Source organism: Comamonas squillarum, assembly GCF_025309455.1.
Lineage (GTDB): Bacteria > Pseudomonadota > Gammaproteobacteria > Burkholderiales > Burkholderiaceae_C > Comamonas > Comamonas squillarum.
Genome location: NZ_CP104377.1, coordinates 2881846 through 3047500, shown reverse-complemented (window position 1 = coordinate 3047500; position 165655 = coordinate 2881846). Strand labels below are relative to the sequence as shown.

Below are 165655 nucleotides of genomic sequence, written 5' to 3'. Positions count from 1 at the left end.
GAGGGGAGTGAAATAGATCCTGAAACCGCATGCTTACAAAAAGTCGGAGCCCTTAGGGGTGACGGCGTACCTTTTGTATAATGGGTCAGCGACTTACATTCAGTGGCAAGCTTAACCGAATAGGGAAGGCGTAGAGAAATCGAGTCCGAATAGGGCGACAAGTCGCTGGGTGTAGACCCGAAACCAAGTGATCTATCCATGGCCAGGATGAAGGTGCCGTAACAGGTACTGGAGGTCCGAACCCACTAGTGTTGCAAAACTAGGGGATGAGCTGTGGATAGGGGTGAAAGGCTAAACAAACTTGGAAATAGCTGGTTCTCTCCGAAAACTATTTAGGTAGTGCCTCAAGTATTACCTGCGGGGGTAGAGCACTGTTTAGGCTAGGGGGTCATGGCGACTTACCAAACCTATGCAAACTCCGAATACCGCAGAGTACAGCTTGGGAGACAGAGCACCGGGTGCTAACGTCCGGACTCAAGAGGGAAACAACCCAGACCGCCAGCTAAGGTCCCTAAAACGGGCTAAGTGGGAAACGAAGTGGGAAGGCTAAAACAGTCAGGATGTTGGCTTAGAAGCAGCCATCATTTAAAGAAAGCGTAATAGCTCACTGATCGAGTCGTCCTGCGCGGAAGATGTAACGGGGCTAAGCCAGTTACCGAAGCTGCGGATGCACAGTTTTACTGTGCGTGGTAGGAGAGCGTTCTGTAAGCCTGTGAAGGTGTCTGGTAACGGATGCTGGAGGTATCAGAAGTGCGAATGCTGACATGAGTAGCGTTAAAGCGGGTGAAAAGCCCGCTCGCCGTAAGCGCAAGGTTTTCTACGCAACGTTCATCGGCGTAGAGTAAGTCGGCCCCTAAGGTGAGGCAGAGATGCGTAACTGATGGGAAACGGGTCAATATTCCCGTACCGATGTGTAGTGCGATGTGGGGACGAAGAAGGTTAGCTCAGCCAACTGTTGGATATGTTGGTTCAAGCCTGTAGTCGTGCTCGGTAGGCAAATCCGCCGGGCTAAGATGAGGGGTGATAACGGGTCTGCTTGCAGACGAAGTGAGTGATACCCAGCTTCCAGGAAAAGCCACTAAGCTTCAGCTACACACGACCGTACCGCAAACCGACACTGGTGCGCGAGATGAGTATTCTAAGGCGCTTGAGAGAACTCAGGAGAAGGAACTCGGCAAATTGACACCGTAACTTCGGGAGAAGGTGTGCCCTCAGTAAGTGAAGTTGTACAAACGGAGCTAAACGGGGTTGCAAAGAATAGGTGGCTGCGACTGTTTAATAAAAACACAGCACTCTGCAAACACGAAAGTGGACGTATAGGGTGTGACGCCTGCCCGGTGCTGGAAGATTAAATGATGGGGTGCAAGCTCTTGATTGAAGTCCCAGTAAACGGCGGCCGTAACTATAACGGTCCTAAGGTAGCGAAATTCCTTGTCGGGTAAGTTCCGACCTGCACGAATGGCGTAACGATGGCCACACTGTCTCCTCCTGAGACTCAGCGAAGTTGAAATGTTTGTGATGATGCAATCTCCCCGCGGAAAGACGGAAAGACCCCATGAACCTTTACTGTAGCTTTGTATTGGACTTTGAACAGATCTGTGTAGGATAGGTGGGAGGCTTTGAAGTGAGGATGCTAGTTCTCATGGAGCCAACGTTGAAATACCACCCTGGTGTGTTTGAGGTTCTAACCTTGGTCCATTATCTGGATCGGGGACAGTGCATGGTAGGCAGTTTGACTGGGGCGGTCTCCTCCCAAAGCGTAACGGAGGAGTTCGAAGGTACGCTAGTTACGGTCGGACATCGTGACGATAGTGCAATGGCATAAGCGTGCTTAACTGCGAGACTGACAAGTCGAGCAGATGCGAAAGCAGGACATAGTGATCCGGTGGTTCTGTATGGAAGGGCCATCGCTCAACGGATAAAAGGTACTCTGGGGATAACAGGCTGATACCGCCCAAGAGTTCATATCGACGGCGGTGTTTGGCACCTCGATGTCGGCTCATCTCATCCTGGGGCTGTAGTCGGTCCCAAGGGTATGGCTGTTCGCCATTTAAAGAGGTACGTGAGCTGGGTTTAAAACGTCGTGAGACAGTTTGGTCCCTATCTTCCGTGGGCGCTGCAGATTTGAGGAAGCCTGCTCCTAGTACGAGAGGACCGGAGTGGACACACCTCTGGTGTATCGGTTGTCACGCCAGTGGCATTGCCGAGTAGCTATGTGTGGAAGAGATAACCGCTGAAAGCATCTAAGCGGGAAACTCGTTCCAAGATGAGATCTGCCGGGGGCTTGACCCCCCTGAAGAGTCGTTCTAGACCAGGACGTTGATAGGTTGGGTGTGGAAGCGCAGCAATGCGTTAAGCTAACCAATACTAATTGCTCGTGCGGCTTGACCCTATAACTTTGATTGGCCCCGCCTTAGATGGGGCCCAATGCAAAGAACACTGCAACTGCAGTTATGCCCAAAGCGCAATCAAATTTAGCTGATAAGACTCTATGAATTCGCCGAGCTGCCTAACGAACCTGGCAGCAAAGCAAAAAGTTATGCCTGATGACCATAGCAAGTTGGTACCACTCCTTCCCATCCCGAACAGGACAGTGAAACGACTTCGCGCCGATGATAGTGCGGATTCCCGTGTGAAAGTAGGTCATCGTCAGGCTTTTATACTGAAAACGTCCAGCAACTAGCTGGACGTTTTCTTCTCTGCTCTTAAAAGAGTAGCGTGCCAGGCCCAAGGGTCGGTGAGCTGCAAGAGTTGAGAAGAAAACGTGAAAACGTTCTGGAGTGCAGCAAAAGCTGTGCTACAATACAAGGCTTCGCTGATCGCGGCGAAGGGGATCTAAGGGTTGAGGCTCTTGGGTCAGGTCTTTAAAAATTAACAGCCGATAAGCGTGGGCGTTTGGTGGCGATTGCCATATGTTCTTCGGAGCAAAACAAGCGCTCACTTTAAACAGTAATGATGAAGATCTTAGGATCTTTTTTATTCCGTCAAGTGAGTGAGTAGTCGAGAGACTTTAAATTCAAGATCGAACTATAGAGTTTGATCCTGGCTCAGATTGAACGCTGGCGGCATGCTTTACACATGCAAGTCGAACGGTAACAGGTCTTCGGATGCTGACGAGTGGCGAACGGGTGAGTAACACATCGGAACGTGCCTAGTAGTGGGGGATAACTACTCGAAAGAGTAGCTAATACCGCATGAGATCTAAGGATGAAAGCAGGGGACCTTCGGGCCTTGCGCTACTAGAGCGGCTGATGGCAGATTAGGTAGTTGGTGGGATAAAAGCTTACCAAGCCGACGATCTGTAGCTGGTCTGAGAGGACGACCAGCCACACTGGGACTGAGACACGGCCCAGACTCCTACGGGAGGCAGCAGTGGGGAATTTTGGACAATGGGCGAAAGCCTGATCCAGCAATGCCGCGTGTAGGATGAAGGCCCTCGGGTTGTAAACTACTTTTGTACGGAACGAAAAGCTCTCTTCTAATAAAGGAGAGTGATGACGGTACCGTAAGAATAAGCACCGGCTAACTACGTGCCAGCAGCCGCGGTAATACGTAGGGTGCGAGCGTTAATCGGAATTACTGGGCGTAAAGCGTGCGCAGGCGGTTATGTAAGACAGAGGTGAAATCCCCGGGCTCAACCTGGGAACGGCCTTTGTGACTGCATAGCTAGAGTACGGTAGAGGGGGATGGAATTCCGCGTGTAGCAGTGAAATGCGTAGATATGCGGAGGAACACCGATGGCGAAGGCAATCCCCTGGACCTGTACTGACGCTCATGCACGAAAGCGTGGGGAGCAAACAGGATTAGATACCCTGGTAGTCCACGCCCTAAACGATGTCAACTGGTTGTTGGGAATTAACTTTCTCAGTAACGAAGCTAACGCGTGAAGTTGACCGCCTGGGGAGTACGGCCGCAAGGTTGAAACTCAAAGGAATTGACGGGGACCCGCACAAGCGGTGGATGATGTGGTTTAATTCGATGCAACGCGAAAAACCTTACCCACCTTTGACATGTACGGAAGTGACCAGAGATGGACATGTGCTCGAAAGAGAACCGTAACACAGGTGCTGCATGGCTGTCGTCAGCTCGTGTCGTGAGATGTTGGGTTAAGTCCCGCAACGAGCGCAACCCTTGCCATTAGTTGCTACGAAAGGGCACTCTAATGGGACTGCCGGTGACAAACCGGAGGAAGGTGGGGATGACGTCAAGTCCTCATGGCCCTTATAGGTGGGGCTACACACGTCATACAATGGCTGGTACAAAGGGTTGCCAACCCGCGAGGGGGAGCTAATCCCATAAAGCCAGTCGTAGTCCGGATCGCAGTCTGCAACTCGACTGCGTGAAGTCGGAATCGCTAGTAATCGTGGATCAGAATGTCACGGTGAATACGTTCCCGGGTCTTGTACACACCGCCCGTCACACCATGGGAGCGGGTCTCGCCAGAAGTAGGTAGCCTAACCGTAAGGAGGGCGCTTACCACGGCGGGGTTCGTGACTGGGGTGAAGTCGTAACAAGGTAGCCGTATCGGAAGGTGCGGCTGGATCACCTCCTTTCTGGAAAACAGCTTCGCTGTTTCGGTGGATGCTAACTTTGTGCAAACAAAGTTAAGTGCCATCGGCACGGCAGGAGCCAAAAAAGCAATCAAGATTGAACGCCCACACTTATCGGTTGTTGGAACACAAGCCAGGTGGCTAGCTCACAAGAGTTAGCTGCGTGGAATGGGTCTGTAGCTCAGCTGGTTAGAGCACTGTGTTGATAACGCAGGGGTCGTTGGTTCGAGCCCAACTAGACCCACCATAGATTCCAACGGATTAGAGGTTGAGCTTATGCCGCTTTAGTTAGTCGATGATTGACTAGAGCCAAGCAGTGCGAGGCGTCTGGTGCGAAGCACACTGATGTGTGTGAGCAGCGGGCAACGAAGCAATGCGCCGGCTATAGGCAATCAGGGGGATTAGCTCAGCTGGGAGAGCACCTGCTTTGCAAGCAGGGGGTCGTCGGTTCGATCCCGTCATCCTCCACCAATACTTTTACTGATAACTTATCACTCAACACCAAAGCGGTTTCGCAAGAGACTGTTTTGTTGTTGATTCCGGATTCCCGGATCAAACGGCTGTTCTTTAAAAATTCATAGAGTCGAAAATCAGCGTTGCTGGTGGAAACTGCACATTCGTAAAGGTTTAGTGCAGACCGTGCCACCAGCAACAATTTGATTGCGTCAAAACGAATGAAACTTTGCGAGAGCAATTTTATTCAGTAATGACGAATATTCTTCAAGAATGTGGATCTGGGCGACCGGGTCTACAGCAAAGATATTCACATTACGGCATAACGCGCGAGGTGAGAGACCTCGCAAAGCAGTTGCTTGGGTTCTTGAGCTTGAGATCTAGAGATAGATGTCAAAGTTATAGGGTCAAGTGACTAAGAGCATGTGGTGGATGCCTTGGCGATGATAGGCGACGAAAGACGTGATAGCCTGCGATAAGCTTCGGGGAGTTGGCAAATAAACTTTGATCCGGAGATTTCTGAATGGGGGAACCCACCTAGCAATAGGTATCGGCAACTGAATACATAGGTTGTCGAAGCGAACCTGGAGAACTGAAACATCTAAGTACCCAGAGGAAAAGACATCAACCGAGATTCCGATAGTAGTGGCGAGCGAATTCGGAAGAGCCTTGCAGTGATAGTCAGTGTGTTAACAAAACGGAATGGAAAGTCCGGCCATAGTGGGTGATAGCCCCGTATGTGAAAACGCATTGGTGGTACTAGGCTGCAGACAAGTAGGGCGGGGCACGAGAAACCCTGTCTGAATATGGGGGGACCATCCTCCAAGGCTAAATACTCATCATCGACCGATAGTGAACAAGTACCGTGAGGGAAAGGCGAAAAGAACCCCGGGAGGGGAGTGAAATAGATCCTGAAACCGCATGCTTACAAAAAGTCGGAGCCCTTAGGGGTGACGGCGTACCTTTTGTATAATGGGTCAGCGACTTACATTCAGTGGCAAGCTTAACCGAATAGGGAAGGCGTAGAGAAATCGAGTCCGAATAGGGCGACAAGTCGCTGGGTGTAGACCCGAAACCAAGTGATCTATCCATGGCCAGGATGAAGGTGCCGTAACAGGTACTGGAGGTCCGAACCCACTAGTGTTGCAAAACTAGGGGATGAGCTGTGGATAGGGGTGAAAGGCTAAACAAACTTGGAAATAGCTGGTTCTCTCCGAAAACTATTTAGGTAGTGCCTCAAGTATTACCTGCGGGGGTAGAGCACTGTTTAGGCTAGGGGGTCATGGCGACTTACCAAACCTATGCAAACTCCGAATACCGCAGAGTACAGCTTGGGAGACAGAGCACCGGGTGCTAACGTCCGGACTCAAGAGGGAAACAACCCAGACCGCCAGCTAAGGTCCCTAAAACGGGCTAAGTGGGAAACGAAGTGGGAAGGCTAAAACAGTCAGGATGTTGGCTTAGAAGCAGCCATCATTTAAAGAAAGCGTAATAGCTCACTGATCGAGTCGTCCTGCGCGGAAGATGTAACGGGGCTAAGCCAGTTACCGAAGCTGCGGATGCACAGTTTTACTGTGCGTGGTAGGAGAGCGTTCTGTAAGCCTGTGAAGGTGTCTGGTAACGGATGCTGGAGGTATCAGAAGTGCGAATGCTGACATGAGTAGCGTTAAAGCGGGTGAAAAGCCCGCTCGCCGTAAGCGCAAGGTTTTCTACGCAACGTTCATCGGCGTAGAGTAAGTCGGCCCCTAAGGTGAGGCAGAGATGCGTAACTGATGGGAAACGGGTCAATATTCCCGTACCGATGTGTAGTGCGATGTGGGGACGAAGAAGGTTAGCTCAGCCAACTGTTGGATATGTTGGTTCAAGCCTGTAGTCGTGCTCGGTAGGCAAATCCGCCGGGCTAAGATGAGGGGTGATAACGGGTCTGCTTGCAGACGAAGTGAGTGATACCCAGCTTCCAGGAAAAGCCACTAAGCTTCAGCTACACACGACCGTACCGCAAACCGACACTGGTGCGCGAGATGAGTATTCTAAGGCGCTTGAGAGAACTCAGGAGAAGGAACTCGGCAAATTGACACCGTAACTTCGGGAGAAGGTGTGCCCTCAGTAAGTGAAGTTGTACAAACGGAGCTAAACGGGGTTGCAAAGAATAGGTGGCTGCGACTGTTTAATAAAAACACAGCACTCTGCAAACACGAAAGTGGACGTATAGGGTGTGACGCCTGCCCGGTGCTGGAAGATTAAATGATGGGGTGCAAGCTCTTGATTGAAGTCCCAGTAAACGGCGGCCGTAACTATAACGGTCCTAAGGTAGCGAAATTCCTTGTCGGGTAAGTTCCGACCTGCACGAATGGCGTAACGATGGCCACACTGTCTCCTCCTGAGACTCAGCGAAGTTGAAATGTTTGTGATGATGCAATCTCCCCGCGGAAAGACGGAAAGACCCCATGAACCTTTACTGTAGCTTTGTATTGGACTTTGAACAGATCTGTGTAGGATAGGTGGGAGGCTTTGAAGTGAGGATGCTAGTTCTCATGGAGCCAACGTTGAAATACCACCCTGGTGTGTTTGAGGTTCTAACCTTGGTCCATTATCTGGATCGGGGACAGTGCATGGTAGGCAGTTTGACTGGGGCGGTCTCCTCCCAAAGCGTAACGGAGGAGTTCGAAGGTACGCTAGTTACGGTCGGACATCGTGACGATAGTGCAATGGCATAAGCGTGCTTAACTGCGAGACTGACAAGTCGAGCAGATGCGAAAGCAGGACATAGTGATCCGGTGGTTCTGTATGGAAGGGCCATCGCTCAACGGATAAAAGGTACTCTGGGGATAACAGGCTGATACCGCCCAAGAGTTCATATCGACGGCGGTGTTTGGCACCTCGATGTCGGCTCATCTCATCCTGGGGCTGTAGTCGGTCCCAAGGGTATGGCTGTTCGCCATTTAAAGAGGTACGTGAGCTGGGTTTAAAACGTCGTGAGACAGTTTGGTCCCTATCTTCCGTGGGCGCTGCAGATTTGAGGAAGCCTGCTCCTAGTACGAGAGGACCGGAGTGGACACACCTCTGGTGTATCGGTTGTCACGCCAGTGGCATTGCCGAGTAGCTATGTGTGGAAGAGATAACCGCTGAAAGCATCTAAGCGGGAAACTCGTTCCAAGATGAGATCTGCCGGGGGCTTGACCCCCCTGAAGAGTCGTTCTAGACCAGGACGTTGATAGGTTGGGTGTGGAAGCGCAGCAATGCGTTAAGCTAACCAATACTAATTGCTCGTGCGGCTTGACCCTATAACTTTGATTGGCCCCGCCTTAGATGGGGCCCAATGCAAAGAACACTGCAACTGCAGTTATGCCAAAGACTTGAGATCAGACAATGATGAACACCACAGCGTGTTACAATCACTGGCTCAGGTCGGCGCAATCAAATAAAACGCTGATAGCACCAAGCTCCAAAGCTTGATGCCGACTCTATGAATTCGCTTCGAAAGCAGCAATGCCCTGATCGACCGATCAGCGCAAAGCCGCCAAGGAGCAAAAAGTTATGCCTGATGACCATAGCAAGTTGGTACCACTCCTTCCCATCCCGAACAGGACAGTGAAACGACTTCGCGCCGATGATAGTGCGGATTCCCGTGTGAAAGTAGGTCATCGTCAGGCTTTTATACTGAAAACGTCCAGCAACTAGCTGGACGTTTTCTTCTCTGCTCTTAAAAGAGTAGCGTGCCAGGCCCAAGGGTCGGTGAGCTGCAAGAGTTGAGAAGAAAACGTGAAAACGTTCTGGAGCACAGCAAAAGCTGTGCTACAATACAAGGCTTCGCTGATCGCGGCGAAGGGGATCTGAGGGTTGAGGCTCTTGGGTCAGGTCTTTAAAAATTAACAGCCGATAAGCGTGGGCGTTTGGTGGCGATTGCCATATGTTCTTCGGAGCAAAACAAGCGCTCACTTTAAACAGTAATGAGGAAGATTTTAATCTTCTTGATTCCGTCAAGTGAGTGAGTAGTCGAGAGACTTTAAATTCAAGATCGAACTATAGAGTTTGATCCTGGCTCAGATTGAACGCTGGCGGCATGCTTTACACATGCAAGTCGAACGGTAACAGGTCTTCGGATGCTGACGAGTGGCGAACGGGTGAGTAACACATCGGAACGTGCCTAGTAGTGGGGGATAACTACTCGAAAGAGTAGCTAATACCGCATGAGATCTAAGGATGAAAGCAGGGGACCTTCGGGCCTTGCGCTACTAGAGCGGCTGATGGCAGATTAGGTAGTTGGTGGGATAAAAGCTTACCAAGCCGACGATCTGTAGCTGGTCTGAGAGGACGACCAGCCACACTGGGACTGAGACACGGCCCAGACTCCTACGGGAGGCAGCAGTGGGGAATTTTGGACAATGGGCGAAAGCCTGATCCAGCAATGCCGCGTGTAGGATGAAGGCCCTCGGGTTGTAAACTACTTTTGTACGGAACGAAAAGCTCTCTTCTAATAAAGGAGAGTGATGACGGTACCGTAAGAATAAGCACCGGCTAACTACGTGCCAGCAGCCGCGGTAATACGTAGGGTGCGAGCGTTAATCGGAATTACTGGGCGTAAAGCGTGCGCAGGCGGTTATGTAAGACAGAGGTGAAATCCCCGGGCTCAACCTGGGAACGGCCTTTGTGACTGCATAGCTAGAGTACGGTAGAGGGGGATGGAATTCCGCGTGTAGCAGTGAAATGCGTAGATATGCGGAGGAACACCGATGGCGAAGGCAATCCCCTGGACCTGTACTGACGCTCATGCACGAAAGCGTGGGGAGCAAACAGGATTAGATACCCTGGTAGTCCACGCCCTAAACGATGTCAACTGGTTGTTGGGAATTAACTTTCTCAGTAACGAAGCTAACGCGTGAAGTTGACCGCCTGGGGAGTACGGCCGCAAGGTTGAAACTCAAAGGAATTGACGGGGACCCGCACAAGCGGTGGATGATGTGGTTTAATTCGATGCAACGCGAAAAACCTTACCCACCTTTGACATGTACGGAAGTGACCAGAGATGGACATGTGCTCGAAAGAGAACCGTAACACAGGTGCTGCATGGCTGTCGTCAGCTCGTGTCGTGAGATGTTGGGTTAAGTCCCGCAACGAGCGCAACCCTTGCCATTAGTTGCTACGAAAGGGCACTCTAATGGGACTGCCGGTGACAAACCGGAGGAAGGTGGGGATGACGTCAAGTCCTCATGGCCCTTATAGGTGGGGCTACACACGTCATACAATGGCTGGTACAAAGGGTTGCCAACCCGCGAGGGGGAGCTAATCCCATAAAGCCAGTCGTAGTCCGGATCGCAGTCTGCAACTCGACTGCGTGAAGTCGGAATCGCTAGTAATCGTGGATCAGAATGTCACGGTGAATACGTTCCCGGGTCTTGTACACACCGCCCGTCACACCATGGGAGCGGGTCTCGCCAGAAGTAGGTAGCCTAACCGTAAGGAGGGCGCTTACCACGGCGGGGTTCGTGACTGGGGTGAAGTCGTAACAAGGTAGCCGTATCGGAAGGTGCGGCTGGATCACCTCCTTTCTGGAAAACAGCTTCGCTGTTTCGGTGGATGCTAACTTTGTGCAAACAAAGTTAAGTGCCATCGGCACGGCAGGAGCCAAAAAAGCAATCAAGATTGAACGCCCACACTTATCGGTTGTTGGAACACAAGCCAGGTGGCTAGCTCACAAGAGTTAGCTGCGTGGAATGGGTCTGTAGCTCAGCTGGTTAGAGCACTGTGTTGATAACGCAGGGGTCGTTGGTTCGAGCCCAACTAGACCCACCATAGATTCCAACGGATTAGAGGTTGAGCTTATGCCGCTTTAGTTAGTCGATGATTGACTAGAGCCAAGCAGTGCGAGGCGTCTGGTGCGAAGCACACTGATGTGTGTGAGCAGCGGGCAACGAAGCAATGCGCCGGCTATAGGCAATCAGGGGGATTAGCTCAGCTGGGAGAGCACCTGCTTTGCAAGCAGGGGGTCGTCGGTTCGATCCCGTCATCCTCCACCAATACTTTTACTGATAACTTATCACTCAACACCAAAGCGGTTTCGCAAGAGACTGTTTTGTTGTTGATTCCGGATTCCCGGATCAAACGGCTGTTCTTTAAAAATTCATAGAGTCGAAAATCAGCGTTGCTGGTGGAAACTGCACATTCGTAAAGGTTTAGTGCAGACCGTGCCACCAGCAACAATTTGATTGCGTCAAAACGAATGAAACTTTGCGAGAGCAATTTTATTCAGTAATGACGAATATTCTTCAAGAATGTGGATCTGGGCGACCGGGTCTACAGCAAAGATATTCACATTACGGCATAACGCGCGAGGTGAGAGACCTCGCAAAGCAGTTGCTTGGGTTCTTGAGCTTGAGATCTAGAGATAGATGTCAAAGTTATAGGGTCAAGTGACTAAGAGCATGTGGTGGATGCCTTGGCGATGATAGGCGACGAAAGACGTGATAGCCTGCGATAAGCTTCGGGGAGTTGGCAAATAAACTTTGATCCGGAGATTTCTGAATGGGGGAACCCACCTAGCAATAGGTATCGGCAACTGAATACATAGGTTGTCGAAGCGAACCTGGAGAACTGAAACATCTAAGTACCCAGAGGAAAAGACATCAACCGAGATTCCGATAGTAGTGGCGAGCGAATTCGGAAGAGCCTTGCAGTGATAGTCAGTGTGTTAACAAAACGGAATGGAAAGTCCGGCCATAGTGGGTGATAGCCCCGTATGTGAAAACGCATTGGTGGTACTAGGCTGCAGACAAGTAGGGCGGGGCACGAGAAACCCTGTCTGAATATGGGGGGACCATCCTCCAAGGCTAAATACTCATCATCGACCGATAGTGAACAAGTACCGTGAGGGAAAGGCGAAAAGAACCCCGGGAGGGGAGTGAAATAGATCCTGAAACCGCATGCTTACAAAAAGTCGGAGCCCTTAGGGGTGACGGCGTACCTTTTGTATAATGGGTCAGCGACTTACATTCAGTGGCAAGCTTAACCGAATAGGGAAGGCGTAGAGAAATCGAGTCCGAATAGGGCGACAAGTCGCTGGGTGTAGACCCGAAACCAAGTGATCTATCCATGGCCAGGATGAAGGTGCCGTAACAGGTACTGGAGGTCCGAACCCACTAGTGTTGCAAAACTAGGGGATGAGCTGTGGATAGGGGTGAAAGGCTAAACAAACTTGGAAATAGCTGGTTCTCTCCGAAAACTATTTAGGTAGTGCCTCAAGTATTACCTGCGGGGGTAGAGCACTGTTTAGGCTAGGGGGTCATGGCGACTTACCAAACCTATGCAAACTCCGAATACCGCAGAGTACAGCTTGGGAGACAGAGCACCGGGTGCTAACGTCCGGACTCAAGAGGGAAACAACCCAGACCGCCAGCTAAGGTCCCTAAAACGGGCTAAGTGGGAAACGAAGTGGGAAGGCTAAAACAGTCAGGATGTTGGCTTAGAAGCAGCCATCATTTAAAGAAAGCGTAATAGCTCACTGATCGAGTCGTCCTGCGCGGAAGATGTAACGGGGCTAAGCCAGTTACCGAAGCTGCGGATGCACAGTTTTACTGTGCGTGGTAGGAGAGCGTTCTGTAAGCCTGTGAAGGTGTCTGGTAACGGATGCTGGAGGTATCAGAAGTGCGAATGCTGACATGAGTAGCGTTAAAGCGGGTGAAAAGCCCGCTCGCCGTAAGCGCAAGGTTTTCTACGCAACGTTCATCGGCGTAGAGTAAGTCGGCCCCTAAGGTGAGGCAGAGATGCGTAACTGATGGGAAACGGGTCAATATTCCCGTACCGATGTGTAGTGCGATGTGGGGACGAAGAAGGTTAGCTCAGCCAACTGTTGGATATGTTGGTTCAAGCCTGTAGTCGTGCTCGGTAGGCAAATCCGCCGGGCTAAGATGAGGGGTGATAACGGGTCTGCTTGCAGACGAAGTGAGTGATACCCAGCTTCCAGGAAAAGCCACTAAGCTTCAGCTACACACGACCGTACCGCAAACCGACACTGGTGCGCGAGATGAGTATTCTAAGGCGCTTGAGAGAACTCAGGAGAAGGAACTCGGCAAATTGACACCGTAACTTCGGGAGAAGGTGTGCCCTCAGTAAGTGAAGTTGTACAAACGGAGCTAAACGGGGTTGCAAAGAATAGGTGGCTGCGACTGTTTAATAAAAACACAGCACTCTGCAAACACGAAAGTGGACGTATAGGGTGTGACGCCTGCCCGGTGCTGGAAGATTAAATGATGGGGTGCAAGCTCTTGATTGAAGTCCCAGTAAACGGCGGCCGTAACTATAACGGTCCTAAGGTAGCGAAATTCCTTGTCGGGTAAGTTCCGACCTGCACGAATGGCGTAACGATGGCCACACTGTCTCCTCCTGAGACTCAGCGAAGTTGAAATGTTTGTGATGATGCAATCTCCCCGCGGAAAGACGGAAAGACCCCATGAACCTTTACTGTAGCTTTGTATTGGACTTTGAACAGATCTGTGTAGGATAGGTGGGAGGCTTTGAAGTGAGGATGCTAGTTCTCATGGAGCCAACGTTGAAATACCACCCTGGTGTGTTTGAGGTTCTAACCTTGGTCCATTATCTGGATCGGGGACAGTGCATGGTAGGCAGTTTGACTGGGGCGGTCTCCTCCCAAAGCGTAACGGAGGAGTTCGAAGGTACGCTAGTTACGGTCGGACATCGTGACGATAGTGCAATGGCATAAGCGTGCTTAACTGCGAGACTGACAAGTCGAGCAGATGCGAAAGCAGGACATAGTGATCCGGTGGTTCTGTATGGAAGGGCCATCGCTCAACGGATAAAAGGTACTCTGGGGATAACAGGCTGATACCGCCCAAGAGTTCATATCGACGGCGGTGTTTGGCACCTCGATGTCGGCTCATCTCATCCTGGGGCTGTAGTCGGTCCCAAGGGTATGGCTGTTCGCCATTTAAAGAGGTACGTGAGCTGGGTTTAAAACGTCGTGAGACAGTTTGGTCCCTATCTTCCGTGGGCGCTGCAGATTTGAGGAAGCCTGCTCCTAGTACGAGAGGACCGGAGTGGACACACCTCTGGTGTATCGGTTGTCACGCCAGTGGCATTGCCGAGTAGCTATGTGTGGAAGAGATAACCGCTGAAAGCATCTAAGCGGGAAACTCGTTCCAAGATGAGATCTGCCGGGGGCTTGACCCCCCTGAAGAGTCGTTCTAGACCAGGACGTTGATAGGTTGGGTGTGGAAGCGCAGCAATGCGTTAAGCTAACCAATACTAATTGCTCGTGCGGCTTGACCCTATAACTTTGATTGGCCCCGCCTTAGATGGGGCCCAATGCAAAGAACACTGCAACTGCAGTTATGCCAAAGACTTGAGATCAGACAATGATGAACACCACAGCGTGTTACAATCACTGGCTCAGGTCGGCGCAATCAAATAAAACGCTGATAGCACCAAGCCCTCAAAGCTTGATGCCGACTCTATGAATTCGCTTCGAAAGCAGCAATGCCCTGATCGACCGATCAGCGCAAAGCGGCCAAGAAGCAAAAAGTTATGCCTGATGACCATAGCAAGTTGGTACCACTCCTTCCCATCCCGAACAGGACAGTGAAACGACTTCGCGCCGATGATAGTGCGGATTCCCGTGTGAAAGTAGGTCATCGTCAGGCTTTTATACTGATCAACCCCTCTGCTCTTACCGAGTTGAGGGGTTTTTCTTTTGGTCGGCACCTGGCAGTGTAGAGCGGCGCATGCCGCATAATGGTCCATCCAGAACAACAAGGGCGTGCAGGGAGACCATGACACCGACTTATTCCATCGGGCAGCTGGCTGCAGAATTTGATCTGACCACCCGGGCCATCCGCTTTTACGAGGACATGGGCCTGTTGCACCCCGAGCGCACCGGCACCGGCGGCAAGCAGCGCGTCTACTCGGCCAAGGAGCGCACGCGCCTGCGCCTGACCTTGCGCGCCAAGCGCCTGGGGCTGAGCTTGCAGGAGGCCAAGGAGATCATTGATCTGTATGAGTCACCGCGCGATACCGGTGTGCAGCTGAGCCGCTTTATCGAGGTACTGACGGCGCATCGCCAGCGCCTGCAGACGCAGTTGGCAGATTTGCAGGCCAACTTGGCAGAAATTGATGAGCATATGCAGGAAGCCCATGCTTTGCTCGCAAAGCAGCCGTCAAAAAAATAATATATAGTTGACGTGAACGTAAACGTAATGATGCAGCTCTAGCAGCTTTGCTGCGTATCGGCGGCATCGGGTGCGCCATATAGATAGGAGACAAGACCATGTCCAGATTACCAGGCCTGAATTTCCAGTTGGGTGAGGATATCGACGCCCTGCGCGACGCCGTGCGCGAGTTCGCGCAGGCCGAGATCGCGCCGCGTGCCGCCGAGATCGACCGCAATGACCAGTTTCCCATGGACCTGTGGCGCAAGTTTGGCGACCTGGGCGTGCTGGGCATCACGGTGTCCGAGCAATACGGCGGCGCGGACATGGGCTACCTGGCCCATATGGTGGCGATGGAGGAGATCTCCCGCGCCAGCGCCTCGGTGGGCCTGTCCTATGGCGCCCACAGCAACCTCTGCGTTAACCAGATCAACCGCAACGGCAATGAAGCCCAGAAGGCCAAGTACCTGCCCAAGCTGATCAGCGGTGAGCATGTGGGTGCATTGGCAATGAGCGAGCCCGGTGCCGGCTCCGATGTCATCAGCATGAAGCTCAAGGCCGAGGACAAGGGCGGCTACTACCTGCTCAACGGCAACAAGATGTGGATCACCAACGGCCCGGACGCCGACACCCTGGTGGTGTATGCCAAGACCGAGCCGGAGATGGGGGCCCGTGGCGTGACCGCTTTCCTGATCGAGAAGGGCATGCCGGGTTTCTCCATTGCGCAGAAGCTGGACAAGCTGGGCATGCGCGGCAGCCACACCGGTGAGCTGGTGTTCCAGAACGTCGAAGTGCCGGCCGAGAACGTGCTGGGCCAGCTCAATGGCGGTGCCAAGGTGCTGATGAGTGGCCTAGACTATGAGCGCGCCGTGCTGACCGGCGGCCCCCTAGGCATCATGCAGTCGGTGATGGACAACGTCGTGCCCTACATCCACGACCGCAAGCAGTTTGGCCAGAGCATTGGTGAGTTCCAGCTCATCCAGGGCAAGGTGGCCGATATGTACACCGTGCTGCAAGCAGGCCGCTCTTTTGCTTATACGGTTGCTAAAAACCTCGATCTGCTCGGAACCGACCATGTTCGTCAGGTGCGCAAGGACTGCGCCAGCGTCATCCTGTGGTGCGCCGAGAAGGCCACCTGGATGGCCGGCGAAGGCGTGCAAATCTATGGCGGCAATGGGTATATCAACGAGTATCCCCTCGGCCGCCTGTGGAGAGATGCGAAACTCTATGAAATTGGCGCCGGCACCAGCGAGATTCGCCGCATGTTGATTGGGCGTGAGCTGTTCGCAGAAACCTGCTGACCGGCTGCGCTGCGCCATCCTGATACCCACACAACAAAGGATAGCCTTATGACTACGACCTCCATCAAAGACCTGTTTGACCACAACCGTTTGTGGGCAGAGCAGATGGAGCGTGACCGCCCCGGGTTCTTCACGGGCCTGATGTCGCAGCAGCACCCCAAGTACATGTGGATCGGTTGTTCCGACAGCCGCGTGCCGGCCAACCAGATCACCGGTCTGGAGCCCGGTGAAGTGTTTGTGCACCGCAATGTGGCCAACGTGGTGGTTCCGAGCGATCTGAACTGCCTGTCGACCATCCAGTACTCGGTGGACCAGCTCAAGATCCAGGACCTGATGGTCGTGGGCCACTACGGCTGCGGCGGTGTGCTCGCGGCGCTCGAAGGCCTGCGCCTGGGCCTGGTCGACAACTGGACGCGCCACGTGCGCGATGTGCGCGACAAGCACCTGGCCTTGCTGCAAAGCCTCTCGCCCCAGCACCGCCATGATGCGCTGTGCGAGCTCAATGCCATCGAGCAGGTGGTGAATGTGGCGCAGAGCACCATCTTGCAGGACGCCTGGACGCGTGGCCAGAAGGTGACCTTGCACGGCTGGTGCTATAGCCTCAAGAACGGTCTGATCACCGATCTGGAAATGACCGTGCCAGGCATTGGCGGGCTGGCCGAAGTCCACCAACGCGCCGTGGCCCTGGTGGCCGAACGCAAGCGCGATTAAACCCGCAAGGCAGCCCTGGGTCAGGGCTGCTTTTTTTACAGCGCGAGCGGGCCCCGAGGTGCCAGCCGCACAAGACCCGAATTCAATCAGGAGACACCCGATGCATGATCCCGTCGTTATCGTTGGCGCAGCCCGTACCCCCATGGGTGCTTTCATGGGCGATTTTGCCGAGCTCTCGGCCAATGACCTGGGTGGCGCAGCCATCAAGGCTGCGGTGGAGCGCGCGGGTGTCGCCCCTGAAAAAGTGGAAGAAGTGCTGTTTGGCAACTGCCTGATGGCCGGCCAGGGCCAGGCCCCGGCGCGGCAGGCCTTGTTCAAGGGCGGCTTGCCCAAGAGCACCGGCGCCGTGACCCTGTCGAAGATGTGCGGTGCCGGCATGGAAGCCACCATCCTGGCCCATGACCAGCTGGTGGCTGGCAGCCGCGATGTGATGGTGGCCGGTGGCATGGAAAGCATGACCAACGCGCCCTATCTGCTCAAAAAGGGCCGTGGCGGCTACCGCATGGGCCATGACAAGGTGTTCGACCACATGATGCTCGATGGCCTGGAAGACGCCTATGAACCCGGCCGCTCGATGGGCACCTTTGGCGAGGACTGTGCCGCCAAGTACCAGTTCAGCCGCGAGCAGCAGGACCAGTTTGCGATTGCCAGCGTGCAGCGCGCGCAGGCGGCGACCCAGTCCGGTGCCTTCAAGGCCGAGATCACGCCAGTCACCGTGTCCACGCGCAAGGGCGATGTGACCGTGACGGAAGACGAAGGCCCCGGCAAGGCGCGGCTGGACAAGATCGCCGCCCTCAAGCCCGCGTTCAAGAAAGACGGCACCATCACGGCGGCGTCGAGCTCCAGCATCAACGATGGTGCCGCAGCTCTGGTGCTGATGCGCGAGTCCACCGCCAAGGAGCTGGGCTGCAAGCCGCTGGCCAAGATCGTAGCCCATGCCAGCTATGCGCAAGAGCCCGAGTGGTTCACCACCGCACCGATCGGCGCGACCGAGAAGGCACTGAAAAAAGCCGGCTGGAAGGTCGAGGATGTGGACCTGTGGGAAATCAACGAAGCCTTTGCCGTGGTGCCGATGGCACTGATGGCCGACATGAAGGTCTCGCACGACATCGTCAACGTCAACGGCGGCGCCTGCGCGCTCGGCCACCCCATTGGTGCCAGTGGTGCACGCATCATCGTGACCCTGCTGCACGCACTGCAGGCTCGCGGCAAGCGCCGTGGCCTGGCCACCCTGTGCATCGGCGGAGGTGAGGCCACGGCCATGGCGATTGAAATCATGTAGTCTAGTCATCCTGAAAGAGGAGAAACTATGACGAACGAATCGGTGGGCCCCGGCCCGGGGCAGCTGCAAGCGCAGGACATCGAGTCCTTCTGGCAGGAGCTGGTCTACCAAGAGCGCCACCTGGCACTGCTGCCCAACCAAGCCTTTGTGGCGCAGGCCAATGAGATGCTGGCCCGCGTTGCCCCCGATTTGGCCCTGGAGCTGGAGCGCTCCGAAGGCAGCCTGTTTTCGCGTCTGGTGTTCAGCGCCCACGGCAATGTCGACCAGTTCGAGAACCTGATGGCCCTGGTGCGTGCCGCCCCCAGCCTGCCGGGCTACAAGGTGCAGGCGTTCCGCAACCGCAGCCCCATCCAGGATTTCAGCATGGCGATGGAGGGCCTGGAGCTCTCCTGCTCGGATGTGCTGGTGGCCCACTACGATGCCGGCGGCATCGTCGGCCTGGAGCTGGGCTTTGAGAAGATCATTGCGCCCGCGCAGCGCGAGCTGGCCCAGCACATGGCCTTCATCATGCTGGACCACGCGCTGGGTGAATGGGATTTCGCTGTGCGCGTGGGCCCGGTCGAGGTAGTTGATGGCTTTGCGCCGGAAGTCGCCGGCGTCGGCCCGCTGTCCGCCTTTCCGGCGGTGTTCGATGCCTTTTTGCGCGACAGCCTGGGGCGCAGCTACCGCTTTCCCTCGGCAGACGACGACCGCTGGAAAATGCTCGAAGCACGCCGCCGCGATGCGGCAGCTGACGCCGTGCCCGATCTGCTGGGCCTGCGCCTGTCGGCCAATGCCGTGGCCACGCGCGCCGATCTGCCCTACTGCCTGCAATGGACCTTGCCGTTTGAAGACGGCCAGAGCCTGGACCAGGCGCGCGATGCGCAAGAGAGCCTGCAAGCGGCGCTCGAGCGCATGGAGACCGGTATCCTGGCCTACACCCGTATTGAAGGTATGCGCGAGCGCAGCGCCTGCTATTACGTCGATGACGCTGCGGCCGCCCAGCAGTTGCTGCAGCAGCAGCCGGCGGCCTCGCCTGGGCGCGTCGAGGTGTCATTCGATCCGTCCTGGGATGCCTATCTGGCCGTCTATGCGGCAGCCGGCGCCGCAGCGGCTGATGCGGACGGTGACAACCCGGAGGCCGAATGATCGAATCGACGGAGCAACTCCGCGCCCTCTACGCCCAGCCCGCCGAGCGCGCGCTGGCCAAGCAACTCGACCACCTCGATGCCCATTGCCAGCGCTTTATTGCGCTGTCGCCGCTGTGCGTAGTGGCCACGGCCGGGCAGGCGGCCGAGATGCTCGATGCCTCGCCCCGGGGCGGGCCGCCGGGCTTTGTCAAATGCCAGGGCGCGCAGCATCTGCTGCTGCCCGATGCCGGTGGCAATAACCGGCTCGATTCGCTGAGCAACCTGCTGACCGATGCGCGTATTGCGCTGCTGTTTTTGCTACCCGGCGTGGATGAGACCTTGCGCGTCAACGGCACCGCAAAGCTGCGCGATGAGGCCCGCTTTATCGATGTGTTTGATGGCGAGCGCCAGCGGCCCAAGCTCGTGATCGAGATCGAAGTGCGCGAAGCCTATCTGCACTGCGCCAAGGCCTTGATGCGCTCGCGCCTGTGGCAGGCCGAGGCACAGATTGCGCGCAGTACCCTGCCGACGCTCAACCAGATGATCCATGACCAGATGGGGTCAAGTGCTGCGCCCGAGCCGCAGGCGGACATGGTCGCGCGCTACCAGCAGCAGATTCTGCAAGAACAGGGACAGTGACAACAACCGCCAAGGAGGGCGTGGGAATGGCTGTGATTTTGGTGATTGGCGCCTCGCGCGGCATCGGCCTGGAGCTGGTGCGGGAATATGCGCAGGCAGGCTGGACCGTGCTGGCCACAGTGCGGGATACCGAGGCCCAGGCGCGGCTGCAGGCGCTGGGCGCGCAGGCGTTCCTGGTCGATGTGCTCCAGCCGGACAGCGTGACCGCGCTGGCAACTGCGTTGGCCGGCCAGCAGATCGATGTGGCGATGTACGTGGCAGGGGTGATCCGCCGGCCCAACGCCCGCGAGGTGCCGACGCAGGCCGATTTTGATGCGGTGATGCACACCAATGTGCTGGGCGCCATGCAGTTGCTGCCGCAGATCGGCCCGATCGTGGAGGCCAGCGGCGGCGTGTTTGCCTTTATCTCGTCGTCGATGTCGCAGATCGAAGGGGTGGACGACAGCTATTCCTGGCTGTACCGCGTCAGCAAGACGGCGCTGAACATGGCGGTGGCCTCGGCCCAGCATGACTACCCGGGCGCGCGCCTGATCACCTTGGACCCGGGCTGGGTGCAGACCGATATGGGCGGGCAAGAAGCGCCCTTGACCGTGCAGCAAAGCGTGAGCGACATGCGCAAGACCCTGGCCTCGGTCACGGATGCGGACAAGGGGCGCTTGCTGCACCACGATGGCCGCCGCGCCAAGCATTGGTAAGCCAGCCTGCCAGACCACGCCAGAACTAGAAAATCCGGAGACCTACCCATGCTTTTGAACGACGACCAGACGATGATCCGCGATGCGGTGCGTGAATTTGCCCAGGCCGAGCTGTGGCCACACGCCGCGCAGTGGGACCGCGACCATGTGTTCCCCAAGGCGGCCCACCAGGGCCTGGCCCAGCTGGGTGCCTACGGCATTTGCGTGCCCGATGCGCTGGGGGGCGCGGGGCTGGACTACATCAGCCTGGCCCTGGTGCTCGAAGAGATTGCTGCGGGCGACGGCGGCACCAGCACCGCCATCAGCGTGACCAACTGCCCCGTCAATGCCATCTTGATGCGCTACGGCAGTGATGCGCAAAAGAAGCAATGGCTGGCCCCTCTGGCGCGCGGCGAGATGCTGGGCGCCTTCTGCCTGACCGAACCCCATGTGGGCTCGGACGCCAGCGCGCTGCGCACCACCGCCACCAGGCAGGGGGATGCCTATGTGATCAACGGCGTCAAGCAGTTCATCACCAGCGGCAAGAACGGGCAGATGGCGATTGTGATTGCGGTGACCGACAAGGGCGCCGGCAAAAAGGGCATGAGCGCCTTTATCGTGCCCACCGACAACCCCGGCTACCAGGTCGCGCGGCTGGAGGACAAGCTCGGCCAGCACAGCAGCGATACCGCACAGATCAATTTTGAGCAATGCGTGGTGCCGGCCGAGAACCTGATTGGCGCCGAGGGCGAGGGCTACAAGATTGCGCTGGGCGCGCTCGAAGGCGGGCGCATCGGCATTGCCGCCCAAAGCGTGGGCATGGCGCGCAGCGCCTTTGACGTGGCCGTGCAGTACGCCAAGGAGCGCGAGAGCTTTGGCACCGCCATCATCAACCACCAGGCCGTTGGCTTTCGCCTGGCCGAATGCGCCACGCAGATCGAGGCCGCCCGCCAGCTGATCTGGCATGCCGCCAGCCTGCGCGATGCCGGCCAGCCTTGCCTCAAGGAAGCGGCCATGGCCAAGCTGTTTGCCAGCGAAATGGCCGAGCGCGTCTGCAGCGCTGCCATCCAGACCCTGGGCGGCTATGGCGTCGTCAATGATTTTCCGGTCGAGCGCATCTACCGCGATGTGCGGGTCTGCCAGATCTATGAAGGCACCAGCGATGTGCAGAAGATTCTGATCACCCGCGCGCTGGCCTGAAGACTTTCGCGCAGACGTACCAAAAACAAACCCGGCGCTGCCGGGTTTGTTGATTACAGCGGCAGACGCCGGCCGTCGGCAAACACCATCAGCTCGCCGGGCTGGAAAGGCGTCCACTGCTCGTTGGTGGTCAGCGGCGCGGTCACCACCACGGCCACCCGGTCCTGTGGTGTGGTGCAGGTGGCAAAGTCAATGCTCAGGTCCTCGTCGCTCAGCTGGGCCTGGGCAAAGGGATGCGCGCGCTCGGTGTAGCACAGGAAGGTGTTGGCATGGGCCCAGAGCGCCTCGCCGTTGGAGAGCAGAAAGTTGAAGGTGCCCTGGGGCGCGATCTGCGCGGCCAGCTCGCGCAAGGTGTGGGTCAGCTCGGCAATGCTGGGCGTGCCGGCATGGGATTTCCACAGCTCCTGCATCAGCCAGCAAAATACATGCTCACTGTCGGTGTCGCCCACCGGGTGAAAGTGGCTGTGCAGGCGCGGGCGGAAATCCTTGAGGTCGCCATTGTGGGCAAACACCCAGTTCTTGCCCCAGAGCTCGCGCACAAAGGGGTGGCAGTTTTGCAGCATCACCTGGCCCTGGGTGGCCTTGCGGATATGCGCAATCACATTGCGGCTTTGGATGGGGTAGCGCCGCACCAGCTCGGCCACCGGCGACTGGACGGCGGGCTGGTGGTCCACCAGCAGGCGCAGGCCGCCTTCTTCAAAAAAGGCAATGCCCCAGCCATCGCTGTGGTGGTCGGTATTGCCCGCCCGCTGCGAAAAGCCGCTGAAGCTGAAGTTGATGTCGGTGGGGGTGTTGCAGTTCATCCCCAGCAGTTGGCACATGGCAAAAACTCTTTGAAAACCGTTGGATGGCCCAGTGTAGACCATTCGCCAGCCGCTCAGGGCTTGGCGCCCGCACGCGGCTGTAGCTGGCGGGCGGCAATGCCGGCCAGCACACAGACCACGGCCAGCATCAAAAAGGTGTCGCGAAAGCCCGCGACGCGTTCGGCCAGCGCAATGTCGATCGCGGGCGACTGGTTGGCGTAGAAGGCCACGCGCCACTCCAGAAAGATGCCGCAGAGGCTGACGCCAGCGGCGCCGCCGAGCATGCGCAGAAAGCTGAAACTGCTCGAGCCCTGCGAGATCAGGCTCTTGTCCAGCGGCCGCATGCTGCCCAGGGTGAGCGAGGGCAGGATAAAGCCCAGACCGACGCGGCCCAGCACCGTGTAGCCGATCAGCAGCCACAGCGACGAGCCCGGTTGCAGCACACCCGTGAGCACGAAGGACAGCGCCAGCAGCGAGAGGCCGCCGATCACCAGCCAGTGCACGGGGGTGCGGTCGGCCATGCGGCCGGCCAGCGCGATGACGCCGCCCAGCACCAGGCCGGCGGGCAGCATGGTGGTGCCGACCACCGAGGCCGAGTAGGACAGCCCCAGCTGCATGAACACCGGCAGCAGGTAGGTGGAGCCAAACAAGGCCACGCCATAGATAAAGGCCACAATGCAGCCGGCCGCAAAAGGCTTGCAGGCAAACAGGCGCAGGTCCATCAGCGGCTTGCCGCCCTGGGCCAGCAAGCGCCGCTGCCACGCGATGAAGGCGGGCAGGCAGACCAGCGCAATGGCCAGCAGTATGGCGCTTTGCTGCCAGCCCGTGCCATGCAGCGCCACCAGGCCATTGAGCAGGCAGACCGTGCCAGTGGTCGCAATGGCCAGGCCCAGCCAGTCCAGGCTTTTGCCATGGCGGTCGGCTGCGGCGCCACCCGGCGCATTGACGGGCACAAACTTCAGCGCCAGCCAGACCGAGGCCAGGCACAGCGGCACCACCATGAAGAACACCGAGCGCCAGCCTATCCAGTCGACCAGCAGGCCGCCCACGCTGGGGCCGATGGCCGGCGCCAGCACGATGCCCATGCCAAACAGGCCATTGGCGCGGCCTTGCTCATGGGCGGCAAAGGCATGCAGGATGATGATGGCCGGAATCGGCTGGATCACACCGGCCGCCAGGCCTTCGACCACGCGCGCCACCAGCACCAGGTTGTAGTCGCTGCTAAAACCCCCGCCAATGCCCCCCAGCATCAGCAGCAGCACGGCGCCCAGGTAGGTGTTGCGGTAGCCGTAGCGCGACAGCAGCCAGGGCGTGGTCAGCATCGCCACCGTCGTGGCCACCATGAAGGACGAGGTCACCCATTGCGCGCGCGACTGGCCGAGCTGAAAGTGCAGGCTCATCGCCGGGATGGCGACATTGAAGATGGTCGAGGAGATGATCGAGGCCATCGTGCCCACCATGACGCTGAACAGCAGGTACCAGCGGAAGCGCTCCCCATAGAGGCTGCGCAGATCCTGGGAGGTGTGGTGTCTTATCTGCATGGCGTGGGCTGGGCGGAGGGGGCGCGTTTGGCGAGGGGCCTGGTGGGGCGGCTGCGGGCAGGCCCAGGGCGTTTGATGATGATCCTGGGGTTGGCGCTTGTCAGTCACCCCGGTTGGGGCGGGCGCCGGGATCGGGCTGCGCACGCCCACAGGCCGGGCAGATGCAGCGTTGGCCCCGCTCGGCAGGGGCCAGGCGTTCCAAGGCCTGGGGATCGATCTCTGCGCTCATGCACCAGCACTGGGCAGCGGGCAGGCCCTGGGCCACCGCGCAGCCATTGCTCTGGCCGCACAGGGGGCATTGCTGCGCCCAGGTGCTGCTGCCTGTGCGGGTGGCAGGCATCATGGCGTGCCGGTTGGCGCCGGCGTAGGGGCGGGGCGCGCTGGCGGCAGTGCGTCTTCAGGCCGGGCGGTCAGCGTGCCTGCCAGCAGCTCGGGGATGCGGTCCACCCCCATGCGGAAGCCGCAGGCCTGGGCATGGCCGCCGCCGCCCATGCTTTCGGCCAGCGGGATGCAGTTGAAATCCGAGCGCGAGCGCAGGCCGCATTTGGCGCCCTTGGGGCTGGCGCTCCACATCAGCGCAAAGCTGCCGCTTTGCTTGGCGAGGATGTCGCCGACCTGGCTGTGGAACATGCCCGGGGCATTGACCATCAGGCCGGCCACGCCGTTGAACACCAGCGGCTGCGCGCCTTCGGCGATATCGCTGCAGAGCTTGAGGTATTTCTCGTCCATCGCGCCGCCACGGGCCATGAAGGCGCTCAGCTGCTCGGGGCTGAAGGCCGCAATCTCGGCCCAGCGCTCAAAGCTGCGCGGCTCCATGTCCAGCGCGGCCAAAAAGGCACCGCTGTCGGGATACTGCCAGCGCCAGATATCGCGGTCTTCGATGTGCAACACCAGCGCGGGGATCGGGTCCTTGGGGAAGAAGAACTCCCAGGCCAGGCGTGCGCCCGACTTGTTCATGTCGAAATGCACGACGCCGCAGGTGCATTGGTAGCCATTGAGCTTTTCAGCGGCGCTCTTGTGGTGGTCCAGCAGCACCAGCTTGTGGGCCTGGGCCTCAATGGCTGCCAACAGCTCGGGGCCAAAGGCGAAGTCGAGGATGTAGATCGTGCGGCCAGTCAGCGGCCCCAGGTCGTCCACGGTCTGGATTTCGCCGTGGTCCAGGCCGCGAAACTCTGCGTTGCCGGAGAAGAACAGCCAGGCCGCCAGCGCCGCGCCATAGCCATCGGGGCAGTTGCGGCCATGGTAGAGGATCAGCGGCTGGGGATCGTTGATGTCGGCCGTCACCGGCAGAGAGAGGTCAGGCAGAAGTTTCATCCTGCCATTTTCCGCCAAGCGTATTACCTGAGAGCGACCAGGTACTGCGCGGGCATCGGGTGGAGGGCCACCGGATGCCCGCAAAGCGCCTGGTGCTGGCGCAGCGTTCAAGCCAGCGTATAGGCGGTCTTCACCGTGGTGTAGAACTCCTGCGCATAGCGGCCTTGCTCGCGCGGGCCGTAGCTCGATCCCTTGCGGCCACCAAACGGCACATGGTAGTCCACGCCTGCGGTGGGCAGGTTGACCATCACCATGCCGGCCTGGGCATGGCGCTTGAAGTGGCTGGCGTACTTCAGGCTGGTAGTGGCAATACCGGCAGACAGGCCAAAGGCGGTGTCATTGGCGACGGCCAGCGCCTCTTCGTAGTCCCGCACGCGGATCACGCTGGCGACGGGGCCAAACACCTCTTCGCGGTTGATGCGCATCTGGGGTGTGCTGTCCACCAGCAGGGCCGGTTGCATGAAAAAACCTTCCTTGCCACTGCCGGTGTGGCAGGCAATGCGGCTGCCGCCCGTGGCCAGCACGGCGCCTTCAGCCTGGGCGATTTCCACATAGCTCAGGTCCTGCTCCAGCTGGGCCTGGCTCACCACGGGGCCGATATCGGTGCCGGCGGCGCGCGCATCGCCGACCTTGATCTTGGCCATGCGCTCTTGCAGCGCCTGCACGAAGGCCGGGTAGATCTTGTCGGTGACGATCAGGCGGCTCGATGCGGTGCAGCGCTGGCCGGTCGAGTAAAAGCAGCTCTGGGCCGACAGCTCCACCGCCTGGGCCAGGTCGGCATCGTCGAGCACCACCTGCGGGTTCTTGCCACCCATCTCCAGCTGCACCTTCTTGCCCGATTTCACGCAGGCCTCGGCAATGCCCCGGCCCACACCGACCGAGCCGGTAAAGCTGATCGCGGCCACATCGGGGTGCTGCACCAGCGCATCGCCAATGATGCGGCCCCGGCCCATCACCAGGTTGAAGACACCGGCGGGGATGCCGCTGCGGTGGATGATGTCGGCCAGTGCCCAGGCGCTGCCGGGCACCAGATCGGCGGGCTTGATCACCACGCAGTTGCCAAAGGCCAGCGCCGGTGCGATCTTCCAGGCCGGAATGGCGATGGGGAAGTTCCAGGGGGTGATCAGGCCGACGACACCGACGGGCTCGCGCGTGATTTCCACGCCAATGCCGGGGCGCACCGACGGCAGGCTCTCACCGGCCAGGCGCAGGCATTCACCGGCAAAGAACTTGAAGATCTGGCCGGCGCGGGCTACTTCGCCAATCGCCTCGGGCCGGGTCTTGCCTTCTTCGCGGGCCAGCAGGTCGCCCAGCTCTTCCTTGCGCGCCAGGATTTCATTGCCGATCTTGTCCAGCGCATCATGGCGCGCCTGGATGCCCGAGACGCTCCAGGCCGGGAAGGCCGCCGTGGCTGCTGCCACTGCGGCATCCACATCGCTGGCATCGCCCTGCGCATACTGGCCGATCACGTCGGACAGGTCGCTGGGGTTGGTGTTGGGCGAGGTGGTCTTGCCGGGTGTCCAGCTGCCGTTGATCAGGTTGTTGTGTGTCGTCATAAGCTTGCCAGGCGGTTGGGCCTGTTCTCAAAAAAATGGGTGGATGGTTCGGTCGTCGTAAAAACGTTCTCAACCAGCACGGGCCTGTGCCGCAGCTTGGGACCAGGGCACTTCCTGCAGCGGCTGGCCATTGGCGATCAAGCTGCGCAGGTTGGCCAGCACCAGATCGGCCATCGCGCGGCGCGTCTCCTGGGTGCCGCTGGCGATATGCGGTGCCAGCACTACGTTGTCCTGCTGCAGCAGGCCGGGCAGGGGGCGTGGTTCGTCCTCGAACACATCGAGGCCCGCGCCGGCAATGCGCTGGTGTTGCAGCGCGTCCAGCAGGGCCGCTTCATCGACCACGCTGCCGCGCGCCACATTGATCACAAAACCCTGCGGGCCCAGGGCGTCCAGCACCTGGGCATCGACCAGGTGGCGGGTGTCGTCGCCACCGGCAGCAGTGATGACCAGAAAATCGCACCACTGGGCCAGTTCCTGCAGCGACTCCATGTAGCGGTGCGGCGAATCGCTGACTGGGCGGCGGTTGTGGTAGGCCACCTCCATGTCAAAACCGCTGGCGCGGCGCGCCACCTGGCGGCCAATGCGGCCCATGCCCAGAATGCCCAGGCGCTTGCCCGAGGCACGGGTGTAGACGCCAAAGCGCTCGGTGGGCCACAGGCCCGCGCGCACAAAGCGGTCAGCCGCTGCCAGGCGGCGGGCACTGTCCAGCAGCAGTGCAAAGGCCATGTCGGCCACGCAGTCGTCCAGCACGCCGGGGGTGTAGCCCACGCGCGCGGACTGGGCGAGGATGGACTGCTGGTCCAGCGCATCAAAGCCCACGCCAAAGCTGCTGATGCCGCGCAGCGCCGGCAAGGCCTGGATCACCGAGGCCGATGCGCCTATGCTGGCCGAGGTGACCAGGTAGGCAAACTCCGAACCGTGGGCAGCCAGGAACTGCTGCGGGTCCGCTTGTGCGCTCAGCACGGTGGTATCGAATTCCTGGGCCAGATCGGCATCAAGCGCGGGCAGCGGCATCTTGCCCATTTGCAGCACGCGCGGGCGTTGGGTGGCAATCATGTGTGGAGAGGGCTTTAAACGGAAGGAGCCCGGCGCCCCAGCGGCTTAGAACCTGTTCAAAGTCACTACGCAGCCGCGTTGGAGTGCAATCGGGATGAGTTCGAAGGGATGGAACGCAGCTTGCACCGGGGTGCAAGCAAGGGCCAGCGCGCAGAAATCGCCCGATTTCACTCCAACCCTTCGGGACAGTGGCTTTGCGGGCGCCCGGCTAGGGCCGCCCGGGCAGGGGCGGTCTGCGGCGTTGCAGCGCTTGCCAATAGCTGGCTATTGGCTGCGCACTGCGCCTAGCATCCCATCCCGCAAAGACACTGTCGCGGCGCGAGGAGACTTTGAACAGGTTCTTAGTGCAGCTGTGGAGCCGGGCTGGTTAGGCGAGGTCGATCAGGCTTCGACCTTCTTGATCAATGCTGCCAGCATATCGACTTCCTCGGGCTTGAGGTCAGCCAAAGGCGCGCGCACCGGACCGGCATCGTGGCCCACCAGCTTGGCACCGGCCTTGATGATGGACACGGCGTAGCCAGCGCTGCGGTTGCGGATCTTCAGGTAGGGCATGAAGAAGTCCTTGAGCAGCTGGTGCTGGGTGGCGTGGTCATCGGTGCGCACGGCTTCGTAGAAGCGGATGGCGGTCTTGGGGATGAAGTTGAACACGGCAGAAGAGTACACCGGCGTGCCCAGTGCCTTGTAGGCGGCGGCATAGACTTCGGCGGTTGGCAGGCCACCCAGGTAGGCCAGGCGGTCGCCCATCGTCAGGTACATCGCCGACATGGCTTCGATGTCGCCCACGCCGTCCTTGAAGCCGACCAGGTTGGGGTTGCGCTCGCAGAGCTTGGCAACGGTCTCGGGGGTGAAACGGCTCACGCCACGGTTGTAGATGATGACGCCGAACTTCACGCTCTTGCAGACGGCTTCGACGTGCGCGGCCAGGCCATCTTGGCTGGCTTCGGTCATGTAGTGGGGCATCAGCAGGATGCCGTGGGCGCCAGCGGCTTCCGCAGCCTGTGCGCACTGGATCGCAAAGCGGGTCGGGCCGCCTGCACCGGCGATGATCGGCACCTTGCCCTTGCAGGTGTCCACGGCGGTCTTGATGATCGCAGGGTACTCTTCGGCGGTCAGCGAGAAGAACTCACCGGTGCCGCCAGCGGCGAACAGCGCGCTGGCGCCAAACGGGGCCAGCCATTCCAGGCGCTCGGCATAGCCCTTGGCATTGAAGTTGCCTTGTGCATCAAAGTCGGTAATGGGGAAGGACAGCAGTCCGGAACTCATCACGTTCTTCACATCCTGGGGGCTCATGGTGCTCATATCAAACTTTCAAAGAAAAGAGAGGGAATCGACAGTACCAAATCCGGGCGGCTCAATCGAGCTGCAGATTGGCGGTTTGAACGACCGTGCGCCAGCGCTGGCGTTCGGCCTTGAAAAATTGGTCAGTCTCGGCCGGCGTCATCGTGACCACCTCGGCGCCCTGGCCGGTCAGGCGCGAGCGCACCTCGGGCGAGCGGATGGCAGTCAGCAGCGCCTGGTTCACCTTCTGGATCACCGCTTCTGGCGTTTTGGCCGGCAGTACCACTCCTTGCCAGGTGCCCGAGGCAAAGCCGGCTGCGCCTTGCTCGGCCAGGGTCGGCACATCGGCGATCAGCGGCATGCGGGTGTTCTTGGAGATACCCAGCAGCTTTAACTTGCCGCTTTGCACATGGGGGTAGGTGGCCAGCATGCCGTTCATCAGCACCTGGGTCTGGCCAGCCACCGTGTCCTGCACCGATTGCACGCCGCCCTTGTAGGGCACATAGACCCATTTGGCGCCCGTCAGCCGGGCCAGCTCGACACCGGCCAGATGCGGCGCGCTGCCGGTGGCCGTGACGGCAAAGTTCAGGTCCTGCTTCTTGGACAGGGCCACCAGCTCCTGCAGGTTGTTGGCTTGCACCGACGGGTGCACCACCAGCATGTGCGGCGAGTAGGCCAGCATGGCGGCGCCACGCAGGTCCTTGCTGGGGTCAAAGCTCAGCTTGGTGTAGATGGACGGGGAGATCGCGAGCGCTCCGAGGTCGCACAGCAGCCAGGTGTAGCCATCGGGCTGGGCGCGGGCGACAAACTCGGCGCCCAGGTTGCCGTTCGCTCCGGGCTTGTTGTCGATCACTACCGTCTGCTTGAGCTCTTGCGAGATCAGCTGGCCGATCGAGCGCGCAATGATGTCCGAACTGCCGCCGGGCGGGTAGGGAACAATCAGCCGGATCGGCTTGCTGGGCCATGCATCGGCCGCCAACAGCGGAGTCGATAACAAGCTACCGGCGGCCAGGGCCAGCGCTGAATAGATCAGGTGCGAACGGCGATGCATAGGTCTTTGTCTCCTTTTTAGATATAAGACATCATACAACTCAAAACGCAGATCGCCAAGCTTTGGTTGACTAGGGGAAACGCTTGTGTGGGTGGGCGGCTGGGCCGGTCATGCCGCCTGGCGCCGCCGTGGGCTGGCGCTGGGGCGGGCCGGGCGCTGCGCCAACGGATAGGTGTGGCGGGCGCAGCGGTGGCGCGACCCGGGGCGTGAAGGCAGCAGCCCCGTGCCGGGCTGCTGCGCGGCTTAGCGCTCGCTGCCTGGTGCGCCGGTTGCTTGCTGCTCCTGGGCCAGGCGCTGTGCCAGGCGCAGGCGTTCGCGCGAGTTGGTCAGGTGGATGCGCATCGCAGCGCGGGCCGAGTCCGCATCCTGGCGCTCGATCGCGGAGAAGATCTCTTCATGCTCGCGGTTGACGCGCTTGAGGTAGTCCGGGTCGCGCGTGGGGATGTGGATCGAGGCAATCCGGTTGCGCGGAATCAGCATCGAGCCAAAGTGCTGCAGGATCTCCTGGAAATAGCGGTTGCCGGTGGCCTTGGCGATGCTCAGGTGAAAGTCCAGGTCATGGCTCACGGTCTCGCGGCCCAGTGCAAAGTTCTGCTCAAAGGCCTGCAGCGCAGTGCGCATCGCGCGCAGATGCGGCTCCTGGCGCCGGGTCGCAGCCAGTCCCGCCGCCTCGGTCTCCAGGCTGATGCGCAGCTCCAGCACCGCGAGCACATCGACCGATTCACTCAGCTCGTGGGCGCTGAGCACCATGCCCGGCGTGCTGCGCGCGGGCAGCACAAAGGTGCCGATGCCGTGCTTGGTCTCCACCAAACCCGAGGCCTGCAATTTGGACAACGCCTCGCGCACCACTGTGCGGCTGACGTCATAGCTGCGCACCAGTTCGGTTTCTGTGGGCAGCTTGTCGCCCTCTTGCAACAGCCCCTGGCGGATCTTGTTTTCAAATTCTTCCGACAACAGATTGGCCAGGCTGCGGCTGCCCTTGGCGGCACGGCTGCCGCGCAGACTGGCGGCGGAGTCTATGGCCATCGATGGGGTTGTAGCGAGTTCCAAGGGGCTTTTAAGCATGGCTGTGATCCGGCTGAAGGTGGGCCAAGCAGCTGCCTTGCGGGGTGTGGCAACCGTGCAAAGTGGCATCCTGGCCTGATGCCATTGACGAGGATGCGGGTAATTCCGAGGGGCTTTTAAGCATAGCTGTGATCATAATTCACACCTGTCGTCAGACAACACATGACTGATGCCTTGTTGTAACCTACTTTCCAATCATGCTCAAGCTTTTCTCCAAAACCACCGTATGTGCCGTCACTCTGCTGGCTGCTTCCCTGGCGCAAGCGCAGACCTCCACGCTGGAGAAGATCAAGCAGAACGGCGCGATCACCATCGGTGCGCGCGACATGTCCGTGCCCTTCAGCTACAAGGTCAATGGCAATGCGGACCCTATCGGCTTGATCAATGACATCTGCCTGAAGGTAGCAGAGGCGGCGCAAAAGGCGGCGGGCTTGCAGAAGATGGAAATCAAGTACCTGATCACCACGCCCACCAGCCGCATCCCGCTGGTGCAGAACGGCACCGTCGATCTGGATTGCACACCGGTGACCAACACCCTTGCACGCCAGGAGCAAGTCTCCTTCTCGCCGAGCTACTTCTCGGCCAATGTGACCCTGGCCGTGCGCAAGGACTCGCCAGTCAAAGGTATTGCCGATCTGCAAAACCGCAATGTGGCCACCGTGACCGGCACCACCTCGATCCAGCTGCTGCGCGCCTACAAAAAGGCCCAGAACGTGAAGTTCAACGAGGTCTATGGCAAGGACCCGTCCGAAGCCTTTGTGATGTTCGAATCGGGCAAGGCCGACGCCTTTGTGCTCGATGACGTGCAACTGGCCAGCTTTATCGCCACCTCGCCCCAGCGCGACCAGTATGTGATCCTCAACGAGCCGCTGCGCACCGAGCCCTATGGCGTGATGCTGCGCAAGGATGACCCGACGTTCAAGAAGCTGGTCGATGACACCGTCTACGCGATGATCAAGTCCGGCGAGATGGAAGCGCTCTACCAGAAGTGGTTCATGACCACGATCCCTCCGCGCAACGTGAACATCAACTTCCCGCTCAGCGATTCGACCAAGGCGCTCTACGCCAACCCCAATGACAAGGGCATCTAAGAGAAACCGAGCGATTGCGAATTTATGTTGAAGCTAAGTCAAAAAGTCGAGGGCCTGCCTTCGTCGCCGAGCATGGCGATTTCCTCGCTGGCCAAGAAGATGAAGTCCGAAGGCATCGATGTCATCGACCTGAGCATTGGCGAGCCCGATTTCAATACGCCCGAGCACATCATTGATGCGGCGATGGCCGCGGCCAAGGCCGGTGCCACCAAGTACACGGTGCCGGCCGGCACCGAGAGCCTGCGCAAGGCGATTGCGCAGAAGTTCAAACAGGACAACGAACTCGACTACACGGTGGCCGAGATCACCACCGGTGTCGGCGCCAAGCAGCTGATCTTCAATGCCTTCATGGCGACCTTGGAGAGCGGCGACGAAGTCGTGGTGCCCACCCCTTGCTGGGTGTCCTATGGCGACATCGTGGCCTTGCATGGCGGCGTGCCGGTCTATGTGCCTTGCGCAGAAGCGGTGGGCTTCAAGCTCACGCCCGACGCGCTGCGCCAGAGCATCACGGCCAAGACCCGCTGGCTGATCATCAACAGTCCCGGCAACCCCACCGGCGCGGTCTACAGCCGCGCCGAGCTGCAGGCGCTGGGCGAGGTGCTCAAGGACTTCCCCGATGTGCTGGTCATGTCCGATGAAATCTACGAGCACATCATCCTGACCGGTGTGCCCTTTGTCTCGTTCGCCCAGGCCTGTCCTTATCTGAAGGACCGCATGCTGATCATCAACGGCGTCTCCAAGTCCTACGCGATGACCGGCTGGCGCATTGGCTATGCGGCAGGCCCCGAGAAGCTGATCGGCGGCATGAACAAGCTCGAATCGCAAAGCTGCACCAGTGCCACATCGGTGGCGCAGGCCGCTGCGCAAGCGGCTTTGCTGGGCGACCAGGACTGCGTGCGCCAGGCGCGCCAGACCTTTGTGGACCGGCTCGAGACCATTCACCGCGAGCTGGCCATCGTGCCTGAGCTGACCCTGTCGTCGGTGCCCGATGGCGCCTTCTACCTGTTCCTCGGTTGCCAAAGCCTGATCGGCCGCCGCACGGCCGAAGGCCAGGTGCTGGACAGCGATGCTGCCGTCTCGAGCTTTCTGCTCAAGGCGGCCAATGTGGCCACCGTGCCGGGCGCGGCCTTTGGCATGTCGCCTTATATCCGCCTGTCGTTCGCCACCGACCCTGCGCTGGTGGTGAAGGCCCTGAAGAACATGCGTTCTGCCATCGACGGCCTGGCTCAAGGCTGACCACCCCAGGCGCTTTTCATAAGCGCCTTTTTTTATGGAAAGGAGCAGGCCATGCAGGCACAAACAACCCCGCTGCAACGCTTGCTGTTGACTGGTGCTGCCGGCGGCCTGGGCCAGGTGCTGCGCCAGCGCCTGCGCGGCCTGGCCCCTGTGCTGCGCGTGTCCGACATCGCCGGCATGGGCGCGCCGCGGGATGCGCAAGAAGAAGTCGTCCCCTGCGACCTGGCCGACAAGCAGGCCGTCGACGCGATGGTGGCCGGCTGCGACGCCATCGTGCACCTGGGCGGTGTGTCGGTGGAGCGGCCTTTTGAAGAGGTGCTGGAGGCCAATATCAAAGGCATCTTCCACCTCTACGAGGCCGCGCGCCGCCACGGCGTGAAGCGCATTGTGTTTGCCAGCTCCAACCATGTGATCGGCTTTTACCAGCAAAGCGAGAAGATCGACGCCCATGCGCGCCGCCGCCCCGATGGCTACTACGGCCTGTCCAAATCCTTTGGCGAGGACATGGCGAGTTTCTACTTTGACCGCTACGGCATCGAGACGGTGAGCATACGCATTGGTTCGTCCTTTCCCGCGCCCAAGGACCGGCGCATGATGCACAGCTGGCTGAGCTATGACGACCTGGTGCAGCTGGTCGAGAAAAGCCTGTTCACCCCTAACGTTGGCCATACCGTCGTCTACGGCGCATCGGCCAACCGCGACCTGTGGTGGGACAACCATGCCGCTGCCCACCTGGGCTTTGTGCCCAAGGACAGCTCCGAGCCCTGGCGCGCCCAGGTGGAGGCACAACCCGCCCCTGCGGCCAACGACCCGGTCGCCGTCTACCAGGGCGGGGCCTTCACCGCCCAAGGCCCCTTTGGCGATGCGCCGGAGCCGTCTGCATGACAGCCGCCGAGCTGGTGCTCGACGCCCGCAATGCCACCGGCGAAAGCCCTGTGTGGCGTGCGCAGGAAGCTGCGCTGTACTGGGCCGACATACCGCGCGGCCTGCTGCAGCGCTGGCAGCCGGGGCAGGGCGCCGCCACGCAGTGGCAGCTGCCGCAGATGCTGGCCTGCATCGCCGCCTGGCAGGGCGAGCCGCGCAGCTGGATTGCCGGCTTGGAAGACGGCATTTACCAGGTGACGCTGGGCGATGGTGAGGCTCACACCCAACAACTGGCTGCCGTCGTCCACGCCATGCCAGGCATGCGCTTTAACGATGGGCGCTGCGACCGCCAGGGCCGCTTTGTGGCGGGCAGCATGCTGATGGACATGGCCGCCGCGCAGCCGGTGGGCAAGCTCTACCGCTTTGGGGCAGAGGACATGGCGGCAGGCCGCGCGCAGGATCTGCAGCTGGGCCCGCTGGTCACGCCCAACGGCCTGGCCTTCAGCCCCGATGGGCGAACCATGTACCTGTCGGATTCGCACCCCAGCAGCCAGCAGATCTGGGCCTTTGACTACGACGCGGACACCGGCACACCCCACAACCGCCGCCTGTTTGTCGATATGACGAGCCTGCCGGGCCGGCCCGATGGCGCGGCCATCGATGCCGAAGGCTGCTACTGGATCTGCGGCAACGACGCGGGCCTGGTGCACCGCTTCCGGCCCGATGGCCGGCTGGACCGCTCGTTGGCGCTGCCGGTCAAGAAGCCGGCGATGTGCGCCTTTGGCGGCCCGGGCCTGGATGTGCTCTATGTCACATCGATACGGCAGGACGGTATCGATCTGTCGGACCAACCGCTGGCCGGTGGCGTGTTTGCGCTGCGCCCAGGCGTTTCAGGAATGGAGGAGACGGAATTTCGGCCCCTGTAAACAGGCGAGGTGTGTGTGACCCAGAGACCCGGAAACCATTCGGGCATGTTCCCCCAACCATAGAGATAACGAGGTAGACAAATGCGACTTTCCACTCTCAGTGCAGCGCTGGCTGCCGGTCTGCTGGCGCTCAGCGCGCAGGCCACCGAATTTCGTTCATCAGATATCCACCCGGACGACTACCCGACCGTGCAGGCGGTGAAGTTCATGGGCGAGCGCCTCAAGGCGCTGTCCGGCGGCAAGCACAGCATCCGCGTCTACCCCAACGGGGCACTGGGGGGCGAGAAGGAAACCATCGAGCAGGCCAAGATCGGCGCGCTGGCGATGGTGCGGGTCAACGTAGGCGCGATGAACAATGTCTGCAACGAGACCGTGGTGCCCACGATGCCCTTCTTGTTCCGCTCAGTGGAGCACATGCACAAGGTGCTCGATGGCCCCGTGGGCGAAGAGATCCTCAAAGCCTGCGAAAAACAGGGCTTCATCGGCCTGGGCTTTTACGACAGTGGTGCGCGCTCCATGTTCACCGCCAAGCGGCCGGTCAAGAGCCTGGCCGACATGAAGGGCATGAAGGTGCGCGTGCAGCAGTCCGACCTGTGGGTGAGCATGCTCGAAGCGATGGGCGCCAATGCGACGCCAATGCCGATGGGCGAGGTCTACACCGGGCTGAAGACCGGCCTCATCGATGCGGCCGAAAACAACTACCCCACGTTTGAGAGCTCGCGCTCGTTCGAAGTCGCCAAGTACTTCAGCAAGACCGAGCACTCGATGGCGCCGGAGATTTTGCTGTTCTCCAAACGCACCTTTGACAAGCTCTCGCCCGAGGAGCAGCGCTGGGTACGCCAGGCCGCCAAGGAGTCGGTGCCCTATATGCGCAAGCAGTGGGCCGAGCGTGAGGCCAAGTCGCTCGAGGTCGTGAAGGCGGGCGGCGCCGAGATCATCGAGGTGGACAAGGCCCCGTTCCAGGCGGCGATGCGGCCGGTGTATGACAAGTTCATCACCGATGCCAAGTTGAAAGACCTGGTCAAGCGCGCGCAGGAAACACCTTGATCCGCCGCTGATCCCACGCCAATGCCAGTGCCCGCCGGGTGCTGGCTCCTTGCAACTCTTTGCCCGGAGGCTGTACGCCCCGGGCCTGCACGGGCACCACGATGTTTACCAAGATTTGCAGCGCCTTGTCGCGCTTGTGCATGTGGCTGGGAATTGCCGGCCTGATGCTGCTGATTGCTGCCGTGAGCTGGCAGGTGTTTGGCCGCTATGTGCTCAACAACACGCCCACCTGGGCCGAGAGCCTGTCGCTGTTGCTGGTGCTCTATGTGACCATGTTCGGCGTCGCCGTGGGCGTGCGCGACAGCGGCCATATCGGGCTGGAGTCGCTCCTGGTGCTGGCGCCGGACTGGCTGCGCACCAAGATGGAGTTTCTGATCCATGCGCTGATCCTGGTGTTTGGCGCGGCCATGGCCTATGGCTGCGCGTCGCTGGCCGAATCGGTCTGGGACTACCGCCTGCCGACCCTGGGCGTGTCCGAAGGCTGGAAATACGTGCCCGCCATCCTTGCCGGCAGCCTGATTGTGCTGTTTTCCATCGAACACCTGATCGCACTCGCGCAAGGCCGCGAAGTGCAGCCCAACTAGGAGCGCGGCGATGACCACAGCCTTGCTGATTCTGAGCCTGAGCTTTGCCGTCCTGCTGCTGCTGGGCGTGCCGGTGGCCTTCTCCATTGGTCTGTCTGCGCTGGCCACGCTGGCCTTTGAGGGGCTGCCGCTGGAGGTGGGCTTTCAGCAGATGACTGCCGGCATGGGGGTATTCTCCTTCCTGGCGATTCCGTTCTTCATCTTTGCCGGCGAGCTGATGCTGCACGGCGGCATTGCCGACCGCATCGTCAACTTTGCGCGGGCGCTCATCGGCCATGTGCGCGGCGGCCTGGGCATGTCCAACGTAGTGGCCTGCACCTTGTTTGGCGGCGTCTCGGGCTCGCCGGTGGCTGATGTCTCGGCCATGGGTGCGGTGATGATCCCGATGATGAAGAAAGAGGGCTACCACGCCGATTACGCGGTCAACGTGACCACGCATGCGGCCCTGGTGGGCGCACTGATGCCCACCAGCCACAACATCATCATCTATGCGCTGGCGGCCAGCGGCAAGGTGTCGATTGCGGCGCTGATTCTGGCGGCCATCATCCCGGCGCTGATCCTGACCCTGAGCAACCTGGGCGCGGCCTACTGGGTGGCACGCCGCCGTGGTTACCCGGCCGGCACCTTCCCCGGCTGGCAGGTCGTGGGCCGCAGCCTGGCCGCGGCGCTGCCGGGTCTGTTTGTCGTGGTGCTGATTCTGGGCGGGATTCTGTCGGGCGTGTTCACCGCGACCGAGTCGGCCGTGGTCGCCGTGCTCTATGCGCTGGCGCTGACGGTGTTTGTCTACCGGTCGCTCAGCTGGTCGCACTTTGTCAAGGCCGCCTCCAAGGCCGTGCGCAACACCGGCATCATCTTGCTGCTGATCGGCATCTCCAGCACCTTTGGCTACCTGATCAGCCTCTACGGCGTGGCCGAGCTCACCGGGCAGATGCTGGCCCAGGTCACCACCACGCCCTGGATGGTGTTCCTGCTGATCAACATCATCCTGTTTCTGCTCGGCACCTTCCTCGACATGGCCGCCACCATCTTGCTGTGCACGCCCATCTTCTTGCCGATTGCCCAGCACTACGGCATGAGCTCGGTGCAGTTCGGCATTGTGCTGCTGATCAACTGCGCGCTGGGGCTGAACACCCCGCCGGTAGGCACGACCCAGTTTGTCGGCTGCGCCATTGGTGGTGTGTCGGTGGGTACCGTCATGCGCACCATCTGGCCGTTCTATGGCGCGCTGATCTTTGCGCTGGGCCTGGTGACCTTTGTGCCGGCCTTCACCACCTGGCTGCCGCAGATCTTCATGACCGTGCGCTAAGCATTCACCGCCTCCCAACCCTTCACCCCTTCTGCTTTCTTCTGCGTTTTCACGATGAGTACCTCACACGCCATTCGCCATATCCGCATCACGCCGATTGCCTTCCGCGATCCGCCGCTGCTCAACGCTGCCGGCATCCACGAGCCCTGGGCGCTGCGCTCCATCATCGAGATCGAGACGGCCTCGGGCCTGGTGGGCATCAATGAGAGCTATGGCGACCAGCCGATGCTCGATGCACTGGCCAAGGCGGCACCGGCACTGGTGGGGCTGTCGCCCTGGGCGCTCAACGAGATGGAGCAGCGGGTGGCCGCGCTGGTGGCGCCGCCCGTGCAAACGGCCTCGGAGTTTCTGGGCCAGCAGGTGTCGCTCGCGCCGGGCACCCATGTGTCCAAAACAGTGGCCAAGGTGGTCAGTGCGTTCGAGGTGGCCATGCTTGATCTGCAAGGCCAGATGGCGAATGCGCCCGTCGTGGATCTGCTGGGCGGCGCGGCGCGCCCCAGTGTGCCGTTCTCGGCCTACCTGTTCTACAAGTACGCCGAGCATGCCGGCCAGCCCTATGCCCCGGATGCCTGGGGCGAGGCGCTGACACCGCAGCAGCTGGTGGCACAGGCCCAGCGCATGATGGGCCAGTACGGCTTTCAGAGCATCAAGCTCAAGGCCGGGGCCTTGCCGCCCGATGAGGAGGCCGCCGGCATTCTGGCCCTGGCCGAGGCCTTTCCCGGCCTGCCTTTGCGCATCGATCCCAATGCCAACTGGACGGTGGAGACCAGCCTGCGCATTGTCGAGAAGCTGCGCGGCGTGCTGGAGTACTACGAAGACCCGGCCCCCGGGCTGGACGGCATGGCGGCCGTGGCCCGCGCCTGTGAGGTGCCGCTGGCCACCAATATGGTGGTGACCGATTTTGCCGAGTTCCGGCGCAATGCCGAGATGGGCTGCCCGGTGAAGATTGTGCTGAGCGACCACCACTACTGGGGCGGCCTGCGCGCCACGCAGCGCCTGTCCAGCCTGTGCCGCACCTTTGACCTGGGCCTGTCGATGCACAGCAACTCGCACCTGGGCATCAGCCTGGTGGCAATGACGCATCTGTGTGCCAGCGTGCCGCTGCTCACCTATGCCTGTGACACGCACTACCCCTGGCAGGACGAGGAGGTCATCGAAGGCGGGCGCCTGCAGTTTGAAGCGGGCAGCCTGCGCGTGCCCAGCACGCCGGGTCTGGGCGTGCGCCTGGACCGCAATGCGCTGGCGCGCCTGCATGACAACTACCTGCACTGCGGCATCCGCAACCGCGATGACCTGGGCCAGATGCGCAAGTACGACCCGAGCTTCGACGGCAAGCAGCCGCGTTTCTGAGCCCCACCGAGTTCATTGAACCAGCCTTTTGACGATTACAAACCAAGGAGACATCCATGCAACGCAGAACCCTGATCCAAAGCTCCCTCGCGGCCAGCGCCTTGATGCTGGGCGCCGGCCTGGCCAGCACCTCCGCGCTGGCCCAAAGCAGCTGGCCCACCGGAAAATCCATCACCTACCTGGTGCCGTTTCCGCCCGGCGGCAATACCGACACCCTGGCACGCGTGATCGCCCAGCCGCTGGGCAAGGCGCTGGGCACGCCGATGATCATCGAGAACAAGGGCGGGGCCGGCGGCAGCGTGGGCTCGGCACTGGCCGCGCGCGCCGCGCCCGATGGCTACACCATCCTGGGCGGCACCATCAGCTCGCATGCGATCAATATCAGCCTGTATTCCAAGCTCGACTACGACCCGGTCAAATCCTTCACGCCGGTCGCGATGCTGGGCTCGGGCCCGCTGGTGCTGGTGGTGCCCGCCTCCAGCCCCTACAAGACCCTGGCCGATGTGATGGCTGGCAGCAAGGCCAAGGCCTCCAGCGGCGGGCTGACCTCGGCTTCGCCCGGTAGCGGCACCTCCAACCACATGGCGCTGGAGCTGCTGGCCTACCAGACGGGCGTCAAGTTCACCCATGTGCCCTACAAGGGCAGCGGCCCGGCGGTGCAGGATGTCATCGGCGGCCAGGTGGACATGATGTTTGACACGGCCCTGGTCGTGGGCCCGCACATCCAGGCCGGCAAGCTGCGCCCGATCGCGGTGACCAGCTCCAAGCGTCTGGAATCGCTGCCCGATGTGCCGACCATTGCCGAGGCTGGTGAAAAGGGCTTTGACATGGGCTCCTGGCAAGCGGTGTTTGCACCCGCTGGCACACCCAAGCCCGTGGTGGACCGCCTGCATGCCGAGATCATGAAGATCGTCGCCACGCCGGAAGTGCAGACGCGTTTGAAGGCCTTTGGCATGCAGCCCTCGACGATGACGCCGGCCGAGCTGGCCGAGTTTCAGAAGGCCGAGGTGGCCAAATGGGCGCAGGTGATCCAGGCCGCCGGCATCAAGGCCGATTGAGCGTTTGCGTGCGGCCCTGTCGCGCAAAGCGACAGGTGCCAGGCGGGCCGGCAGCGCGCATGCGCTACGCTGCCGGAGCACCGCCGTAGAGAGTATTTGCCATGACACAAGCCAGAACGACCCCACTTTCGATTTCCATGCATGCGGCGGACAACGTCGCGATCATCGCCAATGACGGCGGGCTGCCGGCCGGCACGGTGCTGCCCTCGGGCCTGCGGCTGGTCGAGCAGGTGCCGCAGGCGCACAAGGTGGCCTTGGTGGACATTGCGCAGGGCGAGGCCGTGCGCCGCTACAACGTGGTCATCGGCTATGCGCGCCAGGCCATTGCCGCGGGCAGCTGGGTGCATGAGCGCCTGCTGCAGATGCCCGAGGCCCGCTCGCTCGAAGGCCTGCCCATTGCCACGGTGCCGGCCCCCGATCTGCCACCGCTGGAGGGCTATACCTTTGAGGGCTACCGCAATGCCGATGGCACGGTGGGCACCCGCAATATCCTGGCCATCACCACCACGGTGCAGTGCGTGGCGGGCGTGCTCGATTTTGCGGTGCGCCGCATCAAGGCCGAGCTGCTGCCGCGCTACCCGCAGGTCGACGATGTCGTCGGGCTCGAGCACAGCTATGGCTGCGGCGTGGCCATTGATGCGGTGGGTGCCGAGATCCCGCAGCGCACCTTGCGCAACATCAGCCACAACCCGAACTTTGGCGGCGAGGTGATGGTCGTGAGCCTGGGCTGCGAAAAGCTGCAGCCCGAGCGCCTGCTGCCGCCGGGCTCCTTCCCGATCGCCGATGCGCGCGCGCCCGCGTTGGATGTGGTCTGCCTGCAGGACGAGGCGCATGTGGGCTTCATGTCGATGGTGCAGTCCATCATGACCCGCGCCGAGGCGCACCTGGCACGGCTGAACCAGCGCCGGCGCGAGACCGTGCCGGCCAGTGCCTTGGTCGTGGGCGTGCAGTGCGGCGGCAGCGATGCCTTTAGCGGCGTCACCGCCAACCCGGCCGTCGGCTTTTGCACCGATTTGCTGGTGCGCGCAGGGGCGACCGTGATGTTCAGCGAAGTGACCGAGGTGCGCGATGGCATTGACCAGCTCACCTCACGCGCCTCAACCCCTGAGGTGGCGCAGGCGATGATCGACGAGATGGCCTGGTACGACGCCTACCTGGACAAGGGCAAGGTGGACCGCAGCGCCAACACCACGCCGGGCAACAAGAAGGGCGGCCTGTCCAACATCGTGGAAAAGGCGATGGGCTCGATCATCAAGAGCGGCACAGCGCCCATCACCGGCGTGCTCTCGCCCGGCCAGAGACTCGCAGATCGCGGCATCGAGCGCGGCCTGGTCTATGCGGCGACGCCCGCGAGCGACTTCATCTGCGGCACCTTGCAGCTGGCCGCCGGCATGAACCTGCATGTGTTCACCACCGGGCGCGGCACACCCTATGGCCTGGCGCAGGTGCCGGTGATCAAGGTGGCCACGCGCAGCGATCTGGCGCGCCGCTGGCATGACCTGATGGATGTGAACGCCGGGCGCATTGCCGATGGCGAGGCGAGCATCGAGGAGATGGGCTGGGAGATGTTCCGCCTGATGCTGGAGGTGGCCAGCGGCCGCAAGAAGACCTGGGCCGAGGAGTGGCAGCTGCACAATGCGCTGGTGCTGTTCAACCCCGCCCCGGTGACCTGAGCACGCAGAGGCTTGGCCTCTACTTCTTCCACTTCTCGCGCAGCGCGGCGCAGTGGTCCTGGGCCGGCAGCGCCGGGGTGCTGTGTACCCAGTCGCGGTCGGCCGCATCGGCCTGGGCCTGGCTGCCCGCCTGGCCAATGGCCACCACCGAGCGGGTGCCCGCAGGCAGCCAGGTCGGAATGCCGATGCTGCGCAGCACATGGCCGCGCCCGGCGATCAGCAGCACCGTCTTGCCGGGCTGCAGCTGGGAGCTAGCGGTCTGGGCCATGCTGTCGTCCTTGGCCAGCTGGATGCGCGCCATCGGGGCCAGCTGGCCCTCGGGCAGCAGGCCGCAGTGGCCGTCGGCAATGGCGTCGAGCTGGCGCTGCCATGCAGCAGCGGGCAGGTGGCTGTCCCAGCGAGTTTGCTGCATCACATCGCGCATCTGCGCTCGCGGCAGGTTGCCGCCCAGCACGGGCACCCCCGCCTGCACCGCCGTCATCACCGCCGGGCCGTAGTGGCGCCAAGGCCAGCCCTTGTCATTCCAGGCCAGCGCCTGCTGCACCTGGGCTTCGCTGGCGCTGGGGGCCAGGCCCTGGGTGCTGTGACCGGCGTCGGCCATCTCCAGCACCACGGCGGCCAATTGCTGTCGCGCGGCCCACTGGGCCACCGTGGTCTGCTGCCACTGCTGGTGCTCGGGCGCATCATGCTGCTCGCCCAGCAGCAGCACATCGGGCGCTTTGGAGCGCGCCAAGGCTGCCAGGTTGAATTCGGCGTTGGCGGAGGCTGCGGCTTGGGGCGGTTGGCTTGTGCAACCGCCCAGCAGCGCCAGACCCAGCAGGCCGGACAGCCAGCCACCATTGCGAATGGATGGTATTTGCATCATTCGCGCATCGTAGTGGCTGGCCTGCGGCCTGTCGACCTGAAGGGTTGCCGTGTCCTCGCTCAGCGGCGCTGGCCGTTGGTCCAGATCGCGCCGGTGGTCAATGCGCCTTCCATCGACACGTTGACCAAGGTGGCGCCCGTCAGGTTGGCGCCGGCCAGGTTGGAGTTGTCCAGGCTCACATTGACCAGCTCGGCGCCCTGGAAGTTGGCGCCCTGCAGGTTGGAGTTGGACAGGTCTACATTCGTGAAGCTGTGGCCGGCAAAGTTGGCCTGGGGCAGGTTGGAGCCGGACATATTGGCGTTCACATGGGCCTGGTTGCCGCCACCGCTGCGCTTTTGGCTGCGCACGGTGGCCGACGTTTTGCCCTGGCCTTCGACGACGACGGCTGCGCCACCGGCCCCACCGTGCACGGTGCTGCTGCGGCCGGGGATATTGGTCTCGGCCACGGCGCCACGGCCCGAAGCCGCATTGACGACGGCACCGTTGACGGTGACCGAGGCGCCTTGGCTGCCGCCGCGCACATCGACGCCGGGGGCCGAGATGACGGCGCCTTGCGCCCAGACGCCGCCAGCGGCCAGGCTCAGGGTCAGCACGGCCAGGGCCTGCTTGATTTTGGGTTGTTGCATGCTTGTCCTTTCTTGCGCTACTCGGTGAGCGGCGCGTTGTGACTCAGGTTGGAGGGCTGCATGCCTGGGGCATGCGCGGCAGAGGGGAGCCCCTCGGTCGGCACCACCTGCTCCTGCGAGAGCGGTGGGGTGTTGGTATCTGCCGCCGCATCGCCATCGGCGGCGGGCGGCTCTGGCCAGGCAAAGGGCTGCTGGCTCAGCTGCGAGAGCGGGTCGGCCACGCGTTGGGGGCGATCGGGCGGCGCGCTGGGGTGTTTTTCTTCGACCTGCAAGGCCACGGCATTGATGCGCGCGGCCAGCTCCTGCATCCAGGCTTCGTCAATGACCGGTTGCTTGTCGTTGCTGCGGCTGAAGATCAGCGCCAGAAACTCGCGCGCCTTGGGCGAGCCGGCATCGGCGGCGCGCCGGTAGTACTGGATGGCGGTGGCGAAATTGCGCTGCACGCCGCGCCCCAGATGGTAGCGGTAGGCCAGCTCCAGCAGCGCATTGGCATTGCCCTCGTCGGCACGCGCGCGCAGGCGGCCCAGCTGCTCGGCGGTGCTGGCGCGCTGGTAGCTGGCGATGCGGCCGAGGTTTTGGGCCGCCGTCTGGCTGCCGCCGGCCTGGGCCTGGGCGTACAGCTCCTTGGCCTCGTTCATGCGTCCTTCGAGCTCGCGCTCGACGGCCAGGTCATTGAGCGCCATCGCATCGCCATCGCGCGCGGCCTGCTCCAGCAGCAAGCGCGACTGCTGCATGGCCTTGGGGCCAGTCACTTTGCGCTCGACCAGGGACAGCAGGTAGGTGGCCTTGGCCAGGCGCGCATCGGCTGCGCGCTGCAACCACTGGCGGCCGGTGGGCACATCCCGCACACCGCCGGTGCCCGTGCCCAGCATGTAGCCCAGCGCCGCCATGGCCCGGGCATCGCCTTGTGCGGCGGCCTGGCCCAGCCACTGGCGGGCCTGGGCGCCCGCTTGCGGCAGGCCGGCGTTCTGGTAGTAGTACATGCCCAGCTCGAACTGGGCGCTGACTTCGCCTTCCTGTGCCTGTCGGCGCAGCGCCTGCAGGCTGGCATCGCTGCGCTGGGCTGGCATGCGGATCGATGAGCCCGGCGCGGCGGGCGCTGCAGGGGCCGGGCTGCTGGCGGCCGCGCCGGCATCGCCGCCGCCTGCCGATGGCAGCACGATGGCGGCCCAGCTGGCGCAGGCTTGCAGCAGCAGCCCGCCGGTCAGCGCCAAAAGGCCCGCCCGGCGGCGGGTAGGTGCGAGGCGCCTCATCGCGTTTTGCTGCGGCGCGCGGGGGCGGCGGCAGGGGCAGGCTGGGCAGGGGGGGTGGCCACAGGGCCCTCCACTTCCCAGCGCAGCTGCGACTGGGCGATGACGCCGGTCTGCGCGGCAATCTGCTGCTGCACGGCCTCGATGCTGGTCAGGCCCTCAATCGGTGCCAGCTGGGCCTGGGTGAGGGCCACCGGCACGCGGCCGGTCAGCGGCTTGGTGGTCTGGGCGCAGTACACCTGCTCCACGCCAGGGCGGGCGGTCTCGATCAGGAAGGAATTGGCCTGCGACACATCGGGCACCATCAGGCCGATGCGACCCTGGGCCACCACCGCCTGCTGCTGCGGGTTGGGATAGACCTGGGTGACCACCTGGGCGGCATCCTGGTAGTAGCAGTAGAGAAAGCCGGTGCGGGCCGGCGCCACACGCAGCACCACCGAGGTGCCGATGGGCAGCTGCGAGGCCAGCTCCTTGTGGCCGAGCAGGGACAGCGCCAACGCGTCGGTGGTCGGCTCGTTGTCCGGCAGGCCGTGCGGGCGCGGCTTCAGTTCGTTGCTTTGCGGCGAGTAGCTGGAGGCGATCTTGTCATCGGCCGACATGCCGGCATACAGGCGCAGCAGCCCCATATAGGTCTCAAAGTTGACGACGCCAACCGGGGTCAGGTCCAGCGATGCCTGGTAGAGCGCGAGCGCATTGCGCAGCGCGGTGGAGTCGTTCCCATCGATGGGGCCGCTCCAGGCGCCTTCGGCCTGCAGCACGCGCTGGGCCAAGGTGATGCGGTCGGCCGCGCCTTGCTCGTCAAACCAGGTGCGCATCTGGCGTTTGAATTCGGGGTGGTTTTGCTCGTAGTCGATGCATTCCCAGTACGGCACCTTGGCCCATTTGCCCACCAGCTCGATGGTGGCCAGGTCGACCAGCAGGCGCACGGCCGCGCCCGCGCCCTGGTTCACGTCGGCAGCCACTTCGTACTGCACGCCCAGGCGGTAGATGTGCTTGGGCAGGCCGGTGGCGCGCCCGCCGATCTCGACCGAGCGGCCGCCGGTGGCGACGACCAGCTCGTTGGCTGAATCCAGGCCGGGGTAGAGCGTGCGGGAGTTCATGTCGCCCAGATGCAGATCGAGCCCCACCACCGTACCCAGCAAGTCCCAGCTGTAGCCGGTGTCGGTATTGGCGGTGGAGACGCCCAGGCTGCTGCGCTTGGAGACCACCGTCTTGTCGCCAAAGCTGATGGCGCCCGAGACATAGATCTGTGGCTTGCGCAGCTCGATCTGACCGTTGTTGAGCAGCAGGCTGGTCATCGTCTGCACGGTGTCCTGCTTGAGCGCATCGACTTCATAGTCGACCACGCGGAAGGCCTGGCTGGTGCGTGACATGCGCGAGAGCGCCGTGATTACCATCTCCTTGGTGCCGGTGGAAAACAGCCCCGAGGGATCGGGGATGCTCTTGACCGCGACAAGCGTCGAGGGCACCTGCTCGGCCGCCAGCATGCGGTCCATGCAGGCCAGGCCTTCGCGCATCGCCGATGCGGATTTGGTGGGCGTGACCAGCGGTGACTGCTCGGTGATGCCCTTTTCAATGATGTCCTTGCGGTCGGACAAGGTGGGCTGGATGCTGCAGGCAGACAAGGCCAGCACGCAGGGCGCAAGCGCCAGGCGGCGAATCGATGAAAGATGCATGGTGGTTATTCGTTATGGCGATGGTGGGGCTGCCGCTGGGCTCAGCGTGCTGCCGGGCTCCCTCGTCCCGGGGTGGCTGCACAGAGTTTTCTGGCTCTGGCGCAGAAGCCATCGTGTTTATTTGCAGATATTGATGACTGAGCCACGTACCACGGTGACCTGGTCGGCATTGCCTGCCCCATAGCGGTTACCGATACCGGCCGTGCCTTCGTTGATCTGGGGGGCGGCACCCACATTGGTATTGCAGTTCTTGCCCGAGGGGCCGGTGACCATTTCACGCTCGATGGCGGATCTGGAGTCCTGCTCCGTCAGGTAGTTGCGGGCCATGGCATTGCTCACCTTGTTGCGTGAGGCTGGATCGAGCCCGGTGCGGCCTGCGGGTGGCTTTTGCTGGGCCTGTGCGGCGGCGCACAACAGGGCGAGAACCCATACCCCGGCATAGCTGGCTTTCATGCGCAGTCTCCTTGAGGGACCCTCTGCACAACGATCGCAGGCCAAGGGATGCGGCGGCCGCATCCCTTGGCGCTGACGAATGCTCTACAGAAGATCTTTTTATAGGGGCCGGCCAGCAAATGGTCTCCAGACGCATTCGGCGGCCAGCGGGATGAAGGGATGGGGATTACTTGCCGTCGTTGGAGGCGAGGTTTTGCTCGGCCTTGGTCATCGCGCCGATCGCCATATTGGCCACGGCACCATTGGTGACCGAGACTTCCTGCTTGTTATTGCCGCCAATATTGACGTTGCCCTTGTTGGAGGCCAGGTTTTGCGTAGCGGTAGCACCTGCGCCGATGGCCATATTGGCGACAGCGCCGTTCTTTACAGTGACCTTCTGGTCGTTGTTGCCCTTGATTTTCACTTCTGCCTGGGCAGACATTGCGATAGCCGAAACCGACACCAGAATTGCGAAAAACTTCTTCATAAAAATCTCCTCGTTACTGAAAGAATATGGTGCACTTCCTGTGTATGCACCTCTGCAGTCAGCTCCCCATGTCGGAGAAACCGAACCGTTCATTGGCGTGCGGCCGCAGGGCGCCCTGCTACCGTCCACCAATGTTCACTACGCTGCGCATGCCGGTGCCGGTGGCCTGGTTGACCACCGGTCCGCCTACGGACACCACCTGGCTGCCGCTGCCGACTCCGCCATTGCGCGACGCAATATTCAATTCGCTATAGGCACCGAAACTGGCCATGTTCGCGACCACGCCATTGACCGAGGTCACCTGGTTGTTGCCGCGAATCTGGCGGATGTTCTTGTTCGATGAGATATTCATCACCGCCTGGGCCGCCGGGCCGGAGATATTGACGATGCCGCCATTGACCACCACCTGCTGGTTGTTTTGGGCGAATACCGAGGCGCTCAGCCCCAGGCCTGCCCACAGCAGCAGATGCCGCTGTTGTGCCAGTACCTGGATGCATGCCTGCTTGGCGCATGTAATGGATTGATGGCCCATAGTCAATAGCTCCTTGCCGATAGACGAAAACTTGCTAAGGCGTGTTTTTAACTGCAGACCGGTGCCGCGAAATGACGAGTTGAAACCGAGTGATTCATGAATATTTCATGACATAAGAAATATCTGGTAGCAATTGACTTTGATTTTTTGAAAGTGCCTATAGAAAATAAATATGCGAGTAACAAGTGAATTACATATGAGCCTATAAACCGAATAGATGCGTAAGCAATTTCTTTACAAAGATCTGCAAATTGGTAAGGCGCTTTACTTTTGAGCTTTGTTTTTACGAATAAGTAAAAAAGCCTGCCCAAATGGGGCAGGCTTTGAACCGGATTAGCGGGGGTGCTATAAAAAAAAGCAGCCCATTGGGCTGCTCCTGGTGTTTACCCTAGGGCAAACCATGCGCTGTGCCGCGCAAGGCGGAGGCCTGCGTTCATGCGCCGGCCTTGACCTTCAGGCGCCAGGCGTGCAGCAATGGCTCGGTGTAACCCGAGGGCTGCTCCTTGCCCTTGAACACCAGGTCCAGTGCGGCCTGGAAGGCGGCACCCTGCGGGTTGGCCACTAGGCTCTTGTAAGCCGCGTCGCCTGCGTTCTGGCCATCGACCACCTTGGCCATGCGGGCGAAGCTGTCGCGCACCATCGCTTCGGTCACGATGCCGTGCTGCAGCCAGTTGGCGATGTGCTGGCTGGAGATGCGCAGGGTGGCGCGGTCTTCCATCAGGCCCACGTTGTGGATGTCGGGCACCTTGGAGCAGCCCACGCCCTGGTCGATCCAGCGCACCACATAGCCCAGGATGCCCTGCACATTGTTGTCCACTTCCTGCTGCTTGTCGGCATCGCTCCAGTTCGGGTTGGCGGCCACGGGTACTTGCAGGATGGCATTGAGCAGGTTGTCGCGCTCGGCATCGGCGCTGGTCTTTTCCAGCTCCTTTTGCACCTCGGCCACATTGACCTGGTGGTAGTGCAGCGCATGCAGGGTGGCGCCGGTGGGCGAGGGCACCCAAGCGGTGTTGGCGCCGGCCTTGGGCTGGGCAATCTTTTGCTCCAGCATGGCCTTCATCAGGTCGGGCATGGCCCACATGCCCTTGCCGATCTGGGCGCGGCCGCGCAGGCCCATGGTCAGGCCCACCAGCACATTGCTCTTTTCATAAGCGGGCAGCCAGGCGCAGGTCTTCATGTCCGCCTTGCGCACCATGGGGCCGGCGTACATGGCGGTGTGCATTTCGTCGCCGGTGCGGTCCAGGAAGCCGGTGTTGATGAAGGCCACGCGTGCAGGCGCTGCGGCAATCGCAGCTTTCAGGTTCACCGTGGTGCGGCGCTCTTCGTCCATGATGCCGAGCTTGACGGTGTTGGCAGGCAGCCCCAGCATCTGCTCGACGCGGCCAAACAGCTCGTTGGCAAAGGCCGCTTCGGCCGGGCCATGCATCTTGGGCTTGACGATGTAGACACTGCCGGTGCGGCTGTTGCGGATGCCCTGGGCGCCCTTGCCCTGCAGGTCGTGCATGGCAATCGCCGTGGTCACCACCGCATCCATGATGCCTTCGGGGATCTCTTTCTGGTCGGCACCCCAGAGGATGGCCGGGTTGGTCATCAGGTGGCCGACATTGCGCAGGAACATCAGCGAGCGGCCATGGAGCTTGAGGCTGTCGCCATTGGCGCCCGTGTACTCGCGGTCGGCGTTCAGGCCCCGGGTCACCGTCTTGCCGCCCTTGTCGAAGGACTCGGTCAAGGTGCCCTTGAGAATGCCCAGCCAGTTGGCGTAGCCGTTGACCTTGTCTTCAGCGTCCACCGCCGCCACCGAGTCTTCCAGATCGAGAATCGTCGACAGCGCCGCTTCCACCACCACGTCAGAGACGCCGGCGGCATCGCTGCTGCCAATGGGGGTGGCCTTGTTGATGATGATGTCGATATGGATGCCATGGTTCTTCAGCAGCACCGATTGGGGTGCGGCGGCATCGCCTTGGAAGCCGACGAACTTGGCAGCTTCGTGCAGGCCGGTCTTGCTGCCGTCCTTGAGCGTGACGGCCAGTTGGCCGCCTTCGACGGCGTAGCCGCTGGCATCGGCGTGCGAGCCTTTTGCCAGCGGCGCGGCCTGGTCCAGGAACTGGCGGGCATAGGCGACGACCTTGGCGCCGCGCACCGGGTTGTAGCCCTTGCCCTTTTCTGCGCCGCCGTCTTCGCCAATGACATCGGTCCCGTAGAGCGCGTCATACAGCGAGCCCCAGCGGGCGTTGGCCGCGTTGAGCGCATAGCGCGCATTGAGAATGGGCACCACCAGCTGCGGGCCGGCTTGCACGGCCAGCTCGGAGTCCACGTTCTCGGTGCTGGCCTTCACGTCTTGCGGCTGCTCGACCAGGTAGCCGATCTGGGTCAGGAACTGGCGGTAGGCCGGCATGTCGGTGATCGGGCCGGGATGGGCCTTGTGCCAGCTGTCCAGCTCGGCTTGCAGGCGGTCGCGCTCGGCCAGCAGGGCCGCGTTCTTGGGCGCCAGGTCAGAGACGATGGCATCAAAACCTTGCCAGAACGCAGCGGGCTCCACGCCGGTGCCTGGCAGCACCTGGGTGTTTACAAAGTCATACAGAACCTGGGCCACTTGCAGGCCGTGGACGGTGGTGCGTTCAGTCATGGTGTCTACCTTTCAATACTTAACAACTGCAGGTGCGCGGGAGCACCCATCAGCACACTTTATTCCATACCCGCCATGGCAATCAATCCATTAAAAACACTTTGATATATGACTTTTATGGATGTAATCAACGACTGTCAGCGCCTCGTTAGGGGGGGTGTGGATGTGATGGTTTGAATGATCTGATCCGACATATTTATATATCAAGCCTTTGTCAGGATGCTGTCGGCGTAGGCGCTGGCTTGCTGCAGCGCCCCTACCACAGCTGTTGCCCAAAAGTAGCAAGCCGTCAGAAAAAGCGCGCAAAGCTTGATGGAAATCAGAAATGATCAGATACAATCATTTTCATCAGGAGGCGGTAATTTCCCACGCGCCTTCGCTTCTCAGGAGTGTTTCCATGGCGAATTTGACCGACAGCTTGAATGATCTGATGTCTCTGGACGGCGCTTTGTGCGCAGCCGTTGTCGACTACAACAGTGGCATGATGCTGGCCAGCGCCGGCACTGGCGTGGACATGGAACTGGCAGCTGCCGGTAACACCGAAGTGGTGCGCGCCAAGATGAAGACCATCAAGGCCCTGGGCCTGAACGAGAACATCGACGATATCCTCATCACGCTGGGCAAGCAGTACCACATCATCCGTCCTTGCTCGCGTCTGGCCGGCATCTTTGTGTACTACGTGCTCGACAACAAGCGCGCCAACCTGGCACTGGCACGCCGCAAGGTGACCGACGTCGAAAGCGCGATGACCATGTAAGGCCGCGCCGCCACAGCGATGCTGAGCGGCCATGGTTGTTACCTGGCGTGCCGCCGTGGCACCGCCGCGTCGCAAATAACATACGCTTTGTTACGAGTTGCGGGCCGCGCTGCTGCACGCTGTTTTTGCAGGCGGCAACAAGCCAGACCATGCGCGGCTGCTATCCAAATGTCGAATATCTGCGCCGAATGCACCTGCCTGGGTGACAGCCGCATGCAGAGCATGATTGCTTCGATCAGAAGTGACTTATTAGAATCATCTATACCTTCATAAGGTGGTAGTGCTTGATATAGATCACATGGATTGGAGATCGACATGGCAAATCTGAACGACAGCTTGAGCGACTTGATGACGATGGACGGCGCGCTGTGCGCTGCCGTGGTGGACTACAGCAGCGGCATGATGCTGGGCAGCATCGGCAGCGGTGTGGACATGGAGCTGGCAGCAGCTGGCAACACCGAAGTGGTGCGCGCCAAGATGAAGACGATGAAGGCCCTGGGCCTGAACGACAACATCGACGACATCCTCATCACCTTGGGCAAGCAGTACCACCTCATCCGCCCATCGCAGAAGCTGGCCGGCATCTTCGTCTACTACGTGCTGGACAAGGCCCGCTCCAACCTGGCGCTGGCCCGCCGCAAGGTGGCCGATGTCGAATCGAACATGACCATGTAAACGACGTTGGTCGCCACAGCACAACGGGCCCGATGGGCCCGTTTGCTTTTGCAGCGCCCGTGCTGCGCAGGTTAGGCCGAGACCAGCGGCGCGCGGAACTGGTAGCCCACTTTTTGCTGCGATTGCAGCGGCACCGCCAGCGGCGTGGCCTTCTCGATGCGGCGGCGCAGGCGGTAGATGGTGGCGTGCAGGCTGTTGTCGGAGTCGCTGGCGGTCGGGTAGCCCAGCAGTTCACGGATCTGGTCGCGGCCCACGACGGCGCCCTGGGCTTTTAGAAAACACTGCATCAGCATCAGGTCGGTGGGGCTCAGTTCCACGCTCTGGCCATCGGGCGTCAGCAGCAGGCTGCGGTGGCTGTCGAGCTTCCAGGCCGTGGCGACCTGGGCGGTGGTCATGATGCGGCGGTGCACGGCGCGCACGGCCAGCTCCACCTGCTCGAAGGTCACCGGCTTGGTCAGGTACATGTCGGCGCCGGCATTGATGACCTCGGCAAACACCTCGGGGCCCAGCCGTCCCGAGACGATCAGCACGCCCGCCTGGTTGCGCTTGCGCAGAATGCGCAGAAGATCGGTGCCGTTGACGCCGGGCAGCATCAGGTCCAGCACATAGAAGTCAAAACGGTAGGGCTCGATATCGGCCAGCAGGTCGCTGCTGTCGTTGTAAACCTGTACCTGCACGCCCTGGTTGCGCAAGTGTTGGGCCAGAAATTCGCTGTATTCGGGGTCGTCGTCGACCAGGGCGAGCGTGGCGGGGAGCATGGTGGTTCCGTGAAATGGTGCAGTCGGTGAAAAGTCCTGAGAAGCGCGGTGCCAGCTTCTGCAGGGGCAAGCGGCCGGTGGCCATCGCGTGGCTGGCTAATCATCCAGCCCTTGGGGCAACTCGATACGCATGATGGTGCCGTTTGGCTGGCGCGGCAAGGCCTGCACCGTGCCCTGGTGCAACTGCACCACCGAGCGCACGATGAACAGACCCAGCCCGGCACCCGCCCGGTGGCGGTGCTCGGTGCCGCGCGTGCCTTTCTCGAACAGGCGCGGGCGCAGGCTGTCGGGGATGCCCGGGCCTTCGTCGATCACCTCGATGATCAGCGCCAGCGGGTCGTCCGAATCGGCCAGGCGCAGCAGCACGGGGCTGTCGACCGGCGCGTAGTTGAGCGCGTTGTTGAGCAGGTTGCGGATGGTCAGCCGCATCAGCGCCGGGTGCAGCTGCACCGTGCGCGCCTCGGCATCCCAGACCACCTGGATGCGCGGGCGGGCATCGGCAGCGATGTCGTGCAGCACCAGGTTGACCAGGGTGGGCAGATCGGTATCGGACGAGGCGCCAGCGCGCCCGCCCACGGCAAGAATAGTGCCGGCGGCCAGGGTGTTGTCCAGGGTGCCGATGACCTGCTGGAGCACATGCTCGGCGCGCAGCAAGGCCTTGGTGGCCGGCGTGGTCTGGCTCAGCTGCAGCTCGGCAATGGCCGACATGGTGGCCTGCATCGCGGCCGAGGCGTTGTTGAGCGGCTGGCGGATCTCATGCGAGAGCAGCTGCAGCATTTCGCTGTGCTCGGTGAGCATGGCGGTGCGCCAGTCCAGCAAGGTGCGCAGCTTGAGCAGCTCGCTTTTCTCCTCGGTGCGCTCCAGGTCGGTGGACGACAGCGCGGCCAGTTGCGCGCGCAGGTCATCCGCTTGCGCCGCATTGGCGTATTCGGCGCTGCAGTCCTGCATCAGCATCAGCACGCCCTGGGCGGTTTTGCTGCCTGCCGGCCCGGGCCAGAGGTGGGGCGAGAGGCTGATGCGGCGCCAGGCGACCTGGCCATGGGCATCGGTCTTGCACGTGTCGAACTGCTGGCGCAGGCCCTGGGAGGCGGCCTGCAGCGCCGCGTGGTGCTGCTGGGCAAAGTCGGGGGGCAGCGCTTCATCGAGCTGCTGGCCGACGATGCCGGTGGTGGGCACACCAAACCATTCGCACCACTGCGGCGTGGCCAGGCGCAGGCGCTGGTCACGGCCCCAGTAGGCCATGGCAACGGGGCTGCTGCCAAACAAGCGCAGCAGTTGCGCGGGGGCGTACCAGAGCGCGTCGGCGCTGGAGGGAGTGCTGGTGGGCGGCGTTGAAGCTGACGGCATAGGAGCGGGGGCGCGGGAAAAGAGCGGCTGTCAATGAGTGTCGCAGCGGGATGTGCGCTTTCATGCGCCCGCCAGGCCGGAGCCCCGATGATAATAGGCTGTGGCCCAGCCAGCGCGTCGCACAAGCGGCGGCCAGCGGGCTTTGCGTATTTTCTGTGTTCTGTCTGGTATGGATCGCCTCAAGCAGCTCGAATCATTTGTCGCCATCGCCTCGCGCGGCAGCCTCACGGCCGCTGCCAAGGCCGAAGGCGTGGCCCCGGCCATCATGGGCCGCCGGCTCGATGCGCTGGAGGAGCGCCTGGGCGTCAAGCTGCTGGTGCGCACCACGCGCAAGCTCACCCTGACGTACGAGGGCGCGGCCTTTTTGGAAGACTGCCAGCGCCTGCTGGCCGAGCTAGCCAGTGTCGAGGCCAGCGTCAGCGCCGGGGGCATCAAGGCCACTGGGCATCTGCGCGTGACCGCACCGGCCGGCTTTGGGCGCCGCCATGTGGCGCCGCTGCTGCCGCTCTACCATGCGCGCCACCCGGATGTGACGATCTCGCTGAACCTGAGCGACCGCCTGGTCGACCTGGCCGGCGAGGGCTATGACTGCGCGATTCGCGTGGGCGACCTGCCCGATTCCTCACTGGTCAGCGTGCGCGTGGCCGACAACCGGCGCCTGTGCGTGGCCACGCCCGAGTACCTGCGCCGCCGCGGCATTCCCCGCCACCCCAGCGAGCTGAGCCAGCATGACTGCCTGACCTTGTCGAGCGAGGCCTCGCAAACGCGGGGCTGGGCGTTTCGCATGCCGGCGGCCACTGGCGCCAGCGAGGTGGTCTACCTCAAGCCTGGCGGCCCGCTCGATTGCTCGGACGGCCAGGTGCTGCACGACTGGTGCCAGCAAGGCTGGGGCATTGCCTGGCGCAGCACCTGGGAGGTCGAGTCCGAGATTGCCGCCGGCCGCCTGGTCGAGGTGCTGGAGGACTTTGCTGCGCCGCCCAACGGCATCTATGTGATGTTCCAGCAGCGCAAGCACCTGCCGCTGCGGGTGCGCTTGTGGATCGATTTCGTCAAGCAGCACTACGAACGTGCCGATTTCTGGAAAAAGATGGAGTAACACGATGACTTTGGAAGCTGTTCTGGCCTGCCTGCACCTGCTGGCCTTGTTGACCATGGTGGTTTTTCTCTCCAGCGAGGCGGCGTTGTGCCGCGCCGAGTGGATGAATGGGGCCGTGGTGCAGCGCTTGGCGCGCCTCGATCTGATCTACGCCTTTGCCGCGCTGGCGGTGCTGGCCACCGGCCTGCTGCGCCTGTTTCTGGGCGCCAAGGGCGTGACCTGGTATGTCAGCCAGCCGCTTTTTCACCTGAAGATGACCTTGGTCGTCGTCGGCGTGGTGCTGTCCTTCAAGCCGACAGCCGTGTTCCGCCGCTGGTTACGGCAATTGCGCGACAATGGCGCTTTGCCCGGGGACGCCGAGGTGCGCGCCACGCGTAAATGGGTCATGTGGCAAGCCCATCTGATTCCCGTGATCGCCGCCGTCGCCGTGTTTTATGCCCGGGGCTGGTAAACCGGCCTGGCGCTGGTAACCGCTTCGTCTAAGTTTCAAATATGTTGCAAGTCAAAAAAGATTTGCTCGCAGTGCTTGCTGCCGAGCTCGAGAAATTGTCGCCTGGCGCAGGTAGCCGTGCGGCCTTTGAAACGCCCAAGGTGGCCGCCCACGGTGACTATGCCGTGACCGCCGCGATGCAGCTGGCCAAGCCGCTCAAGGCCAATCCCCGCGCGCTGGGCGAGCAGCTCAAGGCGGCGCTGGAGGCCGCGCCCGCCTTTGCGCAATGGGTGGATGCGGTCGAGATCGCCGGTCCAGGCTTTTTGAACCTGCGCCTCAAGCCCGCTGCCAAGCAGCAGGTGGTGCAGGAAGTGCTGGCCCAGGGCGAGCGCTTTGGCATGCAGCCGCCGCGCGATGAAAAGATCATCGTCGAGTTTGTCTCGGCCAATCCCACCGGTCCGCTGCACGTGGGCCATGGCCGCCAGGCCGCGCTGGGCGATGCGATCTGCAACCTCTACGGCAGCCAGGGCTGGAGCGTGCACCGCGAGTTCTACTACAACGACGCGGGCGTGCAGATCGACACCTTGACCAAGAGCACCCAGCTGCGTGCCAAGGGCTTCAAGCCCGGTGACGACTGCTGGCCCACCGACAGCGACAACCCGCTGGCCAAGAACTTCTACAACGGCGACTACATCGGCGATATTGCCCAGGCGTTCCTGGCCAAGCAGACCATCGAGGCCGATGACCGCGCGTTCACCGCCAATGGAGATGTCGAGGATTACGACAACATCCGCAACTTTGCGGTGGCCTACCTGCGCAACGAGCAGGACAAGGACCTGCAGGCTTTCAACCTCAAGTTTGACGAGTACTACCTCGAATCGAGCCTGTACCAGAACGGCCATGTGGACGAGACCGTCCAGCGCCTGATCGCCAGCGGCCACACCTATGAGCAAGATGGCGCGCTGTGGCTGCGCACCACCGACTTCGGTGACGACAAGGACCGCGTGATGCGCAAGTCCGACGGCACCTACACCTACTTCCTGCCCGATGTGGCCTACCACACGCAAAAGTTCCTGCGCGGCTACGGCAAGGCCGTCAACATCCAGGGCACGGACCACCACGGCACCATCGCCCGCGTGCGCGCCGGTCTGCAGGCGGTCAATGTCGGCATTCCCCAGGGCTACCCCGACTATGTGCTGCACACCATGGTGCGCGTGGTGCGCGGTGGTGAAGAGGTCAAGATCAGCAAGCGCGCCGGCAGCTATGTCACCTTGCGCGACCTGATCGAGTGGACCAGCAAGGATGCGGTGCGCTTTTTCCTGCTCTCGCGCAAGCCCGATACCGAGTACACCTTTGATGTCGACCTGGCCGTGGCCCAGAACAATGACAACCCGGTGTTCTACGTGCAGTACGCCCATGCGCGCATCTGCTCGGTGCTGCGCGGCTGGCAGGAGCAAGGCGGCGCTGGTCTGCCTGCGCTGAGCGGCATTGACCTGTGCGCGCTGCAAGGGCCGCAGGCCCAGGCGCTGATGCAGATGCTGGCCCAGTATCCCGAGATGCTGAGCAACGCCGCGGCTGGCAATGCGCCGCACGATGTTACGTTCTATCTGCGTGACCTGGCCTCGGCCTACCACAGCTACTATGATGCAGAGCGTATCTTGGTGGATGACGAAGCCACCAAACTGGCCCGTCTGGCACTCGTGGCAGCGGTCGCGCAGGTGCTGCGCAATGGCCTGGCCGTGCTGGGTGTGAGTGCACCAGAGCGCATGTGATTTTGCGAACAAAGGTAATAACTGCAATGCGACGACATCAACGTGGTGGAACCATCCTGGGCCTGATCCTGGGGCTGCTGGTGGGCGTGGGCGCGGCCTTGGCCGTGGCCGTGTACGTCACCAATGTGCCGGTGCCGTTTGTCAACAAAGGTGGCGTGCGCGGCGAGGCCAAGGACAAGGCCGAGGCGCAGCGCAACCAGAACTGGGACCCGAACTCGCCGCTCTATGGCAAGAACCCCGCGCGTGCGCCCGCGGCTGTGGCACCGGCCGCTCAGGGCGTGGTGGTGCCTGAGCCGCCGCGCACGGTGGCTGACAACGCCCCCGCGCCAGTGGAAAACAAGCCTGCCAAGCCCGAAGTGGTGCTGCCCGATACCACCAAGCCCGCTGACAAGCCGGCAGACAAGACCCAGGTGGCCAAGCTCGACCCCAAGGCCGGCCAGGGCGCAGATCCGCTGGGCGATCTGGCCAAGTCGCGCAGTGCCGATGGCACCGACGGCTTCCAGTACTTCGTGCAGGCCGGTGCTTTCCGCAGCCAGTCCGATGGCGATGCACAGCGCGCCAAGCTGGCGATGATGGGCTGGGAAGCGCGGGTGAGCGAGCGCGAAGTCAATGGCCGCACCGTATACCGGGTGCGCGTGGGCCCCTTCAACAAGCGCGATGATGCCGATGGCCTCAAAGGCAAGCTCGATGGCGCCGGCGTGGATGCGCAAATCGTCCGCGTGCAGCGTTGAACTTTTGGCGGTGCAGGGCACTCCTAACCGCAACTTGTCACTGGAGTTAACAAAACATGAAACGTCGTGAGTTTTCCACTTTGGCGGCTTCCGCTACTGCCGCCTCGGCGCTGAGCCTGCCTTTTGCCACCGGCGCCAACGCACAGGCCAAGTTCAAGGAAGGCAAGGACTACCTGAAGCTGGCCAAGCCCGTCACCCCCGATGCGCCCGCTGGCAAGGTCGAGGTGATCGAGTTCTTCTGGTACAGCTGCCCCCACTGCAATGCCTTCGAGCCGCAGTTTGAAGCCTGGGCCAAGACTGCCCCCAAGAACCTGCAGATCCGCCGCGTGCCTGTGGCCTTCAACAACACCTTTGTGCCGCAGCAAAAGATCTACTTTGCGCTGGAGTCGATGGGCCTGATCCCTGACGTACATGTCAAGGTTTTCCGTGCGATCCACGTCGAGCGCCAGCGCCTGAACAAGGACGACGAGATCTTCGCCTGGATGGACAAGAACGGCGTGGACTTGGCCAAGTTCAAGGAAGCCTACAACTCGTTCAGCGTCGCAGGCCAGGTGCGCAAGGCCACCCAGCTGCAAGAGTCCTACGGCGTCGAAGGCGTTCCATCGCTGGGCGTGGCGGGCAAGTACTACACCGACGGAACCCGTGCCGGCTCGATGAGCAACGTGCTGCAAGTGGTAGAGTTCCTGGCTGCACAAGGCTGAGCGGATTCCCCAACGCTTGAGACAGAGCCCGCGCACTGAACTGACCCCAAGAAGTTGGACAGTTGGAAGCTAGGGACTGAAGGCCTGAATCCGGTATTGCACTGGACTCAGGCCTTTTAGTTTTAGCTTGATGCGTTGGTGATTGTAGTAATGGATGTAGTGGTGAAGACCTTCTTGAAGCTGCGCCACACTGCTGAACTTGTTGAGGTGGAAGAACTCGGACTTCAAGGTTCCGAAGAAGCTCTCCATCGCTGCGTTATCCAAGCAATTGCCCCGACGTGACATGCTTTGCACCAGGCCATGATCGGCCAGCAAGCGGCGATAGGCACGACTTTGGTACTGCCAGCCCTGGTCGGAATGCAGCAATGGTTTTTCCTCCCTGCCCAGCTTGCCTAGCGCCTTGCGCAACATGTCACCCACCATCTTCAAGCGCGGTTGCGTATTCATCTGATAGCTCACCACCTCGCCGTTGAATAGATCCATGACAGGCGACAGGTATAGCTTTTTACCCAAGACGTTGAACTCTGTCACGTCCGTCACCCATTTCTGGTTAGGCTGCTCGGCCATGAACTGGCGCTGCAACACATTGGCCACGCCCGCGTGCTGCCCGGCGCGATAGGAGCGATATTTCTTGGGCCGAACCAGGGACTTCATCCCCATTACCTGCATCAGGCGCTGCACGCTCTTGTGGTTCACATGACAGCCATTGCGCTTGAGTTCAAGCGCAATGCGCCGATAGCCATAGCGTCCTTTGTGAAGCTCGTAGACAGATCGGATCTGAGCCTTGAGCTCAGCGTATTTGTCGCCTCTCCTGTGCACTTGAGCCTGGTAATAGAAGGTGCTGCGCGCCAGCTTACCTGCCCGCAGCAAGTCCTTGAGGTCGTGATCTGGCCTTAGCTCAAGCACTATCCGCGCTTTTTCTGCGCAGCTTGTTTTTTCGCCTGAACCAAGGCCTCCAATTTTTTTAGGTACGCCACCTCCGCGCGCAGGTACTTCACCTCTTTGAGCAAATCTGCGTGCGAACGCGTGTCGTCCGCAGACATAACTGCTTGTGCCTGTGCGGGCTTGGCTGTGGGTGGGTTTGGCATCTTCTTGGAGCGTCCTCTTGGCCGGGGTGCAAGTGCTTGCGGCCCACCGTCATGATATTGCAGCTCCCAGGCGCTGATGACACCCGTGCCACCCCGGATATCAAACAAGGTAATCGTCTCTCGTGCAGACAGATCATCTCGCCACATCCGCTGCAACACTGCCAGTTTGAAGTCAGCGCTGTAGCGACTGAACTTCTTGCGCAACCCTGATAGGCCATGCTGCTGGTAGCTCTTTACCCAACGTCGCACTGTCGCTTGGTCGAGACCGTGAGCATGGGCCAGTGCTCTGAACCCATGCTGCCCCTGCACGTAGCCCTGGACAACTTCCAGCTTGTAACTCTCGTCGTACTTCGCCATGAAAAACACCCCAAAGGTTGGATGGATGTCCAACTTTTGGGGTGCAGTTCACACGCGGGCTTTTTTGTGCCAGAAACGGCCTAACGCTCCAGCATGGCTACAATGGGGCAGAGCAAGATTCATGCCTTATGAGACACCGTATTTTTAACTCTTTGTTGGTGGCAGTGGCCCTGGCCGTGCCGCTGCTGTCGCACGCCGAGCGTGCAGACCGCACCAAGCCCATGAACATCGAGGCGGACGATGGCCGCCACGATGAACTCAAGCAGACCAGTGTCTTCACGGGCAATGTGGTGGTGACCAAGGGCACCATCATCATCCGTGGCGCGCAGCTGACCGTGAGCCAGGACCGCGACGGCTTCCAGCACGGCGTGGTGACTGCTGCGCCGGGCAAGCTCGCATTCTTCCGCCAAAAGCGTGACTCGGCCCCAGGCGCGCCTGACGAGTTCGTCGAAGGCGAAGGCGAGGTCATCACCTATAACGGCCGCGATGACACCGTGCACTTTGAGCGCCGCGGCGAGTTGCGCCGTTACCGCGAGACCACGTTGACCGACCAGGTCAGTGGCCCGCTGATCGTCTACAACAATCTGAGCGATACCTTCACGGTCTCCGGCCAAAAGGGCGCCCAGGCGGCGGCCGAACCCAAGCCCGGTGCGCCCAAGAAGGACCGCGTCCGTGTGATCCTGACGCCCAAGGCCGATGGCAAGGCGGACGACAAGGCCAGCGCCCCAGCCAAGCCCGCTGCCGATGACAAGACGCCATTGCGCCCCAGCACCCAACTGAACGACGGAGCCAAGTGACCGTGGCAGAAAACTCGTCGACCATTTCCGTCAACGCCCGGGTCGCCAACAGCGACCACCGCAGCCAGCTGGAGGTCTTGCACCTGGAGAAATCCTATGGCAGCCGCAAGGTGGTCAAGGACGTGTCGCTGTCGGTGCGCAAGGGCGAAGTGGTGGGTTTGCTAGGCCCCAATGGCGCGGGCAAGACCACCTCGTTCTACATGATCGTGGGCCTGGTACGCAGCGATGGCGGGGATATCCGCATCGATGGGCAGTCGGTGGCCAATATGCCGATCCACCAGCGCTCGCAGCTGGGCCTGTCCTACCTGCCGCAGGAGGCCTCGATCTTTCGCAAGCTCAGCGTGCAGGACAATGTGCGCGCCGTGCTGGAGCTGCAAAAAGATGAGCATGGCAAGCCGCTCTCGCGCGCCGAGGTCGAGCGCCAGCTCACCGCGCTGCTGCAGGAGCTGCGGGTCGAGCACCTGCGCGAATCACCGTCAGTCGCGCTGTCCGGCGGCGAGCGCCGCCGGGTCGAGATCGCCCGTGCGCTGGCCACCCAGCCCCGTTTCATCCTGCTCGACGAGCCTTTCGCCGGCATCGACCCCATCGCCGTGATCGAGATCCAGCGCATTGTCGCCTTTCTCAAGGAGCGCGGCATTGGCGTGCTGATCACCGACCACAATGTGCGCGAAACCCTGGGTATCTGTGACCATGCCTGCATCATCAGCGATGGCAAGGTGCTGGCCGCCGGGACGCCGCAAGAGATTGTGGAGAACGCAGAGGTCCGGAGGGTGTATCTGGGTGAACATTTCCGTATGTGACACCGCACGCCTTGGCGGGCGTGCCAGCCAAGATGCCGTCCCGCGCTGCGGGGCCGGCAGGGCTGATCCGTTGCCAGCTGCCCCAGCCCGTGTGGAGGCGCAGCCATGATGCCGTCGCTGTCGCTGCGCGTATCGCAGAACCTGACCCTGACCCCCCAGCTGCAGCAGTCGATTCGCCTGCTGCAGCTGTCCACGCAGGAGCTGACACAGGAAGTCGAGCAGATGCTCGACGAAAACCCGTTTCTGGAGCGCGAGGGCGATGAGGCCCCCGAGGCTGAAGCCCGTAAAGAAGCCGCTGAATCTGCCGAAGCTGCAGACGCTGCAGACGCAGCCGACAAGGGTGCCGATACTGCTGCCAGCACCGACACCAACAACAGTAGCGATTTCGAGCCCGGAACCTCCGACCAGCCGCTGGATTTTGCTGCGGGCAAGGAAACCGGCGTCGATGCCGAGGCCGCTGCCGGCGATTCGGCATCGGACTGGGAAGAGTGGGGCGGCGATCTGCCCGCCCGCTCCAGCGCCAGCGATGACGACGACGAGACGCCGATGTCCGACCGGCGCAGCGAGCACCTGAGCCTGCAGGATGTGCTGCACCGCCAGGCCTTGTCGCTGCGCCTGTGCCAGGAAGACCGGGCCGCGCTCTACTTTCTGATTGAATCACTGAACGACGACGGCTACCTCGAAGAAACGCTGGCCGAGCTGGCGCAAAGCTTTGGCGATGCCTCGGATCCCGAACGCTACGAAGCCCTGCTGCACCACCTGACCGTGGCGCTGCGCTTGCTGCAAAGTCTGGAGCCGATTGGCGTGGGCGCGCGCAACCTGTCCGAATGCATGCAGCTGCAGATCAAGGCCCAGCAGCGGCTGTTGGATGAAGAGGGCTCGGACACGCCCGAGGCCGATGCGCTGGCGCTGGAGACCGCTTTGCTGGTCTGCCAGGAATCGCTGGAGCTGCTGGCGCGCCGTGATGTGCGCAAGCTGGTGCAACTGACCGGATGCAGTGATGCCGCGGTGCGCAGCGCGCTGGCGCTGATCGCCAAGCTCGAGCCCCGCCCCGGCCGGCCCTATGCCGATGTGGACCGCAACACCATCATCCCCGATGTCCTCGTGCGACCCAGCAATGAGCGCGGCCTGCCGGTGCCCGGTTTCAGCGTGCAGCTCAATGCCGAGGTGATGCCGCGCCTGCGCGTGCAGGATGTCTACGCCAATGCCTTGCGCAGCCACAAGGGCAGCGAGGGCCATGGCGCGCTGCAGCAGCGGCTGCAGGAGGCGCGCTGGTTCATCAAGAACATCCAGCAGCGCTTTGACACCATCTTGCGCGTCTCGCAGGCCATCGTCGAGCGCCAGCGCAATTTCTTTGTCCATGGCGAGCTGGCGATGCGCCCCATGGTGCTGCGCGAGATTGCCGATGAGCTGGGCCTGCACGAGTCCACCATCAGCCGCGTGACCACGGCCAAGTACATGGCCACGCCGCAGGGCACGTTCGAGCTCAAGTACTTCTTTGGCTCGGGCCTGGGCACCGAGACCGGCGGCAGTGCGTCGAGCACGGCGGTCAAGGCGCTGATCAAGCAGCTGCTGGACGAGGAAAGCGCGAAAAAGCCGCTGTCGGATGCAAAAATCGCCGATCTGCTGCAGGCCCAGGGCATTGAATGCGCGCGCCGCACGGTGGCCAAGTACCGCGAGGCCATGCGCATCCCGCCGGCCAGCCTGCGCAAGGCGCTGTAAGCGCAAGCAGCCAGGGCCCATAAAAAAACCGCAGTTGCGTTAGGCACTGCGGTTTTGCTTTGAGACGGAGCCGCTTTACTTTGGCCACAGCCACCAGATGAACAAGGCCAGCACGGCCAGCATCAGGCCAAACTTGGTGAGCTTGTAGGCCGTCTTGTTCCAGGCCTTGAAGCGGCGGCGGTACTGGCCCATGTAGAACGAGATCTTGAAGATGCGGCTGATGAAGCCGCGCGGATCGCCTTCGTTGTTGGGCGAGCTGGCGGCAGCGACCACATGCGTGCCCAGCCAGCGGTTGAGCCACTGCGCAAAGCCATTGGTCATCGGGCGCTCGACATCGCAGAACAGCACGATGCGGTTGCCTTCGGACCGGTTCTCGGCCCAGTGCATAAAGGTCTCGTCAAAGATCACGCCTTCGCCCTCGCGCCAGCTGTAGGGCGTGCCATCGACCTCGATCATGCAGCGGTCATCATTGGGCGCCAGCACAGCGAGGTGGTAGCGCAGCGAGCCGGCATAGGGGTCGCGGTGCAGGTTGAGCTTGGCGCCGGGCGGCAGCTCGGCAAACATGGCCGCCTTGATGCCGGGGATGGACTGCACCAGCGCCGTGGTCTTGGGGCACAGCTCCATCGCAGACGGGTGGGCCTGGCCGTACCACTTCAGGTAGAAGCGCTTCCAGCCGGTCTTGAAGAAGGAGTTGAAGCCCGCGTCGTCGTTGTTGGCCGCGGCCTTGATCTGCATGGCCTGGTGCAGACCGATGGCCTCTTCGCGGATCTCGCGCCAGTGGGCCTGCAGGGGGGCCAGGTCGGGGAAGGTGCTGGTGGGCAGGTAGGGCGTGCGCGGTACCTTGCTGAACATCAGCATGAAAACATTGAATGGCGCCGTGAACGTGGAGTGGTCAAACAGCTGGCGCAGCAGCTTGTGCCGCACCTTGCCACGCAGGTGCATGTAGAGGCCGCAGCCAAAGAAAAGCAGCACCAGGGCCAGAACGATGATTTTTGCCATAGACAGCGATTTTAGCGACTGTGCTGTGGCGGCTGTCTGCGCAACCGCAAACTGGCGCGCGGCAAGGGCTGCGGGGCGGTGGGATGGCCTGCTGGCAGCAGGCCTATTGCGGTTTGGTCAATGGCAAGCCAGGTGGGCTTACCTGGGCTGGGCGGCGAAGGCGGTTTTCAGGCGCTGCAGCATCTCGCGGTTGAGCTGGCGCTGCTGGCCGCTCCAGTGCGTCATCGCCTTGTTCAGCTCGGCCTGCAGGCCATTGGCCGTCTGCCAGTCACCCTGGCCCGCAGCCCAGATCGCGTACTCGGCCATCACATCGAAGCTGCCCGAGTGCTGGCGCGCAAAATCAAAGCTCTTGCGCGCCATCGCCTGGTCGCCCAGCTGGGCGTAGGCCTTGGCCACCAGCAGGCCCACGGCCTCGGCGCGGAAGTGCACATCGGCCTGGGCAATCACGCGCAGCTGCTGCAGCGCCTGCTGCGGATGGCCGGCCTGGTAGGCCGCTTGCGCAGCGCCCCAACGGATATCGAGGTCGTTGGCAAACGGACCCTTCATGCTGGCCTCAAAGTGGCCAAAGGCCTGCTCGGCCTGGCCATTGGCCAGCAGGGCCTGGGCCAGGCGGATCTGGTTCTGCGCGGTGGGGCTGTAGTCGTAGGCGGCCTGGGCTTCGCGCACCTCGCGGGTCGGGTCCAGCGCCTTGACGGCGTTGCTCGCCAGGCTGCGGGCATGGCGCTGCAGGCGCGAATTGGGCAGGTAGATGGCAAAGAAATACACCACGCTGCCCAGGAAGGGGAAGGCCAGCAGCACAAACAGCCAGTAGTTGTTCTGGCCGCTGCGCACGGCGTGGACCGCAAAAAACAGCGCAATGATGACGTGTACGCCAGCTCCGAGGTAGGGCATCCGCATTCTCTCTGAGTGATGGAGGGGAAGGGCGGCTGCACCGAGGGCTGCGGCCCGCTCTGGGGCCAGACTATAGCAGCCAGCCACCCGTTACCGCTGCGCTATAGGAGCCGGGCTGCCGAATGCCACTGGCACAGTCCACATTCCCGTGCGCTTGGCAGACAATGGGGCAAGCGCGTATGCTTGCCCCCCTGCTTATGAACCAACTGCATTTGTTTTTGCCCTGCGCCGCCGGCGTCGAGGGCCTTTTGGCGGACGAAGTCCATGCCATCACCGGCGCCAGCGGCCAGGACCTCCTGGTGGCGCGCGGCGGCGTCATGCTGCGCGGCATGTGGCGCGATGCGCTGCTGCTGAACCTGCACAGCCGCCTGGCCCAGCGCGTGCTGGTCGAGCTCTCGCACAGCATGTACCGCAACGAGAACGACCTCTACCGTGCCGCCAGCGAGGTGGCCTGGGAGATCTGGTTTTCGCCCAAGGAGACCTTCAAGATCGAGGTCACCTCCCAGCACAGCCCGCTGACCAGCCTGAACTTTGCGGCGCTGCGCGTCAAGGATGCGATTGCCGACCGCTTCCGCGAGCGCCGCCACGGCGTGCGCCCCAGCGTGGAGACGCACCACCCCGATGTGCGCGTGCACCTGCACCTGACCACCGATGGCGCCACCATCTATATCGACACCTCGGGCGAAGCGCTGTTCAAGCGCGGCTGGCGCGAGGACAAGGGCGATGCGCCGCTCAAGGAAACGCTGGCCGCGGCGATGATTGCCGCGAGCGGCTGGGACCCGCACGGCGACGACCCGCAGCCGCTCTACGACCCCTGCTGTGGCAGCGGCACGGTGCTGATCGAAGCGGCCCAGATCGCGCGCAAGATCCCGGCCGGCATCCTGCGCCGCTTTGCGTTTGAAAAGCTGGTGCCTTTCCAGCGCCATGTCTGGGAGGCGATGCTCGATGAGGCCGAGCGCCAGATCCTGCCCCAGAGCCCGGTGGGCATCTATGGCTCGGACATCTCGTTCCGGATGGTCGATTTTGCCCAGCGCAATGCCGAGCGCGCCGGTGTGGCCGAGACCATCGAGCTGCGCGGCGGCGATGCGCTGCAGCGCATGCCCCCCTGCGAGCAGCCCGGCATGATGCTGCTCAACCCGCCGTATGGCGAGCGTATCGCGGCGGCGGGCGCTGCTGGCCGCAATGCGGCCGAGCGCATGGGCCATGTCGAGCGCGCAGGGCGCGAGACGGCGCAGACCGAAGATGGCGGCGAGTTCTTCACCCAGCTGGCCAGCCACTGGAAAAAGAACTACAGCGGCTGGAGCGCCTGGATGCTGACGCCTGACCTCAAGCTGCCCGGCAAGATGCGCCTGAAGGAATCGCGCCGCACCCCCATGTGGAATGGCCCGATCGAGTGCCGCTTGTTCCGCTTTGACATGATCAAGGGGGCGCTCAAGCCCCGGGGAGAGCAGCCCGCGCCAGGCGGTCAACCATGAAGGTGGTGCTCAAGTGGCCAACGTGCAATGAAGGTTACACCGGACCGCTTCCCCGGCCGGTGGTGCTGGACACTAATGTGGTGCTCGACATGCTGATCTTCGATGACCCGCATATCCCGCCGATCCGCACGCTGGTGGCCCAAGGCGCACTGCGCTGGATTGCCGACGAGGCCCAGCGCATCGAGCTCGAACGCGTGCTGCACTACAGCCAGATCGCTCCGCGCGTGAGCTACTACGGCAAGACGCCCGAGGGCGTAATGGCCGCCTTTGATGCCGCCGTGCAGTATGTCGATGCCGCGCCCAAGATTCGCTTTAGCTGCACCGATCCGGACGACCAGCATTTTCTGGACCTGGCCAGCCAGCACCAGGCCTTGCTGGTGAGCAAGGACAAGGCGGTGCTCAAGCAGCGCAAACGAGTGGCCACCTACTACGGCGCCACCGTGGGCAACCTGCTGCAGATGGAGCCTGCCGAGGCCCAAGCGCTGGCCTGAGCGCCCGCGCCAGCACAGGGCGGGCGCGGCTTCAACTGTTGCGCCCCAACCACCCATGGCCTGGCGGGCGATGCGCGGCCTGTGCGGCCGGTCTGGGCGCGCGCCGCTATCATGGGACCCATTGCGCAGGGACGGCCCTGCATGGCGCTGCAGCAGCGGCGCGCACCACCGCCAGGACGGCCTGGCCATTCCAAATTTCCCTTTGTTCAAGGAGTTCGATATGGCCTGGGTGTATTTGCTGGTTGCCGGTGTGCTGGAAGTGGTGTGGGCGTTCACGATGAAGCAGTCCCATGGTTTTACCAATATCAAATACAGCGCAATCACGCTGGTGGCAATGATTGCCAGCTTTGGTCTGCTGTCGGTCGCGATGCGCAGCCTGCCGCTGGGCACGGCCTATACGATCTGGACGGGCATTGGTGCCGTAGGTGCCTTTATCGTGGGCATCACCGTGCTGGGCGAGGCGCTGACACCGATGCGCGTCGTGGCGGCCTTGCTGATTGTCAGCGGTTTGGTACTGATGAAGCTGTCCTCGTCCTGAATGCCTGCGGGTGGCTGCAGCGGGGATGCCTTAGGCCTGTGAACGTGTTTGCAGGCCCTGCGACAATAGCGGGATGACCGATTCCTCTACCGCTGCAGGCACCGTGCCTCGCAAGTCCCCGTCCCGGCTTTCCACGGTTGACAAGACCCGCATCGATGACACCCGCATCAAGGTGGTGCGGCCGCTGATCACGCCCGCCTTGCTCGAGGAGTGGCTGCCGATCACCGACGAGGCCTACCAGCTGGTGGAATCGAGCCGCGCGGCCATCTCCAAGATCCTGCACGGGCAGGACGACCGCCTGGTCGTCGTGGTGGGCCCTTGCTCCATCCACGACCATGACCTGGCAATGGACTATGCCCGCCAGCTCAAGGTGCAGGCCGAGGCTTTGAAGGATGACCTGCTGGTGGTGATGCGCGTGTACTTCGAGAAGCCGCGCACGACGGTGGGCTGGAAGGGCTATATCAACGACCCGCACCTCGATGGCAGCTTTGCCGTCAACGAGGGGCTGGAGCTGGCGCGCCGCCTGCTGCTCGATATTCTGGCGCTGGGCCTGCCAGCCGGCACCGAGTTTTTGGACCTGCTCTCGCCGCAGTTCATCAGCGACCTGGTCAGCTGGGGCGCCATTGGCGCGCGCACCACCGAAAGCCAGAGCCACCGCCAGCTGGCCAGCGGCCTGTCCTGCCCGGTGGGCTTCAAGAACGGCACCGATGGCGGCGTCAAGGTGGCGAGCGACGCGATTTTGGCGGCGCAGTCCGAGCATGCCTTCATGGGCATGACCAAGATGGGTCAGAGCGCCATCTTCGAGACCCGGGGCAACCAGGACTGCCACATCATCCTGCGCGGCGGCAAGCAGCCCAACTACAGCGCGGCCGATGTGCAGGCCGCCTGCGAGGTGCTGGCCAAGGGTGGCCTGCGCGAGCAGGTGATGATCGACCTGTCGCATGCCAACAGCAGCAAGCAGCACCGCCGCCAGATCGAGGTGGCCGCCGATGTGGCCCAGCAGGTGGCAGGGGGCAACCGCCGCATCACCGGCGTGATGATCGAGAGCCATATCCACGAAGGCCGGCAGGACATCGTAGAAGGCCAGCCGCTCGCCTATGGTGTCTCGCTCACCGATGCCTGCATCAGCATGGAGCAGACCGTGCCGGTGCTGGCCCAGCTGGCGCAAGCGGTGCAGGCGCGCCGCGCTGCCAACCAAGGCTAAAACCAGGCAGGCGCAGGTTTAACGCTGCGCCGCGCCCAGCATGATCACACCCATGCCGGCCAGGCACAGCAGCACGCCGGCGATATCCCAGCTGCTGGGGCGGATGCCATCGACCAGCCACAGCCAGGCAATTGCCGTCGTCACATAGACCCCGCCATACGCGGCATAGACCCGGCCCGATGCGGTCGGGTGCAGGCTCAGCAGCCAGACAAAGGCCAGCAGCGCCAGCGCCGCGGGCAGCAGCACCCAGACCGGCGCCTTGTCCTTGAGCCAGAGATAGGGCAGGTAGCAGCCCACGATCTCGGCAATTGCCGTCAGCACAAACAAGGCGGTGGTGGTCAGCAGGGACATCAAGGGGCTTTCTCAAACAGAGGCAGGCGGGCGGCCAGGTCAGGGTCGTGCAGCGCCAGTTGCTGCAGCTGGGCAAAGGCCGGCGCTGCAGCGGGCACGATGGTGTTGCCGCAGACCTGGGTATAGCCATCCAAAAACGAGGCGGCCAGCTCGGCGCTGTTCAGCCAGATGTCGGCGCAGGCCAGAAGCGCTGCGCATGCAGCCTCGCTGCGCCCCAGCTGGGCGATGGCCCAGAGCGCGGCCTGGCTTTCGACCTCGTCCAGATCGGCATGGTCTTGCACCAGCAGGTCCAGCGCCCGCTGCTGCTCTGCGGCAGACAGCTGCTGCCCGGCCAGCAGGCGGCCAATTTCGGCAATGGCGGGCACGCGTGAGGGCATGCCGTATTGGTTCAGGCTCATCGGTGGGAGTGTTGCAGATAACCGCCACGTAGGCGGCTGGGGGCAGCAAGCGAGCATGCAAGCTGCCCATAGCGGATCATTCCCGATTAGAATTTCATAAATTGAGACATTAGTCTCGTAATAAGTAACTTATATACTGAAATATGAATTCTGAAGCGGATGGAAAACTGGTCAGCGCCTTGGTGCGCGGCGTCAGTATTTTGCAGTGCTTTAACAACAAGCAGCAAGAACTCAGTGGCAAAGAGCTGATGGACCTGACGGGTTTGCCCAAACCGACCTTGTTCCGCCTGACCGAGACCCTGTGCGAGCTGGGCCTGCTGCGCTATTCGGAGCGCCTGTCCAAATACGTGCTGGGCATAGGAGTGCTGAACCTGGCCTCGCCGCTGCTATCGCGCATGACGGTACGCCAGTTTGCCCGCCCGCAGATGCAGGAGCTGGCCAACTACATGGGCGGCCAGATCCAGCTGGCCGTCGGTGAGGGCCGGCGCCTGGTGCTGGCCGAGCTGGCCAATGGCATGGACAACAAGGTCTTCACGCCCGAGATCGGCGTGGCCGTCTCCTTGGTGCGCACAGCGACGGGCCGCGCCTACCTGCTGGGCCAGAGCGAAGCCGAGCGCCAGGCCTATCTGGACGAATTGGATGGCCGCGCGCCCGAGCGTGCTGCGCTGCTGCGCGAGCGCCTGGACGATGCGCGCCACGACCTGGCCCTTCACGGCTTTTGCCGCAGCCATGGCGATCTGCACCGCGAGATTCTGTCGATCGCCGTGCCGCTGTCGCAGCCCATCGATGGCGAGCGCTGGGTGTTTGGCGCCTCGGTCCCCACCTACAACCCCAAGAGCCGCGAGCTGGAGACCGACATCGGCCCGCGCCTGGTGACCCTGGTGCGCTCGCTCGAAGGGCTGATTGGTACTTCCAGCCTATCCTGACCTAACCCGGCGGGGCCTGCCCGGCCAGATCTACCTGGCCGGACCTGAAGGCGCAACGCAAACAACAACCACAGGAGACAAGCATGAAAGTATTGGACGGCATCAAGGTGCTGGAGATTGGTGGCCTGGGACCGGGCCCGTTTTGCGCGATGCACCTGGCCGACCTGGGCGCCGATGTGATCTCCATCGTGCGCGAGGAAAAGGGCGCAGCGCCGACGGGCAACCTGCTCAACCGGGGCAAGCGCTCGGTGTTTGCCGACCTGAAAAGCCCCGAGGGCAAGGCCCTGGTGCTGGCCCTGGTGCAAGGGGCCGATGTGCTGATCGAAGGCATGCGCCCCGGCGTGATGGAGCGCCTGGGCCTGGGCCCGGCCGAGTGCCATGCCATCAATCCGGCCCTCGTCTATGGCCGCATGACCGGCTGGGGCCAGAGCGGCCCGCTGGCCCCGCGCGCCGGCCATGACAACAATTACGCAGCGGTCTCAGGTGCGCTCTGGGGCTGCAGCCCGGCCGATGCGCGGCCCGTGTCGTCGTTTGCGATGGTGGGCGATATCGGCGGCGGCGCGCTCTACCTGATGACCGGCCTGCTCGCCGGTGTGATCCAGGCGCGCAGCAGCGGCAAGGGCTGCGTGGTGGATGCTGCCATTGTCGATGGCGCCGCCCATATGCTGAACCTGGCGCTCAGCGCCCGCCAGCGCGGCATCGTGGCTGATGTGCGCGGCCAGAGCATCCATGACAGCGCGCCGTTCTACGAGACCTATGTCTGCGCCGATGGCCAGCACATCACCATTGGCAGCATCGAGCCGCAGTTCTATGCGCTGCTGCTGCAGACCTTGGGCCTGGCCGATGACCCAGACTTTGCCGCGCCCCAGTCGCAATGGGACAAGGCGCTGTGGCCGCGCCGCCGTGCGCGCCTGCAGGCGCTGTTCATCACCGAGCCGCGCGCGCACTGGCAGCAGGTGTTCGAGGGCAGCGATGTCTGCTTTGGCGCTGTATTGAGCCCCTTGGAGGCCGCTGGCCACCCGCATATGCAGGCGCGTGGTGTGTACCACGAGCAAGGTGGTGTTTTGCAGGCAGCGCCCGCACCGCGCTTTGACGGCCAGGCCTATGACACCCCCGAGATGTGTGCCGCTGGCGCGCATACCGAGGCCGTGCTGGCGTTGGTGGCTGCAGGCGATGCCAGCGCCGCCTGGCGCCGCTAAGCTTCCCAGGTGCGACAATGCGCTGCCCAGACAAGGTCTGGCTGGGCACCGATGAAGGGACCTGCCGATGGGCATCGTGGTTTTTTACCTGCGCAACAAGGCCGAGGATGCCGAGGGCGTGCCGCCCGACTGGCAGCCGCAGTGCCTGGCCTATAGCGACAAGCAGATGAGCGAGGCGCTGGCGCAATGCCAGCGCCTGCGTGCCGACCCGCGCCATGCGCATGTGGTGATGTCGTCCGAGCTGCGCGACATGGTCGGGCAAATAGGGGTGGCCGCCGTTGAAGACGGCCGCACGCCCGATGGCGAGCACTATGACTGGAGCAAGGCCGGGCGGGCAGGGATGAGCCGCCGCAATGCGATGGAGCCGCCCAAAACGCGCGGCAGCGCCAGCAACGAATAAGCGGGCTTTTTCAGCTTCGCGCAGGCCACTGGAAGGGCGCAGGCTGCTTGTTCAAAAAGGCCTGCACGGCCTCGCGGTGCTGGGCCGTACCCATGGCCAGCGCTTGGGCGTTCGCCTCTTGCTCCAGCAGCGCGGGCAAGTCGTTCGCCGCCATCGCGAGCGAGCGTTTGATCAAGCTCAGCGCCACCGGCGATGCGTCCACAAAGCAGTGCGCAATCGCCTGGGCCCGTGCCTGCAGCTGCCCGGGGGCGACCAGCTCGCTGGCAATGCCCAGCTGCAAGGCCTCTTGCGCCGAGACCTCGCGGCCCGAGAGCATCAGCTCCCGCGCGCGCTGCACGCCCACGACGCGCGGCAAGGTGTAGAAGGCCGCGCAATCGGGCACCACGCCGACGCGGATAAACGACATCGCAAAGCGCGCCCGGTCGGACGCAATGATGAAGTCCGCCGCCAAGGCCAGGCTAAAGCCCGCACCATAGGCGGCGCCGTCCACCGCGGCAATCACCGGTTTGTCCAGCAGCATCAGGTCCTTGAGCCAGTGGTGCAGGCTGGACAGCCGCGCGCGCCAGCCGGCATTGTCCAAGCCAGATGCTGCAATATTGCCCAGGTCGCCGCCCGAGCAAAAGTGCTCGCCCACGCCGGTCAGCACCAGCGCGCGCAGGCTGGCATCGGTCTGCACCAGGCGCACCACCTCGGCCATCTCCTCGCGCATCTGCGGGTCAAAGGCGTTGCGCTTGGCCGGGTAGTTGAAGCGCAAGGTGGCCACGCCGTCCTGGCGCTCAAAAATGATGCGTTCGTAGTGGCGGCTCATGCGGCGCTCCGGGGCACGTACGAGGCGCGCATGTCACGCCCGCCACGCAGCGCGGCGCCGCCATCGACCGGGATGATGGCGCCGGTCACATAGCTGGCCAGCGCGGACGACAGGAACAGCGCCATGTGGGCGACGTCATCGGTGCTGCCCATGCGCAGCAGCGGCACCGTGGAGACGGCGCGCTCGAGCGCATCGGCGGTGGGCGCCAGGCGCCGCATGCCCTCGGTATCACCGATGGGGCCGGGCGAGATGCTGTTGACGCGGATGCCGTCCTCGCCCCATTCCAGTGCCAGCACCTTGGTCATCATGTCGATGCCGGCCTTGGCCGCGCAGGCATGCACCTGGTACATCGTCGGGTTCACGCCTTGCGGCGCCGAGATGTTGATGACGCTGGCGCCGGGCTTGCGCAGCATCGGGTAGGCCAGGCGCAGCACATGGAAGCTGCCATTGAGGTCGATGTCGACAACGGTCTTGAAGCCGTTGGGCGACAGGTCCTTGGCCGGCGCAATGAAGTTGCCCGCCGCGCCCGAGACCAGCACATCGATGGGGCCAAAGCGGGCATGGGCCTGTTCCAGCGCGGCCTGCACGGCGGCTGGGTCGCGCACATCGGCGCTCAGGCCCAGGGCCTGGGCGCCCAGCGCCTCCAGCTCGGCGGCGGCCTGGGCTACCTTGTCGGCCGAGCGGCTCATGACCACGACATGCGCGCCCGCGCGGGCGAAGGCCTTGGCAATGCCCAGGTTGATGCCACTGCTGCCGCCTGAGACAAACACATGCTGGTGGCGAAAGGAGAAAGAGCTCATGGGTGTTCCGTATGCAAAGAATGGGAGGGGGCGGCGGCTTGCTGCGCCGCCTCCTGCAGTGCGCGCCACTGGATCTTGCCGGTGGCGGATTTGGGCAGCGCGGCGAGAAAGTCCACCGCGCGCGGCACCTTGTAGGCGGCCATCTGTGCGCGGCTCCAGCCGATGATCTCGTCCGCCGAGGCCTGCGCGCCGGGGCGTAGCACCACCAGGGCCTTGACCGATTCGCCGCGTTTGGCATCGGGCACGGCGATCACGCAGGCTTCGAGCACGGCCGGGTGGCTGTAGAGCATGTTCTCGACCTCGGCGGGCCAGACCTTGTAGCCATTGGCATTGATCATGCGTTTCAAGCGGTCGCGCATGAAGTAATAACCGTCCGCGTCCACCGAGGCCAGGTCGCCAGTGCGAAAGTAGCGCCGGCCATGGCGCTCGAAAAAGGCCTCGCGGTTGGCCTCGTCATTGCGCCAGTAGCCCTGCATCACCTGCGCGCCGCTAGAGACCAGCTCGCCCACTTCGCCAGCGGGCAGCTCTTCCAGCGTTTCGGGGTCAACGACCATCGAATGCACGCCCTGGGTGGGCACGCCCAGGCACTGGCGCTTGGTGTGGCCCGGCGGGTTGGCATGCAAGAAAGCGGCGGTCTCGGTCAGGCCATAGCCCTCGCTGTAGTGCAGGCCATAGCGCTCGGCCAGCATCTGCGAGACGGCCTCGGGCATGGCCGCGCCGCCGCCGGCCAGCATGGCCAGGCTCGACAGGTCCAGCCCATGGGCAGCGGCTTGGCTGAACAGGTCGATCACCATGCTGGGCGGCGCGGTCCAGGCGGTGACCTGGTGGCGCTCGATCAGCCGGGCAGCCAGCAGCGCATCCCAGCGCGGCATCATCACCACGGTGCCACCCACGGCAATGGGCATGTTCATGCCGTACTGCGTGCCCAGCATGTGGAACATCGGCGCGACCGACAGAAACACCAGGTCGTCATTGAAGCCGCGCCACAGGCGCGAGCCGGTGAGCGACGCCAGCACCGAATGGTGGCTGTGCATGCAGCCCTTGGGGTGGCCGGTGGTGCCCGAGGTATAGGGGATGGTGGCGAGCATGCCCGCCTGCGCCACACGCGGGCCGGGCGCCAGCTGCAGCGCCAGCGCTGCGGCAAAGCCATGGTAGGGGCCGGCAGGCAGCGGCTGGCGCGGCGCTGTCACCACGTCGGGCAGGGCATCAGGTGGCGGCGTGGTGGGCAGCGCGTCGCTGTAAGCGTGGACGATCACCGCATCGAGCAGGCCCTCGTCCACACAGGGCTGGGCGCTGGCCAACAGCTCCTGGGCGACGATGGCCAGGCGCGCGCCGCTGTTGTCGGCGTAGTAGCGCAGCTCGGTGGCGGTGGTCATCGCGCTCACCGGCACCACCACGCCGCCGGCGCGGAAGATGGCATAGCAGGCAACGACGAACTGCGGGCAGTTCTGGCTTTGCAGCAGCACGCGCTGGCCCGGTGCCAGTTGCAGGCGTTGCTGCAAGAACCCGGCCAGCGCCTCCACCTGGCCCAGCAGCTGGGCATAGCTGGTGCTGGCGCCCGCGTAGATGATGGCGGCCTTGTCGGGGTAGCGCTGGGCCGAAGCCGTCAGGTTGTCGTCCAGCGTGATGCGGGGCACGCGCAGATCGCGCGAGACGCCTTTGGGCCAGTAGAACGGCAGCGCAGGGCGTGGAGAAGCGGTGGAGGTGGAGGTGGAGGTGTCAGGCATCGTCAGCTCGCCTCAATCCAGCTGCAGCTGCTGGCTTTGGATCAGCGCGCCCCAGGTCTGCTGGTCATCGGCCACCAACTTGGCAAAACCGGCTTGCGGCATGCCGCCCGGGCGCCCGCCCAGCTCGCGGTAGCGGCGCATGATGTCGGGGTCATGCAAGACGGCCTGCAGGTTCTCGGCCAGCTTTTTCTGCACCTCGGGCGGGGTCTTGGCGGGCACGAAGAAGCCCATCCAACCGACCTGGTTGAAGTTGCGCATGCCCAGCTCGGTCATCGTCGGCACCTCGGGCAGATCGGGCTCGCGCTGGTCGCCAGTCACAGCCAAGGGGCGCAGCTTGCCGTCCTTGATATGGACCAGGGAGGCGGTCATGTTGTCGAACATGAACTGGGTCTCGCCAGTCACGATCGCCATGGTGCCGGGGGCCGATCCCTTATAGGGGATATGGACCACATCGGTACCCGTGCGCTCCTTGAAGAGCTCGCCCATCAGGTGCGTGGTCTGGCCCACACCGGCGGACGAAAACGACAGCTTGCCTGGCTGCGCCTTGGCCGCCGCCACCAGCGCATCCAGGCTCTGGATCGGCGACTTGGCGGGCACGACCAGCACGTTGGCAAACGAGATCATGTCGGTCAGCGGTGCAAAGTCGCCAGGCTTGTAGCTGAGCTTTTTGTAGGCCGTGTAGTTGATGGCATTGGAGCCGCTGTTGCCCACCAGCACGGTGTAGCCATCGGGCTGGGCGCGCGCGACCAGGCTGGCGCCCAGGCTGCCCCCGGCGCCCGGCTTGTTGTCGACGATCACCGGCTGGCCCAGGCGCTGGCCCAGCTTTTGCGCCAGCAGGCGCGCCGGGATATCGGTCGATCCGCCTGCGGCGCCGGGCACGATCAAGGTGATGGTGCGCGTGGGCCAGTTGGCCTCGGCATGGGCGCTGAGCGCGCTGGCGAGCAGCGCCAGGGCCGCCAAGGCCCGCAGGGGCTGGCGTGGATGGCTGGTACGTGGCATGGTTTTGTCTCCTGCTGCGCGCTTCTGTGGCGCGTCTAGGGCTGTGCAACTGAGAGTTCCGGGCTGGACGGGGTTCAGGCACCTTTCCAGACCGGTGGGCGTTTTTCCGCAAAGGCGGCTGCGCCTTCGCGCGCGTCCTGCGAGCTGAAGACCGGCGCGGTGATGACGGCCTGGCGGTCGAACATCTCCGCCAGCGGCCATTCACCCGACTGGCTGGCTACCTGCTTGCTCGCGGCGACTGCCAGCGGACCGTTGGCGGCAATGGTCTGGGCCAGTGCCAGCGCGGCATCGAGTGCGCCGCCGGGCGCGGTCAAACGGTTGACCAGGCCCAGCTGGGCAAAGCGCTCGGCGCCAAACATGTCGCCCGTCAGAATGCACTCCATCGCCACGTGGTAGGGCAGGCGTCTGGGCAGGCGCAGCAGGCCACCGGCCGATGCGGCCAGGCCCCGCTTGACTTCGGGCAGGCCAAATTGGGCATCGCGCGCGGCGACGATCAGGTCGCAGGCGAGCGCCAGCTCAAAGCCGCCGGCCAGTGCATAGCCTTCCACCGCCGCGATCAGTGGCTTGGCCGGCGGCCGCATGGTGAGCCCGCAAAAGCCGCGCCCCGGCAGGCTGGGGCGCTTGCCCTGCAAAAAGCCTTTCAGGTCCATGCCTGCGCAAAAGCTGCCGCCCGCGCCGGTGATGATGCCTACCCGCAGTTCTGGCTGGCTGTCCAGCGCATCGAGCGCGCTGGCCATCGCCTCTGCCATCTCCAGGGTGGCGGCATTGCGCGCCTGGGGGCGGTTGAGCTGCATGATGAGCACCGGGCCACGGGTTTCGACCAGGAGTTCTGCGGTTTCAGAGCCAGACATGGGGACCTTTCAACAGACTGTTGGGTGCAGGGCAGTGCGCCTCAACGCGGTTGCATGCGGATGGCGCCGTCCAGGCGGATGGTTTCGCCGTTCAGCATCGGGTTCTCCAGAATGTGCAGCGCCGTCATCGCATACTCGGGCGGGCGGCCCAGGCGGGCCGGGTTGGGGACCGAGGCGGCCAGCGACTGGCGCACGTTCTCGGGCAGCTTGGCGAGAATGGGGGTGTCGAACAGGCCCGGCGCAATGGTGCAGACGCGGATCATCTTGGAGGCCAGATCGCGGGCGGCGACGATGGTCATGCCGATGACGGCGGCCTTGGACGAGGCATAGGGGATCTGGCCAATCTGGCCTTCGTAGCCCGCGACCGAGGCGGTCAGCACGCAGGCGCCGCGCTCGCCTTCGACCGGCTCGTTCTGGGCCATCGCCACGGCCGAGAGGCGCAAGGTGTTGAAGGTGCCGATCTGGTTGATGCGGATGATGTTGGTGTACTTTTCCAGCGAGCCGGGGCTGCCGTCTTTTTCAATCAGGCGCACCGGGCCGCCGATGCCGGCGCAATGCACCAGCGCACGGAACTGGCCCCAGGCCTGGGCGGCCGACACCGCCTTTTGCATCTGCTCGGCATCGGCCACATCGGCCTTGATGAATTGGAGCTGGCCGCCGTACTGCTTTTCCATGGCCGCGCCGCGCTCTTCGTTCAGGTCCACCGCCACCACGTTCAGGCCTCGCTCCAAGAGGGCTACGGCACTGGCTTCGCCCAGCCCCGATACGCCGCCGGTCACGAGGGAGGTCATTCCTTTAGTCAATTGCATCTCAACAATCCTTGTCAGTTCAAACGTTCAATCCGATGGAGCCCGGAGGGCTGTGAGGCTTTTAGCGCAGCACCTCAATAATCGTGGCGTTGGCCATGCCTCCGGCCTCGCACATCGACTGCAGGCCATAGCGCTGGCCGCTGTCTTCGAGCGCATGCAGCATCGTGGTCATCAGCCGGATGCCCGATGCGCCCAGAGGGTGGCCCAGCGCAATGGCGCCGCCGCGCGGGTTCAGGCGTTCGCCGTCGGCACCCAGCTCCTTTTGCCAGGCCAGCGGCACCGAGGCAAAGGCTTCGTTGATCTCGTAGTGCGCAATGTCGGCCAGCTGCATGCGCGCCTTGGCCAGCACGCGCTGGGTGGCCGGGATGGGGGCGGTCAGCATGTAGAGCGGGTCGTCGCCCACAACATCAAAGGCCACAAAGCGGGCGCGCGGGCGCAGGCCCAGCTGCAGCGCGCGCTCCTCGCTCATGATCAGCATGGCGCTGGCGCCATCGGTCATCTGCGAGGCATTGCCGGCGGTGGTGCTCCACTGGATCTGCGGGAAACGGGCCGAGAGCTCTTCGTTCTCGAACACGGCCTTGAGGCCGGCGAGCTTCTCGGCCGTGGTGCTGGCGCGGATGGTCTCGTCGGCACTGACGAGGCCGAGCGGGCTGCGGATGGGCACGATCTCGCGTGCAAACGCGCCGCTGCTTTGCGCGGCATGGGCGCGCTGGTGCGAGCGGGCGGCATAGGCATCCAGGTCGCTGCGCGACAGGCCCCATTTGGCGGCCACCAGATCGGCCGACACGCCCTGGCCCACGAGGCCCGGTGCATAGCGCTCGTCAAAACGCGCGCCGGTGGTGTTCTTGCCCATGCGCGAGCTGCCCATCGGCACCCGGCTCATCGATTCAACACCGCAGGCGATAACAATGTCCTGCGTGCCGGACATGATGGCCTGGGCGGCAAAGTGCACCGCCTGCTGGCTGGAGCCGCACTTGCGGTCGATGGTGGTCGAGGGCACATGGGCGGGCAGGCCGGCGGCCAGCCAGGCCAGACGCCCGGGCGTGCCGGCCTGCTCGCCGGCCTGGCTCACGCAGCCGCAGATCACGTCATCGGCGGTCGCGGGGTCCAGCTGGTTGCGCGCCACCAGTTGCTCCAGCACCTGGGAGAGCAGATCAACCGGGTGGAGTTCGGCCAGGGCGCCATCGGGCTTGGCCCGGGCCATGGGGCTGCGGATGGCATCGACTATGACGGGTGTTTTCATCATTTAATGAGACTTGTGGATCATTAAATTAATAATAGGTTTCAAAAAACCGAATACCTACTGGTATTTACCCGCAGTAAATTTCCGAGTAAACGCCAGATACTGTCCGTGAAGTCTCGAAATTCGAGACGACTGATTCAAAATTAGAGTAAAGATGTAACACAGGTGATTGCGTGCAGCGCTCTCCTGTGCACCACGGAGACCGAGGAGATGCACAACTTCTTCAGCTGGGCCCAGGCCCAGCCCGAGCGGGTGGTTTTGACGCAGGCCGACAGCGGCAGGCGCTACACCGCAGGCGAGATAGCGCAGGGGGCCCAGCAGATGGCGCAGTGGCTGGCGCAGCAGGGGCTGCAGGCCGAAGAGACCATCGCGGTGCTGCTGGAGAACCGCTATGAGATCGTGCAGCTGGTGCTGGCCGCGCGGCTGGCCGGCCTGTATGCGGCCGTCATCAGCACGCACCTGACGGCCGCCGAGGTGGCCTATATCGCCCAGGACAGCGGCGCCCGGATGCTGCTGGTCTCCCGCAAGACCTGGCCGACCGCGCAAGAGGCCGTGCAGGGCCTGGCGCTGGCCTGCTATTCGGTCGATGGCGATACGCCCGGCGTGGCGCCCCTGGCCGATGCGCTGGCCGCCGTGCCCCAGGGCGCGCAGATCGACCTGGCCACGCGCCCGCTGGGCCGCGATCTGCTCTATTCCAGCGGCACCACCGGCCGGCCCAAGGGCATCAAAAAGCCGCTGCTGGCAGCGGCCTATCGGCAGCAGCGCGATCCCGAGGTCGCCGCCTGGATGCGCAGCATGCGGTTTGATGAGGACACCGTCTACCTCTCGCCCGCACCGCTCTACCATGCAGCGCCCTTGCGCTACAGCCTGCGCACCCTGGATGTCGGCGGCTCGGCCATCATCATGAGCCGCTTCGACCCCGAGCAGGCGCTGGCGCTGATCGAGCGCTACCAGGTGACCCACAGCCAGTGGGTGCCGACGATGCTGGGGCGCCTGCTCAAGCTCCCTGATGAGGTCAAGCGCCGCTACCGGCTGGACAGCCACCGCGTGGCGATCCATGCGGCAGCGCCCTGCCCGGTGGCCGTCAAGCAAGGCATGCTGGACTGGTGGGGCGACATCTTGCTGGAGTACTACGCCGGCTCCGAAGGCTGCGGCACCACCTTGATCGACTCGGCCCAATGGCGTGCACGGCCGGGCTCGGTGGGCCGGGCCATCAGCGGCCAGCTGCATATCGTTGGCGACGACGGCCAGGAGCTGGGGGTCGGCGAGGTGGGCCGCGTGTATTTCTCGGGCGGCGGCGCTTTCCAGTACCTCAATGACGAGCGCAAGACGCGCGAGGCCATCGACGCGCGCGGCTGGGCCACCTATGGCGACATCGGCCATGTCGATGCCGAAGGCTTTCTGTTCCTGAGCGACCGGCGCGCTGACCTGATTTTGTCGGGCGGGGTCAACCTCTATCCGCAAGAGATTGAGAACGCGCTGGCCCAGCATGCCGCCGTGGAAGAGGTGGCCGTGGTTGGCGTGCCCGATGAGGACTTTGGCGAGCAGACCCTGGCCGTCGTGGTACTCAAGCCCGGCTTTTCGCCCGATGAGGCCATGGCCCGCGCGATCGTCGACCAGGCCGCTGGCAGCCTGTCCAAGGTCAAGCGGCCCCAGCGCCTGGTGTTTGAGGCCAGCCTGCCCCGGCTGGAGACCGGCAAGCTGCTGCGCCGCGTGCTCAAGGACCGTTTCAAGGAGGCGCCGCAGGCGGGTTTTGGCCTGCGCAGTAGCAGCGGCCCCCAGGGCTGATGCCCCTCATTCATTTCTCTTCCTTTCACCCTTTGACCACCATGCAAGACCTGACCCAACGCAGCGTGTTCCGCGAAGACCATGTGCAATTTCGTGATGCCGTCCGCCATTTCTTTGACAAGGAGATCGTGCCCTTCCATGCGCAGTGGGAGCGCGATGGCATTGTGCCCAAGGAGGTCTGGCGCAAGGCAGGCCGCGAGGGCTTGCTCAACACCATGCTGCCCGAACCCTATGGCAGCGGGGGCGATTTTGGCCATGCGGCGGTGCTGATCGAAGAGATTGCCCGCACGGGTGCCAGCGGCCTGGGCTTTCCGCTGCACTCGGACATCGTGGCGCCCTATATCCATGCCTATGGCAACAGCGCGCAGAAGGACCGCTGGCTGCCCAAGATGGCAGCGGGCGAGATGATCGGCGCGATTGCGATGACCGAGCCCGGCGCGGGCAGCGACCTCAAATCGGTGCGCACCACGGCCAAGCGTGACGGCGATCACTATGTGATCAATGGCGCCAAGACCTTTATCACCAACGGCATCAATGCCGAGATCGTCGTCGTGGTCTGCAAGACGGCGCCCGATCTGGGGGCCAAGGGCGTATCGCTGATCGTGGTGGAAGACGGCACGCCCGGTTTTGCCAAGGGCCGCAAGCTCGAGAAGATCGGTCTCATGGCGCAGGACACCTCGGAGCTGTTCTTTGACAACGTGCGCGTGCCGGTGGACAACCTGCTGGGCGAAGAGAACATGGGCTTCAAGTACCTGATGCACGAGCTCGCGCAGGAGCGCCTGGTGGTGGCGGTGCGCGCTGCGATGTCGATCGAGGCCTTCTTGCAAAAGACCGTGGACTACACCCGCGAGCGCAAGGCCTTTGGCCAGACGGTGTTTGAGTTCCAGAACACCCGCTTCAAGCTGGCCGAGGCCAAGGCCCAGGCGACGATGTTGCGCGTGTTTGTCGATGACTGCATGCGCCTGCACCTGACGCGCGAGCTGACACCGGACCGCGCAGCGATGGTCAAGCTCAATGCGACGGCGCTGCAGAACAAGCTGCTTGACGAATTTTTGCAGCTGCACGGCGGCTACGGCTATATGACCGAGTACCAGGTCGGCCGGGCCTGGACCGATGCCCGCATTGGCCGCATCTACGGCGGCAGCGACGAGATCATGAAGGAAATCATTGCCAGAACGCTTTGACCATGACCAGCGCCCCGAGCACGCCACAGAGCGCGCCAGCGGCATAACCAGCAACAAGGAGACAAACCATGCAAAACCGCCGCTCGGCCCTGGGCCGTGTGCTCACCACTGCCGCCTGCGCTGCCCTGATGCTCGCCACGGGCAGCGCCCTGGCCGCCGACAACTACCCCAGCAAGCCCATCCGCCTGGTGGTGCCCTACCCCGCAGGAGGGGGCACCGACATCATTGCCCGCCTGATGGGCACCCAGCTGTCGCAGCGCTGGGGCCAGCCGGTGATTGTGGACAACAAGCCCGGAGCCAGCGGCATGATGGGCAACGACCTGGTGGCCAAGGCGCCGGGCGATGGCTACACGGTGCTGCTGGGCATCACCGCGCTGGTGCAGATCCCGGCGCTTTACAAGAAGGTGCCCTACCAGTTGAGCGATCTGGCGCCCGTGTCGCAGGCGGTCAAGTCGGCCGACCTGGTGTTTGTGCCGCGCAGCTCGGGCATCACCAGCCTGCAGCAGTTTGTCGCCAAGGCCAAGGCCCAGCCGGGCAAGCTCAACTATGGCTCCTACGGCAATGCCACCTCGTCACACCTGCATGGCGAGCAGCTCAAGCTCAAAGCCGGCATCGACATGGTGCATGTGCCTTACCAGGGCTCGGGCCCGGAGATGGCGGCGATGCTCGGCGGCCAGCTCGAATCGGCTTTTATCGATGCGGCCGCTGCCTACCCGCATATCAAATCGGACAAGGTCAGCATCCTGGCGGTCACGGGCGCGCAGCGCCACCCGGCGTTGCCCGATGTGCCAACGATGGCCGAGGCCGGCTACAGCGGCTTTGAGGCCAATGGCTGGTTTGGCTATTTTGTACCGGCCAGCACCCCGCAGCCGATTGTGGACAAGCTCGGCAATGAGCTGGCGGCCATCGTCAAGATGCCAGAGATCAGCAAGCGCCTGCTGGACATGGGCCTGATCCCCGTGGGCTCGACGCCGGCGGAGTTCAAGCCGCTGCTGGCCCGCGATGCGGCGCACTGGAAATCGATTGTCGATGCGGCGAAGATCTCGATGGATTGACGCGAAAACACAGCGCTTTGGCGGGACTTCAGGGAGGTGGCGCAGTACAGGAGAAGTCCAGCCATGGCAGACTATCGTCTATGTCCCCTCCCGCCTTGCTTGTTGCCGATGACCACCCCCTGTTTCGCGCTGCCGTGGTGCAGGTGATCCGGGGGCGTTTTGGCGCCTTCGAGGTGCTCGAAGCCTCCAGTGCCAGCTCGCTCAGCGCAGCGCTGGCGGCCCACCCCGGCATCGAGCTGGTGCTGCTCGATCTGACGATGCCGGGCACCCATGGTTTTTCGGCGCTGCTGCATGTGCGCGGCGCCTACCCGCAGTTGCCGGTGGTCGTCATCTCGTCCAATGACCACCCGCGCATCATCCGCCGCGCCCAGCAGTTTGGCGCCTCGGGCTTTATCTCCAAGGCCGCCGCCGCCGACGCGATCACCGCAGCGATCGAGGCGGTGCTGGAAGGTGACACCGTCTTTCCCTCGATGGCCGCCGAGCTGTCGCAGGAGGATGCCGAGCTGGCCGCCCGCATGGCGCAGCTGACACCGCACCAGTTCAAGACCCTGCTGTACCTGGCCGATGGCCTGCTCAACAAGCAGATTGCGCAGGAGATGGGCGTGACCGAGCACACCGTCAAGGTACATGTGACCGCCATCTTGAAAAAGCTCGGCTGCCACAGCCGCACCCAGGTCGCCGTGCTGGTGCGCAACCTGGAGGCCGATGGCGGCTTGCCCACGGACGACTCAGCGCTTGCGTAGACCCGCTAACACAACCCTTGATACGTCGTTGCCCTGCCTTGTCGTACTACTGTACTGCCTGCGGCATGACGCCTCGTCTCAATCGCAAACCTTCGGTTTGCTGGGTCGTGTTACCGGCTCGTAGCAGCAGCTGGCCGACCAGCGCACGCAGCGCCGCCGGCCGCGCGGGCTGCGTCAGCACCCCCCAACCCAGCACACTGGCCTGCTGGCTGGCGGCATCCTGCTGGCCCGCATCGGTGCTGAGCCAGACAACGCCCGGCGCCTTGTGCCCGCAGGCCTGCAAGGCACGGACTGCTGCTGGCGTGGCATGCGCCGCATCCACCACCAGCAAAGCCGGCCATGCGTTTTGGCTGCGTTGGGCCTGTGCCAAGGCCGCCTCGGCATCGGCCTGCGGTACCACCTGGCAGCCCCAGCGCTGCAGCAGCGGGGCGGCGCCGGCGATGGCGGCCGGGCCAATGCACCAGGCGCTGGCGCCTTGCAGCGGTGCGGCGTTGGCGACCGCAGGTGCTGCCTCCATGGGCTCGCGCGCGGGCTCCGGGGCCAAGGCGGTTTGGCTCAATGGCACCTCGACCCAGAAGACCGAACCCCGGCCCAGCGCCGAGCGCAGGCCAATCGGGTGCTGCAACAGGCGCCCCAGGCGCTCGACAATGGCCAGGCCCAGGCCGGCGCCGCGCTCATGCTGGCGGCCAGTCTCCAGCCGGCGGAATTCTTCAAAAATCTCGCGGTGCAGGCTCTCGGGGATGCCCGGGCCCTGGTCATGCACCTCGATGCGCAGATGCTGGCCGACGCGGCGGCAGCCCAGCACAATGCGGCCCTGGCGCGTGTAGCGGATGGCGTTGGAGAGAAAGTTCTGCACGATGCGGCGCAGCAGCGCCTCGTCGCTGTGCACCACCGCGCGGCAGGGAATGACCTGCAGCTGCAGGCCATGGCCCTGGGCCAGCACGCCCAGGCTGCTGCCCAGCTGGGCCAGCATGGGCTGCAGCGCAAAGTCACGGCGGTTCACCTCAAGCTGGCCCGATTCCATGCGTGCAATATCGAGCAGGCTGTTCAGGATGTCGTCCTGCGAGGCCAGCGCGCCTTCGACATCGCTGGCCAGCTGCAAGGCCTTGTCGCCCTGCACATGCTGGCGCAGCAGCGATGCAAACACGCGCGCGGCGTTCAGCGGCTGCAGCAGGTCATGCACGGCGGCGGCGACAAACTTGGATTTGTAGCGGTTGGCCTGCTCGGCCTCGCGCTTGGCCTGGGCCAGGTCTTCGGTGCGGTCGGCAATGCGCTTTTCCAGCGCATCGGCCAGGGAGCGCAGCTCGCGCGCGGCGTTCTTGTAGCTGGTGATGTCGGCATAGCTGGTCACAAAACCGCCATCGGGCAGGGGGTTGCCGCGGATCTCCAGTACCGTGCCGTCGGCCTTTTCGCTCTCGCGCGCATGGGGCTTGCCGCTGCGCAAAAACTGCATGCGCCGCTCGATGGCCTCGTCGATGTCGCCCGAGCCCAGCAGGCCCCGGCGCGCGTTGTAGCGGTACAGCTCCTCGACCGGCATACCCACTTTCAACAGGCCCGCCGGCAGCCGGAACAGCTCCATGTAGCGCGAGTTCCAGGCGACCAGGTTCAGCGCGGCATCGATCACCACCACGCCCTGGGGCAGGTGTTCCAGGCTCTGGCTGTGGCCGGCATCGGCCTGGTGGGCGGCGGCCACGATGCCATCTTGCGCAGTGCGCAGCTCCTGCGCGTGTTGCTTCAAGAGGGCCTCGAGCTCTTCGCGGCTGCGCTGGCGCAAGGCCGACAGGCGCTGGCGCTGGCGCGCATAGAGCAGCAGCAGCGACAGCGCCAGCCAGCTGCCGCCCGCCGCGCCAGCGGCCCACCAGGCCGACGCCACGCTGTTGTCCACATCATGCAGGATATGCAGCTGCCAGCCGGTTTCGGGCAAGGTCACGGTTTGCCAGAGCTTGCGGCCCACGCCCGGGTCCTGCCACTGCACCAGCGCGCCGCCTTCGTCCAGCGGCTGCTCCTGCGCATAGCGCATGGGCTTGAGCGGCTGGCTGCGGTACTGCTGGGTGCGGTCCATCTCCTGCTGCGCACGGGCATCGATGGGCTTGAGCTTGCGGTAGCGCCAGTCCTCGTTGCTGGCCAGAAACACGACGCCATTGGCATCGCTGGCCAGCACGATGTCGGGGTTCTGGATCCATTCGCGCTCGAGCTCCAGCAGCACGATCTTGATCGCGATCAGGCCCAGCACCCGGTGCTGGCCACCGGCATCGCTGCTGATGGCGCGCGAGAGGAAATAACCGGCCTCGCCGGTGGTCATGCCAATGCCGTAGAAGCTGCCCTTGTCCTGGGCCAGCGCCAGTTGCACATAGGGGCGAAAGCTGTAGTCCTCGCCCACATTGCTCGAAGGGCTGCGCCAGTTGCTGGCTGCCAGCGCCACGCCCTGGGCATCGATCAAGGTGAGGGTGGAGGCCAGGCTCGCGCCGTTGGCCTGCTCCAGCTTGCGGTTGAGGCGCAGCACCTGCTCGGGGCTTTGCGGGTGGGTCAGCGCCTCGCGCAGCTCGGCGTCGAGCGCCAGCACATCGGGCAGCACCCGGTAGCGATCCAGGCGCTGGCTGAGCGCCTGCGCATACAGGACGAGCTGGCGGTGGGCCTGCAGGTTTTCCTCGGCCAGGCTGTGCTGCAGCATCCAGTGCCAGGCGCCTGCAGCGGCAGCCACCGTGCTCAGCAGCACGGCGCAGAAGGTCCACAGGGATCGCAGGGAGCGGCGGGGAATGATCGGAAACATGTAACGGAGGCCTAGGTATTTTCCCGAAGTATGGGTTTTCCGTAGCTCTGAGAAGGCGGCGCCTAATACTAATGTCTAATGGGCAATCTGTAAGGGCTGGGATACAAACGCGCCTCAGCGCACCGAGTTGGTGCCGAGCATCTTTGGAGCCCCACCATGCAGATTGATACCACCGCCAGCCAGGCGCCCGTCCAGGCGCCGCCTTTTTACCGGACTTTGTACTTCCAGGTGATTATCGGTATCACCATCGGTGTCTTGTTGGGGCATTTCGAGCCCCAATATGGTGCGGCGATGAAGCCCTTTGGTGATGCGTTCATCAAGCTGATCAAGATGATCATCGCGCCGGTGATCTTTCTGACCATCGTGACCGGCATTGCGAACATGACGCACCTGAGTACCGTGGGCCGCGTGTTTGGCAAGGCCATGGTGTACTTCCTGACCTTCTCGACCCTGGCGCTGATCGTGGGCCTGATCGTGGCCAATGTGATGCAGCCGGGCGCCGGCATGCACATCAATGTAGCCGATCTGGACCAGAAGGAAGTGAGCTCCTATGTGGCCAAGTCGCATGACATGACCCTGACCGGTTTTGTCATGGACATCATCCCCAAGACGCTGATCAGTCCCTTTGTCGGCGACAACATTTTGCAAGTGCTGCTGGTGGCAGTGCTGTTTGGCGTGTCGCTGGCCATGGTCGGTGACAGCGGCAAGCCCGTGCTCAACCTGCTCGAATCGCTGACCAAGCCCGTCTTCAAGCTGGTCAACATCGTGATGAAGCTCGCGCCCATCGGTGCCTTTGGCGCGATGGCGTTCACGATCGGCAAGTTCGGTCTGGGCTCGCTCTTGAACCTGGCCGAGCTGGTCGCGACCTTCTACATCACCTCGCTGCTCTTTGTGCTGGTGATTCTGGGTGCCGTGGCCCGTGCCTGCGGTTTCTCGGTGCTCAAGCTGATCCGCTACCTCAAGGATGAGCTGCTGCTGGTGCTGGGTACCTCGTCGTCCGAATCGGCGCTGCCATCGCTGATGCACAAGATGGAAAAGGCTGGCTGCAGCAAGTCCGTGGTGGGCCTGGTGGTTCCAACTGGCTACTCCTTCAACCTCGACGGCACCAATATCTACATGACCTTGGCGGCGCTGTTCATCGCCCAGGCGACCGACACCCACCTGACCCTGGGACACCAGATTGCGCTGCTGCTGGTGGCGATGCTGAGCTCCAAGGGCGCTGCGGGCGTGACCGGCGCGGGCTTTATCACGCTGGCTGCCACCCTGGCCGTGGTGCCGGAAGTGCCAGTGGCCGGCATGGCGCTGATTCTGGGCGTGGACCGTTTCATGTCCGAGTGCCGTTCGCTGACCAACTTCATCGGCAATGCCGTGGCTACCGTCGTGGTCTCGCGCTGGGAAAACGCGCTGGACTATACCAAGCTCAACGCGGTGCTTAACAACGAAACCGTGCTGGAGAGCGCGCCCGTGCAGGTGCCGGTGGTGGATACCGCCAAGGGCTGATAGCGCCTCGCTCCAAAAGGAATGGCCTGCAGATGCAGGCCATTTTTTTGTCTGAGAAATGCCGCGAACCGGTGGTCAGGGCAGTGGGCGCAGCAGCCCGTACATCGCCCGCAGGCGCAAGGTATCGCGCCCCAGCTTGCGCTGGTTGGGCAGCTTGCCGACCCAGCGCATCTGCTGCACGGTGCGCTCCAGCGCGGCGCGCACCGCAGGATCGGTCTGCGCCAGCCAGCCATGCCAATCGGCACGTGCGGCCTCCAGGGTGCCGGCATTGTCCAGGAACAGCGCGGTGGAATGCGCATAGCACAGCGCATCCTTGACGATGCACAGCGCAGGCGGCAAGGTCGCCAGCGGGTCGTCTTCAAAGTCGATATAGCCAATGACGCCATCGGGGCAGCGCACCATGTTGCGGGCAAAGGCCTGGCTCAGGCAGGTGCCGCTGGCATGCACGCGCTGCAGCGCGGCAAAGCCCTGCTGCCACAGCGCCAGGGTGCTGGCGGGGGCTTGGCGGGCTGCCGCCTCGATTTCGTCGCTGAGCGACGGGGTATTGCCGCCGGGCAGGCCCAGGTGGCGCATCAGAAAGCCCTCAGGCGCATCGGCCAGCACCAGCGGCACGCGCAGGCCGCGCGCATGCAGGTCGCGCAGGCGCCGCACCTCGGTCGCAATAGCGGCTTGCCCGCCGGGGTTGACCACGGGCTGTAGCACCGGCACATCCAGCCAGCGCGAGAGCAGGCCCAAGGTCCGGTAGCGCCAGGCGGCTATCGCCGGGCCGGCTTTTTTGAGCCAGACCGATTCACCGGGCAGCTCATAGCGCACCACATTGAAGGCCTGGCTGGCCAGGTGCTGCTGCAAAAATGCGGCATAGTCCGGGCGCTCGGCAGATGCGGCGCCGGGCGGGGCGCCAGCGGGGGCAGGGGGCTGTAAGGGGGAAGCGGTATCGGTCATGCGCAAGCGGGGCGCACGCCGCAGCGGCCACTCCAGCAACAGTGAAAACCTTGCATTATCGCTGCGCGCTCAAGAAGCCTCGGCGGCCTGGGGCACCATGTCCTGGTGGTCGGCCGGTGCCGAGGGTTTGACATGGGGCTGCGCCAGCGGCTGGAAACTCTCGGCGCTGGCCAGCGGCCAGTAGGTGCGAAAGACATCGTGCTGGTGCGCCAGGTCGTCGAGCAGCGCGCCGGGCCGCACCTGCAGCAGCAGGTTGGACAGCAGGCGCACCTCGGTGTCGCTGATGCGGCGCACGATATGGTGGGCATTGAGCTCGCAAGGGTGCTGGAGGCCGGCGGCCTGCACCAGCTCCTGCAGCGCATGCAGGGTGCTCTTGTGGAACTGGGCCACGCGCGTGGCCTTGTCGGGCACGACCAGGGCCTGCTGGCGCACGCCATCTTGCGTGGTGACGCCGGTGGGGCAGTTGCCGGTGTGGCAGGTCTGGGCCTGGATGCAGCCCAGCGCCATCATGAAGCCCCGGCCGGCATTGCACCAGTCGGCGCCCAGCGCCATCATGCGGGTGATGTCAAAGGCAGTGATGACCTTGCCGGCGGCGCCCAGCTTGATGCGGTCGCGCAGGTTCACGCCGATCAGGGTGTTGTGCACCAAGAGCAGGCCTTCTTGCAGCGGCACGCCGACATGGTCGGTGAATTCGACAGGCGCTGCGCCGGTGCCACCTTCAGCACCGTCGACGACGATGAAGTCCGGCGTGATGCCGGTCTTGAGCATGGCCTTGACGATGGCAAACCACTCCCAGGGGTGGCCCAGGCAGAACTTGAAGCCGGTGGGCTTGCCGCCCGAGAGCGTGCGCAGGCGGGCGATGAAGTGCATCATCTCCTCGGGCGTGGAGAAGGCGCTGTGCCGGGCCGGCGAGATGCAGTCGATGCCCACCGGAATGCCGCGCGCCGCGGCAATCTCGGGCGTGACCTTGGCGCCGGGCAGCACACCGCCATGGCCGGGCTTGGCGCCCTGGCTGAGCTTGAGCTCGATCATCTTGACCTGGGGCTGGGTGGCGTTGGCGATATAGCGCTCTTCACTGAAGCTGCCGTCGTCATTGCGGCAGCCAAAGTAACCCGAGGCCACCTCCCAGATCAGGTCGCCGCCGTGCACGCGGTGGTGCTGGCTGATCGAGCCTTCGCCGGTGTCATGGGCAAAGCCGCCAATCTGCGCGCCCTTGTTCAGCGCCAGGATGGCATTGGCCGACAGCGCGCCAAAGCTCATCGCCGAGATGTTGAAAACGCTGGCATGGTAGGGCTGGGTGCAGGGCGCCACCGACTGCGACGGCGCATCGGGCGAGCCGCCGATCCAGACACGGAAATCATGGCCGTCCAGCCGCGTGGGCGCCATCGAGTGGTTGACCCATTCATAGCCGCGTGCGCCCACATCCATCAAGGTGCCAAAAGGGCGGTTGTCCGGATCGCCCTTGGCGCGCTGGTAGACCAGCGAGCGCTGGGCGCGCGAGAAGGGCAGGGCCTCGGTGTCGCTTTCGATGAAGTACTGGCGCATCTCCGGGCGGATGAACTCCAGGAAAAAGCGCATATGACCGATGACCGGGTAGTTGCGCAAAATAGCGTGGCGCGTCTGGCGCCGGTCGCGCAGGCCCAGCAGCGTGAGCGCGGCGCCGGCCAGCACGGCCAGCCACCACCAGGCGCTGGCCTGCAGCACCAGCGCGATGATGCCGGCGACCAGCAGGAGCATGCACAGCACCATCACGGTGTAGCGGACGGGAAAAATCTTGTTGAGCTGGTTCATGGGGGTGTCTGTGCAGGTCAGACGGCCCAAAAGCGCGCGCAAATCCCGGGCTGCAGCACAGGCGCCTGGCTGGCGCTACACTGCAGGCCCTGCCTGGCGCAGCGGCCGTCTGCCATTGCAATGTTGTTACAAAACCAGACCCATCATAGGGGGCGCTGGTGGCATTGCAAGCGTGCAGGGGTTTGTGCTGTGCGGCCCCCTATTGAGAGAGCACCGATGACCCAGCCCCAGATCCCCGATGGATTGAATGACGACCAGCTGACCGAGATCGACCAGATCCTGGAAGACATGCGCACGCGCGCCGAAGAAATTCCGCAGTGGGAATTTGCCGACGGCGCACTCACCGCGCTGGTCTGCACGCGCCGCGCGGTGCCGGTCGAGGAGTTTCTGCCGATGCTGGTGGGCGATGGCGAGCTGCTGGAGCGCGATGCGGACGGCAAGCTGCCGCTGCTGCCGGCCTTCAAGGACCGCGCCCAGCAGGACCGCTTTCTGGAACTGTGGCAGATCCGCTGGAACGAAGTGACGGGCCAGCTTGACGCCGATGTCAAGAGCCTCGAAGACGATGACACCTTCCAGCCCGATGCGATGGACATGCGCGGCGCCATTGCCAGCCTGCCCGAGGAAGAGCGCCAGGAGCTGGACGGCCAGGAGATCCCCTCGTTTGGCCAGGTCTGGGCGCTGGGCTTCATGTTTGTCGTGGAAAACTGGGCCGATGAGTGGATCGCACCGCGCGACAAGGAAGCGGCCCGCTGGCTGAACGACGCGCTCGAATCGGTGGTGGCCCTGACCGAGGATGACACCGGCACTCCCACCGTCTGCATGTACGACGAAAACGGCCCGGCCAGCACCAGCCAGGAGCGCGTGGAGACCTTTGGTGAGGCGATCTGGGCGGTGTATGACCTGCGCCAGATCTGGAAGAGCATGGGCCCGCGCCAGGCCACCATCGTCAAGGGCGAGGTGCCCGGCCGCAATGACCCCTGCTCCTGCGGCAGCGGCAAGAAGTTCAAGAAATGTTGCGGCGCCTGATAGCAGGCGTTCACCATCCGCTCTGAGAACAGCCGCTTTTGCGGCTGTTTTGCTGTGCGGGCCCAGATTGGCATGGCCGCGAGCGGGCAGTGGCTCTAGAATGGCTTGGTTTTCATCCTCTTTTGGCCAAGGATCCCCGATGAACCTCATGAACATCATCACCAAGCAACTGATCGAGATCATCGAGTGGACCGATGACTCGCGCGATACCTTGTCGTACCGCTGGCCTGATGAGGACAAGGAAATCAAGAACGGCGCCCAGCTGATCGTGCGCGAATCGCAGCAGGTGCAGTTTGTCTCCGAAGGCCAGTTCGCCGACCTGTTCGGCCCCGGCCGCCACCAGCTGACGACGCAGAACATCCCGATTCTGTCGACCCTGCGCGGCTGGAAGTACGGTTTCAATTCGCCCTTCAAGTGCGATGTCTACTACGTCAATACGCGCCTCTTCACCGGCAACAAATGGGGTACCTCCAACCCGGTGATGATGCGCGACAAGGACTTCGGTGTTGTGCGCCTGCGCGCCTTCGGCACCTATGACTTCCGCATTGTGCAGCCAGCCAAGTTCCTCAAGGAAGTGGCGGGCACGGACCAGAATTTCCGCCTCGACGAGTTTGCCGACACGATGCGCTCGCGCATTGTCAGCATCTTCAGCGAAGCGCTGGCCCGCGCCCAGGTGCCCGTGCTCGATGTGGCCCAGCGCTACACCGAGATGGGTGATGCGCTGCTGCAGCTGATCAACCCGGCCGTCACCGAGAAATACGGCCTGGAGATCACCAGCTTCCTGCTGGAAAACGTCTCGGTGCCGCCCGAAGTCGAAGAGGCGATCGACAAGCGCTCGTCGATGAGCGCGATCGGCAACTTGAACGACTATGTGAAGTACCAGATGGGCCAGGCGATGGCCAACGGCGGCGAAGGCGCAGCGGCGGCCACCATCCCCGCGACCATGGCGATGGGCTTTGGCATGGCGCAGGAGATGATGAAGGGCATGCAGCAGCCTTCGGGCGCTGCTGCAGCCGACCCCTTCTCGCCCGCTGCAGCCCAGGCTGCGCAAGCGGCGCCCGCTGCGGCTGCGGCCGCCGGCGCCGGCCTGCAGGTGCTGACGCCCGAGCAGGCGGCCCAGGCGCTGGGCGTGACGGTGCAGGATGTGCTGACTGAGCTGGAGTCGGGCGCGCTCAAGGGCCGCAAGATTGGCAGCGCCTGGCGCATCTCGCAGGAATCGCTGAACGAATTCCTGCGCGGATAAATCTGCACTCACCGCGCATGTACCCCTGCTTTGCCGGTGCATGTGCGTTGGCGTGCCCCCGTTTTGAGAGCCCGTGGCGCAGACCTGCTGTGCGCCAACGCTGAGTTTGACCGTGAATTCACCCACTCCCGCCACCGACCCCTTTGCGCCGCCACCGACCTCGATGGTGGCCAGGCATGTCTGCCCCGAATGCGGCGGCAATCTGGAATGGAATGCCAAGGTGCAGTCGCTCAAGTGCCCCTACTGCGGCACGGTGGTGCCCTGGACCGAGGAGCAACAGCAACAGCTGGGCGGTGACATCGTCGAGCAGGACCTGGCCGCCGCGCTGGCCAACCCCGCCAGCGGACGCGGCTGGGGCGAGGCGCGGCGCGAGTACCAGTGCCAGAACTGCCGCGCGATTTCGGTCTTTGTTGACGGGCGGGTCGCGTCGCGCTGCGATTTTTGTGGCTCCCCTGCGATTCAGGCACATGAAGAGCGCAACGATGCGATCACGCCGCAAAGCCTGCTGCCGTTCAAGGTGAGCGATGGCCAGGTGCGCGACCTGATCCGCAAATGGTATGGCAGCCGCTGGTTTGCACCCAACAAGTTCAAGAACGCGGCGCTGACCGATACGCTCAAAGGTATCTACCTGCCGTACTGGACCTTTGACGCCCATGTGCAGGCCCAGTGGCGGGCGGACGCCGGCTTTTACTACTACACCACCGAGCAGTACCGCGACGCCAATGGCAACATCAGCACGCGCCAGGTACGCCATGTGCGCTGGGAGCCGGCCTCGGGCAGCCTGCAGCATTTCTTTGACGATGAACTGGTCGCGGGCACGGTCGGGGTGCACCAGGGGCTGCTGCAGAAGGTCGAGCCTTTTCCAACGCGGACGGACCTCAAACCCTATTCGCCCGAGTTTGTGCGCGGCTGGACCGTGGAGCGCTACCAGGTCGACCTGAACCGGGCTGCGACGATCAACGAAGGGGATATGGACCAGCAGGTAGAGACCCTGTGCGCGCGCCAGATACCGGGCGATACCTACCGCAACCTGCAGGTGCGGCGCCAGTACCAGGGGCGCAGCTTCAAGCATGTGCTGGTGCCTGTCTGGCTGGTGGGCTACACCTATGGCAGCAAGAGCTACCAGATTCTTGCCAACGGCTACACCGGCCAGTTGGCCGGTGAGCAACCCTATAGCTGGGTAAAAATCCTGTTCACCGCACTGGCGGTGTTGTTGGTGCTGGTGCTGCTGATGGCAGCGGGCCGATAGCCGGGAATACCTGAGGGGCCGATAAGGCCCCCGGGTTCAAGGCTTAACGACGGCGGCGGTTGCCATCCATGTTGTCGCCGACCTGGTTACCAAAATAGGCGCCGGCAGCAGCACCGCCAATGGTACCCAAGGTCGAGCCGAACACGGCATCACCCAACACACCACCGGCAACAGCGCCTACGCCGGTGCCGATCTGGGCATTGGTGGGATTGCTGGAGCAAGCGGTCAGGCCGCTCAGGGCCAGAACGATGGAAGCGGTAGTGATTGCAAGTCGTTTCATCAGGGTTCTCCTCTTGGTCTCATCGGCTGTCAGTCAGAAGAGTGCTGCAAACCGGGTTGCCATGGTTGAAGTGTGGCGCAGCGCACGCGCTTGCCACATCGGCCAAGGCTAAGTTCGGATGTGGGACAGCGCTTACTGCGCAGGCGCGGCCTGCACCAGCTCCAGCAGGCGGCGCAGCGCATGCCGCACGGTGGCCTGGCGCACTGCGTGGCGGTCGCCGTCAAAGCGCTGCACTTCGCTGTGCAGTTGCCCGGCCACCTGCCAGCCAAACCAAACGGTGCCAACGGGCTTGCTGGCGCTGCCGCCATCGGGCCCGGCCACGCCGGTCACCGCCACGCTGACCTGTGCCTGGGACTGCGCGATCGCACCTTCGGCCATCGCGCGGGCGACGGGCTCGCTGACGGCGCCGTGGGCGGCGATCAGCGCAGCGGGCACATCCAGCATCGCGGATTTGGCCCGGTTGGAGTAGGTGACAAAGCCGCAATCGAGCCACTGGCTGGAGCCGGGCCGCTCGGTGCAAGCGCCTGCGATCAGGCCGCCGGTGCAGCTTTCGGCCGTGGCCATCATCCAGCCTCGTTGGCTCAGGTGCTGGGCCAGCTGGGCCACGGTTTCCGGCAGGGGCAGCCCATCTTTGGTCAGCAAGGCGGCGGTGGCGTTCATAGCAGATGTCTCCCGATGGCGATGACAAGCAAGGTGCAGAAAGCGGCGACCAGATCGTCCCAGATGATGCCCCAACCGCCGCCCCAGCCAAAGCCCTTGAAGCAGCGATCCGCCCAGCGCACCGGCTGGGGTTTGACGGCGTCGAAAAAGCGGAACAGCACAAAGGCCGTCAGCTGGCCCCAGAAGCCCGTGGGCATGACCAGCCACAAAATGAGCCAGAAGGCGATGATCTCGTCCCAGACAATGGCGCCGGGATCCGCCACGCCCAGGTTGCGCGCGGTGGTCGTGCAGGCCCACCAGCCGAGCACGAGCGATGCGCCAATCACCCAGCCAATCGCCGCAGGCGTCAGCCACAGCTGCAGCACCAGGTAGGCGACCCAGGCCCACAAGGTGCCCACCGTTCCCGGTGCCACCGGGCTCAGTCCCGAGCCAAAGCCCAGCGCCATCCAGTGCAAAGGGTTGCGCAGCATGAAGGTCCAGTTGGCGCGGCGGGGCGCCGATGCGTTGGCTGCGGCGCCGGGCGCAGAAGGTGGAAAGGGCGAGTCGCTCATGCCCGCCATCATAAGCCTGCGGCAAGTTGCTGTGCAGCGCCAAACGGCGCCAGCCCACCAAGCCGTCAGGCCTTGAAGTGGTCAAACGAGGCCCAGCGCTGCGCGATGGGCTGGCCCTGCGCATCGCGCACGCGCAGGCCCGGTGTAGCGGTGATGCGGCCAATGCGCTGCACCGGCGTCTGCGCGGCCAGGCTGGCCTGCTGCACGGCATCGCGCCGGTCTGCGGCGGCGGTAAAGCACAGCTCGTAGTCGTCGCCGCCCGCCAGGCAGCATTGCAGTTGCAGATCGATGGGCAGGTTGAGCGCAGCGCCCGGGGCACCTGCGGTCGCTGCCATGCACGCCAGTACCTGGTCCGCCTGCAGCTCGGCACCCACGCCACTGGCTTGCAGGATATGGCCCAGGTCGCCGGCCAGGCCATCGCTCAGATCGAGCGCACTGCTGGCAATGCCGCGCAGCGCCATGCCCAGGGCGACACGCGGGCTGGGGCTTTCGAGCCGCTGGCGGGCAGCGGCCAGCGTAGCGGCGGGAAGCTGCACCTGGCCAAGCAAGGCCTCGAGCGCCAAGCGGGCATCGCCCAGCTGGCCGCTGACATAGATGTCATCGCCGGGCTGGGCGCCGCTGCGCAGCAGCGCCTGGCCGGCCGGCACCTCGCCCAACACGGTGATGCAGATATTGAGTGGGCCCTGGGTGGTGTCACCGCCCACCAGCTCGCAGCCATGCGCATCGGCCAAGGCGAACATGCCCTCCGAGAAGCCTTGCAGCCAGGGCGCATCGACCGATGGCAGGGCCAGCGCCAGGGTAAAGGCCAGCGGCTGGGCGCCCGTGGCGGCCAGGTCGCTGAGGTTGACGGCCAGCGCCTTGTGGCCCAGCGTGCGCGGGTCCACATCGGCAAAGAAGTGGCGGCCCTGCAGCAGCATATCGCTGGAGATGGCCAGCTGCATGCCGGGCTTGGGCGCGAGCAGGGCGCAGTCGTCTCCGACGCCAAGCACGGTCCGCTGCACCGGCCGATGGAAGTACTGCGCAATCAGTTCGAACTCACCCTGTGCCATATCAGCGGCCTCCCGGGCTAGCGTTGCGGTTCAGGCGCAGCGGTAGCAAAAAGCTCAGTGGCCGCGTCAGCACCCGCTTGATGAGCGCCTTGTAGATGTGCGAGCGCTCGACATTGCTGACGTTTTGCGCGCGCAGGGCCAGGCGGAACGCCAGGTAGAAGCTCACCAGAATGTTGAAGCCGCCCAGCAAGGGCAGGGCCGCCACGCAGAGCCAGAAGCCGTGGAAATGCAGCACCTCCAAGCCCATGCTGGTGGCAGCTGCGGCGATCTGGCCGGCAGCGAGGGTCACGTGGCGGATATCGATGGGCAGGCCAAAGAACTGTGCCACTACGGGGATCAAGCCCAGCATGAAACCCAGCGAAATATTCGAGGCAAAGCCGGAGATATGGCGGCGCATGAAGCCCGCCCAGCGCGCAGCCCGCGCCTTGCCCAAAAAGCCGGTGATGCGCGGGTTGTAGCGGATGGCCGAATCCATATGGTGCAGCACAAACCAGTTTTCGGTCCAGCCGGCGATGATGCTCGAGGAGAACAGCAGCACCCCGGTGAACGCGGCATAGAACACCGAGGGGCCCAGCAGGGTCAATGACTTCAGCGTCTGCTCGGCCTCGTGCTGGTCGATAAAGGGCGCGCCAGTGGCTCGCGCCCAGCCCCAGGTGAGCAGCAGCACCATCGGGAAGACGGTGAACACATTGCCCAGCACGGCGGCCACCTGGGAGCGCACCAGGTAGCTGACCTCGTCGACAAAGGAGGCCATGCCCGCCTCGGTATCGCCCGATTCCTTGAGCTTGGCGGCCATCGCCGGGGCCGTCATCGCTGGTTGCTTGGTGGCGACGGTGAAATGCAGCAGCTGGATCAGCACAAAGCTGATCGCGTAGTTGATGCCGGCAATGAAGCCGCCCCAGAACGCGGAGATGGCCACCGCATGCAGTGCGAACTTGATCAAGGTGGTGAAGGCCATCACCAGGCCGCCACCGGCCGCCTTGCGCGCCATCTGCGCGTACTCGCGCTTGTCGCGCGTGATGTAGTGCTCACCGGTCTCGGCGCTGCGCTCGGCCACCTTGGAGGCCAACAGCGACGAGTTGGACGAGATCAGCGCGCGGATGCTCTGGCGCTCCAGGCCCACGGCCACCAGGTGGGCCAGCAGCTTGGCGGTGATGACCTTGGGGTTGGCCGACAGCAGGCAGTCGAGCAGCTCGCGCACGCGCAAGATGCGCATGCGCAGCTGGCGCAGCCGGAAGACGACCCCGACCGAGACGCCATTGTCTTCAAAGTGTTCGTAGATCGAGGCCACGGCGGTGCGGCATTCGTCCAGGCTGCGGCGTACATTCTCTTCGGCCTCCAGCACTTCGGCGGCCTTGGGGCTGGGGTGCAGCATCGCGCGGCGCAGCTCTTCGACGCCGCTGATCAGGCTGTAGAAAGGCTGGGTGTTTTTGGCGCTGCCGCTCATGCGCAGGCGCAGCTCAGGCGCAAAGCCGGCCGCCAGAATCTGGCCGGCGCAATAGGTGATCGCGTTGAGCACCAGATGCTGCCAGGGCGAGAGGCGGTTGCCGTAGTGCTCCAGCCCGGCAATGCTGCCGGCACCCACATCGCTTTGCGCAATCTGCGTGGGGACGACCATCACCTCCAGTGACACAAAGCCGGGCGACAGCAGCTGGGCAATGCGCTCGAGCAAGGGCTTGTCCATGGCCTTGAGCCACTGGGCATCAAAAGGCGTGTGCAAGACCATCGAAAACAGCACGGTGGCGTCGATCGTCTCGGGCGTAGAGGGCAGCAGCTTCCAGCGCAGGCGCTCGGCCATCTCGTTGAAGAAGGCGGTGCGGGGCGCAAAGCCAAAATCGGCCAGCAGCGCGGTGAGGTCCACCGTCTGCAGTTGCACGGCCCACCAGCGCTGCACTTTGTCCCGCAGCGCGGCATCGCCCTCAATGGCGTCCAGCAGTTGGCTGACGCGGGCCACGGCCGCGTCGACCGAGTTTTGCTGGCCGCGAATCCAGGCGGCGATCTCGATGATCCAGAGGTTGCGCTCGGCCAGCGGTGCATCGGGGTCGAGCGCTGCGAGCAACTGCGCCAGCGGATCAGGTTTCTTCTTGCGGAACATCAATGCAGCACTCGTCCTTGCGCCAGGTCGTCGTCTTGGGCGGGGTACTGGGTGGCGTCGAGCGTGAAGCGCGGAATCGGGCAGTCAAAGGTCTGGGCCTCATCGCTGATGCACAGGTAGCTGCCTTCCATACTGCCTTGCGGCGTGGCCAGGCGGCACTGGCTCTGGTACTCGAAGGATTCGCCGGGCGCGAGCAGCGGCTGGTGGCCCACCACGCCCAGGCCTTTGACTTCCTGGACCAGACCGGTGGCGTCCTTGATGATCCAGTGCCGTGCGATCAGCTGCGCGGGAACCTCACCACTGTTGCGAATGATGATGCTATAGACAAAGTGGAATACGCCGGCCTCGGGCAGGGACTGCTCGGGCAGGTACTGTGGTGTCACCGACACCTCAAACTGGAACTTTGGCATGTGAAACTGGATTGAAGTCAGGTAGAAATACTAACTGCGACAATAGAGGGATGAGCTCCACCTACCGAATTGCCCCCTCAATCCTGTCCGCAGACTTTGGCCGCCTGGGCGAGGAAGTGCGCAACGTACTGGCCGCCGGCGCGGACTGGATACATTTTGACGTCATGGACAACCATTATGTGCCCAATCTGACCTTTGGGCCGATGGTTTGCGCAGCCTTGAAGCCCCATGCGATCAAGCCCGACGGTACGCCGGCACCCATCGATGTGCACCTGATGGTGCAGCCGGTGGACGAGCTGGCCGCCGCCTTTGCCCAGGCAGGCGCCGACTATATCAGCTTCCACCCCGATGCTTCGGCCCATGTACACCGCAGCATCCAGGCCATCAAGGCGCAGGGCTGCAAGGCCGGTCTGGTGTTCAATCCGGCGATGCCGCTCGACGTGCTGGACTGGGTGATCGAGGACATCGACCTGGTCTTGCTGATGAGCGTCAACCCCGGTTTTGGCGGCCAAAGCTTCATCGACTCGACCCTGCGCAAGATCGAAGCGACGCGCAAGCGCATTGACGCCAGCGGCAAGGACATCCGCCTGGAGGTCGACGGCGGCATCAAGGAAACCAATATCCGCCGCGTGGCGGATGCGGGTGCGGACACCTTTGTGGCGGGTAGCGCAATTTTTGGCAAGCCTGATTACAAGGGGGTGATTGAGCAGATGCGGGGGGCGTTGGGGTGATGGTTTTGCCCTGAGGATGGGCGGTAAAAAAAGGCTCCGGCAATGGGTTGCAGGAGCCTTTTTGCATTGGTTGACGGATGCTCGATTTATTTGCTCCAGCAGCTACTGTCGTAGCCGGAGGCACCTTCCGTTTTTCCGTTGGCTCCCTGCAGACCAGTATTGGTCAGCGTGTAGTTGCCACACTTGTCATGTTCCTGGGCATTTTGGGCCGTGGCTGTCAGCGTAAAGGTTGCGCCATCGGAGTCCAGGCTGATCGCATAGCGGCCGGAGGCCATGGAGGTCATGCTACTAGGAAGACTCGTTGGGTAGGTACCGTTGGCAGTAGCCGCACGCTCCATCCACTGCGCCGCCTGCAGCAGGGTGGCACGCGCGTCGGCGCGGTGACCACGACGGATGTACTCGTTATAACTGGGCAGCGCGATCGCCGTCAGGATGCCCACCACGGCGACCACGATCATCAACTCGATCAGTGTGAAGCCGCGTAGCTTCGTCACGGTTCTTGGATTCATTGCTGTTCCTTCTTACTGCAGCTGGCGCCAGCTGGGGCGCAAAGTTTGTTCAGGCATGCGCAGCAGTGCCTCCATATTGTTGATGCAGCGGTCACCGGTACAGGTACTGATATCGAGCATCTGCGTCTCCGATGCGGCGACCTGCGAGTGCGAGCCCTTGTCCACCTGCGCACGGGACGCATTGCCGTTGTCCGAGGCACTGAACGAGGTATTGCTGCCCAAGTTGATCAGCTGGATGCTGGGCTTTTTGCCGTCCATGATATTGAGCATGGTGCGGTACTGGCGTTCGGTATCCACCGACGTGGAGTCGCAGCTTTCGCGGGTGACATCCACATCCAGGCCTTTGGCCGGCACCTGGGTGTAGGCAACCAGGATATTGGTGTTGTCATACAGCTCCAGGTTCTTGAGCGCGCGCTCGCCCACCGCTGGCAGGTCCATGTACCAACCGTTGTAGGTCGTACCCCAGGTGGTCTTGTCGAGCGTGTCCACTTCGTCCACCCGGCCGCCTACGCCTCCAGCAATCGTCAGCTCGGCGATTTCCCGCTTGGCCAGGCCAGCAGTAGCCACCCCCGTTCCCAAAGCGGCAGGTGCAGGGACAGTCAAACATTCTGCAGGTGCAGACGATGTACAAGCCTTGCCGGGGTGTACTTCCAACCATTGGCTGGAACCTTCGGTTTTTCGGACACGGTAGCGTGTATTGTCCAGCACGGAATAAATGCTTTGCACCAGAACATCACTGGGGTCGGTTCGGCTCACATTACGGCCGGTACCAAATGCCACCATCATGCCGCCCACGGGTACAGATTTCTTGGTGCCGTCTGTTTGCGTCACTTCCTTGACCCGATCGTTCGCGCGAGCGGTCGGTGCAACAGTGATCGGCTGCACATTGCTGCGCGATGAGGAGCTGAGGGCCGAAGGACCGCGTGCGGTGAACAGCGGCGTACTGCTAAAGGCCACATTCCACTCGCTGGCGACGTCACTGGTGAGGTCAAATTTCCAGAGGTTGCCCTGGTTGTCGCCGGCGTAGGCGATGTCTACCCGTCCATCGCCATTTAGGTCTATCAGGCGCGGAGCGGACAGGCCATTGTCAATGGCATAGCCGGTGCCAGCCGCCTGGCTGGTGACTGGCAGGCGTACCAGTTCCTGGCCCTTGTCCAGGTACTGAATCAGCAGAACGGGGCGTTGGTTGGTGCTGTTGTAGCCATTGCCCATCACCACGGCCCAGCGGCCATTGTTCATCCGCGTGATCTGTGTGGTACGCAGAAAGTCAGTTTCGTCCATCACCGGCTTGGCAGTTATGTGACCGATGTCGTTGTTCTCGCTAGCGGTAGCAATACAGGCGGTGCGCTGAGTGCCCGTCAGCGCGGTGCAATCCAAAGCGTCTGCTACGCCGCGAGTCCGGTCCAGGCGCACCAGGGTGTTGGCATTGGCTGCCGCAAAGCTGGGTGCGCTAGAGGTGCTGCCAGCCGCCGGGTTGGTGACATCCAGCACAAAGTAGCCTTTGCCGCCAGCGCCCATGGTGCCCACCAACAAGGTTCGCCAGTCGGCAATATAGGCTTCGGTGCCAGGAGTGGTTTCCTTGACGCCGCCAAGCTCCACATCGCCCGTCATGGGGGAGCCATCGACATAGTACTGGTGGGTATAGCCGGAGCCAGCTAGGTTCTTAATCGTTGACAAGGCGCCATTGGGGACGTAGGCCAGTTTTTCAGAGCCATCGGTGGCTGAGAAACCATGCAACATGCCATCATTGCCGCCGACATAGACCATAGGAACGCGATTCTTCTGGGCTTGCACAAAGCTGCTGTAGCCTTGGAGTGCGTAGGTACCGGACGGCGCGCCGGTGTACCAGACGCCGGAGTTGATAATGTCACCTTGGCGGCTCTTGCGCTCGCGGAAGGGCTTTGCGGTGGTGTAGCCGGTGGTGTCCGAGCCTTCCAGCGTGCGATCGCCTCGGATGAAGTTCACAATGCTCTCGCCACTGGTGGAAATAGGGGTGGCACTGGCTAGGCCAATCTTGGCCTTCTGCGCGGTGCTCAGGTAAGTCTGGTCGCTGGCCCACTTGAACTGCACACCACCTTTGTCGCCTGAGGTCGTGCCGGTTTTGGTCACCCACTGGTCACTCCAACCAAGGACCAGTCGATCAGTCACACCGGTGCGGGCATCCAGCAAGTCGGCGGTGGTTTTGTTCTCCCATGCTGGCGTGCTGGTGCCGCTCTTGTTCACGGTTCTGGCTGCGACATAGCCTTTCCAGTTGGAGTCGGGTTGGTAGCCCGCAGTGAAGGTGGCCACATCGTAGCGCGCCGCGTTCGATCCGCTGCTGACCGAGGAGGTCAGGTCGGCATCTGTCTGGGTGTTGATCTGGCCAAAGATCTCGCGGAAGGCCTTCTCCAGATCCTCGCCTTTTTCTACTGCATAGAAGCGGCCCCGCCCATTGATGGCTGAGTGCCACAGGTCCAATGCACGAACATCTTCACCACCACCATTCATGTCGGGCCAGGTCTTGGTGCCATTGACCAGCGCGGGAAAGCTGCCGTCATAGCCAAAAGGCACCATGCTGGATGAAGCGCTGATGTTGTACTTTGCGTCGCTGTAGTTCTGCTTCCATGTGTAGGACAGCGCACTGAAACCGATGGTGTAGGTCACCATATGCGGCCAGGTGGCCGGGTTGTAGCGGGGGTTCCAATAACGGTCCAAGGTGGCGGTGGTGCTGCCATTGGTGAACGTCTCGGTGGCCGGCGCTTTGCGGTAGTCAGCCGTGGGCTGCATCGTGCCAGTCCAGCCGGTGGTGTGCGGTGGCACGGCCCAGCTATAGAAGGCCCAGTCCGCCAGCGTATTGTCAAATGCATCGCGGTACAGTGCACTCTTGGCGCGGGCGGCTGCCGTGGTGCCACCGTAGACGGTACCATCTGGTAAGGTTAGGTTCGTGGCGTTGTCCGTTTGGCTGGGTTTGGAGGCTCCACTGTTCCAGCGGCCATCCGTCATGATGATGTGGTAGCTGCGGCGGCAGCCCAGATAAGGCGATCCTGTCGTTCCAGGGACCGACGCCCAGGGGCTGTTCGTCGAGAGCGGGCGTCGCATGTAGGCATCAGCCTGCGAGAACATCTTGTGTGAGGGTGTGCCGTTCACGGCGCTGAGGCCGTTGACAAAACTGATCAAGTTGTTGCGGTGGCTGGTATTGAGGACCCGCATCGAGTTGGTGTTCATCGAGGTGCTGTCGACGCTGCCTGCACCTGAGGCATTGCCGTTGTTCCACATGGCCTGCCAAGACATGCGCACCTTGCCGTCAGGCAGCAGGGACGTATCGCGAAGCACGCCGCCGCTGCCACCATTTCCGATAAGGGCGTACTTAAGCACATTGATACGCCGGGCTGACGATGGCCAAGAACCATCGGCATTTGGCACCTGGGTGTTGCTCGCGCCGCTTTGGTTTTCGCGGTCCAGGCGGTATTGCATACTCCCTGAGTCATCGATCGAGATGATGATGTTGGGGGCCACATAGGGCTCTTTGGTGCCCGGCGGTCCACTGGCCAGGTCCAGTGCCCAGCTGCCCTGCGGTAGCAAAGCCGCGCAGGCCGCCAAGGCCAGCAGATGTTTGCGGAAATGGGGGGTGTTGTTATGAGCCACAGCGCCTCCTGTCAATACTGCGAATAATGGGTTTTAGCCAGTCCCGGCACTAGGCCTGCATGTGGCTGGTAAAGCGTGAAAGATCCAGCGCCACAGACTCAGTCCTTGAGCCGCTGCCGGGCATAGGTCTGCTGTAAAACGACCTGGGTATTGGGCTTGCGGCCATGTGCAAGGCTGGTGATGCGATAAACCACATTCGGAATCATATTCAGCGCCAAAAAGTTATTGGCCACCATGCTGTTGCCGGCACTGTCTTCGGCCACGATCAGGTTCGAGTTCTTGCTGCTTTCGTCATAGGGCAGCACCTCAATCCAGTACCAGCCGCCGCGGTTGGCAGCACTGCGGTCTGCAAGAATGGGGTTGGCCGGGTTGCTGGCATTGCCCAGCTTCGCTCCGGTGTACTGGCCATAACGCGCACCGACGGGAGCACCGCCGGTGGGGGTGCTGGTCATCTGCGCCAAGGTGACGCCGCGATCGGCATCGCTGTTGTTCCAGAAATCCTGGTTGCCCTGGCGCTTGGTGCACAGGCCGTTGCGGCACTTGTAGGTTTGGCTGTCCAGCGTTGCCAGCAGCTTGCCGACGGAGGGCGCTTCCAGCGGAATCTGGTCTGCGGTGCTCTGACGGCAGACATCGCCAGTGCCGCTGCACACCGATCCGTCAGCATTCTCGTTGCGGATGTCCAGCTCGGCATCCTGCAGCAGCGCTTGTCCGGCCTCGAAGGCACGCTGGTAATCTGCATCATTGCTGACCAACATCTCCCCAAACAAAGAGGTACGAGCCGACCACAGGGCCAGCAGCATCGACAGCATGACAAAGATGATGACGACGAACAGCGCTACGCCGCGTTGCTGGCTGAGTGGTGGGCGTTGGTCGCGAATGAAGAATCTGCCTTGCATGGTTAGGGCTCTTGGTTCGGGTTACAGCACATTGCCGATCAGCCCCTGGCTGCGCAATTGGTAGACGCTGCGAAACACCATGTGCAGGCGTTGGGCGCGATCTGCGCCGATGGCGCTGCCGCTCATATCGGTGGCGTCGGCACTGGCGTAGTCAACCTCGGTGGTGCCGTCGCAGTCGGTATAGCTGGACGTGGAGGGCAGGTTCATGCGCTCGGTGCCATAAAGCACGATGCAGACTTCCACACCGGTGACTTGTCCCCAGTTGGTACCGACTCCAGCTGCATTGACGTACTGGATTTTTGGCGCGCCGCTGGCGATGTCGGTCATACGCAGATAGCGGATTCTGAAGTTGGCGACGTTGCCAATCACCGGCTGGGATAAACCTGACGTTCCCGTGCAGACCAGGTTGTTGGTGTTGAGTGCGAATGCGCTGGAAATACGCATAAAGCTGTTGTTGTCCGCCGTGTCCAGGTCCTGGGGGCCACCTTGGCAATCCCGGGACAGCGACTGCGTCGCGAGGGATGTGTCGCTGAGTGGGTACACCGGTTCCTTGTAGCGTCGGTAACCGACGGTGAGCGTGGTGTCTGTGCCGTTGATGGTGTCAGTGGCGGGGGAAAAATTCCGGTCCGGTTCTGATGAGATGGCCTTGGTCTCGAAAGCCACCGGTAGCGCATACCGGTCAATGTCGGTGCTAGCATTCTTGGTGGCATTGAGGTTGAGGTAAAGCGAGCCCGACTGCCTCAGTTGTTGTCCAATGACGCGAAAGGCATATCCAGCTTGTTGCTGCAACTGGCTGGCATCGCTGACGGTCCCTGAAGTGCTGCGCGAAACCATCAGCGCGCCGCCTGCGACGGCGACAACCATCAAACCGATGGCGACGCCGACCATCAGCTCAACCAGAGTGATGCCGCTTTGGTGCCTTGGTTGGAGGGAGTGGCCCAGATTCGCTGCAGGCACGCTGTTCAAGCCCTTTGTAATTTTGGTACGCATATCAAATCCCTGGGCAGAAAAAACGGGCAGTGCTGGTGCCCTTGTAGGGGGCGCAGCGGGCACTGACGGGGATGTACTGCAGGTGGCAGGTGTAGCCTTCGCCGCAGCTCACGGCCGCGCCGCTGTCCGCAGCGGCATTGATGGCGGAGCGGTAGTCGCTGTCGGCCCCTTTTCTCTCGTTTTCTCGCCACCGGATCATCACGCCTAACTGACGACGGTTGGCAGCGACGTCTTCTCCTGCGGACGTGAAGAGATTGGCATCGCCCAGTGGCAATGCTCTGCTGACAAATGCTTTCCACTGAGAAACATCGTAGACGGCGAGTTCCGCCCCCGTGCAAACAACGGTGCTGCAAATTTTGCTGGGGCTGGGTGTATCGTCCCAATCGCTGAGATAGCTGCTCATATTGGCCATCGCATTGGGATTGACCTTCATGCGCTCACTCAGGTCTTCGATGAGCCTGATCGCCTGCTCTCGGCGCACGCTGGTTTGCGTGTCACTGAGGGTTCGCAGTTGCACGCCCACGATGCCCAAGATGCCGAGGGCGGCGACCACCAGGGCGATCAGTGACTCCAGCAAGCTGATGCCGCGCTGGCTGCGCTGCATTGCAGAGATTCTCGTCAATCTGCGCATAGGACTTCTTTCTGTATCTGGGCTTGTCATGGGAGACCGTGGGCTGCGTATCGATGGGCATTGCATAGTCAAGGACAATCTGCGGCGCCTGAGTTCAGACGTTTGATCAAGCCACCGGGCTGGATACAAAGCGCGGAGGCTGCGGAGTCGCTGCTACTCGATCCTTGCGGCCAAGCCCGAAAGACGAAGGTCTGTGCAGTGTTATTGCTGAAATGTCCCCAGCGGTCGACACTGATCATGGCGTTCATGGTGGTGCCCGCACTGCTGATCTCCACTTCGGTGCGTTTCGGCGCACTGGTTTGCTGCAGTGTGATTTCTGAAGTGCCGCTCTGGGCGCCATCGCGGTTGGTATCGACAAACACCAACCAGCCGCAGCCCCATTGCGCGTCGCTTCCAGCATTGGTGCAGCCATCGCCATCGGCCTTTTTGACAATGACCACATTGCCCGCGCGCCGGATGGCCTCTGAACGGGCGTAGTACAGGGTGGACTGCAGATCTTCTACTGCGCTGCGGACACGCCAGCGTTCGGTTAAGCCCTTGAAGCTGGGCAGAGCCAGCGAAGCGAGAATCGCCACAATGGCGATCACCACCAAAAGCTCGATGGCGGTAAAGCCGGATGTCCGACGCAGCAGTGACCATTGCCCATGTTTCATGAAATGAATCATAGGTAATACTTTGCTAATAAGCGGACACGGGCGACGAGCGGAAGGGCAGAGGCGATGAGCGGCATTGGCCGCAGATGCATGGCCACCGGGAACTGAGGCACTGGATGATCTGCGGCACAATCACCGGCTGGGCCCGAAAGAATCTCTAATGACTGAAGTGAACAAAACCCTGCAGCGCTGCGAAGCCGTCATCGTCGACCTCGACGGCACCATGGTCGACACCATGGGGGACTTTGTGGAGGCGCTCAACCGCATGCTGGCCGATCTGCAGCTGCCGGCGATTGGTGTGCAGACCATTGAGCCCATGGTGGGCAAGGGCTCGGAGCACTTGCTGCGGGCGGTGCTGACCCATGTGCTGGCCCAGGTGCACCCACTGGTCGGCCAGCCGGTGCCGGCCACCGAGATCGACAACCGCTATGCGCAGGCCTGGGAGCGCTACCAGCACCACTACCTGGCCATCAATGGCCGCTTCTCCCGGGTGTATGACGGTGTGGAGAAGGGGCTGGCGCAATGGCGCGCCAAGGGGTTGAAGATGGCCTGCCTGACCAACAAACCGCTGGCCTTTGCCGAGCCGCTGCTGCGCGCCAAGGGCCTGCGCGACTATTTTGACCATGTGTTTGGCGGCGATTCCTTTGAGCGCAAGAAGCCCGATCCGCTGCCGCTGCTCAAGACCTGCGAGGCGCTGGGCAGCAAGCCGGCACTGACCTTGATGGTGGGTGACAGCAGCAACGACGCCGAGGCGGCGCACAACGCGGGCTGCCCGGTGGTGCTGGTGAGCTACGGCTACAACCATGGCCAGCCGATCCGCCAGGTGGCGGCGACCGGCTATGTCGATGCGCTCAGCGAGCTGCAGGCCTGAGGCGCCGCGCCGCCCAGACCGGTACTGAGAAGAGCAAGACGTGGACGGACTGCATTTGACCGCCGACCTGTACGACTGCCAGTGCCCTGCGGCCTGGCTGGTCGATGCGCAGGCGCTCGCTGCGCTGTGCAACCAGGCAGTGGCCGATGCGGGGCTGACGCGCATGCATGACAGCTGGGTGCCGTTCCCCAGCCACAACGGCCAGCCCGGTGGCGTCACTGGCGTGGTGCTGCTGGCCGAGTCGCATGTGGCGATCCATACCTGGCCGGAGCTGGGCCATGCCACGCTCGATGTCTATGTCTGCAATTTCTCGGGCGATAACTCGGCCAAGGCCCAGCAGGTCGTCGATCGCTTGGTGGGCGCGTTGCAGCCTAAGCGCTGCCAGCACCAGCGGCTGCAGCGGGGCAGTCTGCAGGCCAGCGGGGGGGCAGTTGCGGGCTTGCCGCGCTGAAATCCTCCGTTTTCTGGTTAATCCCCTGTTTTCTGGTTTTTACACCGTCATTTGTGGATTCGTTTGCTACACTAGGCGCCATGTTCATCCATCACGCAGTCATTACAGGTCGTTCCGACCGGGGAGCTTGGCCCTGGCGTAAGCCTGTATCTATGACTGTTTGACTGCCGCTGGGTAACACGCCCCAGCGTGCGCCCGAGGGCTGGTTGCAAGACCAGTCCACCAAAGATGAACTGCAGCGCACGATACGCACACATCCAGCGTGCGCTGCTCAAGCTGGGGATGGTTCTTCGTGATCACCGAACTCGAATTCAAAAGTCTGGCCAACCAAGGCTACAACCGCATTCCTCTCGTCGCAGAAGCGTTTGCGGATCTGGAAACCCCTCTCTCCCTGTACCTCAAGCTCTGCCACACGCATGACGATGGCAAGCACAGCTTTTTGCTCGAATCCGTCGTTGGCGGCGAGCGTTTTGGCCGTTACAGCTTTATCGGCCTGCCCGCCCGCAGCCTGCTGCGCGCCAGCGGCTTTGGCGCCGATGCCCGCACCGAGATCGTGACCGATGGCCAGGTGGTCGAGACCCATGCGGGCAATCCGCTGGATTTCATTGCCGACTACCAAAAGCGCTTCAAGGTCGCGCTGTCGCCCGGCCTGCCGCGCTTTTGCGGCGGCTTGGCCGGCTATTTCGGCTATGACGCGGTGCGCTACATCGAGAAAAAGCTCGAGAACAGCTGCCCGCCCGACAGCCTGGGCACGCCCGACATCCTGCTGCTGCAGTGCGAAGAAGTCGCCGTCATCGACAACCTCTCGGGCAAGCTCTACCTGATCGTCTACGCCAACCCGGCCGAGGCCGAGGCCTATTCCAAGGCCAAGAAGCGCGTGCGCCAGCTCAAGGAGCAGCTGCGCTACTCGGTCAGCGTGCCGCAGATCAAGGCTGGCGACAGCTACCCGTCCGAGCGCAGCTTTGCGAAAGCCGATTACCTCAAGGCTGTGCTGGAGGCCAAGGAGATGATTGCCGCGGGCGACTTCATGCAGGTGCAGGTGGGCCAGCGCATCCAGAAGCGCTATACCGAAAACCCGCTGTCGCTGTACCGCGCGCTGCGCTCGCTCAACCCCAGCCCCTATATGTACTACTACCACTTTGGCGATTTCCAGGTGGTGGGGGCCAGCCCCGAGATTCTGGTGCGCCAGGAGCAGGTCGAAGAAGGGCAGAAGATCACCATCCGCCCGCTGGCCGGCACCCGGCCGCGCGCGGCCACGCCAGAGAAAGACAAGGCCACCGAGCAGGAGCTGGTGAACGACCCCAAGGAACGCGCCGAGCATGTGATGCTGATCGACCTGGCGCGCAACGATATCGGCCGCATTGCCAAGACCGGCTCGGTCAAGGTGACCGAGGCCTTTGCGGTCGAACGCTACAGCCATGTGATGCACATCGTCAGCAATGTCGAGGGCATTTTGAAAGACGGCATGACCAGCATGGATGTGCTCAAGGCCACCTTCCCAGCTGGCACCCTGTCGGGCGCGCCCAAGGTGCATGCGATGGAGGTGATCGACCAGCTCGAACCGGTCAAGCGCGGCATCTATGGCGGCGCCTGCGGTTACCTGAGCTTTGCTGGCGACATGGACCTGGCCATTGCGATCCGCACCGGGGTCATCAAGGACGGCATGCTCTATGTGCAGGCAGCGGCCGGCGTGGTCGCCGACTCGGTGCCCGAGCTGGAGTGGAAAGAGACTGAACACAAGGCACGCGCACTGTTGCGTGCCGCTGAACTCGTTGAGGAAGGACTGGAATGACCCGCGCTATCGACAAAGTAGAAGACTGCAACACCATGGCCGATGTGCGCCGCAACGTGAATGCGCTCGACGACATCCTGGTGCCTTTGCTGGTGGAGCGCGGCGGCTACATGACCCAGGCCGCCAAGGTCAAGAACAACCCCGAGCTGGTGCGCGATGAAGAGCGCATCGAAACCATCGTTGCCCGCGTGCGTGAACGCGCAGCACTCGAAGGCGGCCAGCCCGATGTGATCGAGGCCATCTACCGCGCGATGATGGAGGCCTACATCGCCTACGAGCACCGCGAACTCGCCCGCCTGCAGGCGGGCGGCAAACCCCGGGAGTGACGATGAAAAAACTGTTGATGGTCGATAACTACGACAGCTTCACCTACAACATCGTGCAGTACTTCGGTGAGCTGGGGGTCGAGGTCGTCGTGGTGCGCAATGACGAGACCTCGCTCGAGGCCATCGCCGCCCACCAGCCCGATTGGCTGGTCATCTCGCCCGGGCCCTGCTCGCCGGCCGAAGCCGGTATCTCCATCGAGGCGATCCAGCACTTTGCCGGCAAGCTGCCGATTTTGGGCGTGTGCCTGGGCCACCAGGCCATTGGCGCGGCCTTTGGTGGCAAGGTGGTGCGGGCCGTGCAGCAAATGCATGGCAAGACCAGCGTGATCACGACCACGCAAGCCGGTGTGTTTGCCGATCTGCCTGCGCAGTTCACCGTCAACCGTTACCACTCGCTGGTGATCGAGCGCAGCAGCTGCCCCGATTGCCTGGAGGTGACTGCCACCAGTGAAGACGGCGAAATCCAGGGCGTGCGCCACAAGAGCCTGCCGATCCAGGGCGTGCAGTTCCACCCCGAGAGCATCCTCACTGAGCATGGCCACGCGATGCTGAAGAACTTTCTGGAGCAGCGCTGATGATCGAGCTGCACCAGTTGCTGATGTTCATGGCAGCTGGCTGGCTGCTCAACCTCACCCCAGGGCCGGACGTGTTCTACATGCTCAGCCATGCGGCGCGCCAGGGCTGGCGTGCCGGCCTGGTGGCCAGCGCCGGCATCACCGCCGGCTGCATGGTGCATGTGGCGGCCGCTGCGCTGGGCGTTGGTGCTTTGCTGTCGGCATCAGCCACCGCTTTTGGCGTGCTCAAGTGGCTGGGCGCGGCCTATCTGCTGTGGATGGGCGTGCAGATGCTGCGCAGCAAAAGCAATAGCAAGCTGGTGGCACCTGCCGGTACGGAGCCGGGCTTGTCTGAGCCCGATACCAGCCTGGCGCGCATCTTCTGGGGCGGCTTCTGGACCAATGTGCTCAACCCCAAGGTCGCAATCTTCTTTCTGGCCTTTATTCCACAGTTCATCGCCGTTGACTATGCCCACAAGAGTCTGGCCTTTGCCGCGCTGGGCCTGCTTTTCAACCTCAACGCCATACCTGTCAATGTGCTTTGGGTGGGGATGGGCGCTGGCATGGCGCGGCGCGCGGGCTGGCTGCGCCAGCGGCTGCACTGGCTCGACCGCGCGGCGGGCGCCATGTTCATTGGCTTTGGCCTCAAGCTGGCGCTGAGCGACAAGCCCGGCGCCTGACCTTCCCCCAAATACAGCGAGAACCTCCATGTCGATTACCCCCCAAGAAGCGCTGCAGCGCACCATCGAGCACCGCGAAATCTTCCACGACGAGATGCTGCACCTGATGCGCATCATCATGCAGGGCGAACTCTCCCCGGTGATGACCGCCGCCATCCTGACGGGCCTGCGCGTCAAGAAGGAAACCATTGGCGAGATCAGCGCCGCCGCCCAGGTGATGCGCGAGTTCTCCAACAAGGTGCATGTCGCTGATCGCCAGCACCTGGTCGACATCGTCGGCACCGGTGGCGATGGCGCCAATACCTTCAACATCTCGACCTGCTCGGTGTTTGTGATTGCCGCGGCTGGCGGCAAGGTCAGCAAGCATGGCGGGCGCAGTGTCTCCAGCAAATCGGGCAGTGCCGATGCGATGGAAGCGCTGGGCGTCAATATCCAGCTGAGCCCCGAGCAGATCGCCCAGAGCATTGCCGAGGTGGGCATCGGCTTCATGTTTGCGCCCAACCACCACCCGGCGATGAAGAACGTGGCCCCGGTGCGCAAGGAGCTGGGCGTGCGCACCATCTTCAATATCCTGGGCCCCTTGACCAACCCGGCCGGCGCACCCAATATCCTGATGGGCGTCTTCCATGAGGACCTCGTCGGTATCCAGGTGCGTGCGCTGCAGCGCCTGGGCGCCGAGCATGCGCTGGTGGTCTATGGCCGCGATGGCCTCGACGAAATCAGCCTGGGTGCCAGCACGCTGGTGGGCGAGCTCAAGGACGGCGTGGTGCGCGAGTACCAGATCCATCCGGAAGACTTTGGTATCCAGATGGTGGGTACCCGCGCCTTCCGCGTGGACAATGCCGAGCAGTCCAAGGCCATGCTGATGGGTATTTTGCAAGGCGAGCTGGGCCCCGCCCGCGATATCGTCTGCCTCAATGCCGGCGCGGCGCTCTATGCGGCCAATGTGGCCAGTTCGATCGAAGATGGCCTGCAGCGCGCCCGCGCCGCCATCGACAGCGGTGCGGCCCTGCAAAAACTGCAGGACTTGGTGGCGCTGACGCGCCAACTGGCCGCCTGAGCGGGCCGCCCTACACTAGGAAAACTATGTCCGATATTCTCAAAACCATCTGCGACGCCAAGCTTATCGAAGTGGCCGACGCCAAGAAGCGCATCCCCTTCGAGGCCATGCGCCGCGACGCCGAAAGCCGTGTGCTGACCCGTGACTTTGTCGGCGCGCTGCGCGCCAAGATTGCGCAAGGCCAGGCCGCCGTGATCGCCGAGGTGAAAAAGGCCAGCCCCAGCAAGGGCGTGATCCGTGCCGACTTTGACCCCGCCGACATTGCCCAGAGCTATATGGTGGGCGATGGCAAGACCTGTGCCGCCTGCCTGTCGGTGCTGACGGACCGCCAGTTCTTCCAGGGTGAGCCTGATTTTCTCAAGCAGGCGCGCGCCAGCACCTTGCTGCCGGTGCTGCGCAAGGATTTCATGGTCGATCCCTACCAGATCTATGAATCGCGCGCGATGGGCGCCGACTGCGTGCTGCTGATCGCCGCCTGCCTGGACGACGCCCAGATGGCCGAGATGGAGCAGATCGCGCGCAGCCTGGACATGGCCGTGCTGGTCGAGGTGCATGACGGCGCCGAGCTGGCGCGTGCGCTCAAGCTCAAGACGCCGCTGATCGGTATCAACAACCGCAACCTGCGCACGTTTGAAGTCAGCATCCAGACCACCCTGGATCTGCAAAAGCAGGTGCCTGCCGACCGCCTGCTGGTGACCGAGTCGGGCATTGCCAGCCCGGACGATGTCAAGACCCTGCGCGATGCCGGCATCCACGCTTTCCTGGTGGGCGAGGCCTTTATGCGCGCCGATGAGCCGGGCGACGCACTGGCCAAGCTGTTCGCCTAAAGCAGCCCACCCACCAGTAGCGGTGCAAGGCCGCTACCGGGCTGCGCGTGTTTTGGCCAGCTGGGCCTCAAACCAGCGCTGGCTGTGCGTTTCAGGCTGGCCGGGGCAACGCACCAGATAGGGCTTGCCCGACATGCTGCTTTGGCTGGCCGCACGCGCAATAAAGTCCTCGGCCGTGGGCGCCAATGCTCTTTTTTGCAGGTAGCTGTACTTGCGCTGCAAATGCGCGCTGGCCTCGCTGGCGCTGTACCACTGGTCATTGCGGGCAAATTCACAGCCCGACTGCTGCAGCGCTTTGAACAGCGATTGAATCTCCCGCTCGGTGGTGGTGGTGGTGGTGTTTGCGCTGCTGCCGGTCTGCGCGCCAGCTGCCAGGCTGAGCAACAAACAGGCAGCGGCCAGGGCCTGGGCCCATGGGTTTTGTCGGTGGGGCATAGCTTGTCGTGTAGTTCGGTGGGTCGGCCAGCGCTGGCGCTGTGCTAGTATCAATTGCGAATAATTCCCATTTCTAAATTTCAGGCAATGGGTTTTGTGCGTAGCTCCCCATTCCCACCCGGCTAGCGGCCCCTGCCCAGCAAGGGGCGCCAGCCTGTTTGCCATTGTTTGTCCATGAGTATCCATGATCGCCATGTCCCCCCAGCGCCCAGCGCCTTTGGTCCTCCACCGTCTCGTCTGCGCGGGCTCGCTGCCCATGCAGCGCTGGGGCTGATCGTGCTGGGCGGATGCACCAGCATGCCGGCGCCAGTTCCGCCTGCGCAGCCCCTGGCTGTCGGGCAAACGGTGCAAGGCCAGCTGGCCCCCGGCGCCCAGCAGCGCTGGCAGCTCGATGCCCGGCAGGTGCCCGCCGGCAGCGTGGTGCGTGCGGAGGTGGACGGCAGCGGTGTGCAGCTGGATCTGCAAGATGCGGCAGGCCGGCATCTGCGGCGCCTGCTGCGCAGCGATGGGGTGGGGGAGGGCGTCTCCTGGCAGGCCCAGGCGGGTGAGCAACTGGTGCTGCACTGGAATGCCCAGCCGGCCATCGCCTACGCCAGCGGCGGCGCAGGGGCAGGCCAGCTGCCGGCGCAGGCCACTGCAGGCCATTACCGCATAGAGATCCAGCGCGCCTGGCCCCCGCGCGCTGACCCGTCGGTGGCCTTGCCCAACAAGCCCTTGCAAAGCCCGCGTCTGCAGGCCTTGGCGGGCGATCTGGAGCGCGGTGGCACGAGCGATGCGTTCTGGCAGGAGATGGCCAAGAGCGGCACGCCCTTGGTGGAGCCCTGGAGCGAGAAGGAGCGGCTGGTCACCTTTTTGTGGCGTAGCGCGCAGCACAGCGTGCGCCTGTTTGGCAGCCCCTCGGGCAACCATGAATCGCTGCAGCGCCTGGGCAACTCGGATGTCTGGTGGAGCAGCTTTGTGATGCCCAGCGACGCCCGGCTGAGCTATGGCATGGCGCCCGATGTGCCCAACATCGAAGGCACGGCGATCGAGCAGCGCCGCAGCATTCTGGCCACCTTGCAGCGTGACCCCTTGAACCCGCGCAGCTGGGCTGCTTCGGATGGCGCAGCTGCTGCGGTGGATCGCTACCAGGGCCGCTCGGTGCTGGAGCTGCCCGATGCCCCAGCGCAGCCCTGGTCGCAGCCGGCAAGCACGCCGTTGCCCGGCGATCTGCAGCGCCACTGGCTGCATTCGGCAGCCTTGGGCAATGGCCGTGATGTCTGGATCTACCGCCCTGCTGGCTGGGCCCAGGCCACCCCGGAGCAGCGCGCCTTGCTGGTACTGTTCGATGCCCATGCCTATCTGCGCCAGGTGCCCACGCCGCAGATCACCGAGCGGCTGCAGGCGCAGGGCTTGATCCCACCGACGGGGGTGGTGCTGGTGGCCAATGCCAGCAGTGAGCTGCGCAATACCGAGCTGCCGCCCAATCCGGCATTTGCCGATTTCATGGGCTTGCAGCTGATGCCCTGGCTGGCTGAGCAGGGGCTGGACGTGCCAGCGGTTCGCACGGTGATTGCCGGCTCCAGCTATGGCGGTCTGGCGTCGAGCTATATGGCGCTGCGCCACCCGGAGCGCTTTGGCAATGTGCTGAGCCTGTCGGGCTCCTACTGGTGGGCGCCGCAGGCCGAAGCGCCCAATGCGATGGCGCGCTGGTGGGCGGCAGCGCCCCGCAAGGACGTCCGCTTTTACCTGGATGCGGGCCTCTACGAAAGCGCACGCGGCGGCCAAGCTGGCATTCTGGAGACCAGCCGCGAGCTGGGCGATGTGCTGCGGGCCCAGGGCTACCGCGTGACGCAGCGGGAGCACAGCACCGGCCACGACTACGTGCACTGGCAGGGCTCGATCGCCTGCGGTCTGGTGGCGCTGCTCAACCCAGCAGCACTGCCCGCGCAACAAGCCGTCTGCCAAGGGCGATAGTGCAGAGGCGCCCGCGCAGCGTGCACAATGCGGGCATGCAACTGACATCTGAAGCGCTCCATGACCACCAGGTGGCTGCCGGCTGGCAAGCCACGGTGGACCAATTCTTTGCAAGCCCCAAGGGCCAGCAGCTGTCGCAGTACCTGCAGCAGCGCCTGGACGACGGGGCGGTGGTCTTCCCGCCCGAGCCACTGCGCGCCTTGCGCCTGACCCCGCCCGAGAGCGTGCGCGTGGTGATCCTGGGGCAGGACCCCTACCACGGGCGCGGCCAGGCCGAGGGTCTGGCTTTTTCCGTGGCCCCCGGCGTGCGCCTGCCGCCATCGCTGCAGAACATCTTCAAGGAAATGCAGCGCGACCTGGGCGTGCCGTTCCCGCCTTTCCCCGATCCCGGTGGCAGCCTGGTCAAATGGGCCACCCATGGCGTGCTGCTGCTCAACACCTGTTTGACGGTGGAAGAGGGCCAGGCAGCCAGCCATAGTGGCAAGGGCTGGGAGCTGCTCACCGATGCGCTGATCCGCCAGGTGGCCGAGGGCGACAAGCCGGTGGTCTTCATGCTCTGGGGCAGCCATGCACAAAGCAAGCGCGTGCTGATTCCGCAGGACCGGGGCCATCTGGTGCTGACCAGCAACCACCCCTCGCCCTTGTCAGCGCTGCGCCCGCCGGTGCCGTTTATCGGCAATGGGCACTTCAGCCAGGCGCAGGCGTTTCGCAAGCAGCTGGGTCTGTAAGAACCTGTTTTAGCGCGGGCTCGGCACGGCCTGCAGCTCCTGCACCAGCAGCCCCAAAAAGGCCTGGGCAGCGGCGGGCAGCTGGCGGCCCGCCAAGGTTTGCACCTCGATATCGCGCAGGTCCAGGCCGGCATCGGTCAACGGGCGGGCGACCAGGCTGCCCGCTGCCAGCATATGGCGCACCCCCACTTCGCTGGAGACGGTGACGCCCCCGCCATGCAGCGCGAAATTGAGCAAGGTCTTGGCATGGTTGGTGGTCAGCACCGGGTCCAGCTGCAGGCCCTGGCGGCTGCAGGCCAGGTCGATCATCTGGCGGATCGCCGTCTCGGCCGGCGGCAAGGCGAGCGGATGCCGGGCCAGCTCGGCCAAGGTGAGCGATGCCTGGCGCGCCAGCACATGGCCGGGCGGCAACACGGCCAGCACCGGCGCGCTTTGGCGGTGCACCACGGCAATGTTCTTGAGCGGGGACATGCTGAAGCGCAGACCAATATCGGCCTCGCCGGCGAGCAGCTTGGCCGAGACCTGCAAGGTCGGCACCATGCTCACCTCAAAGCGCAGGCCCGGGTGGCGGCGCTGAAAGGCCACGCAAGCCTGGGGCAGCAGCTCATTGGCAAAGGCATCCGAGGTGGCGATGCGCACCAGACCGGCGCGCAGGCTGTCAAGCGCATGGATGGCATCGATGGCCTGCTCGGCATCGAGGCTGATGCGGCGCGCGAGCTCGGCCAGGATCTGACCGGCCGCCGTGGGCTGCATGCCGCGCGCATGGCGCTCGAACAGCGCCGTGCCCAGCTGGGCCTCCAGCCCGCTGATCTGGCGGCTGACGGCCGAGCTGGCCACATGCAGACGCAGCGATGCGGCGCTGACCGAGCCGCACTGCACCACCTCATGGAAGTAGCGAAGGGCAGTGTCTTGCAGATGCGTGGGTGGGCGGTGGGGCATGGTGGTATTGCGCAAAAGAATGGTCTAAGCATAAACCCATTGCCGTATAGGCAAACCTACCTTGCCAAATCGGTGGTGGTGTCTGTTGTCACAGGCTTTTAATATGCAATGCTTCACGCAGGCGCCTTTGCCCCAGCGCGCATGGCACACCCCCCATGGACGCATAAGAACCGGTTGTTCTGGCCCGCGCCACAAGCGCAGAGTGCTTCGCAGATGTTATGCAACTCGCTCACCACCATGCCAACTACCAATTCTCTTTTCTCTCGCATGCCTGGCCGCCGGCCGATGCTCGCCGGCCTGGTGGCTGGCGCGGCGCTGGCTGTGCTGTCCCCGTTTGCCGCAGCCCAAGGCGGCCCATGGCCTGAGCGCGCGATCCGCGTCATCGTGCCCTTTCCGCCCAGCGGCGCGACCGATCTGGTGGCCCGCGTGGTGGCGCAAAAGGTGTCGCAGGAGCTGGGCCAGTCGCTGGTGATCGACAACCGCCCCGGCGCGGGCGGCACCATCGGCACCGCCGAGGCCGCCAAGGCCAGCGCCGACGGCTACACCCTGCTGTTCACCACCAGCAGCACCCATGCGATCTCGCCGCATCTGATGCCCAAGCTGGCCTACCGCGCGGACAAGGACTTCACCCCGATTGCCCATGTGGCCGATGCCGCCAGCGTGCTGCTGGTGACCAACTCGCTGCCGGTCAAGACCGTGCAGGAGCTGATCAGCTATGCCAAGGCCAACCCCGGCAAGCTGAACTACGCCACCAGCGGCAATGGCACCATCGTGCACCTGAACACCGCTGCCTTTGCAGCCCAGGCGGGCATCACCCTGACCCATGTGCCCTACAAGGGCACGGCCCAGTCGATCAGCGATCTGGCCACCGGCCAGGTGCATCTGCTGTTTGACTCCATCCCCACCGGCATGCCCCATGTGGCCAGCGGCCGCCTGCGTGCGCTGGCGGTGACCAGCGCCGAGCGCACCCAGCTCGCGCCCCAGCTGCCCACGGTGGCCGAATCGGGCCTGCCCGGCTATTCGTCGGTGACCTGGTTTGGCGTCTATGCGCCGGCAGGCCTCAAGCCCGAGCTGACCGCCAAGATCAATGCCGCCTTCAACAAGGCCATGCAAAATCCCGAGGTGGTGGCCAGCCTGGCCAAGCTGGGCGCCGATGTGGCCAAGCCTGGTACGCCTGCGCAGTTTGCGGATCTGGTCAAGGCCGACAGCGCCCGCTGGGCCAAGGTGATCCAGGACAACCACATCACGCTCGAATAAGCCTTGCCACCTCAAGACCGGGGCGGCGGTTGCTGCCCCGGCTGCCATCTCGTTTGCATTCAGAAAGACAAGACATGACCACCGTGAAAGACTGGGCCCAGCCCTATGCCTCGCAGCGCTCGCCCATCCTGGGCCGTAATGTGGTGAGCACCTCGCAACCGCTGGCCGCGCAAGCGGGCCTGCGCATGCTGCAAGCGGGCGGCAATGCGGTGGATGCGGCGCTGGCCGCGGCGATGACCTTGACGGTGGTGGAGCCCACGGGTTGCGGCATTGGCAGCGATGCCTTCGCGATTGTCTGGGACGGCCAGGAGCTGCATGGCCTGAACGCCTCGGGCCGCGCGCCAGCGGGCTGGACGCCGGAGTACTTTGACAAGCTCGGCGGTATCCCTGAAAAAGGCTGGAATGCCGTCACCGTGCCCGGCGTGGTCTCGGGCTGGGTGGAGCTGTCCAGGCGCTTTGGCAAGCTGCCTTTTGCGCAGGTGGCACAACCGGCGATCGACTATGCGCGCCACGGCTTTGCGGTGTCGCCGACGATTGCCAAGCTCTGGGCGCTGGGCCTGGCCAAGCTGGGCGACCAGCCCGGTTTCAAGGAATGCTTTGCGCCGGGCGGCCAGGCACCGCAGGCGGGCAGCTGGTTCCAAAGCGAGGCGCATGCCCGCACCCTGGAAGAGATTGCCGAGACCCTGGGCGAATCCTTTTACCGGGGTGCGCTGGCGCAAAAGATGGCGGCCCACAGCCAGGCCAACGGCGGCGTGATGACAGCCGAGGACCTGGCCGCCCACCGCTGCGACTGGGTGGGCACGGTGGCCCAGCCCTTTGGCGACTCGGTGGTGCATGAGATCCCGCCCAATGGCCAGGGCATTGCCGCGCTGATTGCGCTGGGCCTGCTCGATGCCATTGGCATTGGCGACCAGCCGCTGGACAGCGCCGAGACCGTGCACCTGCAGATCGAGGCAATGAAGCTGGCGCTGGCCGACCTGGCCCAGTACAACGCCGATATCGACCATATGCGCGTCCACCCCCAGCAAGACCTGCTGAACCCCGGCTACCTGGCAGAACGCGCCCAACTGATCGACCGCAGCAAGGCCAGCGTTGCCCGCTATGGCGCGCCCAAGCCGGGCGGCACCGTCTACCTGACGGCCTGCGACGAGAGCGGCATGATGGTGTCCTTCATCCAGTCCAACTACATGGGTTTTGGCTCGGGCGTGGTCGTGCCGGGCACGGGCATCAGCCTGCAAAACCGGGGGGCGGGCTTTACCACCGAGGCGGGCCACGCCAACCAGGTGGCGCCGGGCAAGCGCCCCTCGCACACCATCATCCCCGCCTTTGCGATGCATGCCGATGGCTCGCCGCAGATGGCCTTTGGCGTGATGGGCGGCCCGATGCAAAGCCAGGGCCATGTGCAGATGGCTGTGCGCGTGCTGCGCTATGGCCAGAACCCGCAAGCCGCTGCAGACGCACCGCGCTGGCGCGTGACCGGTGGCAACCAGGTCTCCGTCGAGCTGGGCTTTGACCCACAGGTGATTGCCGCGCTGCGTGCGCTGGGCCATGAGGTGACCATCGAAGAAGGCCATGGCGTGTTCGCCTTTGGCGGTGCGCAGCTGATTGTGCGCGAGGGCGGGCACTATGCGGCCGGCTCCGATCCGCGCAAGGACGGCCAGGCGGTCGCCTACTGACGCGCAAGCGGAACCAACACACCCAGGGCGCCACCGAACAGGTTTCGGTGGCGCTTTTTTTCGTCTCTATGTGGCTGCGGGCATTAACGTGATTCGCGCACCGACAGCCAGGCGCTGAGCGCGCCGCCCAGCGCAATCGCGACCATGCCCAGCACCGCCCAGTGGTCGGGGATATGGCCGTACAGCAGCCAGCCTGAGAACACGGCAAAGGGGATCTGGCTGTAGAGAAAGGGCGAGATCGTGGCCGGCTTGGCATGCTCATAGGCCTTGAGCAGCATCAGGTGGCCAATGGTGCTGCCCACACCCATGGCCAGCGCCGCCAGCCACAGGGCGGTGGTGGTCGGCATCTGCCAGAACCAGGGCATGCTGGCGCTGGTCAGCACCAGCGCCAGCAAGCTGGTGTAGATCTGGGTGGTGACGGGGCGCTCTCTGCCTGCCATCTGGCTGCTGACGATCTGGTAGGCGGTGTTGGCTGCCAGCTGCAGCGCCGGCCAGATAAGTGCGCCGCCGCTGAAATTGGCGCTGCCCGGGCGGATGATGACCACCGTGCCCAGAAAGCCCATGGCCACCAGCACCCAGCGCAGCGGGCTGACGGGCTGCTTGAGCCAGAGCGCTGCCACCAGCGTCATCGCCAGTGGCGTCATCGCGACTACGGCCGTGAACTCAGCCAGCGGCAGGTAGCGCAGGCTCATCATTGCGCAGGCATTGCTGCTGCAAAACAGCGCAGCGCGCGCAATCTGAAAGCGCGGGTGCGTGGTGTGGAACACGCTGCGGCCATACTGGTAGACACCCCAGCCGACGGTGAACACCGATTGCAGCATGTAGCGCAGCCACAGCGCCATCAACAGCGGCAGCAGCGCGCCCGCGTATTTGGAGCCGGTATCGAGCAGGCAGAAACAGGCGCAGGCCAGCACCGTGAGCACAATGCCGGTCAAAGCCGAGCCTTCACCAGGGCGGCGCGGGGGCGGGGTGTGGGTTGTTTCGGGCAGGCGGGCGGCGCTGTCCGCGGCAAGGGCATGGGGGCTTATCAGGCCTTTGCCGGGTGGGGCAGAGGCAGTGGCAGGGGCTGTCGGGGGAGTCACGCGGGCAGGGGCACCATGCGGCGGCCGGTCTCCTGCGGAGTCGAAGGGCTGGCTTGGTGTGGCTCCATTGTAGAAAGCGGATGTCCGCTGGGGGCCCCGGCGTGGCGCTGTGGCTGCAGTTTTTGCGCCCCACTGTCCGATCAGGGACAGTCCGGCGGCTGCTGGATCGTTCTGCGGGTTTGTACCCGCCTTGAACCGAGGGGAACAAAACAGCGTGTTACCATTCAAATGAGAACGATTCGCAAATGTGTCAGTTGTGTAAAGCCTCCGGGCGCAGCAGCTTGGCAGGCATCAGGCGATATCTCCATTCCATCAACCGCTGGGGCTCAGCGTGCGGGCGCAAGAAAAACAGTAGCGATACGGTCTTGGGTCGGGTGCATGCAGGGGCTGCCGGCTTTCCAACCAAAGGATGTTCCATGTCGCGCTCCGCTCGCTCTACCGTCAACCGCCGCCAGTCGCTGCTGCAACTGGGTGCCTTGGTGACCCTGCCCTGGGCGGCAGGCGCCGCACTGGCGCAGCAGACCCTGACGGTGCAGCAAGCGGGCGGCCCGGTGCAGATCCCGGTCAAGCCCAAGACCATCCTGGTGTTTGACCTGGCCGCGCTCGACTGCCTGCGCGCACTGGGCGCCGAGGTCAAGGGCGTACCCGAAGTCGTGAAGTTCCCGCCGGTGCTGGAGCAATACGCCAGCAAGGACTACACCCGCATCGGCAGCCTGTTCGAGCCCAACTACGAGGTGGTCAAGGGCCTCAAGCCCGATGTGATCGTCGCCGGTGGCCGCTCGGCCGCCAAGGTGGCCGAGCTGGCCAAGATTGCGCCGACCTTGGACCTGACGGTGGACAACACCCAGCCGGTGGCCAGCGCTTTCAAGCATTTGAAGATCCTGGGCGAGATGGTCGGCAACGAAGCCCAGGCCCAGACCTTGATGGCCGCGATGCAGGCCGATATCGACAAGCTCAAGGGCCTGACGGCCAACAAGGGCGCCGGCCTGATGGTGATGACCAATGGCGGCAAGCTCAGCGCCTATGGCCCGGGCTCGCGCTTTGGCATGCTGCACGATGTCTATGGCATTCCCGCCGCCAACAAGGACATCAAGGTGGCTGGCCATGGCCAGGCGATCTCGTTCGAGTTCATCCTCAAGACCAACCCGGACTGGCTGTTTGTGCTGGACCGCGATGCCGCCATTGGCCGCGAAGGCGCATCGGCCGCCAAGCTGCTGGACAACCCCCTGGTCAACGCCACCAAGGCGGCCAAGAAAAAGCAGATCGTCTACCTGAACTCGGCCAACTGGTACCTGCTGGGCAATGCCAGCCCCGGCTCGTTGCATGACGATGTGACGCAGCTGATCAACGCGTTCTCCAAGGCCTGATTGGCGTGCTGAGCCAGCCCCCGTTGCGAGCCACAGCATGACGACCTTGACCGACCAAGCGCCACGCGGCGGGCGCAGCCCTGCGCTGCGTGCGCTGGCCTTTGCACTGCCCGCCGTCGCGGCTCTGGCCTTGCTGGCCTTTGTCAGCCTGCTGGTGGGCGTCAGCGATGTGTCGGTGACGACCTTGCTGCGCCTGTTCTCCCACAACGACGATGACCTGGCCACCCAGGTGCTGGTGGCCAGCCGCGTGCCCCGCACGCTGGCACTGCTGCTGGCCGGCAGCGCGATGGCGGTGGCCGGCCTGCTGATGCAGATGCTGGCGCGCAACCACTATGTCGAGCCTACGACCATGGGCACGGCCGAATCGGCCGGTATGGGCATGCTGATCGGCATCCTGTGGTGGCCCGATATGCCGGTGTTCGGCAAGATGGGTCTGGCGGCGGTGTTTGCACTGGCGGGTACGGCCCTGTTCCTGGCGGTGCTCAGCCGCATACGGCTGCGCTCGGCGCTGATCGTGCCGTTGGTGGGCCTCGTGCTGTCGGGCGTGATCGAATCGGCCACCACTTTTATCGCCTACCGCTTTGACCTGATGCAGGCGGCGCGCTCCTGGATGACGGCTGATTTCTCGGCCATTGTGCAGGGCCGCTACGAGATGCTCTGGCTGTCGCTGGGCATCACGGCGCTGGCGATGCTGGCGGCAGACCGCTTCACGGTGGCCGGCATGGGGCAGGACTTCGCCACCAACCTTGGGCTCAACTACAAGCGCCTGGTGGCCCAGGGCGTGTTGGTGGTGGCGGTTGTCACCGCGTCGGTGATCGTCACTGTCGGCATCATTCCCTTTGTCGGCCTGATCGTGCCCAACCTGGTGCGCCTGGTGGTGGGCGACAACGTGCGCAAATCCGTGCTCTGGGTCGCCTGGGCGGGGGCCTTGATGGCGCTGGCCTGCGACCTGATCGGGCGCGTGGTCATCGCCCCGTACGAGATACCGATCGGCACCGTGATGGGGGTGCTGGGCAGTGCGATGTTCCTGGCGCTGCTGCTGTCGCGCCGCAAGCGCATGGGAGGCTGAGATGAACAGCTTGTCTACCTCGCCTGCCGTGGCGGCACCTGCATCTGTCTCGTGGCTGGGCACGCCGGCGCGGCGTCTGTGGCTGCTGCTGGCCTTGGCGCTGCTCGCCAGCCTGTACTTCATGACCAGCCAGGTGCAGGCCGAGTGGAGCTTTGTGCTGCCCCTGCGCGGCAAGAAGCTGGCAACCATGTGGACGGTGGCCTTTGCCATCGGCGTCTCCACCGTGCTGTTCCAGACGGTGACCAACAACCGCATCCTGACGCCGGCGGTGATGGGCTTTGACGCGCTGTTCCAGCTGATCCAGTCGGTGCTGGCCTTTACGTTGGGCGCAGCGGCCATGCAGATTCCGGAGCTCTCGCGCTTTGGCATGAATGTGGGGCTGATGGTGCTGCTGTCGACGAGCCTGTTTGTCTGGCTGTTCCGGGGCCAGGCCAGCAACCTGCATTTGCTGCTGCTGGTGGGCATTGTCGCGGGTATCTTTTTTCGCAGCCTCAACAACTTTGTCTGGCGCGTGATGGACCCCAATGAGTTCACCGTGCTGCAAGACCGCTTGTTTGCGAACTTCAACACGGTCTCGCTTCCCTTGCTGCTGCTGTCGCTGCCGGCGATTGCACTGGTGGGCATCTGGGTCTGGCGCCAGCGCCACATGCTCGACGTGCTGGCGCTGGGGCGCGAGGTGGCCGTCAACCTGGGCGTGAACTACCAGCGCGCGGTGATGGGCGTCTTGGTAGTGGTGGCCATTTTGGTGTCCATCTCGACCGCGCTGGTCGGGCCGGTGACCTTTTTTGGCCTGCTGGTGAGCAACATGGCCTACCAGCTGATGCACAGCCACCAGCACCGCTACACCTTGGCCGGCTCGGTGCTGCTGGGCGGCTTGTTGCTGGTGGGCGGGCAGATGGTGCTCGAGCGCCTGTTTGGCTTCAACACCTCGCTGTCCATCGTGGTGGAGTTCCTGGGCGGACTGACCTTTATCTATCTTTTAGTGCGCAAGGCCAAGAGCTGAGCGCAGCGACCAGCCATGATTGAAACCGACAAGCTGCGCAAGACCCATGGCACCACGACGGTGCTGCATGACCTGAGCCTGCGCATTCCCCAAGGGCGGCTGACGGCCATCATCGGGCCCAATGGCGCGGGCAAATCGACGGCACTGTCGCTCATCAGCCGGCTGATGCCGATGACCTCGGGCACGGTGCGCATCGAGGGCCAAGACATCACGACCACCGCCAGCGATGCGCTGGCGCGGGTGATGGCGATCTTGCGCCAGGACAACCAAAGCGCGCTGCGCCTGACGGTGCGTGACCTGGTGGCCTTTGGCCGCTTTCCGCATTCCAAGGGCCGGCTGACCGAAGAGGACCGCGTGCATGTGGATGCGGCGCTGAACTACTTGAAGCTCCAGCCGCTGGCAGAGCGCTTTCTCGACGAGCTCTCGGGGGGCCAGCGCCAGCGCGCCTATATCGCCATGGTGCTGTGCCAGAACACGCGCTACATTCTGTTTGACGAGCCGCTCAACAACCTGGACATGGCCCATGCCGTGGGCATGATGAAGCTGCTGCGCCAGGCGGTGCAGGATGCCGGTAAGACCGTGGTGGTCGTGCTGCACGACATCAACTTTGCCGCCAGCTATGCCGACCACATCATCGCGATGAAGGGCGGTGCGCTGTACTGCGAAGGCCCGCCCGAGCTGGTCGTGCGCGACGAAGTGCTCAGCGACCTCTATGAAATCCCCGTGCAGGTGCATGAGGTGGGTGGCCGGCGCTTTTGCGACTATTTCTGAATTGCGCCTTGGTTTGGTAGATTGGCGGCGGCGCATGCCACCTTGCAACGGCAACCACAGAAGGCACCTGCGATGGCAAAAGATATTCTGGTCAAGGACAAGAAGCGACTGAGCCTGCACACCTGGAGCGTGGAGGAGGGCTTCTCGACCATTGGCCGCGACCCCGGCAGCCGCTTTATGCTGGACCACCCCAGTGTGAGCCGCAGTCACGGCGCGTTTTTTCTGCGCGAACGCGCCGGCGTGCTGACCATCGAGGACCATGGCAGTACCAACGGCACCTTGGTCAACGGCGTGCCGGTCAAACGCAAGATTCTCTTCGCCGGCGATGTGGTGCAGATCGGCGATTTCCAGCTCTATATCCTGCAGGGATCGGCCGCGCAGGGGCAGCCCGGGCCTGCGCTGGGCAGTGGCCGGGCTTGAGTCGGCCTGGGCCCGGCTGGAGCCTGGCCGTGGGCGTCAGAACGCAGCAGGCGGCTGCTCGGTGGCCGCGTCGGCCGCGGCCGGCTCCTTTTGGCGCTGCAGCAGCATCGAGTCACCATAGCTGAAGAAGCGGTACTGCTGCGCAATCGCGTGCTGGTACAGGCCCATGATGTGCTCGTAGCCGGCAAAGGCGCTGACCAGCATCATCAGGCTGCTCTTGGGCAGGTGGAAGTTGGTGACCAGCATGTCGACCACGCGGAACGGGAAGCCGGGCGTGATGAAGATATTGGTGTCGTCCGAGAGCTGGCCGGTGCGGGCCCAGGACTCCAGGGTGCGCACCGTGGTGGTGCCTACCGCGATGACCCGGCCACCGCGCAGGCGGCAACGCTCCAGCGCCGCCAGGGTGGGCAGTGGAATGTTGTACCACTCGCTGTGCATCTGGTGGTCTTTGAGGTTCTCGGTCTTGACCGGCTGGAAAGTGCCTGCGCCCACATGCAAGGTGACGCTGGCGCGCTCCACGCCCTTGGCCTCCAGGGCAGCCAGCACCTTCTCGTCAAAGTGCAGCGCGGCGGTGGGGGCGGCCACGGCGCCGGGGTTCTTGGCAAACACGGTCTGGTAGCGCTGCTCGTCCTCGGCCTGGTTGGGATCCTGGCCGGTCTGCTGCTCGCGCTCTATATAAGGGGGCAGGGGGATGTGGCCGTGCTGCTGCATCAGCTCCCAGGGCGATTCGCCGTTGGGGCCGCTCAGGCGCAGGCGAAACAGTGCGCCCATCTCGTTGGGCCAGCGGCCCAGCAAGGTGGCGTCAAAGCCGCCGGCCTTCTTGCCGCCCATCATGTGCAGCACGCCGCCCACGGCCGGCTTTTTGCTGACCTTCATGTGCGCGACGACTTCGTTGTCCTGCAGCACGCGCTCGATCAGCAGCTCGATCTTGCCGCCGCTGGACTTCTCGCCAAAGATGCGCGCCTTGATCACCTCGGTGTCGTTGAAGACCAACAGATCACCGGCCTGCAGCAGATTGGGCAGCTCGTGGAAGCGGCGGTCCACCAGGCCGGGCTCGCGCGCATCCAGCAGGCGGGAGCCGCTGCGCTCGGCAGCCGGGTGTTGGGCAATCAGTGCTTCGGGTAGCTCGAAATCGAAATCGCTCAGTTGAAAAGTGCGGCGGACACCGGAGAAGGCAGTCATCGTTGGCTCATGCAGGCGGAACACACCCGCAGCTCACAGGGATCAAAACAAGGGGGCGATTGTGCCACTGTGGCAGAGGCGCAGCAGGCTGCGCGGGCTTGGGGCCGTTGGTGGTGGCCTCCTACGTGGCTGGGCGATGCGCTTGCTATAGTGGCCCGATGCAACGTCTTTGCCACTTGATGACCTTAGCGCTGGTCTGGGTTCTGGGCATCCTCGCGGCACCGGCTGCCGGGGCCGCGCAGGAGGAGAGCCTGCGCGTGGGCTCCAAGCGTTTTACCGAATCCTATGTGCTGGCCGAGATCATGGCCCAGCAGGCCCAGGCCGCTGGCGTCCAGACCCAGGTACGCCAGGGCCTGGGCAATACTGCCATCGTCTACGAGGCGCTGCGCTCCGGCCAGATCGATGTCTATGCCGAGTACAGCGGCACCATTGCGCTGGAGATTGCCAAGCATGCCAAGGGTAGCGACCTGGCGTCGCTGAACGAAGCGCTGGCGCCGCTGGGCCTGGCGGTGGGTGTGCCCTTGGGCTTTAACGACGGCTATGCGCTGGCGATGCGCCGCAAGCAGGCCGAGGAGCTGGGCATCCGAAGCTTGAGCGACCTGGCGCGCCACAGTCAGCTGCGCTATGGCCTGTCCAACGAATTCATTGGCCGGGGTGACGGCTGGCCGGGCCTGGCCCAGCGCTACCGCCTGCAGGCCAAGCCCCAGGGGCTGGACCATGGCCTCGCTTATGAGGCCATCACGCAGCAGCACATCGATGTGATGGATATCTACACCACCGATGCCAAGATCGACCATTTGGGCCTCTTGGTGCTGGAGGACGACCTGGCGTACTTTCCGCGCTATGACGCGCTGCTGCTCTACCGCCAGGAGCTGCCCCAGCAAAAGCCGGTGGCCTGGGCCGCGCTGCAAAAGCTGCAGGGCCGGATCAGCGAAGAGGCGATGATCGGCATGAATGCCCAGGCGGAGCTGCAGGGCCAGGGCTTCGCCGAGATTGCCAAGCAGTTTCTGGCAGGTGGGGCGCCGCAAGCGGCTGGCGCTACCTCGGCCGATGCCAAAGCCGCTGGCCAGCCCAGTTTTGCTGCGCGGCTGTGGACGCGTCTGGTGGCCCCCGATCTGTGGCGGTTGACGGCGCAGCATCTGGCGCTGGTGCTCATTTCGGTAGGGGTGGCGGCGCTGATGGCGGTGCCCGCCGGCATTGTGCTGTTTCCGCATGCACGCTCGCGCGCGTTGGCGCTGGGCGCGGCTGGGGTGCTGCAGACAATTCCGTCGCTGGCGCTGCTGGCGGTGTTGATTGCCTGGTTTGGCGTGATCGGGCGGCTGCCGGCGCTGGTGGCACTGACGGCTTATTCGATCTTGCCGATTTTGAGCAACACCTGCGCGGGCTTGGCGGAGGTATCGCCGGGTTTGCGCAGCGCGGGCTCGGCCCTGGGCATGACACGGCCGCAGCGCATGCGCTGGGTGGAGCTGCCGATTGCAATGCCCACGGTGGTGGCGGGTATCCGCACCGCCTGCGCGATCGGCATTGGCACGGCCACGATTGCGGCTTTCATTGGCGCCGGCGGCCTGGGCGAGCGCATTGTGACCGGTCTGGCCTTGAACGACAGCGCGTTGATGATGGCTGGCGCCTTGCCCGCTGCGGCGCTGGCGCTGCTGTCTGAGCTGGTGTTCGAGCTCTGGGAGCGCTATCTGCGGCGCCGTCGCGTGCGGCGCTGATGCTGCGGGCGGCCTGCAGAGGCACTGTCTTTTTAACCAGTCGTGCGGCAAAGCATGCCAGAATGCAGCATTGCTGAAACTGCCTCCATGTCCGCTGCCACGCCCGCCAACTCCGCTGATGATGCCGCGCCCGCCAAGGGGCGTAAGCCTGGCCGGCCGCGCAAGGTAACGGGCGCGACGCCTGAGGTGGCGCCTGCAGCCAGCGCCGCCAAGAGTCCTGCCAAGAACCCGGCCCAGCAAGCGCTGACCAAGTTGGGGCTGACGCGCGACATCGATCTGGCCCTGCACCTGCCGCTGCGCTACGAGGACGAGACGCGCATCATTGCGCTGCGCAATGCGCGTGACGGCGAGGTCGCGCAGATCGAGGCGACGGTGGTGTCGGCCGATGTGCAGCTGCGCCCGCGCAGGCAGTTGGTGGTTCGGGTGGAGGACGCCCATGGCGACCCCTGCGAACTGCGCTTTTTCAGCTTCTACCCCTCGCACCAAAAGACCATGGCCGTGGGCAATACCTTGCGCATCCGTGGCGAGGTCAAGGGGGGCTTTTGGGGCCGGCAAATGCTGCATCCGGCCTTTCGCCTGGCCGGTGGCGAGCTGCCTCAGTCGCTGACGCCCGTCTATCCCACCACGGCAGGGCTGCCCCAGCCCTATCTGCGCCGCGCGGTGATCAGCGGCGTGCAGCGCGCCGACCTGAGCGAGACCCTGCCGCCCGGTGTGGACCTGCCCTACGCCCGCTACCAGGGTGAGGGCGGCCTGGGCCGGGCCTACACCTTGCGCGAGGCGCTACAGTTTTTGCACCACCCCACGCCCGATGTGGCGCTGGCAACGCTGGAGGACCATAGCCACCCGGCCTGGCAGCGCCTCAAGGCCGAAGAGCTGCTGGCCCAGCAGCTGTCGCAGCTGACGGCCAAGCGCGAGCGCGACCGCCTGCGCGCACCGGCGCTGGCGGCGCAGCGCATGGCTGATGGCAGCCTGAACCTGCATGAGCAGTTTCTGGCCGTGCTGCCCTTTGCGCTGACCGGGGCGCAGCGCCGGGTCTGCGAGGAAATCGCCCGCGACCTGGGGTGCAACATACCGATGCACCGCTTGCTGCAAGGCGATGTGGGCTCGGGCAAGACCATTGTGGCGGCGCTGTCGGCGGTGATCGCCATCGATGCGGGCTGGCAGTGCGCGCTGATGGCGCCCACCGAAATCCTGGCCGAGCAGCATTTTGCCAAGCTGGTGGGCTGGCTCGAGCCCCTGCTCGCGCCGCGCGGCCTCAAGGTGGCCTGGCTGGCCGGTGCGCAAAAGAAAAAACAGCGCACCGAGATGCTGGCCCTGGTCGAGAGCGGCGAGGCCGCGCTGGTGGTGGGCACGCATGCCGTCATCCAGGACCAGGTGCAGTTCCAAAAGCTGGGGCTGGCCGTCATCGACGAGCAGCACCGCTTTGGTGTGGCCCAGCGCCTGGCGCTGCGGCAAAAGCTGCTGTCCACCGGCATGGAGCCGCATATGCTGATGATGAGCGCCACGCCCATCCCGCGCACCTTGGCGATGAGCTATTACGCCGACCTGGATGTCTCCACCATCGATGAGCTGCCCCCGGGCCGCACGCCGGTGGTCACCAAGCTGATCAGCGACAGCCGGCGCGATGAGGTGGTCTCGCGCATTGCCGACCAGATTGCCCAGGGGCGCCAGGTCTACTGGGTCTGCCCCTTGATCGAGGAGAGCGAGGCGCTGGACCTGTCCAATGCCACTGCGACCCATACCGACCTGAGCGAGGCGCTGCCCGGGGTCATGGTGGGTCTGTTGCATTCGCGCATGCCGACCGCCGAGAAAAAAGCCGTCATGGCTTTGTTCAGCGAAGGCGTGATGGGCGTGCTGGTATCCACCACGGTGATTGAGGTGGGCGTCGATGTGCCCAATGCCAGCCTGATGGTGATCGAACATGCCGAGCGTTTTGGCCTGAGCCAGCTGCACCAGCTGCGCGGGCGGGTGGGGCGAGGCGCTGCCGCATCGGCCTGTGTGCTGCTGTACGCGGTGGGGGACAACGGCAAACTGGGCGAAACGGCCAAAGAGCGCCTGCGGGCGATGGCCGAAACCTCGGATGGTTTCGAGATTGCCCGGCGCGATCTGGAAATCCGGGGGCCGGGCGAGTTTCTGGGCGCACGCCAGTCAGGCGCCCCGTTGCTGCGTTTTGCCGATCTGGAGGCCGACAAGCATTTGTTGGAATGGGCGCGGGAGCTGGCGCCGCATATGCTGGACCGCTGGCCGGATCTGGCGGCCAGCCATGTGCTGCGCTGGTTAGGCGGCAAGGCCGAGTACCTCAAAGCTTGAAAACGGGTACATAGCTACCAGTTACGCTGCATGGCAGCATTGCAAACAAGATTCAAAAGTTGCAAAAAAACGACGAAATTTAGGTAAATATTGATTGATTCGTGCTATGAGTGCTGCGCAAAATGATGATGGTGTTGCGTGAATAGAGGATGTTAAACGTATCCTGTAACTGGATTTATGGCGTATCTCGGCGTCAAAAACCGCAAATATGTCTTATGAAACAGGGAGGTAGCGAAGCAAGTAGGTGCATGACTATGTAGCATTATGTAAATGCCGGCATCCATATTTACCTACGTGAGCGGTGAGCAAGCGCTTGCATTTGACGCATAATAGATTAATGCTATTTTTGTTGTCGCTCATTGGTACCCATGGTGCTCTGGAATAGAGTACAACTCATAGCTTGCGGTTCTGATGAAACACAGTGTGGCACTTTGTCCTCTTGGCGCTCTAGCCAGGCGGTGCACAGGCCATGCACAATACGCGATTCGCACTAAAAACTGACATGACACTTACAGAGCTCAAATATATTGTTGCTGTCGCCCGTGAAAGGCATTTCGGCCGCGCCGCTGATGCCTGCTACGTGTCGCAACCTACCTTGTCTGTCGCCATCAAAAAGCTGGAGGAAGAACTCGAGGTCAAGCTGTTTGAACGCAGTGCCTCGGAAGTGTCGGTCACCAGTCTGGGTGACCAGATCGTGCGCCAGGCGCAAATCGTGCTGGACCAGGCTGCCGCGATCAAGGAAATTGCCAAGCGCGGCAAGGACCCGCTCGCCGGTGTGCTGACCCTGGGTGTGATCTATACCATCGGCCCCTATCTGCTGCCCGAGCTGGTGCGCCAGTCGATCGAGCGCACGCCGCAGATGCCGTTGATGATCAACGAGAACATGACCGCCAAGCTGCTGGAAATGCTGCGTACCGGTGAGATCGACTGCGCCATCGTGGCCGAGCCCTTCCCCGATACCGGTCTGGCCATGGCACCGCTGTATGACGAGCCCTTCTTTGCGGCCGTGCCCAGCGTGCACCCGCTGGCTACGCGTGACAGCATCTCGGCCAGTGAGCTGAAGAACGAAACCATGCTGCTGTTGGGCGCTGGTCACTGCTTCCGTGACCATGTGCTCGAAGTCTGCCCCGAGTTCGCGCGCTACTCCAGCAACACCGAAGGCATCCGCCGCACCTTTGAAGGCTCGTCGCTCGAGACCATCAAGCACATGGTGGCTGCCGGCATGGGTGTGACCTTGGTGCCGCGTCTGTCGGTGCCCAAGGATGCGCTGGAAAAGGGTGTGCGCCGCCGCAAATCGGACGAGACCCATATCCGCTACATTCCGCTGACCGACGAGATCAACGACGAAGCACCCAAGCGCCGCGTGGTGCTGGTGTGGCGCCGCAGCTTCACCCGCTACGAAGCCATTGCCGCGCTGCGCAATGCGATCTTTGCCTGCAACCTGCCAGGCGTGACCATGCTGCAAGCCTAAACCGCGCTGCACGGTTTCTTTTGGACCCCATGCATGGCATGCCTGCATGGGGTTTTGTATTTTCTGGGGTGTTTTGAACGTGTTGTCTGTGTTGTTGCCGCTTCGGTGGCTATCGTTGTTGGCGGCTGGCCGAGGCCTGTGTCGCCAGGGGCTGTGCTTGGTCGCGCTGGGGCTTTTCGGTGCTGAGCATGCGGTGGCCCAGAGCCGGGAGCTGGCTGGGGGATCGCGCATCTTCTTTCAGGCCTTGGCCATGCTGGATGCCTGGATGCCGGTGCTGCTCGCCGCCTGGTTGCTGGCAGGGGCGCTGGTTTGGCGCTGGCTGCCGCGCAGGCAGGCCGCCGTGCTGTATGCCGCCAAGCGGCCAGTGGCGATGCCGCTGGGCGTGGCAGCGGGCTGCCTGCTGGTGTTTGCGATGCTCGCCTGGGTGGTGGTCTACCCGGAGCATGCCGGCCATGCCCGTTTGATGGCGGCCGATGCGGGGGCCCAGCAATGGGCGCAAGACCATGTCTCGGCGCCCATGCGGGAGCTGCTGCATGTGCTGACCGCTGCGGGCGATGTGCGCTGGCTGGCGGTCATGGTGCTGCTGGTGGCGGGCTGGTTGGCGCTGGGCGCGCAGTGGCAGGCCTTGTGGGCCTGGGTGTTTTTCATCGGCCTCAATGGCCTGGCGGTGCGCCTGCTGAAAAACCTGCTGGACCGCGCCCGCCCCGAGGTGCTCCATGAGATGCTGACATCGGGCGCCAGTTTTCCCAGTGGCCACACCTCGGGCGCTGTGGTGGTCTATGGCCTGCTATGGCTGGCGCTGCGCGGCCGCCTCTCGCCGACGGCGAGCCGGGCCTTGGCCTGGGGCTGCGCTCTGCTGGTCGCCACTATTGCGCTCAGCCGCATCCTGCTGCAGGCGCACTTTGCCAGCGATGTGCTCGCTGGCGCGCTGCTGGGCCTGGCCTGGTGCGCGCTGGCGGCCCTGGTGCTGGGGCGGGGCGAGCGCCAAAATTGACAAAGACAGGGCACAGGGTAGACCTGTGACGCTATGCTTGCCCCCTATGTCTGCTGCTGCCCATCCCTCCACCTCGCTGTCTGAGCGCTTTGCGCTGTACCTGGATCTGATCCGCTTCAACCGCCCTGCCGGCTGGCTGGTGCTGGTCTGGCCCACCTTGGTGGCGCTGTGGGCCGCGTCGGGAGGCTTTCCGGGCTGGCATCTGGTGCTGGTGTTTGTGCTGGGCACTTTTCTGATGCGCAGCGCCGGCTGCTGCATCAATGACATTGCCGACCGCAAGTTCGACCGCCATGTCAAACGCACGGCGCAGCGCCCCATTACCACCGGCAAGATTTCGGTGTTCGAGGCGGCGATGGTCGGCCTGGTGTTGACCCTGCTGTCGCTCGCGTTGGTGTTGACCACGCGCTGGGAAGCGGTGGCCTGGTCGGTGCCTGCGGTGCTGTTCACCATCCTCTACCCCTTTACCAAGCGTTTTTTTGCCATGCCCCAGGCTTTCTTGGGCATTGCCTTCAACTTTGGCGTGCTGATTGCGTTTGCCGCTGTGCAAGGCCAGGTGCCGTTGATGGCCTGGCTCTTGTGGCTGGCCAATATGTGCATGGTGCTGGCCTATGACACCGAGTACGCGATGGTCGACCGCGACGACGATCTGAAAATTGGCATGAAGACCTCGGCCATCACCTTGGGCCGTTTTGATGTCGCCGCCATCATGGCTTTCTTTGTGGTCTGCCTGGGCCTGACGGTGCTGGCGCTGGCACCCTTGCAGCTGGCCTGGCCCTGGTGGCTGGGCGTGGCTGTAGCCGCCGCGCAGATGCTGTGGCACTACAGCCTGATCCGCCAGCGCACGCGCGAAGGCTGTTTTACCGCCTTCAGCAAAAGCCACTGGATCGGTGTGAGCCTGTTTGCTGGCGTGGCGCTTGCCTTTGCACTGTGACCTGGTTGTGACCGGGTGGTGACAAGGGCGGCGATGTCGGTTTTTGGGAACGCTTACAGTTTCTGACACGGAGCTTTCATCGCCAGCGGCGACAAAGAGAGGTTGTTTGCCACTTCCTCCTTAGCTGCCATGTTTGCTCTTCGCTCCATTTCCTCTGCATGCCGCGCCAGCGTGCGTGCATCCCAAGGCCTGTCGCTGGCCGCTGCCTTGCTGCTGGCTGCCAGTGTGCTGCCCGCTTCTGCCCAGACCACGCTTGCCGCTGGCGAAGTGGCGGTGGTCGGTTTTGCGTCGGATACGCCCGATGCCGTCAGCCTGGTGCTGCTGCGCAACATCGAAGCGGGCACCGAGATCCGTGTGACCGACAACGGCTGGACCAATGCCGGCGCGTTTCGCAGCGGCGAGGGTGTGCTGGTGTGGCAAGCGACGGAGGACCTGCCTGCGGGCACCATCGTCAAGATCGGCGCCGCAGATACCAAGACCCCCACGGCCAACTACGGTAGCGTTACCGCCACGGGCAGCTTCAACTTGGCCGCTGGTGGTGACAGCGTGCTGGTCTACCAGGGCTCTGAGGCCACCCCACGGTTCCTGTATGCGCTCAACAATGTGACCGCTGGCACCTGGGACAGCAACGCCAGCAACTCCAATACCTCGGCCTTGCCACCTGGCTTGGTCAATGGCGGCACGGCCATTGCGCTGGTCAAGCAAAACAATTTTGCGTATGACGGCGCCAAGGGCGTCACCGAAGGCACGGCCGCAGAGCTGCTGTCGGCCATCAGCACCGCTGCCAACTGGACGGGCAACGGCACGGCGCCCACGGCGATGACCGTGGTGGATCCGGATGCCGGCGAGACCGCGACCTTCACCCCGCTGCCCACGACCACGGCCGGCAGCTCGGACGCCTCCGCCGGCATTGCACTCGACGCCAGCTACATGGTGGTGGGTGACGACGAAGGCAATGTGCTGCGCGTCTACCCCCGTGGTGGCGGTGTGGCGATCAAGGAATGGGAATTTGGCAGCTTGCTGGGGCTGACCAAGGAGTTGGACCTGGAGGCCGGCACGCGCATCGGCAACACGCTGTATTTCACCGGCTCGCACAGCAACAAGTCCGATGGCAGCGAGGCGGACAACCGCGAGCACCTGTTTGCGGTGGATGTGTCGGGCACCGGCGCCAACACGGAATTTACCTTCAAGGGTTCGTACGGTGGTCTGGAGATGCAGCTGACCACCTGGGACCGCACCAATGCCCATGGCAAGGGCGCCAACTACTACGGCTTTGTGGCCTCGTCGGCTGACAAGGTGCCACCCGAGTCGGCTGCAGGTTTCTCGATCGAAGGCATGGCGGCCACCGCTGACGGCCAGCTGCTGCTGGGCTTCCGCGCGCCGCTGGCCAGCGCCCAGCTACGCAACCGCGCGCTGATCATCCCGGTCACCAACCCGGCAGCCATGGTGGCGGGCACTGCGCCTGTGCTGGGCGCACCCATCGAGCTGAACCTGGGCGGGCGCGGCATTCGCGACATGCAGCGTACCGATGACGGCAAGTTCCTGATCCTGGCCGGCCCTCCGGGCAAGGCCGATCCGGCTGTCAACACCAACTTTGCATTCTTTGTCTGGAATGGCCTGGGCACCAGCGACGTGCAGCAACTGGACAACGTACTGGACAACCTGCTGCGCACCACCGGTGGCAGCTTTGAGACCCTGGTCAGCCCCACCAGCACCGCACAAGGCACCACCGTGCAGCTGCTGCAGGACAATGGCGACACCATCTGGCCGGGCAAGGGCTCAGTCTCCAAGGATCTGCCTTTTGCAGACCAGCAGTTCCAGGGCAATACCGTCAAGCTCGGCGGCCCCGTCGCTGCCGACACCACCGCCCCCGTGCTGCAAAGCACCAGCCCCCTGCAAAACGCCGTGGAAGTGGGCAAGACGGCCGTGGTGCGCTTGCAGTTCAGCGAAACGGTGCAGCGCGGCAGCGGCAGCCTCTCGCTGCTGGAAGACGGTGCCGTGATCGCTACCGTGCCGATGACCGATGCGCAAGTGGCCATCAATGGCAGCGCGCTGAGCTTTACGCGCAGCGGCGGCTACCAGCCGGGCAAGCGCTACAGCCTGGTGCTGCCCGCCGGGGCGGTGCAGGATATGGCCGGCAACGCCTTGGCCGCGGAGCAGACGCTGAGCTTTACCGTCAGCAGCGCGGTGGCAGCCACGGCCAAGGTGCTGATCTCCGAGGTCAACTCCAATGCCGACGGCGGCGATTTTTTTGAGCTGTTCAACTACGGCACCAGCCCCGTGGATCTGAGCGGCTGGGGCTGGACTGACAGCAGCGGCGCGGTGCCCAGCGCCTTCCCCGCCGGCACCAGCTTGGCAGCGGGCGCACGTCTGGTGGTGCTCAATGAGACCACACCCGATGCCTTCCGTACCGCCTGGGGCTTGCAGGCCAGCACACCCGTCATCCTGGTCGCCGGACAAGGCCTGGGCAAGGGCGATGCCGTCTTGGTGTACGACGCCAATGGCTACGTGGCGGCCGCCATGAACTACGGCAGCAAGGCGCTGACGGCGACCGATGGCTCGACCGTGGCTCCTGCGAAGAACCCCAGCGGCACAGCCGTTTCCACCAGCGACCACGCCGGTGCGGCGGTGCGCAATGCGGGCACCACGGTCGGCAATGGTGTGTCGGCGGTATGGGATGGCAAGTCCACGTCCGAGCCGCGCTATACCGCTGCTGCGGTCGGCGTGCTCGACGGCTTTGCCCAGCCCTCGACGCCTGCCAATATCGGCTCGCCCGGTTTGGCGCAGAACCTGGCACCGGTGGCCACCACCCCGATCTCTGCGGTGCAGGGCGCAGGTGATGCCTCGCCCCTGGTGGGCCAGAGCGTGACGGTGCGCGGCATTGTGACCGCGTACCTGCCTGACCTCAGTGGCTTCTATATCCAGTCGCTGCCCGAAGACGACGACAACAATGTCGCCACCTCCGAGGCGGTGTTTGTCTACTACGGCAGCACGCCAATTGCCGGTCTGGGCGCCGACAGCGTGGGCCAGGCCGTGCAACTGACCGCCACGGTCAGCGAGTACAAGGGCCTGACCCAGCTGGGCGGCAGCATCCTGAACTTCAGCGTGCTCAATGGCGGCGCCAAGCAGGCGCTGCCTGCGCTGGTGGAGCTGAGCCTGCCCATGCCCGCCTATGCCAACTGGGAGCGCTACGAAGGCATGCGCGTGCGCATCACCGGCAGCACCGGCCCACTGGTCGTGACGGACAACTACTACCTGGGCCGCTATGGCATGGTCACGCTGAGTGACAAGGAAAAGCTGGTGCAGTACACCGAGCTGAATGCGCCCGACATCAATGGCAACAAGGCCTATCTGGAGACGGTCAAGCGCAGCCAGATCATTCTGGACGATGGCAGCACCAAGCAAAACCCGGCCACCGTGCTGGGCCGCAATGGCCAGGACCTGAGCGCCAGCAACAGCTTGCGTGCGGGAGACAGCACGCCAGCGATTGAAGGCATTCTGGACCACTTCATCGATACGGCTGCGGGCGAGCACCAGACCAGCTACCGGGTGCAGCCGCTGCAAAAGCCGGTCTTCAGCGGTGCCGCGCGCCCCACGGTGGCCGACCTGCAGCAAGCGGTGGGCAGCCCGACGGTCAAGATCGCTTCGGCCAACGTGCTGAATTTCTTCAGCACCCTGGGCACGGCTAAATTTACCAACCCCTACGGCGATTCGCTCGAAGGCCGGGGTGCGGACAATGCCGAGGAACTGACGCGCCAGACCGACAAGATCGTCAGCAATCTGCTGGGGCTGGATGCCGACGTCTACGGCCTGATGGAAATCCAGAACAACGGCTTTGAGACCACCAGCGCCTTGGCTGCGCTGACCCGGGCCCTCAACGCCCAGCATGGCAGCGATGTCTATGACTACGTGAAGGGGCCCTTCCATGCCGGTGGCGGCAAAACGGCAGTCGCTGCAGGCCATGATGCGATCACTGTCGCGGTCATCTACCGCAAGGACCGTGTGACCCCCGTGGGTGTGCCGGCCGTGCCCGATGAGGCGCAGTACGATGCCTTCAACGCCACCTATGGCAACCGCGTGCCCCTGGCCCAGACCTTCGAGAAGACGCTCGCTGGCGGCGGCAAGGACCAGTTCACCGTGGTGGTCAACCACTTGAAGTCCAAGGGCAGTGTCAACGATCCCGACATCGGCGACGGCCAGGGCGCCAACAACCAGTCGCGCAAGCGTGCCGTCGAGCAGCTGCAAGCCTGGCTGCAAGGCAACCCGACGCAAGCGGGCAATGGCAAGAATGTGCTGATGGGTGACTTCAACGCCTATGCCAAGGAAGACCCGATCTCCTTCCTGGAAGGCCATGGCTACCAGAAGCTGGGCGCGGGGCAGTACTCGTACAGCTTCCAGACGCTGTGGGGCTCGCTCGACCATGTGCTGGTCAGCTCGGCGCTCTCCAGCCAGGTGGGAAATGTGGTCAAGTGGCAGATCAATGCGGAAGAGCCGCCGGTCATCGACTACAACACCAACTTCAAGAGCGCCGCGCAAGTCACCTCGTTCTACGCGGCCGATGCCTACCGCTCCAGCGACCACAACCCGATCGTGCTGGGCCTGAACCTGGAAGGCACGCCCGTCGAACCCGAGCCGGAGCAGAACTTTGAGGTCGAGCTGCCCGCTGCTGGCGGTGGCGGCAGCGCTGCGGTGCAGTGGACCAGCGCGGACGCCTGCCGCCTGGCGCAAGCGCCGGTCGCTGTTTCGGCTGCCTCGCTGGGCGCCTTGCCCCAAGGCCTGAGCGTTCCCTACGGCGCCCTGCAGTGGACGGCCACGGGCTGCGCGATGGGCGGCAATGGCAAGATGAGCATCAGCTACCCCGCAGCCCTGCCCGCCAACGCCAAGTACTGGAAGTTCGGTCCCACCAAGGCCAACACCACGCCGCATTGGTACAACCTGCCATCGGCCGTGAACGGCAATACGCTGACCGTGCAGATCGTCGACGGTGGTGATGGGGATGACGACATGGTCGCCAACGGCCAGATCGCCGATCCCGGTGGTGCTGGCTGGCTGGCCGATGTGCCGGTTGACCCAGGCACTCCCGTCGACCCGGGCACGCCTGGCGCAGGCAGCGCTGTGCCGGTGCCGGCCTTGGGTCTGTGGAGCCTGCTGAGCCTGAGCGGCTTGCTGGGTCTGCTCGCTGCGGGCCGGCGCCGCCTCGGTCTGGGCCGCTAAGCGCAACCAGCCCTTGCGGCTCAGGGCCGCAGGGGCCTGACACTTCTGTCCAGGACTTGCTTGCAAGTCCTTTTTTCATGCCGGGCTGAGCGTAGTGGAGAGACGAAAAATGCACTACACGCAGACAAAAAAGCGGCCATCGATAGATGGCCGCTAACACTGGAGTCGCAGGAAAAAAACGTTAATTCTTTCGAAGCAAGTAGTGGGCGCTTCGAAAAAATGTCTCAAATCATGGTGTTGTGTAAGGCAGAGTTTAATCCAAAGTATCAAACACTGCATCATCCGGGCCTACAAAAGCCGGAGAACGCCAGGTGACATCGCGCAAATTGCGGGCAATCTGGCTCTCGACACCCATCAAAACGGCAAACAAAGCCATGCGCACAGGGATGCCATTGTCGGTCTGGCGGAAGATGGCCAGGCGCGGGTCCAGGTTCAGATCGGTGGACAGATCGTTGGCGCCGGCGCGGGCATCGCGCGGCAGCGGGTGCATGATGATGGTGTCGGGCTTGCAGACCGCATCGACCAGCGATTTCTGCACCTGGAACTCGGGCGTATAGCCCTCGATGTTCTCACCGGCAAAGCGCTCTTTCTGGATGCGCGTGGCGTAGACCACATCGGCGCCCTTGAGGTCTTGCAGCGAGGTCGAGACCTCCACCACATGGCCATTGGTCGAGGCCAGCTCGATCAGGTAGGCGGGCATCTCCAGCGAGCTGGGCGAGATCAGCGTGAACTTCATGCCCTTGTACAGCGACAGCAGGCGGATCAGCGAATGCACGGTGCGGCCGTACTTCAGATCGCCCACCATCGCGATATGGGCGCCATCCATCAGCTTGCCCAGGCGCGAGAACTCACGCTGGATGGTGTACATGTCCAAGATCGCCTGGCTGGGGTGCTCGCCGGGGCCGTCGCCGGCATTGATCACAGGGATGTTCGTCGCGCGTGCGAACTCGGCCACCGAGCCTTGCTCGGGGTGGCGGATGACGAGCGCATCGACATAGCCGGCCATCACGCGGCTGGTGTCATAGATGGATTCGCCCTTGGCCATCGACGAGAAGGTAAAGCCGGTGGTGTCGCAGACCGAGCCGCCCAGGCGGCTGAAGGCGGCGCCAAAGCTCACGCGGGTGCGGGTGCTGGCTTCAAAGAACAGGCTGCCCATGACGGCGCCTTCGAGCACGCGGCAGACCTTGTGGCGGCGCGCAATGGGCTGCATCACATCGGCGATGCGGAACAATTCTTCCAGGCTTTCGCGCTCGAGCTGGGCCACCGACAGCAGCTGTGGCCGGCCATCGGCCGACATGCGCTCGGCCAGCGGGCGGTGGTGCTTCTGGGCGTCGTGTCCCTCGGCTTCGCGAAACAGGATCTCGGAGACAAACTTCTGCGCCATATCTGGCATGGCGCGGGCTTCGCCCGAGGCCTCGGGCAACAGCCAGGTGTCCAAGGTGCGGCGGCGCACGCCCAGGCGCTCGGCAAAAGCGTCGCGCGTCAAGTTCAAACGGCGCATTGCGTCGCGAAGAAAATCCTGTTGGCTGTCCATGACCTGGCTCCGTGCAAAGGTGTGAATGCGGCCGGATTATACGCTTTGCGTTTGACTTCTGTGTGAAATATACGCAATGCGTTGCTGCATTTCTGCAAAGTTGCTGGCGCGGTGGGGCGCACCGGTATTTGGCTGGAGACTGCCGCTGCAGGAGTTTGAGAGTCTGTTCTCCTCGGACCGCGACAGTGTCTTTGCGGGATGGGATGCTAGGCGCAGTGCGCAGCCAATAGCCAGCTATTGGCAAGCGCTGCAACAACGCAGACCGCCCCTGCCCGGGCGGCCGAAAAGGCGCTGGCTCTTAGCCGCCGAACTCGTCGCCTAGGGCCTTGGCGCGGCGCTCGGCGGCATGCATGGCGCCGATGAAGCGGGCCGCGATATCGGCAGCCCGCATGTGCTCCAGCGCAGCAAAGGTGGTGCCGCCCTTGCTGGTGACGCGCTCACGCAGCACAGAAGGGGCTTCGCCCGACTGCGCAGCCAGGGCCGATGCGCCGCTGAAGGTGCCAATGGCCAGCTGCAGCGCCTGCTCGGCGGGCAGACCCATCTCCACACCGGCTTGCTGCATGGCTTCGAGAAAATAGAACACATACGCAGGGCCCGATCCCGACAGGGCGGTGACCGCGTCGAGCTGCGACTCCTGCTGCACCCAGACCAGCTGACCGGTGGTGGTGATGATCTGCTCGGCCAGCTGCTGCTGGGCAGCACTCACCTGCGGGCGCGCAAACAGCCCCGTCATGCCCTGGCCGACGAGGGCCGGCGTATTGGGCATGGCGCGCACGATCTGGTCATTGCCCAGCCACTGGGCAATGCTGTCGCTGCGGATGCCGGCGGCCACGCTCAGGTGCAGCGCATGGCGGCTGTGGTCGGCGACCGCGGCAGCGGCCTGGGCAAAGGTTTGCGGCTTGACGGCCCAGACAACGACCTGGGCCTGCGCCAGGCTGCTGTCAGCGGCGGGCAGCGCGTTGATGCCAAATTGCTGCTGCAGCACTTGGCGCTGGGGCTCGTAGGGCTCGACCACCTGGATGCGGTCTTGGGGCAGGCCCTGGCGGATCAGGCCGCCGATGATGGCGCTGGCCATGTTGCCGCCGCCGATAAAGGCGATGGCGGGAAATTGGGACAGATCGGTAGTGGACATGGCGGCAGGTGCAAACAAAGAGAAAAGGGGGCAAAACCAGCGCGTGCTGCTGTGGCTGCCACTATAGCGGCGGCCTGCGCAAAGCTCAAACCGCTGGCGCGGCAAGCCATGCGGGGCGCACAGGTTTTGCTATCAATTTCAATTGCGATGCGATTGGCCGGCGTGGCCGGATGTATTGCCCGATGCGCTGGCGCAGGCCGGTGTCTCGACCAGCGCCAAAAACTGCGTGACCTGGGCCGGGTTGAAGTTGTTGTCGCTGACCAGCAGCAGCACGCGCTCGCCGCTGGCCAGGCGCGGGCCCCAGGTCATGCCTTCGAGGTTGTCCACGGTGCGCAGGCCCAGTTGCGCAAAATCCAGCAGCAACTCCTTGTGGGCGGGGGTGTATGCCGCGTCCTGCAGCGCATCGATGGCCAAGGTGTCGCTGGCCTCCTGGGTGTTGATGCGGTAGACGCGTGCAGAAAAGCCTGCGCCCAGCACATAGGCGCGCTCGAGCACCAGCAGGTGGTCGGGTCCATCGGCCAGGACCTCGCTGACGCCATTGATGGCAATGAGCGGCAGCAGCAGGTTGTCCTTGGGTAGCGCGTCGGGGATGTAGGCGATCTGGCGCACAGGCTGCTGGCTGGCCAGGTCATACTGGGTGATGCGCAGCGGCCCGCCAATCTGGCCCCGGCGCGGCAGCGGGCCGTCCTGGCGCAAGGCGCCTTCCATGGCCAACCACAGGCTGCGCTGGTCGTCGCTGATCGCGATGCCCTCCAAGGTCATATTGTTGCGCGGGCCCCGGCCGGTTGCGAGCTGCAGCGGGCCTTGCAGCAGCGCGGGCAGGGGCCAGGTTTTTTGCCAACTGCCATCGAGCCCGGCTTGCTGCAACGCGGGGCCAAAGCCGCGTGCAAAGTCGCCTTCGCTGCTCCAGACCACGCTGCGCCCGCCGGGCAGCAGCCGCAGCGCTTCGGGGTCGGGCACGGCCGTGTCCGCTGCCGCCGTGCGGCTGCTGGGGTAGGGCGTGCCTGACGGTGTCTGCAGGTACTGCTGGCCGGTGATGCTGACCTGCTGCAGGCCGCTGGCGTTGTAGCGGATGCGGGCCTGGTACCAGCGGGCGCTGTCCTTGGCCGAGCGGTCGTCACTCACCAGGTAATAGCTGTCATCGGCAGGGTTGTAATCGATGGACGAGAGCCCGCTGATGGGCGTGCCGGCCCAGCTGGTATCGAGCGGCCAACGCTGCTCGCCGAGCAGTTGCCAGGCTGGGCTGCCGGCGGCATGGCAGGCGAGGGTGGCGGCAGGCTTGGGAGTAGGCAGTGAAGCCGGTTCTTGTGCAGGCTCCGGAGAGGTCTTGCAGCCCGCCAAAAGCAGCGCAACGGAGAGCGACAGCGCGTTGAGTAGGCCAAACGAATAATGTATTTGAATATTGATTTTCATAGCATTTTCGGCAAGTGTAGCGCGCTTGTTGCACCGGCAATTGTTGACATTTTCAAACGCCGCTCGCTCCTTATCATCTCGGCTACTAGGGCCCGCCTGTGTGTGCGTTGCATGCCGCGGGTCTGACTGATGAAGGGGTAAGAGAGATGACATCCAACCTGCAAAAATGGTCGGCGGAATGCCTGGGTACGTTCTGGCTGACGTTTGGCGGCTGTGGCAGCGCGGTGCTGGCTGCGGCCTTTCCGGAAGTGGGGATTGGCCTCCTGGGTGTGTCCCTGGCCTTTGGCCTGACGGTGCTGACCGGCGCCTATGCCTTTGGCCCGATCTCGGGCGGCCATTTCAACCCGGCCGTCTCGGTCGGCTTGACGGTGGCCGGGCGCTTCAAGGCCTCGGACCTGCCGGGCTACATCATTGCCCAGGTGCTGGGTGCGATTGTGGCGGCCGGCCTGCTATACCTGATTGCCAGCGGCAAGGCAGGCGCGCAGGTCACGGACCTGGCCACCAATGGCTTTGGTGAGCATTCGCCAGGCAAGTTCTCGATGCTGGCGGCGCTGCTGACCGAGGTGGTGCTGACCGCGGTCTTCCTGCTGGTGATCCTGGGCTCGACCACGAAGAAGGCGGCCGTGGGCTTTGCCGGCATGAGCATTGGCCTGTGCCTGACCTTGATCCACCTGATCTCGATCCCCGTGACCAATACCTCGGTGAATCCTGCACGCAGCACCGGTCCTGCGCTGTTTGGCCCCGCCATTGCGTTGGAGCAGCTGTGGCTGTTCTGGCTGGCGCCGATTGTGGGTGCCGTGATCGGTGCGCTGATCCACCGCGCCTTGCTGCGTGGCGACGAGGAATAAGCGGATCCCATTGAAGGCATAGACAACAACAGGGGCTGCGGCCCCTGTTCTCGTTTGGGAAAAGTCGCTTAGCGCGCCATCGTCTGGCGCACCGCCTGCTCCCAGCGCGCCATCAGCGCATCAGCACGCGCCTTGTCCTGTGTGGGTGTAAAGCGGCGCTCGGCCTTCCACAGCGCCGACAGCTCTTCGCTGCTGTGGTAGATGCCCGTGGTCAGGCCTGCCAGGTAGGCAGCGCCCAAGGCGGTGGTCTCCACGCAGGCCGGGCGCACCACCGGAATGCCCAGCAAATCGGCCTGGAACTGCATCAGCAGGTTGTTGACACTGGCGCCGCCATCCACGCGCAATTCCGTCACCGGCTGGCCACCGTTGGCGACGGCATCGAGGCTCATGGCCTGCAGCAGCGCGGCGCTTTGGTAGGCAATGGATTCCAGCGCAGCCCGCGCAATATGGGCCACCGTGGTGCCCCGCGTCAGGCCGGTGATGGTGCCCCGGGCATCGGCATCCCAGTAGGGCGCGCCCAGGCCGGTGAAGGCGGGCACCATCATCACGCCGCCGCTGTCGGGCACGCTCTCGGCCAACTGCTGCACCTGGCCGCTGTGTTCAATGGCGCGCAGGCCATCGCGCAGCCACTGCACGACGGCGCCGCCGACAAAGACGCTGCCTTCGAGCGCATACTGCGGGGTGGTGTCGGTCTGCGCGGCGCTGGTGGTCAGCAGGCCATTGCGTGAGGGGTGGAACTGCGCTCCGGTGTGCATCAGCATGAAGCAGCCGGTGCCGTAGGTGTTCTTGGCCATGCCCGGCGCAAAGCAGGCCTGGCCAAACAGCGCGCTTTGCTGGTCGCCGGCCATGCCGCCGATGTGGATGGCAGCGCCCAGCACCTGCGCGGCGGTATCGCCAAAATGGCTGGCCGAGGGCTGCACCTCGGGCATCAGCGAGCGCGGGATGTTCAGCAGGTCCAGCAGTTCCTGGTCCCAGGTATTGCTGTGCACGTTGAACAGCATGGTGCGGCTGGCATTGCTCACATCGGTGACATGGCGCTGGCCCTGGGTCAGCTGCCAGACCAGCCAGGTATCGACCGTGCCAAAGGCCAGTTCACCGCGCTCGGCAGCGGCGCGTGCGCCCGGCACATGGTCGAGCAGCCACTGCAGCTTGGTGCCCGAGAAATAGGCATCGACCAGCAGGCCTGTTTTTTCCTGGATCAGCGTGGCATGGCCGTCGGCGCGCAGCTGGGCGCAGACGGGCTCGGCGCGGCGGTCCTGCCAGACCAGCGCGTTGTGGATGGGTTGGCCGGTCTTGCGGTTCCAGACGATGGTGGTCTCGCGCTGGTTGGTGATGCCCAGGCTGGTGACCTGGCTGGCGCTGATGCCGGCGGTAGTCAAAGCCTCCTGCGCCGTGGCCAACTGCGTGCCCCAGATCTGCATTGGGTCGTGTTCCACATGGCCGGGGCGGGGATAGATTTGCGGCAGCTCGCGCTGCGCCTGGGCCACGATGGCGCCCTGGCGGTCAAACACAATGGTGCGGGAGCTGGAGGTGCCCTGGTCCAGAGCGAGCAGATAGGTCATGTCTCAAGGCCGGTCTGAGCCGGTATTTCAATCAAATCAACAAAGGGCAGGCGGGCTGTACCCGGCTGTCAAGCGACGGTGCAGTGCACATGGGCTTCCTGCAGCAGCCGGGGGAAGGGGTCGGGCGGCGGGGCATCGGTAAACAGCCGGTCAATGCGCGAGAGCGGGCCCACCTCGACCATCGCCGGGCGGCCAAACTTGCTGTGGTCGGCCGCCATCCAGACCTCGCGTGCCTGGTCCATGATGGTCTGGGCCACTTTCACTTCGCGGAAGTCATAGTCGCGCAGGCTGCCGTCTGATTCAATGCCGGAAATACCGATGAGCGCAATATCGACGCGGAACTGGCGGATGAAGTCCACCGCAGCCTCGCCGATGATGCCCCGGTCGCGGCCGCGCACCACGCCGCCGGCGACGATCACTTCGCAATCCGCATTGCTGCTCAAGGTGGCGGCCACATTGAGGTTGTTGGTGATGATGCGCAGCCCCCGGTGCTGCATCAGCGCGCGGGCAATCGCCTCGGTCGTGGTGCCGATGTTCAGGATCAGCGAGCAGTTGTGTGGCACCTGGGCGGCCACGGCCTGGGCAATGCGGGTCTTGCCGTCGGCATTGAGCGCTTCGCGCTGCTGGTGGGCGAGATTTTCTGTGGTGGAGTTGGGCACGCGCACGCCGCCATGAAAGCGCGTGAGCACCCCGGCTTCGGACAGCCGCTGCACATCGCGGCGCACGGTCTGCAGCGTCACACCCAGGAAGGCGGCCAGCTCCTCGACGGTGGCCGAGCTGCGGCGCTGCACCTCTTGCAAGAGCAGCAGTTGGCGAGGGTTGCTGTTGTAGAGCTCCGTCATGGCGTGGATCTGAAACGAATGAAAACGAAAACTCCCGCCAATATAGTGCAAAACGCAACAGTGCAGCAGGCAGGAGGTGGCGTGCCGCACCGGGCGGTCCCCGCATCAGCCATGGCTGGCGGGTGGTTTTGTCATCAGATTGGCATGCCAGGCTGGCATGCTGCGCCGCTGAGATCTTGGGCTTCGCCAACGGCAAATTTGCCAATAACGAACAAAAAAGATCAAAAACGAATAAAATTTAGAGACAAAAGCGCAAAAGCGAATCTCGCTTCCAGGCTTTGGCACTTTGCGGCGATCCTGGCCAGGCCGGCGCGCCGCAACCCTCAGACCTTTCTTTCTACTTCGCATGTCCACTGCTGCTGCACCGCTGTCTGTTCACCGTACTGATTTGCTGGCCCGCCTGGGCGCCACGCCGGTATTTGATCTGGTGGTGGTCGGGGGCGGGGCCACGGGCCTGGGCGTGGCGCTCGATGCGGCCGCGCGCGGCTTCAAGGTGGCGCTGCTCGAAGCGATGGACTTTGCCAAGGGCACCTCGTCGCGCGCCACCAAGCTGGTGCATGGCGGCGTGCGCTATCTGGCGCAGGGCAATATTTCGCTGGTGCGCGAGGCTCTGCATGAGCGCACCACCTTGCTCAACAACGCGCCGCATATCGCCCAGCCGCTGGCCTTTGTGATGCCGTCCTACAAGATGCTGGACACGCCGTTCTATGGCATCGGCCTCAAGATGTACGACGCGCTGGCGGGCAAGGCGGGTCTGGGCTCGACACAGTTTCTCTCGGCTGGCGCCACGCGCCGGCTGCTGCCCACGGTGCAAGACAAGGGTTTGAAGGGCGGCGTCAAATACTGGGATGGCCAGTTCGACGACGCCCGCCTGGCGATTGCGCTGGCCCGCACGGCCGCTGCCAAGGGGGCCTTGCTGGTCAACTACTGCCCGGTGACGGAGCTGATCCAGGAGGAGGGCCGGGTCGCAGGCGTGGTCTGCAAGGATGCCGAGTCTGGCCAGCGCTACACGGTGCGTGCGCGCTGCGTGGTCAACGCCACGGGCCCCTGGGTGGACCACCTGCGCCAGCAGGATGCCGAGATGATGGGCAAGCCCGTCAAGCCCATGGTGGCGCCCAGCCAGGGCGTGCACCTGGTGGTGGACCGCGATTTCCTGCCCTCGGACCATGCCCTGCTCGTGCCCAAGACGGTCGACGGCCGGGTGCTGTTTGCGGTGCCATGGCTGGGCAAGGTGATTCTGGGCACGACCGACACCCCGCGCCATGACCTGGCGCGCGAGCCCCGTCCGTTTGAGGAAGAGCTGAACTTCATCCTGAGCGAGGCGGGCAAGTACCTCAGCCGCGCCCCCACGATGGCCGATGTGCGCAGCATGTGGGCCGGGCTGCGTCCGCTGGTCAAGCCGCAAGACGACGATGGCGAAAACACCAAGGGTATCAGCCGTGAGCACACGGTGCTGACCAGCAAGTCCGGCATGGTGACGGTGACCGGCGGAAAGTGGACCACCTACCGCGCGATGGCCGAGGACGTGCTCAATGCCTGCTTCGATGCCCAGCGCCTGCCGCGCAAGCCCGGTGGCGTGACCGTGAAGCTGCCGCTGGTGGGTACGCCCGCATCGGGCCGCGCCCAGCACAGCATGCACATGGCCCAAGGCATGCACTCCTATGGCAGCGAGGCTGAGTTTGTGGCCACCTTGCCAGGCGCCGACGTCTGGCTGGCCAATGGCCTGAGCGAAGCCATGGTGCGTTTTGCTGCGCGCTATGAATATGCGCGCACTGTCGAAGACGTGCTCGCCCGCCGCAGCCGCCTGCTCTTCTTGGATGCCCGCCTGGCCGCCAAGCTGGCCCCGCGCGTGGCCGAGATCTTGCAGGAAGAATTGGGGTCGGATACGGCTCTGACCGCTTTCCTGGTGCTGGCGCAGCAGTACGCCGGCGAAAAAGTGGCGTAAAAATACAAATTTACCGCTGGTTTGGGTGCGCGCCCTTGACGAGGTGTGCTAGCTCTGACACAATAGAGGGCTTCGCGTTTAATGCGCGAGGTTTCTGCCCAGGAGAAGCATCGTAAATGGTTGCGGTGTGGACGACGGGCCCAAGACTGACTGGCTGCTTGGCTGTCCATGAGGATTAATTCTTATTGGGCTGTCTGGTCTGCTGGTGCAAGTTGGGAATATTGAAATGATCCAGACAGAATCTCGACTCGAGGTTGCCGACAATACCGGCGCGAAGTCTGTCCAGTGCATCAAAGTGCTGGGTGGTTCGCACCGTCGCTATGCGAGCGTTGGTGACATTATCAAGGTGAGCGTGAAAGAAGCTGCTCCACGTGGCCGCGTCAAAAAAGGCGAGGTTTACAGTGCTGTGGTGGTGCGTACCGCAAAGGGTATTCGCCGTGCTGACGGTTCGCTCGTCAAATTCGATGGCAACGCTGCTGTGTTGCTCAACGCCAAGCTGGAGCCTATCGGCACCCGCATCTTTGGCCCCGTGACCCGTGAACTGCGTACCGAAAAGTTCATGAAGATCGTGTCGCTGGCCCCCGAAGTTCTCTAAAGGAATAGCACTATGAACAAGATTCGCAAGGGCGACGAAGTTATCGTGCTGACCGGCCGTGACAAGGGCAAGCGTGGCACCGTGACCCTGCGTGCGGACGACTCCCACCTGGTGATCGAAGGCATCAACATGGTGAAGAAGCACGTCAAGCCAAACCCCATGAAGGGCACCAACGGCGGTATCGTGGAAAAGGCTATGCCTATCCACCAATCCAACGTGGCTATCTTCAATGCGGCAACCGGCAAGGCTGATCGCGTGGGCATCAAGGTGAACGCCGACGGCGCACGTGTTCGCGTGTTCAAGTCCAATGGCGCTGAAATCGCAGCCTAAGGAGTAAGACATGGCAAACGTTGCACGACTGCAAAAACAATTCCGTGAGCAAATCGCTCCCGAACTGATGAAGAAGTTCGGCTACACCTCCTCGATGGAAGTGCCTCGCCTGACGAAGATCACCCTGAACATGGGTGTGAGCGAAGCCGTCTCCGACAAGAAGGTGATGGACAACGCCGTGGCTGACCTGACCAAGATTGCTGGTCAAAAGCCTGTGGTGACCAAGGCCAAGAAGGCTATCGCTGGTTTCAAGATCCGCGAAGGCCAAGCTATCGGCTGCATGGTGACCCTGCGTGGCGTTCAGATGTATGAATTCCTGGACCGTTTCGTCACCGTGGCTCTGCCCCGCGTGCGTGACTTCCGTGGTATTTCTGGCCGCGCCTTTGATGGCCGTGGCAACTACAACATCGGCGTCAAAGAACAAATCATCTTCCCTGAAATTGAGTACGACAAAGTCGACGCACTGCGTGGTCTCAATATCAGCATTACGACGACTGCGAAGAATGACGACGAGTGCAAGGCACTGTTGCAGGCTTTCCGCTTCCCGTTCAAGAACTGAGGTGATGCATGGCTAAACAAGCACTGATCCAACGCGAACTGAAGCGTGAAAAGCTGGCTGCCAAGTACGCAGCCAAGTATGCAGAACTGAAGGCCATCGCCGGCGACGCCAAGCGTTCCGACGAAGAGCGTGATGCAGCCCGTCTGGGCCTGCAAAAGCTGCCTCGCAATGCAAACCCCACTCGTCAACGTGCACGTTGCGAAATCACGGGTCGTCCCCGTGGCACTTTCCGTCAATTCGGTCTGGGCCGCGCCAAGATTCGTGAACTGGCATTCGTCGGCGCCATCCCAGGCGTGACCAAGGCCAGCTGGTAAGCAGTCAGGAGATTAAACATGAGCATGAGTGATCCAATCGCTGACTTGCTGACCCGTATCCGTAACGCACAAATGGTGTCCAAAGCCACCGTGCTGGTTCCTTCCTCCAAAGTGAAGGTTGCCATCGCACAGGTTTTGAAGGACGAGGGTTACATCGATGGCTTCGAAGTGAAGACCGAAGATGGCAAGTCTGAACTCGCAATTACCTTGAAGTACTACGCTGGTCGTCCAGTGATCGAGCGTATCGAGCGCGTGAGCCGTCCTGGCCTGCGTGTGTACAAGGGCTGCACTGCAATTCCTCAAGTCCAAAACGGCCTGGGTGTTGCAATCGTGACCACGCCTAAGGGTGTGATGACCGATCGTAAAGCGCGCGCTGCCGGTGTCGGCGGTGAAGTGCTTTGCTATGTGGCTTAACGCGGCATTGAAGGAGAAATACTGACATGTCCCGTGTAGCAAAAATGCCTGTGAGCATCCCCCAAGGTGTGGATGTCTCCATCAAGGAAGACCAAATCAGCGTCAAGGGCGCAGGCGGCACGCTGCTGCTGACCCCCAACGCCCTGGTCAAGGTTTCCAACAACGACGGTAAGCTGGCTTTCGAGCCGGTGAATGACTCCCGTGAAGCCAATGCCATGAGCGGCACCATGCGTCAGCTGGTGAACAACATGGTGGTTGGTGTGAGCAAGGGCTTCGAGAAGAAGCTGTCTCTCGTCGGCGTGGGTTACAAGGCCGCTGCCTCTGGCAGCAAGCTGAACCTGAGCGTTGGTTATTCCCACCCAGTCAACTTTGAAATGCCTGCCGGCATCTCCGTGGCCACCCCTACCCCTACGGAAGTGGTGATCAAGGGTGCTGACCGCCAACGCGTGGGTCAGCTGGCAGCCGAGATTCGTGCCGTTCGTCCTCCCGAGCCTTACAAGGGCAAGGGCATCCGTTATGCGGATGAGAAGGTCACGATCAAAGAGACTAAGAAGAAATAAGGAGCTGCATCATGTTGAACAAGAAACAGCAGCGTCTTCGTCGTTCCCTGCAAACCCGTATCCGCATTGCCAACCAAGGCGTTGCGCGTTTGACGGTGAACCGTACGAACCTCCATATCTATGCCACGATCATTTCCGGCGACGGCACCAAGGTGATTGCAACCGCATCTACGGCAGAAGCCGAAGTGCGCAGCAACCTGGGCGCAGCTGGCAAGGGTGGCAACACCGCCGCAGCTACTCTCATCGGCAAGCGCATCGCTGAAAAGGCGAAGGCAGCTGGCGTTGAGAAGGTTGCATTCGACCGTGCAGGTTTTGCCTACCACGGCCGCGTCAAGGCTCTGGCTGATGCAGCCCGCGAAGCCGGCCTGCAGTTCTAAGCGGAGTGGATAGAAATGGCTAAATTTTCCCCCAAGGTGCAAGACCAGGCGAATGACGACGGTTTGCGCGAAAAAATGATCGCGGTCAACCGCGTCACCAAGGTTGTGAAGGGTGGTCGTATTCTCGGCTTCGCTGCACTGACCGTGGTTGGCGATGGTGACGGCCGTGTTGGCATGGGCAAGGGCAAGTCCAAGGAAGTGCCTGCTGCCGTGCAGAAGGCTATGGAAGAAGCCCGTCGCAACATGATCAAGGTTTCGTTGAAGAACGGCACCCTGCATCACAAAGTGATGGGTCACCATGGCGCTGCCAACGTGATGTTGGCTCCTGCCCCCAAGGGTACCGGTATCATCGCCGGCGGCCCCATGCGCGCCGTCTTCGAAGTTCTGGGTATCACCGATATCGTGGCCAAGAGCCATGGTTCGTCGAATCCCTACAACATGGTTCGCGCCACTTTCGACGCTTTGAACAACTCCACGACCCCTGCGGAAGTGGCTGCAAAGCGTGGCAAGTCGGTTGAAGACCTGTTCGTCTGATCGGAGTCACTATGACAACGCAACAAACTGTGAAGGTCCAACTGGTGCGTAGCCCGATTGGTACCAAAGAAGACCACCGCGCCACCGTGCGTGGTCTGGGTCTGCGCAAGCTGAACAGCATCAGCGAACTGAAGGACACCCCCGAAGTGCGCGGTATGATTAACAAGATCGCCTACCTGGTGAAGGTTCTCTGAAAGGATTGATGATGGAACTCAATAGCATCAAGCCTGCAGCAGGTGCCAAGCACGCCAAGCGTCGCGTGGGTCGCGGTATCGGTTCGGGTCTGGGTAAGACCGCCGGCCGTGGTCACAAGGGTCAAAAGTCGCGTTCGGGTGGCTACCATAAGGTAGGCTTCGAAGGCGGTCAAATGCCTTTGCAGCGTCGCCTGCCCAAGCGCGGTTTCAAGTCCACCACGTTGAAGTTCAACGCCGAAGTCTCCCTGGCCGCTCTCGAGCTGCTGGGCGCTGCGGATGTGGATCTGGCAGTGCTCAAGCAAGCCGGTCTGGTTGGCCAACGCGCCAAGGTCGTCAAGGTGATCAACACCGGTGCTCTGTCCAAGGCTGTCAAGCTGAACGGCATCGGCGCCACCGCTGGTGCCAAGGCTGCGATCGAAGCTGCTGGCGGTAGCGTCGCCTAACCCTTTCTGAAAGATTCATCAGTGGCTACGAACACCGCAACTATTGCAAAGACCGGTAAATACGGCGATCTGCGTCGTCGTTTGGTTTTTCTGTTGCTGGCGCTGATCGTCTACCGCATCGGAGCTCATATTCCGGTGCCTGGTATCGATCCCAACCAGTTGCAGCAGCTGTTCAATAGCCAACAGGGTGGCATTCTCAACCTGTTCAACATGTTCTCGGGCGGAGCGCTCTCGCGCTTCACCGTGTTTGCACTGGGGATCATGCCGTACATCTCGGCATCGATCATCATGCAATTGATGACCTACGTCGTCCCGACATTCGAACAGATGAAGAAGGAAGGCGAAGCCGGCCGTCGCAAGATTACCCAGTACACCCGTTACGGTGCATTGGCGCTTGCGCTGTTCCAATCGCTCGGCATTGCCGTGGCGCTGGAAGGCACTGCCGGTTTGGTCCTCAGCCCTGGTTTCGGGTTCCGTCTCACCGCTGTGGTCAGCTTGACTGCCGGTACGATGTTCCTGATGTGGCTGGGTGAACAGATCACCGAGCGTGGTTTGGGCAACGGGATCTCGATCCTGATTTTCGCCGGTATTGCTGCGGGTCTGCCCAGCTCCATCGGTGGATTGCTCGAATTGGTGCGTACTGGTGCGATGAGCATCATTGCCGCGATCTTCATTGTTCTCGTAGTGGCAGCCGTGACGTACTTCGTCGTGTTTGTCGAGCGTGGACAGCGCAAGATCCTGGTGAACTATGCGCGCCGTCAGGTTGGAAACAAGGTGTATGGTGGTCAGTCTTCGCACTTGCCACTGAAGCTGAACATGGCTGGTGTGATTCCGCCCATCTTCGCTTCGTCGATCATCTTGCTGCCTGCCACTGTTGTGAACTGGTTCAGCGCTGGCGAATCGATGCGTTGGCTCAAGGACATTGCTAGCACGCTGACTCCTGGTCAGCCCATCTATGTGATGTTCTATGCCGCAGCGATCATCTTTTTCTGCTTCTTCTATACGGCCTTGGTTTTCAACAGCCGCGAAACGGCCGATAACCTGAAGAAGAGTGGTGCCTTTATTCCCGGGATTCGACCAGGGGATCAGACAGCACGTTATATTGATAAGATTTTGGTGCGTTTGACGCTTGCGGGTGCTGTTTACATCACCTTCGTGTGTCTGCTGCCAGAGTTCTTGATCCTGAAGTACAACGTTCCGTTCTATTTCGGTGGCACTTCCTTGTTGATCATCGTCGTGGTGACCATGGACTTCATGTCCCAGGTCCAGAACTACATGATGTCTCAGCAGTATGAGTCGCTTCTGAAGAAGGCGAACTTCAAGGCCTCAGCCAAAAACTGAGATCGACAGGAAAGTGTGCCCTCCAGTCTGTTCGGGCTAAATATTTGAAATGCCGTCACAGACTGGAGCGGATGGAAGTTTTAGGAGAATGAAATGAGAGTTTCAGCTTCGGTAAAGAAGATTTGCCGTAACTGCAAGATCATCCGTCGCAAGGGTGTCGTACGCGTGATCTGCACCGACCAGCGCCATAAGCAGCGCCAAGGTTAATCTAAAGTATTAGAGGACACAAATGGCACGTATTGCTGGTATTAACATCCCTCCGCACAAGCATGCGGAGATCGGCCTGACCGCTATCTATGGCATCGGTCGCACCACCGCTCGCAAGATCTGCGAAGCCGCTGGTATCGACTACGCCAAGAAAGTCAAGGACTTCACGGACGCTGATCTGGAAAAGATCCGCGACGCAATCGCTCACCTGACCCTGGAAGGTGACCTGCGCCGTGAAACCACGATGAACATCAAGCGTTTGATGGACATCGGCTGCTACCGCGGTTTCCGTCATCGTCGTGGTCTGCCCATGCGTGGTCAGCGTACCCGCACCAATGCCCGTACCCGCAAGGGTCCGCGCAAAGGCGCAGCGGCTTTGAAGAAATAAAGAGATTGAAGGTACACAATGGCTAAGTCTCAGAACAACGCAGCTGCACGTGTACGTAAGAAAGTTCGCAAGAACATTTCTGACGGCATTGCACACGTTCACGCTTCGTTCAACAACACCATCATCACGATCACCGACCGCCAAGGCAACTCGTTGTCTTGGGCTTCGTCGGGTGGCCAGGGTTTCAAGGGCTCGCGCAAGTCGACGCCTTTCGCAGCCCAGGTTGCTTCCGAAGTGGCCGGCCGTGCTGCCATGGAACAGGGCATCAAGAACCTGGACGTCGAGATCAAGGGCCCAGGCCCAGGTCGCGAGTCTTCGGTGCGTGCTCTGGGTGCACTGGGCATCCGCATCACGTCGATCTCCGACGTGACGCCAGTCCCGCACAACGGCTGCCGCCCTCAAAAGCGTCGTCGTATCTAACTCACCATAAGCCCACCGCCGCCAGTGCATGGTGCTCTGGCGGCTCCCGCATTTATGCGGTAGCTGAAAAAAGGATATTCAAGTGGCACGTTTTATTGGCCCTAAGGGCAAACTTTCCCGCCGCGAAGGCGTAGACCTGTTCTTGAAGAGCGCACGTCGCTCGATCGCGGACAAGGTCAAGCTGGACACCAAGCCAGGTCAACACGGCCGTACCTCCGGCACGCGTACCTCGGACTACGGTCTGCAACTGCGTGAAAAGCAAAAGGTCAAGCGCACCTACGGTGTGCTGGAGAAGCAATTCCGCCGTTACTTCGCTGAAGCTGATCGTCGCCGTGGCAACACCGGCGCGAACCTGCTGAGCCTGCTGGAAAGCCGTCTGGACAACGTGGTGTATCGCATGGGCTTTGGCTCGACCCGCTCCGAAGCGCGTCAGCTGGTGTCCCACAAGGCCATCACCGTGAACGGTCAATCCGTCAACATTCCTTCCTACTCGGTGAAGGAGGGCGACGTGGTGGCGGTGCGCGAAAAGTCGAAGAAGCAAGCCCGTATCGTTGAGTCGCTGCAACTGGCTGGTCAAGTGGGCTTCCCCGCTTGGGTGGACGTGTCGGCTGACAAGGCTGAAGGCGTCTTCAAGAAGTCTCCAGACCGCGATGAATTCGGTGCTGACATCAACGAATCGCTGATCGTCGAATTGTATTCTCGTTAATTTCACGGTCGTTTTCGACTGCGAAAGTGTATCCGTCCCAGAACCGCGAGGCATCGCGGTTCTGGTGCTTCACCAGCCTTACCGGTGTAACGAGCCGGGGGTATTGAGAGGAAGTTTGCATGCAGACCAATTTGCTGAAACCCAAGACAATTAACGTAGAACAGCTGGGCCACAATCGCGCCAAGGTAGAGCTGGAGCCGTTTGAACGCGGCTACGGGCACACGCTGGGCAATGCGCTGCGTCGTGTTCTGCTGTCCTCGATGGTGGGTTATGCAGCGACGGAAGTGACCATTGCAGGTGTGCTGCACGAGTACTCGTCTATCGACGGCGTCCAGGAAGATGTGGTCAACATCTTGCTGAACCTCAAGGGCGTGGTGTTCAAGCTCCACAACCGTGACGAAGTGACGCTGAGCCTGCGCAAGGATGGCGAAGGCGTGGTGACGGCTGCTGACATTCAGACGCCTCACGATGTAGAAATCATCAACCCTGATCATATCATCGCCAACCTGTCGCAAGGCGGCAAGCTGGACATGCAGATCAAGGTGGAAAAAGGCCGTGGCTATGTGCCCGGTAACGTGCGCCGCTACGGTGACGAGTCGACCAAGTCGATCGGCCGCATTGTGCTGGACGCATCGTTCTCGCCGATCAAGCGCGTTAGCTACACGGTCGAATCCGCCCGTGTGGAGCAGCGTACCGATCTGGACAAGCTGGTTCTCGAGATCGAAACCAACGGTGCCATCGCTGCAGAAGATGCAGTGCGCTCGTCGGCCAAGATCCTGGTGGAGCAACTTGCCGTGTTTGCGCAGCTCGAAGGCGGCGCATTGGATGTGTTCGACCAGCCAGGTGGCCAGGCGCGCAACAACGCCACGTTCGATCCGATCCTGCTGCGTCCTGTGGACGAGCTGGAACTGACCGTGCGTTCTGCCAACTGCTTGAAGGCCGAGAACATCTACTACATCGGTGACCTGATCCAGCGCACCGAAAATGAGTTGCTCAAGACCCCGAATCTGGGTCGCAAGTCGCTCAACGAGATCAAGGAAGTGTTGGCTTCCCGTGGTCTGACCCTGGGTATGAAGCTTGAAAACTGGCCACCAGCCGGTTTGGAAAAGCGTTAAGTTATAATGGAGAGCTCTCCCAATGGTGGGGGAGCTCAATCGTAGTGCGTCGAACAGTACCTGATACGGCTGTTTGATTGAATCAATCTAAAAGGAAAAGCACCATGCGTCACGGACACGGCCTCCGCAAACTGAACCGCACCTCGTCTCACCGTAAGGCGATGCTGCAAAACATGATGAATTCGCTCATCGAGCACGAAGCCATCAAGACCACCGTTCCTAAAGCCAAGGAACTGCGCAAGGTGATCGAGCCCATGATCACGCTGGCCAAGGTGGACACCGTGGCTAACCGCCGTCTGGCTTTTGACCGTCTGCGCAGCCGCGACAGCGTCACCAAGCTGTTCAACGTGCTGGGTCCTCGCTCGGCCAACCGTCCAGGCGGCTACACCCGTATCCTGAAGATGGGTTTCCGCGTGGGCGACAACGCGCCTATGGCCTATGTTGAACTGGTGGACCGCGCTGAAGAAGCCGGTGATGCCGCAGCAGAATAAGCCCTCTGCAGGTTCCGACTGAAAAAGCCCACTTCGGTGGGCTTTTTCTATGGCGCTGCGCCTTTGCCGATCGCTGCAAGCAGCGCTTGAGGCCCTCATTCCACAAATAGTTTTCCAAATGATGACAAAGCGCTTCGCATTAAGGAAAACCCGAGCTATAATGCAAGTGCGCGATGGAGCAGTCTGGTAGCTCGTTGGGCTCATAACCCAAAGGTCGGAGGTTCAAATCCTTCTCGCGCAACCAGAACATCAAAAGCCAGCTTTCGAGCTGGCTTTTTTGTGCCTGGCTGCCGGGCAGCACCGTTGCGGACTGGGCTGGTCAGCCTGAAAAGTGGGCCGGTAAGGCCGCCGCTTTGATCCCGCCAAGATTGCTATAAAAGTCGAAGCGCAAAAAATATACGCTAAAAGCGCATTCGTCCAAAATGCAGTACCAAAGTCGCGCTATAATTGCGGTGCGCGATGGAGCAGTCTGGTAGCTCGTTGGGCTCATAACCCAAAGGTCGGAGGTTCAAATCCTTCTCGCGCAACCAGAACACCAAAAGCCAGCTTTCGAGCTGGCTTTTTTGTGCCCGTTTCTCAAGTACCGATGGACACCAAGTCTGATCGCTGCGCTAGCCACCACAGGCAGGGCGGCAGCAGCGCTTGCCCCGCCTCAGATGCTCCTGGCGGGGCCACAGCGCCCCATCAATGCGCGTACAACTGCGCCAGCGAGCGAAAGCCTTTGACCTCGATCGGGTTGCCGCTCGGGTCGTAGAAGAACATCGTCCATTGCTCGCCGGGCTCGCCTTCAAAGCGCACCTGGGGCTCGAGCACAAAGCGTGTGTTGGCGGCGCGCAGGCGCTCGGCCAGCTGCTTCCAGTCCTCGAGTTTCAGCACCAGACCGAAGTGCGGCATCGGCACCTTGTGGTTGCCCACCAGGCCGGTATTGCTGGTCTCAAAGGGTTTGCCCAGGTGGCAGGAGATCTGGTGGCCAAAGAAATCAAAGTCCACCCAGCTGTCGGTGCTGCGGCCTTCGGCGCAGCCGAGCGTGTCGCGGTAGAAGTGGCGTGCAGCATCCAGGTCGTGCACATGGAAGGCGAGATGGAAAAGGCTCTGCATGGTGGCGGGCTCAAAAAGGCAGGTTGCAAGGGTGGTCGTACGCAGCCGCAAGCGATTTATCACATAGGCAGGGGCTGCACAATCCGCTAAGCTGTGCAGCATACACCCTGGCATTGCACACGCGGCCGACGGCCCAACTCCTGGAGACAACACCATGCAAGACTCCGCCCCGTCTTTCAACCCCTTTGCCCCCGGCTTTGATTTTCTGCAAAAGCTCGCAGCGGGCGGTAGCTCCAAGCCTTCTGCGGCCTTTGCGCAATGGCAGGAATGGGTGGCGCCGACGATGAATGTGCCGGACCTGGAAAAGCGCATTCAGGAGCTCAAGACCGTGCTGTTCTGGCTGGAGCAGAACCAGCGGGCGCTGGCCGCCACCATCCAGGCGATGGAAGTGCAGAAGATGACCTTGTCGGCCTTGCAGACGATGAATGTGCCGGTAGAGAACTGGGCCAGCACCATGGTGCAAAGCTGGCAGCAGTTTGCCCAGAGCACGGCTGCGCAGGCGCAACAAGCGGCAGCGGTGGCGCCAACAACCACCGAGACGCCCAGCCCCGCCCCTGCAGCCGCAACCACACCCGCGCCCGCGCCCGCACCGGCCGCTGCCGCAACAGAACAGCCCGAGAAATCTGAACAGGCCAGTGCCGCCGCCGCTTCGGCGACCGACCCCATGCAGTGGTGGGGCGCGCTGACCCAGCAGTTCCAGCACATCGCCCAGCAGGCTGTGCAGGATGTCACCGAGCAGGCGATGGTCCATGCAGCCAGTACCCAACGGGCGGCAGCCTCCGCTGCGCAGGCGGTGCGCAGCACAGCCCAGGAGATGGCCGAAGCCGGCAAGGCGGCGGCCAAGGCCGCGATGGGCCAGCAGACATCGGCCAAGCGCAGCGCTGCTGCGGCAGGCCGCAGCAAGGCTGCCACAGCAGCTGGTCAGAAGACCAGGAGCGGGCCGCAGGCTGGCGCAGGAAGCGGCTCCAGCAAGCCAGCACCCCGCAAGGCGACACCGTCCAAAGGCGCAGGCTCTGCCAACGGCGCCCGCCAAGCCGCCCCAAGCAAGGTCGCCTCACGGAACGCCGCGCCCCGCAAGCCTTCCTCCGGCCAGCGTTGAGCCAGCAAGAACGCTTGAGTGATCGTGATTTTTTAGCGCGGGACTGGGCCGGCAGCCGCGCAGCAGCAGGTTGTTGACAATGGCAGGCACAAAGCTTTTTCCCTATGGTCATGTGACCCATCCCGACTGGCGGATGGCTGTGGCGCTGGTGGTGGCGCAACTGAGAGGCCGCATGGCCCAGGCGGGCTATGCCAGCGCGCCCAACCTCGGCCTGGTGTATTTTACGGATGCCTTTGCACGCCATGCGCCGCAGTTGCTGGAGGCCTTGCAGGACGAGTTTCCGCAGATCTGCGACTGGAGCGGCTCGGTCGGCGTTGGCGTGATGGCCTCGCATGCCGAGTACCTGAACGAGCCGGCGCTGTCGGTCATGCTGCTGGAGCTGCCTGCCCATTCCTACCGCCTGTTCTCAGGCATTGCGCCGCTGCCGGTGGCGCCTACATCGCCCTGGGACCGCGCGCTGGTGCATGCCGATGCGGGCCTGCCGGATTTTGCAGAACTGCTCGAAGAGCTGGCCGCGCGCACGCGCGCTGGCAGCGTGCTGGGCGGCCTCAATTCCGAGGCGGTAGCGCCGCTGCAACTGGCCTGGAGCAAGGCGCTGGGCCCCAGTCACAACGGGGTGCTGCGCGGTGGGCTTTCGGGCCTGGCGTTCTCTGCCGATGCCGGCGTGGTGCAAGAGCTGACCCAGGGCTGCCAGGTGATGGGTGCGCGCATGCGCATCACCGCAATGCAAGGCCATGTGGTGCTGGCTTTGGATGGCCGGCCCGCGCTCGATGTGCTTGAGGAGCTGATGCCGGTGCGGCTGGATGCGGACCCCGAGCGGGCCACCCGCACGATGCGCCATATCCATGCCGCGCTGGAGCCGCATGCGCCCGAATCGGCTGTGCATGCCGGGCAGCTGGGCTCGGAGGCGCGCGTGGTGCCGCTGGTGGGCGTGGACATGGTCAGCCGGGGCATTGTGCTGTCAGAGCAGGCGCAGCCCCAGCAGTACCTGTGCTTTTGCCAGCGCAACCTGTCGGCGGCCCGCGCCGATTTGCTGCGCATGTGTGCCGAGCTGCAAGAGTCGCTGTCCCCCGCCGAGGCGCAGACAGGCCTGCCGCTGGGCGATAGCGCCCTGGGTGATGCGGCGGCCGGCCGCCGCATTGCGGGGGCCGTCTACATCAGCTGCGCTCAGCGGGCGAGCCCCTATTTCGGCGTGCCTGGTGCCGAGCTGGAGCTGATCCACCATGTGCTGGGCGATATCCCGCTGGTGGGCTTTTTCAGCCAGGGCGAGATTGCCGGCCAGCAGCTGCACCGCTATGCCGGTGCGCTGATGCTGTTTACCCAGGCGGCTTAACGATTGCCACCCGGCTGCAGGCGCCGCATTTCGGTAAACACCGACAGCTCCCAACTGCGCATCGCCAGCAGCAGGGTATAGCCTTCGCGCTCCTTCTCGGGCAGGCGCTGGTCGGTCAGGTGCTGTTGGGCAAAATCCTGGGCCACGCGCTGCAGGCGCTCCAAAAAGGCGGGGGCCAAGGTGCGGCTGATGGCGCCATGCACGAGCATCAAACCCTCTCCGGATTTGTCGAACGTGCCCGAGAAATAGTCGTGCACCGCGTTCTCGCGAAAATACTCCATCACCGGGCCATGCGGGCGCCAGCGGAAGGTCTTGGCCAGCTTGAGCCGGTAGCGGTTCATCGGGCGCAGCTCGATGATGCCGATGCGGTCGAGCTGCGCCAGGTACTTGATGCCCTCGGCCTCGCTCAAGCGGTAGGTGGCCAGCACCTGCTCCAGCGTCCACTGGCTGAGCACGCAGATGGCCATCAGCAGCAGCTTCTTGTCTGCCACCACCGCCTGCTCCTGCTGCTGCGTCAGCTCCTTGATCAGCGGCTGGTTGTCGGCCACGCGGCGTGCCAGGTCGGCAAAATCGAGGCGCAGCACATGGCAGATGGCATCGATGCGCGACAGCGGCATGTCGCCCTTGGCCAGCATGCGCTTGACGCTGGACTCGGCCATGCCCAGCGCCTCGGCCAGGTCTGCATAGGTCATTTGTGCGGCTTTTAGCTCTTTTTTCAATGCCAGTACCAGATCGGCGGTGGTGCTCATGGGTATCGTCCTGTCATACTTTGGGTGCCATCATAGGGGATCGCGCCGGGATTGCGAGACGCTCTGGCGCGCCAGCGGCACAGTGCAGGTCATGACTGATACCTCCCAACCTCCAAGCCCCCGCAGCCTGGCTGCGGAATGCGTGCTTTACGCCTTCTATGCCGCCATGCTGGCCCTTGCCTGCCTGGGGCCCTATGTGCCGCAGGCGGCCCATTACCATGACTTCGCCGATCAGCGCCCGCTGCTGGGCCTGGCCAACGCGGCCGATGTACTGAGCAATCTGCCGTTCCTGCTGGTCGGCATCTGGGGCTTGTTGGCGAGTGTCAAAACACCCGCTGACACCTTGCGATCCCAAGGCGCGCAGCCCTGGTTGCTGCTGGTGTTTGGCGGTTTGGTGCTGACTGCCGTCGGTTCGTCCTACTACCACCTGCTGCCCGGCGATGTGCGTGTCTTCTGGGACCGCATGGGCATGGTGCCGGTGTTTGCCGGTGTGCTGGGCCTGGCGCTGCAGTCGCAGCTGAATGCCCGCGCCGCCTGGCTGACAGCACTCGCCGTGCTGCTGGGCGGGCCACTGGCGCTGTGGATCTGGTTGCAGACCGGGCAGCTGCTGCCCTGGGCCGTGTTGCAGGGCGCTGGCATGGTACTGCTGGTGGTAGTGGCGCTGTGGCAGCAGCGCAGCCCGCCGGCCGCGCCACTTATCCGCTGGCCCCTGGCGGCCGTTGTGGCCTGGTATGCGCTGGCCAAGCTGTTCGAGCTGGGCGATGCCGCCGTCTGGGCCGGCAGCGGCCATCTGGTGGCCGGCCATGCGCTCAAGCACCTGGCCGCTGCGCTTGCGCTGGTGCCACTGTTGCGAACGGCGCTGCAAGCGCGCCAACTGGCGTGCCCAAACCGCGCGTCCGCAGGCACAATCGGGGACGGCGCGCTGGGGGCAGTGCGTTTGCGCTGAATGCCCGGTACCGACCACCCCCACCGCCCTTGATCCGCCAGGAGATGCTTGTTCCATGAACCGTCCACATGCCCCGTCTGTGCCTGCCTTCGATGCGCCAGACCACCCCAACCAGTTTGCCTTGCTGGGCCAGCGCCGCTTTGCCCCCTTCTTCTGGACCCAGTTTGCCGGGGCCGCCAACGACAACCTGTTCAAGTTCGCCTTCA

147 protein-coding genes, 6 tRNA genes and 8 rRNA genes (2 of these 161 running past the window's edge) are annotated in these 165655 nt (G+C 63.0%); 104 read left to right on the top strand and 57 right to left on the bottom strand.

Annotated features, from left to right (window positions below; genetic code table 11):
- The 20 genes from N4T19_RS14105 to N4T19_RS14010 all read left to right on the top strand — a co-directional run.
- A 23S ribosomal RNA gene (locus tag N4T19_RS14105) occupies positions 1–2392 on the top strand; it begins 487 nt to the left of the window's first position.
- Between the two features lie 150 nt (positions 2393–2542).
- Positions 2543–2655, top strand: a 5S ribosomal RNA gene (gene rrf, locus N4T19_RS14100).
- 369 nt (positions 2656–3024) lie between these two features.
- Positions 3025–4553, top strand: a 16S ribosomal RNA gene (locus N4T19_RS14095).
- A gap of 167 nt (positions 4554–4720) precedes the next feature.
- Positions 4721–4797, top strand: a tRNA-Ile gene (locus tag N4T19_RS14090).
- Positions 4798–4945: 148 nt separating this feature from the next.
- Positions 4946–5021, top strand: a tRNA-Ala gene (locus N4T19_RS14085).
- Between the two features lie 387 nt (positions 5022–5408).
- Positions 5409–8287 (top strand): 23S ribosomal RNA (locus N4T19_RS14080).
- A gap of 256 nt (positions 8288–8543) precedes the next feature.
- Positions 8544–8656 (top strand): 5S ribosomal RNA (rrf, locus tag N4T19_RS14075).
- Between the two features lie 367 nt (positions 8657–9023).
- A 16S ribosomal RNA gene (locus N4T19_RS14070) occupies positions 9024–10552 on the top strand.
- A 167-nt stretch (positions 10553–10719) separates the two neighbouring features.
- A tRNA-Ile gene (locus tag N4T19_RS14065) sits at positions 10720–10796 on the top strand.
- A 148-nt stretch (positions 10797–10944) separates the two neighbouring features.
- Positions 10945–11020 (top strand) — tRNA-Ala (locus N4T19_RS14060).
- Positions 11021–11407: 387 nt separating this feature from the next.
- A 23S ribosomal RNA gene (locus N4T19_RS14055) occupies positions 11408–14286 on the top strand.
- A gap of 257 nt (positions 14287–14543) precedes the next feature.
- Positions 14544–14656: ribosomal RNA gene (gene rrf / locus N4T19_RS14050) — 5S ribosomal RNA — on the top strand.
- Together the 16S, 23S and 5S rRNA genes with 4 tRNA genes alongside form the textbook arrangement of a ribosomal RNA operon.
- A gap of 129 nt (positions 14657–14785) precedes the next feature.
- Positions 14786–15181, top strand: a complete 396-nt coding sequence (locus tag N4T19_RS14045; protein WP_182343851.1) for a MerR family transcriptional regulator — start codon at positions 14786–14788, stop codon at positions 15179–15181.
- 98 nt (positions 15182–15279) lie between these two features.
- Entirely contained in the window at positions 15280–16461 is a 1182-nt protein-coding gene (locus tag N4T19_RS14040; protein WP_182343849.1) for an isovaleryl-CoA dehydrogenase, read from the top strand.
- 48 nt (positions 16462–16509) lie between these two features.
- Entirely contained in the window at positions 16510–17172 is a 663-nt protein-coding gene (can, locus tag N4T19_RS14035) for a carbonate dehydratase (RefSeq protein WP_116926220.1), read from the top strand.
- Positions 17173–17272: 100 nt separating this feature from the next.
- Positions 17273–18454, top strand: coding sequence for an acetyl-CoA C-acyltransferase (locus tag N4T19_RS14030; protein ID WP_182343846.1), 1182 nt, complete (start codon positions 17273–17275; stop codon positions 18452–18454).
- 27 nt (positions 18455–18481) lie between these two features.
- Positions 18482–19582, top strand: coding sequence for a hypothetical protein (locus N4T19_RS14025; protein ID WP_260718320.1), 1101 nt, complete (start codon positions 18482–18484; stop codon positions 19580–19582).
- Complete coding sequence (locus N4T19_RS14020) at positions 19579–20202, top strand: MSMEG_1061 family FMN-dependent PPOX-type flavoprotein (protein ID WP_260718318.1); 624 nt, start codon at positions 19579–19581, stop codon at positions 20200–20202. Before N4T19_RS14025 ends, N4T19_RS14020 begins: the two co-directional genes overlap by 4 nt.
- Positions 20203–20228: 26 nt before the next feature.
- Positions 20229–20897 (top strand): SDR family oxidoreductase, encoded by a 669-nt coding sequence (locus tag N4T19_RS14015; protein WP_260718317.1) that lies wholly within the window; start codon positions 20229–20231, stop codon positions 20895–20897.
- Between the two features lie 48 nt (positions 20898–20945).
- A complete protein-coding gene (locus N4T19_RS14010; RefSeq protein ID WP_182343844.1) occupies positions 20946–22076 on the top strand; it encodes an acyl-CoA dehydrogenase family protein in 1131 nt (376 codons plus the stop codon).
- 53 nt (positions 22077–22129) lie between these two features.
- Here N4T19_RS14010 and N4T19_RS14005 read toward each other — a convergent pair whose 3' ends face one another.
- From N4T19_RS14005 to N4T19_RS13965, 9 genes are all read right to left on the bottom strand, one after another.
- Positions 22130–22897, bottom strand: a complete 768-nt coding sequence (locus N4T19_RS14005) for a class II glutamine amidotransferase (RefSeq protein WP_260718315.1) — start codon at positions 22895–22897, stop codon at positions 22130–22132.
- Positions 22898–22953: 56 nt separating this feature from the next.
- A complete protein-coding gene (locus tag N4T19_RS14000; RefSeq protein ID WP_260718314.1) occupies positions 22954–24420 on the bottom strand; it encodes a DHA2 family efflux MFS transporter permease subunit in 1467 nt (488 codons plus the stop codon).
- Between the two features lie 100 nt (positions 24421–24520).
- Entirely contained in the window at positions 24521–24760 is a 240-nt protein-coding gene (locus N4T19_RS13995) for a cysteine-rich CWC family protein (protein WP_116926385.1), read from the bottom strand.
- On the bottom strand, positions 24760–25734 hold the full coding sequence (locus tag N4T19_RS13990; protein WP_116926227.1) for a DHH family phosphoesterase: 975 nt from the start codon (positions 25732–25734) through the stop codon (positions 24760–24762). Before N4T19_RS13990 ends, N4T19_RS13995 begins: the two co-directional genes overlap by 1 nt.
- A 107-nt stretch (positions 25735–25841) precedes the next feature.
- Positions 25842–27290: an aldehyde dehydrogenase family protein gene (locus tag N4T19_RS13985; RefSeq protein WP_116926228.1), complete on the bottom strand. Its 1449-nt coding sequence runs from the start codon at positions 27288–27290 to the stop codon at positions 25842–25844.
- Positions 27291–27359: 69 nt separating this feature from the next.
- Positions 27360–28343, bottom strand: coding sequence for a 2-hydroxyacid dehydrogenase (locus tag N4T19_RS13980; RefSeq protein WP_116926386.1), 984 nt, complete (start codon positions 28341–28343; stop codon positions 27360–27362).
- A gap of 384 nt (positions 28344–28727) precedes the next feature.
- On the bottom strand, positions 28728–29636 hold the full coding sequence (gene kdgD / locus N4T19_RS13975; protein ID WP_260720302.1) for a 5-dehydro-4-deoxyglucarate dehydratase: 909 nt from the start codon (positions 29634–29636) through the stop codon (positions 28728–28730).
- Between the two features lie 61 nt (positions 29637–29697).
- Entirely contained in the window at positions 29698–30675 is a 978-nt protein-coding gene (locus N4T19_RS13970) for a Bug family tripartite tricarboxylate transporter substrate binding protein (protein WP_260718312.1), read from the bottom strand.
- Between the two features lie 243 nt (positions 30676–30918).
- Positions 30919–31701 (bottom strand): FadR/GntR family transcriptional regulator, encoded by a 783-nt coding sequence (locus N4T19_RS13965; RefSeq protein WP_116926230.1) that lies wholly within the window; start codon positions 31699–31701, stop codon positions 30919–30921.
- A gap of 236 nt (positions 31702–31937) precedes the next feature.
- Here N4T19_RS13965 and N4T19_RS13960 point away from each other — a divergent pair, with 236 nt between their 5' ends.
- The 10 genes from N4T19_RS13960 to garD all read left to right on the top strand — a co-directional run bounded on the left by N4T19_RS13960 (position 31938) and on the right by garD (position 42875).
- Positions 31938–32831, top strand: a complete 894-nt coding sequence (locus N4T19_RS13960) for an amino acid ABC transporter substrate-binding protein (RefSeq protein WP_116926231.1) — start codon at positions 31938–31940, stop codon at positions 32829–32831.
- Positions 32832–32855: 24 nt separating this feature from the next.
- Positions 32856–34067 carry a pyridoxal phosphate-dependent aminotransferase gene (locus N4T19_RS13955; RefSeq protein WP_260718310.1) on the top strand — a complete coding sequence of 404 codons (1212 nt, stop codon included), beginning with the start codon at positions 32856–32858 and terminating at the stop codon, positions 34065–34067.
- 51 nt (positions 34068–34118) lie between these two features.
- On the top strand, positions 34119–34952 hold the full coding sequence (locus N4T19_RS13950) for an NAD-dependent epimerase/dehydratase family protein (RefSeq protein WP_182343837.1): 834 nt from the start codon (positions 34119–34121) through the stop codon (positions 34950–34952).
- A complete protein-coding gene (locus N4T19_RS13945; protein WP_260718308.1) occupies positions 34949–35857 on the top strand; it encodes an SMP-30/gluconolactonase/LRE family protein in 909 nt (302 codons plus the stop codon). Before N4T19_RS13950 ends, N4T19_RS13945 begins: the two co-directional genes overlap by 4 nt.
- An 81-nt stretch (positions 35858–35938) precedes the next feature.
- Positions 35939–36904, top strand: a complete 966-nt coding sequence (locus N4T19_RS13940; protein WP_021025002.1) for a TRAP transporter substrate-binding protein — start codon at positions 35939–35941, stop codon at positions 36902–36904.
- A gap of 101 nt (positions 36905–37005) precedes the next feature.
- Entirely contained in the window at positions 37006–37488 is a 483-nt protein-coding gene (locus tag N4T19_RS13935; RefSeq protein WP_116926235.1) for a TRAP transporter small permease, read from the top strand.
- 10 nt (positions 37489–37498) lie between these two features.
- Positions 37499–38794, top strand: coding sequence for a TRAP transporter large permease (locus tag N4T19_RS13930; RefSeq protein WP_260718307.1), 1296 nt, complete (start codon positions 37499–37501; stop codon positions 38792–38794).
- Positions 38795–38848: 54 nt separating this feature from the next.
- Positions 38849–40144 (top strand): glucarate dehydratase family protein, encoded by a 1296-nt coding sequence (locus N4T19_RS13925; RefSeq protein WP_116926237.1) that lies wholly within the window; start codon positions 38849–38851, stop codon positions 40142–40144.
- Between the two features lie 56 nt (positions 40145–40200).
- Positions 40201–41202 (top strand): Bug family tripartite tricarboxylate transporter substrate binding protein, encoded by a 1002-nt coding sequence (locus N4T19_RS13920; protein WP_116926238.1) that lies wholly within the window; start codon positions 40201–40203, stop codon positions 41200–41202.
- 101 nt (positions 41203–41303) lie between these two features.
- On the top strand, positions 41304–42875 hold the full coding sequence (gene garD, locus N4T19_RS13915) for a galactarate dehydratase (protein WP_260718305.1): 1572 nt from the start codon (positions 41304–41306) through the stop codon (positions 42873–42875).
- A gap of 19 nt (positions 42876–42894) precedes the next feature.
- Here the strand turns inward: garD and N4T19_RS13910 are convergent, their stop codons facing one another.
- The 8 genes from N4T19_RS13910 to N4T19_RS13875 all read right to left on the bottom strand — a co-directional run bounded on the left by N4T19_RS13910 (position 42895) and on the right by N4T19_RS13875 (position 51369).
- Positions 42895–43737 carry a ChaN family lipoprotein gene (locus tag N4T19_RS13910; protein WP_260718304.1) on the bottom strand — a complete coding sequence of 281 codons (843 nt, stop codon included), beginning with the start codon at positions 43735–43737 and terminating at the stop codon, positions 42895–42897.
- A gap of 62 nt (positions 43738–43799) precedes the next feature.
- Positions 43800–44366 carry a pentapeptide repeat-containing protein gene (locus N4T19_RS13905; protein WP_182343827.1) on the bottom strand — a complete coding sequence of 189 codons (567 nt, stop codon included), beginning with the start codon at positions 44364–44366 and terminating at the stop codon, positions 43800–43802.
- A 17-nt stretch (positions 44367–44383) separates the two neighbouring features.
- On the bottom strand, positions 44384–45619 hold the full coding sequence (locus N4T19_RS13900) for a tetratricopeptide repeat protein (RefSeq protein WP_182343825.1): 1236 nt from the start codon (positions 45617–45619) through the stop codon (positions 44384–44386).
- The gene (locus N4T19_RS13895; protein ID WP_260718303.1) at positions 45616–47292 is read right to left on the bottom strand and encodes a DUF4384 domain-containing protein; all 1677 of its coding nucleotides are present in this window, start codon (positions 47290–47292) and stop codon (positions 45616–45618) included. The genes N4T19_RS13900 and N4T19_RS13895 overlap by 4 nt, the downstream gene beginning before the upstream one ends.
- A 117-nt stretch (positions 47293–47409) precedes the next feature.
- Positions 47410–47745: a hypothetical protein gene (locus tag N4T19_RS13890; RefSeq protein WP_021025065.1), complete on the bottom strand. Its 336-nt coding sequence runs from the start codon at positions 47743–47745 to the stop codon at positions 47410–47412.
- A 166-nt stretch (positions 47746–47911) separates the two neighbouring features.
- Positions 47912–48211 (bottom strand): hypothetical protein, encoded by a 300-nt coding sequence (locus N4T19_RS13885; RefSeq protein ID WP_021025064.1) that lies wholly within the window; start codon positions 48209–48211, stop codon positions 47912–47914.
- 118 nt (positions 48212–48329) lie between these two features.
- Entirely contained in the window at positions 48330–48743 is a 414-nt protein-coding gene (locus tag N4T19_RS13880; RefSeq protein ID WP_116926244.1) for a hypothetical protein, read from the bottom strand.
- Positions 48744–49176: 433 nt separating this feature from the next.
- Positions 49177–51369 (bottom strand): malate synthase G, encoded by a 2193-nt coding sequence (locus N4T19_RS13875; protein WP_116926245.1) that lies wholly within the window; start codon positions 51367–51369, stop codon positions 49177–49179.
- A 397-nt stretch (positions 51370–51766) separates the two neighbouring features.
- On the opposite strand from N4T19_RS13875, the gene N4T19_RS13870 reads away from it, so the two are divergent.
- The gene (locus N4T19_RS13870) at positions 51767–52126 is read left to right on the top strand and encodes a hypothetical protein (RefSeq protein ID WP_116926246.1); all 360 of its coding nucleotides are present in this window, start codon (positions 51767–51769) and stop codon (positions 52124–52126) included.
- A gap of 315 nt (positions 52127–52441) precedes the next feature.
- Positions 52442–52801 carry a hypothetical protein gene (locus N4T19_RS13865; RefSeq protein WP_116926388.1) on the top strand — a complete coding sequence of 120 codons (360 nt, stop codon included), beginning with the start codon at positions 52442–52444 and terminating at the stop codon, positions 52799–52801.
- A gap of 71 nt (positions 52802–52872) precedes the next feature.
- Here N4T19_RS13865 and N4T19_RS13860 read toward each other — a convergent pair whose 3' ends face one another.
- Together N4T19_RS13860 and N4T19_RS13855 are read right to left on the bottom strand one after the other, a co-directional pair.
- Complete coding sequence (locus tag N4T19_RS13860; protein ID WP_260718300.1) at positions 52873–53559, bottom strand: response regulator transcription factor; 687 nt, start codon at positions 53557–53559, stop codon at positions 52873–52875.
- Between the two features lie 96 nt (positions 53560–53655).
- Positions 53656–54906 carry a sensor histidine kinase gene (locus N4T19_RS13855; RefSeq protein WP_260718299.1) on the bottom strand — a complete coding sequence of 417 codons (1251 nt, stop codon included), beginning with the start codon at positions 54904–54906 and terminating at the stop codon, positions 53656–53658.
- A 169-nt stretch (positions 54907–55075) separates the two neighbouring features.
- On the opposite strand from N4T19_RS13855, the gene N4T19_RS13850 reads away from it, so the two are divergent.
- From N4T19_RS13850 to N4T19_RS13830, 5 genes are read left to right on the top strand one after another with little or no spacing between them, the layout of a single operon-like run.
- Positions 55076–56002, top strand: coding sequence for a LysR family transcriptional regulator (locus tag N4T19_RS13850; protein ID WP_021025057.1), 927 nt, complete (start codon positions 55076–55078; stop codon positions 56000–56002).
- A gap of 4 nt (positions 56003–56006) precedes the next feature.
- Positions 56007–56453 (top strand): DUF2214 family protein, encoded by a 447-nt coding sequence (locus tag N4T19_RS13845; protein WP_021025056.1) that lies wholly within the window; start codon positions 56007–56009, stop codon positions 56451–56453.
- Positions 56454–56494: 41 nt separating this feature from the next.
- Complete coding sequence (argS, locus tag N4T19_RS13840) at positions 56495–58204, top strand: arginine--tRNA ligase (protein ID WP_260718297.1); 1710 nt, start codon at positions 56495–56497, stop codon at positions 58202–58204.
- 26 nt (positions 58205–58230) lie between these two features.
- Positions 58231–58935: an SPOR domain-containing protein gene (locus N4T19_RS13835; RefSeq protein ID WP_116926251.1), complete on the top strand. Its 705-nt coding sequence runs from the start codon at positions 58231–58233 to the stop codon at positions 58933–58935.
- 56 nt (positions 58936–58991) lie between these two features.
- Positions 58992–59636, top strand: coding sequence for a thiol:disulfide interchange protein DsbA/DsbL (locus tag N4T19_RS13830; RefSeq protein WP_021025053.1), 645 nt, complete (start codon positions 58992–58994; stop codon positions 59634–59636).
- Positions 59637–59705: 69 nt separating this feature from the next.
- On the opposite strand, the gene N4T19_RS13825 is transcribed toward N4T19_RS13830, so the two are convergent.
- A protein-coding gene (locus N4T19_RS13825) for an IS3 family transposase (protein ID WP_260718296.1) occupies positions 59706–61081 on the bottom strand; the annotation gives its coding sequence in 2 pieces (ribosomal slippage) (positions 59706–60592 and positions 60592–61081; 1377 coding nt in all).
- Positions 61082–61209: 128 nt separating this feature from the next.
- On the opposite strand from N4T19_RS13825, the gene lptA reads away from it, so the two are divergent.
- The 3 genes from lptA to rpoN all read left to right on the top strand — a co-directional run bounded on the left by lptA (position 61210) and on the right by rpoN (position 64400).
- A complete protein-coding gene (lptA, locus tag N4T19_RS13820; protein ID WP_260718295.1) occupies positions 61210–61878 on the top strand; it encodes a lipopolysaccharide transport periplasmic protein LptA in 669 nt (222 codons plus the stop codon).
- Positions 61879–61901: 23 nt separating this feature from the next.
- Entirely contained in the window at positions 61902–62678 is a 777-nt protein-coding gene (lptB, locus tag N4T19_RS13815) for an LPS export ABC transporter ATP-binding protein (protein ID WP_116926389.1), read from the top strand.
- Between the two features lie 105 nt (positions 62679–62783).
- The gene (gene rpoN, locus N4T19_RS13810; RefSeq protein ID WP_260718294.1) at positions 62784–64400 is read left to right on the top strand and encodes an RNA polymerase factor sigma-54; all 1617 of its coding nucleotides are present in this window, start codon (positions 62784–62786) and stop codon (positions 64398–64400) included.
- A gap of 75 nt (positions 64401–64475) precedes the next feature.
- Here rpoN and N4T19_RS13805 read toward each other — a convergent pair whose 3' ends face one another.
- Both N4T19_RS13805 and N4T19_RS13800 read right to left on the bottom strand, forming a co-directional pair.
- Positions 64476–65390, bottom strand: coding sequence for an aspartyl/asparaginyl beta-hydroxylase domain-containing protein (locus tag N4T19_RS13805; protein WP_409515661.1), 915 nt, complete (start codon positions 65388–65390; stop codon positions 64476–64478).
- A gap of 147 nt (positions 65391–65537) precedes the next feature.
- Positions 65538–66290 carry a hypothetical protein gene (locus tag N4T19_RS13800; RefSeq protein WP_260718293.1) on the bottom strand — a complete coding sequence of 251 codons (753 nt, stop codon included), beginning with the start codon at positions 66288–66290 and terminating at the stop codon, positions 65538–65540.
- Positions 66291–66487: 197 nt separating this feature from the next.
- Here N4T19_RS13800 and N4T19_RS13795 point away from each other — a divergent pair, with 197 nt between their 5' ends.
- The 4 genes from N4T19_RS13795 (at position 66488) to N4T19_RS13780 (ending at position 69998) form a co-directional block, all read left to right on the top strand.
- Positions 66488–67765 (top strand): THUMP domain-containing class I SAM-dependent RNA methyltransferase, encoded by a 1278-nt coding sequence (locus tag N4T19_RS13795; RefSeq protein WP_260718292.1) that lies wholly within the window; start codon positions 66488–66490, stop codon positions 67763–67765.
- On the top strand, positions 67762–68256 hold the full coding sequence (locus tag N4T19_RS13790) for a putative toxin-antitoxin system toxin component, PIN family (RefSeq protein ID WP_116926257.1): 495 nt from the start codon (positions 67762–67764) through the stop codon (positions 68254–68256). The genes N4T19_RS13795 and N4T19_RS13790 overlap by 4 nt, the downstream gene beginning before the upstream one ends.
- A gap of 220 nt (positions 68257–68476) precedes the next feature.
- Positions 68477–68794 (top strand): DMT family transporter, encoded by a 318-nt coding sequence (locus tag N4T19_RS13785; RefSeq protein ID WP_027010449.1) that lies wholly within the window; start codon positions 68477–68479, stop codon positions 68792–68794.
- Positions 68795–68867: 73 nt separating this feature from the next.
- A complete protein-coding gene (locus tag N4T19_RS13780; RefSeq protein ID WP_260718291.1) occupies positions 68868–69998 on the top strand; it encodes a 3-deoxy-7-phosphoheptulonate synthase in 1131 nt (376 codons plus the stop codon).
- Between the two features lie 18 nt (positions 69999–70016).
- Here N4T19_RS13780 and N4T19_RS13775 read toward each other — a convergent pair whose 3' ends face one another.
- Positions 70017–70349: a YnfA family protein gene (locus tag N4T19_RS13775; RefSeq protein WP_116926259.1), complete on the bottom strand. Its 333-nt coding sequence runs from the start codon at positions 70347–70349 to the stop codon at positions 70017–70019.
- A complete protein-coding gene (locus N4T19_RS13770) occupies positions 70349–70747 on the bottom strand; it encodes a hypothetical protein (RefSeq protein WP_260718290.1) in 399 nt (132 codons plus the stop codon). Before N4T19_RS13770 ends, N4T19_RS13775 begins: the two co-directional genes overlap by 1 nt.
- Positions 70748–70890: 143 nt before the next feature.
- Here N4T19_RS13770 and N4T19_RS13765 point away from each other — a divergent pair, with 143 nt between their 5' ends.
- The 3 genes from N4T19_RS13765 (at position 70891) to N4T19_RS13755 (ending at position 73272) form a co-directional block, all read left to right on the top strand.
- Positions 70891–71673, top strand: a complete 783-nt coding sequence (locus N4T19_RS13765; RefSeq protein ID WP_260718289.1) for an IclR family transcriptional regulator — start codon at positions 70891–70893, stop codon at positions 71671–71673.
- A gap of 83 nt (positions 71674–71756) precedes the next feature.
- Positions 71757–72872, top strand: a complete 1116-nt coding sequence (locus tag N4T19_RS13760) for a CaiB/BaiF CoA transferase family protein (protein ID WP_182343806.1) — start codon at positions 71757–71759, stop codon at positions 72870–72872.
- 67 nt (positions 72873–72939) lie between these two features.
- Entirely contained in the window at positions 72940–73272 is a 333-nt protein-coding gene (locus tag N4T19_RS13755) for a hypothetical protein (protein ID WP_116926263.1), read from the top strand.
- Between the two features lie 10 nt (positions 73273–73282).
- Here N4T19_RS13755 and N4T19_RS13750 read toward each other — a convergent pair whose 3' ends face one another.
- The 7 genes from N4T19_RS13750 to N4T19_RS13720 all read right to left on the bottom strand — a co-directional run bounded on the left by N4T19_RS13750 (position 73283) and on the right by N4T19_RS13720 (position 80509).
- On the bottom strand, positions 73283–74080 hold the full coding sequence (locus N4T19_RS13750; protein ID WP_116926264.1) for an enoyl-CoA hydratase/isomerase family protein: 798 nt from the start codon (positions 74078–74080) through the stop codon (positions 73283–73285).
- Positions 74077–74880 (bottom strand): SDR family oxidoreductase, encoded by an 804-nt coding sequence (locus N4T19_RS13745; protein WP_116926265.1) that lies wholly within the window; start codon positions 74878–74880, stop codon positions 74077–74079. Before N4T19_RS13745 ends, N4T19_RS13750 begins: the two co-directional genes overlap by 4 nt.
- Positions 74877–76607 (bottom strand): long-chain-fatty-acid--CoA ligase, encoded by a 1731-nt coding sequence (locus N4T19_RS13740; protein WP_260718288.1) that lies wholly within the window; start codon positions 76605–76607, stop codon positions 74877–74879. The genes N4T19_RS13745 and N4T19_RS13740 overlap by 4 nt, the downstream gene beginning before the upstream one ends.
- 12 nt (positions 76608–76619) lie before the next feature.
- Complete coding sequence (locus N4T19_RS13735) at positions 76620–77606, bottom strand: Bug family tripartite tricarboxylate transporter substrate binding protein (protein WP_182343802.1); 987 nt, start codon at positions 77604–77606, stop codon at positions 76620–76622.
- A gap of 74 nt (positions 77607–77680) precedes the next feature.
- Positions 77681–78457, bottom strand: coding sequence for a crotonase/enoyl-CoA hydratase family protein (locus N4T19_RS13730; RefSeq protein WP_260718287.1), 777 nt, complete (start codon positions 78455–78457; stop codon positions 77681–77683).
- Positions 78458–78498: 41 nt separating this feature from the next.
- On the bottom strand, positions 78499–79266 hold the full coding sequence (locus N4T19_RS13725) for an SDR family NAD(P)-dependent oxidoreductase (protein ID WP_260718286.1): 768 nt from the start codon (positions 79264–79266) through the stop codon (positions 78499–78501).
- A 61-nt stretch (positions 79267–79327) separates the two neighbouring features.
- Positions 79328–80509: a thiolase family protein gene (locus tag N4T19_RS13720; protein ID WP_260718285.1), complete on the bottom strand. Its 1182-nt coding sequence runs from the start codon at positions 80507–80509 to the stop codon at positions 79328–79330.
- Between the two features lie 210 nt (positions 80510–80719).
- Between N4T19_RS13720 and N4T19_RS13715 the strand changes: the two genes are divergently transcribed.
- The 4 genes from N4T19_RS13715 (at position 80720) to N4T19_RS13700 (ending at position 85279) form a co-directional block, all read left to right on the top strand.
- Positions 80720–82297: an AMP-binding protein gene (locus tag N4T19_RS13715; protein WP_260718284.1), complete on the top strand. Its 1578-nt coding sequence runs from the start codon at positions 80720–80722 to the stop codon at positions 82295–82297.
- Positions 82298–82338: 41 nt separating this feature from the next.
- Positions 82339–83481, top strand: coding sequence for an acyl-CoA dehydrogenase family protein (locus N4T19_RS13710; protein WP_116926390.1), 1143 nt, complete (start codon positions 82339–82341; stop codon positions 83479–83481).
- A 68-nt stretch (positions 83482–83549) separates the two neighbouring features.
- Positions 83550–84536 carry a Bug family tripartite tricarboxylate transporter substrate binding protein gene (locus N4T19_RS13705; RefSeq protein WP_116926272.1) on the top strand — a complete coding sequence of 329 codons (987 nt, stop codon included), beginning with the start codon at positions 83550–83552 and terminating at the stop codon, positions 84534–84536.
- A gap of 80 nt (positions 84537–84616) precedes the next feature.
- The gene (locus N4T19_RS13700; RefSeq protein ID WP_260718283.1) at positions 84617–85279 is read left to right on the top strand and encodes a response regulator; all 663 of its coding nucleotides are present in this window, start codon (positions 84617–84619) and stop codon (positions 85277–85279) included.
- 46 nt (positions 85280–85325) lie between these two features.
- Here the strand turns inward: N4T19_RS13700 and N4T19_RS13695 are convergent, their stop codons facing one another.
- Positions 85326–88049, bottom strand: a complete 2724-nt coding sequence (locus N4T19_RS13695; protein ID WP_409935113.1) for a sensor histidine kinase — start codon at positions 88047–88049, stop codon at positions 85326–85328.
- A 156-nt stretch (positions 88050–88205) separates the two neighbouring features.
- Here N4T19_RS13695 and N4T19_RS13690 point away from each other — a divergent pair, with 156 nt between their 5' ends.
- A complete protein-coding gene (locus N4T19_RS13690) occupies positions 88206–89549 on the top strand; it encodes a dicarboxylate/amino acid:cation symporter (RefSeq protein WP_165841196.1) in 1344 nt (447 codons plus the stop codon).
- A 75-nt stretch (positions 89550–89624) separates the two neighbouring features.
- On the opposite strand, the gene N4T19_RS13685 is transcribed toward N4T19_RS13690, so the two are convergent.
- Together N4T19_RS13685 and N4T19_RS13680 are read right to left on the bottom strand one after the other, a co-directional pair.
- On the bottom strand, positions 89625–90491 hold the full coding sequence (locus tag N4T19_RS13685) for a BUD32 family EKC/KEOPS complex subunit (protein ID WP_260718282.1): 867 nt from the start codon (positions 90489–90491) through the stop codon (positions 89625–89627).
- A 69-nt stretch (positions 90492–90560) separates the two neighbouring features.
- Positions 90561–92282, bottom strand: coding sequence for an FMN-binding glutamate synthase family protein (locus N4T19_RS13680; protein WP_182343792.1), 1722 nt, complete (start codon positions 92280–92282; stop codon positions 90561–90563).
- Positions 92283–92498: 216 nt separating this feature from the next.
- Between N4T19_RS13680 and N4T19_RS13675 the strand changes: the two genes are divergently transcribed.
- The 3 genes from N4T19_RS13675 to N4T19_RS13665 all read left to right on the top strand — a co-directional run bounded on the left by N4T19_RS13675 (position 92499) and on the right by N4T19_RS13665 (position 95800).
- Entirely contained in the window at positions 92499–93308 is an 810-nt protein-coding gene (locus tag N4T19_RS13675) for a UPF0149 family protein (RefSeq protein ID WP_116926275.1), read from the top strand.
- A gap of 139 nt (positions 93309–93447) precedes the next feature.
- Positions 93448–94551, top strand: coding sequence for an SPFH and helix-turn-helix domain-containing protein (locus tag N4T19_RS13670; RefSeq protein WP_116926276.1), 1104 nt, complete (start codon positions 93448–93450; stop codon positions 94549–94551).
- 163 nt (positions 94552–94714) lie between these two features.
- Positions 94715–95800 carry a TFIIB-type zinc ribbon-containing protein gene (locus tag N4T19_RS13665; protein ID WP_313900093.1) on the top strand — a complete coding sequence of 362 codons (1086 nt, stop codon included), beginning with the start codon at positions 94715–94717 and terminating at the stop codon, positions 95798–95800.
- Positions 95801–95843: 43 nt separating this feature from the next.
- Here N4T19_RS13665 and N4T19_RS13660 read toward each other — a convergent pair whose 3' ends face one another.
- The 6 genes from N4T19_RS13660 to apaG form a co-directional block, all read right to left on the bottom strand.
- A complete protein-coding gene (locus tag N4T19_RS13660; protein ID WP_027010612.1) occupies positions 95844–96080 on the bottom strand; it encodes a glycine zipper domain-containing protein in 237 nt (78 codons plus the stop codon).
- A gap of 132 nt (positions 96081–96212) precedes the next feature.
- On the bottom strand, positions 96213–96740 hold the full coding sequence (locus N4T19_RS13655; RefSeq protein ID WP_116926278.1) for a CinA family protein: 528 nt from the start codon (positions 96738–96740) through the stop codon (positions 96213–96215).
- Entirely contained in the window at positions 96737–97291 is a 555-nt protein-coding gene (locus N4T19_RS13650) for a phosphatidylglycerophosphatase A family protein (protein ID WP_409935112.1), read from the bottom strand. The genes N4T19_RS13655 and N4T19_RS13650 overlap by 4 nt, the downstream gene beginning before the upstream one ends.
- Positions 97292–97356: 65 nt before the next feature.
- Positions 97357–98340, bottom strand: a complete 984-nt coding sequence (gene thiL, locus N4T19_RS13645; protein ID WP_260718280.1) for a thiamine-phosphate kinase — start codon at positions 98338–98340, stop codon at positions 97357–97359.
- 1 nt (position 98341) lies between these two features.
- Positions 98342–100435, bottom strand: a complete 2094-nt coding sequence (locus N4T19_RS13640; RefSeq protein WP_182343786.1) for a site-specific recombinase — start codon at positions 100433–100435, stop codon at positions 98342–98344.
- Complete coding sequence (gene apaG / locus N4T19_RS13635) at positions 100435–100845, bottom strand: Co2+/Mg2+ efflux protein ApaG (protein ID WP_021025695.1); 411 nt, start codon at positions 100843–100845, stop codon at positions 100435–100437. The genes N4T19_RS13640 and apaG overlap by 1 nt, the downstream gene beginning before the upstream one ends.
- A gap of 50 nt (positions 100846–100895) precedes the next feature.
- Between apaG and rpe the strand changes: the two genes are divergently transcribed.
- Entirely contained in the window at positions 100896–101576 is a 681-nt protein-coding gene (gene rpe / locus N4T19_RS13630) for a ribulose-phosphate 3-epimerase (protein ID WP_260718279.1), read from the top strand.
- A gap of 86 nt (positions 101577–101662) precedes the next feature.
- On the opposite strand, the gene N4T19_RS13625 is transcribed toward rpe, so the two are convergent.
- From N4T19_RS13625 to N4T19_RS13600, 6 genes are all read right to left on the bottom strand, one after another.
- On the bottom strand, positions 101663–102085 hold the full coding sequence (locus N4T19_RS13625) for a type IV pilin protein (RefSeq protein ID WP_313900064.1): 423 nt from the start codon (positions 102083–102085) through the stop codon (positions 101663–101665).
- A gap of 12 nt (positions 102086–102097) precedes the next feature.
- On the bottom strand, positions 102098–105709 hold the full coding sequence (locus N4T19_RS13620) for a pilus assembly protein (protein ID WP_260718278.1): 3612 nt from the start codon (positions 105707–105709) through the stop codon (positions 102098–102100).
- Between the two features lie 98 nt (positions 105710–105807).
- Positions 105808–106605, bottom strand: coding sequence for a pilus assembly PilX family protein (locus N4T19_RS13615; RefSeq protein WP_182343780.1), 798 nt, complete (start codon positions 106603–106605; stop codon positions 105808–105810).
- Positions 106606–106626: 21 nt separating this feature from the next.
- The gene (locus N4T19_RS13610; protein WP_182343778.1) at positions 106627–107595 is read right to left on the bottom strand and encodes a PilW family protein; all 969 of its coding nucleotides are present in this window, start codon (positions 107593–107595) and stop codon (positions 106627–106629) included.
- Position 107596: 1 nt separating this feature from the next.
- Positions 107597–108199 carry a type IV pilus modification protein PilV gene (gene pilV, locus N4T19_RS13605; protein WP_182343776.1) on the bottom strand — a complete coding sequence of 201 codons (603 nt, stop codon included), beginning with the start codon at positions 108197–108199 and terminating at the stop codon, positions 107597–107599.
- Positions 108200–108294: 95 nt separating this feature from the next.
- Positions 108295–108891: a GspH/FimT family pseudopilin gene (locus N4T19_RS13600; protein WP_269780252.1), complete on the bottom strand. Its 597-nt coding sequence runs from the start codon at positions 108889–108891 to the stop codon at positions 108295–108297.
- A 148-nt stretch (positions 108892–109039) separates the two neighbouring features.
- Between N4T19_RS13600 and gph the strand changes: the two genes are divergently transcribed.
- The 8 genes from gph to trpC all read left to right on the top strand — a co-directional run bounded on the left by gph (position 109040) and on the right by trpC (position 115440).
- Entirely contained in the window at positions 109040–109750 is a 711-nt protein-coding gene (gene gph / locus N4T19_RS13595; RefSeq protein WP_260718277.1) for a phosphoglycolate phosphatase, read from the top strand.
- A 40-nt stretch (positions 109751–109790) separates the two neighbouring features.
- Positions 109791–110201 carry an adenosylmethionine decarboxylase gene (speD, locus tag N4T19_RS13590; RefSeq protein ID WP_260718276.1) on the top strand — a complete coding sequence of 137 codons (411 nt, stop codon included), beginning with the start codon at positions 109791–109793 and terminating at the stop codon, positions 110199–110201.
- Positions 110202–110493: 292 nt separating this feature from the next.
- Positions 110494–111993 carry an anthranilate synthase component I gene (trpE, locus tag N4T19_RS13585; protein ID WP_116926289.1) on the top strand — a complete coding sequence of 500 codons (1500 nt, stop codon included), beginning with the start codon at positions 110494–110496 and terminating at the stop codon, positions 111991–111993.
- On the top strand, positions 111990–112319 hold the full coding sequence (locus tag N4T19_RS13580; protein WP_116926290.1) for a chorismate mutase: 330 nt from the start codon (positions 111990–111992) through the stop codon (positions 112317–112319). The genes trpE and N4T19_RS13580 overlap by 4 nt, the downstream gene beginning before the upstream one ends.
- A 2-nt stretch (positions 112320–112321) precedes the next feature.
- Positions 112322–112894: an anthranilate synthase component II gene (locus N4T19_RS13575; protein ID WP_116926291.1), complete on the top strand. Its 573-nt coding sequence runs from the start codon at positions 112322–112324 to the stop codon at positions 112892–112894.
- Positions 112894–113553, top strand: coding sequence for a LysE family translocator (locus N4T19_RS13570; protein WP_260718275.1), 660 nt, complete (start codon positions 112894–112896; stop codon positions 113551–113553). Before N4T19_RS13575 ends, N4T19_RS13570 begins: the two co-directional genes overlap by 1 nt.
- 28 nt (positions 113554–113581) lie before the next feature.
- Positions 113582–114613 (top strand): anthranilate phosphoribosyltransferase, encoded by a 1032-nt coding sequence (gene trpD, locus N4T19_RS13565; protein ID WP_116926293.1) that lies wholly within the window; start codon positions 113582–113584, stop codon positions 114611–114613.
- Between the two features lie 26 nt (positions 114614–114639).
- Positions 114640–115440, top strand: coding sequence for an indole-3-glycerol phosphate synthase TrpC (gene trpC, locus N4T19_RS13560; RefSeq protein ID WP_260718274.1), 801 nt, complete (start codon positions 114640–114642; stop codon positions 115438–115440).
- Between the two features lie 33 nt (positions 115441–115473).
- On the opposite strand, the gene N4T19_RS13555 is transcribed toward trpC, so the two are convergent.
- Positions 115474–115875 (bottom strand): DUF5329 domain-containing protein, encoded by a 402-nt coding sequence (locus N4T19_RS13555; protein WP_260718273.1) that lies wholly within the window; start codon positions 115873–115875, stop codon positions 115474–115476.
- Positions 115876–116049: 174 nt separating this feature from the next.
- On the opposite strand from N4T19_RS13555, the gene N4T19_RS13550 reads away from it, so the two are divergent.
- Together N4T19_RS13550 and N4T19_RS13545 are read left to right on the top strand one after the other, a co-directional pair.
- A complete protein-coding gene (locus N4T19_RS13550; protein ID WP_260718272.1) occupies positions 116050–117831 on the top strand; it encodes an enterochelin esterase domain-containing protein in 1782 nt (593 codons plus the stop codon).
- 35 nt (positions 117832–117866) lie between these two features.
- Complete coding sequence (locus N4T19_RS13545; RefSeq protein WP_116926394.1) at positions 117867–118559, top strand: uracil-DNA glycosylase; 693 nt, start codon at positions 117867–117869, stop codon at positions 118557–118559.
- 9 nt (positions 118560–118568) lie between these two features.
- On the opposite strand, the gene N4T19_RS13540 is transcribed toward N4T19_RS13545, so the two are convergent.
- Positions 118569–119498 (bottom strand): LysR family transcriptional regulator, encoded by a 930-nt coding sequence (locus tag N4T19_RS13540; protein WP_260718271.1) that lies wholly within the window; start codon positions 119496–119498, stop codon positions 118569–118571.
- Positions 119499–119765: 267 nt separating this feature from the next.
- On the opposite strand from N4T19_RS13540, the gene N4T19_RS13535 reads away from it, so the two are divergent.
- Entirely contained in the window at positions 119766–120755 is a 990-nt protein-coding gene (locus N4T19_RS13535) for a Bug family tripartite tricarboxylate transporter substrate binding protein (protein WP_165841204.1), read from the top strand.
- A 74-nt stretch (positions 120756–120829) separates the two neighbouring features.
- On the top strand, positions 120830–122431 hold the full coding sequence (locus N4T19_RS13530) for a gamma-glutamyltransferase family protein (RefSeq protein WP_260718270.1): 1602 nt from the start codon (positions 120830–120832) through the stop codon (positions 122429–122431).
- 83 nt (positions 122432–122514) lie between these two features.
- Here N4T19_RS13530 and N4T19_RS13525 read toward each other — a convergent pair whose 3' ends face one another.
- Positions 122515–123366, bottom strand: a complete 852-nt coding sequence (locus N4T19_RS13525; protein ID WP_409935206.1) for a DMT family transporter — start codon at positions 123364–123366, stop codon at positions 122515–122517.
- 563 nt (positions 123367–123929) lie between these two features.
- Here N4T19_RS13525 and N4T19_RS13520 point away from each other — a divergent pair.
- The 5 genes from N4T19_RS13520 to N4T19_RS13500 all read left to right on the top strand — a co-directional run bounded on the left by N4T19_RS13520 (position 123930) and on the right by N4T19_RS13500 (position 128143).
- Positions 123930–124880: a siderophore ABC transporter substrate-binding protein gene (locus N4T19_RS13520; protein WP_116926299.1), complete on the top strand. Its 951-nt coding sequence runs from the start codon at positions 123930–123932 to the stop codon at positions 124878–124880.
- A 37-nt stretch (positions 124881–124917) separates the two neighbouring features.
- The gene (locus tag N4T19_RS13515) at positions 124918–125949 is read left to right on the top strand and encodes an ABC transporter permease (protein WP_116926300.1); all 1032 of its coding nucleotides are present in this window, start codon (positions 124918–124920) and stop codon (positions 125947–125949) included.
- Between the two features lies 1 nt (position 125950).
- On the top strand, positions 125951–126952 hold the full coding sequence (locus tag N4T19_RS13510; RefSeq protein WP_116926301.1) for an iron chelate uptake ABC transporter family permease subunit: 1002 nt from the start codon (positions 125951–125953) through the stop codon (positions 126950–126952).
- Positions 126953–126967: 15 nt separating this feature from the next.
- Complete coding sequence (locus N4T19_RS13505; protein WP_260718269.1) at positions 126968–127723, top strand: iron ABC transporter ATP-binding protein; 756 nt, start codon at positions 126968–126970, stop codon at positions 127721–127723.
- Positions 127724–127795: 72 nt separating this feature from the next.
- A complete protein-coding gene (locus N4T19_RS13500; protein WP_116926303.1) occupies positions 127796–128143 on the top strand; it encodes an FHA domain-containing protein in 348 nt (115 codons plus the stop codon).
- Positions 128144–128179: 36 nt separating this feature from the next.
- Here the strand turns inward: N4T19_RS13500 and queA are convergent, their stop codons facing one another.
- Complete coding sequence (queA, locus tag N4T19_RS13495) at positions 128180–129325, bottom strand: tRNA preQ1(34) S-adenosylmethionine ribosyltransferase-isomerase QueA (RefSeq protein WP_182343754.1); 1146 nt, start codon at positions 129323–129325, stop codon at positions 128180–128182.
- 179 nt (positions 129326–129504) lie between these two features.
- On the opposite strand from queA, the gene N4T19_RS13490 reads away from it, so the two are divergent.
- From N4T19_RS13490 to N4T19_RS13465, 6 genes are all read left to right on the top strand, one after another.
- Entirely contained in the window at positions 129505–131040 is a 1536-nt protein-coding gene (locus N4T19_RS13490; protein ID WP_232539460.1) for a glycine betaine ABC transporter substrate-binding protein, read from the top strand.
- Positions 131041–131127: 87 nt separating this feature from the next.
- Positions 131128–133350 carry an ATP-dependent DNA helicase RecG gene (recG, locus tag N4T19_RS13485; protein ID WP_260718268.1) on the top strand — a complete coding sequence of 741 codons (2223 nt, stop codon included), beginning with the start codon at positions 131128–131130 and terminating at the stop codon, positions 133348–133350.
- 502 nt (positions 133351–133852) lie between these two features.
- Positions 133853–134821 carry a LysR substrate-binding domain-containing protein gene (locus N4T19_RS13480; RefSeq protein ID WP_021028298.1) on the top strand — a complete coding sequence of 323 codons (969 nt, stop codon included), beginning with the start codon at positions 133853–133855 and terminating at the stop codon, positions 134819–134821.
- Positions 134822–135014: 193 nt separating this feature from the next.
- The gene (locus N4T19_RS13475; protein WP_260718267.1) at positions 135015–135815 is read left to right on the top strand and encodes a phosphatase PAP2 family protein; all 801 of its coding nucleotides are present in this window, start codon (positions 135015–135017) and stop codon (positions 135813–135815) included.
- Positions 135816–135861: 46 nt separating this feature from the next.
- Positions 135862–136746: a 4-hydroxybenzoate octaprenyltransferase gene (gene ubiA / locus N4T19_RS13470; protein WP_260718266.1), complete on the top strand. Its 885-nt coding sequence runs from the start codon at positions 135862–135864 to the stop codon at positions 136744–136746.
- A gap of 129 nt (positions 136747–136875) precedes the next feature.
- Entirely contained in the window at positions 136876–141960 is a 5085-nt protein-coding gene (locus tag N4T19_RS13465; protein ID WP_260718265.1) for an ExeM/NucH family extracellular endonuclease, read from the top strand.
- Between the two features lie 253 nt (positions 141961–142213).
- On the opposite strand, the gene N4T19_RS13460 is transcribed toward N4T19_RS13465, so the two are convergent.
- From N4T19_RS13460 to N4T19_RS13450, 3 genes are all read right to left on the bottom strand, one after another.
- Positions 142214–143494 carry an aspartate carbamoyltransferase gene (locus N4T19_RS13460; RefSeq protein ID WP_021028302.1) on the bottom strand — a complete coding sequence of 427 codons (1281 nt, stop codon included), beginning with the start codon at positions 143492–143494 and terminating at the stop codon, positions 142214–142216.
- Between the two features lie 298 nt (positions 143495–143792).
- A complete protein-coding gene (gene proC / locus N4T19_RS13455; protein WP_260718264.1) occupies positions 143793–144626 on the bottom strand; it encodes a pyrroline-5-carboxylate reductase in 834 nt (277 codons plus the stop codon).
- Between the two features lie 138 nt (positions 144627–144764).
- Entirely contained in the window at positions 144765–146039 is a 1275-nt protein-coding gene (locus N4T19_RS13450) for an esterase-like activity of phytase family protein (protein ID WP_260718263.1), read from the bottom strand.
- A 146-nt stretch (positions 146040–146185) separates the two neighbouring features.
- Here N4T19_RS13450 and aqpZ point away from each other — a divergent pair, with 146 nt between their 5' ends.
- On the top strand, positions 146186–146887 hold the full coding sequence (gene aqpZ, locus N4T19_RS13445) for an aquaporin Z (protein WP_021028304.1): 702 nt from the start codon (positions 146186–146188) through the stop codon (positions 146885–146887).
- Between the two features lie 68 nt (positions 146888–146955).
- Here the strand turns inward: aqpZ and glpK are convergent, their stop codons facing one another.
- Together glpK and N4T19_RS13435 are read right to left on the bottom strand one after the other, a co-directional pair.
- The gene (gene glpK / locus N4T19_RS13440) at positions 146956–148449 is read right to left on the bottom strand and encodes a glycerol kinase GlpK (RefSeq protein ID WP_182343741.1); all 1494 of its coding nucleotides are present in this window, start codon (positions 148447–148449) and stop codon (positions 146956–146958) included.
- Between the two features lie 68 nt (positions 148450–148517).
- Positions 148518–149291 carry a DeoR/GlpR family DNA-binding transcription regulator gene (locus N4T19_RS13435; protein WP_116926311.1) on the bottom strand — a complete coding sequence of 258 codons (774 nt, stop codon included), beginning with the start codon at positions 149289–149291 and terminating at the stop codon, positions 148518–148520.
- A 346-nt stretch (positions 149292–149637) separates the two neighbouring features.
- Between N4T19_RS13435 and N4T19_RS13430 the strand changes: the two genes are divergently transcribed.
- The 20 genes from N4T19_RS13430 to N4T19_RS13335 all read left to right on the top strand — a co-directional run bounded on the left by N4T19_RS13430 (position 149638) and on the right by N4T19_RS13335 (position 160754).
- Positions 149638–151236 carry a glycerol-3-phosphate dehydrogenase/oxidase gene (locus N4T19_RS13430; RefSeq protein ID WP_260718262.1) on the top strand — a complete coding sequence of 533 codons (1599 nt, stop codon included), beginning with the start codon at positions 149638–149640 and terminating at the stop codon, positions 151234–151236.
- A 226-nt stretch (positions 151237–151462) separates the two neighbouring features.
- Positions 151463–151831 carry a 50S ribosomal protein L14 gene (rplN, locus tag N4T19_RS13425; protein WP_027016133.1) on the top strand — a complete coding sequence of 123 codons (369 nt, stop codon included), beginning with the start codon at positions 151463–151465 and terminating at the stop codon, positions 151829–151831.
- 12 nt (positions 151832–151843) lie between these two features.
- Entirely contained in the window at positions 151844–152161 is a 318-nt protein-coding gene (rplX, locus tag N4T19_RS13420; RefSeq protein ID WP_021028307.1) for a 50S ribosomal protein L24, read from the top strand.
- 10 nt (positions 152162–152171) lie between these two features.
- Positions 152172–152720: a 50S ribosomal protein L5 gene (rplE, locus tag N4T19_RS13415; RefSeq protein ID WP_021028308.1), complete on the top strand. Its 549-nt coding sequence runs from the start codon at positions 152172–152174 to the stop codon at positions 152718–152720.
- Positions 152721–152728: 8 nt separating this feature from the next.
- Positions 152729–153034 carry a 30S ribosomal protein S14 gene (gene rpsN, locus N4T19_RS13410; RefSeq protein WP_021028309.1) on the top strand — a complete coding sequence of 102 codons (306 nt, stop codon included), beginning with the start codon at positions 152729–152731 and terminating at the stop codon, positions 153032–153034.
- Positions 153035–153052: 18 nt separating this feature from the next.
- The gene (rpsH, locus tag N4T19_RS13405; RefSeq protein ID WP_021028310.1) at positions 153053–153448 is read left to right on the top strand and encodes a 30S ribosomal protein S8; all 396 of its coding nucleotides are present in this window, start codon (positions 153053–153055) and stop codon (positions 153446–153448) included.
- A gap of 26 nt (positions 153449–153474) precedes the next feature.
- A complete protein-coding gene (gene rplF / locus N4T19_RS13400; protein ID WP_116926313.1) occupies positions 153475–154008 on the top strand; it encodes a 50S ribosomal protein L6 in 534 nt (177 codons plus the stop codon).
- Between the two features lie 11 nt (positions 154009–154019).
- Complete coding sequence (gene rplR, locus N4T19_RS13395) at positions 154020–154385, top strand: 50S ribosomal protein L18 (RefSeq protein WP_021028312.1); 366 nt, start codon at positions 154020–154022, stop codon at positions 154383–154385.
- Between the two features lie 15 nt (positions 154386–154400).
- Positions 154401–154919 (top strand): 30S ribosomal protein S5, encoded by a 519-nt coding sequence (gene rpsE, locus N4T19_RS13390; RefSeq protein WP_027011217.1) that lies wholly within the window; start codon positions 154401–154403, stop codon positions 154917–154919.
- Positions 154920–154930: 11 nt separating this feature from the next.
- Complete coding sequence (gene rpmD, locus N4T19_RS13385) at positions 154931–155113, top strand: 50S ribosomal protein L30 (protein ID WP_021028314.1); 183 nt, start codon at positions 154931–154933, stop codon at positions 155111–155113.
- A gap of 11 nt (positions 155114–155124) precedes the next feature.
- The gene (gene rplO / locus N4T19_RS13380) at positions 155125–155556 is read left to right on the top strand and encodes a 50S ribosomal protein L15 (RefSeq protein ID WP_027011218.1); all 432 of its coding nucleotides are present in this window, start codon (positions 155125–155127) and stop codon (positions 155554–155556) included.
- A gap of 21 nt (positions 155557–155577) precedes the next feature.
- Entirely contained in the window at positions 155578–156897 is a 1320-nt protein-coding gene (gene secY, locus N4T19_RS13375; protein ID WP_021028316.1) for a preprotein translocase subunit SecY, read from the top strand.
- Positions 156898–156990: 93 nt separating this feature from the next.
- Positions 156991–157104, top strand: a complete 114-nt coding sequence (gene rpmJ / locus N4T19_RS13370; RefSeq protein WP_003050535.1) for a 50S ribosomal protein L36 — start codon at positions 156991–156993, stop codon at positions 157102–157104.
- 22 nt (positions 157105–157126) lie between these two features.
- Entirely contained in the window at positions 157127–157492 is a 366-nt protein-coding gene (gene rpsM / locus N4T19_RS13365) for a 30S ribosomal protein S13 (RefSeq protein ID WP_021028317.1), read from the top strand.
- Positions 157493–157510: 18 nt separating this feature from the next.
- On the top strand, positions 157511–157912 hold the full coding sequence (gene rpsK, locus N4T19_RS13360; protein WP_021028318.1) for a 30S ribosomal protein S11: 402 nt from the start codon (positions 157511–157513) through the stop codon (positions 157910–157912).
- An 82-nt stretch (positions 157913–157994) separates the two neighbouring features.
- Positions 157995–158618, top strand: coding sequence for a 30S ribosomal protein S4 (gene rpsD, locus N4T19_RS13355; RefSeq protein ID WP_021028319.1), 624 nt, complete (start codon positions 157995–157997; stop codon positions 158616–158618).
- A 119-nt stretch (positions 158619–158737) separates the two neighbouring features.
- Positions 158738–159733: a DNA-directed RNA polymerase subunit alpha gene (locus tag N4T19_RS13350; RefSeq protein ID WP_116926314.1), complete on the top strand. Its 996-nt coding sequence runs from the start codon at positions 158738–158740 to the stop codon at positions 159731–159733.
- A gap of 104 nt (positions 159734–159837) precedes the next feature.
- Positions 159838–160224, top strand: a complete 387-nt coding sequence (gene rplQ / locus N4T19_RS13345; RefSeq protein ID WP_021028321.1) for a 50S ribosomal protein L17 — start codon at positions 159838–159840, stop codon at positions 160222–160224.
- A gap of 167 nt (positions 160225–160391) precedes the next feature.
- Positions 160392–160468, top strand: a tRNA-Met gene (locus tag N4T19_RS13340).
- Between the two features lie 209 nt (positions 160469–160677).
- Positions 160678–160754: transfer RNA gene (locus tag N4T19_RS13335), tRNA-Met, on the top strand.
- 154 nt (positions 160755–160908) lie between these two features.
- Here N4T19_RS13335 and N4T19_RS13330 read toward each other — a convergent pair.
- Positions 160909–161322 (bottom strand): VOC family protein, encoded by a 414-nt coding sequence (locus N4T19_RS13330; RefSeq protein WP_116926315.1) that lies wholly within the window; start codon positions 161320–161322, stop codon positions 160909–160911.
- Positions 161323–161476: 154 nt separating this feature from the next.
- Here N4T19_RS13330 and N4T19_RS13325 point away from each other — a divergent pair, with 154 nt between their 5' ends.
- Together N4T19_RS13325 and N4T19_RS13320 are read left to right on the top strand one after the other, a co-directional pair.
- Positions 161477–162421 carry a PhaM family polyhydroxyalkanoate granule multifunctional regulatory protein gene (locus tag N4T19_RS13325; protein ID WP_260718261.1) on the top strand — a complete coding sequence of 315 codons (945 nt, stop codon included), beginning with the start codon at positions 161477–161479 and terminating at the stop codon, positions 162419–162421.
- A gap of 112 nt (positions 162422–162533) precedes the next feature.
- Complete coding sequence (locus N4T19_RS13320) at positions 162534–163754, top strand: FIST signal transduction protein (RefSeq protein WP_260718260.1); 1221 nt, start codon at positions 162534–162536, stop codon at positions 163752–163754.
- Here the strand turns inward: N4T19_RS13320 and N4T19_RS13315 are convergent.
- A complete protein-coding gene (locus tag N4T19_RS13315) occupies positions 163751–164503 on the bottom strand; it encodes a helix-turn-helix domain-containing protein (protein ID WP_116926318.1) in 753 nt (250 codons plus the stop codon). The two genes, N4T19_RS13320 and N4T19_RS13315, sit on opposite strands and share 4 nt — an antisense overlap.
- A gap of 91 nt (positions 164504–164594) precedes the next feature.
- Between N4T19_RS13315 and N4T19_RS13310 the strand changes: the two genes are divergently transcribed.
- Both N4T19_RS13310 and N4T19_RS13305 read left to right on the top strand, forming a co-directional pair.
- A complete protein-coding gene (locus tag N4T19_RS13310) occupies positions 164595–165449 on the top strand; it encodes a hypothetical protein (RefSeq protein WP_133248159.1) in 855 nt (284 codons plus the stop codon).
- Positions 165450–165504: 55 nt separating this feature from the next.
- Positions 165505–165655, top strand: partial view of an MFS transporter gene (locus N4T19_RS13305; RefSeq protein ID WP_260718259.1) — the beginning only. 1826 nt of this gene lie beyond the right edge of the window; the window shows 151 of its 1977 coding nt (coding positions 1–151); it begins with the start codon at positions 165505–165507; its stop codon lies off the right edge, out of view.

Bases quoted from the DNA above. Each gene is read 5' to 3' on its own strand.
- N4T19_RS13945 (WP_260718308.1), top strand. From the start codon at position 34,949: ATGACAGCCGCCGAGCTGGTGCTCGACGCCCGCAATGCCACCGGCGAA.
- pilV (WP_182343776.1), bottom strand. From the start codon at position 108,199: ATGCAGCGCAGCCAGCGCGGCATCAGCTTGCTGGAGTCACTGATCGCC.
- N4T19_RS13535 (WP_165841204.1), top strand. From the start codon at position 119,766: ATGCCTGGCCGCCGGCCGATGCTCGCCGGCCTGGTGGCTGGCGCGGCG.
- N4T19_RS13990 (WP_116926227.1), bottom strand. From the start codon at position 25,734: ATGAAACTTCTGCCTGACCTCTCTCTGCCGGTGACGGCCGACATCAAC.
- N4T19_RS13540 (WP_260718271.1), bottom strand. From the start codon at position 119,498: ATGCCCCACCGCCCACCCACGCATCTGCAAGACACTGCCCTTCGCTAC.
- recG (WP_260718268.1), top strand. From the start codon at position 131,128: ATGTCCGCTGCCACGCCCGCCAACTCCGCTGATGATGCCGCGCCCGCC.
- rplF (WP_116926313.1), top strand. From the start codon at position 153,475: ATGTCCCGTGTAGCAAAAATGCCTGTGAGCATCCCCCAAGGTGTGGAT.
- N4T19_RS13665 (WP_313900093.1), top strand. From the start codon at position 94,715: ATGGTGGCCAGGCATGTCTGCCCCGAATGCGGCGGCAATCTGGAATGG.
- apaG (WP_021025695.1), bottom strand. From the start codon at position 100,845: ATGCCAAAGTTCCAGTTTGAGGTGTCGGTGACACCACAGTACCTGCCC.
- N4T19_RS13760 (WP_182343806.1), top strand. From the start codon at position 71,757: ATGAAAGTATTGGACGGCATCAAGGTGCTGGAGATTGGTGGCCTGGGA.
- N4T19_RS13905 (WP_182343827.1), bottom strand. From the start codon at position 44,366: ATGCAACAACCCAAAATCAAGCAGGCCCTGGCCGTGCTGACCCTGAGC.
- gph (WP_260718277.1), top strand. From the start codon at position 109,040: ATGACTGAAGTGAACAAAACCCTGCAGCGCTGCGAAGCCGTCATCGTC.
- N4T19_RS13985 (WP_116926228.1), bottom strand. From the start codon at position 27,290: ATGACGACACACAACAACCTGATCAACGGCAGCTGGACACCCGGCAAG.
- N4T19_RS13435 (WP_116926311.1), bottom strand. From the start codon at position 149,291: ATGACGGAGCTCTACAACAGCAACCCTCGCCAACTGCTGCTCTTGCAA.
- N4T19_RS14000 (WP_260718314.1), bottom strand. From the start codon at position 24,420: ATGCAGATAAGACACCACACCTCCCAGGATCTGCGCAGCCTCTATGGG.
- N4T19_RS13830 (WP_021025053.1), top strand. From the start codon at position 58,992: ATGAAACGTCGTGAGTTTTCCACTTTGGCGGCTTCCGCTACTGCCGCC.
- rpe (WP_260718279.1), top strand. From the start codon at position 100,896: ATGAGCTCCACCTACCGAATTGCCCCCTCAATCCTGTCCGCAGACTTT.
- N4T19_RS13510 (WP_116926301.1), top strand. From the start codon at position 125,951: ATGAACAGCTTGTCTACCTCGCCTGCCGTGGCGGCACCTGCATCTGTC.
- N4T19_RS13680 (WP_182343792.1), bottom strand. From the start codon at position 92,282: ATGAACCAGCTCAACAAGATTTTTCCCGTCCGCTACACCGTGATGGTG.
- thiL (WP_260718280.1), bottom strand. From the start codon at position 98,340: ATGGCACAGGGTGAGTTCGAACTGATTGCGCAGTACTTCCATCGGCCG.
- N4T19_RS13785 (WP_027010449.1), top strand. From the start codon at position 68,477: ATGGCCTGGGTGTATTTGCTGGTTGCCGGTGTGCTGGAAGTGGTGTGG.
- N4T19_RS13960 (WP_116926231.1), top strand. From the start codon at position 31,938: ATGCTCAAGCTTTTCTCCAAAACCACCGTATGTGCCGTCACTCTGCTG.
- N4T19_RS13925 (WP_116926237.1), top strand. From the start codon at position 38,849: ATGAGTACCTCACACGCCATTCGCCATATCCGCATCACGCCGATTGCC.
- N4T19_RS13640 (WP_182343786.1), bottom strand. From the start codon at position 100,435: ATGTTCCGCAAGAAGAAACCTGATCCGCTGGCGCAGTTGCTCGCAGCG.
- N4T19_RS14045 (WP_182343851.1), top strand. From the start codon at position 14,786: ATGACACCGACTTATTCCATCGGGCAGCTGGCTGCAGAATTTGATCTG.
- N4T19_RS13555 (WP_260718273.1), bottom strand. From the start codon at position 115,875: ATGCCCCACCGACAAAACCCATGGGCCCAGGCCCTGGCCGCTGCCTGT.
- N4T19_RS13895 (WP_260718303.1), bottom strand. From the start codon at position 47,292: ATGCATCTTTCATCGATTCGCCGCCTGGCGCTTGCGCCCTGCGTGCTG.
- N4T19_RS13775 (WP_116926259.1), bottom strand. From the start codon at position 70,349: ATGTCCCTGCTGACCACCACCGCCTTGTTTGTGCTGACGGCAATTGCC.
- N4T19_RS13460 (WP_021028302.1), bottom strand. From the start codon at position 143,494: ATGGACAGCCAACAGGATTTTCTTCGCGACGCAATGCGCCGTTTGAAC.
- N4T19_RS13950 (WP_182343837.1), top strand. From the start codon at position 34,119: ATGCAGGCACAAACAACCCCGCTGCAACGCTTGCTGTTGACTGGTGCT.
- N4T19_RS13855 (WP_260718299.1), bottom strand. From the start codon at position 54,906: ATGCCGTCAGCTTCAACGCCGCCCACCAGCACTCCCTCCAGCGCCGAC.
- rpsE (WP_027011217.1), top strand. From the start codon at position 154,401: ATGGCTAAATTTTCCCCCAAGGTGCAAGACCAGGCGAATGACGACGGT.
- N4T19_RS13860 (WP_260718300.1), bottom strand. From the start codon at position 53,559: ATGCTCCCCGCCACGCTCGCCCTGGTCGACGACGACCCCGAATACAGC.
- N4T19_RS13310 (WP_133248159.1), top strand. From the start codon at position 164,595: ATGACTGATACCTCCCAACCTCCAAGCCCCCGCAGCCTGGCTGCGGAA.
- rpsK (WP_021028318.1), top strand. From the start codon at position 157,511: ATGGCTAAGTCTCAGAACAACGCAGCTGCACGTGTACGTAAGAAAGTT.
- N4T19_RS13750 (WP_116926264.1), bottom strand. From the start codon at position 74,080: ATGAGCCGCCACTACGAACGCATCATTTTTGAGCGCCAGGACGGCGTG.
- N4T19_RS13930 (WP_260718307.1), top strand. From the start codon at position 37,499: ATGACCACAGCCTTGCTGATTCTGAGCCTGAGCTTTGCCGTCCTGCTG.
- proC (WP_260718264.1), bottom strand. From the start codon at position 144,626: ATGTCCACTACCGATCTGTCCCAATTTCCCGCCATCGCCTTTATCGGC.
- N4T19_RS13970 (WP_260718312.1), bottom strand. From the start codon at position 30,675: ATGCATCGCCGTTCGCACCTGATCTATTCAGCGCTGGCCCTGGCCGCC.
- N4T19_RS13735 (WP_182343802.1), bottom strand. From the start codon at position 77,606: ATGCCACGTACCAGCCATCCACGCCAGCCCCTGCGGGCCTTGGCGGCC.
- N4T19_RS13890 (WP_021025065.1), bottom strand. From the start codon at position 47,745: ATGAAAGCCAGCTATGCCGGGGTATGGGTTCTCGCCCTGTTGTGCGCC.
- ubiA (WP_260718266.1), top strand. From the start codon at position 135,862: ATGTCTGCTGCTGCCCATCCCTCCACCTCGCTGTCTGAGCGCTTTGCG.
- N4T19_RS13790 (WP_116926257.1), top strand. From the start codon at position 67,762: ATGAAGGTGGTGCTCAAGTGGCCAACGTGCAATGAAGGTTACACCGGA.
- N4T19_RS13315 (WP_116926318.1), bottom strand. From the start codon at position 164,503: ATGAGCACCACCGCCGATCTGGTACTGGCATTGAAAAAAGAGCTAAAA.
- N4T19_RS13515 (WP_116926300.1), top strand. From the start codon at position 124,918: ATGACGACCTTGACCGACCAAGCGCCACGCGGCGGGCGCAGCCCTGCG.
- N4T19_RS13710 (WP_116926390.1), top strand. From the start codon at position 82,339: ATGCAAGACCTGACCCAACGCAGCGTGTTCCGCGAAGACCATGTGCAA.
- N4T19_RS14040 (WP_182343849.1), top strand. From the start codon at position 15,280: ATGTCCAGATTACCAGGCCTGAATTTCCAGTTGGGTGAGGATATCGAC.
- argS (WP_260718297.1), top strand. From the start codon at position 56,495: ATGTTGCAAGTCAAAAAAGATTTGCTCGCAGTGCTTGCTGCCGAGCTC.
- N4T19_RS13955 (WP_260718310.1), top strand. From the start codon at position 32,856: ATGTTGAAGCTAAGTCAAAAAGTCGAGGGCCTGCCTTCGTCGCCGAGC.
- N4T19_RS13550 (WP_260718272.1), top strand. From the start codon at position 116,050: ATGAGTATCCATGATCGCCATGTCCCCCCAGCGCCCAGCGCCTTTGGT.
- N4T19_RS13800 (WP_260718293.1), bottom strand. From the start codon at position 66,290: ATGCCCTACCTCGGAGCTGGCGTACACGTCATCATTGCGCTGTTTTTT.
- N4T19_RS13545 (WP_116926394.1), top strand. From the start codon at position 117,867: ATGCAACTGACATCTGAAGCGCTCCATGACCACCAGGTGGCTGCCGGC.
- N4T19_RS13780 (WP_260718291.1), top strand. From the start codon at position 68,868: ATGACCGATTCCTCTACCGCTGCAGGCACCGTGCCTCGCAAGTCCCCG.
- N4T19_RS13755 (WP_116926263.1), top strand. From the start codon at position 72,940: ATGGGCATCGTGGTTTTTTACCTGCGCAACAAGGCCGAGGATGCCGAG.
- N4T19_RS14005 (WP_260718315.1), bottom strand. From the start codon at position 22,897: ATGTGCCAACTGCTGGGGATGAACTGCAACACCCCCACCGACATCAAC.
- N4T19_RS14010 (WP_182343844.1), top strand. From the start codon at position 20,946: ATGCTTTTGAACGACGACCAGACGATGATCCGCGATGCGGTGCGTGAA.
- N4T19_RS14015 (WP_260718317.1), top strand. From the start codon at position 20,229: ATGGCTGTGATTTTGGTGATTGGCGCCTCGCGCGGCATCGGCCTGGAG.
- N4T19_RS13770 (WP_260718290.1), bottom strand. From the start codon at position 70,747: ATGAGCCTGAACCAATACGGCATGCCCTCACGCGTGCCCGCCATTGCC.
- N4T19_RS13885 (WP_021025064.1), bottom strand. From the start codon at position 48,211: ATGAAGAAGTTTTTCGCAATTCTGGTGTCGGTTTCGGCTATCGCAATG.
- N4T19_RS13940 (WP_021025002.1), top strand. From the start codon at position 35,939: ATGCGACTTTCCACTCTCAGTGCAGCGCTGGCTGCCGGTCTGCTGGCG.
- N4T19_RS13835 (WP_116926251.1), top strand. From the start codon at position 58,231: ATGCGACGACATCAACGTGGTGGAACCATCCTGGGCCTGATCCTGGGG.
- N4T19_RS13480 (WP_021028298.1), top strand. From the start codon at position 133,853: ATGACACTTACAGAGCTCAAATATATTGTTGCTGTCGCCCGTGAAAGG.
- queA (WP_182343754.1), bottom strand. From the start codon at position 129,325: ATGACTGCCTTCTCCGGTGTCCGCCGCACTTTTCAACTGAGCGATTTC.
- N4T19_RS13720 (WP_260718285.1), bottom strand. From the start codon at position 80,509: ATGAAAACACCCGTCATAGTCGATGCCATCCGCAGCCCCATGGCCCGG.
- N4T19_RS13625 (WP_313900064.1), bottom strand. From the start codon at position 102,085: ATGAATCCAAGAACCGTGACGAAGCTACGCGGCTTCACACTGATCGAG.
- rpoN (WP_260718294.1), top strand. From the start codon at position 62,784: ATGATGCCGTCGCTGTCGCTGCGCGTATCGCAGAACCTGACCCTGACC.
- N4T19_RS13695 (WP_409935113.1), bottom strand. From the start codon at position 88,049: ATGTTTCCGATCATTCCCCGCCGCTCCCTGCGATCCCTGTGGACCTTC.
- N4T19_RS13920 (WP_116926238.1), top strand. From the start codon at position 40,201: ATGCAACGCAGAACCCTGATCCAAAGCTCCCTCGCGGCCAGCGCCTTG.
- N4T19_RS13685 (WP_260718282.1), bottom strand. From the start codon at position 90,491: ATGACCGATACCGCTTCCCCCTTACAGCCCCCTGCCCCCGCTGGCGCC.
- N4T19_RS13725 (WP_260718286.1), bottom strand. From the start codon at position 79,266: ATGCAATTGACTAAAGGAATGACCTCCCTCGTGACCGGCGGCGTATCG.
- N4T19_RS13910 (WP_260718304.1), bottom strand. From the start codon at position 43,737: ATGCAAATACCATCCATTCGCAATGGTGGCTGGCTGTCCGGCCTGCTG.
- N4T19_RS13325 (WP_260718261.1), top strand. From the start codon at position 161,477: ATGCAAGACTCCGCCCCGTCTTTCAACCCCTTTGCCCCCGGCTTTGAT.
- rpmD (WP_021028314.1), top strand. From the start codon at position 154,931: ATGACAACGCAACAAACTGTGAAGGTCCAACTGGTGCGTAGCCCGATT.
- garD (WP_260718305.1), top strand. From the start codon at position 41,304: ATGACACAAGCCAGAACGACCCCACTTTCGATTTCCATGCATGCGGCG.
- N4T19_RS13705 (WP_116926272.1), top strand. From the start codon at position 83,550: ATGCAAAACCGCCGCTCGGCCCTGGGCCGTGTGCTCACCACTGCCGCC.
- N4T19_RS13880 (WP_116926244.1), bottom strand. From the start codon at position 48,743: ATGGGCCATCAATCCATTACATGCGCCAAGCAGGCATGCATCCAGGTA.
- N4T19_RS13660 (WP_027010612.1), bottom strand. From the start codon at position 96,080: ATGAAACGACTTGCAATCACTACCGCTTCCATCGTTCTGGCCCTGAGC.
- N4T19_RS13330 (WP_116926315.1), bottom strand. From the start codon at position 161,322: ATGCAGAGCCTTTTCCATCTCGCCTTCCATGTGCACGACCTGGATGCT.
- N4T19_RS13580 (WP_116926290.1), top strand. From the start codon at position 111,990: ATGACCCGCGCTATCGACAAAGTAGAAGACTGCAACACCATGGCCGAT.
- N4T19_RS13870 (WP_116926246.1), top strand. From the start codon at position 51,767: ATGGCGAATTTGACCGACAGCTTGAATGATCTGATGTCTCTGGACGGC.
- N4T19_RS13520 (WP_116926299.1), top strand. From the start codon at position 123,930: ATGTCGCGCTCCGCTCGCTCTACCGTCAACCGCCGCCAGTCGCTGCTG.
- N4T19_RS13670 (WP_116926276.1), top strand. From the start codon at position 93,448: ATGAACCTCATGAACATCATCACCAAGCAACTGATCGAGATCATCGAG.
- N4T19_RS13795 (WP_260718292.1), top strand. From the start codon at position 66,488: ATGAACCAACTGCATTTGTTTTTGCCCTGCGCCGCCGGCGTCGAGGGC.
- rplN (WP_027016133.1), top strand. From the start codon at position 151,463: ATGATCCAGACAGAATCTCGACTCGAGGTTGCCGACAATACCGGCGCG.
- N4T19_RS13655 (WP_116926278.1), bottom strand. From the start codon at position 96,740: ATGAACGCCACCGCCGCCTTGCTGACCAAAGATGGGCTGCCCCTGCCG.
- rpsN (WP_021028309.1), top strand. From the start codon at position 152,729: ATGGCTAAACAAGCACTGATCCAACGCGAACTGAAGCGTGAAAAGCTG.
- N4T19_RS13690 (WP_165841196.1), top strand. From the start codon at position 88,206: ATGCAGATTGATACCACCGCCAGCCAGGCGCCCGTCCAGGCGCCGCCT.
- N4T19_RS13350 (WP_116926314.1), top strand. From the start codon at position 158,738: ATGCAGACCAATTTGCTGAAACCCAAGACAATTAACGTAGAACAGCTG.
- N4T19_RS13850 (WP_021025057.1), top strand. From the start codon at position 55,076: ATGGATCGCCTCAAGCAGCTCGAATCATTTGTCGCCATCGCCTCGCGC.
- N4T19_RS13935 (WP_116926235.1), top strand. From the start codon at position 37,006: ATGTTTACCAAGATTTGCAGCGCCTTGTCGCGCTTGTGCATGTGGCTG.
- N4T19_RS13450 (WP_260718263.1), bottom strand. From the start codon at position 146,039: ATGAAAATCAATATTCAAATACATTATTCGTTTGGCCTACTCAACGCG.
- N4T19_RS13875 (WP_116926245.1), bottom strand. From the start codon at position 51,369: ATGACTGAACGCACCACCGTCCACGGCCTGCAAGTGGCCCAGGTTCTG.
- N4T19_RS13430 (WP_260718262.1), top strand. From the start codon at position 149,638: ATGTCCACTGCTGCTGCACCGCTGTCTGTTCACCGTACTGATTTGCTG.
- N4T19_RS13965 (WP_116926230.1), bottom strand. From the start codon at position 31,701: ATGGCCATAGACTCCGCCGCCAGTCTGCGCGGCAGCCGTGCCGCCAAG.
- trpC (WP_260718274.1), top strand. From the start codon at position 114,640: ATGTCCGATATTCTCAAAACCATCTGCGACGCCAAGCTTATCGAAGTG.
- N4T19_RS13500 (WP_116926303.1), top strand. From the start codon at position 127,796: ATGGCAAAAGATATTCTGGTCAAGGACAAGAAGCGACTGAGCCTGCAC.
- N4T19_RS13865 (WP_116926388.1), top strand. From the start codon at position 52,442: ATGGCAAATCTGAACGACAGCTTGAGCGACTTGATGACGATGGACGGC.
- N4T19_RS13845 (WP_021025056.1), top strand. From the start codon at position 56,007: ATGACTTTGGAAGCTGTTCTGGCCTGCCTGCACCTGCTGGCCTTGTTG.
- N4T19_RS13490 (WP_232539460.1), top strand. From the start codon at position 129,505: ATGACCTTAGCGCTGGTCTGGGTTCTGGGCATCCTCGCGGCACCGGCT.
- N4T19_RS13530 (WP_260718270.1), top strand. From the start codon at position 120,830: ATGACCACCGTGAAAGACTGGGCCCAGCCCTATGCCTCGCAGCGCTCG.
- N4T19_RS13650 (WP_409935112.1), bottom strand. From the start codon at position 97,291: ATGAGCGACTCGCCCTTTCCACCTTCTGCGCCCGGCGCCGCAGCCAAC.
- rpsH (WP_021028310.1), top strand. From the start codon at position 153,053: ATGAGCATGAGTGATCCAATCGCTGACTTGCTGACCCGTATCCGTAAC.
- rplQ (WP_021028321.1), top strand. From the start codon at position 159,838: ATGCGTCACGGACACGGCCTCCGCAAACTGAACCGCACCTCGTCTCAC.
- N4T19_RS14030 (WP_182343846.1), top strand. From the start codon at position 17,273: ATGCATGATCCCGTCGTTATCGTTGGCGCAGCCCGTACCCCCATGGGT.
- N4T19_RS14020 (WP_260718318.1), top strand. From the start codon at position 19,579: ATGATCGAATCGACGGAGCAACTCCGCGCCCTCTACGCCCAGCCCGCC.
- rplO (WP_027011218.1), top strand. From the start codon at position 155,125: ATGGAACTCAATAGCATCAAGCCTGCAGCAGGTGCCAAGCACGCCAAG.
- rpmJ (WP_003050535.1), top strand. From the start codon at position 156,991: ATGAGAGTTTCAGCTTCGGTAAAGAAGATTTGCCGTAACTGCAAGATC.
- N4T19_RS13740 (WP_260718288.1), bottom strand. From the start codon at position 76,607: ATGCCTGACACCTCCACCTCCACCTCCACCGCTTCTCCACGCCCTGCG.
- trpD (WP_116926293.1), top strand. From the start codon at position 113,582: ATGTCGATTACCCCCCAAGAAGCGCTGCAGCGCACCATCGAGCACCGC.
- N4T19_RS13900 (WP_182343825.1), bottom strand. From the start codon at position 45,619: ATGAGGCGCCTCGCACCTACCCGCCGCCGGGCGGGCCTTTTGGCGCTG.
- N4T19_RS13745 (WP_116926265.1), bottom strand. From the start codon at position 74,880: ATGAGCTCTTTCTCCTTTCGCCACCAGCATGTGTTTGTCTCAGGCGGC.
- can (WP_116926220.1), top strand. From the start codon at position 16,510: ATGACTACGACCTCCATCAAAGACCTGTTTGACCACAACCGTTTGTGG.
- N4T19_RS13765 (WP_260718289.1), top strand. From the start codon at position 70,891: ATGAATTCTGAAGCGGATGGAAAACTGGTCAGCGCCTTGGTGCGCGGC.
- rplR (WP_021028312.1), top strand. From the start codon at position 154,020: ATGTTGAACAAGAAACAGCAGCGTCTTCGTCGTTCCCTGCAAACCCGT.
- aqpZ (WP_021028304.1), top strand. From the start codon at position 146,186: ATGACATCCAACCTGCAAAAATGGTCGGCGGAATGCCTGGGTACGTTC.
- glpK (WP_182343741.1), bottom strand. From the start codon at position 148,449: ATGACCTATCTGCTCGCTCTGGACCAGGGCACCTCCAGCTCCCGCACC.
- rpsM (WP_021028317.1), top strand. From the start codon at position 157,127: ATGGCACGTATTGCTGGTATTAACATCCCTCCGCACAAGCATGCGGAG.
- lptA (WP_260718295.1), top strand. From the start codon at position 61,210: ATGAGACACCGTATTTTTAACTCTTTGTTGGTGGCAGTGGCCCTGGCC.
- rplE (WP_021028308.1), top strand. From the start codon at position 152,172: ATGGCAAACGTTGCACGACTGCAAAAACAATTCCGTGAGCAAATCGCT.
- N4T19_RS13675 (WP_116926275.1), top strand. From the start codon at position 92,499: ATGACCCAGCCCCAGATCCCCGATGGATTGAATGACGACCAGCTGACC.
- N4T19_RS13570 (WP_260718275.1), top strand. From the start codon at position 112,894: ATGATCGAGCTGCACCAGTTGCTGATGTTCATGGCAGCTGGCTGGCTG.
- N4T19_RS13615 (WP_182343780.1), bottom strand. From the start codon at position 106,605: ATGCAAGGCAGATTCTTCATTCGCGACCAACGCCCACCACTCAGCCAG.
- kdgD (WP_260720302.1), bottom strand. From the start codon at position 29,636: ATGAGCCCCCAGGATGTGAAGAACGTGATGAGTTCCGGACTGCTGTCC.
- N4T19_RS13505 (WP_260718269.1), top strand. From the start codon at position 126,968: ATGATTGAAACCGACAAGCTGCGCAAGACCCATGGCACCACGACGGTG.
- rplX (WP_021028307.1), top strand. From the start codon at position 151,844: ATGAACAAGATTCGCAAGGGCGACGAAGTTATCGTGCTGACCGGCCGT.
- N4T19_RS13715 (WP_260718284.1), top strand. From the start codon at position 80,720: ATGCACAACTTCTTCAGCTGGGCCCAGGCCCAGCCCGAGCGGGTGGTT.
- N4T19_RS13575 (WP_116926291.1), top strand. From the start codon at position 112,322: ATGAAAAAACTGTTGATGGTCGATAACTACGACAGCTTCACCTACAAC.
- N4T19_RS13995 (WP_116926385.1), bottom strand. From the start codon at position 24,760: ATGCCTGCCACCCGCACAGGCAGCAGCACCTGGGCGCAGCAATGCCCC.
- N4T19_RS13610 (WP_182343778.1), bottom strand. From the start codon at position 107,595: ATGCGTACCAAAATTACAAAGGGCTTGAACAGCGTGCCTGCAGCGAAT.
- N4T19_RS14025 (WP_260718320.1), top strand. From the start codon at position 18,482: ATGACGAACGAATCGGTGGGCCCCGGCCCGGGGCAGCTGCAAGCGCAG.
- N4T19_RS13700 (WP_260718283.1), top strand. From the start codon at position 84,617: ATGTCCCCTCCCGCCTTGCTTGTTGCCGATGACCACCCCCTGTTTCGC.
- N4T19_RS13730 (WP_260718287.1), bottom strand. From the start codon at position 78,457: ATGTCTGGCTCTGAAACCGCAGAACTCCTGGTCGAAACCCGTGGCCCG.
- N4T19_RS13600 (WP_269780252.1), bottom strand. From the start codon at position 108,891: ATGATTCATTTCATGAAACATGGGCAATGGTCACTGCTGCGTCGGACA.
- N4T19_RS13465 (WP_260718265.1), top strand. From the start codon at position 136,876: ATGTTTGCTCTTCGCTCCATTTCCTCTGCATGCCGCGCCAGCGTGCGT.